Source organism: Streptomyces sp. NPDC098781 (assembly GCF_044759995.1).
GTDB lineage: Bacteria > Actinomycetota > Actinomycetes > Streptomycetales > Streptomycetaceae > Streptomyces.
This window is the reverse complement of sequence record NZ_JBIWAK010000002.1, coordinates 621,538-848,457: the sequence shown is the minus strand read 5'-3', so window position 1 is coordinate 848,457 and position 226,920 is coordinate 621,538. Positions and strand designations below refer to the sequence as shown.

The following is a 226,920-nucleotide window of genomic DNA, read 5'->3' as shown; positions in this document are numbered from 1 at the left end:
CACCTCGGCCGGGTCACCGGCTTCTCACCCGGCCGGCTCCTCGACCCCTGGGACGTCGACCTGCTCGCCGAGTACGGCGTGCGCGAACAGGACTTCAGCCCCGCCCTGTGGCGGCGCGGCGTCATCGACGGGAAGCTCTACGCCCTCCCGCTCGACATCCACGTCCAGCTCTGCTTCTACCGCAAGGACGTGCTGCGGAAGGCCGGCCTGCTCGGTGCCGACGGCCGGATGGTCCCGGTCACCTCGGCCGACGACTGGTTCGACCTGCTGAAGGAGGCCAAGCGGGCCACCAGGAAAGGGCTCCAGACCATCGGCATGTGGGTCAACGACCAGAACTTCCAGTGGTGGTTCTTCGTCGCCTTCTACACCCAGCTCGGCGGCACCTGGTTCGACGCCGACAACGCCGAGGTCACCTTCGACACCGACAAGGCCACGCGGGTACTGGAGTTCCTGCGCCGGCACCTCACCGACGGGTACGCCGACCCGGGCCTGGGCTCCGTCGGCGCCGAACAGTTCATCAACGGCGCCCCCTTCGCCTGGGAGGGCAACTGGTCGGTGCCGGTCTACTCCGGCGCCGAACTCGACTACGGAGCCGTCCCGCTGCCACCCGTCTTCGGCGAGCCGGCCACCCACGCCGAGTCGCACGCCTTCGTCCTGCCCCACCGGTCCGGCCGTGGCGGCGCCGCCGACGACGGGGCCCACCGGCTCGCCGCGTACATCGTCACGCACGCCCAGCAGTGGGCGGCCGGCGGCCACATCCCGGCGTACACACCGACCCTGTCCACGGCGGCGTACCGGAAGCTGAACCCGCAGAGCGAGTACGTCTCGGCGATGGAGCACCAGGCCACCGAGCCCAAGGTGTGGTTCGCGGGCTCCACCGGCATCCTCGCCCAGCGCGTCGGCCCGATCGTCGTCTCCTCGACGGTGGGCTCGGCCCGGCCCGACGTGGTCGCCGGCCGGATGAGGAGCGAACTCACCAAGCTGCTCGCGATGAGGAACCCCATGGACGGCAGGACCGCCGCGCAGGGAGGTAAGGCCGCATGACGACCGCCGAGACCGTCCTCGCGCCGGCCCGCGCCAGGACCGCCGCCGACCGCGTGACCCTCCGCCGCAAACAGGGCTTCCAGCACGGCGGTTGGTTCGTCGCCCCGTTCCTCGTCCTCTTCGCGATCTTCGTGATCTGGCCGCTGCTGCGCGGTGTCTACCTCAGCTTCACCGACGCCAACATCTCCGGTGACAGCGCGAGTTTCATCGGCCTCGACAACTACCGCGAGGCCCTCGACGACCGGCTGATGTGGGACGCGCTCGGCCACAGCGCGTACTTCACGCTCCTCGTCGTGCCCTGCATCACGGTCCTCGCCTTCCTGCTGGCGATGCTCGCCCACCACATCGAGCGCGGCACATGGCTGTGGCGCCTGTGCTTCTTCGCGCCCTTCCTGCTGCCCTCCACCGTCGCCGGCAACCTCTGGCAGTGGCTGTTCAACCCCGGCACGGGAATGGTCAACCACGTCTTCGGCATCGAGACGCCGTGGCTGACCGACAAGTCGTACGCCATGCTCGCCGTCGTCATCACCACCCTGTGGTGGACGGTCGGCTTCAGCTTCCTGCTCTACCTCGCCGCGCTCCAGTCCATCCCCGACCACCTCTACGAGGCCGCCAAGCTCGACGGCGCGAACGCCTGGCACCGCATGGTCCACATCACCCTGCCGATGCTGCGCAACATCACCGGCCTCGTCATCACGCTCCAGATCCTGGCCTCGCTCCAGGTCTTCGACCAGGCGGTCGTGATGATGGACTTCGGCCCCGGACCGGAGGACAGCACCCGCACCTTCGTCCAGTACACCCTCGAAGAGGGCTTCACCAGCTACCGCGTGGGCTACGCCTCCGCGATCTCCATCATCTTCTTCGTGCTCATCGCGGTCGTCGCCCTCGCGAGGATGTGGCTGCTGCGCAACCGTGAGGAGGGCGCCGCCCGATGACGACCAAGGCGTGGACCCCGAGTCAGATCGTCCTCACCCTTCTCGGTACGGCCGTATCCGCCCTCTTCCTCGCGCCCTTCGCCTGGGGCCTGTTCACCTCGCTGAAGTCGGAGACCGAGGCGGTGCAGGTGCCCCCGCACTGGCTGCCGCGCGACTGGACGGGACAGGCGTGGACGGCCCTGTTCGAGACCGGCAACATCACCAACTGGTTCGTGAACTCCCTGGTCGTGTCGGTGTGCGTGACGTCGGTGGTGCTGGTGGTGGCCGCCCTCGCCGGATACGGCTTCGCCCGAACCGAGTTCCGCGGCAAGGGCGTTCTGATGGGCGTCGTGATGGCGGGCCTGATGATCTCCCCGGCGGTCCTCGGCGTACCGCTGTTCACCACGGTCCAGCAGCTGGGGATGGTCGACACCTACTGGGGCATGATCCTGCCGCAGTGCGCGCCCGCCGCGATGGTCTACATCCTCTACAAGTTCTTCCAGGGCGTTCCGCGGGAGCTGGAGGAGGCCGCGTTCATCGACGGCGCGGGCCGCTGGCGGGTGTTCTTCACGATCGTGGTCCCGCTGGCCCGCCCGTCCCTGGCGGCGGTCGGCATCTTCACCTTCATCGCCTCCTGGAACAACTTCCTCTGGCCCTACATGGTGACCAACAACCCCGACCTGATGACCATGCCGAACGGCATCGCGACCGTCATGAACTCCTACGGCATCCAGTGGGCCCAGCTGATGGCCGGCGGCCTGATGGCGGGCCTGCCCCTGATCGTGGTCTTCGTCTTCTTCCAACGCCAGATAGTCGCGGGCGTGGCCCATACGGGTCTGGCAGGCCAGTAACCCGACGAGAACGGCCGGCCCGACGCCCCTGAGGGGCGCGGGGAACTGCGCGACCAGCCACACGCGACCCGCAGCCGCCCACGCAACACGGACCACCCACCCCGAAAGGCGCCCATGCACACCGCCCGCTTCACCCTGGACCCCGCCTTCACCGTCGGCGAGGTCAACCCCCGGCTCTTCGGCAGCTTCGTCGAACACCTCGGCCGCTGCGTCTACACCGGCATCTTCGAACCCGACCACCCCACGGCCGACGACCGGGGCCTGCGCGAGGACGTCCTGGACCTGGTCCGCGAACTGGGCGTCACCGCCGTCCGCTACCCCGGCGGCAACTTCGTCTCCGGCTACAAGTGGGAGGACTCCGTCGGCCCCGCCGAGGACCGTCCCCGCCGGCTCGACCTCGCCTGGCACTCCACCGAGACCAACCGCTTCGGCCTGTCCGAGTACATCGACTTCCTCCGCAAGATCGGCCCGCAGGCCGAGCCCATGATGGCCGTCAACCTCGGCACCCGCGGCGTCGCGGAAGCCCTGGAACTCCAGGAGTACGCCAACCACCCGGACGGCACCGCCCTCTCCGACCTGCGCGTCGCCCACGGCGACAAGGACCCCTTCGGCATCGGACTCTGGTGCCTCGGCAACGAGATGGACGGCCCCTGGCAGACCGGCCACAAGACGGCCGAGGAGTACGGCCGGGTCGCCGCCGAGACCGCCCGGGCGATGCGCCAGATCGACCCGGGTGTCGAACTCGTCGCCTGCGGCTCCTCCAGCCAGTCCATGCCGACCTTCGCGGAGTGGGAGGCGACGGTCCTGAAGGAGACGTACGACCTGGTCGACCACATCTCGCTGCACGCCTACTACTGGCCCGAGAACGGCGACGTCGACTCCTTCCTCGCCTCCGCCGTCGACATGGAGTCCTTCATCGAGAACGTCGTCGCGACCGCGGACCACGTGGGCGCGCGCCTGAAGTCGAAGAAGCGGATCAACCTCTCCTTCGACGAGTGGAACGTCTGGTACCTGCCGGAGTGGGAGGAACATGCCAAGACACTGACGGACTGGCCGCAGGCCCCGCGCCTGCTGGAGGACAACTACAGCGTCATGGACGCGGTCGTCTTCGGCTCGCTCCTCATCGCCCTGCTCCGGCACGCCGACCGCGTCACCGTCGCCTGTCTCGCGCAGCTCGTGAACGTCATCGCCCCGATCATGACCGAGCCGGGCGGCCCGGCGTGGCGGCAGACCACGTTCTTCCCGTTCGCCCAGGCCTCCAGGTACGGCCGCGGTGAGGTCCTGGACGTCCGGGTGGACTCCCCGACGTACGGGACGAGGAAGTACGGCGAGACGGCGCTCCTGCACGCCACCGCCGTACGCGCCGACGACGGCACGGTCACCGTCTTCGCGGTCAACCGGAGCCGGGACGAGGCGCTGCCGCTGGAGGTCGCCCTGAACGGCCTCGACCTGACGACGGTCGTCGAGCACAGCGCCCTCGCGGACGCCGACCCGGACGCCCGCAACACGCTCGACGAGCCCGAGCGGGTCGCGCCGCACCGGGTCGAGGGCACCGTGCTGAAGGACGGCCGGCTCACCGCCGTACTGGAACCGCTGTCGTGGAATGTGATCCGGCTGGCCGGATGAGAAATCCTCATGGGGTCCCAAGGCTGCGCTCAGCTTGGGACCCTACTGTCGCCCCTCATGCGCACGCTGATCCTGCTCGCCCTCGCGGGCCTGGGCGCCCAGCTCGTGGACGGCAGCCTCGGCATGGCCTACGGGGTGACCTCGACCACGCTGCTGCTGGCCCTGGGCACCAGTCCCGCGGCCGCCTCGGCCACCGTCCATCTCGCCGAGATCGGCACCACCCTGATGTCGGGGGCGGCGCACTGGCGCTTCGGCAACGTCGACTGGAAGGTGGTCGTCAGGATCGGCGTGCCGGGGGCGGTGGGCGCGTTCCTCGGGGCGACGGTGCTGTCCCGGCTGTCGACGGGGGTGGCGAAGCCGGTGATGTCCGTGATCCTGCTCGGGCTCGGTGTGTACGTCATGACCCGGTTCACCTTCCGGGGGTTGCCGAAGGACCGGCTGGGCAGGCCGCTGCGGCGCCGGTTCCTGGCCCCGCTCGGGCTGGTCGCCGGGTTCCTCGACGCCACCGGGGGCGGCGGCTGGGGGCCGGTCGGGACGCCGGCGCTGCTGGCGGGGGGCCGGATGGAACCCCGCAAGGTGATCGGTTCCATCGACACCAGTGAGTTCCTGGTCGCGGTCGCGGCCAGCCTCGGCTTCCTGCTCTCGCTGGGCTCGCAGGGTGTGGACGTGGTCTGGGTCGCCGCGTTCCTGCTGGGCGGCATGGTGGCCGCACCCCTCGCCGCCTGGCTGGTGCGGCTGCTGCCGCCGAGGGTGCTGGGCTCGGCGGTCGGCGGGGTGATCGTCGTGACCAACGCCCGCACCCTGGTCTCCGACGACCTCCTGTACGGCGCCCTGTACGCGCTGTGGGCCGCCGCCCTGGCCTACTCGGTCCGCGCCCACCTGAAGGAGGGGAAGGCGGCCCCGGCCGAGCCCGCCGAGGAGCGTCAGCCGGTCGGCACCTGACCGACCGGACGGACGCGCCGGTCTCGCTCAACTCGCCTGTGAATGGCTGGAGTTCGTCGTGGCCATGCCATGCGCGGCCCCCTACGATGCGAACGCCTTCGGCCTTCACAGAAAAGTCACTGATTCTTCAAATATTCAACCGGCTTGAAACGAAGATTCAGCGGGCTCGAAAACGGGGCCGGAGGCGCAGCCACCCCCCATCCCCAAGGAGAGCTCCATGGCACGTGGACTCCTGCGACTCCTGCTGAGCGGCGGCGCGCTGGCCGCTCTGCTCACCGCGACGTTGCCCGCTCAGGCCGCGCCGGCGTTCGAAGACCCGCCGCCGGACAAGATCGTCATCAAGGTCGCCACGGTGAACGGCTCCGGCTGCCCCCAGGGCACCACCGCCGTCGCCGTCTCCGAGGACAACACCGCGTTCACGGTGACGTACAGCGACTACCTCGCCCAGGTCGGCGGCAACTCCGACCCCACGGCGTTCCGTAAGAACTGCCAGCTCAGCCTGGTCGTGCACGTCCCCGGTGGCTTCACCTACGCCATCGCCAGCGCCGACTACCGCGGCTTCGCCTCCCTCCAGTCCGGCGCGAACGCCATGCAGAGAGCCTCGTACTACTTCCAGGGCTCACCGAACACGCAGTTCCGCAGCCACCCCTTCAGCGGCCCGCTCAACGACAACTGGCAGGCCACCGACGAGACCGACTGGGCCCAGCTGATCTGGGCGCCCTGCGGGAAGCAGCGCAACTTCAACATCAACACCGAGCTGAGGGTGAACCTCGGCTCGTCCTCCTCGTCCAAGGTCAGCTTCATGACCATGGACTCGACCGACGGTGACATCAGCACGATCTACCACCTGGCGTGGAAGGAGTGCCCCGGCAAGTAACAGCACTGCCTGCGCACGCCGAGCCGCGCCCGCTGAAGTCAGCCGGGCGCGGCTTGGTGCCGGTGCGGGTCGGGTCAGCCGTCCACCCCCAGGGTGAGCGTCCCCGCGTAGCCGGCCGATGTCGAACTGCCCAGTGCGGTCAGGGTCAGCAGCCCGGAAGCGGCGCCTCCGTCGTCGTAGATGCCGTCCTGGGCGAGGGTGGTGCGCGGGACGGTGTTGGCGGCGTAGGTGGCGAGCGCGGCGACCCGGGTCGTGATCGTCTCGTCGAAGAAGAGCTGTCCGGTGTGGAGTTCCTGACCGCCGGTGAACGAGCCGTCGTCGGTGAGCGTGACGTCGGTGTGCACCTTGACGTGGATGTGGACGCACCGGCCGCGGTACCAGCCGGGGTACACGGTCGTGATACGGGCGACCCCGTCCGACCCGGTGAGCACACCGCCGCGCAGGAAGGTGCCGTTGTCGGGCTCGTCGTGGCCGTTGTTGCCGACGAAGCCGGAGTACTCCCCGAGGGCGTCGCAGTGCCAGATCTCCACCAGGGCGCTGTCCAGGGGCGCGCAGGTGCTGTCGTCGACGACGGTGAGGGTGAGCTCCAGCGGGATACCGGTCTTGTCCTCGCTGACGTCGGCGCGGACGAGTTGCCCGTCGAGGTAGTAGGGGCCTTCGGTCATCTCCTTGGTGAGCGTGCAGACGGCTGCGGCGGCCACGGGGGCCGGTTCGGCCGCCTCGGCTGTGGGGGCTTCAGGCGCGGCGGCGACGGCCAGCGATACGGCCGTGGCGCCGGTGGCGATGAGCACGGTGCGGCGCCCGATCACGGTGGGGGTTGTCCCTGAAGTGTCTGTCATGAGCACGGCACCGTAGGGAGGCATGCTGTTGGTGGGCTGTCAGTTGGGCAAAGTGAGCATCCGTCAAGTTTCTTGTCGGACACGCCACTTACGGCTCTCGCGTCACGTCGATTCGACCGAGATCGAAGGTGCGTGCGGGGTACGACGGGCGAGCGCAGGCTGGTCGGCGTACGAGGAACAGTGAGGAACAACGGGGAAGGAAGTACCTCATGTCCATCCGCAAGAGCCGACTCGCCCTCGGCGTCGCCGCCTTCGTCGGCACCGCCGCCATGCTCGCCGTGCCCACCTCCGCCCAGGCGGCCGGGGACCCGGCGACCTGGCCCTGCGACCCGTCGGAGTTCTGCATCTACCACGACGGGCAGGGCGGCGGCGCGCACTACTCGCTGTCGGACGGCGCGTCCAACCTGGGCCAGCTGGCGGGCGGTCTCAATGACCACGTGTGGTCGGTGAAGAACATCTCCGGCAGCTCGTGGTGCCTGTACCGGGACGCGAACTACGAGAACGAGATCCAGGTGATCCTGGACGGGCAGGCGCTCGACCTCGCGTCGCCCGTCCGGGACCAGGTCAGCTCCGTCGAGGAGTGCTGAGAGCCCTGCCGGAGCCTCCGGAGCCTCCCTGAGAAGCGCCCCGCCGCACCTGGCCGTGCGGCGGGGCGCTCCCCATGACTTCTGAGGGTGTCAAGAGGCGACGAACCCCGGAGCATGTGAGTGCACGACGTGCCGAACGGGGATGGCTCACATGGCCGTACGCATTCACTTCACCGACGACGATCTCGCCCAGATCAGGCTGGCGCAGGCTCCCGACCCCATGTGGGAGGCTCTGCTCAGCATGCACATGCTCCAGACGGACACCGGTTCCGCCGTCTTCGGCGGCTGGCGGCGCCGGGTACGACGCGAATTGCCGCGGGCCGTACGTCCGTTGCTCCGCATGGCCCCACCCGTCGGCTACTCGGCCGACTTCCTCACCCCGGCCGCCGGCTCGGGCGGTCTGGACGCGGGGATCGGTGCCCTGCTGTCCACGCCGCGGCAGCGGCTGCGGGGCGACCTGGTGGAACTGTCCCGCGCGGGCCGCCGCCTGCCGCCCTGGGCGCGGTCCCTCGCCGACGGCGACAAGGAGGCCGTCGGCCATCTCGCGCGCGTCTTCCGGGCGTACTTCACGGCCGCGCTGGCGCCCTGGTGGGGGCGCGTCCGCACCCGCTTCGGTGCCGAACGCGGCGCCCACGGGCGGTACTTGGCCGACGGCGACCTCGGCACGCTGCTCGGCGCACTGCACCCGGGCCTCGTCTGGCGGCGGCCCGTGCTGGAGGTGACGGGGCTCGGCGCGGACCGTGACGTCCACCTCGACGGACGCGGACTCCTCGTCCTCCCGTCGTACTTCTGCTGGCGCAAGCCGACACTGCTGAAGGATCCCGCGCTGCCGTGCGTCGTCGTCTATCCGATGACCCACGAGACGGTTCTGAGCGGGGGCGCCACCGGGCTCCGCTCGCTGAACGCCCTCCTCGGCCGCACCCGCGCCGGGATCCTCGAATCGGTCGCGGACCACGGCGTGACGACGACCGAACTCGCCCACGACGCGGGCATCTCAGCGGCGACGGCCAGCCATCACGTGGGCATCCTGCGCAAGGCCGGGTTACTGAGCACGTGCAGGGCGGGCAAGGCGGCGCTGCACTCCGTCACGCCACTGGGGCTTGCCCTGCTGGACGGACGTGCGCGATGAACTCCGTCCAGGTGGCGGGGGAGAGGGTGAGCGCGGGGCCACGCCGGTTCTTGGAGTCGCGGACGTGGATGGTGTGGGGGCGGGTGGCTACCTCTACGCAGTCGCCGTCGCCACCGCTGCTGTAGCTGCTCTTGAACCAGGCCAGCTCGCCGGTGCTCATAGCTCTCCTCGCATCCGCTGCAACAGGCTCACGGAGTCTTCAGGGGTGAGAGCCTGCGAACGCATACTGGCATACCGCCTTTGGAGGACGCTGACCTCTTTCACGTCGGAAATGAGCAGGCCGCCGCGCTGGCCTTCGCAATAGGCGAACCACTTGTTTTCCGGGGTCTCAAGGAGCTGCATCGGGCCGTCGAGCCCCGAGTGTGTCTCTCGGACGGTCGGCATGATCTGAACCTCGACGTTCCGCACTTCGGCGATGTCCAGGACGTGATCAATGAGCTTCCGTGTGACGTCCGTACCGCCCGTGCTCCGCCGGAACAAGTGCTCCTCCAGGACGAAGGCGAACGCGGTGTTCGGCCGATCCCGCAGTAGCTGTTGCCGTTCGGCACGCGCTTCCCACTGCGCCTCAATCTGCTCATCGTCCAGAGGCGGGAGCTGATTCGTGAACAGCGTGCGCGCGTACGCCTCGGTCTGCAACAACCCTGGTACCAACCGGCATTCGTACGTGTACAGCGTGATCGACGTCGCCTCCAGATGAGCCCACCGCCGAAACCAAGCCGCCAACCCCGGCTGCCGAGCCAGATGCGGAACCGACTTCAGCAACGCCCCCGTATTGCCCGTCACCCCCTCCGCCCGAACCGCGAACGTCGGATCCGGCATCCGCCGCCCCAACTCCACCGAAGCCACCGTGTGTTTGGACAGCCCCACCAGGTCCCCGAACTCCTCCCGGCTCAACCCGGCGTGCTCCCGCAGCGCCTGGACGACCGCCCCGAACGTCCGCAGACTGTCCGACGCCTCCGGCTCGCCACCCGTACCCACCACGCCATCGACCACGGTCGGTCACCTCCCGCGCCCATGGTCACGGCCGGTGATGAGTACTGTCCAGTCCGTAACCGCGTACGCTGCGGCAGCGTACGCGGCTCCCACCTGGTGAACTGCCACTCCCGCCCGCCAGATTGGGCGCATGCCCGCACCCCACACCCCCCAACCCCCGGTCACCGTACGTGTGTTCACCCAGCGCCTCAGCGCAACTCCACGCGGCGCCCGCCTCGCCCGTCACCTCGCTCTGAACCAGCTCCACGCCTGGGGCATCCCGCATGGCAGCACCACGTCCGACGCCGTCGCCGTGATCGTCGCCGAGCTGGCCGCCAACGCCGTCACCCACGGCCGGGTCCCCGGGCGGGACTTCGAGCTGCGGCTGTCCCTCCCGGTGGGCCGTGTCCGGGTCGAGGTCAGTGACACCCGTGCCGCCGAGCCGTGCCTGCCGAAGCCCGGCGGCGTACCACCTTCCCGCCCCCTCGACGAACACGGCCGGGGACTCGTCCTCGTGGAGGCGCTCGCCGACCGGTGGGAGGTGGTCGACCGGCACCCGGCCCCGGGCAAGACCGTCCGCGCGGAGGTCGACGTGAATCCCGTTTCGTGCGCGGACCATTGACGCGCAAGGGGTTCGATTCTACGGTCCCGTCCGAAGTGACGACCGTTGTTCGAGATACAGAACAGGAGCGTCCAACGTGAGCCGCAAGAGAATCACCCTCCTCGCCCTCCCCGTCGCCGCCCTTCTCGCCCTGGTCCCGTCCTCGGCGTCGGCCTACCCCAACCCCGGCCGGGTCACCGGCTCCGTCGTCACGCACGACCCGACGATGCTCCGCACCTCCTCCGGCCAGTACCTGCTGTACGCCACCGGAGGCGGCATCGCCGGCAAGACGTCCTCCGACCGCACCGCGTTCAGCGCGAGCGCCGACGCCTTCTCCTCCCGCCCGAACTGGTGGCGCACCTACTCCTCCGTCCCCGAGGCGTGGGCGCCGGACCTCTCGTACCAGGGCGGGAAGTACCTGATGTACTACTCCGTCTCGTCCTTCGGCTCCAACACGTCCGCCATCGGACTGGCCACCTCCACCACCGGTCAGGCGGGCACGTGGACCGACCAGGGGACCGTCTACACCTCCGGCTCGGCGAGCGACTACAACGCCATCGACCCGAACCTCTTCGTCGACGACGACGGCAAGTGGTGGCTGTCCTTCGGCAGTTGGTGGACCGGGATCAAGATGATCCAGCTCAACCCGTCCACCGGGAAGCAGCTCTCCTCCAACACGACCCGCTACTCCCTCGCCTCCCGCCCGACCGGCACCAAGGCCGTCGAGGCGCCTTTCGTCGTCAAGCGGGGCGGCTACTACTACCTCTTCGCCTCGTACGACACCTGCTGCGCGGGCACCAGCTCGACCTACAAGGTGAAGGTGGGCCGCGCGACCGGCGTCACCGGGCCGTACGTCGACAGGAACGGCGTGGCGATGACGAACAACGGCGGGACCCCGGTCCTGGAATCGCACGGCAGCGTGATCGGCCCCGGCGGGCAGTCGATCATGAACGACGTCGACGGCGACCTGATCGTCTACCACTACTACGACGGCAACGACAACGGCACGCCCAAGCTCGGCATCAACCTGCTGAACTGGAGCACCGGATGGCCCGTCGCCTATTGACGCCGTGATGCGAACGGGCGCTACCCGACCTGCATCCCCGCCGCGTTCGGCCAACTCTGCGCGTTCGGCCACCCGGTCGCCGGCGCCGGAGAGAGCCCCGGCCCCGTAGTCCCCCGTACCTGCGCCGCCGTGAGCCCGCCACGGGCCGGCACCCCCGGCGGGGTCGGCGCGGGCGGCACCACCGCCGCGGCCGGCGCCACGGGCGACGGGAACGGCGTCGGCGCGACCGGCGCGGGGGCGGGCATCGGCGCGGGCGCCGGGGCCACCGGGGCCGGCATGGCCGCCGGCGCCACGGGAGCCGGCGCCGGCATGGGCATCCCGCCGCCCGGCATTCCCTGCGGAGCGGCCTGCGGCTGAGCCAGCGGCACCCCCGCTCCGTTCGTGGAGCCGACCAACCGATCCACGGCCGCCGTACCCGAGCTGTAGTTGGTCCCGGTACCCAGCTCGGGTACGGCGGCTCCCCTCCTGGACCCGTAGAGCACCTGCTCCAGGCCGGACACCAGGCGACGCACGTCCACCTGGGGGCGCACCACGAGTCGCAGGAAGCGGCTGGACGAACCGATCTTGTTGCCGCACTCGCGGACCAGGATCCGGTGCTCGGTGAGCAGCCGGTCGCGGACCACGGTGCCCTCGGCGCCCACGGGGAGGCGCACGAAGAGGAAGTTGCCCTGGGACGGGTAGACCGTCAGGCCGGGCAGCTGGGCCAGATGGCTGGACATGTCGAGGCGGTCCCGGCGCACCTGCTGGAGACTCTGCGCGTACTCGGCGCCGTGGTTCTTGAGCATGAACACCACGTGCTCGGCGAAGGCGTTGAGGTTCCACTTCGGCAGCATGGAGCGGACCCGGCCGGCGAGCGCCGGGTTGGCGACGAGGTAGCCGAAGCGGATGCCGTGCAGGCCGAAGTTCTTGCCGAGGGAGCGCAGGACTATGACGTTCGGGCGGAGCATCGCCTCCTGCACGACCGACGGCTCCTGCTCGGCGTCGGCGAACTCCAGGAACGACTCGTCGATGACGACCAGGTCCAGGTCGGCCATCGCGTCCATGAACTGCACCAGCGCGTGCTTGTGCAGGTAGCCGCCGTCGGGGTTGTTCGGGTTGCAGATCACGGCCACCCGCGTCCCCCGGGCGCGGATGAACTCGGCGTACTGGGCGAGGTCGAGGGCGAAGCCGCTGGACTCCTGGAGCGGGAACATGTCGACCCGCTTGCCGGTCTCCATGGGCTGGTCGGTCCAGCGGCCGAACGTGGGGACGGGGATGGCGAGGGACTCGCGGACCATGAGGTGGTCGATCCACGTGATGAGCTCGGTGGAGCCGTTGCCCATCGCCACGCACTGCGGCGGAAGCTGAAGGAGGTTGCACAGCTCGGCCGTGATCGTGTCCGCGCTGCTCGGGTAGTACGTGATGATGTCCCGCAACCGGGACGCCATGTCCTGGAACATCTCCGGCGTCGGGAAGTACGGGTTGCAGGGGATGCAGAAGTCGACCGGACCGGCCCCGTCGCCGCCCTCACGCGTCAGCGCCGCCATCGACGGGCTGTGTGCCGCGGTGCTGCGGAACAGCGAGGTGACGTTGTCGGCCATGGAACCTCCGTAGGGGGCGGGCCCGGTGGGGACGACCGGGCCCGTCGTCTTTGGGTGGCCCGCGCGGGGGAGCACGGGCCGCCCTTACATACGGAGGCTGGGGTGGCGCTGTTCAACCACTGAGGAATCGGTGTGAACTTGTGTACCACCTGTGAAGAACCGTCACCGACGGTCGTAACGGACTCAGCGGCTGAACGAGTGGACCGTCGTCGAACGGTACGTCTGCCCAGGTCGGAGCACCGTCGAGGGGAACTTCGGCTGGTTCGGCGAGTCCGGGAAGTGCTGCGTCTCCAGGCACAGCGCGTCGCCCTGCCGGTAGGTGCGACCGCTCGGGCCGACCAGGGTGCCGTCGAGGAAGTTGCCCGAGTAGAACTGAAGGCCCGGCTCGGTGGTCGCCATCCGCAGGGTGCGGCCGGAGGACGGGTCCTTCAGGGTGGCGATCCACTCGGGGCGCGGCGAGATGCCCTTGTCCAGCACCCAGTTGTGGTCGATGCCCTTGCCGTACAGCAGCTGCTGGTGCGCCTCGCGCAGGTCGGCGCCGATCGCCTTGGCGCGGCGGAAGTCGAAGGGGGTACCGGCGACGGGGGCCAGCTGACCGGTGGGGATGAGGCCCGAGTCGACGGGGGTGTAGCGGGAGGCGTCGATCTTCAGCTGGTGGTTCTCGATCGTGCCGCTGCCCTCGCCCGCGAGGTTCCAGTAGACGTGGCTGGTCAGGTTGACGACGGTGGCCTTGTCGGTGGTGGCCGCGTAGTCGATGCGCCAGTCGCCGTACTTGGTGAGGGTGTACGTCACCTTCACCTTGAGCGTGCCCGGGTAGCCCATCTCGCCGTCGACGGACGTGTAGTACAGGTGCAGGCCCACGTCGGAGCCCTTGGTGAACGGCTCGACGTCCCAGACCCGCTTGTCGAAGCCCTTGGCGCCGCCGTGCAGGCTGTTCACGCCGTCGTTGACGTTGACCTGGTAGGCCTTGCCGTCGAGGGTGAACTGCCCCTTGCCGATCCGGTTGCCGTAGCGGCCGATCAGAGCGCCGAAGTAGGGGCTCTTGGCGACGTAGTCCTCGATGGTGTCGAAGCCGAGGGAGACGTTGGCGTAGTGGCCGCGGCGGTCCGGGATCTCCAGCGACTGCACGACGCCGCCGTAGGAGAGCACCTTCATCCGGGTGCCGCCGTTGGCCAGCGACCAGCTGTACACCTTCGTGCCGTCGGCGAGCTTGCCGAAGAGGGACTTCACCGGGGTCCTGCCCCCGGTGGCGTGCGCGCTGCCGATGGTCGCGGCGGTGATCCCCGCCGCCGCGGCGCCGGCTATGACCGTACGTCTGCTCATGTCCATGTGCGGCTCCTGCTCAGGAAGTGGAAGGGCCCCGCCGTGGTGGCGGGGCCCCGATGGACTTACGAACCGACCTTGCGCTTGTTCCATACGTCGAAGCCGACGGCCGCCAGCAGCACCAGGCCCTTGATGACCTGCTGCCAGTCGGTGCCGATGCCGACGAGGTTCATACCGTTGTTCAGCACGCCCAGGACCAGGCCACCGATGATCGCGCCGAGGACCGTGCCGACGCCGCCGCTCATCGACGCGCCGCCGATGAACGAGGCCGCGATGGCCTCCAGTTCGAAGTTGAGGCCCGCCTTGGGAGAGGCCGCGTTGAAGCGGGCGGCGAAGACCAGACCCGCCAGGGCCGCGAGCATGCCCATGTTCAGGAAGACCAGGAAGGTGACCTTCTTGTCCTTCACACCCGACAGCTTGGCCGCCGGGAGGTTGCCGCCGATCGCGTAGATGTGGCGGCCGATGATCGCGTTGCGCATGACGTAGCCGAACCCGACGAGCAGCACGCCCAGGATGAGCAGCACGATCGGGGCGCCCTTGTAGCTGGCCAGCAGCATGGTGAGCGTGAGGATGGCGGCGCCGAGCGCGACCAGCTTCAGCAGGAACAGGTTGAAGGGCGGGACGTCGAGGGAGAACTCCTGCTGGCGGCGGCGGTCACGGAACTCCTGGAAGACCACGAACGCGATCATCGCGAAGCCGAGCAGCAGGGTGAGGTTGTGGTAGTTCGTGTTCGGGCCGACCTCCGGCAGGAAGCCGTTCGCGACCTTCTGGAGCCCTTCCGGGAACGGGCCGAGGGTCTGGCCCTCCAGGAAGATCTCGGTCAGACCGCGGAAGATCAGCATGCCCGCGAGGGTCACGATGAACGACGGTATGCCGCCGTACGCGATGAAGAACCCTTGTGCCGCGCCGGCCAGGGCGCCCATCGCGAGGCAGAGGATCACCGCCACCGGCCACGGCAGGTCGTTCTTCACCATGAACACCGCGGCCATCGAGCCGATGAAGGCCGTCAACGAGCCCACCGACAGGTCGATATGGCCCGCGATGATCACCAGCATCATGCCGATCGCCAGGATCAGGATGTAGCTGTTCTGGAGCACCAGGTTGGAGACGTTGCGCGGCAGCAGCAGGTCGCCGTCGGTCCACACCGCGAACAGCACCACGATCAGGCCGAGCGCGATCAGCATGCCGTACTGCCGCATGTTGCGGCGCATGCCCTCCAGCACCAGCTGGAGCAGGCCGGCACCCGCGGCCCCTCCGCTCTTCCCCGGCGGCGCGGGGGCCGGGGTCTTGGCGGTCACATCCGTGCTCATCGGGTTACCTCTTTGTCCTTAGTCATCTGACGCATCAGCGATTCCTGCGAGGCCTCGGCCCGCGAGAACTCGCCGGTCAGCCGCCCCGCGGCCATCGTGTAGATGCGGTCACACATGCCGAGCAGCTCCGGCAGCTCGGAGGAGATGAAGACGACCGCCTTGCCCTGGGCGGCCAACTGGTCGATGACCGTGTAGATCTCGTACTTGGCGCCGACATCGATGCCACGCGTCGGCTCGTCGAGGATCAGCACGTCCGGGCCCGCGAAGATCCACTTGCTGAGGACGACCTTCTGCTGATTGCCGCCGGACAGCTTGCCCACCGGCTCGAAGACCGTCGGTGCCTTGATGTTCATGGACTTGCGGAAGCCCTCGGCGACCTGCCGTTCCTCGTGCTCGTCCACCAGGCCCCGCTTCGCCACTTTGCCCAGCGCGCTGAGCGAGATGTTGCGGTTGATGGTGTCGATGAGGTTCAGGCCGTAGTGCTTGCGGTCCTCGGTGACGTACGCGATGCCGTTCCTGACCGCCTCCGGGACGGACTTGGTACGGATCTCCTTGCCGTCCTTGAGGACCGTGCCGCCGTGGTAGCGGCCGTACGTCCGCCCGAAGACGCTCATCGCGAGCTCGGTACGGCCGGCGCCCATCAGGCCCGCGATGCCGACGATCTCCCCGCGCCGCACCTCGATCGACACGTCGTCGACGACCTTGCGCTGCTGGTCGATCGGGTGGTGCACGGTCCAGTTGCGGATCTCCAGGGCGGGGGCGGCGCCCTCCTCCGGCTCGTGCGGGGTGCGGTCGGGGAAGCGGTTCTCCAGGTCCCGGCCGACCATGCCGCTGATGATCCGGTCCTCGGTGGTCTCCGGGGCCTTCACATCGAGGGTCTCGATGGTCCGGCCGTCGCGCAGGATCGTCACCGAGTCGGCGACCCTGCGGATCTCGTTGAGCTTGTGGGAGATGATGATCGAGGTGATGCCCTGCTTCTTCAACTCCAGGATCAGATCCAGGAGTTTGCCGCTGTCCTCGTCGTTCAGAGCCGCGGTCGGCTCGTCCAGGATGAGCAGCTTCACCTTCTTCGACAGTGCCTTCGCGATCTCCACCAGCTGCTGCTTGCCGACGCCGATGTCGGCGACGCGGGTGTCCGGGTGGTCGGAGAGACCGACCCGGCGCAGCAGCTCGGTCGCGTGCCGGAGCGTCTCGGTCCAGCTGATGATCCCCCGCGTGGCGTGCTCGTTGCCGAGGAAGATGTTCTCCGCGATGGAGAGGTAGGGGATCAGGGCCAGTTCCTGATGGATGATCACGATGCCGTGATGCTCACTGGCCCTGATGTCCTTGAACGAGCAGACCTCCCCCTCGAAGAGGACGTCCCCCTCGTAGGTGCCGTGCGGGTGGACGCCGGAGAGGACCTTCATCAGGGTCGACTTGCCGGCGCCGTTCTCCCCGCAGATGGCGTGGACCTCGCCCTGCCGGACGGTCAGGGTGACGTCCGACAGCGCCTTGACGCCGGGAAAGGTCTTGACGATCGAGCGCATTTCCAGGACGGGTCCCGCCATGGTCGTGCCTTCCAATCAGAGTGGGCCGGCGGTTACTTGAGGTCGCTTTCCTTGATGTAGCCGGAGTCGACCACCGTCTTCTGGTAGTTGGTCTTGTCGACGCTGACCGGCGTCAGCAGGTAGGCCGGGACGACCTTGGAGCCGTTGTCGTAGGTCTTCTCGTCGTTGACCTCGGGCTTCTTGTCGTTGAGCACCGCGTCGACCATGTTCGAGGCCACCTTGGCGAGTTCGCGGGTGTCCTTGTACACGGTCATCGACTGCTCACCGGCGATGATCGACTTCACCGAGGCGACCTCGGCGTCCTGACCGGTGACGATCGGCAGCGGCTTGCTCTTGGAGCCGTAGTCGTCCGACTTCAGCGCCGAGAGGATGCCGATGGAGATGCCGTCGTAGGGCGAGAGGACCGCGTCCACGCGCTCGCTCTTGTAGGCCGACGTCAGGATGTCGTCCATGCGCCTCTGGGCGGTGCCGCCGTCCCAGCGCAGGGTGGTGACCTGGTTGAGCTTGGTCTGGCCGGACTTGACGACGAGCTGCTTCTTGTCGATGTAGGGCTGGAGGACGTTCATCGCGCCCTGGAAGAAGTAGCGGGTGTTGTTGTCGTCGTTGGAGCCGGCGAACAGCTCGATGTTGAACGGGCCCTTCTTGGAGCCGTCCTTCAGGCCGAGCTTCTCCAGGATGTAGTTGCCCTGGAGCTCGCCGACCTTCTCGTTGTCGAACGACGCGTAGTAGTCGACGTTCTCGGTGCCGAGGATCAGGCGGTCGTAGGAGATGACCGGGATGTCCGCGTCCTTGGCCTGCTGGAGCACGTTGTTCATCGACTTGTTGTCGATGGCCGCGACGATCAGCGCCTTGACGCCCTGCGTGATCAGGTTCTCGATCTGCGAGACCTGCTGGTCCGGGTCGTCCTCGCCGTAGACCAGCTTGGTCTTGTAGCCCTTGGACTCCAGGTCCTTGACCACGTTGTTGCCGTCGGCGATCCAGCGCTCGGAGGACTTGGTCGGCATCGCGATGCCGATGGTGGCTCCCTCGGCGCTGCCCGAGTCCTCCTTGGAACCGCCCTCGCCGCTCTGGCCGCAGGCGGTCAGGGTCAGGGCGAGCGAGGCGGCGGAGGCTATGGCGGCGAGTGCGGCTCTGCGAGTGCGCATGGTCATCATCCTTGATGTCGTGTGGCAGGGCTCGGTCTGGCGATGCGAAGACGCTGCCGCGGGGGTTGTTCCGGGTCGACCGAGGGGTGTGTGGGATTGTGTTCGACTACGTCGTCTTCTGTGAAGGGGGTTTGTCCGGAACGTTATGCGGGAGTTTCGAATCGCGTCAGCGTCCCGGGCAGCCGTGAACCGAGCGGTGCCATGTCGCCGTCGGCTCCGTGCCGTGCGAGCAGGTCCAGGGCCAGCCGGCCGCGCCGTACGCGTTCCCGGGCGGTGGCCAGCGTGAGGTCCCGCATGTGGTGGCCGTAGGGATAGATGCCGGGGGCCTTGGCGAGCCCGAACTTCAGATAGAGCGGTGCGCCGCGCCGGATCAGCTCGGCGACCTCGTACATCCGCACATAGCCGCCGAGATCGTCGGGAGCCTCGATGTACATGTCCATGGGGGCGGCGGACACCCGGCGTATCTCCGTGAGGTGATCGAGCGTCAGGTCGCTGGGCACGTTGAGCGAGTCGGCGCCCAGGTGCTCGTAGACCGCGTAGGCGGCCGGGTTCACGGGACCGATCAGCGCGCTCACCTTGAGCGTCGTGTCGGCCGGGATGATCCCGGCGGCCCGCGCCCGGTGCAGCGTCCACAGCACGCCCTCGTCGGCGACGAGCAGGCACTTGACGCCCAACTCCGTGGCCCGCACGGCGTCTTCCACGCAGCCGGCGACGGCGTCATGGCCCCGTGCGCGCAGTCCGGCCCCCCGCGAGTCGGTGCGCGTGGACCCGCCGATGTCCCAGGTGCCGCGCGGGCCGGTGAACAGGCAGAGTTCTATGTCGCGTTCATTGGTCGCGTCGACCATCTCGGTGATCTCGGCGTCGGTCAGCATCCACACACCGCTGCCCTGGCTGATCCGGTGGACCGGCACGTCCAGCAGCGAGGCTTCCTTGAGGACGACGGCCAGCGCTTCGGGACCCTCGCACGAGGGGATCTCGGTGCGCCAGCGGCCGCCGCCCGGGAAGGTGTGGGGCGAGGCGTCGGCGGGGGAGAGGTCGGGCGCGGCCAGGCCGAGGGCGGCGAGCACCTGTGCGCCGGGTCGGCGGGCTGCGGAAGCGTCGGTCACAAGCTGTCCTTATTGTTCGATATGTCGGACGAGGTTCGCGGCTCGGGGTGTGCGAGGCCTGGGTACGCCGGCACGGGGACCGTCAGGTCGCCCCCGTACCGGCGTACGGCTAGGGGCGGAGCAGGACCTTGCCCACCTTCGGATCGCCGGACCCGACCAGCTCGATCGCCTGCGGGAACTCCGCCAGCGGCAGCTCGTGCGTGACCAGCGGCAGCGGATCGAGCAACCCGGCCCCGAACACCCGCACCGTGTGCGCCCAGGCGTCCGGCGGTGCCCCGAAGACGGTGTGCACCTCCAACTGCCGTACCACCAGATCGGTCGGGTCGAGGCCCTGCGCGCCCGGCGCCGGGATCCCGGTGAGGACCAGCCGGCCGCCGCGCCTGAGCAGGGCGGCGGAGACGCGGGCCGCGTCGGCGGACCCGGCGGTCTCGATGACGACGTCGAAGTCGTCCGGCAGCGCCTCGTCCTTGGTGCGGAAGCCGGTGGCGCCGAACTGCCGGGACAGCGCCTCGCGGTCGCGTCGCGTGCCCACCACGAGCAACTCGGCCGGCGAGCCCGCCTTCAGGAACTGGACGGCGAACATCCCGAGCGTGCCGGTGCCCACCACGGCCACGCGCTCACCGGGGAGCGCGTTCGCCTTGATCGCCGCGGCGGCGATACAGGCGGCCGGTTCGAGCAGGGCCGCGGCGGTCAGGTCGCAGTCGTCGGCCAGGACGTGCAGCAGCCGGGCCGGGAGGGTCAGCGTGGCCGCCATGGCGCCCGGCTGGGTGAACCCGGTCTCCTCGTAGCCCGCGCCGCACAGCGTCGTCTCACCGGCGTGACAGCGGTCGCAGACCTGGCAGTTGCGGAAGCCCTCGCCGACGACCTTGCGGCCGACGAGCGAGCCGGGGACCCCGGTGCCGACCCGCTCGACCGTCCCGGACCACTCGTGGCCGGGCGTCAGCGGGTAACGGACGTACCCCTCGGGCCGGTTGCCCTGGTACACCTCGCGGTCGCTGCCGCAGATGCCGACCGCGTGGACGCGGACCAGCGCCTCGCCGGGGCCGGGTTCACGGGGCGTGTGCTCGGTGAGCCGGTGCTCGCCGGGCGCCTCGACGACGACCGCGGAGCTCACTGCGTGCCCTTGGGCTTGCGCTGCTCCCAGCCCTCGGCCCACAGGTCGAAGCGGGCCTGCTGCTGCGGGAACTCGGCCGCGGCGTCGGCGTCGAACTCGACCCCGAGGCCGGGGGCGTCGCAGAGGTGGAAGCAGCCGTCCTCGGGGTTCACCTGGGGCGCGCCCTTGACGACCTTCTTGATCTCCGCGTCGGCGAAGTCGTTGAAGTGCTCCAGGATCTTGAAGTTCGGGGAGGTGAAGCCGACCTGGAGGGAGGCGGCGGTCAGGACCGAACCGCCCACGTTGTGCGGGGCGACCAGCATGTAGTGGGTCTCGGCGGTGGCCGCCAGCTTGCGCGTCTCCCAGATGCCGCCGATGTGGCCGACGTCGGGCTGGATGATGTCGACGGCCTGGCTCTCGAAGAGCTCGCGGAACTCGATGCGGTCGTGGATCCGCTCGCCGGTGGCCACCGGCATGTCCACCTTGGCGGCGACCTTCTCCAGCGCCTTCAGGTTCTCCGGCGGGCAGGGCTCCTCCAGCCAGGCCGGATTGAAGGGCGCGAGCTCGCGCGCGAGGCGTACGGCGGTGGCGGGGGAGAAGCGGCCGTGCATCTCCAGCATCAGCTCGGCCTCGGGACCGATGGCGTCCCGAACGGCCTCGATGAGGGAGACGGCGTACAGGGTCTGCTCGTGGTCGAGCTCGAAGTGACCGGTGCCGAAGGGGTCGATCTTGAGCGCCCGGTACCCGCGCTCCATCACCCCCTGGGCGGCCTTGTGGTACGCCTCCGGAGTCCGCTCCGTCGTGTACCAGCCGTTGGCGTACGCCTTCACCTTGTCGGTGACCTTGCCGCCGAGCAACTGCCAGACCGGGACCCCGAGGGCCTTGCCCTTGATGTCCCAGCAGGCCATCTCGATCACGGCGATACCGGACATCACGATCTCGCCGGCGCGCCCGTAGTCGCCGTACTTCATGCGGCGGACGAGGTCCTCGACAGCGAACGGGTCCGATCCGAGAATGTGGTTGGCCTCGGCCTCCCGCAGATAGCCGATCAGCGCGTCGGTGTGGCCCAGCATCCGGGTCTCGCCGACTCCGGTGATCCCCTCGTCGGTGTGCACCTGGACGTAGGTCAGATTGCGCCACGGCGTCCCGACCACGTGTGTGCTGATTCCGGTGATGCGCACGGCAGTTGCCCCTTGCTGCGTCGTCGGCTCTGTGGTGTCGCACCGAGCGTGTTCGAAATTTCGTCACACGTTCGAAATGCTGACGTGACAGTAGGGAGACGGCGGTGGGAGTGTCAATGGGTCGAACGCATAACGGTTTCGACACCGCTATCGACACGGATTTCGGACGTCCCGTAGCGGAGTGTGGGGGGCGTGTCTGGCCAGTCCCGGCATATCCGTCAACTCGCCATGCCGAAACGGATAGTTCTATACACAACTTTCACAGCTGTGACTATCAACCGTACCTGTGAGGAACCTAGTCTTCCCGCGTCATGGACTACTGCCACCCGTGCCGACGGCACCTGAATGGCGCCCTCGCCTGCCCCGGGTGCGGCGCCATGGTCGAAGATCACCACGCGTACACGGGTGCCCCGAACCAGGCGTACCCGCAGATGACCGAGCGCACCGCGGGCGTGCCCGCGGGGGCTGCCGGAGGCCAGGGCTCGTACGGGACGTACCAGGGGTACGCGGGCTACGAGGGGCAGCACGGCGGCGGGTTCGGCGGTGCCGGGCACGGCACCCCCCAGGACGGCGGCGTCACCCGCGCCGAAGAGGCCGAAGTGGCCGTGGACGCCGCCGATGCCCCGGACGCCACGGACGCCGAGCCGGTCACGGTGGTCGGCGGGCGGGCCGCGCGACGGGCCGCGCAGCGACGTGGCCGGGGGCGCAGGCGTGGTCACGACGAGCGTGACGAGTACGCGGAGAGCGACGAGTACGCCGAGGACGAGTACGACGAGTACGCCGACGACGAGGACGACCTCGATGCGGACGAGGAGTCCGGCGCGGGCGGCGCGAGCCGTCGCGATCGCAAGGCCGCCGCGCACCGGCGCCGCCGGCGCCGGACGCTGCTGATAGCCGCCGGTTTCGTGCTGGCCGCCGGCGGCCTCAGCCTCGCCGAACTCGGCATGGACGCCCCGGGCAACAGCCCCAGGCCCGCGGCCGCCGGGGACGAGTCGGCGGAGGGCGCGGCGGAGTCGGAGGTGTCGCCGTCACCGGACGCGACGGACGGAAGCCCGCGAACGGATGCCGAGGGGTCGTCGAAGGACCCCTCCACGTCCCCCTCCGCGTCCAAGTCCGCCAAGGACGACAAGGACAAGGACAAGGACGAGGACAAGGAAGACGACGAGACCCCGTCCAAGGACCCCCAGTCCGGCGCCACGGGCGGTGGCCCCGGCGTGCCCACCTCCGCCCCGACGCCCACCCCCACCTCCGGCGGGGACCCGACGCCGACGAGCGAACCGACCACCTCCGACCCGACCCCCGATCCGTCACCGACCGAGACGTGCGACCGGTTCCTGTGGTGGTGCACCTGAGCGACGGTCGTCGTTCACGCCGGTGAACTCACCGGGCGGGAACCTCACTCGGTGGCGTCCCGGCCCGGGGTGCGAACGCCAGCCGGCCCAGGGCCCGCCAGTCGACCGCCGGCTTCGCGTCGGGCACGCCCGGCCGCTCGCGCGGAACACGGACCCGCAGCGCCCCCGGCAGGACCCGGCACACCACGGGCGCGGGCAGCCGTAGGGCCTCGCCGTCGACGCCGACCGGGACGTCGGGCGAGTCGGCGTCGACCTCGACCTCGGCCACGGCCAGGGTGGTCAGGCCGCGCGCGTACTGGCCGCGCAGCAGACCGGCCGCCTGGGCGGCGTTGTCCACACTGATCCCGAGGACGCCCAGCTCGCCTGAGTCCAGCCGCGGACGCCGGCCGACACCGGCCGCGTCGCCCAGTTGGTACGGGTTGTTGCTGATCAGGACCCCTTGAGGGGCGTCGATGGCCACGTGCCCCGCCCGCACGGTCAGCCGGGGACCGGCCTGATGGGTCAGCAGGTCCGGCAGCTCCCGAAGGATGGTGCGCACCTTGTCGTCGCGGTAGGCCGGGCTCTGCACGACGACCGCGTACGCCCCGAACGACGCGGTGTTCACGAACACGCGGTCACCGATCAGACCGAGGTCGACACGGAGTTCGACGCCGTCGGTGAGGGCGTCGAGGCAGCTCGACGGGTCGTCGCGGTCCAGACCGAGGTCCATCGCGAAGTGGTTGCGCGTGCCGGCCGCGATCACCACGAACGGCACACCGTGCTCGGCGGCCACCCCCGCCACCAGTGCCTGGGTGCCGTCCCCGCCGGCGACCCCCAGCAGATCGGCCCCCTCGGCCACGGCCCGGCGGGCGAGCTCGGCGACGTCCTGATGGTGCTCCGGGTCGAGCACGGCGACCTCCGCCCCGAGGGCCCGTGCCTTGGCGACGAGGTCGAATCTGCCGACCTTCCCGCCGCCCGAGCGGGGGTTCATGACGAGGTACGGCGATCTGGGCGGGGGCGTGGCGTGTTGCCATGGCCTCCGGTGCCTGACGGACATGGCGAGCGCGGCCCGTCCGATCAGCGCCGCCACCGTCCACAGGGCGAGGGTGGACAGTACGGCCCACAGCAGGCCCACCGTCGCGTAGGCCAGCAGCACGGCGGTCGGCACGAGCAGGGCGAGGACGGCGGCCAGCGCCCGGACCAGGCCGCGGCGGGAGAGCGTCCACCACAGCGCGGCGGCGGTGACACCGAGCCCCGCGATGCCGACGGCCAGCACCGCGAAGCTGTTCACCCCGGCGACCGTCAGGAGCAGCGCGAGGGCTCCGGCGGCGACCAGCAACGCCAGCCGTGCCGACCACCTCGACGCCGCACCCTGTCGGTGCTCTGCCGCCCCGGACGTAGGAGCGAGGTTCTGTGGACCCTGCACAGCCGTATCCCACCGCCCGCACGCCGGGCCCGCATCACCTGCGCCGGGTGATCTCACGGGGGACGTGCTCGTCAGTCGCGCAGGAAGGTGCCGGTGACCTCCTTCTCCTGGCCGGAGCCGGACCGGCCGCCGACATCGACCAGGACACGGCGGACGGTGCCGCCCAGGAAGCGGAAGGGCGGGTCGTAGTCGCCCGGGACGGCCGGGCTGCTGTCCCGGCCCACGCACAGACCGCCCCCGCCGTCCGGGGCGAACCTGCCCGGCTCGGTGCGCAGGCGCAGCCGGCCCGCCTCCCGGCCGTCGACGCGCAGGGTCAGGGTGCCGGACGTGCGCCCGTCCTCCTCGCGTTCCTCGGCGCGGAAGACGGCGGAGAGCACATGGTCGCCCGGCGCGACCGGCTCGGACGAGCCGACCTTCTGCTCGGTCCGGCCGGGCCGGTGGTGGACGTAGTGCAGCCGCCCGTCGAGCAGATACAGACTGTGCCCGCCGAACCGGCCGCCCTGCGCGAACAGCACCCCACGGGCCTCCGGGGTGTCCAGCCGTACCTCGGCGGCCAGGGTGAAGGACCGGCCGTGGACATCGACGGCCACCGACTCCGGGACCGGCGCGCAGTCCGGGTAGTACACATAGTGGTCGCGCGGCTCGGACACCCGCGGTCGCGGCGCGGCGGAAAGCTCCCTGGCCGTACGGTCGTCCAGGGGCAGCCCCTGGTACCGCGCGGCCTCCCGCTCCCACAGACGCCTGAGTTCCGCCAGCTTCTCGGGGTGCCGGGCGGCGAGGTCGTGGGCCTCGGAGCGGTCCTCGCGCAGGTGGTACAGCTCCCACGGGTCGTCGTCGTAGGAGATCCGGCCGGTCGGCGCCGGCGGGTGCACGGCGGCGGCGTGCCAGCCGTCGTGCCAGACGCCCCGGGTGCCGAGCATGACGTAGAACTGCGTGTCCCGGGGTTCGGGCGCCGCGGGATCCTCCAGCACGTCCCGCAGGCTCGCGCCGTGCATCGGGGCCTGCGCATGCCCCTTGACCGACTCGGGCGGGCGGATGCCGAGCAGGTCGTACAGGGTCGGCACGATGTCGACGGCGTGCGTGTACTGGTGCCGTATCCCACCGGCGGTCCCGAGGCCGGCCGGCCAGGACAGGATCATCGGATCGGCGGTGCCGCCCTCGTAGGAGGCCCAGCGCTTCCAGTACTTGAAGGGCGTGTCGAAGGCCCAGGCCCATCCGGTCGGGTAGTGGCCGTACGCCGTGTTCAGGGAGCCGTTGGGACCGCCCTCGCCGCTCGCGCCGTTGTCCGACACCACCACCGCGATGGTGTTGTCGAGTTGCCCCGACTCCGTCAAGTAGTCGATCAGGCGTCCGAGTTGGGCGTCGGTGTAGGACACGAACCCCGCGAACACCTCCGCCATGCGTACGAACAACCGCCGCTCGCCGTCGTCCAGGGTCTCCCACGGACGCACGAACTCACCGGCGGACCAGGACCGTTCGCCGTGCGGGTTCAGGGGCGTGAGGTCGGTGCCGGAGGGCATCAGCCCCAGCTCGATCTGCCGCCGCAGCGTCAGCTCCCGGTACACCTCGTACCCGTCGTCGAACACCCCCCGGTACTCGTCCGCCCACTCCCGCGGCACCTGGTGGGGCGCGTGTCCGGCGGCCGGGCACAGATAGGTGAACCAGGGCTTCTCCGGGGCGACGACCTTGGCGTCACGGATGAACTCGATCGCCCGGTCGGCCAGGTCCCGGGACAGGTGGTAGCCCTGCTCGGGGGTCCGGTCCACCGGGTGGGGGTGGTTGTCGTACACGAGCTCCGGGCGGTACTGGTCGGTCTCGCCGCCGAGGAAGCCGTAGAACCGCTCGAAGCCGCGGGCGAGCGGCCAGTGGCGCTTGGCGGAGGCCATGTTGGACTCCTCCGCCGGGCACAGATGCCACTTGCCGACGCAGTAGGTGTTCCAGCCCCGCTCCACCAGCACCTCGGCGAGGGTGGCGTGCTCCGCCGGCATACGTCCGCTGCGGTTGGGGAAGCCGCCGGTGGCCTCGGTGCCGCGGGCCATGCCGTTGCTGGTGGCGTTGCGGCCGGTCAGCAGGCAGGACCGGGTGGGCGAGGACAGCGCGGTGGTGTGGAAGTTCGAGAACCGCACCCCGGTCTCCGCGAGCCGGCGCATCGCCGGTGCCCGGACCCGGCCGCCGAAGAAGTCGAACGTCCCGAAGCCCACGTCGTCCCAGACGACGAAGAGAACGTTGGGCGCGCCCCCAGGCGCATGCGGCTCCCGGTACGGCTCCCAGTCCGGCACCGAGTCCCGCACGTCCCGCGCGATCCGCCCCCAGAACTGAAGCGCCATGAGGCCTCCTCGACCGGTACGACTCCGGTGCCATGCCAACAGCACAGCGCCGCCACGTCCTCACCCACCGGGGGTGAGGGGGAGCGGGGAGAGGCTTCCGTCGGGGGTGAGGGGAGCGAGGAGACGCTTCCGCAGCCGCGAGCACCCCGGTCGCGCCCTCGCACCCCCGTGGCTGTGTGAGATGAGGTGCCGCCGGGCCGCGAGGCCGTGTACTCGCCGTAGGGCTGCCCGAGCCCGCGGTCGCATGGTGAGAGCCGGGACGTCGTTGCGCCCGCTCCACGGCTTGGCGAAAACGGCCGGCGACCAGCGATCGCACCCGCTCCCGCTCTCGCGAGCAGCCCGAAAGGCGTCCTCGTCCACCCCGGCCACGAGGAGGCGCGAGGCCGCCCAGGCCTCGAACCGCCTGCCGTGGACGACACCACCGTCACCACGCCAGACCGTGAACCGGAGCCCCGGCAGGCCGGCGAGTCCGCAGGCGTCGGGCGGACCCCGCACATCCCGCGCCCGAGCGCCAGCCCGCCACCCGCCTAGCCTGGATGTATGGGAACGGTACGGCGAGCCGAGCCATCCGGGTCCGCGGTCGGACGGTCGCGCCTCAGGCCCGCCGCGCTCGCTCCGTACCGTCGCCGAACCAGCCTGCGGCCGCGCCACGCCCCGCCGGGCCTACGCCTCCGCCCCCAGCATCCGCCGCAGCAGGTCCCGCAGGGACAGGCGCTCCTCGTCGGAGAGTCCCGCGAGGGGCTCGCGGGCGAAGCGCAGGGACTCGCGCAGACCGCGGGCCACCTGGCGGCCCTCCTCGGTGACGGCCGCCAGCTTCACGCGGCGGTCCGCCGGGTCGGGGCGTCTCTCCACCAGCCCCCGGGCCTCCAGCCGGTCCACGATCCCGGTCACGTTCGACGGCTCGCACCGCAGCCGCTGGGCCAGCTTCCGCATGGGCAGCGCCTCCAGCGACAGCAGACTCAGCAGCCGTGCCTGCGCGCCGGTCAGGGCGTGCTCGGCGGCGGCCTCCTCGTACTCCTCGTGGTACCGGGCCACGACCGCGCCGATGAGGTCGACGACTTCGAGGGTCAGTTCATCCGGACGGCGGGTCTTGTGTGGAGTGGCCATGCTCTCAGGGTACCCCCGTTACTTGACATCCTGAAATATTCAGGAGCATGGTTGTTTCAGATGCTGAAGTAAATTACCGGAAAGGCGCACCTCCATGAGCAACCGCGAATGGCACCTCCTCTCCCGCCCCGTCGGCTGGCCCACGGCCGACGACTTCGCCCTGGTCGAGTCCGAGACGCCGACGCCCGGTGACGGCCAGGTGCTCGTACGGAACAAGTACCTCTCCGTCGACCCGTACATGCGCGGACGCATGTCGGCGGCCAAGTCCTACGCCGCCCCCTACGAGCTCGGCAAGGTCATGCAGGGCGGCGCCGTCGGCGAGGTCGTCGCCTCCAACGCCGAGGGCATCGCGGTCGGCGACCACGTCCTGCACTTCTTCGGCTGGCGCGAGTACGCGGCCCTGGACGCGAAGAACGCCGTCAAGGTCGACCCGGACGCCGCGCCGCTCTCCACCTACCTCGGCGTCCTCGGCATGACCGGCCTCACCGCCTACGCCGGCCTGCTGCGCACCGCCTCCTTCAAGGAGGGCGACTCCGTCTTCGTGTCCGGTGCAGCCGGTGCCGTGGGCAGCCAGGTCGGGCAGATCGCCAAGCTCAAGGGCGCCTCGCGGGTCATCGGGTCCGCCGGGTCCGACGAGAAGGTCAAGCTCCTGGTGGAGGAGTACGGCTTCGACGCCGCGTTCAACTACAAGAACGGCCCGGTGAGCCAGCAGCTGCGCGAGGCCGCGCCCGACGGCGTCGACGTCTACTTCGACAACGTCGGCGGCGATCACCTGGAGGCGGCCATCGGCTCCCTCAACCGGGATGGCCGTATCGCCGTCTGCGGCATGATCTCCGTCTACAACAACACCGAGCCCGCTCCCGGCCCGAAGAACCTCGCCCGTCTCATCGCGACCCGCGGCCGTATCGAGGGCTTCCTGGTCGGCGACCACTACGACCTCCAGCCGCAGTTCGTGTCCGAGGTCGGCCCCTGGGTCGCCTCGGGGCAGCTCAAGTACCGCGAGACGGTCGTCGAGGGCATCGAGAACAACCTGGAGGCGTTCCTCGGGGTCCTGCGCGGCGACAACACCGGGAAGATGATCGTCAAGCTGTAGGTCTGTGCCGGGTTTCCGACATGCGGTAACTTCTTTCCGAAACCGTCGTCGATCGTGGGCGCGAGTCGCGGCGGACCGAGGAGGAGAAGACACCGCATGTCCATCCAGCAGACCGACGTCCTGTACACCGCTGTCGCCACCGCCGAGAACGGTCGCGACGGCCGGGTCGCCACCGACGACGGCAAGCTCGACGTCGTGGTGAACCCGCCGAAGGAGATGGGCGGCAGCGGCGCCGGCACCAACCCGGAGCAGCTGTTCGCCGCCGGCTACAGCGCCTGCTTCCAGGGCGCCCTGGCCGTCGTGGCCCGCCAGGAGCAGGCCGACGTCTCCGGCTCGACCGTCACCGCCAAGGTCGGCATCGGCAAGAACGACGACGGCTTCGGAATCATCGTGGAGATCTCGGCGCAGATCCCGAACGTCGACGCCGAGACCGCGAAGGGGCTCGTCGAGAAGGCCCACCAGGTCTGCCCGTACTCGAAGGCGACGCGCGGCAACATCACCGTGACGCTGGTCTGACCCGGGCCGCCGGCCCGCGGGCGCTCCCAGCCCGCGGCCGGTGTCGTCGGCCCGGTCGGGTCGGTGGGCCGTTGCCCCGTGTCGTCGCCGGCGGTCAGCCCGCGAGCGCCGCCCTGTGCGCCGCCCTGATGAACCGCTCGTTCTCCGGTGCCGCCCCGCCCGGGTAGGCGCAGCGGCGGCGGGTGTAGCCGTAGGCCAGGCCGCTGCGGGGGTCCGCGAAGGCCTGGGAGCCGCCCACGCCGCCGTGGCCGAAGGTGCCCGCGCCCAGGAACGGGTACAGGGTGTCGCAGAGCGCCTGGAAGCCCAGGCCGAAGGACCGGTGGCCCCGGGCCACCAGGTCGTAGCCGGTCGAGTGGATCTGGCCGACCTCGGCGACGATGTCCGGCTTCAGCAGCGGCGGCCGCTCGTCCACCTCGCTGATGGCCGCCGCGTACATCCCGGCCAGCCCGCGCGCCGCCGCGACGCCGCCCGCCGACGCGGGCCCGCTCGCGCGCACGGCACGGGAGTTGGGGTAGTCCGTCAGGTCCCCCGGCTCCGGCACATGCGCGTTGACGGAGATCGCCCCCAGCGTGTGCGGCCCGGCCGGCTCCGCCTCCAGCTCCGCCCGCTGCCGCGCCGTCGGCGCCATCGGCAGCACGGAGCGGTAGCGCGGCTCCAGCTCCTCGGGGAGCCCGAGGTGGAAGTCCAGGGCATAGGGGGCCCGGATCCGCTCCTCGTACACCTCCTGGAGCGTACGGCCGGTCGCACGGCGGACGACCTCACCCGTGAGCGCGCCGATGACCAACGCGTGATAGCCGAAGGCCGAGCCCGGCCGCCAGAACGGCCGCTGGTCGGCGAGGCGTTCGGCCATCGCGCGGTCGTCGGCCAGCTCGGCCCGGCTGAACCCGGCGTCCAGCCCGATCAGCCCGGCCCGGTGCGAGAGCAGTTCGCGCAGGGTGATGCCGCCCTTGCCCTCGGCCCCGAACTCCGGCCAGTAGTACGTCACCTTCCGGTCCGGCTCCAGCGTGCCCTCCTGGACGAGCAGCGCGACCACGAGGTGCGCGGCGCCCTTGCTGGAGGAGAACACGCCGTAGAGGGAGTCGGCCGCACAGCCGTCACCGGCCCACAGATCGACCACCCTCCGGCCGTGCACAAAGGCGCACAACTGCCCCTCGTAGTCGGGCAGTTCACCCGCCACGAACGCGGCGAACTCCTCGCGCACCGGCTCGAAACCGTCCGCGACGGTGCCGTGGATCCCCTGCGTCATCCGCTCTCCTCTGCTGAACCGCTGCCGCTGCCGCTGCCCGCGCGATGTCCGGACAGCGTCCGTTCCACCGGTACGGCGATGCGCACCCGTTCGACTCAACCCGCCCCCGAAGCCGCTGTGACCCCGGCGTGACAAGCCCAGACTAGAGTTCGGTCCATGCGCGATCTCGGGGCCGGTTTCAGTTATCTCCTCAAGGGCCAGCGATGGGTGGCCCGGCACGGCAGGCAGTACGGGTTCGGGCTGATCCCCGGCCTGATCACCCTGGTGCTGTACGCGGGCGCACTGGTCGCCCTCGGGCTCTGGGGCGAGGACTTCGTGGCGTGGTCGACGCCGTTCGCCGACGACTGGTCGAGTCCGTGGCAGGGCGTCTTCCGCGGCTTCCTCACCGCCGTCCTGTTCGCCCTGGGCCTGCTCCTCGCCGTCCTCACCTTCACCGCGGTCACCCTGCTGATCGGCCAGCCCTTCTACGAGAACCTCTCCGAGAAGGTCGACCGGGACGTCTCGCCCGACGGCACCGCCCCCGAGTCCGGCCTGCCGCTCTGGCGCGAGCTGTTGATCTCGGCCCGCGACAGCCTGCGGATCGTGCTGCGCGCGCTCGTCTGGGGCGTCCTGCTCTTCGCCCTCGGCTTCGTCCCGGTCGTCGGCCAGACGGTCGTGCCGGTGGTCGGCTTCTTCGTCACCGGCTTCTTCCTCACCGAGGAGCTCACGGCGGTCGCCCTGCAACGCCGCCGTGTCGAACTCCGCGACCGCCTCACCCTCCTGCGCTCCCGCAAGACCCTGATCTGGGGCTTCGGCACCCCGCTCGGCCTGTCCTTCCTGGTGCCGTTCGTGGCGGTGTTCCTGATGCCGGGGGCGGTGGCGGGGGCGACGCTCATGGCGCGGGAGCTGATGGGGGAGGAGACCCGGGAGGAAGCGGCGCCCGCGCCCGACGCGGAGCCCGTCAGCCGGTGACCGGACTGTCGGCCGCCACCGTCAGGATCGTCCGGACCTGGGCGATGATGTCCAGCCGGTTGCGGACGAACTCGGGGTCGGTCACCGACCCCGTCGCCGGGTCCGTGTTGCCCGCGCCGAACTGCAACACCGGCGTGTGGACATGCCCGCCCGGCAGCGTGTCGTGCAGCCCCAGCCGGTCCCGCAGCAGCGTGGCCCGGTAGGCGATCTCGTTGGACAGATAGTCCCCGCCGCCCCCGGCCCGGGCCGTGGACCCCGGCGTCGGCCCGTCCGGCCGTACGACGGCCTGGGTGCCGCCCGCCGGGATCTCGGTCACGCCGGTGTTGTCGTACACCGGGAAGCGCCCGGTGTTCGCGGCGACGATCTCGGCGTACGGCAGGGTCGTCGTCGTCCACTGCGGCTGCGAGGCCGGGTCGGTGACCGGGACGGTCTCGGTGCGGGAGACGTTCTCGTTGTCCGGGAAGCCGCCCCGCCAGGCCCCGTTGGTCCGCTCGACGTCGAACTTGCCGACCCGCCCCTGGCTCACGGTCGTGAAGAGGTCGACCTGCTTCAGGTACGGCCGCAGCGTCCGCTCCACCGTCCCCTGCGCGAAGTCCTGCCAGCGCACCGGGAACACGGCCGTCTCCACCCGCGCCGGCCCGTCCGCCGTCTCGATCACCGTGCCGTCGAGGGCGAGCGCGGTCGCCCCGGACGGGTTGGAGATACGGATGTCACGGTCGAGGGTGAACGGATCGAACCCGGTCACCAGGACCCGCTTGAGGCCGCCGTGCCGGTACTGGATGTCGGTCTGCCCGCGTGACGTCCGCTCCAGCACGTCCAGCAGCGCGTCCCGCTGCCCGTCACCGAGCCCGAACGCCGGCTCCCAGGTCCGTACGTCCCGGGTCATCGACAACCGGGCCCAGTACAACGGCCGGTCGTCGTCCCGGCTCAGATCGCCCCCCGCCGGCCCCCGCCCCTGCGCCCGCTCGACGGCCCTGCGCCACAGCGCCGACCCCTCGCGCTCGACGACGTGACGGGCCTGCGCGTAGGACCGGGCCGCCCGCAGATCACCGGCGAACCGCGTCGCCGGGGCGTCGAATCCGGAGCGGCGCAGGATCTCCTGGGGGACCGCCTTGTCGAGGCGCTGTTCCTCGACGGTCGGCGAGGGGGCCGTGGCCTCGGCGGCACCGGCCGTCGTCGGCGCCGCGAACCCGGCCAGTAGCGCCAGTCCGAGCACGCCGATCCGAACACGTAGGGAATTCAAGGCGGTCAGGTCCTTCCGTCGCCGTGGGGAGCGTGGTCGGCAGTATGGCGTGACGGCGGGGACATGGGTAGATCACTGAGACGACCTGGCCACTTTCCGCAACACCCCGACGAGCCACGCGTCGGCGGTGGCGAAGTGCCCCAACCGCAGCCGCCCACCGGCCACTTCACGCCCCTGTGCCACAGGGCCGACTCCTCGCGCTCTTCCCGGGGGTCGAGGTCGTCGCCGTCGTCACTCCACGGTCTCGCCCAGCAGCCTGAGGAAGTCCCGGAACGCGCCGGGCATGTCCACCGACTCGGGGTCCAGGAGCCACTGGTACTGGAGCCCGTCCATCACGGCCACCAGCAGGGGAGCGGCGCGCTCGGGGGTGAGGCCGTTGGGGAGCCGGTCGCCGTACTCGGCGCGCAGGACCTCGGCCATGTTGGCGCGCACCCGGGAGTACCGCTCGGTGAAGTACTCGCGCGCCGGATGACCCTCCGTCACGCTCTCGCCGAGCAGCGCCGAGAAGGTCTGGATGATGCCGGGCCGCATCGCGTTGTACTCCACGAGCGAGGCCAGCAGATCGACCCGCCACCGGGTGTCGGGCACGGCGTCCCACTGGTCCCGCTCCTGGAGCACCGCGACGAGCAGCGCGTCCTTGGTCGGGAAGTAGTGCAGCAGTCCCTGCTGGGTGAGCCCGACCCGCTCCGCCACCGAGGCCAGGCTCGCGCCCCGGTAACCGCGCTCGGCGATCACCTCCAGAGCCGCCCGGACGATCTCGGCGCGGCGCTCCTCGCTCCTGACCCTCGCGTTCATGGCGTCACCGTACGACATCGCCGTACGGCTTATATTACAGCAAGATAACGAAACCTACCGGTCTACAGGTAGCCGATGCAGGATGGAGGCACGGACGCACAGCCCGGACTCAACGAGGAGGCACCGCGATGGCGGGAACCCGCACCCAGGCCGACGACACACGCGAGGCGGTCCCGACGACACACGCGAGGCGGTGGTCGAGGCGGCGCTCGGCCGGCTCGACCTCGACGCGAAGGCGCGGCTGCTGTCCGGCCAGGACATGTGGACCCTGCCCGCACTCCCCGAGATCGGCCTGAAGTCGCTCGTCATGTCGGACGGGCCGATCGGCGTCCGGGGCGTGCGCTGGACCGCCGACGACCCGTCCGTCGCGCTGCCCTCGCCCACCGCCCTCGCCGCCGCCTGGGACCCGGAGCTCGCCCGCCGCGCCGGCACCCTCCTCGCCCAGGAGGCCCGCCGCAAGGGCGTCCACGTCCTGCTCGCCCCGACCGTCAACCTGCACCGCTCCCCGCTCGGCGGACGCCACTTCGAGGCGTACAGCGAGGACCCGTATCTCACGGGGACGATCGGCGCGGGCTATGTGAGCGGCGTCCAGTCCGGCGGCGTGGGCACCACCGTCAAGCACTTCGTCGCCAACGACGCCGAGACCGAGCGCTTCACGGTGAACAACACCGTGAGCGAACGCGCCCTGCGCGAGCTCTATCTGGCGCCCTTCGAGATCATCGTGGAGAACGCCCACCCCTGGGGCATCATGACCGCCTACAACACGGTCAACGGCACCACGATGACCGAGCACCACCACCTCGTGAACGAGGTCCTCAGGGGCCAGTGGGGCTTCGACGGGTACAACGTCTCCGACTGGATGGCCGCCCGGTCGACGGTGGGTGCGATCGAGGGCGGTCTCGACGTCGCCATGCCCGGCCCGCACACCGTCTTCGGCGAAGCCCTCGCCCAGGCCGTCCGGGACGGCAAGGTCGCCGAGGCCACGGTCGACGCCGCCGTGCGCAACGTCCTGCGGCTCGCCGCCCGCGTCGGCATCCTGGACGGCGCCGAGCCGGCCGTCACCGAACTCCCCGGGACCGTGGACGGCACGGCCCTCGCCCGCGAGATCGCCCACCGCTCCTTCGTCCTGGTCCGCAACCAGGGCGCCCTCCCGCTCCGGCCGCACGGCACCGTCGCGCTCATCGGCGCCGCCGCCCGCGACGCCCGCGTCCTCGGCGGCGGCTCCGCGACCGTCTTCCCCGACCGGATCGTCTCCCCGCTCGACGGCCTCACCGCCGCCCTCCCCGAGGGCACCCTCACCTACACGGTCGGCGCCGACCCGAACACCGAACTCGCTGTCGCCGACAAGGGCTTCGAGCTGCGGGCCGTGTGCCGGGACCGGGAGGGGAACGTCATCGGCACCGGTTCCGCCCCGAACGGCCAGGTCCAGTGGATGGGCTCCGACCTCCCCGAGGGCGTCACCCACGACGCCCTGCACACCGTCGAGCTGACCGGCACCTTCACCCCGCGCGACACCGGCCCGCACACCTTCGGCATCAAGGGCATCGGCGCCTTCGAGCTCACGATCGACGGCACCACGTACTACGACGACGTCCAGCGCCCCGCCAAGGACGACCCGTTCATCACCTTCTTCGGCGCCCCCGTCCCGCGCGCCCAGCCCGAACTCACCGCCGGCGAACCGGTCGAGGTCTCCCTCACCTACGTCGTCGAGTTCCCCGAGGGCATCCCGATGAAGGTCGTCGGCTTCACGCTCGCCCACCAGGAGCCGCAGCGCGACCCCGACGAGCTGATCGCCGAGGCCGTCGAGGCCGCCCGGAGCGCCGACACGGCCGTCGTCGTGGTCGCCACCACCGACCGCGTCGAGTCCGAGGGCTTCGACCGCACCGACCTGACACTGCCCGGCCGCCAGGACGAACTGGTCCGTGCCGTCGCCGCCGCCAACCCGAACACCGTCGTGGTCGTCAACTCCGGCTCCCCGGTGGAACTGCCCTGGCGCGAGGACGTCGCCGCCGTGCTGCTCAGCTGGTTCCCCGGTCAGGAGGGCGGCGCCGCCCTGGCCGATGTCCTCACCGGCGCCCAGGAGCCGGGCGGCCGGCTGCCCACCACCTGGGGCTCCCTGTCCGACGCCCCGGTCACCGAGGTCACCCCCTCGGCCGGTGAACTCCCCTACAACGAGGGCGTGTTCATCGGCTACCGCGCCTGGGAGAAGCAGGGCCGGGTCCCGTCGTACCCCTTCGGACACGGCCTCGGCTACACCGAGTGGGCGTACGAGTCCGCCGAGGTCCAGGGCACGACGGTCACCGTCCGGCTGCGCAACTCGGGTGAGCGTGCGGGGCGCGAGGTCGTGCAGGTCTATCTGGCGCCGGGCGAGCCGGACGCCGAGCGGCCGGCGAGGTGGCTGGCCGCCTTCGCGGGCGTGACGGCGGAGCCGGGGGAGCGGGCCGAGGCCGTGGTCGAGATCCCCCGCCGGGCCTTCGAGGTGTGGGACGCGACGACCAATTCGTGGACGTTTGTGAAGGGTTCGTACGAGATCCAGGTGGGGCGCTCGATCGCCGACCGCAAGGTGACGGCGACGATTAACGTCTGACCCGGGAGAAGTACCCAGGAACAGCCCCGGTCCGGTCCTGACGCCCGGGCCGGGGCTCGTGGGTGCGGTGAGGCCGGCCGGCGTGCCGGGGGATCAGCGCGCCGAGAAGCCGTACACCGTCTCCGACCGGAACACCTCACCCGGCCGCAGTACCGTGCTCGGGAAATCGGGCCGGTTCGGCGAGTCCGGGAAGTGCTGGGTCTCCAACGCGATGCCGTCGCCCGGGGCGAAGGGCTCGGTCAGATGGTCGGCGGTGTAGAGCTGGAGGCCGGGTTCGGTCGTCGCCACCGTCAGCGCCCGCCCGGTCGACGGGTCGTAGAGCTCGGCGACCTCCTGCGGAAGCTCCGTCACCCCCTTGTCGAGCACGAAGTTGTGGTCGTACCCGACGCCGACCTTCCGTGCCTGACGGAAGTCGAAGCGGGTGCCCGCGACCTCGTCCGGGGAGCCGGTCGGGATGAGACCGTCGTCCACCGGGGTGAACCGGGAGGCGGCCAGCCGCAGTTCATGACCGCCCGCGTCACCGGAGCCCGCCCCGGCCAGGTTGAAGTAGCTGTGGTTGGTCAGGTTCACCACGGTCGGCGCGTCCGTCACCGCCTCGTAGGCGATCCGCAGCGCCCCGTCGGCGTCGAGCGTGTACGTCACCGAGACGTCGAGCAGCCCCGGGAAGCCCTCCTCGCCGTGCGGGCTGACCCGACCCAGGCGCACCCCGTGCTCGACCGGTGTCACGTCCCACACCCGCTTGTCGAAGCCGCGCCCGCCGCCGTGCAGGGAGTTCGGCGCGTTGTTGGGTTCGAGCGCGTACGTCAGACCGTCCAGCGGGAAGCGGGCCTGTGCGATCCGGTTGGCGTACCGGCCGATGACGGCGCCCAGATACGGCTCCGGGTGCTCCAGATAGCCGTCCAGGCCGGCGAACCCCAGCACCACGTTCGCCGGGTGCCCGTCCCGGTCGGGTACTTCGAGCGACTGCACGATCCCGCCGTACGACAGCACCCGTACCCGTACGCCCGCGCGCTCCAGGGTCCAGCGGTGGACCTCGGTTCCGTCGGAAAGTGTGCCGAAGTGTTCGCTCATGAGCGGAACACTAGTTCGTGACCGTCCGGTAGGCGATCTCGGCCAGCCGTGCCTGACCGTTGACACTCGGATGGAACCAGTCCCACTGGCTCAGCTGCTGGCCGTCGAAACGGAACGCGTACACCGCCCCGTCGTCGAAACGGCACCGGCGGTCCTTCGCGCAGACCTCCTCGAGCACCTGGTTGTAGGCCTCGACCCGCTTCTGCACCGTCTCGCGCCGCTCGGTCGCCGCCGCCGAGAGGGAGTCGGCGTCACCCAGCATCGACGGGCAGATGCCGAGCTTCCACACCTGCTTGCCCAGCGGGTTGGTGCGGCCCTGCTCCCACAGCCGCATCAAACTCGGCACGCTCGCGACATACACCTGGGTCTTCGGCAGGGCGTCCCGCAGCGTGCTCATCGCGTCCGCGAACTGCGTCCGGAAGTCGGCGACCGACGTCATGGCGCCGGTGGACGCGCGGCACGCGTCGTTGGCCCCCGCCATCACCGCGACCAACTCCGGCTCACGGGTGACCGCCTGGGCCATCTGCCCGGCCACATCCGCCATCCGGGCCCCCGTCACGGCGTAGTTCCAGCTCCGCTCGGCCGCCTTCGCCTTCCCCAGCAGCCGGACCGCCAGACTGTCGACCTTCGGACTGCTGCCGGTCGCCCAGGACACCTCGGGGCAGTCCGACAGGACACCGCAGGCGTCGAAACCACGGGTGATGGAGTCCCCGACGGCCGCGACCGACGCGGGGCTGCGGTCCCAGGTGGGGGTCGGCTTCGGCGACGGGCGGGCGCCGCGCGCCTCGGTGCCGGACGGCGCCGGCGAGTCGCCGCCGACGGCGTCACAGCCGGCGACACCCACCACGGCCGCGGTCACAGCGGCGAACACAGTGAGCGAGAGATGCCGTCGCTTCCGCATGCCCTGATCCATCCCCTCGCTCGGCCGGTCGGCTCCATCCACTGATGTCTCCAACCCATACCAACGCACAGGGGTTCCCACCCGGCTGATGCAACGGCTCACACCCGTACAAGCGTCCCCCCGGGTGAATGGCGGACGTTTCACGGCACCGGGACCGACGGTACGTCACACTCCTTGCGCCGCCGCACGGTAGCCTCGCCATCAACGTGGCTGCCCGGCCGCGATCGTCCGCCAGTTCGCAAAGATGTCCGCTCTGCCCGGAGGTACCGGTGACGACACGTGGAGTTCTGTACGTGCACTCCGCGCCGCGCGCGCTGTGCCCGCACGTCGAGTGGGCCGTCGCCGGGGTGCTCGGCACACGCGTCAACCTCGACTGGATCCGGCAGCCCGCCGCGCCCGGCACCTGGCGTTCGGAGTTCAGCTGGCAGGGCGAGGCGGGCACCGCCTCCAAGCTGGCGTCGGCCCTGCGCGGCTGGCACCTGCTGCGCTTCGAGGTCACGGCCGAGCCCTGCCCCACCGCCGAGGGCGAGCGCTACAGCTGCACCCCCGAACTGGGCATCTTCCACGCGGTGACCGGCATCCACGGCGACATCCTGATCCCCGAGGACCGGCTGCGCGCCGCCCTGGGCCGCTCGCAGCGCGACGAGACGGACCTGGAGGCGGAGATCGCCAAGCTCCTGGGCAAGCCGTGGGACGACGAACTGGAGCCCTTCAGATACGCGGGCGAAGGCGCCCCGGTCCGCTGGCTGCACCAGGTGGTGTGAAGCTCGCACACCTGAAGGGCCCCCACCTCGCGAGGTGGGGGCCCTTCAGGTGCGTACGGTGGCGGCTCAGATGGTCCGGAACGCCAGGACCACGTTGTGCCCACCGAACCCGAACGAGTCGTTCAGCGCGGCGATACGGCCCTCGACGGGCAGCTTGCGCGCCTCACCACGGACGACGTCGGCGTTCGCCTCGGCCTCCGGGTCCAGGTTCTCGACGTTGATGGTCGGCGGAGCCACCCGGTGGTACAGCGCGAGCACGGTGGCGACCGTCTCCACACCACCGGCACCACCCAGCAGATGCCCGGTCATCGACTTCGTGGCCGAGATCGCCATGTGGTCGGCGTCGTCACCGAAGACCTTCCGCAGCGCCTTCAGTTCGGCGACGTCACCGGCCGGCGTCGACGTCGCGTGCGCGTTGACGTGCACGATCTCCGCCGGGTTCAGGTCGGTGCGCTCCAGCAGGTTCTGAAGGGCGTGCGAGATGCCCCGGCCCTCGGGCTCGGGCTGCACGATGTCGTGGGCGTCGGCGGAGATGCCCTGGCCGACCGCCTCGGCGTACACCCGGGCGCCGCGCTTGGCGGCGTGCTCGGCGGACTCCAGGACGACCACGCCGGCGCCCTCACCGAGGACGAAGCCGTCGCGCGCGACGTCGTAGGGACGCGACGCGCCCTGCGGGTCGTCGTTGTTCTTGGACATCGCCATCATGTTGCCGAACGCGGCGATCGGCAGCGGGTGGATCGCCGCCTCCGTGCCACCCGCGACGACGACGTCGGCGCGGCCGGTGCGGATCATCTCGATGGCGTAGCCGATGGCCTCGGCGCCCGACGCGCACGCGGAGACCGGCGTGTGCACGCCCGCACGGGCGCCCACGGCCAGACCCACGTTGGCGGAGGGGCTGTTCGGCATCAGCATGGGGACGGTGTGCGGGGAGACGCGGCGAACGCCCTTCTCCTTGAGCACGTCGTACTGGTCGAGCAGGGTCGTCACACCGCCGATGCCGGAGGCGATGACGGCACCGAGACGGTCCGGGTCGATGTTCGGGTCCTCACCGGCCTTGGCCTCGAACCCGGCGTCCTTCCACGCCTCCTGCGCCGCGATCAGCGCGAACTGCGCCGAGCGGTCCAGTCGGCGGGCCTGCGGCCGCGGGATGACCTCGGTCGGCTCCACGGCGACCGGCGCGGCGATACGGACCGCCTGCTCGGCGGCCCACTCCTGCTCCAGGGGCTTGACACCGGAACGTCCGGCGACCAGGCCCTCCCAGGTAGAGGCTGCGTCGCCACCCAGCGGTGTGGTTGCGCCGATACCGGTGACGACCACGGTGCGATTGGTCGAGCTCACGGGAATTCTTTCTCCAACGGATACGAGGATTCAGCGGCGCCACCGCCGGGTGGCGGGGCAGTCAGCCCAGCGGTCTGATCGGTGATCAGCCCTGGTGCTTGAGGATGTAGTCGGTCGCGTCACCCACGGTCTTGAGGTTCTTGACGTCCTCGTCGGGGATCTTGACGTCGAAGCGCTCCTCGGCGGCGACGACGACCTCGACCATGGACAGCGAGTCGACGTCCAGGTCGTCGGTGAAGGACTTGTCCAGCTGGACGTCCTCAACCGGGATGCCGGCGATCTCGTTCACGATGTCGGCGAGACCGGCGACGATCTCTTCCTGAGTGGCGGCCATCTTGGCGCTCCTTCGTTGATATCTCAGAGGGTTTGGCGTCCGCCGCGTGAGCGGCAGGTGGTGCTTTTCCCGTGCCGGTTCACATGATCCGGCACGGAGTGCCTAGGGGAGAGTAACGACCGTGGCGGCGTATACGAGACCCGCCCCGAATCCGATGACGAGCGCGGTGTCGCCACTCTTCGCCTCGCCGGTCGCCAGGAGCCGCTCCATGGCGAGCGGGATCGAGGCGGCCGAGGTGTTGCCGGTGGTGCGCACGTCCCGGGCGACCGTGACGTGTTCCGGCAGCTTCAGTGTCTTCACCATCGAGTCGATGATCCGCTCGTTGGCCTGGTGCGGGATGAAGACGTCCAGGTCGTCCGGGCTGATCCCGGCCGCGTCCAGCGCCTGCTGGGCGACCTTCGCCATCTCGAACACGGCCCAGCGGAAGACCGCCTGGCCCTCCTGCGTGATCGCGGGGAACTTGACGTTGCCCTCGCTGTCCAGCGGAAGCTTGTCGACATTGCCGATCTGGAACTCGTTCCACGGCACCGTCTGCTTGATCGTCTCGGACTTGTCGCCCTCGGAACCCCAGACGGTCGGGCCGATGTGCGGCTCCTGCGAGGGGCCGACCACGACCGCGCCCGCGCCGTCGCCGAACAGGAAGGCCGTGGCCCGGTCCTCCAGGTCGGTGAGGTCACTGAGCCGCTCGACGCCGATGACCAGGACGTACTCCGCGGAGCCCTCGACGATCATGCCCTTGGCGAGGGTCAGACCGTAGCCGAAGCCCGCGCAGCCGGCCGAGATGTCGAACGCGGCGGCCTTGTCGGTGCCGAGCTTGTCGGCGATCTCGGTGGCGACGGCCGGTGTCTGCTTGAAGTGCGAGACGGTCGAGACGATCACGCCGCCGATCTGCTCGGCGGAGATCCCGGCGTCGGCGATCGCCTTGCCGGACGCCTCGATGGACATCGCGGCGACGGTCTCCTCGTCGTTCGCCCAGTGCCGCGTCTCGATGCCGGAGCGCGAGCGGATCCACTCGTCGGACGAGTCGATCTTCTCCAGGATCACCTCGTTGGGCACGATCCGGGTCGGACGGTATCCGCCCACACCGAGGATGCGTGCGTACGGGGCGCCCTTGCTGGGCTTCAGCTTCGCCATGCTCGGGCTCCTTGTCAGGCGTGCGCCGCGATGAGCTCGCGAGCAGCGTCCAGGTCGTCGGGGGTCTTGAGCGCCAGGGTCTGCACACCCGGCAGCGCGCGCTTGGCCAGACCGGTCAGCGTGCCACCCGGGCACGCCTCGATCAGGGCCGTCACGCCGAGCTCCTTGAAGGTCTCCATGCACAGGTCCCAGCGGACCGGGTTGGCGACCTGCCCGACGAGGCGCTCCAGCACCTCGGCGCCGGTGGAGACCGCCTTGCCGTCCTTGTTGGAGACGTAGGTGACCTTCGGGTCGCCGGCGACGAGCTCCTTGGCCGCCTCGGCCAGCTTGTCGACGGCGGGGCCCATGTGGTGGGTGTGGAACGCGCCGGCGACCTTCAGCGGGACGACCTTGCGCACGCCCTCGGGCTTGTCCTCGTTCAGCGCGGCGAGCTGCTCCATGGTGCCCGCGGCCACGATCTGCCCGGCGCCGTTCACGTTCGCCGGGGTCAGGCCGAGCTTTTCCAGGTGCGCGACACTGACCTCGGGGTCGCCGCCGAGCAGCGCCGACATGCCGGTCTCGGTGATCGCGGCGGCCTCGGCCATCGCCAGGCCGCGCTTGCGCACGAGGGTCAGCGCGGCGGTGTCGTCGAGGACGCCCGCGAAGGCGGCGGCGGTGATCTCGCCGACGCTGTGGCCGGCGACGGCACCGGGAGTGCCCGCCGCGTCAGCGGAGAACGGGTAGGCACCCAGTGCCGTGGCGGACAGGATGCCGGCCGCGACCAGCAGCGGCTGGGCCACGGCCGTGTCACGGATGGCGTCGGCGTCGGCCTGCGTGCCGTAGTGGGCGAGGTCCAGTCCGATGGCGTCCGACCAGGCACCGAGACGGTCGGCGGCACCGGGCAGTTCGAGCCAAGGAGTCAGGAAGCCAGGCGTCTGGGCGCCCTGGCCGGGAGCGACGAGTACGAGCACTCTCACACTCTCTCTTGGGGACGGGCAGCGCCGCCCGTGGGGACAAGGACGAAGAACACGAAGGGGTTTTGTGGATCCTCGACAAAAGCCTAGAGCTGGAGATCGCCGTCGACCAGACGCCCCAGGATCAGCGCGATCCGCAAAGTGAACGCGGAGCGTACATCGGACGGCGACCAGCCGGTGACGTCAGTCACACGTCGAAGCCGGTAGCGCACGGTGTTGGGATGCACGAACAGCATCCGCGCCGCGCCCTCCAGACTGCTCGCCTGCTCGAGATAGACGGAGAGCGTCTCCAGAAGAGCCGACCCGGCCTCCTCCAGCGGTCTGTAGATCTCCTCCACCAACTGCTCGCGCGCGCTGGGATCACCGGCGATGGCACGCTCCGGGAGCAGATCATCCGCGAGAACCGGGCGCGGCGCGTCCTGCCAGGCCGAACACGCCTTCAGGCCGGCGGCCGCGGCCTGCGCGGACCGGGTGGCGGCCAGCAGATCCGCCACGACGGGGCCCGCGACGACCGGTCCGGCGGCATAAGGCCCGATCAGCGACTTGGCGACGGCGAGCGGACTGTCGCTGCCGCCCGCGATCACCACCAGCCGGTCCCCGAGCACCCCGGTCAGCACCTGGAGCTTGGCGTGCCGGGCGGCCCGCCGGATGGCCTCCACCGTCAGCTCGCTGTCCCCGTCGGGCGCCGTCCCGAGCACCACGCACACATGCTCCGGCGAGTTCCACCCGAGGGCGGCGGCCCGTGACACGGCGCCCTCGTCGGCCTCGCCGCTGAGTACGGCGTTCACCACCAGCGACTCCAGACGGGCGTCCCAGGCACCGCGTGCCTCGGCGGCCTGGGCGTAGACCTGGGCGGTGGCGAAGGCGATCTCGCGGGCGTACACGAGCAGCGCCTCGCGCAGCACGTTCTCGTCGCCGGGAGCGGCGACCTCGTCGATGGCCGACTCCATGACCTCGATGGTGGTGCGCACCATCTCCACGGTCTGGCGCAGCGTGATCGCGCGGGTCAGCTCGCGCGGGGCGGTCCCGAAGACGTCGGTGGAGATCGCCTGCGGCGCGTCGGGATGCCGGAACCACTCGGTGAACGCGGCGATACCGGCCTGGGCGACGAGGCCGATCCAGGAACGGTTCTCCGGGGGCATCGCCCGGTACCACGGCAGCGTCTCGTCCATCCGCGCGATGGCCTGCGCGGCGAGCGAACCGGAGGACTTCTCCAGTCGCTTCAGGGTCGCGGCATGGGCATGGACGTCGTGCGCGGCGGCGGGGGACTTGCGGGTTTCGGGTTCGGGCACGGGGACAAGACTGCCTTATCCGGACGCGGGCGCGTGCCGGAGGGTCGCGAGTGAGCTCCCGCAGGTGGGGCTACCGTGGTGCGCGTGATGGACGTACGGCGCGCCGCGGAGCGCTATCCGGGAGGGGATCCGGCCTCGGGCATCGCCTCACGCCACGCCTTCTCCTTCGGCCCGCACTACGACCCCGACAACCTCCGGTTCGGCGCGATGATCGCCTGCAACGAGGAGCGGCTCGCCCCCGGCGCCGGCTTCGACGAGCACCCGCACAGCCACACCGAGATCGTGACCTGGGTGGTCGAGGGCGAGCTGACCCACCGCGACTCCACCGGTCACGAGACCCGGGTCGGCCCCGGCGACGTCCAGCGGCTCAGCTCGGCGGGCGGTGTACGGCACGTGGAGCGCAACGACGCCGACGCGCCGCTGACCTTCGTCCAGACCTGGCTGGCCCCGCTGACACCGGGCGGCGACCCGGCGTACGAGATCGTCCACGGCATCGCGGACTCCACTCCGTACGCCGTCCCGGAGGCGGGCGCGATGCTCCATGTGCGCCGTCTGGCGGTGGGGGAGCGGTCGGCGGTGCCGGACGGGGCGTTCGTGTACGTGCATGTCGTGCGCGGTGACGTCCGCCTGGACGGCGAGGAACTGGACGGCGAGGAACTGGGCGCCGGGGACGCGGCGCGCATCACGGACGCCAAGGACGTGGAGGCCGTGGGCGTGAGCGCGGCGGAACTGCTGATGTGGGAGATGGCCGGGTAGCGGCGTAACCCGAGATGCCCAAGTGGTCGGGGCACCGTCAAATGGTGTGCATGGCCCGACACAAAGGCAGCGGGGGGCTGCGACGGCTCGGTGAGTGGTGTGCCCACCACTGCGTGATCGTGATCGTCGCCTGGGTGGTGGCGCTCGGTGTGCTCCAGGCCCTCAACCACATCCACGGCGGGGAGTACTCGGACAACTTCGCCCTGTCCGACGTGCAGTCCGAGAAGGGCCTGGACGTCCTCAAGGAGCACGATCCGCAGGCCGGCGGCTACAGCAGTCAGATCGTCATGCACGACGCGGACAAGTCCCTGAGCTCGTTCGGCTCACAGATGTCGACCACCGTCGCCGACCTCCAGAAGCTGTCGCACGTGCTGTCCGTGCAGAACCCGCTGGAGGCCACCTCCTCGAAGGTCGGGCCGCTGTCCTCGGACGGGAAGACCGGCTACATCACCATCCGCTTCGACGAACAGCCCTCCCTGCTGGGCGACAGCTACCTGAACGGCGTCGACAAGGCCGTGGAGCCGCTCAGACAGGCAGGCGTCGAGGTCGAGTACGGCGGATCGCTCGGCGAGCTGGAGCGGCCCGCCGGCAACGACCGGATCAGCGAGGCGATCGGTTTCGGCGTCGCCATCGTCGTCCTGCTGATCGGCTTCGGCAGTGTGATCGCCGCCTTCCTGCCGCTGATCTCCGCCCTGATCGCGGTGGTCGGCGGACTGGCCTGCCTCGGGCTGCTCGCGCTGGCGTTCACCTTCGCCACGGTCTCGCCCACCCTTGCCACGATGATCGGCCTCGGCGTCGGCATCGACTACGCCCTCTTCCTGCTCACCCGGCACCGGCAGAACCTCATGGACGGCGCCGACCCGGTACGCGCCGCCGGCCACGCCGCGGCCACCTCCGGACGCGCGGTGCTGGTCTCCGGCACCACGGTGATCGTCGCCCTGATGGGCCTGTGGGTGTCCGGCGTGAACTTCATCGGCCTGCTCGGCGTCGCCGCGGCCGTCACGGTCGTCTCCGCCGTGCTCGGCGCGCTGACCCTGGTCCCGGCGCTGCTGGGACTGGCCGGCCGCAACGTGGACCGCTGGCATGTGCGCAGGCCCATCGCCGAGACCGAGGCCGGGGGCGACACGACCCAGGGCACCTGGCACCGCTACGCCAAGCGCGTCGAACACCATCCGTGGCGGTATCTGTCCGCCGGCGTGGTCACCGTCGCGGTGCTGGCCATCCCGGTCTTCACGATCCAGCTCGGCCACATCGGCGACGGCGCCGACCCCACGTCCTTCACCGACCGGCGGGCCTTCGACCTGATGACGGACGCCTTCGGCGCGGGCTCCAACGGGCCGCTCACCGTCGTCGTGGACCAGACGAACGTACCGCAGTCGCAGCGCTCCGACCTGGCCTCGAAGACCCAGCAGGCGCTGAACGACGCGTCCGGGACCGCCTTCGTCAGCCCGTTGCAGCCGACGCAGGACGGCGACGTGCTGGTCGGCACGGTCTACTCGTCGGTGTCCCCGCAGAACAAGGACACCACCGACCTCGTCAACCGCCTCTACGACCACACGCTCCCCGACGCGGCCTCCGGCACCGACGCCAAGGGCTATGTCACCGGGACCACGGCCGCCCAGGTCGACTTCCGCGACATCGTCGCGCAGCGGCTGCCGCTGATCATCCTCGTCGTGGTCGCACTGGCCTTCCTGATCGTCCTGGCGGTCTTCCGCGGCCTGCTGGTCGCCGTGAAGGCGGCCGTCCTCAACGTCCTGTCGATCGCGGCCTCGTACGGCGTGGTCGTCGCCGTCTTCCAGTGGGGCTGGGGCGGACCCGCGCTGGGCGTGCACGGCAAGGTGCCCATCGAGAGCTATGTGCCGATGATGATGTTCGCGATCATCTTTGGCCTGAGCATGGACTACGAGATCTTCCTGCTGTCCCGGGTGCACGAGGCGTGGCTGCGCACCGGGAACGCGAAGGACTCGGTCGCCCACGCGCTGGAGATCACCGCACGCGTGATCACCTGCGCGGCACTGATCATGGTGAGCGTCTTCGCGGCCTTCATCATCAGCGACAACATCGTCGTCAAGATGCTGGGCCTGGGCCTCGCGGTCAGTGTGCTCATCGACGCCACGGTGGTGCGGCTGCTCATGGTGCCCGCCGTGATGACCCTGTTGGGCGAGCGTGCCTGGTGGACGCCGCGTTGGCTGGACAGGATCCTGCCGCACATCGACACCGAGGGCGCCGGCGAGGAGCTCGGCGCGCCGGCGGAGCCGGGGGTGCCCCGGGGCAAGTGACCCGCGGCTACAGCCGGGCGAGCACTGCGTCCGTGAAGGCCGGCCACGCCTCGACGGCCCATGGCCCGAACGCCCGGTCGGTCAGGGCGACGCAGGCCGCGCGGGCGTCGGGGTCGGTCCACAGGAACGTACCCGACTGGCCGAAGTGCCCGAAGGTGCGCGGCGAGGACGCCGAGCCCGTCCAGTGCGGGGACTTGCCGTCGCGGATCTCGAAGCCGAGCCCCCAGTCGTTCGGGTTCTGGTGTCCGTACCCCGGCAGCACGCCCTTCGTCCCCGGGTACTGCACGGTCATCGCGGCGGCGACCGTGCGCGGGTCCAGCAGCCGGGGTGCCTGCACCTCCGCCGCGAACCGCAGCAGGTCCTGGACCGTCGACACCCCGTCCTTCGCCGGCGAGCCCTCCAGCGACGTGGCCGTCATGCCCAGCGGCTCCAGCACGGCCTGCCGCAGATACTCCGCGAACGGGATCTCCGTCGCCTTGGCCACATGGTCGCCGAGCTGCTCGAACCCGGCGTTGGAGTACAGCCGCCGCTCCCCGGGCGGGGCGGTCACCCGGTGCTCGTCGAAGGCCAGTCCCGAGGTGTGCGCGAGCAGATGCCGTACCGTCGAGCCCTCCGGCCCGGCCGGCTCGTCCAGCTCGACCGCGCCCTCCTCATAGGCGACGAGCACGGCGTAGGCGGCCAGCGGCTTGGTGACCGAGGCGAGCGGGAAGCGGTGCGTGACGGGGCCGTGCGTGCCCAGGACCGTGCCGTCCGCCCGTACGACACCGGCGGCGGCGGTGGGGACGGGCCAGTTCTCGATCAGTGCGAGGCTGCTCAGCGACATGCCGTCGAGCCTATGTCGCTCACAAGTACAGCCGCATCGAGGGGTCCGTGTCCCGGGTGAAGCCGAGGGCCGTGTACATCGGCTCGGCGTCGGGGGACGCGGTGAGCATGACGTGACTGGCACCCCGCTCGCGGCACCAGGCCAGCAGCTCCTCCATGCACGCGCGCGCGTACCCGCGGCGCCGGGCGTCCGGGTCTGTGGCGACGCTGAAGACGTACCCGATCATCCCGTGCGGATGGCCGGCCCGCCCGATCCGGTACTCCAGCGTGCCCGCCACCAGCGCGGCGAGCGTCCCCGGCCGCTCGGGGTGATCGACGACGAACGCCGCGAAGTCGCTCCCGGGCTCGGCGAGCCTGGCCCGCAGCGTCGGCAGCGACTCCCGGTGCCACTCCGTCGAGCCTGCCGTCTCGGCCAGCGAGTCGATCATCACTTGACGCAGCCGCAGCACTTCGGCGGCGTCCTCGGGCAGGGCACGGCGTACGAGACTCATGCCCGGCACGCTAGCCACGGCGATCACGTCGTGTCCCGCGATTTTCTTACCGTTTCCGCTTGCTTGGAGCGCACTCCAAGGTCATAGCGTTGAGGGCATGACGGTGATGGAGACCACGAGCACCAGGACCGACAGCTGTGCCGCCCCGCCGCATCCCCACCGGCGGCCGGAAGGCCAGGACAGTTACACGATCAGCGAGGTCGTCGCCTTCACCGGCCTGACGGCCCACACCCTGCGCTGGTACGAGCGGATCGGCCTGATGCCGCACATCGACCGCTCGCACACCGGCCAGCGCCGCTACAGCAACCGCGACCTGGACTGGCTCGACCTCGTCGGCAAGCTCCGGCTGACCGGTATGCCGGTCGCCGACATGGTCCGGTACGCCGAGCTGGTGCGCGAGGGCGACCACACCTTCGGTGACCGCTTCGAGCTGCTGGAGGCGACCCGCCGCGACGTCCTCGCGCGGATCGCCGAGCTCCAGGACACGCTGGCGGTGCTCGACCGGAAGATCAGTTTCTACGCGGACGCCGGGCGTCTGTACGAGCGGGAGAAGGCGGAGCAGGCCGGATGACGGACAGCAGGATCACGACCGCACGACTGGGCGCCGCCGGACCCGAGGTCGGCGTCCAGGGCCTGGGCTGCATGGGCATGAGCTTCGGGTACGGCCCCTCGGACGCGGACGCGTCCAGGGCGACCCTGGAGCGGGCCCTGGAGCTGGGCGTCACGCTGTACGACACGGCCGACGCCTACGGCGCGGGCGAGAACGAGAGGTTCCTCGCCCCGTTCTTCCGGGCGCACCGCGACGAGGTCGTCGTTGCCAGCAAGTTCGGACTGGCGATCCACCCGGACGACCCGACGAAGCGGATCATCCGCAACGACACCCCCTACATCCGCCAGTGCGTCGAGGCGAGCCTCAAGCGCCTGGACGTCGAGGCGATCGACCTCTACTACATGCACCGCCGGGACGTGAACGTCCCCATCGAGGAGACCGCCGGCGTCATGGCCGAGCTGGTCCGTGAGGGCAAGGTCAGGCACCTGGGCCTGAGCGAGGTGACGGCACGCGAACTGCGGGACGCCCACGCCGTCCACCCGATCGCGGCCGTGCAGTCGGAGTGGTCCCTGTTCAGCCGTGACATCGAGGCGAACGTGGTCCCGGCGGCCCGCGACCTGGGCGTCACCCTGGTCCCGTACTCCCCGCTGGGCCGAGGCTTCCTCACCGGTTCCTTCGCCAGGGCCGAGGACCTGACGAGCGACGACTTCCGCCGCCAGCAGCCCCGCTACCGGGGCGAGAACGCGGAGGCGAACGCGGCCCTGCTGGACCCGATCCGTGAGGTGGCCGAGTCCCACGGGGCGACGCTCGGTCAGATCGCGCTGGCGTGGGTGCAGCAGCGGGCATCGGTGCACCACCTGCCGATCGTCCCGATCCCGGGCACGCGCCGGCCCTCGCGGGTGGAGGAGAACGTGGCGGCGACGCGGATCGTGCTGAGCGAGGACGAACTGGCGCTGCTGGAGCCGATCGCGGGGAAGGTGTCCGGCACCCGCTACGCGGACATGTCCTTGGCCTCCGCGGGCAGGGAGTGACGGCGGCCGGCTTTCGCGGGCGAGCGGGGTCCGACCGGCCCTAGGACCTGTCGTTTGGATCATGCCGGCGTCGCGGGGTCTGGCACGCACATCTGCCGCGTTGTCGTCACTCGCCGACGCTCTGCGTCGACTCCCTCCTCCGCCTTGCAGCTGCACGCACCAGACCCCGCTCGGGTCGACCGAGAGGCGCAGTCCCTCTCAGCCGGCCTGATCCAAACGACAGGCCCTAGAGCTCCGCCAGCAACTCCGCCTTCTTGGACGAGAACTCCTCGTCCGTCACCAGCCCCGCCTCGTGCAGCTCCCCGAGATGACGGATCCGCTCCGCGATGTCGGCCGGGTCGCGCCTCGGCGCGCCGGCCGGCACCGCGGCGACCGGCCCGCTCCTGCGCACGGCGCAGAGCACGGCCGCGGCGAACGGCAACGACTCGTGCACCGGCCCGTACCCGAGCCCGAACACCACGGACGCCGGATCCACATCCGGCTGCGCGGGCTGCGTGTCGGCGGAGTCCCGCCGCACCAGCCGTAGATGCCCCTCGAACACCTCGGGTGACCGCCACTCGACACCACTGAGCTCGGCCACCGGAAAGCTCTGGTCCCCGGCCTTCCACTTCGCCGAGGACGCACCGGTCCAAAACCATCTAAAACGGACGGTGTTGCCGTCGAAGGAGGCCTTCGCGTCATACGCCTTGAACTGCAACGGCACATCCGGGGCGCTCACAAGGAAGTCCTCGGACGGCCCCGACTCCGTCAACAGCGCCCGCAGCTCGTCGGCGTAGTACTCGGCCAGCGTCTCGCGCTCCGCGGGCAGCACCAGCCGGTACGGATCGCCGCCCTCCTTCAGCTGCCCGGCCGCCGCGTCCATCAGCGGATCCGCACCGGGCCGCAGTTCGAGGCGCAGGACGACGGTCCCGCGCTTGCCCTGCGTCAGCGACACCCCGGCGATCGCCGCCAACGGGATGCGGCGCTCCCCGAGAGCCTGGAAGAGCTTGGGTGGTCGAATCCCCCGTTCGTAACGGATGAGCACGGAGTCGGACTCGAACTCCCAGGCGGCATGAAAACCGGCCAGTACGTCACCCATGCGGCTCATCGTATGCGGCACGTGCTCCTCCGTCGCCATCCCGCGCACCCCGCAATTCCTACGCTTCTACGCGCGTCCGGCCGACGAGCCGTCGGACAAATCCGCCCGGCAGCCCTCGGTATCGTCAGCACACCGCACCGACTCGTACGCGCCGACCCCGATCTCGGCGAAGTTCGCCACGCTGTCCGTGCCCGGTTCGAAGTAGCCGCCGTGCCCCTTCGCCTCCCGCGCCGAGAGCACCCGCGCCCCGAACACCGACGACACCGGGTCCTCGCCGTGACCCAGCCCGCCGAGCTCCAGGTGCGGCACGTCCTGCACCCAGTCGTCCGCGTCCCGCATCGCCCACACATGCGCGGAGGTGCGCAGGTGGGAGGCCTTCGCCACGCGCATTCCGGGGCTGCCGGCCACCGCGATGTCGGCCACCCGCTCCGGCAGCCGGGGCGCGGCCAGACCGCACAGCACCGAGCCGTAGCTGTGGCAGAACAGGGAGACCGGCGCGCCGCCGGGCAGGGCCCGCACCAGCTTGTTCAGCCGTACGGCGCCGTTCGCGGCCCGCAACCCGGTCGCCGAGTCGATGCCGAGCCCCTTCGGCGAGGTGTAGTCGGCCCAGGCGATCACGGCCGTACGCGTCGAGGGCCCGGCCTCGCGCTCCGCCGCGTACAGCGACTGGGCCATGCCGACCGGCGCCGAGTACTTGCGGCTGGTGCGCTGGAAGGTGAGCAGGTCGGTGTCGACGCCGGGGACGACGACCGAGATCCGCTGGGCCCTGGTCAGATCTCCGAACACCTCGGCGGCCCGCCCCGAGCCCTCCGGGTCGAAGGCGAGGATGTGCCGGTCCGGGTGCATCATCGCCTCGAAGCGATGCATCCGGCGGCCCGCCTCACGCTGCCCGTCGGGGGTGAGCCCGCTGTCGTGCATGCGTTTGCGCTCGACCTCGCGTGCCTCGTCGAGGGCGATGCGGTTGGCGCGGTAGCGCAGCTCGACCGGGGCGCCGTTCATGTTGCCGACCGCGAGCGAGTAGCGGTGGGCGAGGGAGCTGCGCTGGTGTTCGCTGAGCGTGGCGAAGAACCGGGCGAGCCGTGCGGGGGAGGAGTCGGCGGCCGGCAGCCGGTGTCCGGCGATGCTGCCGCGCTCCCAGGCGCTGACGGATGCCTGGAGCGGTGCGGCGGCGCGGTGGTGACGCAGGGCGGTCCAGCCGGTGGTCGCCAGCATCACGAACACCACGGCCAGCGCGAGCAGCGCGCGCCACACGTTCAATTGCGGGGAGGTGTCGAAGGAAGTCACTGGGAGGACACACTAGGAGAACGAGAGGGTCTCGCGTTAACCAAGTGACAGGTATCACGTTTCGATCACGACGGTGCGAACACGTCGATGACCTCAGTGTGTTCGCCAGCTCTCGCTGAGTGCGGGGCCCACCTGCTCGAGATACGAGACCGTCAGTGCCCGCATCGCGTCGAGGCTGAAGTCCTCCCCGGTGCTCCACTGACGCTCCGTCAGCCGCATCACACCGCCGAACACCGCCACCGCGAGGCGCGGTCGGGGATCGGTGTCCAGATCGACTCCCTCGCGCTCGGCGAGGATGCGCGCGATGGTCTCCTCGATCTCCACGGACTTGCGCAGATGTGCGGCGAGCAGCACCGGCGTCGACTCGACCACCTGGTACATGCGCAGATACAGCTCGACCGGTACGACGGACTCGATCACGTCGTTCAGCGTGTCCCAGCCCTCCAGCACGGCCTGGCGCAGCGCCTCCATCGGCGCCTCGTGCCGTGGGCGCCCGCGCACCGTCTCCACGAAGTGCGCCACCGTCATGTCCTCGACCGCGAGCGCGGCCTCCTCCTTGCCGGCGAAGTAGCGGAAGAAGGTGCGCTGCGAGACGTCGACCGCCTCGGCGATGTCGTCGACGGTGGTGCGCTCATAGCCCTGGGTGGTGAAGAGCTCCAGCGCGGTTCGCAGCAGCGCGTCCCGGGTGCGCTGTTTCTTGCGTTCGCGCAGTGTTTCCATACGTGTCAGTTACCGACTTGTGAATTGGTTTGTCAATTGTCAGCGGCTGTCATTAGCCTCGGAAGTATGACTAGTCAGACCACCATCGACAAGACGGGGTCGGGGGGCGGCGCGCCGGTAGTCCCGTCGGACGCGACACCGGCCAAGGGGCTGCGCGGCCATCCTTGGTTCACCCTCATCACCGTCGCGGTCGGGGTCATGATGGTGGCCCTCGACGGCACCATCGTGGCCATCGCCAACCCGGCCATCCAGAAGGATCTCGGCGCCACCTTCGCCGAGGTCCAGTGGATCACCAACGGCTACTTCCTCGCTCTCGCGGTCTCCCTCATCACCGCCGGCAAGCTCGGCGACCGGTTCGGGCACCGCCAGACCTTCCTGATCGGCGTGATCGGCTTCGCCGCCGCCTCCGGTGCGATCGGCCTGTCCAGCAGCATCGGCGCCGTCGTCACCTTCCGCGTCTTCCAGGGCCTGTTCGGCGCGCTGCTGATGCCGGCCGCGCTCGGCCTGCTGCGCGCGACCTTCCCGGCCGAGAAGCTCAACATGGCCATCGGCATCTGGGGCATGGTCATCGGCGCCTCGACCGCCGGCGGCCCGATCCTCGGCGGTGTCCTCGTCGAGCACGTCAACTGGCAGTCGGTGTTCTTCATCAACGTGCCGGTCGGCATCCTCGCCGTCGTCCTCGGCGTGCTGATCCTGCTCGACCACCGCGCCGAGAACGCCCCGCGCTCCTTCGACATCCTGGGCATCGCCCTGCTGTCGGCGGCGATGTTCTGCCTGGTCTGGGCCCTGATCAAGGCCCCGGAGTGGGGTTGGGGCGACGGCAAGACCTGGGCGTTCATCGCCGCCTCGGTGATCGGCTTCGTACTCTTCGCCTTCTGGGAGACGAAGGTCAGGGAGCCGCTGATCCCGCTGGCCCTGTTCCGCTCGGTCCCGCTGTCCGCGGGTGTCGTCCTGATGGTCCTGATGGCCATCGCGTTCATGGGCGGCCTCTTCTTCGTGACGTTCTACCTCCAGAACGTCCACGGCATGAGCCCGATCGACGCCGGCCTGCACCTGCTGCCGCTCACCGGCATGATGATCGTCGGCTCCCCGCTCGCGGGCGCGATGATCACCAAGTTCGGTCCGCGGGTCCCGCTGGCCGGCGGCATGGCGCTCACCGCGATCGCCATGTACGGCATGTCCACGCTCGCCACGGACACCGGCAGCGGCATCATGTCGGTCTGGTTCGCCCTGCTCGGCCTCGGCCTCGCACCGGTCATGGTCGGCGCCACCGAGGTCATCGTCGGCAACGCGCCGATGGAGCTGTCCGGTGTGGCCGGCGGTCTCCAGCAGGCCGCGATGCAGATCGGCGGCAGCCTCGGTACGGCCGTCCTGGGCGCCGTCATGGCCTCCAAGGTCGACAGCGACCTCGCCGGCAACTGGGCGGACGCCGGGCTCCCGGCGCTGACCCCGGCCCAGGAGGCCCAGGCCTCCGAGGCGGTCCAGGTCGGTGTGCCGCCGGTGGCGCCGGGCACCCCGGACGCCATCGCCGCGAAGATCACGAACGTGGCGCACGACACGTTCATCTCGGGCATGTCCCTCGCGTCGCTCGTCGCCGCGGGCGTGGCTCTCGTGGCCGTCGCGGTCGCGTTCCTCACCAAGCGGGGCGAGAACGCGGAAGCGGGCGCGGGAGCGGCGCACATCTGACGGGACACCGGGCGGAGTTCGCCTATCAGGGTGACTCCGCCGAAGATCCTTCCCCTCCGGCAGACGCGCAGGTCACAGTGGGTCAAGCCAGGGCCTGTGGCGCGCTGCCGGAGGGGGTCAGCGCGCCCCGGGCCCGACGCGCAGGCATGAGTCGCGCACCGTGGGTACTCGCCAAGTCGAACGCCGAATGAGGGAGTTGACGATGGCGGGCTTCTCACACGGAACGCGCAGGCACCCCCGTTCACGTGGCCGGACGTGGTCCCGGAGCGGGCCGGACAGCGCGACACTGGGGATCATCGGAGCCATCTGCGCGGTCGCCGGTTTCTTCGTACTGGGCATCATCCTCGGCCCGGTGGCGATCTTCTGCGGTTGGCTGTCCATGGGCCGTACCTGGTCCGGAGCCCGCCACGCCCCGGCGTTGATCGCCGTGGTGCTGGGCGCGATCGACACGCTGCTGGCCCTCATCTGGCTGGCGGGGGCGACGCCTGGCGCGGGCCTGTTGTAGCGCGGAGGCTCGGGGGCGGGGGTGCGCCGACGGCCGCGAGTGTGTCGTGGCCGGTCGCGCACCTCCCCGCGTCCCTGAGGGCGGCACGTTCACATCGGCCGCGCAACACCGGCTAACGAGGCTGTCGTTCGCCGGCCTCAGTGCTCTGCGACAGCGAAGCGACCTCTGCCCGCAGCGCCCGGACCTCCTCCGTGAGGACCCGTATCGCCTCGGTCTGGCGTCGCTCCTCCACGTCGTCCATCTCGAACCGGGATATGAACCAGGCGGCGATGTTCGCGGTCACCACACCCAGCAGGGCGATCCCGGACAGCATCAGTCCCACCGCGAGCATCCGCCCCACCCCGGTGGTCGGCGCGTGGTCGCCGTACCCCACGGTCGTCATGGTCGTGAACGACCACCACACCGCGTCACCCAGCGTCTTGATGTTCCCGTTCGGCGAGTCCCGTTCGACGGACAGCACCGCCAGCGAGCCGAACATCATCAGCCCCACCACGGCGCCCGCGACATAGGTCGTGAGCCGTATCTGGGACGCCATCCGCGCCCGCTGCCCGACCAGCAGCAGCGTCGAGACCAGTCGCAGCAGCCGCAGCGGCTGTATCAACGGCAGCAGCACCGCGCCCAGATCCAGCCAGTGCGACCGCACGAAGTCCCAGCGCCGCTCGGCGAGGGCGAGCCGGACCAGGTAGTCCAGCGCGAACGCCCCCCACACCACCCACTCCACCGCGAGGCACACGTCCACCACTCGGCGGCTCGCGTCGGGCCGGACGATCGGCACCGCATAGGCCACGGCGAACGCCATGGCCAGACCGAACAGGGGCCGTTGGGTGTGCCGTTCCCAACGCAGTTGCGCCACCGCTTGCTTCATGCGCGCATCGTAGGAAATGTGAAGGGGCGGTGTAGCCCGCAGGTCACCCACGGGCACACCACCCCTTCGAGCGGTTGACGGACGGCGCTACGCGTCGCCGCCCGCGGCACCCGGGTCCGCCGCCGACACATCGAGCAGCTGGTAGTGGTCGATCGCCTGCTTCAGCACCGACCGGTCCACCTTCCCCTCCTTGGCCAGTTCGGTCAGCACCGCCACCACGATCGACTGCGCGTCGATGTGGAAGAACCGGCGGGCCGCGCCACGGGTGTCCGCGAAGCCGAAGCCGTCGGCGCCCAGCGACTGGTACGTCCCCGGCACCCAGCGCGCGATCTGGTCCGGCACCGACCGCATCCAGTCGGAGACGGCCACGAACGGCCCCTCGGCCCCGCTGAGCTTGCGCGTCACATACGGCACCCGCTGCTCCTCCTCCGGGTGCAGCAGGTTGTGCTCCTCGCACTCGACGGCCTCGCGCCGCAGCTCGTTCCAGGAGGTCGCCGACCAGACGTCCGCCTTGACGTTCCACTCCTCGGCGAGGATCTTCTGCGCCTCGACCGCCCAGGGGACGGCCACGCCGGACGCGATGATCTGCGCCGGGATGGACCCGGACGGGCCCTCGCCGAGCCGGTGGACGCCCTTGAGGATGCCCTCGACGTCGACGTTCTCCGGTTCGGCCGGGTGCTGGATCGGCTCGTTGTAGACGGTGAGGTAGTAGAAGACGTCCTCGCCGTGCGGGTGCTCGGCGTCACCGCCGTACATCCGGCGCAGTCCGTCCTGCACGATGTGCGCGATCTCGTACGAGTACGCCGGGTCGTAGGCCACACAGCCCGGGTTCGTCGAGGCGAGCAGCTGCGAGTGGCCGTCCGCGTGCTGGAGGCCCTCACCGGTCAGGGTCGTACGGCCGGCGGTCGCGCCCAGTACGAAACCGCGCGCCAGCTGGTCCGACATCTGCCAGAACTGGTCGCCCGTGCGCTGGAAACCGAACATCGAGTAGAAGACGTACACCGGGATCAGCGGCTCGCCGTGCGTGGCGTACGCCGAACCCGCCGCGATCAGCGAGGCCGTGCAGCCCGCCTCGGAGATGCCGTCGTGCAGCATCTGGCCCTGCGGGGACTCCTTGTAGGCGAGCAGCAGATCGCGGTCGACCGCCTCGTACTGCTGGCCGAGCGGGTTGTAGATCTTCGCGCTCGGGAAGAACGAGTCCATGCCGAAGGTGCGGTACTCGTCCGGCGCGATCAGTACGAAGCGGCGGCCGATCTCCTTGTCCCGCATCAGGTCCTTGAGGAGCCGGACAAAGGCCATGGTCGTCGCGATGGACTGGTGGCCCGAGCCCTTCTTCACGGTCGCGTACGTCTTGTCGTCCGGCAGCGCCAGCGGCTGGGAGCGCACCACCCGCGTCGGGACGTAACCGCCGAGCCCCTTGCGGCGGTCGTGCATGTACTGGATCTCCTCGGAGTCGCGCCCCGGGTGGTAGTACGGCGGGAGCCCGCTCTCCAGGTCCTTGTCGGCGATCGGCAGGTGCAGCCGGTCGCGGAAGCGCTTGAGGTCGTCGACCGTCAGCTTCTTCATCTGGTGCGTGGCGTTGCGGCCCTCGAAGTTGGGACCGAGCGTCCAGCCCTTGATCGTCTTGGCGAGGATCACCGTCGGCTGGCCCTTGTGCGCCTTGGCCGCCGAGAACGCCGCGAAGATCTTCTTGTGGTCGTGACCGCCGCGGCCCAGGTGCAGGATCTGGTCGTCGGTCATGCCCTCGACCATCGCGCGCAGCCGCTGGTCGTCGCCGAAGAAGTGGTCGCGGATGTAGGCGCCGGTCTCGGTGGCGTACGTCTGGAACTGGCCGTCCGGCGTGGTGTTCATCCGGTTGACCAGCAGACCGTCGCGGTCCTGTGCGAGCAGCGGGTCCCAGGTGCGGTCCCAGATCAGCTTGACCACGTTCCAGCCGGCGCCGCGGAAGATCGACTCCAGCTCCTGGATGACCTTGCCGTTGCCCCGCACCGGTCCGTCCAGGCGCTGGAGGTTGCAGTTGACCACGAAGGTCAGGTTGTCCAGGCCCTCGCGCGCGGCGATGGACAGCTGGCCGAGCGACTCCGGCTCGTCCATCTCGCCGTCGCCGAGGAACGCCCACACATGCGACTTGGAGGTGTCCGCGATACCGCGCGCCTCCATGTAGCGGTTCATCCGCGCCTGGAAGATCGCGCCGATCGGGCCGAGGCCCATCGACACGGTTGGGAACTCCCAGAAGTCCGGCATCAGCCGCGGGTGCGGGTAGCTCGACAGGCCGTACGGCGCCTTCGACTTCTCCTGGCGGAACCCGTCCAGGTTCTGCTCGCTGAGGCGGTCCAGCAGGAACGCGCGCGCGTAGATGCCCGGGGAGGCGTGGCCCTGGAAGAAGACCTGGTCGCCGCCGTCGCCCTCCTCCTTGCCGCGGAAGAAGTGGTTGAAGCCCACGTCGTAGAGGGAGGCGGAGGAGGCGAAGGTGGCGATGTGGCCGCCGACGCCGATGCCGGGGCGCTGGGCCCTGGACACCATCACCGCGGCGTTCCACCGGGTGGCGTTGAGGATCTTGCGCTCGATCTCCTCGTTGCCCGGGAAGAACGGCTCGTCCTTGGTGGCGATCGTGTTGACGTAGTCCGTGCTGCGCATCTCGGGCACGGCCACGCGCTTCTCGCGGGCCCGCTCGATCAGCCGCAGCATCAGATAGCGGGCCCGCTCCCGGCCGCGCTCGTCCACCGCGGCGTCGAGGGAGTCGAGCCACTCCTGGGTTTCCTCGGGATCGAAGTCAGGAACCTGACTCGGAAGGCCGCCAATGATGATCGGGTTGCGATCGGATCCGGAAGCCACGCTGTTCCTTACCTGTCAGAGGGCCGTGTTTCTGAGTGTCTGCACCGCTCCCCATCGTGTACCTCAGGGGGCCAAACGTCATCTCTACTGCTAGGTAATCGGGTGCTTGGAGAACGGCGGAGCGCTCATGGTGGTTCCCAAACGCACAAAGGGGGCAGATTGGTGTGGTGCGCGTCACCCTGAGACCATGAGGGTGTGCCTGGAGTTGCGGTGACACGTTCAGGATCGTCACCGTTTCGGCGGTCTGAACGGCCGGGTACTTGCGCGATCCGTCCCGCCCGTGTGGACTACGGCCAATGCTTCGCGCACGCGCGTGGCTGAGACATTCCCAAAACATGATCAGGAGGCAACCCGTGAGCGCGACCGCGGACCACGCGGAGGAGCGGACCCTTGCCGAGAGGCTGGGGTTCCAGCCCGAGCAGGTGGTCCAGGAGATCGGCTACGACGACGACGTAGACCAGGAACTCCGCGAGGCCATTGAGTCAGTCACCGGCACCGAACTCGTGGATGAGGACTACGACGACGTCGCCGATGCCGCGGTGCTGTGGTTCCGCGACGATGACGGCGACCTGACGGATGCGCTGGTGGATGCCACCACGTACATCGAAGAGGGCGGCGCGATCCTGTTGCTGACGCCGAAGACCGGCCGTGACGGCTACGTGGAGCCCAGCGACATCTCTGAAGCCGCGACCACGGCGGGTCTGTCGGCGTCCAAGAGCGTCAGCGTCGGCAAGGACTGGAGCGGCAGCCGGCTGGTGACGCCCAAGGCCGCCAAGACGAAGAAGTAGCACCGGTGGCGGTGCCGGGCCGGGCCGAGAAGCCCGGCCCGGCCTCCTGCGCGGGCCCGGGTGGTCGCTGCATAGGGTGGGTCCCACCCGAACAGCCCCCACCGAAGGGACAACCTCGACGATGGCGATCCAGGTCGGCGACAAGGCCCCCGACTTCGAGCTCAAGGACAACCACGGCGCCGCCGTGAAGCTCTCGGACTTCCGCGGTTCGCAGAACGTCGTCCTGCTCTTCTACCCCTTCGCCTTCACCGGCGTGTGCACCGGCGAACTGTGCGAGGTGCGCGACAACCTCCCGAAGTTCGCCGACCGCGACACGCAGGTGCTCGCCGTCTCCAACGACTCCATCCACACCCTGCGCGTCTTCGCCGAGCAGGAGGGCCTCGAATACCCGCTGCTCAGCGACTTCTGGCCGCACGGCGAGGTCAGCCGCGCCTACGGCGTCTTCGCCGAGGACAAGGGCTGCGCGGTGCGCGGCACCTTCGTCATCGACAAGGAGGGCGTGGTCCGCTGGACCGTCGTCAACGCCCTGCCGGACGCGCGTGACCTCGGCGAGTACGTGAAGGCACTCGACACCCTCTGATCCCGTCCGGTCCCTCCGGTGACCGACACCCGGGATTCTTGGCCACCAAGGCCTGCGAGCCACGGGAACCCGTCACTAGGATCGAGTCGTTGATCCGATATCAAACGCACGGCGGGGCTCCCCGCCCCTGGACACCAATGGAGGACTCGTGGGAGTCAGCCTCAGCAAGGGCGGCAACGTATCACTGAGCAAGGAGGCCCCCGGCCTGACCGCGGTCATCGTCGGTCTGGGATGGGACGTCCGCACCACCACGGGTACGGACTTCGACCTCGACGCCAGCGCGATGCTGCTGAACAACACGGGCAAGGTCGGCAGTGACGCCAACTTCGTGTTCTTCAACAACCTGAAGAGCGCCGACGGCTCGGTCGAGCACACCGGCGACAACCTCACCGGTGAGGGCGAGGGCGACGACGAGCAGATCAAGGTCAACCTCGCGGGCGTCCCGGCCGACGTGGAGAAGATCGTCTTCCCGGTCTCGATCTACGACGCCGAGAACCGTCAGCAGTCCTTCGGCCAGGTGCGCAACGCCTTCATCCGCGTCGTGAACCAGGCCGGCGGCGCCGAGATCGCGCGCTACGACCTCAGCGAGGACGCGTCCACCGAGACCGCGATGGTCTTCGGCGAGCTGTACCGGCACGGGGCGGAGTGGAAGTTCCGCGCCATCGGCCAGGGCTACGCGTCGGGCCTGCGCGGCATCGCGCAGGACTTCGGTGTGAACGTCTGAGCCACCGTCCGGACGTCACCGTCCAGGACGCCACTGGCTGAGTCCGGCGCCGTACCGTTTGGGTACGGCGCCGGATGCGCAGGACAACCAAAGAAGAGCATCACGCGGGGAGGACCAGCATCATGGGCGTCACGCTCGCCAAGGGAGGAAACGTCTCCCTGTCCAAGGCCGCACCCAACCTCACTCAGGTGATGGTCGGGCTCGGCTGGGACGCGCGCTCCACCACCGGAGCCCCCTTCGACCTCGACGCCAGTGCCTTGGTGTGCAGCGGCGGCCGGGTACTGGGCGATGAGTGGTTCGTCTTCTACAACCAGCTCAAGAGCCCGGACGGCTCGGTGGAGCACACCGGCGACAACCTCACCGGCGAGGGCGACGGCGACGACGAGTCGCTGCTGATCGACCTGTCCAAGGTGCCGGCCCACTGCGACAAGATCGTCTTCCCGGTCTCGATCCACATGGCCGACGAACGCGCCCAGACGTTCGGCCAGGTCAGCAACGCCTTCATCCGCGTGGTGAACCAGGCCGACGGCCAGGAACTCGCCCGCTACGACCTCAGCGAGGACGCCTCCACCGAGACCGCCATGATCTTCGGCGAGGTCTACCGGTACCAGGGGGAGTGGAAGTTCCGGGCGGTGGGACAGGGGTACGCGTCCGGACTCCGGGGCATCGCACTCGACTTCGGGGTCAACGTCTCATAACGCGATATGAGCAAAAGCCGGGGCCCGGTGGGGGACGAAGAGGAGCCGACTAGACTTCGGTTCAAAGTTTCGTAAAGCCGAGTGCGGCGCGCGGAGCCCCGTACACACAGGATTGGGTAGCCAGTGGTTCTGAAAACCTTCGGCTGGTCGTTCGCGGTCACCGCGCTCGGCCTGGTTGCAGCGGTCCTCTTCGGGGGGTGGACCGCGCTCGGTATCGTGGCGATCCTCTCCGTCCTCGAGATCTCGCTGTCGTTCGACAACGCGGTGGTCAACGCCGGGATCCTGAAGAAGATGAATGCCTTCTGGCAGAAGATCTTCCTCACCATCGGCATCCTGATCGCCGTCTTCGGTATGCGACTGGTCTTCCCCGTCGTGATCGTCGCGATCAGCGCCTCGCTGGGCCCGATCGAGGCCGTCGACCTCGCGCTCAACGACAAGGACCAGTACCAGCAGCTCGTCACCGACGCCCACCCGGCGATCGCCGCGTTCGGTGGCATGTTCCTGCTGATGATCTTCCTGGACTTCATCTTCGAGGACCGGGACATCAAGTGGCTGGGTTGGCTGGAGCGCCCGCTGTCCAAGCTCGGCAAGGTCGACATGCTGTCGGTCTGCATCGCGCTCATCGTCCTGCTGATCTCGGCCCTGACCTTCGCGGCCAACGCGCACCAGCACGGCGGCGCGCACGTCGACAAGGCGGAGACGGTCCTGCTCTCCGGCATCGGCGGCCTGATCACGTACATGATCGTGGGCGGTCTCTCCGGCTACTTCGAGGACAAGCTCGAAGAAGAGGAGGAGCGCGAGCACGAGGCCGAGGAAGAGGCCGAGCGCACCGGCAAGCCACGCTCCGCCGTCGCCCTGGCCGGCAAGGCCGCCTTCTTCATGTTCCTCTACCTCGAGGTCCTGGACGCGTCCTTCTCCTTCGACGGCGTGATCGGCGCCTTCGCCATCACCAACGACATCGTCCTGATGGCGCTCGGCCTCGGTATCGGCGCGATGTACGTCCGGTCGCTGACCGTCTACCTGGTCCGTCAGGGCACCCTGGACGACTACGTCTACCTGGAGCACGGCGCGCACTACGCGATCGGCGCGCTCGCCATGATCCTGCTGGTCACCATCCAGTACGAGATCAACGAGATCGTCACCGGCCTGGTCGGTGTCGTCCTGATCGGCGCCTCCTTCTGGTCCTCGGTGCGCCGCAACCGCGCGCTGGCGGCAGCGGAGGGAAAAGCGGAGGGCTCGGACGAGAAGACTGAGGTCTCGTCCGGGGTGTGACACCCCCGCGGTTGAGGAACGCTGTCGACGGGGCGGCCGGACGTCCGGCCGCCCCGTCGGTTTTGCCAAGTGACGCGGGGCTTAGTGGGACGTGGGGGCGGAATGGGCTTCTTGGACGGGCTGTGGCGTGGCCGGGCGGCCGAGTTCGACTCGGGCAGCGCGTCGTCGAACTCGATCGAGCTGACGAAGCGGCACGACCGGGTCTCGCTCACCAAGCAGGGCGCGGCGACCGGGCACCTGCGGATCAACCTGACCTGGCGGATGCGGACGTCCGACATCGGAGGATCGCAGCGCGAGAGCCTGCTGCGGCACCCCTTCAAGGCGCTCAAGCCGCCGGAGGTGCTCGGGCACAGCCAGAGCATGGTCAACGTCGACCTCGACCTCGGAGCGCTGTACGAGCTGACCGACGGGACGAAGGGCGTCGTCCAGCCGCTGGGCGGGTTCCTCGGGGACGTCAACTCACCGCCGTACGTGAAGCTCAGCGGCGACGACCGGTTCGGGTCCGCGTCCGGGGAGACGATCTACGTCAACCTCGATCACCGGGAGAGCATCAAGCGGCTGCTGGTCTTCGTGTACATCTACGACCAGACGCCGGCCTTCGACCGGACGCACGCGATCGTCACGCTGTATCCGAGCAACGGCCCCCGGATCGAGATCGGCCTCGACGAGCGGCATCCGCAGGCCCGGTCCTGCGCGGTGGTGATGATCGAGAACGTGAAGGGGGAGATCTGGGTCCGACGCGAGGTGAAGTTCGTGTACGGGTTCCAGGCCGAACTCGATCGGTTGTTCGGGTGGGGATTGCAGTGGGGACGCGGATACAAGACCAAGGCGGAGAAGTAGCCGCCGGTCGGTGCCCGCGCCCCGTCAGCGCGCTCTCGTCACCGCCCGATGAACTGCGGGCCCTGCGGCGGCAGGCGGAACTCCTCGTTCTGGACCGCCGTCACCGGCGGCGGGTAGCCGTAGCCCGACGGGGCCATGGCCGGCTGGCTGGTCGGCTGGGGGTAGCCGTACGCCGGCTGGGTCGGCGGGGGCTGCTGGGGATAGCCGTAGGACGGCTGGGGCGGGACGGCGGTCGTCGGCTGCTCGGGAGGCAGCGGCTGGGACGCCTCGGGCGCCGACGTGGAGTCGTCCATCACCTCCGACTCGTCCACCGAGATGCCGAAGTCCGTCGCCAGGCCCCTGAGGCCGTCCGAGTAGCCCTCGCCCAGCGCGCGGAACTTCCAGCCCTCGCCGCGCCGGTACAGCTCGCCGCAGATCAGGGCCGTCTCCTCGCCCGTCTCCGGCTTGATGTCGAAGTACGCCAGCGGATCACCGTCGGCGGCTGCGGCGTCGTACAGCAGGATGCGCAGGTCCCGTACGCGGTCGAAGGCGACGCCGTCCGCCGAAGCGACCACCAGAATCTGACCGACGCCGGACTCGACACCGGCGAGATCTGTCTGGATCGTGTCGGTGAGGCCTTCGGTGAGGCCTTCGGTGAGCCGCTTCTTGCCGAGCCGCCAGACCTGCCCGGAGGGGTGCCGGGGCTGGTTGTAGAAGACGAAGTCCTCGTCGGAGCGCACACGACCGTCGAGGCCGAGGAGCAGAGCCGAGGCGTCGACGTCCGGGACCCCCTGCCCGGGAGTCCACCGCAGCACGGCTCGTACCGTGGTGGCTTCGAGAGGGACGTTCGACCCTTTCAACATCGCGTGCGTCATGGGGCAATCCTGCCCTCTCCGTCCTGGTCACGACAACGCGGGGTATGTATGACGTGGCGCGGTCGTGTTTGTCCGCGTTACCAGAAATTCATGCCTGGCGGGAACCCCTGACATGGGTATCTACGTACTATTACCGGCCACCTGTGAACGGGTCACAGGGGCCACAAGAGTCACCACGGGGGAGCTCTATGCGTCATTTCGGGCACATCGCCCCTGAGGTGCGGCAGCGCCTCTTCCATCAGGAGCCGTGCGAGTTCACCGCCGACTCCCCGGCCCGGCTGCTCTCCGCGGCCCTGGGCGCCACGCTCTACAGTCCGGCCACCCGGCCGCAGCTCGCCGACGACATCGTCAAGCAGGCCGGACGTGGCGTGGTCTCGATGGTGCTGTGCCTGGAGGACTCGATCGGCGACGAGGACGTGCCGGAGGGCGAGCAGAACCTGGTCCGGCAGTTCGCCGACCTCGCCACCCGACCGGTGGCCGATCTGCCGCTGCTGTTCATCCGGGTCCGCACGCCCGAGCAGATCCCCGATCTCGTGGGGCGGCTCGGTCCCACGGCCCGTCTGCTGTCGGGATTCGTGCTGCCGAAGTTCACCGGGGACCGCGGCATGCCCTTCCTGGAGGCCCTCGCGACCGCCGAGGCGCACAGCGGCCGGCGGCTCTTCGCCATGCCGGTGCTGGAGTCGCCCGAGCTGCTCTACCGGGAGTCGCGCGTGGAGACCCTGGAGGGCGTCTTCCGCGCCGTCGACAAGTACCGGGACCGGGTGCTGGCCCTGCGGCTCGGCGTCACCGACTTCTGCTCGTCGTACGGGCTGCGCCGGGCCCCCGACATGACGGCGTACGACGTCCAGATCGTCGCCTCCGTGATCGCCGACGTGGTGAACATGCTGGGCCGGGCCGACGGCACCGGATTCACGGTGACCGGGCCGGTGTGGGAGTACTTCCGGGTGCAGGAACGTATGTTCAAGCCCCAGCTGCGCCGCAGCCCCTTCCTGGAGGGCCAGGCCGAGGAACTGCGCGAGGCCCTCATCGAGCACTCCATGGACGGTCTGCTGCGCGAGATCACGCTGGACCACGCGAACGGGCTGCTCGGCAAGACCTGCATCCACCCCTCCCATGTGCTGCCCGTGCACGCACTCTCCGTGGTCAGCCATGAGGAGTTCAGTGACGCCCAGGACATCCTCAGGCCGGAGCGCTGCGGCGGGGGTGTACTCAGGTCGCAGTACACGAACAAGATGAACGAGGTGAAGCCGCACCGCGCCTGGGCCGAGCGGACCATGCTGCGGGCGGAGGCCTTCGGCGTGGCCAATGAGGACATCGGCTTCGTGGAGCTGCTCGCCGCCGGAATCCCCGGCTGAACACCGGAAACCCCGGCTGAATAAGGGACGCATGAACAACGCAGTGAACGACGGGGTCTGGTCCGGGAGCTGGGTCGCCGAGCGGCTCGGGGTCCAGCTCGTGGGCGACGACGAGCTCACGCAGATGCTGGGGCTCGCCCTGCGGCGCAACCCCAAGCGGGCGCATCTGCTGGTCTCCAACGTGCTCGGCAAGCACGTACCGCAGTCACCCTCCGTGGTGTACGGCGCGGGCTTCGCGCTGGGACGCCGGGTGCGGGAGCTCCTGGGCGACGAGGAGGCGGGCGCGGCGGTCGTCCTCGGCTACGCGGAGACGGCGACCGGTCTCGGCCACTCGGTCGCCGACGGTGTGGGTTCCGGGACGTATCTGCACTCCACGCGCCGCCCGGTCGCCGGGGTCGCCCGCGCGGGCGGGTTCGAGGAGTCCCACTCGCACGCCACGTCGCATCTGCTGCTGCCGGAGGATCCGGCGCTGCTGGCGGGTGACGGGCCGCTGGTCCTGGTCGACGACGAGTTCTCCACCGGCAACACGGTGCTGAACACCGTCCGCGATCTTCATGCGCGGTATCCGCGGCGGCGGTATGTCGTGGTGGCGCTGGTGGACATGCGGTCGGCGGCGGATGCGAGCCGCCTCGCGGACTTCGCCAGGGAGATCGGCGCCCGGGTTGATCTGGTGACGGCGGCCTCGGGAACCGTACGGCTGCCGGAGGGGGTGTTGGAGAAGGGGCAGGCGTTGGTGGCGCGGTACGAGGCGGAGAGCGCCGTGGAGGGTGAATCGTCGTCTGCGGGAGCGTCGGGGCTGGTCGCGCAGTTCCCCGCGCCCCTGAAAGCGGGCGTCGAGGTGGCCGACCCTCAAGGGGCGCGGGGAACTGCGCGATCAACCCCCACCGGCCCGCACCCGGCACACGAGCCCACCCACCCCCACATCACCCGCATAGACCTGCACTGGCCCCCCGGCCTCCCCGACGGCGGTCGCCACGGCTTCACACCCACGCACCGCAAGCGCCTCGAAGCCGCCCTCCCCGCCATGACCGCCCGCCTCGCGGAGGCACTCCCGGCCGACGCCCGCCGCGTCCACGTGCTCGGCTTCGAAGAGCTGATGTACGCCCCGCTCAGGCTCGCCCGCGAGCTGGAGCAGGTCGCCGAAGGGGTCGAGGTCCGCTACTCCACGACCACCCGCTCGCCCGTTCTCGCGGTCGACGACCCCGGCTACGCGATACGCACCCGCCTCGCCTTCCCGGCCCACGACGACCCGGCCGACGGCCCCGGCGAGCGCTACGCCTACAACGTCGCGGGCGCCGGTTTCGACGCCGTCGTCGCCGTCGTCGACTCGACCGCCGACACCGACGAACTGCACGCCCCCGAGGGGCTGCTGGCGCAGCTGGCCGAGCACACCCCGCACGTCCTGCTCGCGGTCGTGCCGTCGTACGTCCCCGGGCCCCAGGCCCTCCCCGAAAGGCCCCCGATGCTGCCCGAGCCCCTGCGCGGCCCCGCCTTCTCCTCGTACGCCCCGGAGGAGGTCGGCTGGCTGCTCCAGGACCTCTCGGACGTGACGCTGGAGGCGCCGACCGAGGAGCGCGAGGAGGCCATCCAGAGCGGCGGCGCGCACTACGCGGAGTCGCTGCCGGTGGAGTACCAGCCGAGCGAGCAGTACCAGGAGCTCTTCCACACGGCCCTGGAGGAGTCGTCGGCGCGGCTGGCGCAGGCGGTCGGCGCGGTCACCGAGCTGGTGCTGGCGGAGCGTTCGCCGCGTCCGGTGCTCGTCTCCCTCGCCCGCGCGGGCACCCCGGTGGGCGTCCTCATGCGCCGCTGGGCGCAGTTCCGGCACGACCTCGACCTGCCGCACTACGCCGTCTCGATCGTGCGCGGACGCGGCATCGACGCCAACGCCCTGCGCTGGCTGGCCGCCCACCACGACCCGCGGGACGTCGTCTTCGTCGACGGCTGGACGGGCAAGGGCGCCATCACCCGCGAACTGACCGCCGCGATACGGGAGTTCGAGGCGTCTGACGGCATCACCGGCTTCGACCCGGAGATCGCCGTACTGGCCGACCCGGGCTCCTGCGTGCGGACGTACGGCACCCGCGAGGACTACCTGATCCCGTCCGCGTGTCTCAACTCCACGGTCTCCGGCCTGATTTCCCGTACGGTGCTGCGGTCCGACCTGGTCGGCCCGCATGACTACCACGGCGCGAAGTTCTACCGCGAACTCGCCGGCGCCGACGTCTCCGTGGCCTTCCTCGACGCCGTCGCCGCCCGCTTCCCCGAGGTCGTGGACGCCGTCGACGCGACCGCCAAGGAGCTGCTGTCCGCCGACCGCGCGCCGACCTGGGAGGGCTGGGCGGCCGTCGAGCGCATCAGCGAGGAGTACGGCATCCACGACGTGAACCTCGTCAAGCCGGGCGTCGGCGAGACCACGCGGGTGCTGCTGCGCCGGGTGCCGTGGAAGATCCTGGCGCGGGCGGGGGCCGGCGCCGACCTGGACCACGTACGACTGCTGGCCGAACAAAGGGGAGTACCGGTGGAGGAAGTGGCCGAACTGCCGTACACCTGCGTGGGGTTGATCCACCCCAAGTACACGCGGGGCGCGACGGGTGCCGACGGCCGGGCGGTGAACCTCTGATGCCGGTGCTGGTGGCGAGCGACCTCGACCGTACGCTGATCTACTCCGCCGCGGCCCTGGCGCTGACCATGCCGGACGCGCGGGCACCGAGGCTGCTGTGCGTGGAGGTGCACGAGAGCAAGCCGCTGTCGTACATGACCGAGACGGCGGCCCGGCTGCTGACCGAGCTCGGCGACGCGGCGGTCTTCGTGCCGACGACGACCCGGACCCGTAAGCAGTACGAGCGCATCAACCTGCCGGGCCCCGCGCCGCGGTACGCGATCTGCGCCAACGGCGGCCACATCCTGGTCGACGGCGTCTCCGACCCGGACTGGAACGCGGCTGTCATGGCCCGGCTGGCCGAGCAGTGCGCGCCGCTCGCGGAGGTGCAGGACCACCTGATGGCGTCGGCGTCCCCGGCCTGGGTGCGCAAGCACCGGATCGCCGAGGACCTGTTCGCCTACCTCGTCGTCGAGCGCGAGCTGCTCCCCGAGGAGTGGGTGAAGGAGCTCGCGGTGTGGGCGGAGAACCGCGGCTGGACGGTGTCGCTCCAGGGCCGCAAGATCTACGCCGTCCCGAAGCCGCTGACCAAGAGCGCGGCCATGCACGAGGTGGCCCGCCGCACGGGGGCGGAGCTGACGCTGGCCGCCGGCGACTCCCTCCTCGACGCCGACCTGCTGCTGGCCGCCGACCGGGGCTGGCGCCCGGGCCACGGCGAACTCGCGGACGCCGACTGGACGGCTCCCGCGATCAGCGCGCTGCCCGAGCGGGGGGTGCTGGCGGGGGAGCGCATCCTGCGCGAGTTCCTGAAGGAGACCAGGGCGCCCCGGTAAGCGTCAGCCGCAGCAGCCCCCGCCGCAGCAACCGCCCCCGCCGCCGCTCGCCCTAGGCGCGGCGGCAGGGGCGGACGCCGTGCCGCCGACGGCCACCGTCGACAGGAGCTTCACCGTGTCGTCATGCCCCGCAGGGCAGCTCGCGGGCGCGGACGACTCCGCCATCGGGCGGCTCAGTTCGAAGGTGTCACCGCAGCTGCGGCACCGGTATTCGTAGCGAGGCATGGTCACAGACTAATCGGCGTGACCGGATACGCACCCCTCTGCCGCCGTTTGTGATCGACACTGTCCGGTACCGGTGTGGAGAATTTGAAAAGGGCACTGATACTTTTCGATCGCCGCGAGGAGCCGTCAGGCCGGGGGAACAGGGGGCGCGCTGCCGTTGACCGCGGCGGCCATGCCCTTCCGCGCGGGCACGACCGAATGCGGGGAGGGGCGCAGCCATGACCAGGGCTGGGCAGGAGCCGGACGAGACCATGCAACTCAAGGTCCCCGTGCTCCCGCCGGACGAGACCGTGCAACTGCGGGCGTTAGGTGCGGAGTTCTCCCGCACAGGCGAACGCGACCCAGGAAGATCCCGCACCCCGGGACATCGTCGGAAGGCGACGCGGCCCTCCGCCCTGTCCCGCCTCCGGGCGGCCGTAGCTCCCTGGGCACCGCACCTGCGCCGCCTCCGACCCCGATACCCCCGCCCGGGCCGCGCCGGCTGGCGCCGCTGGATGCCCTCCTGGCGGCAGTGGCTGGGCGCCGTGCTGACCGCCCTGGGCCTGAGCACCGCCGTCCTGACCGTGGCGTACGCCGCCACCGGCATCCCGGCGAACCTCAACTCGTACGCCACCCAGCAGGACAACGTCTATTTCTGGTCCGACGGGACGCCCATGGCGCGCACCGGCTGGGTGCGGCGGCAGGACATGCCGTTGAAGGACATACCCGAGGACGTCCGCTGGGCGGTGCTCGCCGCCGAGAACGCGAGCTTCTACAACGACCCCGGCATCTCGCTCAGCGGCCTCACCCGCGCCGTGTGGCGCACCTTCGGCGAGGGCGACACCCAGGGCGGGTCCACGATCACCCAGCAGTACGTCAAGAACGTCTATCTCAACCAGGACCGCTCGGTGGGCCGCAAGCTCACCGAGGCCATGCTCGCCCTCAAGCTCGACAACCGGATGAGCAAGGACGACATCCTGGAGGGCTACCTCAACACCAGCTGGTTCGGGCGCGGGACGTACGGCATGCAGCGCGCCGCGCAGGCCTACTACGGCAAGGACGTCGGCGAACTGAACGTCAGCGAAGCCGCGTTCCTCGCCTCCCTGCTCAAGGGCGCCGCCCTCTACGACCCCGCGCTGAGCAAGGCCAACCACGCGCGGGCGGTGGAACGCTGGTCCTGGATCCTCGACCGCATGGTCGACATCGGCAGGCTGTCACCGGCCGAGCGGGCCAAGTACCGTGACTTTCCCGAGCCGTTGAAGCAGGCCCAGGGCCAGGACACCGGCAAGCAGAGCGACTACCTGGTGGAGCTGGCCGCGCAGTACGCCAAGAAGGCCGCGCATCTGACGGGCCAGCAGTTCGACCTCGGCGGCTACCAGATCTACACGACCTTCGACCGCAAACGGGAGACCGCGCTCACCGACGCCGTGAACAAGGCCCGCGCGCGGGCGAAGAGGGACCACCCGGCCGAGGCGCGGACCGCGCACTACGGCGCCGCCTCGATCGCCACCGACGGACGCGTCCTCGCCGTCCACGGCGGCCCGGACCACCGTACGCAGGGCTACAACGAGTCCAACGCGACCACCGTGCCCGCCGGTTCGGCCTTCCAGCCCTTCGTCTACGCCTCCGCGCTCCAGCACGGCGTCCACCGGACCCGCGACGGCGGTCCGACCGAGATCACCCCCGAGACGCTGTACGACGGGGGCGACGACATCCCGGTGATGACCCCCGAGGGGCCCTACTGGGACCGCGGCGGCAAGAAGGTCGCCGCCCGCAACGACGGCGGGCAGGACTACGGGCGGATCAGCCTGCACAACGCGCTCGCGCGGTCCGTGAATACCCCGTTCATGCAACTCGGCATGGACACCGGCCTGGACCGGGTGCGCCGCACCGCCGAGGCGGCCGGCCTGCTCTCCTCCAGCTTCGGCCCGCAGATCCCGGCACTGTCCGAGGGCAGCGCCACACCGAGCGCGATCCGCATGGCCAGCGGGTACGCCACGTTCGCCGCCGGCGGTACGCATGTCGAGCCGTACTCGGTGTCCCGGATCACCCGCAACGGCTCCAAGGTGAAGCTGGCCGAGCCGGCCACACGATGATCGTCACCTACCGCAGCCCGCAGGGCGTGCCGTATCTGACGTACCACTCCTCGAACACCTACCGGCGTTCGCTGGCCAGCATCATCGCGTCGGACCCGAACGCGGCGTACTACGCCTACCGCACCTGATCGCCCCGGGCCGGGGGCGGTACGGCTCAGTGGTCGGCGCCGCGGTCCTCGCGGATCCGGGCGACGACGCCGGCCACCGTCTGCCGTACCGCCTCCGTCTCGGTCAGGAAGTGCCAGTAGTCCGGGTGCCGCCCCTCCAGCGTGCCGATCGCGCGCTCCAGCCGGGCGACGGACTCGTCCAGCGGGCGCGCGTGGCTCGGGTCGGGAGTGTTCCGCCCCGCCATGGCCAGCCGCTGGGCGTCCCGGATTGCGAAGCGGGTCCGTTCGATCTCCTGCTGGGGGTCCTTCTGCACGGCGTTCAGCCGGCGCAGCCGGTCGCCGGCCGCCGACACCGACTCGTCCGTGCCGTTCAGCAGCGCCCGGACCGTCGACAGCAGCGCGGTGGCGTCCGGCCAGCGCTGCTCGTCGCGGGCGGTCCGGGCCTCCTTCAGCTTCAGCTCCGCCTGCCGTACGTTCTCCGCCGCCCCCTCCGGGACACCCTGGAGGTCCTGCCAGCAGGCCGCGGTGAACCGCCGCCGCAGCTCGCTCAGCACCGGCTCGACCTGCCCGGCACGGGTGGTGAGCGCCTGGGCGCGGGTGCGCAGCGAGACGAGCCGGTGGTCGATCTCGGCGGCCTTCTCGGGCAGCCGCTCGGCCTCCACCCGGACCGACTCCGACTCCCGCGCGACCCGCTCGGCGCGCTCCAGCGTCTGCGGCACACCATGCTGCCCGGCGCCCTGGTTCAGCTTGGTCAGCTCCGGGCCCAGCGCCGCGAGCCGCGCCGCGAGATCGTCGGCCCGCAGCCCCGATTCCCGTACGGCGTCCAGCGCGTTCGACGCGGCGAGCAGGCCCTGCCGGGCACGCTCCACGGCCGGGGCGAGCCGGGCCAGCTGGGTCTCGGCCTTGCCCAGCAGGGGCCCGAGCCCGTCGGTGTACCGGTCCAGCTCGCGCTTGACGTTGTCGAGATCGTCCTTGGCCTTCGTCAGCTCCGTACGCGCACGTGCGGCGACCGAGGCCTCCAGGTCGTCGCGGTCGAGGTCGTGGGCGTCGACGGCCTGGATGTACTGATGGGAGACCTCGTCGATGCGCCGGCCGAGGGCCTCGAAGTCGGAGATCGCCCGGCGGGCGGCGGGGGAGTCGTCGACGGCCGTGATCGTCTCGATGGAGATCCGCAGGTCCCGCTGGGCCGTGTCCAGCTCGTAGAACGCGGCCGCCGCCGCGTCCTTCGCGGCCTGCGCCTCGGCCCGCTGGCTCTCGGCCCGCCCGCCGAACCAGCGCCGGGTGCCGCCACCGGCGAAGGCGGCGGGCAGCGCCAGGGCGACGACGACGGGGAGGGCGACGGCCAGGGCGAGCGTGTCGCGGAGCGCTCGGCGCGAACCGCTGCCCCGGGCCCCTGCGGCGGACCGCGTGGAAGGTCGCCGCGCCCGCGGCACTGACGGCGAGTTCGGCTGCGGAGGTGTCGCCGTCACATCCCTCTCCCGTGCTGTCATTCACCCTGCCCGGTCTTATTCTCCCACCGGTTTAGGACGAACACACGGGACGGTTAGTTCGCGGTTCGGACCGTGACTTTTCCGTCGCCGGTGTGGGCGGAGACCCGGTGGGCACTGCTGTCGTCCCGCGGCACGGACACGTCCACCGAGCCGTCGCCGGTCTGCGTCGTCACGCGGTACGTCGCGCGCGGCAGCTCGATCGTCACCGATCCGTCGCCGCTGCGGGTGTCCACCCGGTCCGGCACGGTGCCCAGTTCGAGCCGGACCGAGCCGTCCCCGGTCTGCGCCCTCACCTGCCGCGAGGAGACGTCCGAGACCCGCACGGACCCGTCCCCCGTCCTCAGGTCCAGCGGCCCGCTGGAGTCGGTGACGTGCACGGCCCCGTCCCCCGTACGAATGCTCAACGGGTCCCGGAACCCGCGTGCCCGCACGCTGCCGTCCCCGTCCTCGACCTTCACGGTGACCCCGCGCGGCACCTCGATGCGGTGCTTGGCCGAGCAGTCGGCGATCATGCCCGAGCACTTCTCCCGCAGTACCAGCCGGTCGTCCTTCATCGACCAGGTCACCTTCAAATCCGACCCGATCGCCACCGACCCCTCGAACCAGCGGGTGACCGCCACCGTGCCCGCCTTGTGCGAGTCGGCGGCGACGATCTCCAGCGCCGAGTCGTCGGAGTCGACGGTCAGGGTCCGGCCCGTCAGCTCGAACGACCGGTGCTCGGGTTCCTTGTCGTCCCCGGCGGAGGCCCCACAGGCGGCGAGCCCCGCGACGAGCACCACGACGGCTCCGGCGACGGCGGCGGCGCGGACGGGAACGGTACGGGCCATGACGATCTCCCCCTGGGGCTGCCCCGGGCCGACCTGTTCGGCCCAGGAGTGCGATGGTGCTTCGACCGTACGGATCCCGGGCCCGCCGGAGGATCCGGGCCGCTCCCGGATCCATGGTGGGGATAACCCCAGGCCGTCCCCGCCCCCCGGCGAAACGGGTTTGCGGGACATGGCCCCTGGCAAGGTAGGCTGTCGACTCATTCACGGGTGCGTAGCTCAGGGGTAGAGCGCCTGCCTTACAAGCAGGATGTCGGCGGTTCGAAACCGTCCGCGCCCACCGGTGGTTGAAAGAGGCCCCCTGGAGAGATCTCCGGGGGGCCTTTCTCGTGGCCGGAGTCGACATGGGGTCCCCATCCCCCGATGATCATGGTTCGCCATCACTCGAGTGGGGGGCTTGATCACTGCACATTTGTGGCGGGTGCTCGAGCTTGCCTGCGGTCTTCACGTTGTGGGACCGGCTCGTGACTGCGTGCACGCATGTCTCGCGCCAGCTGGGGGCCTGTACGTAGGCCGAGCGGCCGCCCCCGACGAAGGGCGGTTCAGCAGGTCTCGTCGTCCTTGACCGCGTACAGGGTCACGGCCGTGTCCGTCGGGTGCGTGCCGGCCTCGGGCTCCTGGCTGCACACGGTCCAGTTCCGGTCGAAGACCTGCAAGCGGTTCTGGCCGCTGGCGTCCTGGTCGTCGAGGACGTAGAACCCGGCGGCCTGTGCGGCGTCCTGGGCGGCTTGGAGGTCCTGGCCGACGAGGTTGGGCAGGGATGCGCTCTCGGCCTCGACGTCGGCGTCGTCCGCGGGCGTGTCCGTGGGCTCGTCGGTCTCGGCCTCGGTGGCGTCCGCCGTGTCCTGCTTCGGCCGGCTGCTCGTGTCCTCGGCCGTGGTGTCCGGCTTGCTGGAACCGGTGTCGCTGGTGCCTTCGCACGCCGTGAGCGTCAGCAGCGTTGCGGCGGCGAGGCCGGCCGCGATGGTGCGGATGCGCATGGTGTCCCCCCAGGGTCGATCGTTGAACTGAGGCAGCATCATGCTTCGCGTGGGGGAGATGTGGAGGCGGAGTGACGTTCCTGTGACACTAACGGGTTCCGGATACGACATAGGTCCGATGTGGCCGTCGCATTCAGCACACCAAAGTGCCGGCGAGGCAGGAGCGGCATGGGCAAACTGTCGCGGTGAGGATGAACGAGACTTTCGCTACAACAGTCGCTGCGGTAGTGCCAGTTGTTCTGCTGGTGGCCGTGGTCGAGATTTCCCATCGCAGACAGGTGCTCCGCGCTTGGTACGCCAGGGCGGGTGAGCACCAGAGGCGAATCGATGCACTGTACGCCGATGGACAAACAGCCAGTGGGGAGCAGTTGGAGGCTGCGGAGGAGTCCCTACTCGGTTCCTCATCTGCTCCGCTGAGGGATCTGTGGCCCCTGCTCTACGTACTTTCCGCCGCGGCGGTCGGAGCGCTGTTGCTCGTGGTGGAGGCTGTCGCGCTCGTGTGGCTCGCCCACCCTGGATCCGGCAATGCGCCCGGTCTGGCCGCCTTTTGCCTGGGGGCCACCCTGACCGGCTTCGGGTGGGTCACTGTCGCGCCGCTCCTTGCTTTCGTGGTGTCTTCTGCCTCTGATTTCTGGGTGGTGACGAAGGGATTCGGACGGCAGATACGGTTCGTGCGCGAGCTGTCCGCGCATCGTCGTCAGGAGGAGCGCAAGGAGGAGTAGGTCTGATCAGCCTCGTAGGCGTCAGTCGTAGATCCCGCTGGCGCGGACAGGACCTCACCGCGTACGCGGTGCCAGGGCCGCCTGGATGACCGTCTCGGCCGCGGTGCGCGCGTCGGCGGCCACCCGGGGGTCGTTGCAGGACGCGGCGTACGCCGCCGCTCCCTCGAAGATCACGGCGACCTGGCGGGCCAGCCCGTCCGGATCGGGGGCGCCGGCTTCGGCGGCGGTGGCGGTGAGGCGGTCCCGGAAGGCGCGCTTGTGCTGCTCGACCAGCCGGGCGATGTCGGGGATGTCGCCCGCTGCCTCGACAACCGCGTTGTGGAACGGGCAGCCGCGCTGGACCGCGGACGGGTCCGTTTCCAGGGGGTCGAAGATGGCGAGGAGCCGCTCGACAGGGGGCAGTTCGTCGCGGGCGAGCTGGCGCTCGGACGCGATCGGCGAGTCCTGGTAGCTGCGCAAGTAGGCCTCGACGAGGGCGTTCTTTGTCGGGAAGTGCTGGTAGAACGTGCGCGTCGAGACATGGGCGGCCGCGGTGAGCGCCGCGACTCCGGTCGCGTGAATGCCCTGCCGGTAGAACAGCCGGCCGGCCGCCTGCATGATCCGCTCGCGCGCCCCTCGGCCTCCCCGTGACGCTGTCTGTGTGTCCACCCCGCGAAGTATAGCGATCGTTTTACATGCCCGGTGATCACTGCTAGCGTCAAAGTAAACCGATCGCTTTACTTGAGACCTGCTAGGAGAACCATGTCCGACGGCATCCTCGGGTACGACGTCTTCGTCTCCGACCCGTTCTCGCAGAACATCCCCGGGTCGCTGCCCAATGGCGAGCCGCGGCTCTTCTCGCCGCTGTCGACCACGTTGATCTACGGCAGAGAGGACGCCGTGCTCGTCGAAGCGCCGCTCCTCACCGACCAGGCGGAGCAGGTCGGCGACTGGATCGAGGGGCACGGCAAGCGGCTGACCCACATCTTCATCACCCACGGCCACGGCGATCACTGGTTCACCGCGGACCTCCTCGCCAAGCGGTTCGGCGCCCAGGTGGTCGCATCGGCCGGCACGATCAAGCAGATGCACGCCAGCGTGGCCGGCCGCGCGCCCGTGTGGGACAAGGCCTGGCCCGGACAGATCCCGCCGACCCAGGTCACGGCGGACACCGTGCCGGACAACCGGTTCGCCCTCGAGGGGCACGACCTGTTCATCGTCGAGGTCGGCCACAGCGACGGCGACGACACCACCGTCCTGCACGTACCCGACCTCGACCTGGTCGTGGCCGGTGACGTCCTCTACAACGGCGTCCACCAGTACCTCGGCCAGTCGATGGGCGGCGGACGCGACGCCTGGCGCCGGGCCATCGAGACCGTCGAGGCCCTCGACCCGCGCTGGATCGTCGCGGGACACAAGGACAAGGCCCGCGACGACGACGCGACCCGTCTCTTCGCCGAGACCCGCGCCTACCTCGACGCCGCCGACGAGCTCCTGGTGGAGCACGACACCGCTCTCGGCTTCTTCGACGCGATGCTCGAACGCTTCCCGGACCGCGGCCTGGGGACGCTGACCCTGTGGTCCAGCGCCCAGGCGCTCATCAACGCGCGCAAGGACCCCGAGAACGCGATCCGCCACATGCTCGACGGCTGGGTGAAGGTCCACCAGCCCTGACGGCCTCGCCGGCCTCCGGACACGCGAAGGCCCGGCCGCGCACGGGCGCGGGCCGGGCCGGTCTGCGGTGGGTCAGTAGTTCCCGTTGGAGAGGAGCTCGCCCTTCGCGTCGTACACGGTCACCAGGCCGTTGTCCGACTCGTAGCAGGACGCGAACGCGGACGCGATCAGCTTGCCGTCCGAGGCGTGCGGGCCGATGAGCCCGCCCGTGTAGTCGGTGAAGACCTCGGCCGCGTCCAGGATGTCGTTCTGCTCGTCGGTGCCGGTCACCTTGGTGACGTGCTTGACGGCTTCCTTCTCGGTGGCCGTGCCGGACTTGGCGACACAGTCCTTGAACTGCTCGGCCTGGCTCTTGTCCGCGGCCGGCTCCCCCTCCGCGGGCTTGTCGGCGGCTTCCTCGGCGGCCTTGGGCTTGTCCGAGGTGGCGGCGACGGCCTTGTCCTTGTTGCTGGAGTCGGCGGCGTCGGTGGAGTCGTCCCCACCGCCGGCGACGGAACCGATGACGATGAGACCGACGAAGACGGCACCGATGATGCCGAGGATCTTGCCGGTCTTACGCTTCGGCGGCTGGGACGGGGGAGCGCCCCAACCGGACTGCTGCGGATAGCCGTAGCCGGGCTGCGTCGGCTGCTGTGGAGCCCCCAACTGGGGTTCCTGCGGGTACTGCTGGCTCATGTGCCCCCCTTGGCGCAATTTGCTTGAAGGCTGAATCTAACTCATGTGTGGGGCTTGTGAAGACCACGCAATGGTTCTGTGATCAGCCTGATTCAAGATCCGGAAACAACGAAGGCCCGCACGGTGGCGGGCCTGCGCATCGGGGTCCGGGCGCGGAAACTCGCTATTTTCAGCGCCGCTCCTCCGCGTCGTGGGCGTGCTTCAGCTTCATCCGGGCGTCCGTGCGTTCGGTCGCCGCGAACTCCGACCAGTAGCGATGCCCACTGACGAACACCGCGAGTTCGTGTTCGCGTTGCCGAAGCTTCTCCACCTCGGCCTGCTCGTCCTCCGTCCAGCCGGGCGACGCGGGGCGCTCGACCTTGCGCCAGCCGTTGTCGTCGCTGAACCCGTCCAGGGGTACGACCGACCAGGGGAGACGCTTCAGCAGGGCCGACAGCTCGGCCCGGACCTGATGCAGCTCCTCCTGACCGGCGAGGAGGTCACTCGGAAAGTCATAGGGCGTAGCCACGCGGCAATGCTACGCCTGTTCGATTTTGGGTTGCGAGTGGCTTTGGGCGGTTCATGCGAACGAGTGTGTGGGGGCATGATCGGCACGGACGCACGGACGCACGGACGCACGGACGCACGGACGCACGGGCGCACGGGCGCACGGACGCACGGACGCACGGACAGGACGGTCGGGCGGAGGGGGACGGATGGACGGTGCCATGGGCGGGACAGGCGGCCGCTTTCGGCTGGAGCGGGGCTCGACCGGTTTCTTCAGCGGTGCGGCGGTGCGGCGGACCGATCCCAGGGTGTGCAGTACGGCCTGGTACGCGGCGGCCCGAGCCGGCGGCGGGCGGGTCGGGGAGTTCGAGAGGCGGGCGATCGCGCAGAGCCATCACACCGCCACGATGGACGACTGGGACGGCGCCCGCTGCGCGCTCTTCCAGGCCTACTGTCCGCTGGTCGCCTTCGTCGACGAACCGCGCGACCGGTACACCGACCAGTTCTGTGACCCGCCTGCCTGGGCCGCCGCCCTCGGCGACTTCGGATTCACCGTCCTGAGCGCGTCCCTGCTGCTGTCGCCGCTCTCCTCGGTGGACACCTCCGCGCTGTCCGCCGAGGAGTGGCGGCACATCGAGTACTGGCGGCCGGAGACCGTCGGCGCCGTGCTCTTCAACTCGTGGGACTGACGGGCGAGATGGTTCGAGAGGCGGGGCGGCCTGCGTCGCCGGCCCGCCCTGCCCTCCCGCGTGGTCAGTGGCCCGCGGCCCTCAACTCGGCGACCAGGCGGGTCGCCACCGGCACCGGCACCCCGTGTCGCTCCGCCGCGCGCAGCAACGCGCCCCCGATGGCGTCGAGTTCGAGGGGTCGGCCGGCCTCGGCGTCGCGTTGCATGGAGGACTTCGTGGTCGCCGGGAAGGCGTCGTAGCGGGCGAGGGCCAGGGCCGGGTCGGCGGGGCCGCCGCAGGCGCCGCTGACGGCCGTCGCCTCCTCGACGAGGGAGATCAACTCCTCGCGGTGGCGGGCGCGTACCTCGCCGACGGGGAGGGCGTAGTGGGTGGTGAGCAAGGCGAAGGGTGCCAGCAGGGACATCTTCGCCCAGAGGGTCGCCGCCTCGTCGGCGTGCACCCGGGTCGTCGGGCCGGCCGCGTCGAGGACCTGCGCCAGGGCGGCCAGGCGGTCGTCGGGGACCGGGTCGCCGGTGAGGTCGATCTCGGCGAACGGGGTGCCGTGCTCGATGACCCCCGGCGCGACACGGGTCGACTCGGCGCGGATCGCGGCGGGCGCCACCCGGTCCGGGCGGTACCGGGTGCGCAGCGTCTCGGGGTGTTCGACGCCGTTCAGGAACGGTACGACCAGTCCGTCGCCCAGCGTGGTGGGCGGGACGCGGGTCAGGGCCGCGTCGAGGGCGGTGGCCTTGACCGCGATCAGACACGCGTCCACCGGTTCGCGGAGCTCGGTGTCCGCCTCGACCGGGGCCGTGAAGTCCCCGAACAGTCCGCTGCGGACGCGGATTCCGTCCGTACGCAGGGTCTTCGCCGTCTCCTCACCGGCCAGGCAGATGACGCGGTGGCCGGACCAGGACAGCAGCGCCGCGAGCAGGCCGCCTATGCCGCCCGGGCCCAGTATGGCCACGGTGAGTTCGTCGTTCGTCGTCATGCGATGCGTTCCTCCTCGTCGGTCGGCCCCGCCCCTCCGACGGTGGCCGCCTGGGACTCGATCATGGCAGAGAGGGCCCTTCGCGAGGGACACTGTTCAGCATGTGCCGCAGCATCAAGACACTTCGTCCGCCCGCGTTGCCCGAAGAGGCCACGGAGGAGGAGATCCGCGCCGCCGCCCTCCAGTTCGTGCGCAAGGTCTCCGGCTTCCGTGCCCCGGCCGCGCACAACCAGGAGGTCTTCGACCGCGCCGTGGACGCGATCGCCGAGGCCACGGCCGAGCTGCTCGACAACCTGGAAGTGCGCGGGGCCGCCGCGACGGTGCGCAAGGCCGGGTAGCCGGACGCGAGCGGGGAGCGAGGGAGCAAGGAGCGAGCGGGAGCCGGCCGGCGTACGGCCGAGGGCTTCGGCCGGGCGGTCGTACGCCGATGGGCCCTCGGCTGCCCGCAAGCACCGCTACCGGGCCGTGCCGCTACTGCCCGTCCACGGCCCCACGACAGGCCCTACGCCCGCGTCGGCTTCCGCCGGACCAGGTACGTGGCCACCGCCCCCGCTGCGAACAGCGCCGCCACCGACACCCCCGTCGCCAGCCACGTCGCTCCCAGCCACTGGGCGCCGAAGTAGCCGAGGGCCACGCTGTACACCGCCCAGGCGAGGCCCGCCAGGGCGGACCAGGGGAGGAAGTCGCGGGCGCTGCGGTGGGTGGCGCCGGCGCTCAGGGAGACCACCGAGCGGCCCGCGGGGGCGAAGCGGGCCAGCACCACCAGGGCACCGCCGCCCCGCGCCAGGGCGGCGCCGAGACGTTCCTGCGCCGACGTCAGACGGCGCGAGCGGGCGATGGCGCGGTCCAGCCGGGCGCCGCCGCGCCAGGCGAGGCGGTAGGCGACCAGGTCGCCCAGGACGGAGGCCGTCGCGGCGCAGAGGGTCAGGGCCAGGATGTCCGGGACCTCGCCGGGGACCTTCCCGGTCGCGGCACCCGAACCCGCGGCGGCTGCCGTGGCGGCCGTGATCACCAGAACGCCGCTGGGCAGCACCGGTACGAACACGTCCAGCAGGATCGACAGCGCGACCACTACGTAGATCCATGGGCCCGCTGTCAGCGACCCCACATCCGTGATCCCCTCGAACACCGAATCTCCCCGTTCAACCCCCGTGGCCAGACCGTGCCGCGACGTCGCGGGGGAGCGGCAGGGGCGGCCTATGACAGCCATACAGCGTACGCCCGGGGTGTGACAGCAGCTTCGTCGGGGGCTCGTGTGTTCGGCACGACATGTTCACCGGGCTGACGTGCCCGCGACCCCGGACACCGCGGGAACGGCGCCCGCACCGCGGGGGACCCACGGATACGGGCGCCGTCGTCCGGAGCCGGTGAGGCGTCCGGAGCCGTCAGGCCGCGACCGGCGTCTGGTCGGCCGCCGGCCTGTTCTCGGCGCCGGAGCGCTTGGCGAACAGCCGGTCCAGGCCGAACGCGCCGGAGCCGGTGAAGATCAGCAGGAACATGGCCCAGCAGTACATGGCGGCGCCTTCGCCGCTGTTCTCGATGGGCCACAGCGCCTGCGGCTGGTGGACCTTGAAGTACGCGTACGCCATGGAGCCGGAGGAGATGAACGCCGCGGCACGGGTACCGAGGCCGAGCAGGACCAGGCTGCCGCCGATGAGTTCGATCACCGCGGCGTACCAGCCGGGCCAGGTGCCGGCGTCGGTGGTCTCGCCGCCGAAGGTGCCGAAGAGCGAGTTGGCGCCGTGGCAGGCGAAGAGCAGGCCGACGACTATGCGGAACAGGCCGATGGCATACGGCTGGGCGCTGTTGAGGCGTCCGGTCATGTGGGGGCTCCCTCGGTCTGGAGCGGCCGGTGCCCTGAGCAGCGGCCTGGGGACGGAAAGTGAACGGTCGCCCCACGTTAGGCAAGCCTAACCAGTGCTTGCAAGTTCAACATTTGGCCACACTCGCGCCTCGGCATCCCCTTCCGTCCCGGGAACAACGGCACGTAGTGCCGCCCTGGCCACCGCGTCGGCGTCCGAAAGCGTGACCGAATCCACACCAGGACGGGCTCCCGCAGCGGTCACCCAGTGCACCCCCTCGGTGGGCACGCCGAACGCGAACCGCCGTGGATGCGCCTGCCCCTGACGGTCGATCAGGCGATACGGGCGCGGTGTCACATCGAGTCCGCCGGTCTCGTAGCCGTCGACGGTGTGCGGCCGGCACTGTCCCGTCTCCAGCAGCCCGGCCAGGAGTTCGTCCCCGGTGCGGCGCAACTCGGGTTCGGGCAGCCGCGCTTCGACGAGGGTCGTCACCCGGACCGCCGAACCCGGCACGTCCGGGGAGTGCGCCACCCACGCCCCCGCCTCCTCCCGAACGTCGAGCCGCGGCCCGAGCACCTCCAGCACGCCCGCCTCGATCAGTGCCACCAGCTCCTCGACGCGCCGCCGGGGCGGGCCGATGGACAGGAAGGCGTTGAGCGGGGTGTACCAGCGGTCCAGGTGGTCCCGGCGGGAGGTGCCGGTCAGGCCGCGGTGGTCGACGATCAGACGCAGTTCGTTGCGCAGGTCGCGCAGCACGTCGAGGGCCGCCTTCAGCGGGCCGTCCACATTGCCCCGGGCGGCCTGCGCGGCGTCCTCGCGCAGATACCCCAGCAGCCAGTCGCGCCACTGGCCGGGACCGGCGAAGTCCTGTCCCGCGGCCGGCCGGGAGATCCGGTCCCAGCACCAGCGATCCCGCTCGGCGATCCCGAACTCGTCGAGCAGACGCGTCTCTCGGGGGTCGCGGTGGGGCAGGGCGAGGAAGGGCTCGATGAAGCCGGGCCGGCGGTCCGCCGGTATCAGCGCCGCGCAGTACACCGTCTCCACCTCCTTCGCCACCAGCGGCCATATCTCCGCGCGGAAGTCCGGCGCCGCACCGGAGTCCGCGCGCTTGCGGAAACCGGCGATCACCTCCGGGGTCAGCACGAGCGGGAGATGGCGGCCGTACGGCCCCTTCGCGTTGTCGCCGCGCGCCTGGTACGGGATGCCGCGCCGCGAACCGGCGTACAGACGCGGCTCGTTGCCGGAGCGGAGATAGCGCAGCGGCTGTCCCTCGCCGTCCCGGACGAATCCGCCGCCGCGGCCGGTCGTGAACAGGGCCATGTGGTCGAAGAAGTTGAGGCCCAGGCCGCGCAACAGCACCGGTTCGCCGGGGGCCACGGCGGACAGGTCGAGGTCGGCGGGGTTGCCGGGCGGCACGTGGCGCGACCCGTGCCGCCCGGCGGGCGGGCGCTGCGCCGGGTCGGCGGCCGTCGGCAGATGCCCCTGGGCCAGCACCACGGCGGACAGGGCGGGCAGGACCCGGCCGTCGTCCAGGGTAAGCACCTGCCGGCCGTCGGGCGCCTCGTCGAGCCGTACGGCGCGGGCGGCATACGTCTCGACGCGTACCGCGGGCGGCGCCTCGCGCACGACCTTCGCGAACACCCACTCCAGATACCGGCCGTAGTCGGCGCGGGTCGGGTACTCGTCCGGGCCCAGCGCACCCGCCGCCCAGTCGTACAGGCTCGGCCCGGGCCGGATCGGCCCCGAGCAGTCCACGCTCTCGTCGGTGAACAGGGTGACCTGCGAGGACACCGTGTTCATCAGCAGCTCGGGCGACTGCGTGGTGCGCCACACCTGTCCCGGGCCGGGCGGTGCCGGATCGATCACATGGACCGTGAGGCGCGCTCCGGGCGGCAGGAGGTCGGGCGCGCCGGCGCACAGCCGTTCAAGAACGCTGGTGCCGCGGGGCCCGGCACCCACCAGGGCGACGGAGACCGAGGTCGGTGCGGAGGTCGGTACGGTCAAAGGGGTGACTCCCGGGCGTGTGGGGCGCATCGGAGCGAGCCGTCGCGCGGAAGCGGACGGTCCGGCTCATCATGCCGTCGGCGGCCGGGGGAAGGTGTGCGGGGGTGGGCCTGGAGCGGCGGCGCCTGGGTCTTCAGGGGCGCGGGGAACCGCGCGACCGACCACAACGCGCCCCGCAGCCGCCGCCGAACCCGGACCCCCCGAGCTCTCAGGCGCAACGGCAACGGCAACGGCAACGGCGACGGCCCCCTCTCACCGAGTGAGTTCCGCCTCCGCCACCGTCCGCAGCCGCGCCCCTCCCTCACGCTCCTCCCGCGCCTGCTCCAGCCGCAGTCGTGCCGACCGCCTGCCCAGGGTCAGTGTCATGAGCTGGTTGCCGAACCACGGTCCGCCCGTCCGGCGCCAGTCGATCGGCGGCCGGGGACAGCCCCCGTGCCCCGCGAACCGCCGTCCCAGCACCCGGGCGAGCCCGCTCCAGCCGAAGCGGAAGCCGAGCCGGATAGCCAGCGGGATGGCGTTGTGGACGGGCGAACAGGTCAGCTGGAGGACCCGGGCGTCGGGCCCCGTGCCGTCGGGCCAGGCCGGTTCGGCGATGTACGCGTGATGCACGTCCCCCGACAGGACGCACACCGTCGCCGGCGCCTGAGGCCCCGAGCCGGCCTCCGCGATCAGTTCCGTCAGCGCGTCGAAGGACGACGGGAACGCCGCCCAGTGCTCCAGATCGGCCCGCCGCCGCAGATCCTCCCCGAACCGCGCCCAGCGCTCCCCGCGCTCACCCCGGCACAGCGCGGCGTTCCACGCCTCGGCGTCGTGCACCAGATGCGGCAGCAGCCAGGGCAGGGAGGTGCCGATCAGGAGGTGGTCGTAGGAGCCGCGTCCCTCCAGCGCCTGCTCGCGCAGCCAGCGCGCCTCGCCGGGATGGAGCATGGAGCGCGCTTCCTCGTCGAGGACCCGGGCCGCGCGGGTGTCCACCATCAGCAGCCGCACCCGGCCGAAGTCGCGCCGGTAGCTCCAGCGGACCGAGGCGGGGTCGGCGTCCGCCTTGCACGCGAAGGAGCGCAGCTCGTCGGTGCCGTCGGGAATCGCGCGTACGGCGGCGTAGAGCGGGTCGGTGGCCAGCTCGGCCGGGGAGAGATTGCCCAGGTGCTGGTGCACCCAGTACGACATCAGGCCGCTCAGCAGCCGCTCCCGCCACCACGGTGTGGCCCGCATGTCGGCGAGCCAGGCGGCGGAGGTGTTCCAGTCGTCTATGACGTCGTGATCGTCGAAGATCATGCAGCTGGGCACGGTGGACAGCAGCCAGCGCACCTCGGGGTCGAGCCAGGACTCGTAGTAGAGGCGGGTGTACTCCTCGTAGTCCGCGACCTCGCTGCCCGGCGGCTCGCTCAGATCACGCCGGGCGGCCAGCCAGCGCCGGGTCGCCTTGGACGTCTCGTCGGCGTACACCTGGTCGCCCAGCAGCACCAGCACATCGGGCCGCTCGGCCGTCGGGTCGGCGGCGATCCGGGCGGCCAGCGTGTCCAGGGCGTCCGGCCCGACCGGGTCCGCCTCGTCGGCGGGCGGCGCGGCCCAGCGGCAGGAGCCGAAGGCGAGGCGCACGGGGTCGTCACCGGCGGGGGTGCGGATGACGGAGGCCGGGAACCGGTCGTCGGGGAGCGGCCACACGCGCGTGCCGTCGAGGAGGACCTCGTACGGCGTCGTCGTGCCGGGAGTGAGACCGGTCACCGGCACCAGGGCGTAGTGGTGTCCCGCGACCTGGAAGGTACGGGTCGCACCACCGGAACCGTCCGCACCGCGCACCTCGGCGGCGCACGGACGGCTCGCCTCGACCCACACGGTCGCGGACGAGCCGTCGACGTACCTCAGCAGTGGACCCAGGCGCAGTTCGGCCACGTCATCGCCCTCCTCCGTCGCCCCGTACGGTACGGAACGACGGAGGGGAACGGCGAGGTTCCGCAGATCACGGTTTGCCGAACTCCGGCGGTACCGCGGCAGTGCGCGGTCAGCAGCTCGCGAGGTAGTTCGTGAGGGCGGACTTCTCCGCCGAGTCGACCGAGAGGCCGTAGTAGTACTTCACCTGGACCCAGGCGCGGACGTAGGTGCAGCGGTAGGCGGTGCGCGACGGCATCCAGGTGGACGGGTCCTGGTCGCCCTTGGCCTGGTTGACGTTGTCCGTGACCGCAATGAGCTGCGGGCGGGTCAGGTCGTTGGCGAAGGACTGGCGGCGCGAGGTGGTCCAGCTGTCGGCGCCGGAGTCCCAGGCCTCGGCCAGCGGGACGAGGTGGTCGATGTCGAGGTCGGAGGCGGCGGTCCAGGTGGCGCCGTCGTAGGGGGAGTACCAGCTGCCGCTGGTGGCGGCGCAGGAGGAGTCGGTGACGACGCCCGAGCCGTCGCGCTTGAGGACCGTCTCGCGGGTGTTGCAGGCGCCGGACTGGGTGATCCAGTGCGGGAACAGGTCGCGGTCGTAGCCGGTGCGGTCCTCGGTGGCCACGGTGAGCTGGGCGAGGTAGCTGCGGGCGGTGGCCCCGCTGACCGGGGTGGGGAGTGCGGCGGAAGCGGTCGGAGCGTTGAAGAGGGCGACGGAGGCTATGAGACCGCTGAGGGCCGCGAGTATGCTGACCCGTCGACGCGCGTAGAACTTCGACATGCTAACTCCCTTGAGGGGTGGGGGTGTTGGCGAGCGAGCGAGGGAATGCTCGCGGTGCCGTGTTGCGCGGGGATGTGCGTTCGGTGAGAAGTTAGTGACGTGTGCATGACACATCAAGGTTGAGGGCGGAACTTTCTGCTCCGTCCGTGGTCCCGTACGATGAATGGCGCAGAAGGGGAGTAGCTCTTCGCCGGACCGTCGACATACTGCTCAGCTCGTCTGAGCCGGCGCCCGGAGGCGGGCCTCACGGATCGTGGGGCCGCGCCAGCGAGACCTTCGGCAAGCAGTGCACGCCCGTGTCCTACGGCACGGGTGCCGAGTGTGCTGCCGTGCCGAGGTGTCGCAGCGCAGTGACAGTGCTCTCGGCGGGGCAGCCCCGACCGATTGAGGAACCTTGATCAGCTTCACCGTGACGGCCGTCGTGTTCGGCGTCGTCTTCCTCGCCGAACTGCCCGACAAGACCGCGCTGGCCGGGCTGGTCCTCGGCACGCGCTACCGCGCCTCGTACGTCTTCGCCGGAGTCGCCGCCGCCTTCGCGGTGCACGTCGCGCTGGCCGTGGCGGCGGGCAGTGTGCTGACCCTGCTGCCGCAGCAGATCGTGCAGGCGCTCACCGGTGTGCTCTTCCTGGGTGGCGCGGCCGTGCTGCTCATGAGGAAGGAGGAGGACGAGGAGGAGATCCGCAAGCCGGAGAACCAGTCCTTCTGGAAGGTGTCCGGGGCCGGGTTCATGCTGATCCTGGTCGCCGAGTTCGGGGATCTGACGCAGATCATGACGGCGAATCTCGCGGCGCGCTACGACGATCCGCTGTCGGTCGGCATCGGTGCGGTGCTGGCGCTGTGGAGCGTGGCGGCGATCGGCATCGTCGGCGGAAAGGCCCTGATGAAGCGGATTCCGCTCGCGGTGGTCACCAAGGTCGCGGCGGTGCTGATGCTGGGGCTCGGGGTGTGGAGCCTCGGCGAAGCCGTGATCGGCTGAGCTGAACGGTCGGTGAACCCTTCCCGAAGCCGGTGGCGGGAACCCGCCCTCGTTTTGTACCGTAGAGGAACAAAGTGGCTCCGCCCGTTTTCCCTGACCGGCGGGCGGGCCCGCTTTGTCCTCGGGGCCGGCGTTTCCAGCCTTTCGGCCTCACAGCTTTCCCACCGCGCCTTGGAGCTGCCGTATGTCGGCCACGACCGTGCCCACCGTTCCGACCGTGCTCACCGCCCGTGCCCTCCTGCTCGACATGGACGGCACGCTCGTGAACTCCGACGCCGTGGTGGAGCGGATCTGGCGTCGCTGGGCCGAGCGGCACGGGCTGGACGGCGACGAGGTGATGAAGGTCGTGCACGGACGGCAGGGGTACGCCTCCATGGCCGTGCTGCTGCCCGACCGGCCGATGGAGCAGAACCACGCGGACAACGCGCGCATGCTCGCCGAGGAGACGGCGGACGTGGACGGCGTCGTGCCGATTGCGGGCGCGCCGGAGTTCCTGGCCTCGCTGCGGGGCCTGCCGCACGCGCTGGTGACGTCGGCCGACGTCGCCCTGTCCACGGCGCGGATGGCCGCCGCCGGGCTGGCGCTGCCGGAGGTGCGGGTGACCGCGGAGTCGGTGGGCGCGAGCAAGCCCGACCCCGAGGGCTTCCTGAAGGGGGCCGCCGAGCTGGGGGTCGCGCCGGCGGACTGTGTGGTGTTCGAGGACTCCGGGGCCGGCATCGAGGCGGGGCGCTCCGCGGGGATGCGGGTGGTGGGGGTCGGGCCTCGGGCCGGGTTCCACGGGCCGGACGTGGCCGTGGCTGATCTGCGGCAGGTGCGGGTCGAGATGGCCGGGGACGGGGCGATTCGGGTGATCGTCGCCTGAGAGGCCGGGGGCCCTGGGGCTTGATGGCGGCTGGGGGTTGTGCCGGGCTGGTCGCGCCGTTCCCCGCGCCCCTAGGGGGCGTGCAGCGGACATCCCCATAGGGGCGCGAGCAACCTCCACTCACCCGCGGTCGCCGACGAGCCCGGAGTGCCCGAGCTCTCAGGCGAAGGGCGTCACGGCTCCCACGTCTCCGACTCCAGCCGCTCCCTGGTCTCCGGGTCGTACACCCCGTACTCCTCCGGCTGAACCCCCCGCGCCCACTGGTACCTGGCCACCGCGTCCTCGACGCCCTCGTTGTAGTTCCCCCTCGCCTGCCGGGTGTACAGGCCGAGTTGGGTCAGCCGGAGTTCCAGCTCGGTGACCTCGGGGCCCCGGTCGCCGCGGCGGAGGGTCGCCGCGGTCGGCTCCTTCACGGCGGCGGAATCGTCCGCCTGGGATCCGGTCGTCTGCGACGCCGAGGGAGTCCTCGTCGGTTCGGCGGACGCCGTCGGGGTCGGGGACGTCGTCGATCGGGACGGGGACGGCGAGGACGTCGGGCTCTGCGTGGGGGACGCGGAGGTCGGAGGCGGCGTCGACGGGGTGGTGGTCTTCGCCGGAGCGGCCGGTTCCGGCGCCTGGCTCGTCGACGGGGCCGGGACACTCGCCCGTACGTCGTCCGGCAGCGCCGTGCTGCGGGTCGGCGCCTCGTAGGTGAACACGCCGCTCGCCAGGCCCGCCGCAGCGATCACGGCGACCACGGCTCCGCCCGCGCCGAGCAGGAGGGTGCGGCGATGGCGACGGGGCGCGTGGTCGTTTTGGGGCGGGGCCTCCCGGTGGCTCTCCTCGGTCTCCTCGTTCCCGTCGTCCGAGGGCCGGTTCGTCTCGAACAGGCTCAGGTCCTGCGCGTTCGGTGCCGGCGGGAGCTGCTCCTGACGGCGCGGCTGGATCGGCCGTAGCTCCATCGTTTCTGCGGGGTCGGCGTCGTTGGCGTCGTCCAGTTCCACGTATGGCCGTATCCGCAGCGGATCGAAGTCCTCCGCCGCGGCCGCCTCCGCCGTACGGGCGTCTCTCAGGGCCTCGGACGCGCGCGGGCCGCAGCCGCACGACGGCGTGTTGTCGACCGCCCTCGGCGCCTTGCACTCAGGGCAAAGGCGCCCCCTCGGCTCACTCACGCGTCCTCCCTCCCTCGCGAACTCCCCAGATTATGCAGACGTTCCTCACGCCGTCTTCGCAAGCCCCCGGAAGGGGTCGTTCCAAAGGGACTCGACAGGCCATAACCCGACATAGCGATCAAGATGGAGGGGGTAACGAGACCTTCGGGAGGTCTTCATGGCCGGGGATGCGCACGGTATGACGGGACATGTGCGTGACGCGCGGCCCCCGGAGCGGCGCGCCGGGCCGCACGAGAACGTACCCGGCAACGTCCTCGTCTCCATCGGCGCGCTGCTCCTCGGGATGCTGCTCGCCGCGCTCGACCAGACGATCGTGTCCACCGCGCTGCCCACGATCGTCAGTGACCTGGGCGGTCTGGAGCATCTGTCCTGGGTCGTGACGGCCTATCTGCTGGCGTCCACGGCCGCTACTCCGCTGTGGGGCAAGCTCGGTGACCAGTACGGGCGCAAGCGGCTCTTCCAGATCGCGATCGTGATCTTCCTCGTCGGCTCCGCGCTGTGCGGCATGGCGCAGGACATGGCTCAGCTCATCGCGTACCGGGCCGTTCAGGGGGTCGGCGGCGGTGGGCTGATCGTGCTGTCCATGGCGATCGTGGGGGACATCGTGCCGCCTCGGGAGCGCGGACGGTATCAGGGGCTGTTCGGGGCGGTGTTCGGGGCGAGCAGTGTGCTGGGGCCGTTGCTCGGCGGGGTCTTCACCGAGCATCTGAGCTGGCGGTGGGTGTTCTACATCAACCTCCCCGTGGGGGTCGTCGCGCTGGTCGTCATCGCCGCCGTGCTGCGGATTCCGCGGAAGTCGACGCGGCATGTCATCGACTACGTCGGTACGTTCCTCATCGCGTCCGTCGCCACCTGCCTGGTGCTGGTGGCCTCGCTCGGCGGTACGACGTGGGGCTGGGGGTCGGTCGAGATCGTCGGGCTGGCCCTGCTCGGGGTCGTGCTGGCCATCGTGTTCGTCGTGGTGGAGCGGACGGCCGCCGAGCCCGTTCTGCCGCTGAAGCTGTTCCGGGTGCGGACCTTCGCGCTGTCCGCGGTCATCAGCTTCATCGTCGGGTTCGCCATGTTCGGGGCGATGACGTATCTGCCGACGTTCCTCCAGGTCGTGCAGGGGATCAGCCCGACCCTGTCCGGGGTGCACATGCTGCCGATGGTCGTCGGCATGCTGCTGTCGTCGACGGGGTCCGGGCAGATCGTGAGCAGGACCGGGCGCTGGAAGGTGTTCCCGGTCACCGGGACCGCCGTGACCACCCTCGGGCTGTTGTTGCTGCATCAGCTCGATGTGGACAGCTCCACCTGGGAGATGAGCCTGTACTTCTTCGTGTTCGGGCTGGGCCTCGGGCTCGTCATGCAGGTGCTGGTGCTGATCGTGCAGAACGCCGTCTCGTACGAGGATCTCGGCGTCGCGACCTCCGGTGCGACCTTCTTCCGGTCGATCGGCGCCTCGTTCGGGGTCGCGATCTTCGGCACCGTCTTCGCGGCTCGGCTGGACGACAAGCTGGCGGAGGCCTTCCGGGGGGCGCGGCTGCCGAGCGGTGTCTCGCTGGAGGGGCTGGAGGCGGACCCCCGGGACATCGCGGAACTGCCGACGGGGCTGCGGCCGGGGGCGCTGGAGGCGTACGCCTCGTCGATCACCGACGTGTTCCTGTACGCCGCGCCGGTCGCGCTGCTCGGGTTCGTACTGGCCTGGTTCCTGCGGGAGGACAAGCTGCGGGGGTCCGTCACGGCACCCGACGTCAGCGAGACGCTGGCCAGCAACCCGGTCGAGCGGTCGTCGTACGACGAGGTGTGCCGGGCGCTGTCGGTGCTGGGGACGCGGGAGGGGCGGCGGGAGGTGTACCGGACGGTCACCGAGCGGGCGGGGTACGACCTGTTGCCCGCGTCCAGTTGGCTGCTGCTGCGGATCAACAGGTACGGGTGGGTGGAGCCGGGAGTGCTCGCCGAGCGGAGCTCCGTGCCGCTGCCGGTGATCCTCGACGCCGCCCGGGAGGTGGAGGGGCGGCGGTTGGCCGAGCGGGAGGGGCTGGATCTGGTGCTGACGGAGAAGGGGAAAGAGGTCGCGGAGCGGTTGGCCCGGGTTCGGGAGGAGTCGTTGGCGGAGTTGCTGGGGGACTGGTGGGGGCCGGACCGGCCGACCGATCTGGTTCAGCTGGTCAAGGAGCTCAACGCGGAGCTGTGCGGGTCGGAGCGTGAACAGCCGCGTGCCTCCGGCGGTTGAGCGGGGGTGCCTGTGGCGGCCTGTTGGTGTTCGGTGGGGGTGCGTGATGCCTGCGGCGGCCCGTTGGTGTCCGGTGGGGGTTCGCGTAGCGCCTGCGGGTGTGTTGGGGGTCGGGGCCGCGCCGGGGGGTGTCCGTCCTCGGACCGGCGGTTGGGGGTCGGGCAGGGTGCTGGACGTTCCTTGATGCCGGTCACTGCGGGCGGCCCCCCGGGCACGGCCCCTTGCCGCCGTACGCGGCTGCTGCACGGTGGGGGTGCGGCCCTGCGGGGCACTCAGCGGGGCCCGCTCAATGGCTTGCTGAACCAGTGCTCGGCGTAGGGGGCGTCGTTGTGGGGGGTCGTTTCCTCGTAGCCGAGGTGGGTGTACAGGGTGCGGGCCTCCACCAGGTCGTGGCGGGTGTCAAGGATCATGCGGGTGGCGCCGAGGGAGCGGGCCGTGGTCTCGGCCGCGGTGACCAGGGCCCGGCCGCCGCCCTTGCCGCGCAGCGACTCGTGGATGAACACCCGTTTCAGTTCGGCGGTTCCTCCGTCCAGGAGGAGTACGCCCGCCGAACCGCCCGGCTCGCCCGCGTACCGGGCCACCAGCAACGTGCCCCGCGGGGGCTGGAGTTCGGACCAGGTGTGCGCGGTGATCTCGCGTTCCAGTTCGGCGGGGTCGGTGCGCCGGCCCTGGTGCAGGAGGTAGTAGCGGTCGCTGACCTCCGTGTAGTACGCCCGCCAGAGCGCGGTGGCCGCGGGGGAGGCGGGGGGTTCTGCCGAAACGGTCCAGGTCATGGCCGTCATTCTGGGCCGGTCAACTCGTGGGGACGCAAGCGGATATGTGGGTGCGCGGGCGGGCCCTTGGCCGTTGGCTGTCCGGCGGCCGTTTGAGGTGGCCCTTCCGGGCAACTCGCCCCGCATGTCCACAGGTGTGATCATTCTGATCGTGATTGCGGCGGTCGTCGTCGTGCTCGGCGTGACCGTCATGGCCCTCCGCTCTCGGGGCGTACAGGGCAGCGGCGGCCTGAAGCGGCGCTTCGGGCCCGAGTACGAGCGGGCCCTGGCCCGCCACGACGGGGACGCCAAGGCGGCCGAACGTGAACTCGCCGAGCGGGTGCAGCGGCACGGCGGGCTGCGGGAGCGGACGCTGGAGGCGACCGAGGTCGAGCGGTTCGAGGCTCGCTGGACGGCCGCCCAGGAGCGCTTCGTCGACTCGCCGAAGGAGGCGGTGGACGAGGCGGACCGGCTGCTCGCGGACCTCGCGGTGGCGCGGGGGTACCCGGAGGGCGCTCAGTACGAGGAACAGCTCTCGGCGTTGTCCGTGCACCACGCGCACCATGTGCACGGCTACCGCAGGGTGCACCGCGTCGCCCACGCGCCGGTCGGTGCCGGTACGGACGGCGGGGCGGGTACCGAGGAGATGCGTGAGGCCATGGTCGAGGCCCGTGCGCTGTTCGACGAGCTGATGGCGGCCCCGGTCGAGCGGCGCCGCGAGTCCCACGAAACCCGCAGGAACACCGGCGGCCATGTGCCGTGGTCGTTCACGGGACGTCACGCGAAGGGGAGTTGAGTGACATGACCGACGCCACGACCGGCCGGGGAGCCGGGCACGAGCCCGTCGAGAACGGACCCGTGGTGCCGCCCACCGGCGGTGCGGCGCGGGGCGCCACGCCGTCGCGCGGCACGACGCCGGGCGGGATCGCCAAGGAGAGCGTCACGACGCCGGCCCGGGCCACCGAGGAGAGCGTCACGAGGCCGCGCGGGATCACCAAGGAGAGCGGGCGCGAGGCCGGCCGGCTGGTCCCGCACGAGGAGTCCGACAAGTTCGAGCTCAAGCTCCAGCACGCGGTCTCCGGATTCGTCGACGGCCCCCGGGCCGCCGTCGAGGAGGCCGACCGCGTGGTCGAGGACCTGCTGAGCCGGTTCACCGAAACCATCGGCGAGCGGCGGCGGACCCTGCGCAGGTCCTGGCAGGACACCGACGAGCGCGCCGACACCGAGCAGCTCCGGCTCGCCCTGCGGGACTACCGCGAGCTGGCGGAACGGCTCCTACACATCTGACGCACGAGACCCGTCCGACACACCAGGCCCGTCCACCATCGCCCGGCGCTCCCGCCACTGCCTGACGACGTCTTCCACGTCGTAGGGTTTGCGGCCCAGGGGAGGGCCGGGCGGTGGTTTGAGCAGCATGTCGCGGATCTTGGCGTTGACGTCCGTGATGATCTTCCGGACGGTCCGCTCGGACGGTGCCGCGTAGGCCGCCGTCAGCGCGTCCTCCGCCTCCTTGCGCAGCGCCAGTCCCGGGGGCAGGACCGACAGGCCCTCGCGGGCCATCTTGCGCTTGACCCACCACAGTTCGTCGTACGGGGCTTCCAGGTCGTTCGGCAGCGGTTCGCCGGCGCCGGGCAGTCTGTCGAAGTCGCCGCGCGCCTGCGCGTCGTGGATCTGCTTGTCGACCCAGGACTCGAACGGGACACCGGGGGGCTTTCGCTCGGTCATGAGTTCATTGTGCCGGACGCGATGGTGCCGGGCGATTTATCATGCGGCGTCGGCAGCCAAAACGGCCGTCGTACAAGGATGTTTCAGGAGGGGCGCCAGTGCTCGAACTCACCATGGCCGCCGTGTCCGCGGCGGACGAGGGTGCCACGGCCGGCATGCTCATGGCCGACGCGCCCAGCGAGCCGGGCGCCGTGCTGCGGGTGGGCCGGGACAAGGCGGTGTGCCGGCTCTCCACGCCGGACGACTGGCTGTTCGTCTCCCGGGTGCATCTGGAGTTCCTGTGCGGACCGGACGGCGGCTGGCAGGTGAGCTGGCTGCGCGGATCGCAGGCCGACCCGTCCTCCGAGGTGCGGCTGACCGTGGGCGAGTTCGCCCAGCCGATCGACTACGGCGGCACCGTGCAGTTGCCGAGGGGCGGCAGCGGCGAGATCGTCATCCACGACCGCACCGCTCCCCGCAGCGTCAACGTCGGCTTCTACCACGAGGCCTGAGCGCCGTCGCCTCAGGCGAGAACGCGCGCCAGGGCGAAGCCGTCGTAGCCCTTGCTGCCGACGGTCTGCACCGCCGTACCGCTCAACCTCGGGTGGCTGCCGATCAGTTCGATGGCGGCCCGGGTGCCCCTGACGTCCGGTGCGTCGGCGTCCGCGTCGGCCACCCGGCCGCCGCGCACCACGTTGTCGAGGACGATCAGGCTGCCCGTGCTCGTGAGCCGCAGCGCCCACTCGATGTAGTGCGGGTTGTTGACCTTGTCGGCGTCGATGAAGACCAGGTCGAAGGGGGCCGGGTTCTCGTCGGCCAGCTTGGGCAGCGACTCCAGGGCCGGGCCGATCCGTACCTCGACGACCCTGTCCAGGCCCGCGCGCGCGATGTTGCGGGTGGCGACCTCGGCGTTCTTGGCGCTGTACTCCAGCGAGATCAGCCGGCCGTCGGCGGGCAGCGCGCGGGCCAGCCAGATGGTGCTGTACCCGGCGAGCGTGCCGATCTCCAGGATGCTGCGGGCGCCCTGGATCTCGGCGAGGAGCTTCAGCAGCTTGCCCTGGGGCGCGGTGACACCGATGCTCGGCAGGCCGGCCGCGTCGCTGTCGCGCAGGGCCGCTTGAAGGATGTCGTCGTCGGGTGAGAGGTGGGCGGAGAAGTACTCGTCGACGTCGTCCCAGAGCTGCGACTCGCTCATCGCCTTGCCCTCCAGAGAGTTAGTTAGAAGCGCTAACTAGATGCCCTAAGGAATATAGTCGCGCGGCGCGCTCCCCGCCGGGATTTCCAGGATGGTGGTTTCAGCCGATCTGCGCAGCGGGCGGCAGCGGGGGTGGCTCGGAGGCGCGGGGGCGGGGGCGGGGGCGTCGTACGGCGTAAACCGCCGCCGTCACCACTGTCGTGGCGAGCGCGGTGCCCAGGGTCAGCGACCAGGCCGGGACTCCGGCCACCGTGCGTAGCCGGTCCTCGTGGATCACCTGCTGGAACGTGTCGTCGGCCGGCGCGCGGCGCAGCTCGTGGTCGCCCGAGATCCGCTCGGGGTACGGGAACTCCTGGCCGATCGCCGTCAGGAACGGCGCCCCCGCCGCCAGTTCCGCCAGCGGGCCGGTCCGCGCCGTCACGCGTCCCGCGTAGGTGACGCGGGGGCGTTCGCCGCCGATCCGGGACGCCGGTTCCATGCGGTGCGCGGCGAGGACGTACAGGCCGAGGGACTGGGGTGTGCCGGCCTGCCGCGACAGGCGCATCGGGTAGACCGGCTCGTCCGTCCGGAAGGTGAGGTGCAGCGGGTCCAGGAGGCCGGTGAGGGGGGTTCCGGTGGCCCGCGGGGTCAGCTTCACGGCCACGTACTCCCAGCGCCGTTCGACATACGGGCGCAGGGCGCCGGTCAGACGCGGAGGCAACGCGAAGCCGTTGCTGTCCAGCCAGCCGTCCAGGGCGCCCGGGTCGGTCGCCGTCAGCCGGGCCACGTCGAACGGGCCGAGGCGCTGCCGGCCGACCACGCCCACGGGGGCGCCGGGCCGGCGCGGGGGAGGGGCGCCGGCCGAGCCGTCGCCGGAGACCAGGGGCCAGTCGCCGTCCTGGGGCCAGAAGTGGTACCGGGTGCGGTGCGCGGGCGCGGTCACCCGGTGCAACTCGCCGAAGAGGTCCGGGTCGCCCAGCCGGACCGTCGCCCGCCCCGGCACCGGCATGATCCACGCGACCCGGTCGGCGTCACCGTCGACGGTCAGCCGCAGCACGATCTGCTCCCGCGTCCCGTCCCAGCGCACGACGGACTCCTCACGCGCGACGGCCACCCGCCCCGCGTCGCCGGGCACCAGGGCCCCGCAGCCGCACGCCCACGCGGGTGCCGCGAGCTGCCCGAGCTGGAGGGCGAGCAGGGTCAGGACGACGGTCAGCGCCCCTCTCCGGGTTCCGGTCCGCCGTAAGTCCGCCATCGCGCGCAGCCCCTTCTTCCCCGCGAGCACCGCCGCCGTCCGGGCTTCAGACGGTACGGCGGATGATCCGGTTCCGTGGCCGGGGCCGCGCGATGTGACCGATGCCGCCCTCAGCGGAGGCGGGTGAACCGGTGGCCCACTATCGTCATTCGGACAAAAGGAGAGCGGACGTCAGGTGAAGTGGGGGTTGCCTGCGTCTCTCCCCGGGGTGGTGCGAGCCGCATAGGGTTCGTGGAGATTCCTGACACGTGGGACCTGTGGGACGAGCGGGGCGGGAGGCCGACAAGGCGTGGCGAATGCGGAGCACGGTGGGCGACCGGCGGAAGCGCTCGGAGCGACGGCCGTCGGCGCGGTCCAGGCACGCCTGCGGGTGGCGCGGCTCGGCCTCTGGCTCGTCGCCGCGATCCTCGCCGTACGGCAGGTCGCCGTCGTCCTCGGCACCCCGCGCGGGGAGCGACTGACCGACCTGGAGACCTGGGTCGGGCCGAACGGCGTCCTGCATGTGAAGGGCTCGCTGTACGACTCGACGCAGTTCACCGGCACGCCGTTCGGCGGGCTCGTCCTCAAACCGCTGACCCGCGCCGCCGAACAGGCCCTCGGCTGGGGCTGGACCTTCGGCACCCTGCTGCTGGTCGTCGCCCTCGGCCTGGTCGCCGCCCGTGCCCTGCCTCAGCCGGTCAGCCGCAGGACCTCGCTGCTCGCCGCGCCCGTCGCGATCAGCCTGCTCATGCTGTCGCTGCCGGTGCGCAACACCCTCTACCTCGGCCAGACCAGCATCATGCCGGTCCTGCTCGTCCTGCTCGGCTGCTTCGTCGTGCGCGGCGAGCGGACCAGCGGCGTGCTCATCGGCCTGGCGGCCGCGCTCCAGCCGACCCTGCTGCTGTTCACCCCGCTGCTGTGGTTCACCGGCCGCCGCGGTGCCGCGCTGTCCACGGGAGCCTCGTTCGCCGCGGGCACGGCGGTCGCCTGGGTGGCGATGCCGAACGACTCGTACACCTACTGGGTGCACCACATGGCGGGCGTCGGCCTCGGCGGACGCGCCGACGACCTCGCCAACCAGTCCCTGCACGGCGCCCTGCTGCGGCTCGGGCTGACCGGTCCGCTGGAGATCGCCCTCTTCCTGCTCCTCGGCGCCGCCGTCGCCGTGCTCGCGCTGCGCCGGGCCGTGCGGTACGCCCACGACGGCCAACTCCTCCTCGCCGTCGCGATCACCGGCTGCGCGGCGATCGTCGTGTCCCCCACCGCCTGGCAGCACCAGCTCCTGTGGGTGCTGCTCGCGGTCGTCGGCCAGGTCGGCAGACGGGCCTCCGACCGCTATGTGTGGCCGGTCGCGATCGTGCTGGTGATGACGCTGCCCGCGCGGATGATGGTGCCGGACAAGGCGCTCTTCCACCTGTTCCGGACCGACCTCGTCCTGCTGGCCGCGATCGCCACGGCCGCCGTCGTGCCGTTCCTGTCCCGCACCTCGCGGTACTGGCAGACGCCGATCCCCACCGCGTACGCCGACAAGGTGCCGTCCCGCTTCCGGCACATTCCCCTCGTACCGTTCCTGCGCCGGGTCGTCAGCCGCCCGAACCTGCTCTTCGAACTCCTGCTGATCCGGGTCACCTACTACGCCTACGCCCAGATCCGCCTCGCCGCGGCCGGCGGCTCCAACTCGGCCGGCCGGGTCGCCGCGGAGGAGAACGGCGCGGAGATCCACTCCATCGAACGCGCCCTGAACATCGACATCGAGTACTGGGCGAACCACGCCGTGGTGAAGGTCGACTGGCTGCGGGACTTCTTCGACTTCTACTACGAGTCGTTCCACTTCGGCGTCCCGCTGGCGATCCTCGCCGTCCTGTACTGGCGGCGCCCCGTCGACTACCGCTGGGCCCGCACCGCGATCGGCTTCGCGACCGTCTTCGCCCTGATCGGCTTCTGGCTGTACCCACTGGCCCCGCCCCGCCTGATGCCCGGCCTCGGCTTCATCGACACCGTCCACGGCCCACAGGACTTCACCCAGCCCGACTACGGCACGCTGACCGAGCTCACCAACCAGTACGCGGCCATGCCGTCCCTGCACTTCGGCTGGTCCCTGTGGTGCGGCCTGGTCATCCTGATCCTCGCGCCCCGATGGTGGATGAAGGCCCTCGGCCTGCTCCACCCCCTCTTCACGGTCACGGCGATCGTCGTCACCGGCAACCACTGGGTGCTGGACGCGGTGGCCGGGGCGGTGATCGTGGGCGCGGGCTTCGCGATGACCTACCTGTTCCAGGGCCCGCGCGCCAAGGCCACGCCGGCACGGGCGGCCCAGGTCAGCACCGGCTCCGGGGCTCCGGCGAGGGACCGTACTCCGAGCTGATCCGGTCTGTGCCGGTGCCGGGCCGCTGAGCCCGGTGGCTTGCGGCGGTGGCGGCTTGCGTGATGCGGGTGGCGGCGCTGGACGCCGGTGTACGTCGTCCGGGCTCGCGTGCCGAGGTGGTGGTGGCGTGGGCGTCCGGGTCCGGGTCAGCAGCGGTTCTCGGGGTCCGGCGAGGGACCGTACTCCGAGCTGATCCGGTATGCGCCGGGCGCGGAGACGCTGAGCTCGGTGAACTCGCCCTTCGCCGTGAGGCACCCGCCGCCGTCCGCCCGCAGCCAGGGCGAGTAGGCGATCCGCAGGGTGGTGGTGCCGGCCTGCGGCATGCGTATGACGACGTCGGCGCTGGACGTCGACACGACGCGGGCGGGCTCGCTCACCAGGGGCCGCGCGTCCCGTACCCGGTACACCCGCCAGTGCGCGTCCTCCCACACGGGCTCCAGCCACTCGGGCCGGTGCTCGCGGATGAGCCGGGCCTCCACCTCGGCGTACCCGTCGGGCTTGCCGAGAGGCAGGACGACGTACCCGACGGCCCAGCGGTCCAGCCACTGGCGGTACGTCGTCGCGGAGAACGACCCGTCGTAGAACAGCCGCGCCCGCTCCATGTCGAGCTGCCGGTTCCAGCCGCGGGCCATGTTCACGTGCGGGGCGAGCCCGCTGGCCTCGCGGTGGTTGCGGGCCGGGACGACCTCGACGCGGGTGCGGTCGGCGCCGAGGCGGTCGAGGGTGCGGACCACACCGTGGGTCTCGGCGGCCCAGGCCGGCACCTTGGTCGACACGTACAGGTCGTCGCCGGTCTTCTTCGCGACCCAGCCGACCGAGTAGACGAGAGCGGCGATGAGCAGGATCCGACGCGCCTTGGCCAGCTGCGGCCGCGTCAGCAGCACGGCGAGCAGCACGGCGGGCGCGAACAGCTCGGCGAAGCGCTCGACGTTCGTGCCGATGGGCGAGGGGATGAGATACGTCAGGACCGTCCCCGCCGCGTACACGGCACCGCTCCAGCGGGCCACGCGCCAGTCGCGCGGGGCGAAGAGGGTGACGGCCAGACCGAGCAGGAACGGCGGCCATATTCGGCCCGCGAACATCAATTGCTCGCCCTTGAAGGGAAACAGCAGCGTGGTCACACCGACGGTGACCGCCGGCGGGAGGAGAAGGGTGAGGGCCCGGGGGTGGTCGCGGGTGACGAGGAACGCGGCGCCCACGACGACGAGGAAGAGCCCGGCCACCGGGCTGGCCATGGTCGCGAGGGCGGCGTACGCGCCGGCGAGGACGATCCGCCTCTGGCGGTTCAGCATCAGACAGGCCGCGAGCCCGAAGGCGACCCCGAGGGCGAAGGTCGTGCGGCCGGAAGCCACGTTGCACCACAGCGCGAACGACGCGAGCAGGGCCGGGCCCAGCGGTCTTCGGAGCCCCTCGACCCGGGTGATCAGGACGGCCGCGAGCCAGGTCGCCGCGAGTCCGGACAGCACCGTGACCGTGCGCACGCCCAGCACGGCCATCAAGTACGGCGATATCAGGCTGTAGTTGGCGGTGTGCGTCCCGCCGTACCAGAAGAGGTTGTAGGCCGAGTCACCGTGCCGCGCCACGAACCCCGCCCACGCGTCCTGCGCGGCCAGGTCACCACCGCCGGTCGCCAGGAACACGGCCCAGATCGCGTACAGCGGCACGGTCGGGAGGGTCGCCAGCAAGGGGATGCGGTGCCGGGTCCAGACCGTGCGCAGGAACCGCTCGTGGGCGGGGGGCGGCGGCTCGGGGGTGCTGGTGAGCCGGCGGGTGCTGGTGAGTTCGGCTGGGACCACGTCAGCGAAGACGTGGAACGGGGCGGGAACGTTCATCGCCGGCTCTAGTTGGCTGGGTCCCCTCCGCTTCACACCGACGGCACGGGCGGCAGGCCGGGCAGCGACCAGGCCGTTCTGACGCGCTGGAGCGTGGCCCGGGCGAGGGTGTCGGCGGTGCCGATTTCACGGTGGGCTCGGGCGAGGACGGAGAAGGAGCGGGGGTGACCGGGGTCGGACCCCTCCTTGGTCCGCTCCTCGGCGAGTTCGTCCGTGAAGATCCGCCGCACCGTGTCCAGGTGATAGGCCCGATTGGCCAGCGTCGCGCCCCCGCGGGCACGTTCGCCGGTCGCCCCGGCCTGCCGGTGGATGAGGTCTCCCAGTTCGTCGAGCCGGCCGCCCTCGCCGAGCAGGTCCCGGCGGAAGAGCTGAGCCAGTTCCGCATGGTCCGTCGACCCGCCGACGGTGTTCGCGATGCGGTCGACCTCGCGGTCCACCAGCCGCCCGGCCAGATCGGTCAGCCGGGTGACCTGTTCCGTCGACACGTACGAGAAGGCCGCGCGGGCCGTCCGCAGCAGGTCACGGGGCATGCCGCCGGACAGACAGTGGAACAGGGCGGCGAAGGGGACCGGCAGCCCCACCACCCGTCGGCCCAGCAGTTGCTCGGCTGTCTTCTGATCGAGGGGTTCCACCCGGACGACCTCGTCCACCGCGCTGTCGAAGGTGTCCCGCCGGCCGATCGGCGCCAGCTCAGCCTCCCGCAGCGCCTCGTCGGAGACCGACAGCACGAACAGGCACTTCGGCACGTCGAACACGGCCTTCAGCTCGTTGAGGAAGGTGCGCGCGGTGGCGGCCGGCTCGATCCGGTCCAGCTCGTCGATCCCTATCACCAACCGCCGCTCCACCCCGTCCAGTTCCAGCGCGGTCCGGTTGAGGAACCTCTTCAGGGTGTCGACGATCTCGGGGTACGACTGGGGCTGCTCGGTGAACGAGGTCGCTCGCTTCGCCGACAGGTTCCAGGTCCGCCAGCCGGCGCTCAGGGCGGCCTCGTCCGACTGGGTCTGGAGATAGCGGATCGAGCGCTTGTGCCGCTCGGCCTCCGGCGCCGTGCCGAGACCCTCCCCGATCACCAGGTCGCACAGCTTGTAGAAGAGGTGGAGCATGAACTCCCGCCGGTCGAAGACGACCGGTACCGGCTCGACGAGACTCAGCTGACGCGCGGGACCCTCCTCGTCGACCTTGCAGAAGTTCCGCAGCAGTTGTGTCTTGCCGGCTCCCCGTGGCCCCGCCAGAGCTATGCTCCCGCCCTCCATCCCGGCGCTGATGACGGCAAGTTGACGGTCGGCCCGCGTCGGCACGTGCTCCTGGCCCGCGCGGAGCTGCCTCAGTCCCGGGGCGTCGGTGATCTTGAGGCAGGTGGAGAAGACAGGTTCGGTCCCGTCGTCGATGCGTGCCCGCACGAAGCTGGACAGGGCCTGCTCCAGGGCCTCCTCCCACTCGGTCCGGGCCTGTCGCTCCGCCCGGCTGCGCTCCCGGGTGTCGAGTACGCCGACCAGTTGGGTCAGCGAGAGCGAGTCCCTAGAGGCGTCCGACGCCAGCCGTCGCAGGGCCAGCGGCGGAAGCGCGGCCAACGCCACTGCCGCCGGCGTGAACCAGGAGCCCCAGCCGTATCCGCCGGAGTCCTGCAACGGGCGGTCGTGGCCGAGCTGCCAGGCGACCTCCGTCGGGTAGACCCCCAGCAGGACCGAGCAGAACAGTGCCAGGAGGCAGTACGGGATCCCCACGGTGACCAGCAGCTGACGCCCCTTGGCCGCCGGTACGCCCGCCCGTGCGTCGCGCGACAGGAGGTAGTAGGCGCACCAGGGCACGAAGGCCAGCGGGGCGGTGAACATGATCACGCCCAGGGCGCCCGAGAGCATGTTGTCCGCAACGGACTTGAACGTGGTGGAGCGGTGCTGAGTCAGCGCCTCGGTCAGCGCGTCGCTCCAGCCGGACGACACCACCACGAGGAGCGCCATCAGCAGCGCCAGCGTGCCGGCCGCCACCAGCACCCGACGGAGCCGAACCTCCAGACGAGCCCGCGAGACAGCATGCCGGTACGCGCTCTCCGCTTCCCGGGCCAGCCCCAGAATCTCGTCGCGCTGATCTTCGGCGGCGGCTTTCAGGTGCTCCTTGGGCACACCACCACTTCGGACCTCGGGCTCGCTCAGCACGCCCCCCAGCAGTTCTGCGAACAGCGTTTCTCTTCTCAGCACCGACACCATCAGGTACTTCCGCACCAGGACTCGAACCACACCACCTTGCCGCCCCTCGACACGGGATCCACACCCCACTTGTCGGCCACCGCGTCCACCAGCACCAGCCCCCGGCCGCCCTCGTCCTCCGGACCCGACTGCCCTGGAAACACCGGGAGTTGCCCGCAGCCGTCCGTCACCTCGACCCGCACCCCGCCCGTCCGCCGAGAGATCAGCACCTCACAACGCCGGTCCGGAACATGCCGTACGACATTGGCGACCAGCTCGGTCACGCCCAGCTCCACCGCGTCGGTGAGTTCGCGCATCCCCCACTGGTCCAGCAGCGAGCGGGCGATGGTGCGGATGTGCCGGGCCGAGTGCTCGCCGACGGTGAGCCGCAGGCGGTACTGGGGGCGGGAGGGAGGCAGGGGGGTGGGGGGAATGTATCCGTTCACGGTACGAGCCTGACCTGGGACGACTACGTTGGGCCAGCGAACGGATACAACGGGTCCCGAAGTGGGCCCGGTTGCGTAAGAGGGAGCGCCGCGTGACCCACATCAACACCCTCGACCCGGGCGCCTCGCCCCTCGACTACTACGGTTTCGAGCTGCGCCGGTACCGCGAGGAGGCCGGCCTGACCCAGAAGAAGCTCGGGGACATCGTCTACTGCACGGGATCGCTGGTCGGCCAGATCGAGACGGCCCGGAAGCTCCCGACGCTGCCGTTCAGCGAGCGGGTGGATGTCGCGCTGGGGACGGGTGGGACGCTGTCGCGGCTGCATGAGCTGGTGATGCGTAGTCAACTTCCGGCCTGGTTTCAGCAGGTGGCGGAGTTGGAGTCGCGGGCGATCGAGATCGGCACCTTCCAGACGCACATGGTGCATGGTCTGTTGCAGACCAAGGAGTACGCGCGTGCCGTGCTCGGCGTGCTGGACGACACCGACCTCGACGACCGCACCGAGGTGCGGCTGGCTCGGCAGCGCATCTTCGAGAAGGGCGAGGCGCCGGTCTTCTGGATGATCCTGAGCGAGGGGGCGCTGCACCAGGAAAACGGTGGTCCGGCGACCATGTGTGGCCAACTGGCACACCTGTTGTCCTTCGAGCACAACCCGAGGATCAACGTCCAGGTGCTGCCGTTCTCGGTGGGCGCGCACGCGGGCTCGCAGGGCTCATTCACCGTCTTCCGCTTCCCCAGCGATCCGACCATCGTCTACACCGAGGGGTACGGCAGCGGGCATCCCACCGCCAACCCGGACACCGTCAAGGACTGCTCGCTCCGTTACGATCATCTTCAGGCCGCCGCCCTCTCCCTCAAGGACTCGGCGGAGTTGATCCGGCGTGTGATGGAGGAGCGTTATGGAGAGCACCGAGATTCTGACGGGGATCCAGTGGCGTAAGTCCAGCTACAGCGGCGACCAGGGCGGCGAGTGTGTTGAGCTCGCCGAGGCGACCCACTCCGTCTCCATCCGCGACTCAAAGAACACGGCGGGCCCGATACTCACCTTCGGGCCCACCACCTTCACGGCGTTCCTGGACTGGACTACAGCCGCTGAATGATCGTGCCGGTGGCCAAGCCGCCCCCCGCGCACATCGTCACCAGCGCGAACTCCTTGTCCGCCCGCTCCAGTTCATGAAGTGCGGTCGTGATCAACCGGGCCCCGGTGGCCCCCACCGGGTGCCCGAGCGCAATCGCACCGCCGTTGACGTTGACCTTCTCCAGGTCCTGCTCGAAGACCTGGGCCCAGCTCAACACCACGGATGCGAAGGCCTCGTTGATCTCGACGAGGTCGATGTCCTTCAATGACATCCCCGCCTTGCCCAGCACCGCCTTCGTCGCGTCGATCGGGCCGTCGAGGTGGAAGTGCGGGTCGGCACCCACCAGTGCCTGCGCGACTATGCGCGCCCTCGGCCGCAGCTTCAGCGCACGCGCCATCCGTTTCGACGCCCACATGATCGCGGCCGCCCCGTCGCTGATCTGGGACGAGTTGCCCGCCGTGTGCACGGCCGTCGGCATCACCGGCTTGAGCCCCGCCAGCGCCTCCATGGAGGTGTCCCGCAGCCCCTCGTCCTTGTCGACCAGTCGCCACATGCCCTGCCCGGCACGCTGTTCGTCCTCGGTGGTCGGGACCTGGACCGCGAAGGTCTCCCTCTTGAAGCGTTCCTCGGCCCACGCCGCCGCGGCTCGCTCCTGCGAGACCAGGCCCAGTGAGTCGACGTTCTCCCGGGTCAGCCCGCGATGACGGGCGATCCGTTCCGCCGCCTCGAACTGGTTGGGCAGGTCGACGTTCCACTCCTCCGGGAACGGCTTCCCGGGCCCGTGCTTGGAGCCGGACCCGAGCGGCACCCGGGACATCGCCTCGACGCCGCAGCTGATCCCGACGTCGATGACGCCCGCCGCGATCATGTTGGCGGCCATGTGCGACGCCTGCTGGGAGGAGCCGCACTGACAGTCGACCGTCGTCGCCGCCGTCTCATAGGGCAGGCCCATCGTCAGCCAGGCCGTGCGCGCGGGGTTCATGGACTGTTCGCCGGCATGGGTGACCGTGCCGCCGACGATCTGCTCGACGCAGTCGGCGGGGATGCCGGTGCGGCCGAGGAGTTCGCGGTAGGTCTCGCCCAGGAGATAGGCGGGGTGCAGATTGGCGAGCGCGCCGCCGCGCTTGCCGATGGGGGTGCGTACGGCTTCGACGATCACGGGTTCGGCAGCCATGGGTGCGGGTCCTCTCGGAGGGCGCTGCGGAACTAGTACGCGTTCTAGTTCTGTGTGCAGTCTGCTGACGGAGACTCGTCTACCGCAAGGGTTGTGCGGGCAATTGGGGAGTCCATGCCTATTGCCAGTTGTAGAACCCGTTACTACCGTCACGGCGATCCCCTCCTAGCTGATGGACCGTCAGGAGCTGCCCATGCCCTGTCCCGCGCTTCCCGACGGGTTCGACTTCACCGACCCCGATGTGCTGCAACACCGCGTGCCCCTCCCGGAGTTCGCCGAGCTGCGCCGGGCCGAACCCGTCCGCTGGATCCCGCAGGCGCCCAACGTGGCCGGATTCCAGGACGAGGGCTACTGGGCGGTGACCCGGCACGCCGACGTCAAATACGTGTCCACACACCCGGAGTTGTTCTCGTCCACCCTCAACACCGCGATCATCCGCTTCAACGAACACATCGAGCGCGACGCCATCGACGCGCAGCGGCTGATCCTGCTGAACATGGACCCGCCCGAGCACACCCGGGTCCGCCAGATCGTCCAGCGCGTGTTCACCCCGCGCGCCATCCGCGCCCTGGAGGAACGGCTGCGGACACGGGCGTCGGCGATCGCCGCGAACGCCCGGCAACAGCCCGGCCCCTTCGACTTCGTCACCGAGGTCGCCTGCGAACTGCCCCTCCAGGCCATCGCCGAGCTCATCGGCATCCCCCAGGACGACCGGTCCAAGATCTTCGACTGGTCCAACAAGATGATCTCGTACGACGACCCCGAGTACGCCATCACCGAGGAGGTCGGCGCCGAGTCGGCCACCGAGCTCATCGCCTACGCGATGAACATGGCCGCCGACCGCAAGGCCTGCCCGGCCAAGGACATCGTCACCACGCTGGTGGCGGCCGAAGACGAAGGCAACCTCGGTTCCGACGAGTTCGGCTTCTTCGTGCTGATGCTGGCGGTGGCGGGGAACGAGACCACCCGCAACGCCATCACTCATGGCATGCACGCCTTCCTCACCCACCCCGAGCAGTGGGAGCTGTACAAGAGGGAGCGTCCTGCTACGGCGGCCGAGGAGATCGTCCGCTGGGCGACCCCGGTGGTCTCCTTCCAGCGCACGGCCACCCAGGACACGGAGTTGGGCGGAAAGCGCATAAAGAAGGGGGACCGGGTAGGAATCTTCTATGCCTCGGCGAACCACGACCCCGAGGTCTTCGAGAACCCGGACACCTTCGACATCACCCGCGACCCCAACCCCCACCTCGGCTTCGGCGGAGGTGGCCCGCACTACTGCCTGGGCAAGTCCCTGGCAGTGCTGGAGATCGACCTGATCTTCAACGCGGTGGCCGACGCGATGCCGGACTTACGGCTGGTCGGCGACCCCCGCCGCCTTCGCTCCGCATGGATCAACGGTGTGAAGGAATTGCAGGTCAGCACCGGCTGACCCGTCCCGAGGGAGGCAGGAGCACCCCTATCCCTACGCCCCGTTCCTGCCTCCCCCGCGATGTGTGACGCTCACCTGGCGAGCACCGCGGCGACCCTCGCGGCCATCTCCTCGTCCGTACTCAGCGGCGTCGGCGTGTAGTTGAGGACAAAGCCGACCCGCCCGTCGCGGGTGGAGAAGACGCGGGTCCGGTAGCCGTACACCTCGCCGGTCTTTCCCCAGAAGGTCACGCCGTTCACCACGGCCTGTTGCAGGCCCATGCTGTAGCGCGCCGGGCTGCCGTCCAGCATGCGCACGCCCTCCGGTGGCAGGGTGAAGAGCTTGGCCATGGCGTGCGGGGGCAGCAGCCGGCCGGAGAACAGCGCCCGTTGGAAGCGCAGGAGATCGTCGACCGTCGAGACCAGCTCGCCCTCGCCCCAACAGCTGGACATCTCGAAGGTGGTGGCGTCCTCAAGGGTGCCGTCGGTCATGCGCAGATAGCCGTGGATGTGCGGGCCGTGCAGATGAGGGTCGTGGCCCGGGGGCAGTGTGCCCTTCAGGTCCAGCGGTTCCAGGATGCGGGACCTGATCACCTCGCCGTACGGCCGGCCCGTCAGTCGCTCCACGAGGAGGGCGAGGAGGACGTAGGTGATGCCCCGGTACTCCTGCTTGGTGCCGGGCCGGAACTTGAGCGGTCGATCGGCGGGGATCGTGCGGACCCACTCCTCGGGCGTCCACCGGTCGAAGCGGTGGCGCAGGACGGCCTCGGGGGTGGAGTCGTCGGGCAGACCCTCGTGGTCGGGCAGGCCGCTGGTGTGGTTGAGCAACTGGCCGACGGTGATCTGCCCGAACCGGGGCGGCAGGAGGTCCGGGAGGTGGCGCCCGATCGGCGCGTCGAGCCGCACGCGGCGCTCGGCCCACAGTTGCAGCACGACCGTGGCCACGAACGCCTTGGTGACGCTGCCGGCCCGGAATCTGTCGGCGGGGTGCGGGCGGCGCCCGGTGCTGAGGTCGGCGACGCCCGCGGTGCCGTACCAGCGTTCGTCGTCTCGCGTCACGCTCAACTGCGCGGAGACGGACGGGGGGTGTGCGAGGTCGGAGATCGCGGCCTGTAATGCCGCGGTGTCCAGGGCCTGGGCGGTGGGGTGGGCGCGCTCGGCCGCCGTCGCGCCGGCCATCGGTCCGGAGGCCGCGAGCAGGGCCCCGGCGGCCACGGAGCCACGGACCAGGGAGCGTCGGGAGAGCTTTCGCGGGGGCATCGGGATCTTCAGCGGGGTCATGGAGATCATCCTGCCGACGCCGTTCGCGCGCTCCATCCGGGATGTCCCCCAGGCGCACCCGGAACTCGCCCCTACGAGTACGGCGAAGGCGGCGACCCGGGGATCAGGGGTCGCCGCCTTCGGTTCAGTGGGCCGGTCGCTCGGCTCAGTACCAGCCGTTCGACTGCCAGAAGTCCCACGCGCCGCACGCGCTGCCGTAGCGGTCCTTCATGTAGTCCAGGCCCCACTCGATCTGGGTGGCCGGGTTGGTCTTCCAGTCGGAGCCGGCGGAGGCCATCTTGTTGCCCGGCAGGGCCTGCACCAGGCCGTAGGCGCCGGACGAGGCGTTCGTGGCGTTGATGTTCCAGTCGCTCTCGTGGTCGACGATCTTGGAGAAGCACTGGTACTGGCTCGAGTCCGAGATCATCTTCTTCGCCACCGCCTGCGCCGAGGAGGACCCGGTCGTCGCTGCGTGCGAGGGCGCGGCGGCGAACAGGGTGCCGGCCGTGGCGGCGGCCAGGGCGGCACCGGCGAGGGCCTTCTTCGGGGCGGAGATGGTGCGGAAGAGGGAAACGGCGGACACGTGGAGCCTTTCGTCGGGGACATGCGTCGGCGCCGAGGCCCTGAGGGCACGTCGGCGCCGTGCGACGTCGTCCAGAGAAACAGGCCGGGAAGATGTCCGCAATGAGTGCTTTTGCTAGTTGTGGTCGTATGTGGAGAGATGCGTGCGCGTGTGACGTGGCTCTCAATGTGCAGGTGGGAGCGCACGTCGACGCGTGCATGACATCCTATTTGTCCCACTATGCTGCCTCGTAGGTGATGTGGCTCATGTGGGGTGGTTCACCGTGCGCGTGACGGTCCGCGCGCGGCACCTCACCCTGTGGGTGCGTCGAATGTGACCGGGCTCTCGAAGGCAGCCCGGCGGGTGGCCCGCCGCAGCGCCCGGAGAATCGCCGGGCCCAGGGTGAGCGTCAGCACGACGGTCACCAGCGCCCGGCCCAGGTCCCAGCCGAGGGACGTCGCCAGGCAGTACGCGACGAAGCGGGCCAGGTTGGCGAGCGGTCCGGCCTCGGGGTCGGGGGAGATGTTCGAGCCGTCCCGCACCAGAAAGGGCCAGCCCTGCATGTTCATCACCGTGCCGTACGCGAACGCGGCGAGGAAGCCGTACCCGGCCAGCAGGACCAGCTCCGCCCGGCCGCGCAGCCGGTCCGCGCCCGGCAGCAGCCCCGCGCCCATCGTGAACCAGCCCATCGACAGCATCTGGAACGGCAGCCACGGCCCCACCCCGCCCGTGAGCAGCGCGGACGCGAACATCGTCACGGCCCCCAGCACGAAGCCGAAGCCGGGGCCGAGCACCCGTCCGCTCAGCACCATCAGGAAGAACATCGGCTCGATACCGGCCGTCCCCGCCCCGAGCGGGCGCAGCGCGGCACCGGTCGCCGCGAGCACCCCGAGCATCGCCACCGCCTTCGGGCCCAGCCCGGATTCGGAGATCGTCGCCGCGACCACGGCGACCAGCAGCAGCAAAAGGCCGGTGAACAGCCAGGGTGCGTCCTGGGCGTGGGCGCTGACCTGGGAGGTGGGCGGAGCGAGGAAGGGCCATCCGACGGCGGCCACACCGACCGCGCTGACCAGGAGGAGCGCGGTGATGGAGCGCGGGCCGAGACGGATGGGGCGCGCCTGCCCCTGACCGCCGGTCATGACAGGGCCTGCCGTACCTGAGCGACCGTGAGCCACTGCTGCGGGGCGAGGATCTTGGTGATCTGCGGCGCGAAGGACGGCGAGGAGACCACGATCTCCGCCGTCGGGCCGTCGGCGATCACCTCACCCTCCGCGAGCAGGACCACCCGGTGGGCGAGTTCGGCGGCCAGTTCCACGTCGTGCGTGGCGAGGACGATGGCGTGGCCCTCGTCGGCGAGGTCGCGCAGCAGGGTGACGAGGTGCGCCTTGGCCGCGTAGTCGAGGCCCCGGGTCGGCTCGTCGAGGAGGAGCAGCGGAGGGCGGGCGGTGAGGACGACGGCCAGGGCGAGCGTCAGCCGCTGGCCCTCGGAGAGATCGCGGGGATGGATGTCGTCCGGGATGCCCGGCAGGAGCGCCGACACCAGGGCACGGCAGGTGCCGGGTTCGGCGCCCGCGTCGGTGTCGGCGGTCGCGCACTCGCCGGCGACCGTGTCGGCGTAGAGCAGATCGCGGGGTTCCTGCGGGACCAGACCGACGCGGCGGACCAGGTCGCGGGGTGCGGTGCGGTGGGGTTCGGCTCCGCCGACCGCGACCTGGCCCAAGGACGGTTCGACGAGGCCGACCAGGGAGCTGAGCAGGGTGGACTTGCCGGCGCCGTTGCGGCCCATGAGGGCGATGGTCTCGCCCGGGGTGACGGTGAGGTCGATGCCGTGCAGGGCGCGGACGCGTCCGCGGGTCACCGAGAGGGCCCGTACCTCGGCGGCGTAGGGGGACTGGGGGCTGAGGGCGGGGCGCTTGCGCCGGAACCAGCCGTGGGAAGGCGCGGGGGCGCCGCCCAGCGGCTCGGGGGGCGCCGGCTCGCGGTGGCCCCGGGTTCGTCGTGGTCGATCGCTGCCCGGCGGCGGCAGCCGTACCTCGGCCTCGGCCCCGCGCCCCTCGCCCGCGCCGCCGTCCCGCGCGCCGAGACGCTCCCGCAGGTCCGCCGCCCGTCGCCGGGCGTCCCGGACCGTCAGGGGCAACGGTGACCAGCCCGCCATCCGGCCCAGGGCCACCACCGGCGGGTACACCGGTGACACGGCCATGATCTCCGCCGGCGTGCCGAGGACCGGAGGTGTGCCCGGGGAGGGGAGCAGGGCGACCTGGTCGGCGTACTGGACGACGCGTTCCAGGCGGTGCTCGGCCATCAGGATTGTGGTGCCGAGGTCGTGGACCAGGCGTTGCAGGACCGCGAGGACCTCCTCGGCGGCGGCCGGGTCCAGGGCCGACGTCGGCTCGTCCAGGACCAGGACCCTCGGGTGCGGGGTGAGCACCGAGCCGATCGCGACGCGCTGCTGCTGGCCGCCGGAGAGGGTCGCGATGGGGCGGTCGCGGAGGTCGGCGAGGCCGAGCAGGTCGAGGGTCTCCTCGACGCGGCGGCGCATGACGTCCGGGGCGAGACCGAGCGACTCCATGCCGTAGGCGAGTTCGTCCTCGACCGTGTCGGTGACGAAGTGCGACAGCGGGTCCTGCCCGACCGTGCCCACCACGTCCGCGAGTTCGCGCGGCTTGTGCGTACGGGTGTCCCGGCCGGCCACCGTGACCCGGCCGCGCAGGGTGCCGCCGGTGAAGTGCGGGACGAGCCCGCTCACCGCGCCGAGGACGGTGGACTTGCCGACCCCCGACGGCCCGACGAGCAGCACCAGCTCGCCCTCCGGAACCTCGAAGTCCACGCCCTGGACGCTGGGTTCGGCGGCACCGTCGTACGTCACGGAGACGTTCTCGAAGCGGATCACGAGGTCTCCTCGGGGGCGGCGGGACTGCGGGGTGCGGGGCTGAGGAACGCCGGGAGCAGGCCGATGAGCACGGCCGCGGCCGGCCACAGCGGCAGCGTGGGCGCGACCAGCGGGACCACGCCGGGGTGCAGGGCGGCCGGATCGAGCTCGGCGGCGAGGATCAGCAGCGCGGGGACCGCCGCGCCGGAACCGGTGACCAGCCAGGCACGGGCGTCCCAGCGGTCCGGGCGGTAACGGGTGCGCAGCGAGCGGCGACCGCCCAGGCGCAGACCCGCCAGCGCGGCGAGGAGTCCGGCGAGGAGGACGGGCAGGCCGTAGGTCCCGCCCTGCGCGGTCAGCAGGCCGTACGTTCCCGCGCAGACGCCCAGCAGCCCGCCGAGGGTGAGCGCGGCCGTCGTACGGCGGACGCGGGGCGGGACGTCGGCGGTACGGCCGTAGCCGCGCGCGTCCATCGCGGCGGCGAGGGCGACCGAACGCTCCAACGCCCCCTCCAGGACCGGCAGCCCGACGTGCAGCAGACCCCGCACACCGGTGTCCGGGCGGCCGCGCAGCCGACGGGCGGCGCGCAGGCGCTGGACGTCGGCGATGAGGTTGGGGGCGTAGGTGAGGGCCACGACCACCGCCACGCCCATCTCGTACAGCGCGCCCGGCAGGGACTTGAGCAGCCGGGTGGGGCTCGCGAGGGAGTTCGCGGCGCCCACGCAGATGAGGAGGGCGGCCAGCCGCAGACCGTCGTAGAACGCGAAGACCAGGGTCTCTGCGGTGACCCTGCCACCCAGGCGGATGCCCTGCGCCCAGTCCGGGAGCGGGACTTCGGGGAGCGTGACGATGACGTGCGTGCCCGGGATGGGCGATCCGAGGGCCACGGCGAAGACGAGACGGATGACGATGACGACCAGGGCGAGCTTGACGAAGGCGGCGTAGGAACGCGCCCAGGGGGTGTCCGGGCGGCAGGACGCGACGACGTAGGCCGAGGTGGCGATCAGGAGGGTGAGGAGCAGGGGGTTGGTGGTGCGGGTGGCGGCCGTGCCGAGCGCGAGCGACCAGAGCCACCAGGCGCCGGGGTGCAGCGTCGCGCCGCGCCGGGGGTGGGGGCCGAGGCGGGGGGCGCCCGGGGCGCGCGTGGCCGCGGTCCGGGCGGGCATCAGGTGCGCCGCCGTCGTGCCTGCCAGACGGCTGCCGCCCCCAGTACCGCCACCACCGCGATCCCCGTGACCAGGCCGAGGGAGGGGCCGTCGGCGGAGTCCCGCTCGTCGCCGTCGGCCGCCTGCTCGCTCCCCTTGTCGGACCCCTTGTCGGCCGATGACGGCTCGCCGGCCCCCGACACCTGCTCCCCGCAGCCCTTGCGCGGATACCCGGCGATGGCGCACAGCAGGGCGTTCGTGTCGTAGCGCAGCGGCTCGGCGACCGCGGCCAGCGCCTCCGCGGTCGTCGCGTCGGGAGCGACCCGGGCACATGCCGTACGGCGACTCGGCGGCGCCTCGGCCGACGGCGCGTCCGCGGCCGTACCGAAGTCGATGACCAGGGCCACCCGCTTCTTGCCGTCCTGAGCGGGCGTTCGCGCGCAGATCACCGCGAACTGTGCCGCGCCCCTCGGCCGGGCCGCGTCCTTCGAGTCCTCGCTCACGGCGAAGCGGAAGCCCTGGACGTCGCCGTCGGACGGGCGGGCGAGGGACGGGCCCTGGGTGGCGTACGTCCAGGTGCCGCCGTCGCGTTCCCAGAAGGACCAGTAGCGGTAGCCGGTCGCCTGGGCGGCCTGGGCCGCGCCGGTCACGAGGACCAGCGCGGCCAGGAGCGGGGCGAGCACCCGGCGGATCACGATCGGCGGCCCTTGTTGCGGCCGCTGAGCAGGAAGCCGATGCCGATGCCGACCACGAGGAAGATGCCGACGTACCACCAGACGCCGAACGGGCTGCCGTCCTTGTCGTCCTTCTCCTCCTTGTCCGTGGCCGTCGGCGAGGCCTGCGGGGCCGGGCCCGTCGCGTTGAGCTGCTTGACCAGGTCGGAGCCGCCGAAGGCACGGGGGTCGGTGCCGGTGGCGTGGGCGGCGAGGATCAACTGGGCGTAGGCGGCCGGACCGCTCTGGGCGGCCCACTCGGCGGCGTTCTGCTCCAGCCAGCGCAGGGGCTTCTGGGCGGCGTCAGCCCCGGACTGCGCGGCGAGCGCGACGACCGCGTCGGCCGTGTTGCCGTAGTCGGGCTGGTCCTCGGCGCCGGGAAGGGCGGAGGTGAGGTGGCCGTCCTTGGCGAGGGCCTGGGTGAGGTAGGCGGCGCCGTTGGCGGCGGTCTGCTGGGGGGTGGGGTCGGAGGAACCGGAACAGGCCGGCTGCTTGTCCGACTCCTTGCTCGTCTCCTTGCCGGGGCTCACGACGAGGCCCTTGCCGAGCGCGCCGAGGACGCCCGCGGCGGTCGCGTCGGCGTTGGCGACCAGGGTGCCCTTCTTGTCCGGCTGGAAGGCGAGGGCGCCCGCGCCGTCGCCCTTGCACGGCAGGGCGAGAGCGGCCAGGGCGTCGTACGGGGAGTGCCCGTCCTTGACGACGTCCGCCGGCTTCTCGTCCACGGCGGCCAGCGCGCCGATCACGACGGACGTCGAGTTGGCGTCGGAGGCACCGCCCCCGGTGTATCCCCAGCCGCCGTCCTTGTTCTGCACGGACTTCAGCCAGGTCACCGCCTTCGCCGCGGCGGCGTCGTGGCCGCCGAGCGCGGCGAGTGCCTGTACGGCCGCGGCGGTGTTGTTGGTGTCGATCAGGGTCTTGGCGTCGCAGGCCGCGTCGGGGGTGGCGCGGTAGGGCGCGAAGGCGCCGTTCGCGCACTGCTGTCCCAGCAGCCAGTCCACCGCGCCCTTCGCCGGCTTCACCCCCACCGTGTCCTGCGCGAGCAGCGCGAGGGACTGCCGCCAGACGCCGTCGTAGGTGGGGTCGCTGTCGCCGTACAGCGCGGCGGGGAACGCCTGCGACGGCGAAGCGGAGGGGGAGGAGTCGGCGGCTACGGCCGGCGCGGCCGCGCCGATCACGACGGCGGCGGCCAGGACCGCGGCGCTGCGGCGGACGTACATGATCGGCGGATGCCCTTCCCTAGGGGAACCGGGCAGCGCAGGGGGGACCCCCATGGGCTCGGCTCCGTATACCTCGACGGTGCCGTGCTCCGGCCGACTTGCCGGGACACGTGAGCCGGTCACAGTCCCGTACGCGGCGATCCGGCTCACCGGCCTTCGACGACCGGTTCACGGTGGGGGCACCTCCCAGGCGCTTAGGGCACTGGGGGAGGGGCAGCGCCGGATTTGCACCGGCTTTTCCCCGTACGAGTGTGATGACGACGCCGTCACTCTACCCGGCGGTAGGCGGGGGCTGAGAGGTGGCTGTGGGGGCGGGCGGTCGCGTGCGCTCCCGGCCGCCGGCCCTGGGGGTGTCCCCGCCGAAGGGGAGGTGCAGGGTCCGTGAGGTGAGCAGCCAGGTGCCGTCCTCCGTCGTCCGGCGGAAGGTGTCCTCGTAGTGGCCGACCTGGACCGGCGGCCCGGCCGGGACGATGCCGCCCTGGTAGCCGTCGACCCGGTACGTCGAGAAGTACGAGGTCGCCGTGGCGGTACCGGGGGACGTCACCGTGACGAGGACGTTGGACATCAGGCGGCGCGAGAGCCGGTCGACGGGACGGGATCCGAAGTACTCGCGCAGCGCGTCCCGCCCCTCGACGAGCCGCTCACCCGCCGGCCACTCCCAGGTGCCGTCCTCCGTGAACAGCTCGGCGACGGAGGACGGTTCGCCGAGGTCGAGGCGGTGGACGAAGTCGACGACGAGGCGCTCGCAGGCTCGCTCGGCGAGCAGCCGTTCCAAGGGATCCATGGTGTGCATGGTGAACAGGGTGGCGCCTCGCGTACACGGGATGCCTCACACCGCCACGTACGCCACCGGCTCGCTCCCCGCCACCGCCTCCGCCCTCCCCAGCTTCACCAGCCGCCGCACATGGGCCTCCGCCTCCGCGATGGCGATGTTGCGTGAGCCGTACGGGATCTGGTCCCAGGGGCGGTTCCACTCCATGCGCTCGGCCAGTTCCCAGGGAGTGAGCGGGGTGGCGAGGAGGGTGCGAAGGTCGGTCAGGCGGGACTCGTGGTGGGTGAGCAACTCGCGGACCCGGGCGGGGGCGTCGGTGAAGGTGTGCTGGTGGGCCGGGAGCACTTCGGCGGGGGTGAGGCGGGCCACGCGTTCGAGGGAGGCGAGGTAGTCGCCCAGGGGGTCGGTGACCGTGGTGTCGTCCGGGTCCTCGTACAGGCCGATGTGCGGGGTGATCCCGGGGAGCAGGTGGTCGCCGGAGAAGAGGCGGCCGTGGCCGGGGAGTTGGGCCGGGTGGTCCTCCTCCAGGTGCAGGCAGACGTGGCCGGGCGTGTGGCCCGGGGTCCAGATGGCGCGCAGGGTCCGGCCGGGGAGGTCGAGGAGTTCGCCGGGGACGATCTCGCGGTCGGGGGCGGCGGGGGAGAAGCCGGGCAGGGCGCCGGGGCGGCGGGCCGCGCGCAGGGGGGCCACATGGGCCTCGGGGGCGCCTGCCGCCGTGAGCTTGGCGGCCATGTAGGAGAACCAGCGGTCGGAGTGGGTCGTGCGGGTGCGCCGTACGATCGCCGCGTCCGCCGCGTGCATCGCGATCCACGCCCCGGAGGCCTCACGCACCTTGCCGGACAGGCCGTGGTGGTCGGGGTGGTGGTGGGTGATCACGACGCCGTGGATCTCGGCGGGCGCGGTGCCGCAGGCCGCGAGGCCCTCGGCGAGGGTGTCCCACGAGGTCGGGTCGTCCCAGCCGGTGTCGATCAGTACCGGCCCGCGGTCGGTGTCGACGACGTAGACCAGGGTGTGACCCAGCGGGTTGTCGGGGATGGGGACCTGGAGGGAGCGGACGCCGCCGCCGTGGTCGTACACCTGCGTCATGGGCTCCCCAATCGCCGCGACACGTTCCGGCCGACTCGGTCACTATAACTAGAACGGGTTTCGATGGGAGCCCGAGTCATCTACCCATGCCTGCCGGTCTGCCCCGCGGCATCGACGCCGAGTCGTCCACCCGCAACCGGGCGGGACTTGTGCGGTCCGTGGACTCCTCCGGGTGGAACTGGTATCAGTTCCAGATATCTGATGGATCGTCAGAGTCACGCTCAGGGGAGGCGGTCGGCCATGACCGAGCTCGTGGAACACGGACAGCTGTTCATCGGCGGGGAGTTGACCGACCCCCTGGGCAAGGACGTCATCGAGGTGATCTCGCCGCACACGGAAGAGGTCATCGGACGCGTGCCGCACGCCTCGCCGGCCGATGTCGACCGGGCCGTCGCCGTGGCGCGCAAGGCGTTCGACGAGGGACCCTGGCCGCGGATGAGCCTCGACGAGCGGATCGAGGTCGTCACCCGCATCAAGGACTCCATCGCCGTACGGCACGAGGAGATCGCCCGTGTGATCTCCTCCGAGAACGGCTCCCCCTACTCCTGGAGCGTCCTCGCCCAGGCCCTCGGCGCGATGATGGTGTGGGACGCGGCGATCACCGTAGCGAGGGACTTCCCGTACGAGGAGGCACGTGACGGAGTCCTCGGGAAGATCCTCGTACGGCGTGAGCCGGTCGGCGTCGTGGCGGCCGTCGTCCCCTGGAACGTCCCGCAGTTCGTCGCCGCCGCCAAGCTCGCGCCCGCACTGCTCACCGGCTGCACGGTGATCCTCAAGCCGTCGCCGGAGTCGCCGCTGGACGCCTATCTCCTCGCGGAGATCGCGCAGGACGCGGGGCTGCCGGAGGGAGTGCTGTCCGTGCTGCCCGCCGACCGTGAGGTGAGTGAGTACCTGGTCGGGCATCCGGGCGTCGACAAGGTCTCCTTCACCGGCTCGGTGGCGGCCGGCAAGCGCGTCATGGAGGTCGCCGCCCGCCATCTCACCCGTGTGACGCTGGAGTTGGGCGGCAAGTCGGCGGCCGTCGTCCTGCCGGACGCGGACGTCGAGACGACCGTCGCCGGTGTCGTCCCGGCGGCCTGGATGAACAACGGCCAGGCGTGCGTGGCCCAGACGCGCATCCTGCTGCCGCGCTCCCGCTACGACGAGTTCGCCGAGGCCTTCGCCGCCGCGGCCGGCGCGCTGGTGGTCGGCGACCCGCTGGACCCGGCGACCCAGGTCGGCCCGCTGGTCGCGGAGCGGCAGCGGCGCAGGAACCTCGACTACATCCGGATCGGGCAGGAGGAGGGCGCGAAGATCCTGACCGGCGGCGGCCGCCCGGCCGGGCTGGAGCAGGGCTGGTACGTCGAGCCGACCCTCTTCGGCGACGTGGACAACTCCATGCGGATCGCCCGCGAGGAGATCTTCGGACCGGTGATCTGCCTCCTGCCGTACGGCGACGAGTCCGAGGCCGTGAAGATCGCCAACGACTCCGACTACGGCCTCAGCGGCAGCGTCTGGACGGCCGACACCGCGCGGGGCATCGAGGTCGCGCGGCAGGTCCGCACCGGTACGTACTCGGTGAACACCTTCAGCCTGGACATGCTGGGCCCGTTCGGCGGCTACAAGAACTCGGGGCTGGGCAGGGAGTTCGGGCCCGAGGGGTACGGCGAGTATCTGGAGCACAAGATGATCCATCTTCCGGCCGGCTGGGAGGCGTGAGCGGGGATGGGTGACCGCTGGCACGTCGAGGTCGACCGGTCCGTGTGCATCGGCTCGGCCCAGTGCGTCCACCACGCCCCCGACGGTTTCCGCCTCGACACCGGCCGTCAGTCCCATCCGGCCGACCCGGAGACGGACGCGAACGAGCGGATCCTGGCGGCGGCCGAGAGCTGCCCGGTGGAGGCGATCGTGATCACGCTGCTGGGAAGTGGGGAGCCGGTGTTCCCGCCCGAGGAATAGCGCCGGAAATGTTGCTGCCGGGGGGTACATTTCCGGGCATTCGTTCTATTCTGGAAATGGCCTACGGGGCGAGTGAGGGAGTTCGAACCGGAGTAGCCGACTCTGGCAGGAGGCACACGGCTTCCGCCGGGGCCGACGTCGACGGTCCGGGCTGAGAGGCCGGAAGGCAGTGGTCGGGCCGGAAGGCGACCCCCAACACCTGATCCGGACCATGCCGGCGAAGGGAACCCGTCTCGTAGGTCCTCCTTGTGCCCTGCCGGGTCCGGTGGGCCCTCCTTTTACGCCGCCGGGTCTCGTGGGGGCCCTACTTGTGCCCCTCCGGGTTGGTCAGGTCGATCAGGCGGCAGACCGTCTCGATGTCGATCTTCACCTGGGCGATCGAGGCGCGGCCCGACAGCCAGGTGATCAGGGCCGAGTGCCAGGTGTGCTCGATGACGCGGACGGCGGAGAGCTGCTCGGGCGTCGGGTTCTCCAGGCCCATCGCGTCCAGGATGATCACCGTGGTCTGGCGGGATACCTGGTCGACCTCGGGGGAGACGCTGCGGTCGGCGAAGGTCAGCGCGCGGACCATCGCGTCGGCCAGATGCGGCTCGCGCTGGAGGGCACGGAAGGCCCGCATCAGGGTCTCCGCGACCCGCTGCGCGGCCGTCTCGCCCTGCGGCGGCTTCTTCCGCAGCGTGCCGTGCATGTGCTCCAACTGGTCCTGCATCGTGGCGACCAGCAGATGGACCTTGGACGGGAAGTAGCGGTACAGCGTGCCGAGCGCCACCTGCGAGGACTCCGCGACCTCGCGCATCTGCACGGCGTCGAAGCCGCCCCGGCTGGCGAGCTGCGCGCTGGCGTGCAGGATGCGCCGGCGGCGGGCCTCCTGTCGCTCGGTGAGAGGCGGGGAGGAGGCGCTCGCGCTACTGACTTCCGCAGGCATGGATCCCGTTCCGTGACAGTCGGTGAGGGTGAGTGACCGGACAGAGCATGCCAGGGCATCGGCCGTGGCGTGAATCACCTGATCCATCGCTCACAGCGGCGCTACCTGCCGGTAGATTCAGAGCCTCTTGAACGATCAAGTCTGAAACTTGTTCTAGATTAGCGTCCCGGCGTAATCTCGCGGGACAGAGCAGGGAGAAGGGGGTCCGGAGTGACCGCTGGGGCCAGGGAGGCCGGGTCCTCCAAGGGCCTTGCCGCCGACGGCGGGCGACCGCTCGACATCGCGCTTCTCACCTATAAAGGGAACCCGTTCTGCGGCGGCCAGGGCGTCTACGTACGGCACCTCTCCCGCGAACTGGCCCGCCTCGGGCACCGCGTAGAGGTCATCGGCTCCCAGCCCTACCCGGTCCTCGACGACAGCGACGACCTCGCCGGCCGCGTCACCCTCACCGAGCTCCCCAGCCTCGACCTCTACCGCCAGCCCGACCCCTTCCGCACTCCGGGGCGCGACGAGTACCGCGACTGGATCGACGCGCTCGAAGTGGGCACCATGTGGACCGGCGGCTTCCCCGAGCCCCTCACCTTCTCCCTCCGCGCCCGCCGCCTGCTGCGCGCCCGGCGCGGCGAGTTCGACGTCGTGCACGACAACCAGACGCTCGGGTACGGCCTGTTGGGGGATGTCGGCGCGCCCCTCGTCACCACCATCCACCACCCCATCACCGTGGACCGCCAGTTGGAGATCGACGCGGCGGACGGGTGGCGGCGACGGATGTCGGTGCGGCGCTGGTACGCCTTCACCCGGATGCAGAAGCGGGTGGCGCGCCGGCTGCCGTCCGTGCTGACCGTGTCCGGTACGTCTTGCGCGGAGATCGTCGACCATCTCGGCGTACGGCAGGACCGTATCCACGTGGTCCATATCGGCGCGGACACCGACCTGTTCTCGCCAGATCCTTCGATACGGCAGGTTCCGGGCCGGATCGTCACGACGTCCAGCGCCGATGTCCCGCTCAAGGGCCTGGTCTTCCTCGTCGAGGCACTCGCCAAGGTCCGCACCGAGCACCCCGACGCCCATCTCGTCGTCGTCGGCAAACGGCCCGAGGAGGGGCCGGTCGCGCAGGCGATGGAGCGGTACGGCCTCGAAGGCGCCGTCGAGTTCGTCAAGGGCATCTCCGACGCCGAGCTCGTCGACCTGGTCCGCTCGGCTCAGGTCGCGTGCGTGCCGTCGCTGTACGAGGGCTTCTCGCTGCCGGCCGCCGAGGCCATGGCCACCGGGACGCCGCTCGTCGCCACGACCGGCGGGGCGATTCCCGAGGTCGCCGGGCGGGACGGCGAGACGTGTCTGGCGGTGCCGCCGGGCGACGCGGGGGCGCTGGCCGCAGGCCTGAGCCGACTGCTGGGCGACCCGGAACTTCGGACACGGCTCGGCTCGGCCGGCCGTGAGCGGGTGCTGGAGCGCTTCACCTGGGCGAGGGCAGCGGAGGGCACGGTGGCCCGGTACCGCGAGGCGATCGCCCGGGACGAGGGCGCGGACCAGCGCCGCCCCGCGGCTGCGCCGGCCACACCGCCGACGACGGCGGGCGCCGGCGAACTCGCCGCGGTGACGGCTGCCTCGGGCCCCGGTGAGCCGGCCCGACGGCCCGGTGAGCCGGCCCGTAGGCCCGGTGAGGCGGCCCACGCCACCAGCACCCCCCGCGTCACGGACACCCCCCACGCCGACGAGTCCCCCCGTATGACCGAGGCCGCCCAGTGACCGCCGTGCGCACCCCTGCCTCAGGCGCCTCCCTCCGCCCCTGCCCAGCCCCCCGCTCCGACCGCGAAAGCAGGCCCACGTGCTGACCGTCGACTTCTCCCGGTTCCCGCTCGCCCCGGGCGACCGTGTCCTGGATCTCGGCTGTGGTGCCGGTCGGCACGCGTTCGAGTGCTATCGGCGGGGCGCCCAGGTCGTCGCCCTGGACCAGAACGGTGAGGAGATCCGCGAGGTCGCGAAGTGGTTCGCGGCGATGAAGGAGGCGGGAGAGGCCCCCGAGGGCGCGACCGCGACGGCCATGGAGGGCGACGCGCTCGCCCTGCCCTTCCCCGACGAGTCCTTCGACGTCGTGATCATCTCCGAGGTGATGGAGCACATCCCGGACGACAAGGGCGTGCTCGCCGAGATGGTGCGGGTGCTCAAGCCCGGCGGCCGGATCGCCGTCACCGTCCCGCGCTACGGCCCCGAGAAGGTCTGCTGGACACTGTCCGACGCCTACCACGAGGTCGAGGGCGGCCACATCCGCATCTACAAGGCGGACGAACTGCTCGCGAAGATCCGGGAAGCCGGGCTGAAGCCGTACGGCACCCACCACGCCCACGCGCTGCACTCCCCGTACTGGTGGCTGAAGTGCGCGTTCGGCGTCGACAACGACAAGGCGCTGCCGGTGCGGGCGTACCACAAGCTGCTGGTCTGGGACATCATGAAGAAGCCGCTGGCCACCCGGGTCGCCGAACAGGCGCTGAACCCGCTGATCGGCAAGAGCTTCGTGGCGTACGCGACCAAACCGCACCTGCCGCGGCTGTCCGAGACCTCCGAGACCTCCGAGGCGGCGGCCAAGTGACCACGCCCCGGACAGAACACCTCGTCCTGCCCGGGGTCCTCACCGCCGAGCAGGCCGCCGCGACCGTGGCCGGCATCCTCGCCGAACAGCGGGAGGACGGGGCCATCCCGTGGTTCCGCGGGCACCACCTCGACCCGTGGGACCACGTCGAGGCGGCGATGGCGCTGGACGCGGCCGGTGAGCACGACGCCGCCGAGCGGGCGTACACCTGGTTGTTCACGCACCAGAACGAGGACGGATCCTGGTACGCGGCCTACGCGGACGGGGCGTTCGACGACGTCACCGACGCCGGGCGGGAGACCAACTTCGTCGCCTACATAGCCGTCGGCGTCTGGCACCACTACCTCTCCACCGGCGACGACACCTTCCTCGACCGCATGTGGCCCTCGGTCTACGCCGCCATCGAGTTCGTCCTGAAGCTCCAGCAGCCGGGCGGGCAGATCGGCTGGCGGCGCGACGACGACGGAACGGCGACCGACGACGCGCTGCTCACCGGCAGCTCCTCGATCCATCACGCGCTGCGGTGCGCTCTCGCCATCGCCGAGCAGCGGGAAGAGGCCCAGCCGGACTGGGAGTTGGCGGTCGGTGCGCTACGGCACGCGATCCGGCGGCATCCCGAGCGGTTCCTGGACAAGGACCGCTACTCCATGGACTGGTACTACCCCGTGCTGGGCGGCGCGTTGACCGGCGCCGAGGCCAAGTCCCGTATGGAGGAGGGCTGGGAGCGGTTCGTCGTGCCCGGACTCGGGGTGCGGTGCGTGGTGCCGAACCCGTGGGTGACGGGCGGGGAATCGGCCGAACTCGCCCTCGCGCTGTGGGCGATGGGCGAGTCCGACCGGGCGCTCGGCATCCTCCAGTCCATCCAGCATCTGCGGGACGCCGAGAGCGGGTTGTACTGGACCGGGTACGTCTTCGAGGACGAGGCCGTATGGCCGCGCGAACTCACCACCTGGACAGCCGGTTCCCTGCTGCTGGCCGTCGCGGCGCTCGGTGGGCACGAGGCGACCTGCGCCGTGTTCGGCGGGGACCGTCTGCCGGCGGGACTGGACCCGGACTGCTGCGGCTGAGGGGTCCGGCCGCCTCAATGGCGCTGTACTCGACCGGCGATGGCGTGACCCACGAACAGGTACACGACCGCCGCCAGACCGTAACCGGCCACCACGCGCGCCCACTCCTCGTCGAAGGTGAACAGGTCGTACGACCAGCCGGCCAGCCAGCGGGCCGCGTCATGGACGAACTGGACGAAGTCGTTCGCCCGGTTGGCGTCCAGCAGGTACATCAGAATCCACAGGCCCAGAATGAGGGCCATGACGTCGGCGACGATCGCTATGACGCGGCCGGCCGTACCGTTGCTATATCTAGGGGACATGCCCTCCGTGTTGCCCTTGACGCGTGAACGAAACCTGCTCCGCGGTGCGCGGCACCGAGACACGAACGGGTCGATTCGTTCAACTGGCGTTCCCTGCGGTGTCGTTCACCGGTCAACACGATCACCGACGATCTCCTCCCGGAGAGGGCAGGAGAGCCGGTGTCCGACGCAGACAGACCGCACGCCACATCCGAAGCCGACAGACCACGCACCGCGCGCGAACCACGACTGCGCACCCGTGACAGGGACCGCCCCCGCAGCCGATTACCGATCCACGTCCTGATCGCCCTTCCGCTCGCGCTGACGGGCCTGATCGCCCTGCTCGTCACGGGCAACGCGCTGCGCCCGTTCGACCGCATCACCACGATCGAGGCCAGGATGGCCTCCAAGTCCGACTACTTCAAAGACCCCGAGGTGCAGCGGCTGCTGCTGAAGCACGGTCTGCGCGTCGACATCCACCGGCTCGGCTCCCGCGGCATCGCCACCCAGTCGCTGGCGGGCATGGACGCCGTCTTCCCGTCCGGCCAGCCCGCGGCCAAGCAGATCCTCGAACGGCAGGACGGCTCGGTCCGTTCGGTCCGCCCCTTCGTGACACCGCTGGTGCTCGGCACGTTCCGGGCCTACGCCGAGACCCTGGAGAAGGCCGGCGTGGCCACCGCCCAGCCCGCCCAGGGCGGAGCCAGGACCCTCTACTACGACCTGGACATGCGCAAGTTCATGGGCCTGCTCGACGGCAGGACCGGCGAGAAGAACGAGCAGACCATCGGCGACCAGGACCGGGACAGCGCCCCCGAACGCGCCGACACCTGGAACGGCATCGGCTTCGACCGGGCCGGCGGGCGCAGCAACAGCGGCCGTGTCCTGGTCCGCACCTCCAGCGTCTGCGAGTCGAACTCCGCCGGCACCTACCTGAGCATCCTCGCCTTCGTGAAGAACGGCGACAGCACACCCGGAGCCGGCCAGACCGACCAGGCCACGGCGAAGAAGGACGCCCGGGACGTCGCCGCGAAGATCAAACCGCTCATCGACCTCCAGGGCATGTGGGCCGACGAACAGGCCGACAGCTACCTCTCCGACCTCGGCGAGAGCATCGCGCCCATCTCGCTGATCTACGAGCACCAGTACCTGGCCCACCAGATCGAGTACGAGCAGAAGTACGGCAAGCAGGACACCGACCGCGTCCTGCTCTACCCCACCCCCTACGCCCTCACCGAACCGCAGCTCATCTCCCTGAACGAAAAGGGCGACCGGCTCGTCCGGGTCATCGAGAACGACCCCGAACTGCGCCAGCGGGCCATCGAGTTGGGCTTCCGCGTCCGCTTCTCCGGCGAGGAGGGCACCAGCGACCAGCTCAACGCCTACCTCGGCGAGCACGGCATCCAGGTGCCCACCCCGAACCGCGACGAGACCAAGGTGTACGAACCCGACCTGGACGTCCTCCAGGAGATCATCAACTTCGTGGGCTCCTGCCCCGAGCCCGTCCTGGACGCCCCGTGAGGCGCCGCGTCCGCGCCCTCACGGCCGGGCTGACACTGACCCTGCTCGCCGCCCTCACCTCCTGCACCCAAGGGAACGAGGACGTCACCCTGCGGGTCCTCGCGAGCCCGGAACTCGCCGACCTGGAACCCCTGCTGGACCAGCTGCGGGACGACACCGGCGTCCGGCTGGACATGGACTACCGGGCGACCGCCGACCTCTCCGGCGCCCGGGACTCGTCGTACGACCTGGCCTGGCCCGCGTCCGACCGTTCCTACCTGCTCGGGCTGGAGGAAGCGGGGCAGCGGGCCGCCCGCCCGGAGTCGACCCCGATCATGCGCTCGCCCGTGGTCGTCGGCCTCACGCCCGAAGCCGCCGACACCCTGCGGGCCGAGCAGCCGGACACCGGGCTGTCGTGGGCGGACATCGCGGACGCCGCCGCCGACGGCACCGTACGGTTCGGGATGGCCGATCCCCGCAGCAGCGACACCGGGCGCGCCGCACTCGTCGGAGTCGCCACCGCGGCCGCCGGCACCGGCAGCGCACTGCGCGAACAGGACGTCTCCTGCGACCGGTTGCGCGGCTTCCGCTCCGGCCAGACCCTCACCGGCGCCAGCTCACGGGAGCTGATCGCCTCCTACCCCGGCCGTCAGGGCGAAGCCAACGCCCTGATCGCCCACGAGTCCGAGCTGCTCTCGCTGAACGCCTCGGACAAGCTGCGCGCGCCCCTGGAGATCGTCCACCCCGAGGACGGCATGGTGCTGTCCGACTTCCCGCTGCTCCTCCTCGACCCCGACGAGCGGGCCGCGTACCGCAAGGTCGTCGACTGGCTGCTGCGGGACGACGTACAGCGCGACCTGATGCGCCGCACCTGGCGGCGCCCCGTCAACCAGAACGTCACACCGGCCGAGCCGCTGCGCGAGTCCGTCGGCAACGCCCTGTCCTTCCCCGACCGGCTCTCCATCGTGCGGCAACTCGTCGCCGACTACGGCGATCCCGCGCACGCCACCACCGACCAGGTGCTGTTCCTGCTCGACTTCTCCGGCTCCATGCGCGGCGGGCGCATCGCCGACCTGCGCGCCGCCTTCGCCGGCCTCAGCGGCGCCGACGCCTCCGCCACCGGCAAGTTCGCCCGCTTCTACCGGGGCGAGCACCTCACCGTCGTACGGTTCGGCGGCCGGGTCCTGGAGGAACGTACGGTCACCGTCCGCGGCGACGGCGATCTGCGCACCCTCGGCAAGGTCGTCGCCGCGGACTCCTTCGACGACTCCACGGCCGTCTGGTCGGCCCTCGACCGCGGCTACGCCATCGCCGCCGACGCCGTGCGCGAGCAGCCCCGACGACCGGTGGCCATCGTGCTGATGACGGACGGCGAGAGCAACGCGGGCATCTCCTACGAGGAGTTCCTGCGCCGGTACGACCGGCTCGGCGCCGACGCCCGCGAAGTGCCCACCTTCCCCGTGCACTTCGGGGAGGCGGACGCGGCCGCGCTCAAGAAGGCCGCGCAGGCGACCGGCGGCCGCATGGTCGACGCCAACCAGTCATCGCTCTCCGACGCTTTCAAGGAGATCCGTGGGTGTCATTGACAGTCAGTGGTGGAGCATACGGTGGCCCTGGATGGTCGTCTGGCTCCTGACGGCGGTCTGCGTCGCGGTCGTGGCGCAGTACGCGGTGGCGCGCTGGGTGGCCGCCCGGCGCAGACGGCGGGTGCGGGACGGACGCATGTTCTCCGGCATGTGCATCTATCTCCACGAGACCCGGGTCGAGGGCGTCGCGGACATCCTCGGCATACCGAAGGCGGACGTGAACGTCTCCCACGAGACCAGCGTCTCCACCGGCTTCGGGCTGTTCGGCAGGGTCACCGTCGGCGGCCGGGCCGAGCGCGACACCAACACCCAGACACGCAGGGAGTACTGGGAGCCCAACACGCCGATGAAGACGATCCGCCTGATCATGGACCGCCTGCGGGAACGGGACATGGTGGTGGACGCCGACCTCGCGACCGGGCACCTCTTCCTCACCGCCGCCCTCGCGGACGAACTGCGCGGCACGGAGGCCGGGGGAACCCCGCTGACCGCCGTCCGGGGGACGTACGTCTCCGTCTCCGGCCTCTTCACGGTCCGCAGGAACGGCGACGACGTCGTCCTGCGCGCCCGCTACGGCACCGGCGAGCCACGCGCCCAGGTGAAGATCACCTGCGAGGCGTCCTGGGTCCGCGAGGAGGAGTTCCGGGTCGACAGCTTCTCGGCGGACGAGGAGTTCCCGGCGACCTGTCTGGGCCGGGTGCGCACCTGGAACGCCACGACCGGCGAACTCACGCTGGACCCGATCTCGGTCTTCCAGTGAAGCATCTCCGGCCGCCCGGCTAGGAGTTGAGCTCGGCGAGCACCCGCAGCGTCCGCCGGTCGGGCGCCAGCACCAGCAGGTCGGTCACCGGCCCCTTCCGCCACAACTCCAGCCGCTCCGCGATTCGTTCACGCGGCCCGACGAGCGAGATCTCGTCGGCGAAGGCGTCCGGCACGGCGAGGACGGCCTCCTCCTTCCGCCCGCTGAGGAACAGCTCCTGAATCCGCCGCGCCTCCTCCTCGTACCCCATGCGCGCCATGAGATCGGCGTGGAAGTTGCGGGCCGCATGGCCCATGCCGCCGATGTAGAAGCCGAGCATGGCCTTGACGGGGAGGAGCCCCTCGGAGATGTCGTCGCAGACCTGGACGCGGGCCAGGGGCGCGACGAGGAACCCCTCGGGCAGCTCGCTCACGGCCTCGCCGTACACGTCGGGCCGGCCGGGCGCCCAGTACAACGGCAGCCAGCCGTCGGCGATCCGGGTCGTCTGGGCGACGTTCTTCGGCCCCTCGGCGCCGAGCAGGATCGGCAGATCCGGCCGCAGGGGATGGGTGATCGGCTTGAGCGCCTTACCGAGGCCGGTGCCGTCCGGTCCGCCGTACGGGTGGGAGTGGAAACGCCCGTCGAGCGCCACGGGCCCCTCGCGCCGCAGCACTTGCCGTACGACATCCACGTACTCCCGCGTCGCGGTGAGCGGAGACTTCGGGAACGGCCGTCCGTACCACCCCTCCACCACCTGCGGCCCGGACAACCCGAGCCCCAGCAACATGCGGCCACCGGAGAGATGGTCGAGGGTGAGGGCGTGCATCGCGGTGGTCGTGGGGGAGCGGGCGGCCATCTGTGCAACAGCGGTACCCAGCTTGATCGTCGACGTCCGCGCGGCGATCCAGGTGAGCGCGGTGAACGCGTCGGAACCCCAGGACTCGGCGGTCCACACGGAGTCGTAGCCGAGCCGCTCGGCCTCCTGCGCCAGCGGTACATGGTCCGGGGAGGGGCCGCGCCCCCAGTAGCCGAGTGCGAGCCCGAGCCGCATACCGCCTCCTGACGATGCGTCAGTTCCGTCTTCGGGCCTGCGACTGTACGACAACGGCCCCTCACCGGGAAGGGTGAGGGGCCGTGGCGCTGCCTGCTGAACTCAGCCGCGCTGAATACCCGAGGTGTCCTGAAGCACGCCCCGCCGACCGTCCTGCGTCTGCGCGACCAGGGCCGCACCACGCTGCTCGACGGCCAGGTACCAGGTGCCCGGCGCCAGTTCGGCGATCGGCGACGGCGAGCCGTCCTCCGCGAACAGCGGCCGCGGCACGGGTACGGCGAACCAGAACGGCGAGAAGTCCCCGGCGGGAGCGGGCGTGGGCGCCGGCGCCTGCGGCTGCCCACCACCGAAGGGCTGCCCCTGCTGCGGCTGACCGCCGTACGGCTGCCCGGGCTGCGGCTGCTGAGCACCCGGGTACCCGTAACCACCCTGCGGCTGCCCGCCGTAGGGCTGCGGAGCCGCGGGCCGGGGGGCCGGGAGGAGGGCGGCCTGGAGGGCGGGGACGAGGGGGGTGGCGATGGCGCCGGCGGCGAGGATCAGGGCGGCGATCAGGCCGAGGATGAGGCCGGCACCGGCGCCGTCCGCGTCGATCGTCCACCACAGCAGAGCCCAAGCGGCCGCGACCGTCAGAGCGGCACCGATGGCCGCCATGTCGAGGCCCGCCACCTTGCGCGGCTGGGGGAGAAGACGGGCGACCACGATGAGCGCGCCACCGACCACGCCAGCCATGTACGTGCCGAGTCCCAGTCCGAGGCTCATGCCCCAGGCGTTCGGGACGTCGACAGCGTTGCAGAAGCTGCCGTCACAGCTGGCAACATCGAGAAGAGACGCGATGAACAGCAATACCGCTGCTCCGATCACCACGCCGTCGCCTCGAGTGAGGGAGCGGATATTCACTTCAGGTCCTTCGTCAGTCGTCTCAACATCGGCATCGCTGGAGGCGTCGCTGTCACCATGTCGCCGTCAGGCCCGGTGTGAAGCGCGGGGGTGGCCCCTCATCGTACGAACGACCTTATCGTCCGACCGACGAGGCTGTCCGCCGGGATCAGCCCGTGGACGACTACCCCCGCAGGAAACTCACCATTCCCTCAGAGATTCCTTGCGCCGCCTTCTGCCGCCACGCCCCGCTGGTGAGCAAGGCCGCGTCCTTGCTATCGCGCATGTTGCCGCACTCGATGAACACCTTGGGAACCGTTGACAGATTGAGACCGCCGAGGTCCTTACGCGTGACCAGGCCGGTGCCCGCGCCGACGTAGTTGGAGGGGGCGCTGCCCGTGACGCGGACGAAGGAGCCCGCGATGCGCTCGCCGAGGTCGCGGGAGGGGGCGACGATGGGGCCGGTGTTCGCGGCGCCCTCGTTCACCTTGCCGGGGAGGATGACGTGGAAGCCGCGTTGGCCGGTGCCCGCGCCGTCCGCGTGGAGGGAGACGACGGCGTCGGCGTGCGCCCGGTTGCCGATCTCGGCCCGCTCGTCGACACAGGGGCCCCAGGAACGGTCGCCGTCCTGCGTGAACTTGACCGTGGCGCCCTGCTTCTCCAGCAGCGTGCGCATGCGGTGGGCGACGTCGAGGGTGAACTCGGCCTCGGAGTAGCCGTCGTTCGTCGACGTACCGGTCGTGTCGCACTCCTTCCAGTTGGTGCCGATGTTCACCTTGCGGTTGATCTCGGCCGAGTGCCGGAAGTTGTTCGGGTTGTGGCCCGGGTCGATGACCACGACCTTGCCCTTGAGGGGGCCGGAGGCGGGGTCCGTCGTCGGGGTGGGGCCCGGGGGCTTGTCGTTGTTCGTCGCGGAGATCGTCGGCGCCGAGTCCGACGGCGCCTGCGACGGCCGTACGGCGGCGTTGCCGGCGCCGTCCCCGCCGCCGGAGCCGCCCATCGCCTCGTACAGCACCCACCCGAGCAGGGCCCCGGGCACCAGGGCGGCGACCGCGACGGTCAGGGTTCGGCGGCGGCTGCGGCGGGGCTGGGGAGGATCGAAGTCCGGACCTACGTACGACACGCCTGACACCTTACGGGCCGACCCCGGCCGGCGCGGGAAGGCCACGGCCGAGCCGCGCCGGAGTTCAGATTCCCGTGCCCGTCCGCTTCAGCACCCGCAGCGAGTCCGTCACCGACACCTCGGTGAAGGCGCCGGACTCCAGCGCCCGGAGGTAGACGCGGTACGGGGCCTGGCCGGTGAACTCGTCCTTCGGGTCCGGGAACACGTCGTGGATCAGCAGCAGTCCGCCCTCCACCACATGCGGCGCCCAGCCCTCGTAGTCGGCGCTCGCGTGCTCGTCGGTGTGGCCGCCGTCGATGAAGACCAGGGCGAGGGGGGTGCTCCAGAGCTTCGCCACCTGGGGGGAGCGGCCGACCAGGGCGATCACGTGGTCCTCCAGGCCCGCCCGGCGCAGGGTGCGGCGGAACGTCGGCAGGGTGTCCATCAGGCCCAGTTCCGGGTCGACGGTCTCCGGGTCGTGGTACTCCCAGCCGGGCTGCTGCTCCTCGCTGCCGCGGTGGTGGTCGACCGTGAGGGCCGTCACCCCGGCCGCTCGGGCGGCGTCGGCGAGCAGGATGGTGGAGCGGCCGCAGTACGTGCCGACCTCCAGCAGCGGCAGACCGAGCCGTCCGGCCTCCATGGCCGCCGCGTACAGGGCCAGGCCCTCGCCCGTGGGCATGAATCCCTTCGCCGCCTCGAACGCGGCCAGAATCTCGGGCATGGGGGCCGGGGCCATGGGGGTCCTTCCGGTTGCGCACGGGCTGTCGGTGGGGGTGCGGTCGGATGACCGTACGGGCGCTCATGGTGCACCACACCCCCCGTCATGTGGACGACGGGGGGTGTGGGCGGGCGGCCGGTGCGTCAGGCGGTGACCGTTTCTCCCGGCAGCGACAGGTCCAGGTCGATCGGACCGTCGTCGCCCGTGTGGGTGGCCGACGAGGCGAGCGGGGCGTGGCCGTCGGCTCGGGCGGCCAGGACGTAGGCGCCCTGGGCGGGGACGGCGAGGGCGTAGCTGCCGTCGTCCGCGGAGAGGGTCGCGCCGGCCTGACGGCCACGGCGGTCGATCAGGGTGACCTTGGCGCGGGCCACCGGCGTGCCCTCGGCGTCGACGACCCGGCCCCGGAAGCCGCGCAGCGCCTCCTCGGCGCGGGCCAGGTTGGCGTCCTCCTCGCTGCTGGCGCGCAGCTGCGGGTGGGCGGCCGGGCGCTGCTTCGGCAGGAAGAGGGCGAGCAGGAGGCCGACGGCGACCGCGGCCGTCGCGATCAGGAAGGAGACCCGGAAGCCGTGCATGGTCGGGATCGCCACCCCGCCGACGTTGTTCGCGGTGTTCGCCAGCACCATGCCGATGACGGCGCTGGAGACGGACGTACCGATGGAACGCATCAGGGTGTTCAGGCCGTTCGCCGCGCCGGTCTCCGAGGCGGGGACCGCGCCGACGATCAGGGCGGGGAGCGAGGAGTAGGCCAGGCCGATGCCCGCGCCGAGGAGGACCGCGATCACCAGGCTCTGCCACGCGGCGCTCATCAGGCCGAGGCCGGCGCCGTAGCCGATCGCGATGATCAGCAGGCCGAGGATCAAGGTGGTCTTCGGGCCGTACTTCGCGGAGAGACGGGCGTACACGGGGGCGGTGAACATCATCGTCAGGCCCAGCGGGGCGACGAGCAGACCCGCGACGACCATGGACTGGCCGAGGCCGTAGCCGGTCTCCTTCGGGAGCTGGAGCAGCTGGGGCAGGACCAGGGAGACGACGTAGAAGCTGACGCCGACCATGATCGAGGCGAGGTTGGTGAAGAGGACCGCGGGGCGGGCGGTGGTGCGCAGGTCGACCAGGGGGGCCTTGGTGCGCAGTTCGTAGACGCCCCAGAGGAGGAGCACGGCGGCCGACGCGCCGAACATGCCGAGGGTGGTGCCGGACGTCCAGCCCCAGTCGCTGCCCTTGGTGATCGGGAGGAGGAAGAGGACCAGGCCCGCGGAGAGGCCGAGGGCGCCGAGGTGGTCGAAGGAGCCTTCCGCGCGGAGCTTGGACTCCGGTACGACGAGGAGGGTGAGGCCGATGGCGAGGACACCGAGGCCGGCGGCGCCGTAGAAGAGGGCGTGCCAGTCGGTGTGCTGGGCGACCAGGGCCGCGGCGGGCAGCGCGAGTCCGCCGCCGACGCCGATCGAGGAGCTCATCAGGGCCATCGCCGAGCCGAGCCGCTCGCGGGGCAGCATGTCGCGCATCAGGCCGATGCCCAGGGGGATCGCGCCCATCGCGAAGCCCTGGAGGGTACGGCCGACGATCATGGGGAGAAGGGTGCTGGTGAACGCGCTGATCAGTGCGCCGACCACCATCACGGACAGGCTGGCTATGAGCATGCGCCGCTTGCCGTAGAGGTCGCCGAGGCGGCCCATGATCGGCGTGGCCACCGCGCCCGAGAGCAGGGTGGAGGTCAGGACCCAGGTGGCGTTGCTGGGCTCGGTGTCCAGCAGCTGCGGCAGGTCCTTGATGACCGGGACGAGCAGGGTCTGCATCACCGCGACAACGATGCCCGCGAAGGCGAGCACCGGGACGAGGGCAGTCCCGGCCGCTCTGCCGGTGGGCTGGTCGGTCGACGTGTGCGTCATGGGGCGTGGCCTCCAGGCCGGGAAAGTGGGTACGTGCGTCATGAACTACGTATGCATGGGCAACTATTCCGATGCTTTGGCGTACTAACGAATTCTTGACCTTCTCTTGGCGTTCGGGCCCAGGTGTGCACCGGAAATGGGGGCGTAGGCCTCATGGGGCAGGGGTTGTGGGCCGCATGGGGCGCGGGGCGTAGGCCGAAATCCCGATGCCAGGAGCGTCGGGCGTTGAGAGCATGACACGCATGCTCGAAGCCGCCGACGTCACCCGCGCCCCTCGCCGTACGACCGCTCCCACCTGGCTGGTGGTGGCACTCGCGTGCGCCGGGCAGTTCCTGGTCGTCCTCGACGTGTCCGTCGTGAACGTGGCGCTGCCGTCGATGCGGGCCGATCTGGGGCTGGACGCGCAAGGGCTGCAATGGGTGGTGAACGCGTACGCCATCGCCTTCGCCGGGTTCATGCTGCTGGGCGGGCGGGCCGGTGACCTGTACGGCCGTAAGCGGATGTTCCTCGTCGGTCTGGGCCTGTTCACGCTGGCCTCGCTGGCCGGCGGGCTGGCCCAGCAGGACTGGCAGCTGCTGGCGGCGCGGACGGTGCAGGGACTGGGCGCGGCGGTGCTGGCGCCCTCGACGCTGACGATCCTGACGGCGGCCGTGCCGGAGGGAGCGGCGCGGGCGCGGGCGATAGGGACGTGGACCGCCGTCGGCGCGGGCGGCGGCGCGGCGGGCGGGCTCGTCGGCGGGGTGCTGGTGGACGTGCTGTCCTGGCGCTGGGTCCTGCTGATCAATGTGCCGGTGGGGGCCGTGGTGCTGGCCGGAGCCGTGCGGTGGCTCGCGGAGAGCCGGGCGGGGGACGGGCGGCGGCTGGACCTGCCGGGGGCGGTGCTGGTGACGGCGGGCCTCGCGACCCTGGCGTACGGCATCTCGCAGACCGAGGCCGAGGGCTGGACGGCGTCGGCCACCGTGGTGCCGCTGCTCGCCGGTCTGGCCCTGGTCGGCGCCTTCCTCGCCGTCCAGGCGCGTACGGCGGCTCCGCTGATGCCGCTCGGGCTGCTGCGGCTGCGGGCGGTGGCGTCGGCGAACGTGGCGATGTTCCTGTGCGGGTCGGCGATGTTCTGCATGTGGTTCTTCATGACGCTGTACGCGCAGAACGTGCTCCACTACACGCCGCTGGAGGCCGGCCTGGCGCTCGTGCCGAGCTCGCTGGCCGTGGTGCTCGGCTCCAAGCTCGCGCCGCGGCTGATGCGGGGTGTCGGGGCGCGGTTCGTGGCGGCGGCGGGGACGCTCGTGGCGGCGGTCGGATTCGGCTGGCAGTCGACGCTGGGCGTCCATGGCGCCTATGTGACGGCGATCATGGTGCCGGGCGTCCTGATGATGCTGGGCGCGGGGCTGGCGGCGACACCGCTGGCGGCACTGGCGACGTCCGGGGCGCGGGCAGGGGACGCCGGACTCGTCTCGGGCCTGGTCAACACCTCGCGCACGATGGGCGGTTCGCTCGGCCTCGCGGTCATGTCGACGCTCGCGGCGGCGCGTTCGGGGGGCAGTGCGACGCCGGAGGCGCTGACCGACGGGTACGCGCTGGTGTTCCGTACGTCGACGGTGGTGCTCGTGGTGGGGGTGGCGCTGATGGTGGTGTGGCTGCCGAGGAGGACGGCCGCGTCGTGACGTCCCGCTTCCCCGCCTTGCCGGCCCGGCCGCGCCTTGACGTCCCCCTGCCCCGCCTTGCCGGCCCGTCTGCCTCCTGAGCGGGTCGCCGTCCGCTGAATGAAAAGCTTGGCCGGGGGAGGCAACGATCCGGGTGGTCCATGGACTCCTTTGAATATCTAGGGAGGTGCCCATGGGGGATCGCAAGGCGGCTCGGGACTCGGAGTTCCAGAGCTTTGTCATCGGCCGCTGGCCACGCCTGATGCGGACGGCATTTCTCCTCACGGGGGAGCAGCACGCCGCGGAGGATCTGGTCCAGTCGACACTCGAACAGGTCTATGTGGCCTGGCGCAGGGTCGGCGCGGCCGACGACCCGGAGGCGTACGTACGGCGCGTGATGATCAACGCGCATGCGCGAAAACACCGCAGAAGGCTCAGGGAGTTCCTCGCGCCGAAGGACGACTCGGGAATCGCGCGCGAGATCGCGGACACCGGTGACCGCATCGGACAGGCGGAGGACCGCAATGCCCTGCTGAAGGCGCTCGCCCAACTGCCGCCACGGCAGCGGGAGGCGGTGGTCCTGCGGTACTGGGAGGACCTGACCGAGACGCAGACGGCGGAGGCGATGGGCTGCTCCGTCGGCGCGGTGAAGAGCAATGCGGCCAAGGGGATCGCGAAACTCCGCGTCATACCGGGACTGGCCGAGATGGTGACGCAGGGAGGGCGGAGCTGATGAGCGCGGACCAGGAGACCAACCACCACATGAGCGGCCACGACATGACCCGCGCGGACATCGCCCTGCTGCTGGCGGACGCCGCGGACGAGGTCGAGATCGGTATAGCCCCCTACGACGCGGTACTCCGGGGCGGCCGCCGCCGCAAGGCCCGCCGCTGGGCCGTGGCGACGGCGACGGCGCTGGTGCTGGTGGGCTCGGCGGGGACGCTGGCGGTGGCGGGGATGCCGGGCGGCGACCACGACCGCGGCTCCTCGGTGGCGACCGACCCGCCCACCGAGCCGGCGCCGGACGTGCGGACGCCCGCGCGGACCATGCTCGCGACGGGAGTCGACGGCGACAAGGAATGGCGGGTCGTCATCGATGTCTGGGAAGCGCCCCGGAACAAGCGCGAGGCAGAGGCCGAACTCGCCGCCATGGCCGAGTTCGGGCACACGCCGGTCAATCTGCGGGACGCCTCCGAACTCGTGGGCAAAAGTTCGTACGTCGTGAAACGCGCATACGGCGACGACGCGCCGGACGCGGTGATGATCGAGGATGCGTTCAGCAGCGCGGACTACTTGTCGGGCCGGGATATCGAGACCGCAGCGGTGCCCCTGGAACCAGGCACCTACAACCCGGACCGTCTGGTCGTCGGCCAGGTCGCCATGACCGCTCGGCAAGTCACCTGCACCTGGAAGGACGGTTCCACGACGGAGGTGCCCGTGGTGTCCGCGGCCTCTGACGTCAACAGCGACGACTTCGTGATCCGTCCCGTGGACGGCTCCCCGGTGAACTGGTTCGTGTGCGTGGCGCCCGAGGGGACCGCCTACAAGTCGGCGGAGGTGACGCGATAGACGTGCCGGGCCGCAGGTTCACAGCCACCCCTGCTGTCGTGCCTCCCGCAGTGCCTCCATCCGATTGCGGGTGCCCGTCTTGCCGATGGCGGAGGAGAGGTAGTTGCGGACCGTGGACTCGGACAGGTGGAGCTTGGCGGCGATGTCGGCGACCGTCGCGCCCTCGGTCGAGGCGCTCAGGACCTCGCGTTCGCGGGCGGTGAGGGGATTGGGACCGGCGCTCAGGGCGGCCGCGGCGAGGGCCGGGTCGATGACCGTCTCGCCGGTCAGCACACGGCGGACGGCGACGGCCAGTTCCTCCACGGGGCCGTCCTTGACCAGGAAGCCTGCGGCGCCCGCCTCCATGGCCCGGCGCAGATAGCCGGGGCGGCCGAACGTCGTCAGGATCAGCACCCGGCAGTCGGGAACCTGGTCGCGCAGCTCAGCCGCCGCGTCCAGGCCGCTGAGGCCGGGCAGTTCGATGTCGAGGAGGGCCACGTCGGGGCGGTGGGTGAGAGCGGTGTCCACGATCGCGTCACCGGCCGACACCTGCGCCACGACCTCGATGTCGGGCTCCATCCCGAGCAGTAAAGCGAGAGCTCCGCGCATCATGCCCTGGTCCTCGGCGAGCAGTACCCGGATGGACTTGGCGGGCCGATGGGTCCGCGGCATCTCGTTCACGGGCCAAGAGTAGGCCGTTCGGGGGCGGGCCGACCGTCCGGTGACCGGGGAAAATCGGCAGCTCGGGCCGCGGGGGAGGCCGCCGGGACCGGTTATGGCGCAGGCCGGGGGCCGGGGATGCCGGGACCGGTTATGGCGCAGACCGGGGACCGGGGATGGCGGGACCGGCTGTGGCGCAGGCTTCGGGCTCGGGGCAGGACGGGGTTGAGAGCCGCCCGGGCCGCCCGGGCCGCCCGGGAGTCGGTCAGCCGATGCCCGCGGTGGCCGACTCCCGCACGCCGGACGGCTCCACGCCGAGCGCCGACTCCCCTGCCTCCGCGGGCAGTTCGGCGGTCACGACGAAACCCCGGCCTTGCCCCGCTCCCGACCCCGTCCCCGATCCGGTCCCCGTTCCCGTCCCCGTGCCGGCCCCCGCCGTGAGCGTCCCCCCGGCCGCACTCAGCCGCTCCGCCAGCCCCTTGAGCCCCGTCCCACCGCCGACCCCCGCCTGCCGGCCCCGCTCATCGCCATCGCCGACCCCGACCCCGGCCCCGAACCCGCCCCCGACCCCGCCCCCGCCCCCGTCATCCGTCACCGTCAGCCGCACCCGTTCCCCGCCGCCCGACACGACGATCTCGCACTGCCGCGCCCCGCTGTGCCGGACGACGTTCGTGACCGCCTCCCGCACCACCCAGCCCAGCAGGGCTTCCGTCTGCGGTACGAGCGGTGCGCCCGAGCGGCGTACGACGGGCTCGATGCGGGCGGCCCGCAGTGCCGAGACCGCGCGGTCGAGTTCGGTGCTCAGGCTGCCCTGGCGGTACCCCGTCACGGCCTCGCGGATCTCCGTGAGGGCCTGGCGGCCGACCGCCTCGATGTCGTTGAGCTGGGCCTGCGCCGCCGCCACGTCCCCGGCGGCAAGGCGCCGCGCGGCCTCCGACTTCACCACGATCACCGAAAGGGTGTGGCCGAGCAGGTCGTGCAGATCCCGGGAGAAGCGCAGGCGTTCCTCCTCCACCGCGCGCCGGGCCAGTTCCTCGCGGGCCGTACGCAGTTGGCGTACCGCCTCCGACAGGGACAGGATCGCCGCCGTCACCATGGTGGAGATCCAGGTGGCGTAGGCGATGTCGAGGCCGCCCCAGCCGTCGTGGGCCACGGACACCGCTCCGGCGAGCACGCCCACGAGCAGGCCGACCGGGCGCAGCTGCGGCATCCGCACGGCGGCGCCCGTGGCCAGCCCGAGGAGTGGGAAGAACAGCAGCCAGTTGCCGCCGTAGGCCAGGGCCAGCGCGCAGGTGACCAGGCCCAGCAGGGCCAGCGCCACCCGGGTCGAGGTCGACTCCCGCTTCTCCTTCATGAAGGAGCGGAACGACACGTAGATGTAGAGCGAGTTGAACGTCAGCAGCCCGAGGCCGCCGATCCAGGGATCCGAGGTCTCCCCCTGGAAGAGGTTGGAGAAAGCGCCCATGCCCATCAGCAGCCAGGGCAGCAGGCTGTACCCGCTGGGGCTCCGCTCGTCCCTGAACGTCTCGCACGAGGCCCCGCGGGTCTTGCGCAACCAGGCCATGCCCCTGCCCCCTGTCGGGTGAGAACCGATGGCATCGACGGTACGGACCCGGGCCGCCGGACGGCAGGGGCGCACGTACGCGATCCGGCGGGACAAATGTCACGGGTGAGGGGAGCCGGGCCCGGCCGCGCCCGGACCGTCCTGACACGGCGTCAGAAGCCTTCACAACTGCGGAGCGCTCGGCTATACAGAGGGCGCCGGACTGGAACGCGTTCTAGAACGGCCCGTGACGACCTCGGTGCGGCCGACGGTGCGGACGGCCGTACCGAGGTCTTGCCCCCCGCCCCTGCCACAAGGACCCCGCGACCGTCAGGAGCCGTATGCCCATCGACGCAGCCAAGGCTCTCGCCGCCGAGCCCCGGACCGGCGAGATCTCCTGGAACTCCAAGGACGTCCAGCTGTACCACCTCGGCATCGGCGCCGGCCTGCCCGCCACCGACCCCGACGAACTGCGCTACACGCTGGAGTCCCGGCTGCACGTCCTGCCGAGCTTCGCCACGGTCGCCGGCGCCGGCGCGCCCGGCGTCATCAGCGGACTGTCTCTGCCGGGCATCGAGGTCGACCTCGCCCGCGTCCTGCACGGCGGGCAGAGCCTCACCGTGCACCGCCCCATCCCCGCCACCGGCACGGCCACCGCGACCCACCGCATCGCCGGCCTGTACGACAAGGGCAAGGCGGCCGTACTGGTGCTGCGCACCGAAGTCGCCGACGCCGACGGCCCGTTGTGGACCAACGACGCCCAGATCTTCATCCGCGGCGAGGGCGGCTTCGGCGGCGACCGGGGCCCCTCCGCCCGCCTCGAACCCCCGGCGGGCGAGCCCGCCCGGACCGTCGAGCTGCCGACCCGCGAGGACCAGGCCCTGCTCTACCGGCTCTCCGGCGACTGGAATCCGCTGCACGCCGACCCGGAGTTCGCCAAGGTCGCCGGGTTCGACAAGCCCATCCTGCACGGGCTGTGCACCTACGGCATGACCCTCAAGACGGTCGTCGGCACACTGCTCGGCGGGGACGTGACGCGGGTGCGGTCCTATGACACACGGTTCGCCGGGGTGGTGTACCCGGGGGAGACCCTGCGCATCCGCATGTGGCCCGGGGACGGGGCCGTGCGGGTCGCCGTGAGCTCGGTCGAGCGGGACGACGCGCCCGTCCTCGCCGACACCGTCGTCGAACACTCCTGAATCCAGCACGCCGTACGAGGGGAGCCGCACCATGCGCGCAGCCGTACTGCACGAGATCGGCCAGGACAAGCTGGAGGTCCTCGACGACGTCGAGGCGGTGGGCTTCGGCCCGGGGAAGGTACGGGTCCGGGTGCGGGCCACCGGGCTGTGCCACTCGGACCTGTCCGCGATGAACGGGGTACTGCCCCAGCCCGCGCCCTTCGTGCCCGGCCACGAGGGCGCCGGGGAGATCCTCGAAGTCGGGGAGGGCGTACGGCACCTGAAGCCGGGCGACCGGGTCGTCCTGTGCTGGCTGCCCGCCTGCGGCGCCTGCCCCGCGTGCAAGCGCGGCCAGACCGAGCTGTGCCTGGCCGGGTTCATGAACGCCGGCACCCCCAACTTCAAGCGCCCCGGCGGTGACGTCTTCGGCTTCGCGGGTACCGGCACCTTCACCGAGGAGGTCGTGGTCGACGCGGGCTGCGCGGTGCCGATCCCCGACGACGTGCCCTTCGACATCGCCGCGCTCATCGGCTGCGGCGTCACCACCGGGCTCGGCGCGGCCCTCAACACCGCCGATCTGGAGGCCGGTTCGTCGGTCGCCGTCATCGGCTGCGGGGGCGTCGGCATCTCCGCGATCCAGGGCGCGCGGCTCAAGGGCGCCGCCGAGATCGTCGCCGTCGACCCGGTCGCCTCGCGCTGCGAGGCCGCGCTGAAGTTCGGTGCCACCAGGGCCGTCTCCCCCGACGAGCTGGCCGACGCCAAGCAGCAGGTCACGGCGGGGGAGGGCTTCGACTACGTCTTCGAGGTGGTCGGCAGGTCGGCCACCGCCCGGACCGCCTACGAGAACACCCGGCGCGGCGGCACCCTCGTCGTCGTCGGCGCGGGCGCCATGGACGACTTCCTCCAGCTCAACATGTTCGAGCTGTTCTTCGACGAGAAGCGCATCCTGCCGTCCATGTACGGCGGCGGTGACGTCCTGCGCTCCTACGAGCGCACGATCGCCCTGTGGCGGGCCGGCCGGATCGACCTGGACGGCCTGATCACCCACCGGGTGCCGCTGGCCGAGATCAACGAGGCCCTGGACCAGATGCGTACCGGGACGGCCCTGCGTACCTGCATCGAGATCTGAGGGGTTGGGCGGATGTCACTGCCACTTGAGGGCCTGTCGGCCGTCGTCACCGGCGCCGGGCGCGGCCTGGGCCGGGCCGAGGCGCTGGAACTCGCCCGGCTCGGCGCCGCCGTGGTCGTCAACGACTACGGGCAGCCCGGCCGGGACGGCTCCGGCGCGGCCTCCGACGCCCCCGCCGAGGAGGTCGCCACCGAGATCCGCGCGGCGGGCGGCACGGCGCTCGCGCACACCGGAGACGTAGCCGACTTCCCACAGGCCCGTGAACTCGTCGAGTTGGCGATCGCCGAGTTCGGCCGGCTGGACATCCTCGTCAACAACGCGGGCATCCTGCGGGACCGCATGGTCTTCTCCATGGCGGAGGAGGAGTGGGACTCGGTGATCCGGGTCCACCTCAAGGGGCACTTCAACACCACCCGGTTCGCCGCCGCGCACTGGCGTGCGCGGTCCAAGGCGGCGGGCGGGCCGGTCTACGGGCGGATCGTGAACACCTCGTCCGAGGCGTTCCTCGCCGGATCCGCCGGGCAGCCGAACTACGCGGCGGCCAAGGGCGGCATCGTGGGCCTCACCACCTCCACCGCCCTGGCGCTCGCCAAGTATGGCGTCACCGCCAACGCCATCTGCCCGCGCGCCCGCACCCGTATGACCGAGGACGTCTTCGCGGGCCTGGAACAGCCTGAGAAGGGCCTCGACCCGCTCGCCCCGGAGCATGTCGCCCCGCTCGTCGGCTACCTGGCCTCCCCGGCCGCCGCCCGGATCAACGGACAGTTGCTCGTCGCGCACGGCGGCATGGTGGCGGTCGTCGAACGGCCCCGGGTGGCGGCGAAGTTCGACAGCAAGCAGGAGACCTTCACCTACGACGAGTTGGACGCCGTGCTCGGTGCGCACTACTCGGGTCGACCGGAGGGGGAGACGTTCGCGGCGGCGGAAGTGCTGGGGCTGAAACGGGCGTAGAGCGCCGGCCCGGTATGGGGACGGGAACGGCCCCGCCCCTCGTGGTGGGGGCGGGGCCGTGCGGCGTCAGCGTCAGGCTGCCGTCCCGCTCTCCTCGGCCGGCTTGCGGTGACGGCCGCGGGGGGCCGTCTCGCTGTCGTGGGCCGAAACCTCACCCCGGTGCCTGCCGTGGCCGGAGACCTTCTGAACGTCGTGAACGTCGGCCGGCCCCGGCTGGGTCGTGCTGGCGTTGCTCATCGGAAATTCACCCCGTCAACATGATCTTTCTAACAGCCGGGCGAGTGTAACCGGCCGACCATGGGACGAATCCAGGCGGCCACGCCGACCGCCACTACTTCGTTACAAGACCGCCCAACGGGGCTTGCTGGAGCGGCACGGGGCGTACGGGAGACTCCGTGGGTGCCGGGTCGGGTTGCGCGGGCCGTGCGGCGCCGTCGTGGCTGGTCGCGCAGTTCCCCGCGCCCCTCTGGGGCACTTCCCAGCCCGCCACTCCACAGGGCACCGCCTCGGTCGCGTACGGCAGGTGAAGCACCCCGTCCGCACTCCACCACCCGGCACCCGCCAACCACCCCTCGGGCGCCGCGAGATGACGTACCTGCCGTTCCGCCGGACGCCACACCCCCACCCAGCTGCCGACCGGGCCCTCGACGCGCAGCGCCACCCCGCAGCTCTCCGGCGTCAGCACCTGCCCCGGCTGGATCGCGAACGGCGTCAGCGCGCACTCCGGCATCAGCAGACACTCCGGGAAGCGCACCGGCAGGGTGCTGCCCAGCACACCCCAGCCAAGGCGTCCCCGCCCCGGCGAAGGGGCGTCCGAGCGGATCAGCAGCAGCCCGCTGTCCGGGTCGGCGAGCAGCACCCGGTCGTCGCTGCCGTCCGCGATCTGGAGCAGCGGCGACACCTCGCCGCCCCGCCCCAGATCGACCACGACGGCCTTCGTACGGCCCCCCGACTCACGGTCGAGGGCCAGCATCCGCCCCTCCCGGTCCAGCCACACCCCACCCGAACAGCGTCCGGGGATCTGCGCGACCTGCTCCGGCCCCGAGGCGCCCCCCACGACCAGCCACACGGCGCTGGAGCGCCGGCCCACCGCGAGGGCGTACGCCTTGTCGCCGCCCGGTGCCGGCGGCAGCATCCGCAGCCGGGTCTCGTCGTCCGGGCTCGGGACGGCGCCCAGCAGCAGCTCACCCGTGCCGGGCCCGGTCGGATACAGCAGCGAGAACACATGCCGTCCGTCCGTCGGGCGGCGGATGAGGACCCGCCCGTCGCCCATCGGCTGCACCTCGGTGCCGGGCTCCTCCGGCTGGTGGGAGGGCAGCGGCACGGCGTAGGGCTCGGGGCCGTCCAGGGTCCAGCGCTCCGGGAACCAGCAGTCGCCGGCCGGCGCGAGGCGGGCGGCGTAGGCGCCGTCCGTCGTGATGACGCAGTCCGCCCGGGGCGGGTCGCCGTCCTCGTGCTCCGCGGCGGGTTCGATCGCACAGGCCGTCATCGTCCCGTCACCTCCGGTCACGAAGCTAGTTTTCGCACGCACAGGCGTGGGACGGGGCAGGGTCACTTCACACAAAGGGATGGCAGCGGAACGATTCGCCTGAGGAAACCGGGGTGGTTGTGCTGAGCGGAGAGGGGGTGGCCCGAGCGGCCGGAGCGGGCGGCGATCCGGCCGTTCCCGCACCGGTACAGCCGTACGGACCAGCCAGGTAGCCTGTTCCTCGTGCCCCGTCTGTCTGAAGTCATCGCCGCGCTGGAGAACCTGTGGCCCGCCGAGCGGGCCGAGTCCTGGGACGCGGTCGGCACCGTCGTGGGCGACCCCGACCAGGAGGTCTCCCGGGTCCTGTTCGCCGTCGACCCGGTCCAGGAGATCGTGGACGAGGCGGTGAAGCTGGACGCCGACCTGCTGGTCACCCACCACCCGCTCTATCTGCGCGGTACGACGACGGTCGCGGCCACGCACTTCAAGGGCCGGGTCGTGCACACCCTCATCAAGAACGACATCGCGCTGCACGTGGCGCACACCAACGCCGACACCGCGGACCCGGGCGTCAGCGACGCGCTGGCCGGCGCGCTGGACCTGCGCGTCGTACGCCCGCTGGTGCCGGACCCGACGGACCCGTCCGGGCGCCGCGGCCTGGGCCGTGTCTGCGAGCTCGACCACCCGCTGACCGTCCGCGAGCTGGCACGGAAGGCGTCCGAGCGGCTGCCCGCCACCGCGCAGGGCATCCGCGTGGCCGGCGACCCCGAGGCCACGGTCCGCACGATCGCGGTCAGCGGCGGCTCCGGCGACAGCCTCTTCGACCAGGTGCGCGCGGCCGGTGTGGACGCCTTCCTCACCGCGGACCTGCGCCACCACCCGGCGTCCGAGGCCGTCTCCCACAGTCCTCTCGCGCTGCTCGACGCGGCGCACTGGGCCACCGAATGGCCCTGGTGCGAGCTGGCCGCAGCCCAGCTCGACGAGATCTCCGACCGCAAGGGATGGGACCTGCGCGTCCACGTCTCCAAGACGGTCACCGACCCCTGGACCGCCCACGCGGCGTCCGCCACCACCCTTCCAGCGAGCGCTTCGCGCGCCCCTTCTGACTCGACATCTGGAGCCCCCAACTGAACGCCGCGCCCGCCGACCAGATCCGCCTCCTCGACGTCCAGGCCCTCGACGTCCGCCGCCAGCAGCTCGCGCACAAGCGGAAGTCGCTGCCCGAGCACGCCGAGATCGAATCGCTGACCAAGGACCACACCCAGCTGCGCGACCTGCTCGTGGCCGCGCAGACCGAGGAGAGCGACTGCGCCCGCGAGCAGACCAAGGCCGAGCAGGACGTGGACCAGGTGCGCCAGCGCGCCGTCCGTGACCAGCAGCGCCTGGACTCCGGCGCCGTCACCTCCCCGAAGGACCTGGAGAACCTCCAGCACGAGATCGCCTCCCTCGCCAAGCGGCAGGGCGATCTGGAGGACGTCGTCCTGGAGGTCATGGAGCGCCGGGAGTCCGCGCAGGAGCGGGTCGCCGAGCTGACCGAGCGGGTCGGCGCGGTCCAGGGCAAGGTCGACGACGCGACCGCCCGCCGGGACGCCTCCATCGAGGAGATCGACGGCGAGATCGCCACGGTCATCAAGGAGCGCGAGGTCATGGCCGGGTCGGTCCCCGCGGACCTGCTCAAGCTCTACGACAAGCTGCGCGAGCAGCAGGGCGGCATCGGCGCGGCCAAGCTGTACCAGCGCACCTGCCAGGGCTGCCGCCAGGAGCTGTCGATCACGGACATCAACCAGATCCGCGCCGCCGCGCCCGACACCGTGGTGCGCTGTGAGAACTGCCGCCGGATCCTGGTGCGCACGGCCGAGTCGGGCCTCTAGGAGGCCGAGCCGTGCGGGAGTTCATCGTCGAGGCCGACGGCGGCTCACGGGGCAACCCGGGACCCGCGGGCTACGGTGCGGTCGTGATCGACGCGGCGACCGGCCAGACGCTGGCCGAGGCGGCCGAGTACATCGGCGTCGCCACGAACAACGTCGCCGAGTACCGGGGCCTGGTGGCCGGCCTGCGCGCCGCGCGCGAGCTGGACCCGACGGCCGCGGTCCATGTGCGGATGGACTCTAAGCTGGTCATCGAGCAGATGTCGGGCCGCTGGAAGATCAAGCACCCCGACATGAAGCCGCTCGCGTTCGAGGCGGCCGGGGTGTTCCCCGCCTCCCAGGTGACGTACGAGTGGATCCCCCGCGAGCAGAACAAGCACGCGGACCGGCTCGCCAACGAGGCGATGGACGCCGGGAAGCGGGGGGAGCAGTGGTCGGCGGCGGCTTCCACGGCGGAGCTGGAGGCGGCCGACGCCAAGGCCGCCGCTGCCGCCACCAAGGCCGAGGCCGACGTCGAGGCGGTGCGTACCGTCGCCGCTCCCTCGACCGGCTGGGGTCCCGCCGACATGGGGGCGCCCGCCACCTTCGTACTGCTGCGGCACGGTGAGACGCCGTTGACGCCCCAGAAGCGGTTCTCCGGGAGCGGTGGCACCGACCCGTCCCTCTCCGACGTCGGCCGGGAGCAGGCCGAGCGCGTCGGGGCGGCCCTCGCCCGGCGCGGCACCGTCCAGGCCGTCGTGGCGTCGCCGCTCGCCCGTACCCGGGAGACCGCCGGGATCGTCGCCGCCCGCCTGGGACTCGACGTGGCCGTCGACGACGGCTTGCGCGAGACCGACTTCGGCGCCTGGGAGGGCCTCACCTTCGGCGAGGTCCGCGAGCGGTACGCCGCCGATCTGAACGCCTGGCTCGCCGACCCCGAGGCCCGTCCCACCGGGGACGGCGAGAGCTTCGCGGCCACCGCCACCCGGATCGCCGCCACCCGCGACAAGCTGATCGCGGCCTACGCGGGGCGCACGGTCCTCCTCGTCACCCACGTCACACCGATCAAGACGCTCGTACGCCTCGCGCTGGGCGCCCCGCCCGACTCCCTGTTCCGCATGGAACTCTCGGCGGCGTCCCTGTCCGCGGTGGCGTACTACGCCGACGGCAACGCGAGCGTACGGCTCTTCAACGACACCTCACACCTGCGCGCCTGAGCGGCCCAGCGCCGCCGCCTCGCGCGCCAGGGCCTCGACGCGCCCCCAGTCCCGCGCGGCCACCGCGTCCGCCGGAAGCATCCAACTCCCGCCCACGCACCCGACGTTGGGCAGGGCGAGGTAGCCGGGCGCGGAGGCCGGACCGATCCCGCCGGTCGGGCAGAACCGGGCCTGCGGCAACGGTCCGTACAGCGACTTGAGATACGCCGTGCCGCCCGCCGCCTCGGCCGGGAAGAACTTCATCTCCCGCACCCCGCGTTCCAGCAGTGCCACCACCTCGGACGCGGTCGACACCCCGGGCAGACACGGCACCCCGGACGCCCGCATGGCCTCCAGCAGCAGATCCGTCCAGCCGGGGCTCACCAGAAAGCCCGCCCCCGCCTCGACCGCCAGGGTCACCTGCTCCGGCGTGATCACCGTGCCCGCGCCGACCACCGCCTCCGGCACCGCCTCCGCGACGGCCCGGATCGCCTCCAGGGCGGCCGGCGTCCGCAGCGTCACCTCGATGGCGGGCAGCCCGCCATCGACGAGAGCCCGGGCCAGCGGCACGGCGTCGGAGGGGTCGTCGACCACGACCACGGGGACGACGGGCGCGAGATCCAGGACTGAGGTCATGGCCTCATCCTGCCCAGGAGAAGCAGTATGCGCAAAGCCCGTTGCATGCAGTGCAATGGCTGCTCGCGGCTACTAGTGGATCTCCGTCACCAGCACATCCAGCGACCACGCCTGCCCGGCCCGGGCCGGCGCCGCCACCTCCACCTCGTACCCGAGGTCCCGCAGCGCCTCCACCAGTCCGGCCGGACCCGTGGGCCGGGCACCCGCCGTCAGCAGGCTCCGTACGATCCGGCCCTTGGTCGCCTTGTTGAAGTGGCTGACGACCTTCCGCGTCGGCGCGTGCAGCACCCGTACCGTCGCCGTCCGCCCGGCCACCTCGCCCTTGGGCTTCCACGCCGCCGCGTAGGCCGACGACCGCAGATCCAGCACCAGCCCGTCCCCGGCCGCCTCGGGCAGCGCGTCCGCCATCGGCGCCCGCCAGTGCGCGGAGAGCGCCCCGAGGCCGGGCAGCTTCACGCCCATCGAGCAGCGGTAGGAGGGGATCCGGTCATTGACCCGCACGGCCCCCCACAGCCCCGAGAAGACGAGCAGCGACCGGGTTGCCCGCTTCTTCGCGGCGGTGTCCAGCGACGCCAGGTCCAGGGCGTCGTACAGCACCCCGGTGTAGATCTCCCCGGCCGGCCGCGCACCCGCCGTCGGCAGCCCGGCGTTCTTGGCGACCTCGCCCCGCAGCCCCTCGCTCAGCCCGAGCACGTCCCGTGCCTTGTCCTCGTCGCCGGCGCACAGCTCGACCAGCTCGTTCAGCACGGCCTGACGGGCCTCGCCCAGCCCCGGCAGGGACAGCGACTCCAGCTTCAGCGGCGCACCCCGACCGGACGGGTCCTTGCCTTCGGAAGGCGGCAGCAGGACAAGCACACGTACTCCTCAGATCGAACTCCGCCACAGGGTACGGCGTGCCCGCCGACCACCCTCGCCCTACGCTCGACTCATGCCCCGCCGCCACATCCACGTGACCGGCGCCCCCGAGGCCCCCCTCCGGGCCGCCCTCACCGAGCTGCGCAACGAACTGGGCGTCCCCGAAGGCTTCCCGCCCGAGGTACTGGCGGAGGCCGAGCACAGGGCGAAGGCCCCCGCCCTCCCGTCCCACGACGCCACCGACATCCCCTTCCTCACCATCGACCCGCCCACCTCCACCGACCTCGACCAGGCCATGCACCTGTCCCGGCAGGGCACCGGCTACCGCGTCCGGTACGCCATCGCCGACGTCGCCGCCTTCGTCGTACCGTCGGCGGCGCTCGACCGCGAGGCGCACCGGCGGGTGAACACCCTCTACTTCCCCGACCTGCGGATCCCACTGCACCCCGAGTCGCTGAGCGAGGGCGCCGCGAGCCTGCTCCCGGGCCAGGACCGCCCCGCCGTCCTGTGGACGATCGACCTCGACGCGGACGGCCGTACGCTCGCCGTCGACGTCCGCCGGGCCCTCGTGCGCAGCCGGGTCAAGCTCGACTACGCGGGCGTGCAGAAGGAGATCGACGACGCCACCGCCGAGGAGCCGCTCGCCCTGCTCAAGGAGGTCGGGCAGCTGCGGGAGCGGCTGGAGGTGGAGCGGGGCGGGATCTCGCTGAGCGTGCCCGAGCAGGAGATCGTCGAACGCGACCACACCTACGAGCTCGCCTACCGTGCCCCGCTGCCCGCCGACGGCTGGAACTCCCAGATCTCCCTGCTGACCGGCATGGCCGCCGCCGACCTGATGCTCACCCACGGCACAGGCGTCCTGCGCACCCTGCCCGCCGCCCCCGACGGCGCCGTGGGCCGGCTGCGCCACACCGCGCACGCCCTGCACATCGACTGGCCGCACCACGTCTCCTACGCCGAACTGGTCCGCTCCCTCGACCCGCACCGCCCGCACCAGGCCGCCTTCCTCCAGGAGTGCACGACCCTGCTGCGCGGCGCCGGCTACACGGTCTTCCGGGACGGCGACCTGCCGGACATCACCACCCACTCCGCCGTGGCCGCCCCCTACGCCCACTGCACGGCCCCGCTGCGCCGCCTCGCCGACCGGTACACGGCCGAGATCTGCCTGGCGGCCATGGCCGGAGAGCCGGTTCCCGCATGGGTGGAGGCCGCGCTCGACGCACTGCCCGCGCGGATGGCCGACGGCACCCGGCGGGCGGGCACCGCCGAGCGGGAGTGCCTCGACATCGTGGAGGCGGCACTGCTGAGGGACCGGGTCGGCGAGGTGTTCGACGGCACCGTGGTGGAGGTCGAGGAGCGCCGGCCCACCGTCGGGACCGTGCAGTTGGAGTCCCCCGCGGTCATCGGCCGGATCGAGAGCACGGAGCCGCTGCCGCTGGGGGAGCGGCTCAGGGTCCGCCTCACGCAAGCGGCGAAGGTGCGGTTCGCGCCTGCTTGATCGCGTGTACGAGGTCGGCGGCCTCGTCGGCGTGCAGGCGCACCAGACGCACGTCCCGCCGGCGGCCCAGGACGGTGAAGTGGACGACGGGCTCGGTGAGTTCGAGGGTCACGGTGGTCTGCGCGCCGACGGCCAGATTCAGTTCGCCCTCGGCCGGCTCATGGGTGGTGCGCAGCTCGCGGCGCACCTGCGCGATCCTCTCCAGAGGTATGCGCAGATCGACGTGCACGGCACGCCGGACGCGCAGGAAGCCCGCGTCGAGGACGTGCGGCCGTACGACCGAGGCGGCGTGCATCCCGATGATGATCAGCAGGGTGTACAGGTCCATCAGGAACCACACCCGCTGCACGGCCGGGTGGTTCCGCAGCAGCACGGACATCATGATCGACTCGATCACGACCACGAACCCGAAGCCCAGCATCATCGTGCCCTGCCCGCGCGCGTACCCGAAGCCGGTGCCGTCACCGATCCCGTGCCTGCGCCGGGCCGCCCACAGCCAGAGACTGCCGACGAGCCGCAGCTCGCCCCGCAGGAGGGTGAGCGCGATCCGCGTCATGGTCCGTTCCCTTCCATGAGGATCCGCAGCGTCCGGCGGATCGCCTCGGCCTGTGCCGGGGCGAAGTCGGCGTAGAAGGCGCGCAGGAAGGGGTTGTCGGGGTCGACCTCCACCGGCTCCGGGAACAGGTCGCGGGGCAGACAGTCGGCGAGGGCGCGGGCGGCCTCAGCGACCTGGGGGTCATCGGGTTCGGCGTCGGCGAGTTCGTCGAGCAGGGCGTAGGCGGCGAGGGCCCGGTCCCTGCCACCCGGCGCGGAGAGCGCACTGCCCAGCGCCTCCATGAGCTGCTCCCGCCCCTCGGGTTCGGCCGTCGTCTCGATCAGCGCGAGCATCTCGCGGTCCTTGGCGGCCATCGGGGAGTCCGAGACCGAGGCCATGTCCTTCAGGAGCGCCGCGAGCCGGGGCGACACCGGCCCCTCGGCGGTCACGGCGCCCTCCGTCTCCAGCAGCGCGCGGAGCCGCTCCCGCCGCTCCCGGATCGCCGCCTCCTGGCGGGCGAGATCCGCATCCAGCTCGGTGAGCACCTCGACGAGATCCTTCCCCGCGTCCTCGGCGAGCACGTCCCGCACCTCGGCGAGCCCCAGCCCCAGCTCGGTCAGCCGCCGGATCCGCGCCAGCACGACGGCGTGCCGCAGCGTGTACTCCCGATAGCCGTTCGGCCGCCGTTCCGGCTCGGGCAGCAGCCCCTGATGGTGGTAGTGCCGCACGGTCCGCGTGGTGACGCCGACGGTGGCGGCGAGTTCTCCGATCCGCATGGGATCAGTAGAGACGTTGACGTTGCGGCAGGGTCAAGCGACGGCTTGCTTGCCTGACGACCGTCCGTTCCGTGTGCCACGATCGAGGGAACGGTTCCCGATCTCTCGGACAGGTGATCTTGCGATGTCCCAGTCTGGCGAGCGACAGAAGGAGGGGCGTGACATGACTGCCATGGCCCACGAGCCGCTCACGCAGGAAGAGGTCCTGCTGGAGGGCTTTCTCGCCCTGGACGCGCCGGAGGGTTTCCGGGCCGAGTTGATCGAGGGGGAGATCGTTGTGACGCCGCCGCCGGACGGGGATCACGAGAAGTACATCAGCCGGATCGTCAGGCAGGTGATCAAGCGATCCAGGACGGACATGGACTTCTCCGGAAACAAGGGACTGACGGTGAAGAGTGCGGTGGCCTGGCCGATGGACCACGTGATCCCGGATGTCACCTTCGCACCCGTCGATGCGGACCTGTTCGGCGGCGCCAATGCCTGGATGCCCTGCGACGGCGTCGTCATGGTGCTGGAGGTGACATCGACCAAGCCGAAGGCCGACCGCGAGGCCAAACGTCGTTGCTACGCCCGCGGTGGCATCCCCCTCTACCTGCTGGCCGACCGGGACACCTCCCAGGTGACGCTCTTCAGCGAGCCGGAGAACGGCGACTACCGACAGCACTGCACACGCCCCTTCGGCAGATCGCTCGCCCTCCCGGCACCGTTCGCCTTCGATCTGGAGACCGCGGACTTTCTCTGACGCTCCTGGCGTTGCACCTTCCGGGAACGGCCGGGAGGTGCGACGTGGGTGAACAGGCACGGTGGACCAGAGCCCGGCTGGGACGTGACGGCCCGCCCCTCGACCTGCTCACCGCCCGCTTCGACCGGCACGTCTACGCCCCGCACGCCCACGACGAGTTCACGATCGGCGTCTGCGTCGGCGGCCGCGAGATCATCGACTACCGGGGCGGCCACATCCGACCCGGCGTCGGCTCCATCGTCGTACTGGCACCGGGAGAGATCCACACGGGCGGTCCGGCGGCGACCGGCGGTTACGCCTACCGAGCCCTGTACGCCGAGACGTCACTGCTGACCGACGGCACCCTGGCCACCGCTGCCCCGCACTTTCACGAGCCCCTCCTCGACGACCCCGAACTGGCCGCCGCCCTGCGCCTGGCCCACGCCGAACTGGCCGCCTGCCCCGACCCCCTGGAGGCCGAGTCCCGCATCCCCTGGCTCCTGACGGCCCTCGCCCGCCGCCACTCCACGGCCCGCGCGGTGAGTGACAGGGTGCCGGGAGCCGCCCGCATCGCGCACGCCGTACGCGACCGCCTGGCCGACGAGCTGACCGCCCCGCCCTCCCTCGCGGCCCTGGCCACCGACCTGGGCCTCTCCCGCTACCAGCTGCTCCGCGCCTTCCGGATGGCGATGGGCGTACCGCCGTACGCCTGGCTGGCCCAGCACCGCGTGAACCGGGCCCGGGGCCTGCTGGAGAACGGCCTGCGCCCCGCCGAGGTGGCCGGCCTGGTGGGTTTCGCGGACCAGGCGCACCTCACCCGCTGGTTCCGCCGGGTGCTCGGGGTGACCCCGGCGGCCTACCGCAACAGCGTTCAAGACAGCGGGCGGTGAGGACGCCGAGACTCGCCGCATGACGGCACGTGGCTGGTTCCTGTTCGCCCTGATGAGCGTGGTCTGGGGCATACCGTATCTGCTGATCAAGGTGGCGGTGGAGGAGGTCTCCCCGTCCATGGTGGTCTTCACGCGCTGCGCGCTCGGCGCAGCGCTCCTGCTCCCCTTCGCACTCCGCCAGGGCGGCCTGCCCCGGACGATACGGACCCACTGGCGCCCTCTGCTCGCCTTCGCGTGCATAGAGATCATCGGCCCCTGGTGGACCCTGACCGACGCCGAGCGCCACCTGTCCAGCTCGACGGCGGGACTGCTGATCGCGGGCGTCCCGATCGTCGGCGTGGCCCTGTCCCGCTACTTCGGCGCGACGGAACACCTCGGGCTGCGCCGCCTGACCGGCCTCGCCCTGGGCCTGGCCGGCGTGGCCACCCTCACGATCCCGCACCTGACCGGCGGCGACGCCCGCTCACTGGCCGAGGTGCTGCTGACGGTACTGGGCTATGCGACGGCCCCGCTGATCGCGGCGAGGTGGCTCAGGGCCGTGCCGTCCCTCCACCTGACGGCGGCATGCCTCACCCTCGCGGCACTGGTCTACGCCCCCGCGGCGGCACTGACCCGGCCGGCCGAGTTCCCGTCGCCCGAGGCCCTGACAGCCCTGGCTACCCTGGGCGCGATCTGCACGGCGGTCGCCTTCGTGGCCTTCCTGGAGCTGATCAAGGAGGTCGGCCCGACGCGGGCGACGGTGTTCACGTACGTCAATCCGGCGGTCGCGGTGGCGGCGGGCGCCGTCTTCCTGGACGAGCGGCTCACGGTGGGGGTCGCGGTGGCGTTCGCGCTGATTCTGGCGGGGTCGGTGTTGGCGACGACGGCCCCCCACAGGCCGGTACCATGGTCGACACGGCAGACGAGCCGGGCGGACGGCCGCGTGGAGTCCCCTTAGGGGCTTCCCGAGGAACGTCCGGGCTCCACAGGGCAGGGTGGTGGCTAACGGCCACCCGGGGTGACCCGCGGGACAGTGCCACAGAAAGCAGACCGCCGGGGACCTCGGTCCTCGGTAAGGGTGAAACGGTGGTGTAAGAGACCACCAGCGCCTGAGGTGACTCAGGCGGCTAGGTAAACCCCACCCGGAGCAAGGTCAAGAAGGGCCCGCCTTAACCGGTGTCCCTGCGCGGACGTTCGAGGGCTGCCCGCCCGAGTCCGCGGGTAGACCGCAGGAGGCCGGCGGCAACGCCGGTCCTAGATGGATGGCCGTCTCCCCGGCCGCCGCGAGGCGACCGGGTGACAGAACCCGGCGTATAGCCCGACTCGTCTGCCGCTCAGGGGTTCCGGCCGGCGAATCTGCTGGGCCGAGGTCCTTTCCCCTCGCGCTCAGGACTGGGACAAACCCCGCTCCGCACCGGTTCAGACGGGGGCGCGCGGCTACCTACGTAGCCATGAGAGTTGCCATGGGGCGTGGGGTCGGAGATCGGCGGCTTCGGTGTCTGACCTGTAGGAAAGCGGCCTCTGTCGGAATAACGGGCCGTCCCGGCCCGAGGCTGATGAGTCTGCGAAACTTTGGCTGGTCGGCCTGTCCTGTTTGGTGGAGCATCGTCGTTGCTGTCTTGGGGATGCCCAGGACAGCGCGGAGGCGCGGCGGCTGAGCTATTCGATTCCGGAACCACGCTGGCCGTGCGTGCGACTGAACATCGCCTCGGCCTGTGTGCGTAGGAAGCAGAATGGACGTGTGTACGCTGTCAACGCGCACCCATCGTTGATGGGGCCATGAGGCCCGTGTACGGTGGCGCGCATGGCAGACCATCCCGCTCCGCCAGTCAGCGGACCGCTTGTCACCGGCTCCGAGATCGCTCGGCTCGCAGGGGTCACGCGTGCCGCTGTCTCCAACTGGAGGCGGCGGTACGAGGATTTCCCCGCGCCCGCAGGAGGCGGTGCGAACAGTCCGTTGTTCGACCTGGCCGCAGTACAGGCGTGGCTGGACAAGCAGCGCAAGGGACAGGATGTCTCGGCGGAGGTGTCGCTTTGGCAGGCTCTTCGAGCGGCCTACGGCGATGAGATGATCGGTGGGCTCGCCGACGTCGCCCAGCTGTTCGCCGGTGGTGAGGGTGAGGCCCCGGAGACTCTGCCGACAGATGCCGTTCGACATGCGCGGCAGCTCGGTGACAGGGGATCCCCCGGTGACGTGTTGAGCGCCCTTACCGAGCGTTTCACCGACTCGGTACGCCGCGCCGGATCCGACCAGGTCACCTCACCGCGTGTCGTGCGTGCGGTGCGGCACTTCGTCGGCGAGGTGTCGGCTGATGCGACCATCTTCGATCCGGCGTGCGGTATCGGAACGCTCCTGTTGGCTGTCGGACCCGAGTTCGGGCCGACGCGGTGCGGTCAGGAGGCCGACGCCCGCAGCGCTCGATTCGCGCAGCTGCGAGCCGACCTCACGGGGCGCACGGGCGTCGACATCCGCACCGGAGATTCCCTGCGTGACGACCACTGGTCGGACCTTAAGGCCGATCTCGTCGTCTGCGATCCGCCTGTCGGCACTACGGACTGGGGACGCGAGGACCTGCTCCTCGACTCTAGGTGGGAGCTCGGCACACCCTCACGTGCCGAAGGCGAACTCGCCTGGCTGCAACACGCCTACGCACACACCGTGCCGGGCGGGCGCGTTCTCATGGTCATGCCCGCCTCGGTCGCCTACCGCAAGGCGGGCCGGCGTATCCGGGCCGAGCTCGTGCGTCGCGGCCTCCTCACGCACGTCATCGCCCTGCCCCCCGGGACCGCTGCTTCACACGCCCTCCCTATGCACCTCTGGCATCTGCGCCGCCCGCGATCTCCTGATGACGCGACCGTCAAGGTGCGCATGGTCGACCTCACGGCGAACGATCCGGACGACCCCTTGGAGCCAGAGCCCGACCAGACGGCGGACGTACCCCTGATCGAACTCCTCGACGACGCTGTGGATCTCACTCCCGGCCGTCACGTCGAGGAGTCCTACCGCGACTACGCGACCGAGTACCGGGCGCTGCGGCAGGAGCTGGCTGAGCAGGTGAGCCTGCTGGCCGACCTGCTGCCGACCTTGATCGGAGGCGACGGCGCCAGCGCTCTGGAAGGGCCGTCCGTCAGTGTCGCCGACCTCGCGCGTGCGGGGCTGGTCGAGTACGGCGATCCGGAGCCGGCATCGGTGAGCGATCAACTCGATACCGACTACCTCCGCGGGTTTCTGCGCAGCGCGGCGAACACCCGTCGGTCCACCAGCGCCAGCGGCACCTACCGGCTCGACGGCAAGGGCGCTCGCATCCCGCAGATGGACATCGTTCAGCAGCGTCGCTACGGGGCAGCGTTCCGTGCGCTGCAGGAGTTCGAGGAGCGGGCGCGCAGGGTGGTCGAGCTCAGCAGGGAGGCGTCGGCACTGGCACGGGACGGGCTCGGCAACGGGGCTCTCGCGCCCGGAGACTGAAGGGTGGGCTCATAACAAGGAGGAGCTGTACCTCACTTCGCCTTCTGAATGAACGGACTGGCCGATCCGCTCCAAGACACCGCGAGCGCCTCCCGTGCCCGCGTGCATGCCACGAACAGGAGGCACCGCTCCCGGAGCAGGTCCGAGTCGTGCTGCAGCGCGTCCACCGAGGTAGGCGTCACCTCGCGGGTGAAGGGAAGCGCGCTCGCCGTCGCTCCGAGGACGGCGACGCAGCGGAACTCCAGGCCCTTCATGGCATGCATGGTGGCCAGCCGTACGCCGTCCGTGTCCGGCCTCGGATTGTCCCTGACCCGGACCACCGGCATCCCGGCCGCGGCCAGCTTGTCGTACGCCTTGTCGAGCAGCACGTTGAAGCGGGCGCAGACGCCGATTTCCGACGGCCGGATGCCCTGCGCGATCCAGCCCTCGACGCGCTCGACGAGCGCTGCGATCTCCGCCTGCTCCGAGCCGTATCCGCTGACATGCGGTGCACGGCCGTGCAGGAGCGACCGGTAGCCCGCCAGGGTGTCGCTACCCTCGCCACCGAGGTCGTCGACCGACACCGGGGTGAGGATGCCTGTCGACCAGGCGAGGATCTCCTCCGTGCTGCGGTAGTTGATGCGCAGACGGTGCGTCCGGCCGGTCACCGAGATGCCGAGGGAACCGAGGGAGACCTTCGAGTCGTAGATCCGCTGGTGCGGGTCGCCGGTGATGAACAGGTCGTCGCTGCCGGCTGGCACAGCGCCGCGCAGGACGCGCCACTGGGCCGGGTGCAGGTCCTGCGCCTCGTCGACGACGACATGGTCGTATGTGGGGGAAGAAGCGGCCAGGAGTTCGGCCGCGCGGGCGCACACCTTGAGATGGGTGGTGGCCTTCTGGTCGCCCAGCATGGACTCGAACAGCTCGACGGCGGGCCACAGCCGCTCCCGTTTGACCGGCGACAGCGCGCTGCCGCGACCGCGCCGCGAGGCCGCGCGGTAGTCGTCCAGGCTACGCAGATCCTGGGCGAGGACGACGTGGCGGTACTCCTGGGCCAGGAACTGCTCGGTCCAGGGCAGGCCGAGCTTCTTGACGACCCGCTGCCACACCTGTCGCTCCTCCCGGTCGCCGATCGGGGAGGGCGCCCGGCCGTCGAGGCGGGTGACGATGCCGTGCGCATAGGCGTTGACCGTGGTCACCTCGACGCGCGTGAGCAGTGTCTCGTCATCGTCCAGGAGGACGGCCAGGTTCTCCCGCAGCGACGCGGCAAGGGCGTTGGTGAACGTGGTGAGCAGTACGCGGGTGTCCGGGGAGCGGGTGAGCAGGTGCTTGACCCGGTGCAGTGCCGCGACCGTCTTGCCGGTCCCCGGGCCGCCGGTGACCTGCACCGGGCCGCCGTACGACGTCCGGTAGGCGACACGGCGCTGTGAGGGGTGCAGGAACACCCGCCAGGCCGTGAACGGCTTTTCCAGAATGTCGGCGAGTTCCTCAGGGCCGGTGACCAGGGTGATGCGGCTCGTGGTGTTGGCGATGACGACGGCCAGGCTCTCGTCCGGGTCGGGTCCCGCGTCGACGGGCCGCCGCACGGCGACCACGTCCCGGTAGACCTCTTCGGGAGTGAAGCCCTCGGCGAGGTACTGCAGGACCTCGCTCTGGTCCTCCGGCAGCAGCGTTTCGAAGGCCCGCAGCTGCGCCTTGTCGACGATGGTCCGCACAGCCCTGAGCACCTGGTCGTCGACGCCAAGTTCACGCAGGACCGTGTCGGAGTAGTTCGCGAAGAGCAGCGCGTCGGCGGCCGCGGCGGCCTTCTCCAGGGCCGGGGTCAGCTGCTCGATCGCGGCGACGTTACGGACCTCCAGCGCCCGGGTCGCGGAGTTCGTCGTGTAAAGCCGCTTCGCCGCCCAGGTGTAGGCGTCGTCGTGCGGGACGACGTTGACGAGGAGGAAGACCTCACTGCCGTCGTCGGGCGCGAGTACGACGCCGCGCCAGAAGTCGTTGATGCGGATGGTCCGCATGCGCGGGTCGCGCGCGTTCTCCACGGATTCCAGGTGCAGCCCCTTGTCCGCACGCAGTTCGGGCACGGTGAGCTGCTGGAACTTCTGCATTGCCTTGCGCACACCGGCTTTGACGGGCCGCTCCAGGACGTCGTAGCTCTCCCAGAAACTGTTGGCGAACGCGAGCTGCGGCACGAGGCGCACTCCCCACCCTGAACGGACACTCCGCAACCGATCATACGCGCGGGGCACTCACCAGCCGGGCGGCCACCTGCTCCACGTCCGACAGCAGGCCGGAGGGTTCCTGATCGAGGTCCAGAGCGTGCTGGTGGATCACGATGCCCGCGTGCCGCACCCTGTGGGCCGCGTGTGGCGCGTTGCCCTTGGCGTACACCAGGTGGCCTTCGCGCAGACCCAACGCTGTGCAGTACGCGAGCATCTGGTACAGGTCGATGTCCGGAAAACCCTCCCGCTTCTCGGCCTTGTATTTGGCGTCCACCACGGCGCACGGGGCGCCGTTCGGCCCGTACAGCACGAAATCGGGTTTCATGCGGATCGCGTCCGCCTCGTCGAGGTGATGCGGATCCTGCAGCCGTGCCGAGTGGCCGAAGCGACGGCATGCTTCCCGCAGCGCCACGGTCACGAAGTCCTCGAAGAGCTTGTTCATGTCGAACAGGAACCCCTCGACGCGCAGCCTGCCGGGCGCGTGCTCAATGGAGGCGTTCTCCAGGACGGTTTGGGCTAGATGCAGGGCGTGCTGATAGCGCGAGTTGAGCCGGCTCGGCCGCCAGTCAGGCAGCGGTTGACCGCGCACGATCACCGTGACATCGGCCAGGCGGGCACGTTGGTGGAGCAGCCCGCGACGCACGTCGTGGGGTACGCCGGGCAGTCGCAGGAGGCGCTCGACGGCGGCCCGCAGCAGGCGGTTCTCCGCGATGTCGGTGGTGAACTCGTCATACTCCACCTCCACCGGAAGCGTCGCACCGAACCGCCGCCGTATCTGCTCGGCTTCCCGGATGCGGCCCCGGACGACCAGGGACGTCTCCTCGGTCACCCGGTACCCCTGGAGGAGCCCCTGCCGCAGAGCCCGGTCGATCTGCCGCTCCACGGCATGGGCGAGCGCGGGCAGCAGATCACGGTGCCCGGTGACATCGACCTCCCCGTCTCGCCAGCCACCCTTCGGGTCGAGGCTGTACCCGAGCAGGAAGAAGAGCCGGGCGATGGAAACCTTGGGAGCGACGCGAACGCTGGCCGGCCCGTCGCTCCCCGGTACTGCGACCGTCACGGCACCGACCTTGCTGCCGGCCCGCAGAGCCCAGTGCCCCGCGACGTACGGGTCAGGAGCGGCGTCCACGATGTCCCCCGCCGCCAGCGCTCGTCCGACCGCGTCCGGCAGCGCGACGCCCACGGCCGAAGCGTGCTCGACGAGTTCGATGACGTGCGTCACCCGAGCGACTCCCGCAGCGCCGCCAGACCGTACCGCTTCTCGATGTCCACGCCCTCCCCGTAGTGGTACTCCTCCAGCAGCGGTAGGATCTTGGTCCGCCACGTCCGCTCGAGGCCACCCTCCCGATAGACACCCCGCTTCATCAGGTACGAGGGCCCGATGCGGAAGTCGGCGTCGTCGATACGGGAGTTGAGCGCGTCGAGCAGATCGGCCGGCTCGAAGCCGTGGCCCTCGCTGGTGAGCCAGCGGCGCAGCAGTCCGCTGGTCGGTTCGGTGCGCGGAGACAGCTCGACGAACGCGAAGCGGCGGCGCATCGCCGCGTCGACCAGGGCGATCGACCGGTCGGCGGTGTTCATGGTGCCGATCACGAAGAGGTTGGGCGGCAGAGCGAAGTCGTCGCCGGAGTACGTCAGCCGGACCGACTTGTTGCGGTACTCCAGCAGGAAGTACAGCTCGCCGAAGACCTTTGCCAGGTTCGCCCGGTTGATCTCGTCGATGATCAGGAAGTGCGGGATGTGCCGGTTGCCCTCGCGGGAGGCCAGATCGGCGAGTTCACGCAGCGGGCCGGCGGTCAGCCGGAAGGCGACCTCCCGGGTCTGCGGATCCTCCTGCGGCCGGAAGCCCTCGAAGAAGTCCTCGTACGCGTACGAGGGATGGAACTGCACGAGCTTGACCTGCTCGGGCCCGCCGCCGAGGAACTCGGCGAGCTTCAGGGCGAGATACGTCTTGCCGGTTCCGGGCGGCCCGTACAGCACCAACTGCCGTTCGTCCCACAGCAGATCACGCACCTCGCCCAGCCAGGCGGTGTCGTGCACGAGGAGTTCCTCAGCCAACTCGTCCGTGGGCTCGGGCAGCTCCAGCTCGCGCCTGGCGGTGAGCGCGGGGATCTCCACGCTCGGATCCCGATCGGCGGCCTCGGCCTCCTCGATGAGGTCCTCGTCGCTTATCCCCAGGCCGTCGATGAGATCCTTCACCGCGGTCAGATCGACGACGTCATGCTGCGCGGAGAGCTTCTGCTGGAGTGCCTCGGGCAGGCCTTCGTATGCGTGCCCGTCGTCCGCCCAGTCCACCGGCCTGCGGAGATCCGACCGGCCGTCCTCGGAGGCGAGCTGCTCGGCGTCTCCCGTGATCTTTCCGACGTACAGCCGGCCGCCCGAGATGGTGCACATGGTGTCGCCGGGCCGCATCCGGGAGAGGAACATGTGCAGCTCCTCGACCAGTTGCACCTTCTGGTTGTACGTCGCGGTGGAGGCGTAGTCCTCTTCGACGGCGGTGCGCAGCCGGTCCTTGCTGATGCCCTGCTCGACGCCTTGGCGCAGGTGACGTGCGCGCAGGGTCACCAGCCGCTCGGGCAGCCACAGACGTGGGACGAGGTCGAGGCCGGAGACGTTGGAGCCGCGCACCAGCCAGGCCCGGTTGGGGCCCCACCACACCTGGTCGAGGTAGTCCGAGAGCGGATGGCCGTCGTCGGTCTTCCACTCCAGCCAGCCGTTGGCACTGCGCCCGACCAGGATCTCGGCGGCGGCCGACGGCGAGTTGCACTCTACGTCCTCGACGAGCTCCATCCAGCCGGGCCAAGTCTCCGACTCCACGAAGATGTCGTCCTCGATCAGCCGCTGCCTCAGCCGGTAGGACGACGGCATGCGGACGGGGAAGGACGGCACGACCTCCGGGCGCCCGGGCGACCCGGCCAGGACGATGAACTTCTGGCTGCCGTTCGTCCCCTTCTCGGTCATCAGCCGTCCCCGGGCTTCGGGGCCGCCGCCCGGCAGCTTCAGCCGGAACTCCGGGTAAGGCGTGCCGTAGTCGGCCATGGTCACCATTCCCCATTCATGCACGGTGCGTTCATCCAGAACGATAGGGGGCGCCGCTGACAGGGAGGCGCCCGGAGCGGAGTACGTATGGGGACGCGGCACGCATCCTCAGGCGCCTGCCGCCGTGACCGAAGCCGTGTCCGGTCCGCCGCGCAGGGCCGCAAGGAGCGCGGTGACCTCCAGCAACCGGGTGTGGATCTCCGCCGGAGCCGGCGGCAGCTCGTACGTGCGGTAGTGGCATGCCGCGCTGAGCGCCGACCAGGTGGTGCGGCATCGGCGGGCGGTGTCGTGGCCCGCATACCACTCCAGGCACAGCATGCGGTGCTTGCCGACCAGCGTCATCGACGGAGTGACCCGCTGCCAGTAGGCGTCCAGGGCCTGGTCGAGCGCCATGCGGAGCAGGACCGCGGCGGCACGGGCGCGGAGGCCGGGGGGCAGCGTGGTCACGGCGCCGGGGGCGGGCAGAAGGAGTCGGGCGGCGGCGGTCATCAGGGCCTCCGGTGACGCGCTCATCGGGCGCCCCCGGTGCTGTGAGTCCCAGCACTGCTGCGGATCGCCGCCGCGAGCGCCTTGGTCCGGCGGACGAGATTCCTACGGTCGTCCACGGTCGGCAAGGGCGTGTGGGCACCCGAGTTGAAGGTCTCGATCAGCGCCCAGCCTCCGGGACAGATCCGCTCGACGGCTGCACGGGCAGGCTGCTGCTCGTCACCGAGCAGGGCCAGCGACACATATGTCTTGGTGCGCTCAAGGGACTCCACGCGTTCCTCGACGGCCCGAAGCCCGAGCCCCTTCTCATCGCGGAGCCTGCGCCGCGCGGTCTCCAGACAGGCGGCTTCCACCGCCACCCTGCACATGGCGGGCAGCACGTGGTCGGCCACGTCCTGCGGCAGGCTGCGGTCCAGTGAGACGGCCCGCGCCTCCGCGAGAGCCTGCTCCACCGGGTCGGTGAGCGTCTCCACGCCCACCACGGAGTCGGTCTGGCGGCTCACGCGCAGGACGGTCGCCTTGATGCCCAGGTGTGCGATGGCCTGCTGGAGCCGGGTGTCATGGGTGAAGACGATCACCTGGCGGTCCTGGGCGTACGCGTCGAGCACCCGGGCCAGACCCTCGACCTTCTCGGGGTCCATGGACTGCACGGGGTCGTCGATGACGAGGAACCCGAACGGACTCTCCGCGTGCGTGGCACGGGGCAGGAAGAGCGAGAGCGCGAGCGAGTGCAGCTCGCCCTGGCTCATCACGCTGTAGGCGGGGGCGCACATGTCGTCCACGGAGACGTCGAGCTCGACCTTGCCGCGACCGGGAGTGCCCGCGAGGGTGACGGAACCGAGCGTGACGCTGCTGTGCTCGCACAGCTTCTGCCACACCTCCTGCGACCGCTGGGCGAACGGCCGCAGCCGCTCGTCACGCAGTTCGTCGATGATCGGCCGCAGCCAGGCCCGCGCCCTGCGCGCGTGCTTGCGCCGCTCACGCGCGACCTCGGCCGCTTCCTCGGCACCGAGCCACTCGGCCAGCCGTACGGCGAAAGGCTGCCAGGCGACGTCATGTGCGGAGAGCCGCTGAACGGCTTCCTCCCGCACCTGCCGACAGGCGTCGTCCAGGGCGGCCGCAGCATGCTCGACGCGGTTCGCCAGCTCCCTGGGGTGAGTGACGTCCCGGCACTGAACCCACTCCTGCCACACCCTCACGAGCGGCGAGGCCTCATCGCGCAGCCACACCGGAACCGGCTGTACGAGGTCGTGCCCGGCCCGCACAGCCACCGCCACCTCCTGCCGGGCGGCCTCGGCGTCGGCCGCCTCCGCCTGGAGTCGCTCCACCTCCGTCCGCGCCTGCTCGGCCCACGCCCGGTCCAGCTGGTTCTCGGCGCCGCAGACCGGGCAGTCCGAGCTCCCCGAGCGCCGCTGGTGCTCGATCGCCGCCTCCAGCAGCCGGGCCAGACGGCGCGCCTCCTCGGCGCCGCCGTACCGGGCCTCCTCGGCAGCGGCGGCGGCCTCCCGCAGCTGGCCGACAGCCCCGCCGACCTCCGCCAGATCCGGCCCGGCGAGGCTCGCGAGCTGTCGCAGCCGGGCCAGCTCGGCCTCGGCGGCCAGGGTGCGGCTCCCCAGCAGCGCACGTACCCGGCCAAGGTCGCGCCTGGTTCCCGACAGCGCCTCGGTGGCCTCGCGGGATCTGGGGTCGTCGAGCGTGCCCAGCGCGTCGAGGAGCTGCGTGGTGAGGGCGTCCGCGTGCTTGATCACCTGCTCGCACTCGCTCACGGCGTTCTTGACCCGACCGTCGAACTCGGCGAGCAGCTCGAGCCCGAGGAGCTTGAAGAAGGCGTCGTGCAGCCCGCCGAGCGTGCCGTTGATCATCGAACCGAGTTCGCTGTACGGCAGGAAGGGCCGGGCGAGATCCAGCGCCTCGGCGTCGACGACCTCCTCTAGCTTCCGCTCCGAGCTGTCCGGTCCCTCGACCTTGGTGCGCGCCTCGTCGACCTTGAGGCCGTGCCAGGTCCGCCGCACGGTCACCGCCTCGCCCCGCCCGCCGACGGCCAGCTCGACGCAGACCTCGGGGGTGACGTCGGGACTGTGCAGGTTGCGCCAGCCCTTCTGCCAGTCGGTGGCCCGCCGTCCGTCCCACCGGGAGTTGCGTCCGGTCAGCGCGGTCTCGGCGGCCTCGGCGAAGCTCGACTTCCCGGAGCCGTTGGGACCCGCGACGACGACCAGGCCGGGTCCGGGAGGCAATTCGAGTGCGGTCCGCGGACCGACACCGCGCCAGCCGGCCGCGGTGATGGACCGGAGCTGTACGGGGCCGGCGCGACCTCCGCTGCTCCTGGCCGGTTCGTCGGGGAGCAGCTCGCGCAGCAGCTCCCGCACCTGAGGCGTGAGGTCGTCCGCGTGGTGCAGGCGGTCGAGGAGGAGGGCGCGGAGGGAGGCAGGGGGCTGATCGGTCAAGGTCGGTTCCCGTTGTCGGGCGTGGCCGAAGGGGTCACGCGGGCCGCTGATGCCTTGTTGGCAGTTCGAGCATGGCGATAACGCGTTAGCACTGTCAACGTGTTTACAGGATTCCAAGTATTCGAATTTGTGTACGTGCATGAGATGTCAGGTCGGTTGAGCGGGCCCGCTAAGGTGACCGCATGCCGTCCGCGCACCTGCTGATCATCGGAGACCGCGCCGCACTGAGCTGGGTGGTCACCGAGCAGCGGATGGCGTTTCCGGCAGGCCGGGCCAAGGCGGCGCGCGCGTTGGGGGACGGCGACGAGGTCTTCCTCTACACCACGCGCGGTTGCTTCCGGAATCCGACGCGGGACCTTGGACGGGTCGTCGGCTGGGCGACGATCGCGAGTCCCGTGCGCGTCCTGGACGAGCCGGTGGTCTTCAACGAGCGCTCTTACTCGGAGGGGTGCCGCCTGGAGGTGTCAGGGCTGGCCCCGTTCCGTGAGGGTCTGGTCCTGCGCGAGCTGGTGCCGCGGCTGTCGGTCTTCCCCGACCCGGCGACCTGGAGCGTCCGCATGCGGCGGGCGTCGCTGACCCTGCCGCCGGCTGACGCCGAACTCGTCCGCACGGAGCTGGAACCGCTGCTGCGTCCGTACGGCGAAACGCGCGAGGGGTACCGCTGGGAACCGGCGGCGGCCTGACTGTCACCACGCGCTGCGAGGCCCTGACCGGGGACGCTACGGTGGGCGTGAAACCTGAGTCCGGTGGGGGGACGCATGTCATTCCAGACGCCCATCACGATCGCCAGCGCGTTGGAGAAGATCCACCGTCGCGAGTACGTGTTGCCGGCGATTCAGCGTGAGTTCGTCTGGTCGCGCGACAAGATCACGCGGTTGTACGACAGCCTGATGCGCGGATATCCCATCGGCTCGTTCCTCATGTGGCAGGTCCACGAGGGTAATTCAGGCCGTTTCGCCTTCTACGACTTCATGCGCGACTACCACGAACGCGACAACGCCCACTGCGCGCCGACCGGTCCGCTGGGCAGCCGGGCCATCACGGCGATCCTGGACGGTCAGCAGCGACTGACGGCGCTCAACATCGGTCTGTGCGGGTCGTTCACCGCGAAGCTGCCGCGCATGTGGGCGAACAACCCGCTCGCGTACCCGAAGAAGCTCCTCTACCTGAACCTGCTGCACCGCGGCCAGGACGACGATCTGGGGGTCGAGTACGACTTCCGGTTCCTCAGCCCGGAGGAGGCCGAGGCCGGCACAGAAGGCGGTGACGCCCACTGGTTCCGCGTTCAGGATGTCCGCGAACTGCGTTCGGCCCGGGACGTCATCCGGGCGCTTCAGCGCGAGGGGGTCGCGGACGACGACACCGCCGGCGATGTACTGACCCGCTTGCACGAGATCGTCCACGTCACCCCCACGGTGAACTTCTTCCTCGAGGAAGCGCAGGAGCTGGACAAGGTCCTCAACATCTTCATTCGGGTCAACTCGGGAGGTGCCGTCCTCTCCTACTCCGACCTCCTTCTCTCCGTGGCCACCGCCCAGTGGGTCGAGCACGACGCGCGCGAGACAATCCACAGGCTCGTCGATGAACTCAACGGGATCGGGCAGGGTTTCGCCTTCGGCAAGGACCTGGTCCTCAAGACCGGACTGGTGCTGCTGGGGAAGGGTGACATCCGCTTCAAGGTGGACAACTTCGACCGGGACACCATGACCAACCTGGAGAAGCACTGGACCGAGATCGAGAAGGCGCTGCGCCTCGGAGTGGCCCTGCTCGCCGACTTCGGGTTCTCCGGCGTCACCCTCACGGCCAACAGCGCGGTCATTCCTCTGGCTTACTACCTCCACCGCCGAGGCCTCGGGGACAACTACCGCACCTCGGAGGCGTTCAAGGACGACCGTGCAGCGATCCGCCGCTGGCTCCAGCGCTCACTGATGAAGTCCGGCGTGTGGGGCAGTGGCCTGGACCGGCTGCTCACCGGTCTGCGTACGACCCTGGAGAAGGAAGGCGGACAGGGCTGGCCGACCGAGGCCGTCGAACGTGAGATGGCCCGCCAGGGCAAGTCGCTCCGCTTCGACCAGAGCGAGATCGACGACCTGCTGGATCTCAAATACGGATCGAAACGGCTGTTCCCGATGCTCGCGATGCTGTACCCGGGCGTCGACACCAGGGACCACTTCCACGAGGACCACATCTTCCCGCGCAGCCTCCTGCGGTCACGGACCAAGCTGCGGGCGGCCGGCCTCTCCGAGGACGCACTGTCGCTCGTCGAGGACCGCGTGGACAGAGCGGCGAACCTGCAACTCCTGAGGGGACCCGAGAACATCGCGAAGCAGGCCGCCCTGCCGACTGCCTGGCTGCGGAAGCACTTCGACTCGGATGCCGCGCGGGAGAGCTGGTTGAGGGAGTACGACGCCGTCGGCCTGCCCGACGATGTGGTCGGGTTCCTGGAGTTCTACGAGGCACGCCGTGCGCGCATGGGCCAGCGCCTCGCCGACCTCTTGGGAGCGGCAGCCGTCACGGAGCAGACCGTCGTCACATCGGATGCCCCGGGGGCCGTGCCGGACGACGGACCCGATCCGGGCAACGAGGGACTGTGAACAAGAACCACGACCTGAGGGATGTCATCAACAGGCAGTCTCAGGTCCGCGGGATGATGCTCGGCCTGGCGCTCGGGGAGACGTTGGGAGCGCTACGCGGCAGCCTGTCCGGCAGCGGTCCGCTGCGGGCCGGTGTCAGTACGCAACTGGCCTGTTTCACGGCCGAGGGCATCATCCGCGCGCAGGTACGTGGGAACCACAAGGGGATTTGTTACGCGCCCGGGGTCGTCCCGGGGGGCGTCGGGGTGGGCGCTCTACCAGGGTTCCGGGTTCTGCCCGGCCGGGTCGGTGTCGGGCAACCGGACCTCGCGGGCACGTGAGTTCAGGCCCATGAGCCTGCCGGTCGTGGGGTCGACGCAGAAGACGAAGGCCTTGGCCGTGTCGGCGAAGTCCGCTGCCGGGCGGCTGATACCGGCTGTCGTGATCAGGATGAGCCGCTTAGGTATTTGGTCACCGGCCGCGGCGGCCAGGCCGTTCAGGCGCTGCACCTCCGAAGTGGAGAGGTTCTTGGCGCGGTTGTGCCATTCGATGTGGAACGCCTGCGACCGTATCGGCGTTTCGGCGTTGCCTTCTTCGAGATCACCGAAGCCGCATGACGTGAGCTGGTCGAGAACGGAGTCGGTGAGCTGCCGGGGCCCGAGCGAGCCCCGTCCGTCCACAGGCGCGGAGTCCTCGACGAGTTCGTCGAGACCGACGTCGAGGGACCGCTTACGCGCCGTGCGATGCCCGATCGGCGGTCACGATTCGTCCTTGTCTCCCAGCTCGTTGATGAGCGGCACGAGGAGAGGATGAACCGAGAAGCCGGAGGCCCGACCCGGTCCATGCGCGTAATCGGCTTTGAGAACCTCGACCGCGGAGTCCGGGATCAATCCCTTCTCGCGCAGGTTGCCGCTGATCCGTTTGACGGGCTTGGTGAAGCCTTTCAGGGTGCGGTCGTCGTCGTAGTCGCAGATGTCGTAGACAGACATGGCCTCTACGTGACCGTCCATCTCGGCGGCATAGCGGATGACGTCGACGCGGTTGCCATATCCCTCGTATGCAAGCCCGCGGAAGAGCGTCTGGATTGCCTCGGCGGTCCAGCCGCCGTGGGTGTCCTCGGTCTCGATCCGTTCGACCCGTTCGATGTCCTCGACGGACCCTTCCTGGAGACTCAACTTCAGGATCGGCGCGGCAACTTTCAGGAACTGCTTCGGCGTGAGCATGAAGAGCCGCCCTCCGCCGCGAGCCCTGAGTTCCTCGGTCAGCTCAGGTCGGGGGCCCCGGTTGAAACCCTGCTCCTTGCGCCACCAGTCCTCCTTGACGTCCGCTGTCACGAACAGCACGTCGCACTGGCGGCGGCCGGCCTCCCGGAGGATCTGCTCCCAGACGAGATAGTCGGCGGCGGCTCCCACACCTTCCTTGGTCTTGTCCATGTAGCCCGGAGGCAGCCGCTTCTCGACCCGGCGCATGCCCTCCGAGATCGCCTTGTCGTAGTCCTGCTGACTCAGTGGAGCGCCGACCCGGCCGTCCAGCGCGGGCTCCAGTTCCGCGCTGACCGGATCGGTGCTCGTGTCGTGGGTGATGTTCTGCCACTCACCTTCGCCGACCTTGACGATCGTCTCTTGCACGTCGTCGAAGACCTCGTTCAGCTGACCGCGCAGACGGTCGGTCTCCTCCTCCGGCAGGGCCACGCGATTGGCCCAGGTGCGCAGGGTGCGCTCCGCCTGGTCCGCATGACCGGCCATGTCCTCGGCGGCCTGCGCACCGGACGACCGGGCGTCGCTGAGGGTGCTCTCACGGTTCGCCAGAACTCCACGAGGACCTGGTGTGGCACCCACAACCGGTCCTCCACGGCGCCGAGCGCGCGCAGCAGGTCGCCGCGCGCCTGCTCGGTGTACCGGTAGAGGTTCAGCAGGACGTTGGCGTCGGGGGCGACCAGACCGTGGGTCATTACGGAGGTGAAGTCGTCGGTGGTCGGGGTGCGGAAGGCGCCGAAGTCGTCGAAGAGGCCTCGGTTGTCCGCCCCGGCCGTCGTGTCCTCTGCCACTGCGCCCCCGTCGTCGCCGTATGCCGCGCGCGAGGGGCGTTTCGTACGTCACGTCCCCTCGCGTTCACCTGTGGGGACCGTAGCGCGACGATGACGGCCGTCGGGAGTGAAGGGGAATTCTCGCCGGTCTGTTGGTCAGGTGGGCGTCCGGTGTCAGCTGGATCGGTGGCTCACCTCGGCCCAAACGGTCTTGCCGCCCGGCGGATGCGGTTCGGTGCCCCAGCGGTCGGCCAGCGCGGCGACCATGAGCAGACCGCGGCCCGACTCGCTGTCGGCCGCCGAGTCGGCTGGCGCGACGGGGGGTTGACCGCCCTTGGCGTCGCTGACTGCGATGCGGAGGATGCCGGTCGTGGTGTCGAGGGTGAGGGCGAGCCGGAAGTCGCTGCCCTGGACGCGGCCGTGCAGGGCAGCGTTGGCAGCGAGTTCGGCGACGATCTGCTCGGCTCGCGCGGTCACGTCGGGTGACAGGTCCCAGGTTCGGAGCTGAGTGGTGGCGAGGAGGCGGGCGAGGCGGGCTCCTCGGCGGGTGGAGGACAGGAGCTGGGCGAACATGGCCATGGTGCCGGGAGGTTGGGGAAGGGTTGCTCTCACGGGGCCACCGTGATGGGTGCGTGGGGGCGCGTTCCAGGAGTGACGCCCGTACGGTGCGTCAGCGTACGGACACATTCTGTGGACGGTACGCGGGGTTTTCCGTCACGCTGGGTGTCGTCGGGCGTCCGGGCGTGGGGCGACGGACAGTGCGTGTGGCCTGTACGGAACGGGAGGTGGCCGCGTATGACGGGCGGCATCGACATCATGGCCGACGGCGGCGGCGACGGGGAGTCGGCCGGTGGTGAGCCGGATCGTGAACCCGACCCCTCGGACAGTCTGCGGACCTGGGGTGCCGTCCAGCAGGCGCTGCGCGAGCACGCGGGGTACAGCAGGGCCGAGTTCGCGGACCTGGTGCGCTTCTCCAAGCACACCGTGGAGTCGGTGGAGCGGGGGCGGAGGATGCCCGACGAGTCGTACGTGGTGCGGTCGGAGGAACTCCTCGGGAACACCGGTGCGTTACGGAAGTCGTCGCAGTATGTGACGCGGGGGCGGGGGGATGTGGGGCTGGCGGCTTGGTTCCGGCAGTGGGCCAGGCTGGAGCGGGTGGCGGTGAGTCTGTACACATACGAGTGCCGGTTGGTGCCGGGGCTGTTGCAGTCGGAGGGGTATGCGCGGGCCCTGTTTGAAAACCGGCTCCCGCTGCTGACCGAGGAGCAGACGGAGGCTCAGATCGAGGCACGGCTGGAGCGGCAGCAGACGCTGTATGAGCGGCCGACGGTCCCGTTTCACTTCATCGTGGAGGAGTCCGTCTTCCGGCGCAGGCTGGGGGGTCGTGACGTGTTGCGGGGACAGATGGACCTCGTGCTGGAGCTTACGGCACTCCACAATGTGATGCTCCAAGTCATGCCGACCGAGGCCGAGTTCCATGCCTGTATGGACGGTCCGGTACAGCTGTTGGAGACGCCGGAAGGGCGGCGGCTGGCGTACTCCGAAGGGCAGGAGAACGGTCGGCTGATCTCCGACCGCAAAGAGGTGCGCGTCCTCCAGCAGCGCTATGACACACTGCGCTCGCAGGCCCTCAACCCCAAGGACTCGCGAGGTCTGCTGGAGCGACTTCGAGGAGAGCTATGAGCAAGACGGAACTCGTCTGGTTCAAGTCCAGCTACAGCGGCAGCTCGGGTGACAGCTGCATCGAGATCGCCGTCACCGAACAGGCCATCTGCGTACGGGACTCCAAGGACGTAACCCGCCCACACTTCGCTGTCGGGCGGGAGGAGTGGTCGCGGTTCGTGGGGTTCGTCGCGGAGGCCTGAGCAGGGCGGCGTACGCGGTGGCGCTCAGAAGATCTTGCAGAGCGTCATCGCACGCATGTCGACGTCGCCCGGCGATCCGAGGACTGAGCTGCGGCCCACGTAGATGGTGTCCCACTGCGAGGTACCTACCGGGCACGCGCCGGAGCTGATGAGCAGGCCGCCGGAGAGATCGGGGCCCGTTGTGCTGGCGTCCGGTATGCCGAGGGTGGCTGGTTCGGCCGCGGCGCCGGGCTCTCCCTCGTCGCCCTTGGCGCCGCGTTCGCCTTGTGGCCCCTGCTCGCCCTGAAGCCCCTGCGGTCCCCGTGCCCCTTCCGGTCCTGCCGAACCCGTTGCGCCGGTCGGACCGGTCGCGACGAAGTAGGCGCCGGCCACCGCTCCCGCCGCGCCGGACAGGGTGACGACGGCTGCGGTGGTGGCTATGCCGATCGCGACGCGACGACGGTTCGGTCTCATGTTCTTTCCTTCGGGTCATCGGCGGTCTCGGCGGCAGCACTGTATGCCGCGAACGCTCGGGCCTGTTCCGTCTTCCGGAGCTGGCCCAGTTCGATGGGGCGCAGTCCGTGGGGCCGTCCGAGTCGTTTGAGGATGGCGTCGAAGTACGGCACGGGTGTGTGCTCGGAGGAGACCACGAGGGAGGAGAGCAGCAGCACCCCGTAGGTGGGCGGGCTGTCGACCGATACGAGGATCGCTTCCCTGGCCCGCTCGTTGAGGTCCGTCGGCTTGAGCCCGGCGGCAGCGGCGAGCGTGTGCCAGCCCACGCAGACCTGGCGCCGGGCGGCGTCGATCAGTGCCCGCCGAACGGCTACCACCACGGCTGCCTTGGTGGTTCCGAGTTTGGGCCAGCGCACGCGGTCCTGATTGTCGGGCGGAACGGCCGGGCTACTCGGAGTCGTTGGTGCGGACCGCGTGCCGCGCGCGTATGCGCGGTCCAGGGCGACCCGCCAGGCCGCCTCCACAGTCGGCGTGGCGGCGTCGGGCTTCCAGCCCAACTCGGCCAGTACGTCGCCGAAGGATGGGTCCGGGCCCTGGGCCTGGCCTTCCGCCTTCACCAAGGCCGACCGCAGGCCACGGTTCGGCAGGTAGGGCTTGTCCACGGCGGCCAGCAGCCTCGCCTGGTCCTTCGCTGACACCGTGGAGGGCGAAATGCCCTGCCTGTTGAGCAACGTCTTCCACTTGATGCGGCTGCGCCCGTTGGCGACGAGGTTCAGATGTTCGCGGATCCGGCCCACTAGCTGGGCGTCGTCCCATGGTCGGGTGGCGCCCTTGTCCACGGAGGTGTTCGGGGGATTTTGGCGCTCCGGCGCCGACTTGTTCTGGGCAAAGGCGTACGTGGTCTTTCGCTCGCCTTCCCAGATCTCCGACACCTTCGCCTCGGACAGGTCGGATCTCCAGCCGAGGCCGGCGAGGATCTCAGCGAAGTACGGGGTGGGCGCGTCCGGGGTGTGGGCTGGCTTGACGAGCGCTGAAAGTACGGGCTTGCCGTCGGCTCGGGGGTGGTCCACTGCGACGAGGAGGCGGACGCGTTCCTCCGGTGTGATGTCGCCGGGAGCCGCTCCCGCGTAGCTGACAAGCGTCTCCCAGTTGATGAGGCCCCGGGCGCGGGCAACGCCGCTGAGCCTTGAGCGGAAGAGGGCGATCGTCTCGGCCTCACCGAGGGGAAGCGGGCGGGGTGTTGAGGCGGCCGGTGCGGTCCACTTGAGGGTTGGTGGGGGTGGCTCGGGCTGCGGAGATCCGGGGCGCAGGTCCGGCCAGCGGGAGTCGGTCTGCTGGGGTAGAGGCGAGGCGCCGTCGGCGCGTATGAGCCAGGCGGGCTCGGAGGGGGCCGCCGCTTCGGTGAGCGGCAGCAGGTGGGCTGAGGAGTAGATGACGTGCAGTTGGTGAGGAGGAGGCGCGGGGTGGGCGTGCGGCAGGGCGATCCGGGCCCGGACGACGGCCGAGCCGAGCGGCTGGAGGTCGGCCTCGTAGAGGCGTACGGGGGTGGCGTCCGGGTCGGTGCGCGGTGCCGGGAGTTCGGTTGCTGCGGTGAAGGCGATGGTGCCCGGAGCCAGCGGGAAGGCCACGGGCGTAGGGGCGGGAAGAGGGGTGCTGTTCGCGGGCGGTTCGGCGTCGAGGCGGGGAGTGATGATCCCCTCGTTCAATAGGCGGCACTCGGTGAGGGCCGACCACGCGAGGCTGTTGTCCGGGTACTGCGTGCCGACGTACACCTCGCGGGTCTCGCCCTCGGTGCGGCAGGAGATGCGGATGGCGTGCCCGGCGGCGTCCACCTCGTTGTGCGAGAGCCCGCAGTAGGGTCCGTACGCCCAGTGGACGTGGGTGTGCCGGTCGGCGAGGCGTTCGCGGGTCTGCTGCCACTCGCGGAGGGAGAGGCGGGCCAACTGGACCCGGATGAGCCTGGACCGGCCCTGACCGAATCGGACCTCGACGGCTCCTCCGTGGACCGAGCCGGGGTCAAGGTACGTGACCTCGGCGTCCTGGTATCCCTGCCGCAGCAGCCAGCGCCGTAGCGCCTGCCCGATGTAGAGGTGGTCGGCGCTGGCCTCACCGGTCTCCGTGCGGCGGCAGTGCACGGGAGGCCGGTGCGCGAAGTGGCACTTCTTCTCCCTGTAGCGCTTCGGAGTCAGCTTCTTGCCGCAGCCGCCGAGCAGGACGCCGCAGTAGAAGTCGTCGCGGGTCCGGCCCCGCATGAACCGGTCGAAGTCGTCGTGGTCGTACGGCCGGAACACCGGCCAGTCCGACTCGGCCTGTCCGATGACCGCCGTTTGAACCTTGCGGGTGTCTTCTTCGGAGGTGGGCGAGACCATCCTGGCTCCTGGCTTGGAAGCGGCGGCGGTTGGGTCAGGGAGGCGGCGGGGGCCTTGACCTGGGGGTGGGGTGAGGGCGGAGGTACAGCCGAACAGCCTGTGCGTGTATGCGACTTCAAGGACGTGACGCGTGTGCACTTCGCCATCGGGCGTGCGGAGTGGTCGCAGTTCGTGGAGTTCGCAGCGGGGGACTGAGTCCTGTTCGTCCCGGCGGCCGCGTGATGGCGTGCACCGCCGGGACACGAGGGATCAGTGGAGGTCCGGTCCGCCCGCCTCGACGATCTCGGCGAGCACGCTGATCTCCTCGTCGGCGTCGTCCGGTACGCCGGGGTCGTCGCCGAGGAACGGTCCCGGTTCCTCCTCGTCGGCGAGATGCGGGTACTTCTCCAGGAGGAACCGTCGCCGGTAGGCCATCTCGGCGGCGTCGACGATCCCCTCCAGGGTGGTCCAGTTAAGGGTGCCTCCGATGGCGATCCCGAATGCGGGTACGGCCTTGCCGAGGCCCTTCTTGGTGAGACGGAAACCGAAGGCCTTCGCGAACTGCTGGGAGACCTTGGTGATGACCGAGTCGCTGAGGACGTCCCATGCCTTGCCTCGGAAGAGCGCCTGGGTGAGCCGTGAGATGTCGGCCATCGCGGCGTTCTTGGCGGTGGCCGAACTCGCCGTTCCGACGTTCACGACAGACATCACGAAGAGCTTCTCGGCAGGCTCTTCGGGGTCGTAGCCGTAGAACAGCGAGACCTGGCCGACGGCTCGGGACGCGAGTCCGAGAACGGCAGCGGTATCTGCGGCGAAAGCCCCCGCGATCGCGCCTCCGGAAGGCGCCGCCGCGGCGCCGGCGGAGGCGGCGAGGACGAGTTCTCCTCCGGAGATCACAAGCCCCGCACCCGCTCCAGAGAGTGCCGCGGCGGCCGGGTAGTACCAGCTCGCCTTCCGTCCACGGACAGCGTCGACCAGCTCAAGGTCGAGGCGGCGCAGGTCGGGGAGCGACTCGACCCCGTGCCCGCGCTTCTTGTGGAGCGCCACCACGCGCTTGGAGGAGAGTCCCGCTCGTGAGACCCGCCCCAGGGTCTGCCGTATGGACTGAACGGCCGTGCCGCTCCAGTCAGGCAGGGCGTCGGCGGCTCCACGAGCCCCGGCGCCGACCTTTTGCGCGCCCTTGGCGACCGCTGCCTGCCCACGTGAGACCGCTGATTGCGCCCGTGGGTGGTTCTCCAGTTGCTTCGCAACACGCTTGCCGAGTTTTCCGACTCCGTTGGCCACGTGCTCGCCAGCGTTGGTCATCGCTCGAGACAGTGGGCGGCCCCTGAACTGCTGGATGGCACGCCATGCATCGAGCTCGTAGTCCGAGGGAAGCCGGTCAGGCTGCTGCGCGTACTGCGAGTCGCTCATGTTCCGTGGAGCTCCTGTCTCTGGGACGAGCTGTCAGGCGGGGTGGCGGGGGCCGTGGCCCGGGGGCGGGGTGAGCGTGGAGGTGTAGGTCTCGCCGTCCACGAGGGGCTTCTCCAGGCTCAGGCCGGCGGTGGCCATGCGGTCGTACTCGGTGAGCACGAGCCGCTTGGTGCGGTACTCGCCGTACTTGGCAATCTCGTTGTTCTTCAGGCCACCCGACTCCGACTGGAAGGTCTCCAGGATGTAGTCGGTGTCCTCGGCGGAGATGCCGTACAGGTGCAAGAAGTACGCGTCCAACTCGGCCCGCAGTTGCGCCCGCCGTGCCTCGTCCCAGCGGAACGGCTCGCCCTCGTCGTTCAGATCGTGGGCGAGGGGGGTCATGTCGTATGCCGTGTATACGAGTTCGAGGACTCGGGATAGGAGGAAGGGGAGGTGGGGCTCGAGGGTGATGGGGGTGGGGACGGGGAGTTGCTTTACCACCATTCGGTTCAAATGGATGCCACCGACCTTTTGGCGGGCAACGTAGTCATACACGATGGAACTCTGCGTTGCGACCAGTGCAGCCGCGAGTGCTGGTGAGTGTGACGGCAGCATGAGTGGAAACGTGTAGCTCACCGCGGACACAGGCAGGAACGCTGGGATTGCAGTGCGCTCGTCGGTTGTACGGCAGACGTCGCGTGATCCGATCAGCCAGTCGTTTCGCCAGTTCAGCTCTTCAAGCCGGGCTGATACGCCTGGAATTCCACATTCCTTGCTCTTGCGTACGGTTCGGATGAGTCCCGTCTCCTGCACCCAGTAGCGAGGCTGCGCTACTCCATGAGGGTCCTGCTTGTCGTCCAGGTGAAGGCGCTCGTACTCGTCATTGCCGAGACCAACGTAACTATTCCATCTGTGATCGAAGTGGTGGACCATCTTGCCTTCATAGACGGGCAACATTCGCTCTCCGTCACGAACAAAAACGTTACCCTCAAGGTGCCACCCAGCACTGTCCAAGTCCTTCCGAGTGCGGAAGAGGTCCGAGTCGTCCGTCATGTTGAAATGGTTGTTGAACCTGATGCCCCATCGATTACCGCCACTGCGCCCCTCGTGCCACAACACAGGAATCCGCCGGTAGATCCCAGCCGTCAGTTCTGCGTCCCGACGGGTCCGGAAGATGGGAAGCGTGCCCGTATTGGGGTTGATGAGAGTGAGGTCCTCGGGACTGAGGGCAAAAACACGCTCGGGGTCATCAAGTTCCGTGATCTCCGAGAGGAAGAATCCGAAGCGCGCGGCTGGCTTCCGCGCAGCCCGGCCGGTAAGCGAGAGCAAACAGAACTTGTAACTGGAGTGCACGCTCTCGAACCACTTACCCCCCTGCGGCAGCGCAGGACTCCTGGGACGTCGGTTCTCGAAGTCGTACAATGAGACTAGCGCCCCGCGCCGCGTGAAGTCCGAGAATAGGTGCTGCGAGCCCGCACCTGTCGCGATTGCCGTAGGCAGGATCACACCGAACCGCCCTTCCGGTGCGACCACGCTCGACATTCGCTCGGCGAACAGCGTGTCTGTTTGAAGAGAGTTGACGCCCTTGACCGTCAACCCCTTCGCACACAACGGAAAGACCTCTGAATCCCCCGCGAAATGGAACGTCCCCTTAACAGTCCGACGCACCTCCCGATACCGCGTCCCCTCCACGGGATGCTCCTGCTCCCACTCCACAATCCGCGTCCGCCGAGCCGTCCCCGAGATCGCCGCGATCTCCGGGTCGACGACACTGAAGTACTTCTTGTCCTCGAAGTCGACCTTGTCCCACGGTGGATTCCCCACCACACACGAGAATCCACCTGCCCAACCCGTATCCGGGTCGACGCTCGACTCAGCCCCCGCTCCCGCGCCCTCCTCTGGCACTCGGAACACCTCAGGAAACTCCAAGTGCCAGTGGAAGAACGCGTACTGTTCCCGCAACCGCACGATCTCGTCATGCGTCGACTGCGGCGCGGCATCCCCCTCGGGGTCCTCCAGTCCCCGGAACACCTGGTGCGTAATGACCGGCGGCGCATCCTCCCGCTTCACCCACACGAATGCCGCGCACCATGCATCAGCGAGATGCAGTGCCCGCAAGTACTCCGCCGATGTCGCCCACGCCTTGAACGCCTCCTCCTTGCGCCGTACCTGCGCCAGATTGCGCGCGGGCGCGGACGTGATGCGACGCAGGCCGGTGGCGAAGCCGGTGTTGGAGACATTCGGCTCGCGCTCCTCCGCTTCGAATAGGAGGCCCTGCCCGGCGCGCTGCTGCTCGTTCTCGGCGAACAGCCTCTTGGCGTACGCCTCGTCGTCCCCCTCCGTCTTCTTGAAGGCCCGGCTGCGAATGCCGTCCTTCATCAGCGCCGGCGTGGCCCCGATGAGGCCGTTGCCGTGCTTGACGTGGGCGTCGAGGAAGCCGAGGGGGCGGCCCGCCTTCATGGCCTCCAGCCACAGGGACACCTTGGCCAGCTCCACGGCCATGGGATTGAGGTCGACGCCATAGACACAGCGGGCGACGACTTCGTGCATGGCCTCACCGACGGCATCGACCGTCGGCTCGGGGTTCCGCTCCCGTACCGACGCGACCCGCTTGGCGATACGCCGGGCGGCAGCGACGAGGAAGTGGCCGGAGCCGCAGGCCGGGTCGCAGACCGTCAGGGACAGCAGTTCCTCGAGGATCCTCTCGGCGGGGTCGGAGGCGCCCTCGGTCCGCGCCCGCTCCTCGCCCCGCGCGACAGCGGCGTCTATCACCGGGTTCAGCGTGGATTCGAGCAGTGTCTCGGTCAGCGCGGTCGGGGTGTAGTAACTCCCTGTCTTCTTACGATCGTTGCCCGCCCGGTCCACCAACTCGAAGGTACGCTTCACCGCGCTGTGCTTCGGCACCAGTTCCAGCAGCGCCTCGTACACCGACCCCAGCTCCTCGGCGCCCATGTGCCGGTAGTCGGCGGAGCGCCAACGCCCGGAGTCGGCGTCGCGGACGCGGGCGAGGTGCCGTACCGCCTCCAGGAAGTACCGGTTGGAGAGCCGGGCCCCGCGCAGCGGCGCGTCCGCTTCCGTCGCGTTGAACAGGCCGCCGAGGCCGGGCAGCCCCAGCTCCGGTCGACCCTCCTCCTCTCCCAGCGCGGCCAGCACCAGCTGAACGGCCTCGTACTGGTCGCTGTGCGCCGTGCCCTGCCTGCGCTGGGACCGCTCACGCAGCCGGGCCGTGGAGAAGTAACGGTGATAGCGGTCGCGGGCCTGTTCGTCGGCCTCCGGGTCCAGAAGGGCGTTACGGTCCTCGGCCACAAAGAGGAAGATCAGCCGGTAGACCAGGCGCAGCAGTGCCGACTGGAGCGCCGACGGGTCCAGCTCCTCCCGAAGGGCCGTGTTGTCGGGATGGCGCAGGAAGCCCGTGCCGAGTGCGGCCAAGCCCTGCTGGACGCCGTCGCGGTAGTGCTCCAGGGCGCGCGTGCCCGACTCGATGGCCGCCGTGCGCCAGGCTTCGAGCCAGCACGTGGACGGCGGCGCCGCCTCCGCCACCTCGAACCGCGAGGCGTGCAACAGTCGGTACAGCAGCACGAACTCGCTGAACAGTTCGCCGTCGAAGACCGCCTCGAGGTCGAACTCGACGTACGACGCTGTGGCGAGCGCGTTGGAGTCCCGGAGCAGGCGGACCTGGCGGCCGTTGGTCAGGACGCCCCACAGGTGGGCCTCCGTGCGGTTCAGGCACTCCTGGAGCATCGACTGCGGCAGGACTGTGCCCGCGCCGCCCGGCCGCTTGTCCAGGTCTGCGTTCCACGCCGTCTGGTGAATCAGGGCGTGGCCCCAGCGGTGGGAGACCGGGAACTTCTTCTCCGGGTCGGAGTCGGCGGTGATGCCCGCAGGGCCGACCGCCGCAAGCCGGCCGAAGCCCAGCTCGCGCCAGAGCGGCGCCAGCCAGTCGGTGTCGGCGATCCCCGTCGGGTCGGCGGCCGGGACACCCGTCTCCTGGTTCTCCGGCAGGCGTGTGCGCAGTTCCCGCCACAGCGGCTTCAAGTACTCCCAGCTGCGCTCCGCCTCGTCCCGCACGGAACGCGACGACGGCAGGCCGTAGTCGGCGGACTTACAGCCGGGGACGTCCTTGCCCTCCGAGATCCTGAGCAGCATGTCGGCCGGCAGCAGCCCCCCGACCGTGTGGACGGCGGTGAACACCTGGTTGCGGGCGGTTGCGGACATCAGGCGGATACTCCAACCGAAACAGAAGCAGCAGCGGGCAGGTAGACGTAGGCGCCGAGGATGTCGGCCGGCTTCTGCGCCGTCACCGACAGACCTCGGACGATCTCGCCGGACGCGGCACGCACTCGGCGGTGGGCCGCGTCCAACTCGGCGGCCAGCTCTGCGCCGTATGAATCCAGATAGCCGTTCACGTCCGGCAATTGGTCGAGGATTCGCGTCATCGTCCGCTCGCCGAAGTGCGGGTCGGTGTTGTCCGACGCAGTCGCGTCCAGCAGTTCCGCCGCCCGCTCCTGCGGCAGCCATAGCGCGTTCCTCGGCGCGCCCTCGAACGCCAGCAGCCGCGCGTCCTCCGCCACCAGCTGCCGCTCACCATTCCTCGACGGCAGAGTGAGGTGGAAGCGGTACCGGACCAGCAGCAGTGTCGTCCTTGTGCTCACCGCGTCCGTCGTGATGACCCCGCAGCGGCGCGCCGGACGGGCGCCCTCCGCCTGAGCGTCCAGGGCGGCGTTCAGCACGTGGGACGCCAGTGCGCCCACCACAGGGTCCGTGCGGACCAGGGCCGCCTCGCCTCGCGCCACCGCGGGGTCGCTGCGGAACGGGATCTCGCGATCCTTCTCGATCACCTCCGCGCCCACGGTCGACGCGAGAGCATCCCGCAGACCCATCGGCGTGCCGCCGACCTGGGCCGTGAAGTCGTCGCCGTGGTCGCGCAGCACGGCGTTGAGCGCGCCCAAGGACTCCCGTACGAACGTCCGGATCTCCCCCGCCCCGCCCAGCGCCTCCCGGATCGACGCGACCTCCCTGGCCACCTCCTCCGGGTGGATGGAACGCTGTGCGAACCGGGAGCGGGACTGCCGCTCGCGCTCCGCCGCCGAGTTCCAGTCGCTGTCCAGCTTCGCCGTGCTCACCTTGAACGCGTCCGCGCTGAACAGCGCGTCCTCGTTCTCCCGGCCGCGCATCAGCAGCCACTCCACGATCGCGTCCGTCACGCCCGTCGACAGCTCGTCGGGGACGGAGACCGAGATGCCGAGGTCCTTCTTGATCTGGCGGTGCTTCTTGATCAGCACCTCCAGGACCTTGCCGTCGATGCCGTTGTCGTCGCCGTACAGGGTGATGACTCGGACCTCGTCGCGGCGCTGGCCATAACGGTCGACACGGCCCTCTCGCTGATCATGGCGCGTGGGGTTCCAGGCGAGGTCGTAGTGCACCACCGCGTCGAAGTAGTGCTGGAGGTTCACACCCTCCGACAGGCAGTCCGTGGCGATCAGGACCCGGCGGGCCGCCGCGTCCTCGCCGGCCTCCGCCGCCAGCGCCTCGATCCGCTCGATGCGCTGCTGCGGCGACAGCTCGCCGGTGACCGCCTTGACGACCGTCTTCGCGCCCAGCGGGCCGCGCTTCTTGGTCTCCGGGTCGTTCGCGAGCTGCTCGGCCAGGTACTTGGCCGTCGGGATGTAGCGGCAGAAGACGATCGGGTTGTAGCCGTCGGCCAGCAGCGCCTTGAGGTGCTTGATGAGTGCCTTCAGCTTCAGGTCCTTCTCGGGGCCTTTCAACTGCTCGGCCAGTTCCGCCATTTCGGCCAGCTGCGACTTCACCGGGCCCTCGTCCGTCTCCGCGCCCGGCGCCACGTCCATGCCCTCCATGGCGTCACTGTCCGCCGCGTCGCTGTTCAGCGGGGCGCCCAGCTTGTCGGCCTCCTCCGCCGACGCCGCGATCGCCGCCGCCGAACGGGTCGTGAGGGTCTGCGCGGCCGCCGCCGGGGACGACACCAGCGAGCGCAGCAGCGCGATCGCCGACCACCAGGCGATACGGGCCTCACGCTTGCCCTGGCCGCCCGCCTGCTCGACCCGCTCGCTCGCGTAGGCGATCGCGTCGTCCAGCAGGGCCCGGTACTCAGGGGACAGCTTGTACGTCTCGTCCTTGAAGAAGCGGTCCGAGGGGAAGGCGGTGCGTTCGGCGAGGGAGTCGTCCGCCAGGCCGTCCTCCTTGGTGAGGTACTGGCGTACGTCCGCCCGCTTGCGGGCCACGAAGTGCTGTGCGAGCAGCTTCCGGCCCGACTCCGACTCCAGGTTCACCTGCGCCAGCTCCGGCTTGACCAGGCCGAGCAGGTTCCGGAAGGCCGACTCCTTGCCGCTGTGCGGGGTCGCGGTCACCAGCAGCAGATGACGCTTGGCGTCCTCCGCCACTCGGCGCAGCAGCTCGTAGCGCAGCTGGTTCTGGGAGTTGGCCGAGGTGTCGTCGGCCGCCACGCACGTGTGGGCCTCGTCGACGATCACCAGGTCGGGGCAGTGGCGTACGAAGTCGTCGCGATGGCGGGTGGACTTGATGAAGTCCGTCGACACGATCACGTTCGGGTACCTGTCGAAGAGGGACTGGCCCAGGTCGAGGCCCCGCTCCAGCCGCGACACCGTCGAGGACAGCACCAGCTCAGCATCGATGCCGAACTTGCTGCGCAGCTCCTGCTGCCACTGCTCGGCCAGTGCCGGGGAGCAGAGCACCGCCAGCCCGGTCGCCTCGCCCTGCGCCAGCATCTCTCTCGCGATCAGGCCCGCCTCGATGGTCTTGCCGATACCGACGTCGTCCGAGATCAGCATGCGGACCGTCTTCTGGCGCAGGGCCATCAGCAGCGGTACCAGCTGGTACGCGCGCGGCTCCACCGCGATGCCGGCCAGCGAGCGGAACGGGCCCGCGCCCGAACGGAAGCCCACGCGCAGGGCCGTGCGCAGCAGGCCCGCCGCACGCTGGTCGCCGAGGTCGGTCGGCTCCGGCGGGGCGAAGCGGGCCTCCTCGACGGGCTCGAAGGGGAACACCGCCGCGATGTCGTCGTCCGAACCGCCGAGCGGACGCAGGACGAGTAGGTCGGGCTCGCTCTCGGGGAGTACCACCCACTCGCGGCCACGAGCCTTCACCAGGGATCCGGCGGAATACGTGAATGCCATAGCGATCTTCAAATCCTCTGGGTGGGTGACTAGTGGGCGGCCGGGGAGCCGAAGTAGCGGGTGTTGGCGGCGGCGATGGCGTCCCAGTCGCCGCCGTGCGGGAAGCGGACCACGTCCCAGGTGGCGTCGAACAGCCGCTCCTCGGCGTCGGCGTCGCGCAGCGCGCTCGGCTCGGTGTCCGGGCCGTCGACGAACACCGCGACGTTGGCGCCCGGGAGCCGGTAGACGAAGTCCGGTGCGGCGTTCGCGTCGGTCAGGAAGGCGTCCTTCTCGTCGGGAAGCCGCAGGCCGCGCGCCTTCGCCCAGCCCAGGAAGTCGCCCTGTGCGGCCAGTTCGGCCGCCGACGTCTCGACGGCCGTGGGAGCGGCCGGGGTTTCGGCCAGCAGCCGCCGGTACTGCTCCGACCGCGACTCGCCCCGCGACTCCCGCTGCGCCGTCGCCGACGCGAACCGCACCAGCAGTCCGGCCACCGTGTGCCGGTTGATCTGGGCGTGGTCGAGCTGGTTGCCGTATGTGAGGAGGCACTCGTAGCAGCCGAGCGCGCAGGCTCGTCCCGGGCGATGCTCCTCGCCGCCCTCGTCCTTGCCGTTCGCCGAGAAGTGGCAGATCTCCAGGGCCCGGCGGGCCGCCTTCGCGAGGGCGTCGTCCTCGGCCTGGAGTCGGCGCAGGACGCCCGCGCCGCCCTCCGCCGCCTCCATGAAGAGGATGCGGCGTCTGGGGCCGTCGTCCGGCGGCAGTAGCTCGCTGGAGAGTTCGGCGTCCTCCAGCTCGAAGGCGGCCTCGATGCCGCGCTCCAGCGCGTACATCAGCGTGAGCGCGATCGGCTCCGGCAGGGCCTCGTCGAGGGTGACCACGAGGACGTTGCGGCGGTCCTCCACGAACGGGATGACCCGCTTCTTGCGGCGCCGTTCGTTTCCGTCCGCGTCCACCAGCGGCAGCTCGCTGGAGTCTCCGGACGCCTCGGACGCGTCCTTGTCGTTCATCCAGCGCCCGTCGGCCAGATCCAGCCAGTAGCCCGGCGGCTCGTCCGTACGGGCGCGCACCCGGCCGGAGTTGGTGATGCGGACGGTCGCGGAGTCGCCGTAGGTGATCTGCGCCAGCTCACCGTCCGGGGCGGCGATCGTCGCGTTGAGGCGGCCCTTGCGGACGCCGTGGTCGTGGAAGCGGTACGACGTCTCCAGCCGGAAACCGGCCCGGCGCCGCTCCTCCTCGTCCGAGGAGATCCGCTCCCGGCGGGTGGTGTACACGGTGTGCAGGTGCAGCAGGCCGTAGGTCGCCGCGCCCAGCGGCTCGTTGCAGAAGCCGCAGCGGTCCTCGCGCTCCTTGGGCTCGTGGTGGTAGCCGCAGTTCGCGCAGCGGCGGGCCTCGCCCGTGGTCAGCTCGCCGGAGGAGTCCGGGGGCAGCTGGATGCGCGTGACCTGGTAGCGGGCGCCCTCGTGGTAGATCAGCGAGCCGGGACCGAACTCGCGGATGGCGAGGAAGCGGGGGCGCTGGAGGTAGTCGCCGTCGCCGCGGCGGCGGCCGATCGTCGGGATGTACGCGGCGAGCGGCAGGCGCGGGAAGCTGTAGCCGGGCAGGAAGCCCTCGGAGGCCAGGTAGCGGTAGGGGTTGAAGTCGGAGAGGACCGACTTGCTGTCGACGCTCTCGTTCATCAGCAGGTTCAGCTGTGTCTCGGCCTCGCGGCGGCGGGCGTTGGCGCGGTTGCGGTCGCCTTCGGTGAGGCTGTAGTCGAGGCGGCGCTTGTTCTGGACGTACTGGTCGTCCAGGGCAGCCCGGAAAAGGCTGCGCCAGCGGTCGAAGGCACGGTCGAAACGCTCGGCGACCGTCCGGACCTTGTCGTCGATCCAGTCGTCGTGCCACCACGTGGTGTCGGCGAAGTCCTTGAACAGCGGGCCGAGGACGCGCAGCGCCGCGTTCACCGTGCGCCGCTGGGCGCCGTCGTCGTGGGCCGCGTCCCGGATGTCCGGCAGCAGGTGCAGGGCCGGGTCCGGGCGGTCGCCGGAATCCGGGTACGCCACGTCGAGCACGTCCGGGACGGAGCGGCCGAGGCGCAGACCGGCCTCGGCGATCCAGATGCCCTGGAGGTGGGAGAGGACCAGGTCCTCGTTGGCCAGGTCCAGACGGGGCGGGGCGACCGCTCCCGCCACCATTCGCTCGGAGCGGCGGAAGTAGTACTGGTCGTGGCTGTTGCCCGTCGCGCAGTACGTCGTCACTAGTGCCGGCTGGCCGCTGCGGCCCGCGCGGCCCGAACGCTGGGCGTAGTTGGCGGGCGTGGGCGGCACGTTGCGCATCATCACCGCGTTGAGCTCGGAGATGTCGACGCCCAGCTCCATCGTGGGGGAGCAGTACAGGAGCTTCAACTCCGCCTTGCGGAAGGCCTTTTCGCGCGCCTCGCGGTCCTCCGGGGACACCTGGGCGGTGTGCTCGCGGGCGTACAGGCCGGACAGGGCGTCGGCGGTCTCCCGGTACAGCTTGAGGAAGAACGTGTTGATGCGCGGGCCGTCGCCGCTCTGGTACGTGCGGGTCAGCGGGTCGTGCGCGCCCGACTCGCCTTTGCCCGCGCGCCACACCAGCGACTGGGCGGCCACCCGGTAGCCGGTCATGGTCGGGGAAGACGCCCTGCGGTAACGGCCGGCGCGCTGCGGGGCGACTTCCACCTCCTTGACCAGGCCCGCCTTGGTCAGCACCTTCAGCAGCTCCGCGATGATCAGCTGCAGGTCGTCCTGGTCCAGGTCGCGGAAGGTACGGTCGGTGCGCCGCAGGAACTTGCCGAACCTGCCCCGCGCCGACAGGAACAGGCTCGAACGGTCCGTGCCCCGCCGGGACGGGTGAGGGTAGGCAGTGCCGACCCGGGGCTTGTCCGCGGAGGACAGCACCCACGGGTCGACCAGCCTTTCCTCGCTGGCGCGCTGGAGGGAGTCGAAGGCGTCGTCACGGAAGTACGACACGTCGATGGCGAGCGAGCGGCGCATCTCGTCCAGCAGGGCCTTCATGACCTCGGCCCGAAGCGCAGGGTCGGCGTCGCGCAGCGCCTGGTGCGTGCCCTCCCAGCGGTCCTGCTTGTCGGCGACCCAGCCCAGGTCCTCGTAATCGATCTCCAGCAGGCCCGTCTGCTCCAGGTTGGGCATGGTGATGCGCCAGCCACGCTCCAGGTCGAGGTAGAGCCGGAAGGCGACCACGTCCCGCAGCGTGCGGGCCGCGTTGCGGGCCAGCGACGGCGGCAGCTCGGTCTCGCCGGTGTAGTCGGCGGGGGCGATGGCGAGCGCGTTGGTCACCTCCGAGGCTAGTTCCTCGTGGTGCAGGCCTTCCTCGCCGGCGTCCACGGCCGCCCGGTACAGGGCCCCGCGCAGCTGGGTGATCTGCACGAAGTCGTTGAAGTGGCCTGCCTGGAGGGAGGCGTCCTGGCGGTTGTCGACGAACGTGAGGAGCTTGCGTGCCCTCGGGTCGAGGGCCTCTTCTGGTACCGACTTCAGCGAGCGGACGATGGACGCCGACACCAGCGAGGTCGCTGAGGAGCGGCCTTCCTGGTCCAGCGTCGCCAGCTTTGCGAAGTCCCGGCCGCGCGTCTGCTCGTAGGCCACACCACAGTGCAGGCAGAACAGGAACGGCGAGGGGATGAACGCGGCCTTCAGCTCACCCTGACCCTCGCGTCCGGACGTGTCGACGGTGACGGCCTTCGGCACGCGGTCGCGGTAAGGGCGCTTGACGACCTCCTGGCCCTTGTCGTCCAACTCCAGCCAGGATTCGGGCAGTCGGCGGTCGTCCACCGCGTACTGCACGTTGGACGGCCACTCGCGCTCGTGGTCGACGTAGAGGTAGCCGTCGCCCTGGCGGCCGCCGGTCGCCGAGGTGTCGCGACGGGCCTCGTATTGAACCTCGCCGCCCTTCTCGGTACGCCACACCGTCAGGTACTCCTGGCCGCACTCCCGGCAGAAGGCCAGGGGCATCAGCAACTTGCCCCCGCTGCCCGGCTGTTCGAGCTGGTAGGAGCGGGTCAGGTGGCGGGAGGACTTCTCCTCCAGGGTGACGTAGACGGTGTCGCCCTTGGAGAGGAACTGGTGCAGGCGGAACGCGAACAGCGGCCGTTCGTTCCGCGGGTTGAGCGCCTGCGAGCCGGCCTCCAGCGTCGCTCGGATCGCTTTCGCGCACTGCTCCTCGTCGACGCCCGACATCTCGTGCAACTCCCGTGCCGCAACCTCGATCTGGGTCGGCGGCCGGCGTACCAGGCGGCCCGTGGCCTCGTCTTCGACGAGGCCGAAGCGGTCCTCGATCCAGCGGGCCAGCGGGTCGCGCGCCAGGTCGTCGTAGGCGCGCGGGGCGGGGGAGGTCAGGCGTTCGGCCGGTACGGTGTCGGGTGCCTCACCCGTCGCGCGGACCAGGGTCTCGCCGATGACGTGCTCGGGGCGGACCGTGGTGCCGAACAGCGTGCTCGCCACACCGGCGACCACCTGCCGCTGGTCCTCCAGCGTGCCCTCCGTCGACATGGTGGCCGACGTGCCGATGCACTGCAGGTTCTCCGCCTGGCAGGCCTCGCGTACGCGGCGGATGAGCAGTGCGACGTCGGCGCCCTGGCGGCCGCGGTAGGTGTGCAGTTCGTCGAAGACGAGGAACTCCAGGCCCCGCGCCATCCTGATGAGGCTCGCCCGGTCGGCCGGGCGGGTCAGCATCAGCTCCAGCATCACGTAGTTGGTGAGCAGGATGTCCGGCGGGTTGTCGCGGATCTCCTTGCGCTTCTCGTCATCCTCCTGGCCCGTGTAGCGGGCGAAGGTGACGGGCTCGCGGCCCGCGCCGTAGCCGTCGCGCAGGAACTTCTCCAGCTCGCGCAGCTGGCTATTGGCGAGCGCGTTCATCGGATACACGATGATCGCCCGCACCCGCTTCGGAGCGTTCGGGCCCTCCTCGTCGCGCTCGTGCAGCACCTTGTTGACGATCGGGACGATGTAGGAGAGCGACTTGCCGGAGCCGGTGCCGGTCGTCAGGACGTACGACGCCCCGGAGGCGGCGGCGTCGATGGCGTCGCGCTGGTGCCGGTGGAGGAGCAGCGGCCGGCCGTCGCAGACGGTGCTGCCCTCGGTCTTCCTCGCCTGGAAGATGCGGGCGCACTCGGGGTGCAGCACCTTCTCCTGCGCGAGCTCGACCACGGTGCCGCCGCCCTGGAAGAACGGGTTGAGCGACAGCCATGGGTTCGGCCACTGGGACTTCTCGTCCAGGTCCTTCTCGACGTAGGCCTTGATGCGCTCGTCGCGGATGACGGTGCCGCCCTCGGTGAAGGAGCGGTAGTCGCGGATCAGGTTCTGGTGGACCCCGAAGACGTCCATGCCGGCGCCGGAGCCGGTCACCGGGGTGGGCTGCTGCGGCAGGACGGTCGCGGGGGCGGGGGCGGCCTCGAGCAGGGGGAGTGTCGGGTCCCGCTCGATCCATGCGGGTACGAGGCAGGTGTCGTCCGCGGGTACGGCGAGCGGGAGCAGTGCGTCCCGTACGGTCACGGCGTCGGCGGGGCGGTCCGCGGGGTCCTTTGCCAGCAGCCGGTCCACGAGGCGGGCGAGTTCGGCGGGGACCTCGGCGCGGATCGCGCGGACGGGGCTGGGGTCCTGGTGGACATGCCGCTCCGCGAGCTCGTACGCCGACTCGCTCGTGAACGGAGGGACGTCGACCAACATCTCGTACAGCACGCAGCCCAGCGCGTACAGGTCGGCGGCCTGGGTGACCTGCTTGGCCTGGCACTGCTCCGGCGCCATGTAGCGGGCGGTGCCCACGCTGACACCGGTACTGGTCAGGCGGGTCTGTTCCGGGTCGTCGACGATGCTGCCCATGCCGAAGTCGAGCACCTTGACCGTGCCGCCCCGCGTGAGCATGACGTTGGCGGGCTTCAGGTCCCGGTGGACCACGCCCTTCGCGTGCGCGGCGGCGAGGCCTGCGGCGATCTGGGCGCCGATGGCGGCGGCCCAGGCCACCGGGAGCTGAGACTCCTCCTCGATGAGGTCGCGCAGCGACTCACCGTCCAGGAACTCCATCGCCAGGTACGGCAGATCGTCGCAGTCTGCAGCGATGCCTCCTGCAATGAGCCTGGTGATGTTGGGGTGATGATCCAGCTGGCGCATGATGTTCACTTCGCGGGCGAAGCGTTCCACGGCCTTGGCGTCGCCGCCGGTATCGATCGGGCCCCCGGTGCGGCGACGCAGGATCGTCTTCACGGCGACGGTGCGTTCGGGCGAGTTCGCGGGAGCGTTCAGGTCCTCGGCCTGGTGGACCTCCCCCATGTTGCCTCTGCCGATGACGCGTCCGATGCGGAATCTGCCGTCGACGAGCTCGTGGCTCACTGCCGCTCCTCTGCCTGCTGCTCGCGTTCTCGCGGTTCCGAGACGGAACGCGCCCCCTGATCTGCCACCCCACGGCCCATCGTGTCAGAACAGACAGTGAGGCAGTCGTTACCGTACACGATGGCGAACCAATTTCATATGGGTTCAGTCTGTTGACATCGTCAACGTGCCACTCCTAGCCTTTCCGCGAAGCGAGCGGGGGTGGATGGTGTGCAGGATCGAGCCGTCGGCGAAGTGGCCGCGTCCAGCTTGAGGGCTGCGGTGGGGGAGATGCTGTCCCGGTTGCGACATGCCGCTGTGAACGGCGTCGTGCCCGAGTCGGTCTTCGCGCAGAACGTGCAAACCCTCGGGCTCGGCCGGGCCGAACGGGACAGGCTGCGGCACGAGCTCGTCCGATTGGGTCTGCATGTCCAGGACGTGCGTGTACATGTAGATGCGGACTCTCCGGATGTGGAAAAGGTTGCACAGATTCGTGGAGAAAATGTGTTCCCCGGCGCCGACCTGGTGCGGACACTGCTGCTGCGCTACGCGGACACCGACGGATTCGTGACCTCCAGAGCGGTGGACGGCGTCGCCCGGCTCGCGGGACTCGGCGCACGGCAGACGGATGCGCTGAGGTCCTGGGCAAAGGTGCGCGACACCGATGGAGACGCTGCGACTGACGATCCCCGCACGGAGGAGATTCGGCCCGAAGGCGAGGGGGGAGAGCCGTCGGTCTCCGGGAAGCCGGGGGCCGGAGTGGAGGGGCGTGACATTGCCGCCGCCGTCGTCGCGGCGCTAGCCGTACTGGAGGAGGACCGCTTCCGAAGACGTCCCGGCGACTCTCTCCTGAAGGCCGAAGCCGAGGTCGGCCTCGCTGTGCTGCTGCGCGGCGGCGTGGAACGCATGGCTCAGGAGCCCGACGCCGAAGAATTGAACGGACTGGGGTCGGGCGATCTGAGGGCTAGGGCCCGCGACTGCCTGGTCCTGCACAACCAGCGCCTTGTGCACTCGCTCATCCGTTCCTACCTGGAACAGGGGTTGGACTACGAGGACCTCTTCCAGGTAGGAGCGCTCGGGCTGATGCGAGCCGCTCGCAAATTCGACCCGGCCAAGGGCTACAAGTTCTCGACGTACGCGACCTGGTGGGTGCGGCAGCAGATCACCCGGGCCATCGCGGACGAGGGCGCTCTCATCCGGATCCCGGTCCACATGCACGAGCAGATGCGCAAGGTGGCTGCCGCTGAACGCGCACTCGCCGCGCAGGGGCTCCCCACGACGGCCGTCGACGTGGCGGTGCGGTGCGACATGACCGTGCAGAAGGTGGAGGAGATCCGGAGACTGAGTCGACGTACCGACTCGCTCGACCGGGTCGTCGGTGACGGTGCCACTCTTGGCGACTTCGTCGGGGAGAGCCAGGCCTTGCCGTCGGTGGAGCAGGGTGTGCTGAACACACTCCTCACGGCAGACGTCATGGCCGTCGTCGACACCTTCTCTGAGCGTGACGCCCGCGTTCTCGTCCGGCGCCTGGGCCTGGACGGCGACGAACCCTCGACGCTCGACGAACTGGGGCGGGAGTTCGGCGTGACCAGAGAGCGCATCCGGCAGGTGGAGAGCAAGGCCCTCTCGGCATTCAGGGTGCGCCTGCGGATGGCCGGGGTCGTCGGCGCGTACGAGGTCGGGAATGAGCACGAGCCTGTGGGGGACGGGGAGCAGGCCCCGTCGACGAAACGGCGTGCTTCTGGCAAGGCGAAGCCCGTCGCCTTGGTGGACGAGTCGTCATCCCGAGCCGACGGCGGCCTGCTCCAAGTCGTTGAGCCGTCACACCGTGGCGACACGGAGGATGCCGTGGCAGTGGAGGAAGGCTGGAGGGAAACGGGCGGGGGCACGCACGACGGCGTCGTGGAACCCCTGCTGTCGACCCCGGCTGTCGAGGCCGTCGAGCGAGAAGAGTCCGACGAGCTCGATGATGCCGGCGAGCCCGAGTCGTCCGAGGAGCCCAGCCCGGCCGAGCCGGCGGGGCGCACCGCGGACTGGGAGAAGGCCCTGCGTCTGGGCGCCAGGTTCGACGGCGGCATCGACTGGCTGGCCGAATACGCGCTGCTGGCACTGGGACAGGCCCAGCTGACCGTGATCCTCGGGCCTCCGGCCGCGGCGGACGTCGTACGCGCCGCAGGGGAGCGTACGATGCCCGGCCGTCAGGTGCTCACGGCTCTGGAAGTCCTGCAACGCGTCTTCGACACCCTGCGAAAGGCCCGGCTCCGGCCCGAGGACTTCTTCGAGCGGCCGTCGGAGGCACTGGTCGGGCTGACCCCCTCGGCGTATCTGGCCCGTAAGCCGCTGGTGAACTCGGAGTCCCGTCTGGCCGTGCGTGACGCGCTGCGGGAACTCGTTGCGAACCTTCCCGGCCGAGGGGCCCCGGCGGAACCACCCCCTGCGCCCGACGATGAGCACGTGGGCGGCGCGTCCGCGAGGACCTCGGACGGTGCAACCACCATGCCGGAGGTCATGTCCGACAACGCGCGGCCGCCCACCCCTGGGGTCGGCGACGCGCCGGTCCGGACCGAGATGGTCCCCCGACGTGGCACACCCTCCGACGAGAGGAACGAGGCCCACCTCGATGTGCCTGGAGACGATGAGGTGGTGGCCGTCGCAGGAGACTGCCCGGCAGCGCACCCGGAACTGTCCTCTGAGGACCGGGGTGGGAGAACACAGTCCACCGCCGTCCAGGAAGCGGATCAGGAAGGCTCTGACGACGGCCGGCTTGTCGCCGGGCTCCGCCGTGAGTACGAGGCCGAGTTGGAACGGGTACGGCTCGAACACCAGGAGCGCCTTGCGCACCGTGCCGTCGAGGCACGCGCCGCCACTGTAAAGGCGGACACGGAGCGGCAACTCGACGCTCTTGAGGACGTGCTGCTGCGGCGTATGGACAGGACAATGGCTCGCCGCGAGCAGTTCTTGCGTGCCGAGGCCGGAGCACGGATCGAGCTGCTGAAGCAGGAACAGCACGTGGTGCGGCAGGGACTCGTCCAGCAGGTGGAACAGGCGGAGGCATCCGCTCGGGCTACCGCGGAGGAGGCGGACTTCCACCGGAGACGGGCCGGGGAGGCCGATAGGCGTCTGCGGGAGTACCGCGAAGGAGCCGAGACGCGAATCTCCGACCTTGAAGCCAGACTTCGGCAGGCGGAGGACGCACTCGCCGGGCGGAACCAGGCCGTAGAGGCGGCCCGCCGGCACGCGGAGGCCGTCGAGCAGCAGGCCGCCCAGCGCATCGCCCAGAGCGAGCACAACGCCTGGGCCCGCATCACCGAACTGCAGCAGGAGCTGGCCGCGGCGCAGGCAGCCGACACCGCCCGCACCACGTTCCGGGACCGCTGGCGCCGCACCTGAAGCGCACATGGCCCACGTCCCCGTACCTCTGAAGGAACAGCATGGACCCCAGACATGAACTCGTCGCCTACTTGCACAGACAACTCGTCGGCCCGGTGGGAGGCGAAGAGGAGACGCTCGACGCCCCACCGGACCGGCAGTACCTGATGGGCACCCTGTATCCCCAGGACGCCGATCTGCAGCGCCAGTTGGACCTGGATGGCGAGGAACCGGACGGTGCCGGTACGGAGAGGGCCGCCGAGGATACCGCTCCCGCCGCCGACCCCGTCCCGGAGTCGAACTCCTGGCTGCCCGCCTCGCTCGGCCTCAGCTTCCACACCGACGCCGCCACCGTGGAGATCCGCTGTTCCGGCGCCCGCTACGAGACCCGCTCCGGCACGAGCGAACGGGGCCGGAGCTGGCAGCGCATCTCGCTGCCGGCCGAGACGCACACCCTCGGGCCCGGACGAGACCAGGTCCCCGTCCTCGACGCGCGCGCCGAACTCCGTGTCAGGCGCCGGGTGTTCGGCACCGGACAGCTGGTGACCGTGGCTCTGGTCAACGCGGCCCGGCACGAGCCGGCCCTCGGCAAGGCCGCCCAGTGGGACCGCATGTTGTTCCAAGTGGAACTGGAGGTACGGCCCGTCGACGGCCGAGTGCTCCAGTACCCGAGCGTCCGACTCGCGAGCCGCGACCCGGAGGAGCAGGAACTGCGTCTGCAGTACCGGCACGTGCGCACCCACGCCGTGGGGCACGGCTGCGCGGTCGCGGAACAGTACGACGATGCGGGGGGCCAGGTAACGGCGCTGCGCGCGGCCGTCATGCCGGAGGCCGAGGTCACCGGTGTACGGGCGGCGGGCCCCAGCGGCACGCCGGTGCTGAACCTCGGGCACCTTGCCGACCCTGACGTCTCCGTGGACCAACTTCGCGAGGAACTCTGGGAGTTCGTCGCCGACTACCGCGCGTGGTATGTGGGGCAGCTGAACGCGGACATCCCCGAGTGGGGACGGGCCGCCGCCGACCGCATCCTGGGCCGTGTCGCCGACGCCGTCGCCCGCATCGAGTCAGGGGTGCGCACCCTTTGCGATCCGTCCCGGCCCGAAGTGCTGCGCGCCTTCCGTACAGCCAACCACGTCATGGCGCTCCAGATGCGCCACTCCGCCCCGGACCTTGCGGGGACGCGCCGGTCCCGCCGCGACGCCGTCCCCCCGGATCCGAAGCCGGCTCCCGGGGCCACTTGGCGCCCCTTCCAGCTGGCGTTCTTCCTGCTGGCCCTGGACGGCGTGGCCGACCCCCGGCACCGGGACCGGGCCGTCACCGACCTCATCTGGTTCCCGACCGGCGGTGGCAAGACCGAGGCGTACCTGTTGCTCGCGGCCTTCACGATGGCACTGCGCAGGCGTGAACCCGACGGGGGCGGCACGGCGGTCCTCAGCCGCTACACCCTCAGCCTGCTCACCACCCAGCAGTTCCAGCGCGCGGCCACCACCGTGTGCGCCCTTGAAACCCTCCGCCGGGCGGACCCGGCCGGCTACGGCGAGGAGCCCTTCTCGATCGGTCTGTGGGTGGGTGAGACGACCACGCCGAACACCTACGAAAAGGCCCGTGCGGCCTTCGACGACGCACGCGCCGCCGCCCGGCCCGACGACGTGTTCATCCTCGATCGCTGCCCCTGGTGCGGCACCCGCATCCTGCCCGCCCACAAGTCACCAGACATCGGTGACTACGGTGTGCGCGCCGGAGCGGACTCCTTCGCCTTCTTCTGCCCGCGCGAGGAGTGCGTCTTCCACGACGAGCTGCCCGTCGCCGTGGTGGACGAGCACCTGTACGACCGGCCGCCCACGTTCGTCCTGGGTACTGTCGACAAGTTCGCCCGACTGGCCTGGGAGCCCCGTGCCGGACGGCTGTTCGCGGCGAGCGGTACGCAGCTGCCGCCGTCCCTTGTCATCCAGGACGAACTGCACCTGCTCACTGGCCCACTCGGCACCACAGTCGGCCTGTACGAGTCCGCTGTGCTGGGGCTGTGCACCCGGCCCGACGGCATGGGACCAAAGATCGTGGCATCGACGGCCACCATCCGCCGCTCAGGAGAACAGGTCCGCGCTCTCTACGGCGGTGACGTCCAGCTCTTCCCGCCCGCCGGGCTCGACGCCCGCCACTCGTACTTCGCCGAACCGGACACCTCACGGCCCGGCCGCCGCTACCTCGGCGTCATGGCCCAGGGACACACGGCGGGCCGCGCCGCCGTCGCAGTCGCCGCCGCTCTGTTGCAGGGCGCCTGGGAGCTGCCCGAGGAACACCGGGACGCCTACTGGACACTCGTCGCCTACCACCACAGCCTGCGTGAACTCGGCCGGACCGTCACCGCTGCGGCCGATGACATTCCTGCCCAGCTCGCCGGGCTCGCATCCGGTTTCGGCACAAGGAAGCTGACGGATCACCAGGTGCAGGAGCTGACCAGCAACCTGCCGCGTGCGGAACAGCCCGTACTGCTCGATCGGCTCGAGAAGCGATGGGACCATCCGGAGTCGGTGTCCTTCCTGCCCTGCACCAACATGCTGTCCGTCGGCGTCGACGTGAAGCGGCTGGCACTGATGCTCATGCAGGGGCAGCCCAAGACCACGGCCGAGTACATCCAGGCCACCAGCCGGGTCGGCCGTCACGCGGTGCCCGGCCTCGTCGTCACGTTCTTCAACGCCACCCGGCCGCGGGACCGTTCGCACTACGAGACCTTCGATTTGTACCACCGCTCGCTGTACCGGCACGTCGAACCGACCAGTGTGACTCCGTGGTCCGTCCCCTCGCGGCGCCGCGCCCTGCACGCCGCTTTCGTCATCCTCGTCCGGCACCGCCTCGGCCTCGCCGCCGAGAACCAGGCGGGGACGATCCTGCACCACCTGCCCGAAGCGGAGGCCCTCGTGGCAGAACTGGCGGCGCGCGCCGAGGCATGCGAACCCGCCGCGGGCGACGCCGTACGCAAGGAACTGGCGGACCTCCTCGCCGACTGGGCGGAAGCCGCGCGCGCAGCGCGCAAGGACGGCCGGGAGTTGTTCTACCGCAGTCAAGGCAAGGGCCAGTCCAACCTCATCAAGAGCTTCGAGCAGCGATACGGCCTGTGGGAGATACCCAACTCGATGCGCAACGTCGATCGGGAGTGCCAGGTGATGGTGAAGGGAGCCGACCTGTGAGCCGGACACTGCGAGTACGCCAGTCCCAGACAGTGGTGCCCTTCGGGGTCGGAGCCGTCTTCGACATCCAGGGCGAGTCGTTCGTCGCCACCGGAATCGGAGACTGGCCGAGCCGGGGCAGGCAGCCGGTCGACTCACCCCGGCTGGCCTCCCGGCTCGGGGTGACCGGTTTCTTCGCTGCCCCAGCGACGGCCAATGACCGGTTCGACACGCCGGACGCGCCCGGGGCACCGTACATCCGCTTCCCGTCCTGGCTCTTCTGCGGTGCCTGCCGCCGCATGACCAGGTGGCGCATCGCGGACGAGAAACCCGGCCGTCCGCCGCGCTGCCCGTCCTGCTCGCCGGGGCGGGCCCTCGCGCCCATGCGATTCGTCCAGATCTGCCAGGCCGGACACCTCAGCGACATCGACTGGTGGTTCTGGGCCCACTCCCGGCAGGACGCGGGCGAGCGCCGGCAATGCGGAGATCGCGAAAGACTGCGCTTCCTGGTCTCCGAACGCGCCTCCGGCCTTGAGGCGCTCTCCGTGGCCTGCGCAGCCAAGGACTGCGGGGCGGCCCGGGACCTGCTCGACATCCTCGGCACCCACGGCATGCGCTGCTCGGGACGCAACCCCTGGCAGCGGGCGAGCGAGGCCGTGGAGTGCGAGAAGCCGGTGCAAGTGGTGCAGCGCACTGCGGGAAACCTGTACTACCCGATCGTTCACTCGGCGCTCGACATCCCCGAGACCGTGGTACCAGCGATTGTCGACGACGGGCTCGCCGCACGAGTGCGCGGACACGATCTTTGGGTGTCGCTGTGCAGAGCCGCCGACTCACCGCGGGCCCAGGTCTTCCGTTCGATGATCCAGGAGGACACGAGCGTCGACGACCAGCTCCTCGACATCCTCCTCGCCGAAGAGACGGGCAGGCCCACCACAGAGACCTCCACCGGGACCGGAACTCACGACCGGCCCGACCTGAGCCGGGAGGAATGGGCGGCCTTCACCGCTCCGACCTCGCTGGCCACCCGCGACTTCGCGCTGCGCGAGACCACGCTCGGGCTCGCCGGTGAGACCGCCGACCCCTGGGCGGGTCTCAGTCGACGCTTCGGCCGGATCGTCCTCGCCGACCGGCTGCGCGAGGTGCGCGCCCTGTCGGGCTTCACCCGGGTGTCCCCGGACGCCACCGTCGTCTCTGCCGACACCGCGCGGCGCCTGAGGTGGCTGCCCGCCGTGGAGGTCTTCGGAGAAGGCATCTTTCTCACCCTGGACAAGAGCGAACTCGCCGCTTGGGAAGGGGACACCTGGGTCCGACGTCGTGTCTCCGGCATGCGAGCAGACCTCGACCGCTCCTTCCAGAAAGACCGTCTGGAGACTCTGACCGGACCGGAACTGTCCCCGCGCTTCGTGCTCCTGCATACCCTCGCGCACCTGCTGATCCGCCAGCTTTCCTTTGAATCCGGGTACACGACGGCGAGCTTGCGCGAACGCGTCTACGCACGCCCTGAGCAGGATCAGTACGGCATCCTCGTCTACACGGCTGCCGGAGACGCGGAGGGAACTCTCGGCGGTCTCGTCCGGCAAGGTGAACCGCCCCGGCTCGCCGAGACTCTGCTGCGGATGACGGAGGCCGCGGCCTGGTGCTCGGCCGACCCCCTCTGCGCCGAGCACACCGGCCAGGGCTTCGGCAACCTCAACCGCGCGGCCTGCCACGCCTGCGCGCTGCTCCCCGAGACCAGCTGCGAGACGGGCAACACCCTCCTCGACCGCGCCCTGGTCGTCGGCGGCGAACGAGTACCCGGCTACCTGGAGTCCATCGTCACCGCGGCCCGCGCCGCGGCCGCAGACGCCGTGGAGGAGATGTGACCGTCACCTATCTCGACCTCACCCAGGAGCAGCGCTCCTGCCTCGACGAGCTGCCCTTCGACGGCAACCACCTCATCAGCGGTCCGCCAGGAAGCGGCAAGAGCATCCTGGCGGCCCAGCGAGCCGTCATGCTCGCCCTGACGGGAACGCCGGTGGTCCTGCTGACCTATTCCAACCTGCTGCACCAGTCACTGGCCGGAGCCGTCCACGTTCTGGGCCCCGTGGACCGCAGCGTGCGGGTGCGGACCGTGCACGCCTGGCTCACCGAGTGGTACGGCGGGAAGCCGCCCGGCGGCCCCGACGGCTGGTTCGACTGGCCCGCCCTGTACGAGCGGGCCGCGGCGACCGCCCCGCCGCCCGGACTCACCCTGGTCGTGGACGAGGGCCAGGACCTGCCACCGGAGTTCTACCGCCTCTGCCGACTGCTGGGAGCCCGCACGACGGTGTACGCGGACGAGTGCCAGAGTCTGACCGACACCAACTCCACGCTGGCCGAGATCGCTGAGCGCCTGGGCCGCTGCGCGCGCCACGAACTCGACGGCAACCACCGCAACACCCGGCAAATCGCCTCCTTCGCGGCTCATTTCCACACCGGAGCCGGCATGCCTCCGATCCCGGAACGGGACGGCCCGCCTCCGCGGCTGCACCGCCTTCCGCAGCGTGGGGCAGCCGACCTGGTGATGCTGCTGGCCAAGCAGCATCCGCAGGACACCATCGGAGTGATAGCCCACTCCAAGCACACGCAGTTCTCGCTGCTCGGCACACTGCAGAACAAGGCCCCCAGGCTCAAACCACAGCTCTACACCTCCGATGCCTGGAAGGGCGGCCGGTACCACCGCCTGGACCTTGGCCGTCCCGGCGTCGTCCTGGTCCACCGGCGAAGCGCCAAGGGCCTCGGCTTCGACACGGTCGTCATCCCTGACACGCACACTGACGCCGCCACCGATCCCACCTCTGCCGCTCTGCGCATGCAGTACTACGTCATGGCCACGCGAGCCCGACGCGAGCTGCATCTCGCATACGAAGGAGCATCCGAGCCGCCGCTGTTGGCGCAAGTGGGGCCAAGCGAGTTGCTACGGGGCTGACGCCAGGAATGACACAGGTTCAAGAGAGTGACGGTCCCAGTCCGCTGAAAGCAGCCCAAAGCCTCCGTCAGAACCGGTGCACTGCCGTGAAGAGAACACTGCTCTGGTCGCCTCCACGGGGCAGCCGGGGTTGACAACCGCTTCCGGGGTTTCCTTCAGACCTCCCGATCCCCTTCCATGGGCATGTATCTGCAGGTCGTAGGGATGCGGTGGCACTCCCCGGCGTACAACCCGACTCGTCTGCCGCTCCACCGCCCGCCGTCCGGTCGGTCGCGGTCTCAGGCCGTTTCCCAGCGCTGAGATGGCGCCCTCAGCGTCCCGGGTGCCCCCTCAATCCCTCGACGCAGGAGAAAACTTCGTCCTAGGCCGCTCCAGCCCCTGCCCGTCCAAGACGATGTCGACCTGCTCGTTGTAGAAGGCGACCAGGCCGGCGATCGGTAGCAGTGGGCCGGTCGGGAAGTCGTAGGTCCACGCCAGGTCGGGATGGACGCGGTCGCCGGTGCGCACGGACCAGTAGCCGCTGGTGACGCCCTTGTACGGGCAGGCGGTCTCGGTGTCGCTCGCGATCAGGTGCCGGAAGTCGATGTGGCTGCGCTCCAGGTAGTACCGCGTCGGGAGCCCCGTCTCGAAGACCATCACGCAGGAGGGCGCCTCGGCCAGGACGACCCCGTCGAGTTCGACGCGGACGGGGCGGGTCGAACGGAGCGCGTCCACGCGGACGTACGGGTTGCGGGGGTGGACGAAGACCTGCTCGTCCTCCTCGTACCAGGCGTCCAGCGCGTTCCAGTCGAAGCGGGCGGTTCCCGTGAGGCCCTCGATGGGTGACTCGCGTACCACCTTGGCCGCGCGGGGACGGTGGATGTCGCCGAACTGGACGGCGTGCACCTCGACCGTGCCCCGGCTGCCGCGCTGGGTGCGGCCCTCGGCGGCGAGGAGGTCGGGGTGGATGTCCTCCAGCGGGATGTAGTACTGGGGGTAGTAGCTCCATTCCCACACGTACCGCGCGCGGGTGGTGTCGATGACGGTCTCCGAGCCCAGGACCGCACGGATCCTGCGCGGCACGGCCTCCACGTGATTGACGGGAGCGATCATCGCGGGGTAGTCGGGCATGGATGACCTCGTTCGTTCGTAGCGGTTCCGGGTGGCGGGAATCGTCCCGGCCCCTCGGAGGCGACGCTAACGCGCGATGGCTGTCATGCACGCGGACGAACAGGTGGAGTCAGCCTTCGGTAAGAATCACGGCCCAGGGCTCCTCCAGGCCGGCCGAACGGGTCGGCGGCGGAGCCGGTGCGTCACCGTTCCGGCCCATCCCCAGAGGCCAGAACCCCGGCCTTCCTCTAGTCAGGAGGGGAAGAGAACCCCGGCCGACGGAGGCAAGCCGTGGACGACCCCCGCAGACTCCCCATCATCTACGTCCGAGGCTTCGCCGGCGGAACCGGTGGGATCGACAAGGCTGTCGACGACCCCTTCTACGGCTTCAACGAGGGTTCCACCCACGTCCGCGTCGGCGCGCACAACCAGCCGCTGTTCCACCAGTTCGAGAGCCCGTTGCTGCGCCTGCTGCGGGACGAGGGGTACGAGCTGCTGGTGAAGGGGGACCAGGCGGCCTACCTCGCCCGCCACGCGGAGATCCCCGCCGGCACGATCTGGATCCACCGCTTCTACGACGGCTCGGCCACCACCTGGGGCGGCAGCCCTCAGGAGTACCGGCTGGAGAACGCCGCCGCCGACCTGCTCGACCTGATCGACCGGGTGCGGGACCGGACCGGCGCCCCCGCCGTCCATCTCGTCGCCCACTCCATGGGCGGGCTCATCTGCCGGTGCCTGCTCCAGAAGGTGCTGCCCGACCGGGGGCGTGACGCCGCCGAATGCGTCGCGAAGCTCTTCACCTACGGCACCCCGCACGGCGGCATCACCTTCGAGCTGGGCGGCGGGCTGCTGGAGCGGATGCGGGACCTGACCGGTGTCCAGGGCGGGGACATCTTCGGGCCCCGGCGGATGTACGAGTACCTCACCCCGCAGGCCCGGCGGGACCCCGACGGCCCGCCCGAAGGGTGGGATGCCCGCCGGATGCCCGAGGGGCCGGGGACGCTGCCGCTGGAGCGGGTCTTCTGCCTGGTGGGCACCAACCCGACCGACTACGACGTCGCCCTCGGGCTGTCGTCCGCCGCCGTCGGCCCGCACAGCGACGGGCTGGTGCAGATCGAGCGGGCGTATGTGCCAGGGGCCCAGCGGGCCTTCGTGCACCGCAGTCACAGCGGACGCTACGGGATGGTCAACTCCGAGGAGGGCTACCAGAATCTGCGGCGGTTCCTCTTCGGGGACACCCGGGTCGAGGCGTCGCTGGTCGGCTTCCGGCTGAGCGGTGACGACGACCTCGTGTGGCAGGCCGAGGCCTCGCTGTCGGTGCGCGGGCTGCCCGTGGTGATGCACGAGCGGCTCGCCGGGCACTGGTGCCCCATCCAGCTCGACACGCCCCCGGACGGACAGGAGGCGTCGGTGTCGCTGGCCACCACCTTCCTCAACAGCGGACTGCGGGCCGTCACGGACGAGCCCATGCGGTTCATCCTCGATCTGCGGATCATCTCCCTGCGTGAGAAGGGCGGCATCTTCGACCTCTTCGACCACCTGGAGCAGACCGCCGACCTCGCCGACACCCTCGTCATCGACATCGGCACACCGCAGGCGGGGCCCGGCATCTGGGCCACCTGGAACTCGGAGATCGAAGGCGCCATCCGGGACCACAGCGTCGCCGGCGCCCCCCGCGCCGACGAGGACCCCACCCCCGACCGCTGGGCCGCCCACATCCCGCTGCCCGCCACCGCCGCCCGCCTCCTCGGCCCCGACGCGAGGATCCGGCTCGTCGCCACGCCCTGGACGTGAGGCGCCGACGCGGCCTGATCGGCACTTACTTGCCTGAGGCAACCCGCAGGTAGAGTGGCCGTATGCCGAAGCCGCCGTCGACCGACGCGGTGTCGGCGACACCGGCCGTACCGGCGACTCCGGATGTGCTGCTGGTCGTCGGTGAGCCCCGTACGTCCGAGCCGCTCGCCGCGCTGCTGGAGCTGGCCGGCTATCGGACCGTCGCCGTGGACCGCGCCACCGAGGCTCATGTCCTGCTCACCGAGCGCCGGTTCGACCTGGTCATCCTCGACGTGACCCTGCCGGACACCGAGGCCCTCCGGCACAGCCGCCGGCTCCTCGCCCCCGACCGCCCGGCCGTCCTGCTGCTCACCGGGAGCGGGGAGTTCCTGGGCAGTCTTCCCGGGGGTGGTCCCGCGACGGCGGACGGGCAGGCCGGGGGTGCGTCGGGCCGGGTCGCCGAAGTCCTCGCGCGGGTACGGCAGTTGGTGCGCGGCGAGGAACCCGCCGGCTGGGACGGCGCGCTGCGCTACGGCGACCTCGTACTCGACGACGCCACCCGCCGGGCCCGGCGCGGCGAGCGCGCGATCGAGCTCACGCCCGCCGAGTACCGTCTGCTGCGCTGTCTGCTGGTCAACTCCGAACGCGTGCTGTCCAAGGAGCAGATCGGCCGCCACGTCTGGGCCGACCCCCCGACCGACAGCGCGATCGAACGGCTCGTCTCACGCCTGCGCCGCAAGGTGAACGGGGACCAGGCCGCCCTCATCCACACCCGCCGGGGCTTCGGGTACTGGTTGGGCCGGGCCGTACAGCCGTAGGCCCGTACAGCCGTAGGACCCGTACAGCCGTGGGCCTCGTACAGCCGTAGGCCTCGTCCGGCGGGTTACGCCCTGTGCCCTGGGTCACATTGATCAAGTGTCCGGGATCTGTCTGGGACCTGTCAGCCCAGTCCGTTTCACTGACCCCGACTTCCCCTCTCCCGGCCTGCTCCCGAGGCCGGCCCCCCCACGACCGAGGAGAGCGCATCCATGGAGCTGGACTTCGACCCCGAGGCCCTGCGCGCCAAGTACCGCGCCGAGCGTGAGCGCCGGATCCGGCCCGACGGCAGCAGGCAGTACCGGCAGCTCAACGGGGAGTTCGACGCCTACGACGAAGACCCCCACGCCGACCCGGAGTTCACCCGCGAGCCGCTGCACGACCGGGTCGAGGTGCTGATCGTCGGAGGTGGGTTCGGTGGGCTGATCGCCGGGGCGCGGCTGCGGCAGGCGGGGGTGCGGGAGATCCGGGTCGTCGAGAAGGGCGGGGACTTCGGCGGGACCTGGTACTGGAACCGGTACCCCGGCATCCACTGCGACATCGAGTCGTACATCTACCTGCCGCTGCTCGAAGAGCTCGGTCACGTCCCCCGGTGGAAGTACGCGCCCGGCGAGGAGATCCGCGAGCACGCCGTGGCCGTCGCCCGGCACTTCGGCCTGTACGACCACGCCTGTTTCCAGACCCAGGTCACCGAACTGCGCTGGGACGACGAGGAGTCCGAGTGGGTCGTCGGCACCGACCGCGGTGACCGGATGCGGGCGCGGTACGTCGTCGTCTCCAGCGGGACTCTCAGCGAGGCCAAGCTCCCCGGCATCCCCGGCATCGAGACCTTCCGCGGCCACGCCTTCCACACCAGCCGCTGGGACTACGCCTACACCGGCGGCGACGCGAACGGCGGCCTCACCGGCCTCGCCGACAAGCGCGTCGCCCTCATCGGCACCGGCGCCACCGCCATCCAGGTCGTGCCGCACCTGGGACGGGACGCACAGCACCTGTACGTGTTCCAGCGCACCCCGTCCTCCGTCGACGTACGCGGCAACCGGCCCACCGATCCGGAGTGGCGGAAGTCCCTGGAACCCGGCTGGCAGCGGCGCCGGATGGAGAACTTCCTGAAGATCGTCACCGGCGTCCGGGCGGACGAGGACCTGGTCGACGACGCCTGGACGTCCACCGCCCGGCTCCAGGAGAAGCTCATCCCGACCGACGCCTACGCCGACGTACCGGCCGAGGAACGCGAACTCTCCTACGAGATCGCCGACTTCCAGAAGATGAACGAGCTGCGGGACCGGGTCGAGGCCATGGTCGAGGACCCTGAGACCGCCGAGAAGCTCAAGCCCTGGTACCGCTACATGTGCAAGCGGCCCACCTTCAGCGACAGCTATCTCCAGACGTTCAACCGGCCCGACGTCACCCTCGTCGACACCGCCGACACCCACGGCGTGGAGCGGATCACGCAGAACGCCGTCGTGGTCGGCGGGGTGGAGTACGAGGTGGACTGCGTCATCTTCGCGACCGGCTTCCAGGTCGGCGTCTCCGGGGTGCTGTCCGGCCGGCTCGCCGTGCACGGCCGGGACGGCGTGGACCTGCTTCAGACGTGGAGGAGCACGGGGCCGAGGACGCTGCACGGGTTCTACAGCCGGGGCTTTCCGAACCTGTTCCATCTCGGCCCGTTGCAGAACGCCTCCGCCGTGAACTACGTCCACATCCTCGACGAACAGGCCACACATGTTGCCGAGATCGTCGGCGAGGCCCGCGCGCGGCAGGCCCGGTGGATCGAGCCGACCGCCGAGGCGCAGGACGCCTGGGTGGCGACGATCCGGCAGAAGGCCGCCGACCTGTACCGCTTCCACGCCGAGTGCACCCCCGGCTACTACAACAACGAGGGCCGGCCGAGGGAGCGCAGCGAGTCGTACGGCGACGGGCCGGTCGCCTTCCACGCACTGCTGCGGCGCTGGCGTTCGGAGGGCGGTATGCGCGAGGTGCTGGTCGAGGGCGAGGCGTGAGCGTGGACGCGGGCGCGAGGGAGCCCAGCCGGTACGACCCCGCCGGCAGCCGGCACCTCACCACCAGCCCCCGCTGGGCCGCCGAGCGGCTCAACCCGCCCAGTCGGCTGTGGGGGTCCAACGGCGTCGCGTTCGGGCCGGACGGGCGGCTGTACGTCGCCCAGTTCCTCGCCGGTCAGATCAGCGCCGTGGAACCGGCCACGGGGGACGTCGAGGTGGTCGTTCCGATGGACGGTCCGGTGCAGTCGCCGGACGATCTCGCCTTCGGCGCGGACGGCTCGATGTACATCGCCGACCTGGTGCCGGGGCGGGTGTGGCGCCGGAGTCCGGCAGGCGAGTACACGCCGGTCCCCGGGGACGTCACCAACCCCAACGGGATCACCTGCGTCGGCGACCGGCTCTTCGTGAACGAGATGAAGCCCGACGGCCGGCTCTTGGAGCTGTTCCCCGACGGTCGGGACCCGGTGGTCCTCACCCGGGGGCTCGCCCTCGGCAACGCGATGCAGCTCGGGCCGGACGGCCACCTCTACTACCCGCACATGATGAGCGGCCCCAACCCCCTGCTCACCGGCCAGGTCTGGCGGATCCCGCCGGACGGGGGCACGCCCGAGGTGGTCGCGGACGACGTCCACCAGCCGGTGGCCGTGCGGTTCGACCGGGGCGGGGTGCTGCATGTGCTCTCCCGGGGCCCCGAGGGCATCGTCACCCGGATCGACCTGCACGGCAGCGGCTCGCGGACCCTGGTCACCAGCGGTGTCGCCGGGCTGGACAACGCCGCCTTCGACGCCGAGAACCGCATGTTCGTCTCCAGCTACGCCAGCGGCGGCGTCACCGAGATGCGTCCGGACGGGCGGACGCGCGAGATCGTGCCGCGCGGTCTGGACGGACCGTACGGCGTGACCATCGACCTCGGTGGCACGGTGTACGCCGCCGACCACTACCGGGTCGTGCGCCCCACGCCGGGTGAGGATGCGACGCCGCCGCCCCTGCTGCACTTCGCGCACGGCGTCGCCGCCGACGGCGAACTCCTCCACCTCACCTCGCAGTTCGGGGTGGTCCAGACGTACGACCCCGGGAGCGGGACCACGCGGGAGCGGGCAACGGGACTGCGCTGCCCGCTCGGCATCGCTCTCGCGCCCGACGGGTCGCTGGTCGTCGCCGAGTCGGGCGCGGGGCGGGTGGTGGCCGTCGGCGAGGACGACGCCGTCGTGGTGCTCGCCGACGGACTCGAACGGCCCACGGACGTGGCGTACGACGCCGAGGGGCGCTGTTACGTCAGCGACGAGCGGCTCGGCGCGGTGCTGCGGATCGAGGCGGACGGGCCGCCGACGGTCGTCGTGGACGGGCTCGACGCGCCGCAGGGCCTCGCGGTCCTGGGTGCGGAGCTGTTCACGGTGGAGACGGGGCGGCGCAGGCTGCGCGCGGTGTCCCTGGCCACGGGGGAGTCCCGCGTCGATGCCGAGGACCTGCCGGTCGGGCCGCCGCCGGGAGTCGTACCGCGTGCCGAGCCCGCCCTCTTCGCCCACGGGATGCCGGGGATGGCGCGGCGGTTCGCGGGGCTCGCGGTCACGCCGGACGGGGATCTGCTGCTGTCGGCGAACGGGGAGGGGACGGTGCTGCGGCTGACGCCCGTCAGGACGCCGGGCCCAGCGACCGCTCCGTCACCCGGGTCAGATGCCGGGTGAACACCGCACGCGCGTCCGGAGTCAGCGTCCGCAGGGCGACCAGTGCCGTGATCACCACGTCGCACAGTTCGCCCTGCACGTCCTCCCAGCTGTGGGTGACGCCCTTGCGCGGGTTCTGACCGGTCGCCCCGATCACCGCCTCGGCGACCTCGCCGACCTCCTCCGACAGCTTGAGCATGCGCAGCAGCATGCCCTCCTTGCCGCCGACCGGCTGGTCGGTGTCGAGCCAGGTCCACAGGTCGTCGATGGCCGCCCACAGGTCTGCTGAGGTCTCGGGAGGTGTGGCCTGATCAGTCATGCGGGCAGCTTGGCACAGGGCCGTCCGCTCCGGGAAAGGGCCGGCCCTACTCCTCGAACAGGGCCTCCTGCCCCTCCAACTGCTCCCCGCCACCCTTCTCCGGCCGGTCCAGCCGCCTGTTCCGCGCCCCCACCACCAGCGCCGTCGCCGCGGCCGCCCCCGCCAGCGCCGCCGGGACCATCCAGCCCCGGTCGACGACATGGCCGAGCGCGTGGTCGAGGGAGAGCCGGCCGGGGCCCGCGACGGCGAGGGCGGTCGCGGCGAGGCCGAGGATCGCCGCGTGCTCGTAGCCGCCCTCCTGGTTGAAGAAGCCGTTGGGGGCGTGCACAGCGGCCGCCCCCGCCATCCCGCCGGCCGCCGCGGCGCCCGCCGCGGGCGTCGCCAGCCCCAGCGCCAGCAGCGTCCCGCCGCCGGCCTCCGCGAGCCCGGACGCCATCGCGCTGGCCTTGCCCGGCACATAGCCGATCGACTCCATGAACTGGCCGGTCCCCTCGACCCCGTGCCCCCCGAACCAGCCGAACAGCTTCTGCGTACCATGCGCCACCAGCACCCCGCCGGCACCCAGCCGGAGCAACAGCAGACCCAGATCCCGTCGGTCGTAAACACTCACGGCGACTCCCGAAACGTCAGCAGGAACAGAACCCCCACCCACCCGTCCACCGTCCCACCCCCACCACCACCCCGACCCCTACACAGCGCCGTTCGGGTGGCGCCCGCACGCTGCCGACGCCTGCTCGGCACCTCCACGCCGCCCACCAGCGTGGACGGGACGGCCGACCGTCGGCGCGAGCGGCAGGAGCCGTACGGCGGATGTGACGGCCGCCAGCCGAACGGTCAGGGCCGGCACCCGCCCACACGCCACGCCCATCACCCCGAGCAGCACGGCCGCCGGCCGAGGAGCCAAGTCGCCCGTTCGCGGACCGCGGCTCGACGCCCTTCCGGCGCTGAGGCTCCCGCCCCGCCCGCCCGCCGCACCGTCCGAGCCTCCACGCAGACCCACTCCGCCTCGACAGGCCTCCCGGCCGGTACTCGGGGCTTCTCCGACAGACCCCCGCCGACTCGTCGCCGCGGGCCGCGCCCCGGCCGCTCCTCACCATTCCGGTCACCCACGGCCGCACCCGCCGACGGCCGTCCCCCGCCCTCCACACCCCGGACCACACGCGACTTGACCCGCCCCCCGAGCGCGCGGGAGCCTCTCGCAGACCCCGGCCGACTCGCATCCGTACGCCACCCACGTGCCGCCACCCTCCCCCCGCCCCACGCCACCCACCCAGCCCCACCCACCGCCGTTCGGGTGGCGGTGTGAAGGGGCCGGTGTGAGGCTGGCTGGCATGACGATTCAGACGTCCAAGCTGAGCGACCCCGCTGTCCGGGCCTTCGTCGCCGCCGTCAACGCCCACGACCGCGACGGCTTCCTGAGCATCCTCGCGCCCGGGGCGACCATGGCGGACGACGGTACCGACCGTGACCTCGCCGACTGGATCGACCGGGAGATCTTCTCCTCCAACGGTCATATCGAGGTCGACAACGAGTCGAACAACGGCCGCGACCTCATCGCCGGGTACCGCAACGACACCTGGGGCGAGATGCGCACCCGCTGGCACTTCGTGGTCGAGGACGACGGGCGGATCTCCCGCTTCGAGACCGGGCAGGCGTAGCGGGTTCCGGGAAAATCGTTGGCACAAGCGCTTGCCCTCGTGTGCGCTCCAACTTCTAACGTCCTCCTTCATGGAGACCACGAGGACTTTGGGACGGACCGGCATCGAGGTCAGCGCGCTCGGCTTCGGCTGCTGGGCCATCGGCGGTGAGTGGCAGTCCGCCGACGGGCAGCCCCTGGGCTGGGGCAAGGTCGACGACGAGGAGTCGGTACGGGCGGTCCGCCGCGCCCTCGACCTGGGCGTCACCTTCTTCGACACCGCCGACACCTACGGGGCCGGCCACAGTGAACGCGTCCTGGGCCGCGCCCTCGGCAAGCGCCGCGCCGACGTCGTCGTCGCCACCAAGTGGGGCAACGTCTTCGACGAGGAGACCCGCACCCTCACCGGCGCGGACGACTCGCCGGAGTACGCCCGCCGTGCGCTGACCGCCTCGCTGAAGCGCCTGGACACCGACCACATCGACCTCTACCAGCTGCACCTGTCCGACGCCGACCCCGAGCGCGCCGCCGAACTGCGCGATCTCTGCGAGGAGTTCGTGCGCGAGGGGCTCATCCGCGCTTACGCCTGGAGCACCGACGACCCGACCCGTGCCGCCGTCTTCGCGCGCGGCGAGCACTGCGCGGCCGTCCAGCACATGGCCAACGTGCTCCAGGACGCGCCGGAGATGTTCGCCCTGTGCGAGCAGCTCGGGCTGGCGAGCATCAACCGCAGCCCGCTGGCGATGGGCCTGCTGACCGGCAGGCGCAGGTCCGGACAGGCGCTGGAGGCGGGGGACATCCGCAGCAGGCCGCCGCAGTGGCTGAAGGGCTTCGAGGACGGATCAGGCGCCGACCCGGGGTGGCTCGCCCGTGTCGACGCGCTCCGGGACGTCCTCACCAGCGACGGCCGTACGCCCGGCCAGGGCGCCCTCGCCTGGCTGTGGGCGCGCAGCCCGCTCGCCGTGCCGATCCCGGGCTTCCGTTCCGTCGCCCAGGCCGAGCAGAACGCCGGCGCGCTGGAGAAGGGCCCGCTCAGCAGCGGGCAGTTGAGCGAGGTCGACCGGATCCTCGGTCGCTGACCTCAGCCGCGGCCGACTGCACGGCAGCCGTTCCACGCACCGGTGCGCACCTCGCGGTCCCACGCGAGATCCACCCCCACCCGGTGTCGTGGAACGGCTGCCGTTCCCCCCTCGGTGTGGCCTGCGGAAGCCTCTCACTCCGAATGTGAAGCTCCGGTGTAAGAGATTTTGAGCATAAGTCGACGACCGGCGCCGATGCAGCGGAATTCAACATTCCAGTTGTGCAAGTTGTGGAGACCGTGAGGATGCCGGCGAGCCGTCAGCCGCGCCCCACGTACGGCATCGCGGTCGCCAGTACGGTCGCGAACTGCACATTCGCCGCCAGCGGCAGCTCCGCCATGTGCCGCACCGTCCGCGCCACGTCGGCCACGTCCATCACGGGCTCGGGCCGCACCGACCCGTCGGCCTGAAGCGCGCCCGTCTGCATCCGCTCGGTCATGTCGGTCGCCGCGTTGCCGATGTCGATCTGGCTCACGGCGATGTCGTACGGCCGCCCGTCCAGCGACAGCGCCTTGGTCAGGCCGGTCAGCGCGTGCTTGGTCGCCGTGTAGGCCACCGACAACGGGCGGGGCGTGTGCGCCGAGATCGACCCGTTGTTGATGATCCGGCCGCCCCTCGGGTCCTGCTCCTTCATCTGCCGGTACGCCGCCTGCGCGCACAGGAACGCCCCGTTGAGGTTGGTGTCCACCACGTGCCGCCAGGCGTCGTACGGCAGTTCCTCCACCGGTACCCCGCCGGGACCGAACGTCCCCGCGTTGTTGAACAGCAGGTCCACCCGCCCGAACCGCTCCACGGTGGTGGCGAACAGCGCGGTCACGTCCTCCTGCCGTGAGACGTCCGTCCGTACGGCCAGTGCGGCGCCCCCGGGCACCAGCCCCGCCGTCTCCTCCAGCGTCCCGACGCGCCGCCCGGCGAGCGCCACCGACCAGCCCGCGCGCAGCAGTTCGACCGCCACCGCCCGCCCGATGCCGGAGCCGGCGCCCGTCACCACGGCGATCCTCGTGTCCGTTTGCCTGTCATTCATGGGCCCGCAGCGTACGGGACGGTCCGCCATTCGGAACTCATCTGTCTGCCATCCGGGTGTTGTGTACGCGCCAAGCGAGTGTCGTCCCCGGCCACTCCAATGCGTCATGCATCCATCAGTCAGGGGAGGACCGGATGACCACCACGACAGCACCGCCCCAGCACAGCGCCGAACTGCGCGCGGCAGCCCGCCACATCGGCCGCCGCCGCTTCCTGACCGTGACCGGCGCCGCCGCCGCGCTCGCCTTCTCCGTGAACCTGCCGGCCGCGGGCACCGCGAGCGCCGCCGAGCTGGACGCCCGCAAGATCACCGACAACCCCTTCACCCTCGGCGTCGCGTCGGGCGACCCGCGGCCCGACTCCGTGCTCCTGTGGACGCGCCTCGCCCCCGCCCCGTACCAGCCCGACAGCGGACTGCCCGCCCAGCGGATCACCGCGCACTGGGAGCTGGCGCACGACGAGGGGTTCACCCGGATCGCCAGACGCGGCGCGGCCATCGCGTACCCCGAGTTCCACCACACGGTCCACGTCGAGGTCGCCAACCTCGCGGCGGACCGCGTCTACTACTACCGCTTCCGCGCCGGCACCTGGATCAGCGGCACGGGCCGCACCCGCACCGCCCCCGCGACGAACGCCGCCGCGAGCTCACTGACCCTCGCCGCGGTCTCCTGCCAGGCCTACACCGACGGCTACTACACGCCGTACCGCCATCTCGCGCAGGACGACGTGGACGTCGTCTTCCACCTCGGCGACTACCTGTACGAGTACGCGGTCAACTCCGTCGGCGGCTACCGCAACTACACCGACCGCACCCTGCCCGCGGTCTTCAACCGCGAGACGACGACCCTGGAGGACTACCGGCTGCGCTACGCCCTGTTCAAGTCCGACCCCGACCTCATGGCCGCGCACGCTGCGCACCCGTTCGTGGTCACCTGGGACGACCACGAGACCGAGAACAACTACGCCGACGACATCCCGGAGAACAGCGTCCCGCCGGAGGAGTTCCTGCTGCGCCGGGCCTCCGCCTACCGCGCCTACTGGGAGAACCAGCCGCTGCGCCTCCCGCAGCGCCCGGTCGGCCCCGACATGCAGCTCTACCGGCGCCTGCGCTGGGGCCGGCTCGCCCAGTTCGACGTGCTCGACACCCGGCAGTACCGCTCCAACCAGGCCTACGGCGACGGCTCCCAGATCCCCGGCCCGGACGTCGACGACCCGGCGCGCACCATGACCGGCGCCACGCAGGAGCGCTGGCTGCTCGACGGCTGGCGCGACTCGACGGCGCTGTGGAACGTCGTACCGCAGCAGGTCACGTTCTCCCAGCGCAAGTTCGACCTCACCGAGCCGTCACGGGTGTCCATGGACGCCTGGGACGGCTACCGCGCCTCCCGCCGCCGGGTCCTGGACGGCGCCAGGGCAGCCGGCGTCGACAACCTGATGGTGCTCACCGGTGACGTCCACGTCGGCTACGGCTTCGACATCAAGGACGACTTCGACGACCCCGACTCCGCCACCCTGGGCACGGAGATCGTCGCCACCTCGATCACCAGTGGCCGCGACGGCACCGACAAGCCCGCCAACTGGGACACCTACATGAAGGCCAACCCGCACATGCGCTTCTACAACGGGCGGCGCGGCTACGTCACCGTCGCGCTCGGAGAGCAGCTCGCGCGGGCCGACTTCAAGACGGTGCCGTACGTGACCACGCCCGGGGCGCCGGTCACGACGGCCGCGTCCTTCGTCACCCAGGTGGGGGACCAGGGGCTCAGGCCGGCGTGAGTTCCGGCGCCTCGCCCGCGGTCTGCTCGCCCGGGTAGCGGACGCCGACGCGGTCCCGGATCGCGTCGAGCGTCCGCATCACGGCGAGCGTGCCCTCCAGCGGGACCAGCGGCGACTCGGTCTCGCCGGCCCGCAGCGCCCGCATCACCTCCGCGGCCTCGTGCCGCAGGCTGTTGCGCGGCCCGTCCGCCGGGTCGGCCGTGAACTCCTCGGGGTCACGGCCGTCCCGGTGCAGCACGAAGCGGTCCGGGAAGAAGAAGCCGTTCGGTACGTCGATACGGCCGCCCGAGCCGGTCACGGACGCCGAGGTCGCCGTACCGCCGACGATGGAACAGTGCAGCGAGGCGAGCGCGCCGCCGTCCCAGGTGAGCAGGGCTCCCGTCTGGAGGTCGACGCCCTCCGCGGACAGCGACGCCCGGGCCGTCACGTCGGCCGGCTCACCGAGCAGCAACTGGGCGAAGGACACCGGGTACACGCCGAGGTCCAGCAGCGCGCCGCCGCCCTGTGCCGGGTCGCGCAGCCGGTGCGCGGGCGGGAAGGGGCCGGCCAGCCCGAAGTCGGCCTGGACATGGCGTACTTCGCCGATCGCGCCGTCGTCGACCAAGGCCTTGAGCCGACGGATCAACGGGTTGCAGTACATCCACATGGCCTCCATCAGGAAGCTGCCGTGCGCCCTCGCCAGCCCGACGAGCTCCTCGGCCTCCCGCGCGTTGAGGGTGAACGCCTTCTCGCACAGCACGTTGTGACCGGCCTCCAGGCACAGTCCGGCCGCCTCCCGGTGTGCCGAGTGCGGGGTGGCGACGTACACGACATCGATGTCGCCGTCCTCGGCGAGCGCCGCCCAGTCGCCGTACGCCCGCTCGATCCCGAACCGCTCGGCGAACGCGTCGGCCGAGTCCTGCCGCCGCGAGGCGACCGCCACCACCTCGGCGTCGGGCAGGTCCACGAGATCCGCGGTGAACGCGGCGGCGATCCCCCCGGTAGCCAGAATCCCCCACCGCACGCTCTGCTCGGCCATCGCGGCCCCGCCCCTCGCTCATGTGACCCTCGGCACTCTGTACGAGCTGAGAGCATAGAGGCCGGATCACTCGGAGAGGGAGGGGCGAATGGGCGAGCGCGGGGGGCCGACACAGGACGTGTCGCAGCCGGCCATATCGAACGTGAGGGCGGAGCAACCACCCATCCGTTCCCTCCGGGCCACCGGCCTCCTCGTCACCTTCATCCTCGGCGGTCTGACCGCCACACCCCCGCTGGCGATGGACATGTACCTCCCGGCGCTGCCCGAGGTCACCGGCTCCCTGCACGCCCCCGCCGCCACCGTCCAGCTCACGCTCACCGCGTGCCTGGCCGGCATGGCGTTCGGGCAGCTGGTCGTCGGCCCGATGAGCGACCGCTGGGGCCGCAGGCGCCCGCTGCTGTCGGGCCTGGCGCTGTACGTGATGGCGACCCTGCTGTGCGCACTGGCACCCACGGTCGAGTTCCTGGTCGCCTTCCGGCTGGCGCAGGGCCTCGCGGGCGCGGCGGCGATCGTGATCGCGCGGGCCGTCGTCCGCGACCTCTACGACGGTGTCGCCATGGCCCGCTTCTTCTCGACCCTGATGCTGATCTCCGGCGTCGCCCCGATCGTGGCGCCGCTGATCGGCGGGCAGATCCTGCGGGTGACGGACTGGCGGGGCGTGTTCGTCGTCCTGACGGTGGTCGGGGTGCTGCTGGCCTGTCTCGTCTGGCGCAGGCTCCCGGAGACCCTCGCGCCGCAGGACCGGCACTCCGGCGGGGTGGGCGAGGCGCTGCGCGCCATGCGCGGCCTGCTCGCCGACTCCAGGTTCGCCGGGTACACGCTGGCCGGCGGGTTCGCCTTCGCCGCGCTCTTCGCCTACATAGCGGCGTCGCCCTTCGTGATCCAGGAGATCTACGGGGCCTCGCCACAGACCTTCAGCTTGCTGTTCGGACTCAACTCGGTCGGTCTGGTGGCGGTCGGCCAGATCAACGGCAAGGTGCTGGTGGGGCGGGTGAGCCTGGACCGGGTGCTGGCCGTCGGACTGTCCGTGGTGATCCTGGCCGCGACAGCGCTGCTGCTCATGTCCGTCGGCGTCTTCGGCGAGGTCGGACTGGTGCCGGTGGCCGCCGCGCTCTTCGTCCTGATGTCCGCGATGGGCGTCACGCTCCCCAACACCCAGGCCCTCGCGCTCCAGCGCACCAAGCACGCCGCCGGGTCCGCCTCCGCGCTCCTCGGTACGACCTCCTTCCTCATCGGCGCTGTCGCCTCGCCCCTCGTGGGCGTCGCCGGCGAGGACACGGCCGTCCCGATGGCCGTCGTCCAACTGGCCGCGGCACTGGTGGCGCTGGGCTGCTTCATGGGAATGTGCCGTCCTTGGAACAGACGCGCGGACGGAAGGGCGGCCGGATCCGCGGTCGCGGAGGGAGCGGACAGCTGAGCGCGCCGAGACTGCGCGGGGACACGCCGGAACGGGCCGGACTCGACCCCGAGGAGATCCAGCACCTTGTCCGCGAGGTCCACGACCTCACCACCGGTGAACGTCCCTGGGCGGCCGGGGTGGTGCTGACCGTCGGCCGGGGGCCGTACCTCGCCGTCGAGGAGGCGGCGGGGTGGGCGGTGCGGTACGCCTGCTACGACGAGGAGAAGGACTCGGGCGTGGAACTGCCGCCCGGCTCCCGCGTCCCGATGACCACGGACACCCCCTTCGATCTGGCCTCCCTCACCAAGCTCTTCACCTCGGTCGCGGCGGTGCAGCAGATCGAGCGCGGCACGCTCGGGATCGACGCGCGGGTCGGGGCGTATCTGCCGGACTTCCGCGCGGCGGTGGTCCACGACATCACCGTACGGCAGCTGCTGACGCACACCTCCGGGCTGCGGCCGGAACTCCCGCTGTACGACTGCGCGGACGACGCGGAGCGGCTGGAGCGGTTGCGCGCGGAGCCGCCGATCGGGGTGCCCGGCACCTACTGCTACTCGGACGTGAACATGCTGCTGCTCCAGCAGGTGCTGGAACGCATCACGGGCCGCACGCTGGACGTCCTGATCCACGACGGCATCACGCGTCCGCTGGGCATGACGGCGACCGGCTTCGGCCCGTGCCCCGGGGCGGCGGCCACGGAGGACCAGCGCCGGCCGTGGGCCAAGGCGGACCGGGGGATGCTGCGGGGTGTCGTCCACGACGAGAACGCCTGGGCGCTGGGCGGGGTGGCCGGCCATGCGGGGCTCTTCTCCACGGGGCGGGACCTGGCGGTGTTCTGCCGGGCGCTGCTGTCGGGCGGCGCGTACGGCCCCGCGCGCATCCTCGGCCCGGACTTCGTGGAACTGCTGCTGACCCCACCCGGCCTCGGCTTCGCCATCGACCAGCCCTGGTTCATGGGGGAGCTGGCGGGGCGGGGGGCGGCCGGGCACACGGGGTTCACCGGGACGTCGCTGGTGGTGGACCCGGTGACGGACACGTTCCTGGTGCTGCTGGCGAACACCGTCCACCCACGCAGGCGCGGCCCGGACAGCCGCCCCCGGGCGCGGGCGGGGACGCGGGTGGCTCGGGCGGTACGGGGGCGGTAGCGCAGGGTCTCCTTCGTCCTCAAACGCCGGAGGGGCTGAAATCAGCCCCTCCGGCGTTTGAGGAGCGGGGTCTGGGGCGGAGCCCCAGAAGGATGGGCTGGGTAGGGGCGGCGGGGGCGAGAAAGGCCGTGTCCCGGGCCCCCACCCGCCCTCATAGAATCGCCGGGTGAACGCCCCCGTACCCCCGGCCGAGACCCTGCGCCACAGCCTCGCCGCCCTCCTCGACGGACTCCCGCCCCGCCAGGCCACCCAGGCCGTCGACCGGCTGATCGCCAACTACCGCGGGGCGACCCCCACCCACACCCCCATCCTCCGCGACCGCGCCGACGTGGCCGCCTACGCCGCCTACCGCATGCCCGCCACCTTCGAGGCGACCCACGCGGCCCTGGAGGCGCTCGCCCGGGCCGTCCCGGACTGGAACCCCGCAAGTCACACCGACGTGGGCGGCGGAACCGGCGCCGCCACCTGGGCCGTCACCGCCACCTGGCCCGGCGAGCGCGGCGTCACCGTGCTGGACTGGGCCGAACCCGCCCTCGCCACCGGCAGGGAGATCGCCGAGGCCAACCCGGCGCTGCGGAAGGCCCGTTGGGAACGCGCCCGGATCGGCTCCGCCCTCGCCCTGGACCCCACGGACCTGGTCACCGTCTCCTACGTCCTCAACGAACTCACCGCCCCCGACCGCACCGCCCTCGTCGACACCGTCGCCGCAGCCGCCCGGACGGTCGTGATCGTGGAACCCGGCACCCCCGACGGGTACACCCGCGTCATCGAGGCCCGCGACCGGCTCATCGCCGCCGGCTTCCGCATCGCCGCCCCCTGCCCGCACAGCGCCGCCTGCCCCATCGTCCCCGGCACGGACTGGTGCCACTTCTCGGCGAGGGTCAGCCGCTCCTCGCTGCATCGCCAGATCAAGGGCGGCTCCCTGGCCTACGAGGACGAGAAGTTCGCGTACGTCGCCGCCACCCGGCTGCCGGCCACCCCGGCCCCCGCCCGCGTCGTACGCAAACCCCAGATCCGCAAGGGCCAGGTGCTCCTCGACCTGTGCGAGGCCGAGCCCGCCCTGCGCCGCACCACGGTCACCAAGCGCCACGGCGACCTGTACAAGTCGGCCCGCGACACGGCCTGGGGCGACGCCTGGCCGCCGGAGACGGCCGACTAGGCAGCCGGGGTCTCCTCCCCGTGCTCCCTCTCGTCAGTCCCTTCCGTGATCGGCTGTTCCGCCTGCCTCTCCTGGAACTTCCGCAACAGCTCCCGTTTCTGCGCCGCCGCGTCCGCCCCGCCGCCGACCCGGCCGTTCCGACCGCCCCCGCGCAGCGCGTTGCGGCCGAGGTTCCGTCGGGTCCCGCCGACTCCCAGCATGTTTCCGGCTCCGCCTCGGGTCATGGTGGATTCCTCTCTCGCAACTTTACAACGAGACGTATCGTCTCGCTTGTGGTCCCTCAAGGGTCCGGCGAGACGCTCCGTCTTGTCAACCTGATAAATTCGACTCATGTCAGCCCGGAATCCGGCCACGCCCGCGCCCAGCTCCCCCCGCCGCAGTGAGAAGTCCCGGCGGGCCATCTACGACGCCGCTCTCGCCCTCGTCGTGGAGGTCGGCTACCGCAGGACGACCATCGAGGGCATCGCCGCCCGCGCCGGCGTCGGCAAGCAGACGATCTACCGCTGGTGGTCGTCCAAGGCCGAGGTGTTGATGGAGGCGTTCCTCGACCTGGGGGAGCGGTCCGCCCAGGCCATGGGCCACGAGCCGTACGCCATCCCGGACACCGGAGATCTCGCCGCCGACCTGAAGGCCGTACTGCGCGCCACCGTCGACGAGCTGAAGGACCCCCGCTTCGAGGCCCCGTCCCGCGCACTCGCCGCCGAAGGCGTGGTCAACGAGCAGCTCGGACGGGAGTTCATGGCCAAGCTCCTCGAACCCTCGCTCCAGCTCTACGTCGACCGGCTGCGCGCCGCCCAGGAGGCCGGGGACATGCGCCCGGACCTCGATCCCCGTATCGCGCTGGAGCTCTTCGTCTCGCCGCTCGCCCAGCGCTGGCTCCAGTACACCGGGCCGATCTCGTACGACTACACCGACACCCTCGTCGACTACGCCCTGTACGGCCTGGCGCCCCGGGCGCGGTAGGGGGCGGGGCGGAGGCGGGGCGGGCTAAATACCGCCAAAGCAGCCCATAATCCCTGATCAAACGGCTGTGTACGGCTCGTCCCACCTGGCCCGGTTGTCCGCTACGGCCCCCCGAGGCGCACGATGGTGGGACCATAGGGCATGCTGTTCCGCACGACAGCGAGGCGAGGGGATAGATGAGCGCGGAGTTGGGCGGCCGGACCGGACGACAGGGCAAACTCTCCCGGTGGCTGCGCGGACGCCGCCCGAAGGAGACCGCCGACGAGGGCGGCCGGGAGGACCTGCTGCTCGCCGCCGCCGAGGCCGGGCTGCCCCTCGCGCCCGCCGCGCATCCCGCCCCCGGCTACCGCTGCTCCTGCGACCGGGTCGGCTGTCCCACTCCGGCCCGGCACCCGGTGTCCTTCGCCTGGCAGACGCAGTCCACCACCGACCGCGCCCAGATCGAGCGCTGGGCCCGCCACCAGCCGCAGGCCAACTTCATCACCGCCACCGGCATGGTCCACGACGTGCTGGACGTGCCGCTGGAGGCCGGGCGCGAGGCGCTGGAGCGGCTGCTCGACGCGGGAATCGAGGTAGGACCCGTCGCCGAGAGCGACGACGGCCGCATGCTCTTCTTCACCACCACCCGCGGCACCCCCGAGGACGAGGACGAGTGGTGGCCCTGCGAGCTGGACTGCCACCCGGAGACCATGGACGAGCATCCGGGACTGCGCTGGCACTGCCGCGGGTCCTACGTCCTCGTACCGCCGGCGCAGTTGCCCGGCGAGGGACAGGGCGTGCACTGGGTACGTGGCCCGGAGCACCCGCTGCCCGACCCGCTGAGCCTGCTGGAAGTCCTCACCGACACCGGGGCCCGGCACGCCGGCACGGAGTCCGACCACGCCTCCTCGGCCTGGCCCCTGCGCCACTGAGCCGACCCCGAGGGCCGGCTACTCGCCCTTCGCCGTCGTCATGCCCTGGATCCGGCCGATGACGTCCACCTTCCCGGAGCCCTTCGGCACCAGGGCCGCCTCGTTGGAGACGAACTCCAGCGTCAGCGACTGCTTGATCTCGCCCTCCGTCAGTGCGAGGACGGCCTTGTTCGGGGTCGGCACGGAGACACCGCTGTGGGCCGTCTCCTTCTGGAAGTGGCGCGTGGTGAAGAACACCAGCGCACCGCCGTCCTTGGTACGCAGCGCCAGCGGCGCGTAGTCGCCCTTCGTCAGCGGCTCGTCGATGTACTGCCGGACCAGGCCGGGCTTGACGGCGTCCTTATCCCGGTCCGAGCGCCATCCGCTGGTGTTGCGGCCGGTGGCGAAGACGTCCCCGCCGTTCTTCAGGTACGCCGCGTAGTCCTTGCTCAAGTCCCCGGGCGCGACGGCGAGTCCGGCCGAGTTCGCGGACACGGCCTCGGCCCAGCCGTCCTGGTCGGTCTTGAACTCCGGTACGTCCCCCGGGCTCAGCAGCGTCAGATACGCGGCCTCCCACGGCTCGTCCAGGCCGCTGCGGGTGAACACGAAGACCCAGCGCGACTTGCCGCCCTTGTTGGCGGCCGCGTCGGCCACGAACCAGCGCGGCCAGCCCGCCTTCTTCGGGATCGTGAACCGGGTGTCCGACAACTCCAGCGGTGCGTGCGCCGAGTTGCCCTCGGGGCTGAGCGCCTTGCCCGCCTTCAGCCGTGCGCCGTCGATGTCACCGAGGGCGCCGGTGACGAAGTCGGCGTCCAGGGAGCTGTCGTACGCCTTGTCCGCCTTGTTGTACGCGGTGGTGAACTGCTCGAGCGCCTTGGCGGCTTCCGCCTTGGTGGCCGAGGGGAGGATCTCCTTCTCTCCGTGGACCACCACGCATCCGCTCGCCGTCAACGACAAAGCGGTCAGTGAGGCCGCTATCAGTGCGCTCCGGTCAAGCCTGCGGAGCCTTCGAGGGCCGCGTTCCCTGCTCATCAGGTCCCTTCACCTTCCCCTTCCCGGAGGCGAACCCTACCGGTGCGAGGAACAGCGCGAGCGTCGGGATCAGGTACAGCAGCCACACCGTGACCTGAAGGACGGTCGGGTCCGGCTGGAAGTTGAAGACGCCCTTCAGCAGGGTGCCGTACCAACTGGACGGATCGATGGTGTCGCTGATGTCGAACGCCTTGTTGCTCAGCCCCGGCAGCCAGCGCGCTTCTTGAAGATCGTGGAAGCCGTACGCCAGTACGCCCGCCGCCACGACGACCAGCATGCCGCCGGTCCAGGTGAAGAACTTGGCGAGGTTGATGCGCAGGGCACCCCGGTAGAACAGCCAGCCGAGCGCGACGGCCGTGACGATGCCGAGGGCCACGCCGATCAGCGGGCGCGGGGTGCCGTCACCGGCCGCGCGCACCGACGCCCACACGAACAGGGCCGTCTCCAGGCCCTCCCGGCCCACCGCCAGGAACGCGGTCGCCACCAGCGCGCCCGTGCCCATCCGCAGGGCCTCGTCCAGCTTGCCGTGCAGCTCGGCCTTCAGATGCCGGGCGGTGCGCCGCATCCAGAAGACCATCCACGTCACCAGGCCGACCGCGAGCAGGGAGAGGGAGCCCCCGAGCGCCTCCTGCGCCTCGAACGTCAGCTCCTGCGAGCCGAATTCGAGCGCGCAGCCGAAGCCGAGCGCGAGGGCGACCGCGGCACCGATGCCGATCCAGATGGGCCTCAGGGCGTCCCTGCGGTCCGTCTTCACCAGGTAGGCGATGAGGATGCAGACGACGAGCGACGCCTCAAGACCCTCGCGCAGACCGATCAGGTAGTTGGAGAACACGGGTCCTCACGCCTCCTTCGAGAACAGCGTGCTGCCCCACCAGTCGTCCTTGTCGCGGACGCCGGGCGGGACGGCGAAGAGCGCCGAACCCACGTGCTGGATGTACTCGTTGAGCGAGTCGATGGCCAGGTTGCGCTGGATCCGGATGAATCCCGTGCGCGGGTCGCGCTGGTAGGCGAGGAAGAACAGGCCCGCGTCCAGCCGGCCGAGGCCGTCGGTGCCGTCGGTGAAGGAGTAGCCGCGGCGCAGGATCGTCGCCCCGTCGTTGGAGTCGGGGTGCGCGAGCCGGACGTGCGCGTCGGGCAGCATCGCCTTCAGGAACGGCTTGTCGCGCTCCTTGGCCTTGCCGACCGGGGCGCCCTCGCCCTTGTCGCGGCCGATGATGTCCTCCTGCTCCTGGAGCGAGGTGCGGTCCCAGGTCTCGATGTGCATGCGGATCCGCCGGGCGACGAGGTAGGAGCCGCCGGCCATCCACTCGGGCCCGTCCTTCTCGCCGACCCACACGAACTTCTCCAGGCGGTCCGTCTCCGTCCCCGCGATGTTGCGGGTGCCGTCCTTGAAGCCCATGAGGTTGCGCGGGGTCTGCTCCTCGGGGGTGGTGGAGGAGGTCTTGCCGAAGCCGAGCTGGGACCAGCGGATGACGACCTTGCCGAAGCCGATGCGGGCCAGGTTGCGGATCGCGTGCACGGCGACCTGCGGGTCGTCCGCGCAGGCCTGGATGCACAGATCGCCGCCGCTGCGGTTCTTGTCGAGGTTGTCGCCGGAGAAGTGCGGCAGCTCCACCAGGGCTTCGGGCCGTTGGCCGGCGAGGTCGAACTTCTCGAACAGCGACGGACCGAACCCGATGGTGAGCGTCAGCCGCGACGGCTTCAGGCCCAGCGCCTCACCGGTGTCGTCCGGCGGCGCCTCGGCGAGCCCGCCGAACGCGCCCTCGCCGACGGCCTGTCCGGAGGTCATCCGGCGTGCGGCGGCCGTCCACTCCTTCAGCATCCGCACGAACGCGGCGCGGTCGTCGGTCGTCACGTCGAACGCGGCGAAGTGCAGCCGGTCCTGCACGGGGGTGGCGATGCCCGCCTGCCGCGCGCCGTGGAAGTCGATCGCGGCGCCCGTCTCGGCGGCCGGAGCGACGTCGTCACCGGTGCGGGCCATGGCGACGGCACCGCCGGCCGCGACGGCGCCGAGCGCCAGCCCGGCACCGCCCCAGCCGATCAGCGCACGCCGGGAGGGAGCGGGAGTGCTGTCGGTCGGTTCCGTCATGACGGTCCCCCTACTTCACGGCCACGGCGGCGGCGAGCTTGGACAGCGGCTCCGCGAGGGCGTTGACGCCGTCCGACAGCTCCTTGCGGTCGGCCTTGCCGACCTTGTCGTACGAGGTGAAGTCGTACGACGACTTGTCCTCGCGGTACCGGTCGAGCAGCGTGTTCAGCGCGCCGAACTGCTGGTCGAGCTCGGTGACCAGCGCCGGGTCGTTCTCCTTGGCGACGGCCTTCAGCAGGTCGTACGCCTTCTGCGCGCCCTCGACGTTGGCCTTGAAGTCGACCAGGTCGGTGTGCGAGTAGCGCTCCTCCTCGCCGGTGACCTTGCCGGTGGCGACCTCGTCCAGGAGTTCCTTGGCGCCGTTGGCCATGGAGGTCGGGGTGATGTCGGCCTTGCCGACCCGGTTCTGCCAGTCCTTGAGGTCGGTGATGAGCTGGTCGGCGAGCTCCTTCTCGCGGTCGCCGATCTTCTTGTCCTGCCAGAGGGACTTCTCCAGGCGGTGCCAGCCGGTCCAGTCCGTGGCCGGGTCCTGGCCGTCCTCCAGCCCGTCCTCGCGGACGTCGACCTTCGGGTCGATGTCGCCGAAGGACTCCGCGACCGGCTCGGTGCGCTCCCAGCCGATACGGGAGGTGGCGTAGGCCTTCTTCGCGGCCTCGACGTCCCCGTCCTTGACCGCCTTGGCGAAGGCCTCGGCGAGCGGCAGGGTCTCGTCGGCCTGCTCCTGGGCGTACTTGCGGTAGGCGGCGACCGCCTCGTCCAGACGCGGGTCGCGCTTGGCGGCCGTGCCCTTGCCGGTGGCCTTCACCGCCTGCCGGATGCCGTCGCCCTTCATGCCGGGCTTGCAGGCGATGGTGTAGTCGCCCGCCTTCACCTCGGCGGTGACGGTCTGCTTGGTGCCGGGGCCTATGTTCTCGCGCTCGGTGACGATGCGGTCGTCCGGGAAGAGGATGTAGACCTCGGTGACCTTGGAACCCTTGTTCTCGATGGCGAGTTCGACGTGCCCGGCCGGGAACTCCTTCTTCGACACCTCGCACTTGTCGTCCGTCGACGTCACGCTGACGACGCGGTCGCCGCCCTCGGTGCTCCCCTTCTCGGTGCACCCCGTGACGGCGGTCAGCGCCGCCACGGCGGCGATGGCGGTGGTGACGGGGAGTCTGACGGTGCGCATGAAGGCTCCATGAAGTGGCCGGAAAGTGTGCGTGACGCGCCTCACATACCAAGGTGAGGCTCGCCTAACGGAGATAAGGATTACCTAAGTGGCCAAAATCGACCCCATTGCGAAGTCAAAGGATGGTCAAAGGTTCCGTCGTGGAGCCACCAGCAGCTCTCCTGTCCGAGGATGCGAAAGCACTTCGACCGGCTGGTCGTAGACCTCCGACAGCAGCCGCTCGGAGAACACCTCGGCGGGCGGTCCGTCGGCCGCCACCCGTCCGGCGCGCAGGATCGCGACACGGTGCGCGTACGCGGCCGCGAGCCCCAGATCGTGGAGTACGACCACGACCGCGTCCCCGGCCCGCGCCCGCTCCCGGCACACCCCCAGCACCAACTCCTGGTGTTTCAGGTCCAGTGCGGCCGTCGGCTCGTCGAGCAGCAGCAGCGGGGCGCGCTGCGCGAGCACCCGGGCGAGCGCCACCCGGGCCCGCTCGCCGCCGCTCAGCGCGGAGAACGGCCGTACCGCGAAGTCGCCCACCTCGGTGACGGCCATCGCCTCGGCGACGGCGAGGTCGTCCTCGGCGGGAGGGGAGGCGTGCGGCGCGCGGCCCATCCGGACGACCTCCTCGACCGTGAAGGGGAAGGACAGGGCTGCCGACTGGGGGAGCACGGCCCGGCGCAGGGCGAGTTCGGGCGCGGTCCACTCGGTCGCCGGACGCCCATGAATCCGTACGACGCCCTCGGCGGCCGGCAGATCGGCGGCCAGCGCCCCCAACAGGGTCGACTTCCCGGCCCCGTTGGGCCCGACGAGGGCGAGCACTTCACCGGCCCGGACGGTGACGGACACCCCGCACAGCACCTCACGGGCCCCGAGCCGAACACGAAGATCCACCGCCTCGGCGAGGGTGTCGCCGGGTTCGGCGGGGGTGGGGTAGGCGGGCCGAGGCCGGAGGAGTCTCATGCGCGGGCTCCTTGCAGGGTTGGTCGGGAGGTCGTGGGGATTGGAGCGCGCCGGTCACCGCGGGGTGGCTGGGCAGCAGGCTGCGCTGGAGCGTCAGGGCGGAGTCGCGGGCGTTCTGGGTTGCGCGGAAAGAAGGGAAGGCGGGTGCGGACGGTTGGTGTGGCCGCCGGCCGGTCAACGGCCTTGAGGGGCGCGGGGAACCGCGCGACCAGCCCTCACCGGCGCGCACCCGGCATGCGACCGCTACGCCCACCCCCCTTGCCGCCGTCGAGTCCTGCGCAGCAGCCAGAAGAAGAACGGGCTGCCCAGCAGGGCCGTCAGCACCCCCAACGGCAGCTCCGCCGGCGCCGCCACCGTCCGCGCGGCGAGATCCGCTGCCAGCAGCACCAGCGCCCCGCCCAGCGCGCTGCCGGGAATGAGGAACCGGTGCCCCGGCCCCGCCGCCATCCGCAACAGGTGCGGCACGACGAGCCCGATGAACCCGATGACCCCCGAGACACTGACCGCGGCGGCCGTGAGGAGGGCGACCACCAGGATCAACGCGACCCGCATCCGCTCCACCTCCACCCCCAGATGCCGGGCGGGCCGGTCGCCGAGCGAGAGCAGGTCCAGGCGGCGCGCGTACAGCGGCGCCACCACCAGCCCCAGGGCCGCACAGGGCAGGACCGCCGTCACCTTGGGCCAGGTGGACTGGGCGAGCGAACCGAGCTGCCAGAAGGCGATCTGGTTCACCGCGGCGGTGTCCGCGAGGAAGATGAACAGGCCGATGAGCGCCCCGGCGAAGGCGTTGACCGCGATGCCCATGAGGATCAGGGTCACGACCTCCGTACGGCCGCCCGAGCGGGACATCGCGTACACCAGCAGCACGGTGCCGAGACCGGAGACGAACGCCATCGCGGGCAGCGTCCAGTTGCCGAGGAAGGTCAGGCCCAGCGCGATGGCGGCGACCGCCCCGACCGCCGCGCCCAGGGAGACTCCGATGGTGGCGGGCTCGGCGAGCGGATTGCCGAACACGCCCTGCATCAACGCTCCGGCGCAGCCCAGCGACGCCCCGATGAGCAGCGCCAGCACGATCCGCGGGAAGCGCACGTTCCACAGCACCGACTCGGCGACCCGGTCCAGCCCGCTGCCGCCGAGCCCGATCTTGTGCTGCACGGATGCGAGGACGTCCCCGACGGGGATCGGGTAGGCGCCGATCCCGGCGGCGACCGGCACGAGGACGAGAAGGGTGACGCCCATGCCGACGGTCAGCAGCCATGCCGCGGTGCGCCGTCTGCGGGGCGGCGCTTCGGCCAGGGCCTCCGGCGCCGCCTTCTCCAGTAGGGTCATGCCGCGTCCCCCTGGTACAGCTGCTCCACGACCGACCCGAGCACCTGGTCGGTACGCGGCCCGTAGCTCAGCAGAGCGCCATCCTCGATCGAGACGACCCGACGGTCCATTCCGGCGGGGGTCTCGGCGACCCCCGGGATCTTCACCAGCCCGTCGACGCCGCCGACCGACTCAAGTCCCTTGCTCATCACGAGGATCGCGTCCGGTGCCGCCTTCACCAAGGCCTCGCTGGTGATGGCGGTGAAGTCTTTCGTCAGCCCCGACTCGGCCCCGGCGTCGATCCCTCCGGCCGCCTCGATGAGGGACGTGGCGCCGGATCCCTTGCCGCCGATGAGATAGACGGAGGCGGAGCCGCGCAGATAGAGGAAGGCGACCCGTGGCTTCCCGCTCTGCCGAGGAACTTCCTTGCGCACTACGGCGATTCGGTCCTGGGACCGCTCGGTCAGCCGTTTCCCCGCCGCCGGTACGCCGAACGCGTCGGCGACGGCCTCGATGCGCGGGCCCACGTCGTCCAGATCCTGCGCGGGGGCGACGACCAGGACCGGGATGCCCGCGGCGCGGATCTGCTCCATGGCCTCGGCGGGCCCGGTCGTGGTCTCGGCGAGCACCAGGTCGGGCCTGAGCGAGAGCACGCTCTCCGCCGAGACGTCGTGGCCCCGGGTGACGACGGGCAGTTTCGCCGCCTGCGCGAAGGTGGCGGTGATGTCCCGGGCGACGACGCGGTCGCCGAGCCCGAGCGTGAAGACGATCTCGCTCAGGCTGCCGGAGAGGGGGAGCACGCGCTCCGCCTTCCCGACCGTCACCTTCCCGCCGTCGGCGGAGCGGACGGTCACCGGGAGGTCGGGGTCCGGCGCCCCCGCGAGGGGCTCGACGCGGCTCGCGGGGGCCTTCGTCCCGGTGCCCTCGGTGTCGGTCCGCGGTTGGCTCCCGCCGCCGCAACCCGTCGCGGTGAGGGCGAGCACCGCCAGCAGAGCGCCCGTCAGTCGTGTGCGCAAGCGTCGCACGGTCCCGTCCGTTTCTCTCGGTCCACTGCCGTTCCAGCTGGGCAAAGCTTAGGTTAGCCTTACCTTCGTTCGCTACCGGTCGTCGTGTCCGTCGTCCCCGGAGGACCTCTCATGCCTGCCCGCCTACGTGTTCTGGTCGCCGTGCTCTGCGCGGCGGTACTCGGTGCCCTGCTCCCGGCGGCGGCCGCGCACGCCGCGAGCCGGACCGTGCAGGGCGGCCGGCTCGACTGGGGCGTCAAATCCTCCTTCCAGAGCTATGTCACCGGCCCGATCGCGAAGGGGAGTTACTCCCTGACCGGCGGCGCGGCGACCGTGGGCAGCGGCGGCTTCCGCTTCCACTCGGCCACGGGGACCTACGACGGCGACACGGGCGCCTTCCAGGCCTCCTTCTCCGGCGGCGTGCACTTCGTCGGCCACCGGACGGACACCGGCGCCTATCAGCTCGACCTCACCCTCAGCCGTCCCACCGTCCGCGTCTCCGGCTCCACCGGCACCCTCTACCTGGACGTCACCAGCAAGGCGAAGGGCACCGGGACGGTCACGACGTCCAGCCAGGTGCCCTTCGCCTCCCTCTCCCTCGGCGGCATCGACATGCGGGGCGGCGGAAACACGGTCGCCCTCAACAACCTGCCCGCGAAGCTCACTTCCGAGGGGGCCAGGTCCTTCGCCGGCTACTACACCGCCGGAACCGCCCTCGACCCGGTGACCCTGTCGGCGGACGTCCGGCCGGCGGCGGCCACCACCACCGAGCCGAAGCCGTCGCCGAGCGCCACCAAGTCCCCGGCGAAGAAGAAGCAGTCCGGCGGCGAACTCGTCGACGGTGCCGTCGACTGGGGTGTGCGCCGCACCTTCCGGGAGTACGTCACCGGCGACATCGCCAAGGGCGAGTGGACCCTGTCGTCCGGCGCCGAGGACGGCGGCGCGCTGTTCCGCTTCCCCGACGGGAAGGGGACGTTGGCGGACGGTGATCTGCGGGCGTCGTTCAAGGGCGCGGTCCGCTTCGCCGGAGCGCACGGCCTCGACATCGAGCTGAGCGGAGTCCGGGTCACCGTCGAGGACGGCGCGGGCACGCTCCACGCCGACGTGACGGCGGCCGGATACAAGGGCTCCGACGTGCCCCTGGTCACCTTCGCGGCCAAGGGCCTGAAGACGAAGGACGGCCTGGCGAAGGTCACCGAGGCCCCCGCGAAGCTCACCGCCGAAGGCGTCAAGGCCTTCGGCGGGATGTATCCGGCGGGTACCGAGATGGACCCCGTGTCCCTGGCCGTCGCCACCACCGACGCCGCCGAACTGCCCGCCCTGCCCGACCTGGGCAGCACCCCCACGCCGGCCGCCTCGTCGGGTTCCCCCGACCCGTCCGCCGACCCGTCCGCCGAACCCGTGGCCAGCACCTCCGACGACGGCGTCTCCGCCCTGACCATCGGCCTCGCGGCCGGCGCCGTGCTGCTCGCGGGCGCCGCCCTCGCGTTCGTCGCCGTGCGCGGGCGCCGTACCCGGTCGGCCACCGAGGCCGGCCCCACGTCCGACGAGGACTGACCTCCCTACCCCGTCCGCCGCGCCCCACCCGGCCGCGGCGGACCTCCCACCCACCACAAGGAGACCCACGGCCATGTCCGCCACCGAGCGCAGACGCCGCCCCATAGCCCTCGCCGCCGCCGTCGCCACCGCGGCCACCCTGGGCGCCACCGCCCTCGCCACGCTCGGCGCCGGCAGCGCGTCGGCCGCCGAAGTGCCGCTCAGCGGCTACGAGTTGACCTGGGGCATCAAGCAGTCCTACCGGAGCTATGTGACCGGCATGGCGGCCGGCAGCTTCACCGCGACGGACGGCGCCTCGCAGGCCGCCGGGAACGGCGCGTTCACCTTCACCGAGGGCAGCGGCACCTACGACTCGACCGCCCACACCGTCGACCTCGGTTTCAAGGGCAGCCTGCGGATCGTCTCCGAGCTGCACCGCTTCGAGATCGCGCTGTCCGACGTC

General features: G+C 70.8%; 193 protein-coding genes, 1 tRNA gene, 1 other RNA gene and 4 pseudogenes (2 of these 199 cut by a window edge). 94 read left to right on the top strand and 105 right to left on the bottom strand.

Annotated features, from left to right (window positions below):
* The 6 genes from ACIQWG_RS09860 to ACIQWG_RS09835 form a co-directional block, all read left to right on the top strand.
* Positions 1 to 1,044, top strand: the 3' portion of a protein-coding gene (locus ACIQWG_RS09860; RefSeq protein ID WP_404092639.1) for an extracellular solute-binding protein. It extends 312 nt beyond the left edge of the window; 1,044 of the gene's 1,356 nt are visible here — the last part of the coding sequence; its start codon lies beyond the left edge, outside the window; the stop codon is at positions 1,042 to 1,044.
* Positions 1,041 to 1,979, top strand: coding sequence for a carbohydrate ABC transporter permease (locus tag ACIQWG_RS09855; protein WP_404092636.1), 939 nt, complete (start codon positions 1,041 to 1,043; stop codon positions 1,977 to 1,979). Before ACIQWG_RS09860 ends, ACIQWG_RS09855 begins: the two co-directional genes overlap by 4 nt.
* Positions 1,976 to 2,809 (top strand): carbohydrate ABC transporter permease, encoded by an 834-nt coding sequence (locus tag ACIQWG_RS09850; RefSeq protein WP_404092634.1) that lies wholly within the window; start codon positions 1,976 to 1,978, stop codon positions 2,807 to 2,809. Before ACIQWG_RS09855 ends, ACIQWG_RS09850 begins: the two co-directional genes overlap by 4 nt.
* Before the next feature lie 114 nt (positions 2,810 to 2,923).
* Complete coding sequence (locus ACIQWG_RS09845) at positions 2,924 to 4,435, top strand: alpha-N-arabinofuranosidase (protein WP_404092632.1); 1,512 nt, start codon at positions 2,924 to 2,926, stop codon at positions 4,433 to 4,435.
* A 57-nt stretch (positions 4,436 to 4,492) separates the two neighbouring features.
* Complete coding sequence (locus ACIQWG_RS09840; protein WP_404092629.1) at positions 4,493 to 5,377, top strand: sulfite exporter TauE/SafE family protein; 885 nt, start codon at positions 4,493 to 4,495, stop codon at positions 5,375 to 5,377.
* Positions 5,378 to 5,594: 217 nt separating this feature from the next.
* Positions 5,595 to 6,254: a DUF4360 domain-containing protein gene (locus tag ACIQWG_RS09835; protein ID WP_404092627.1), complete on the top strand. Its 660-nt coding sequence runs from the start codon at positions 5,595 to 5,597 to the stop codon at positions 6,252 to 6,254.
* A gap of 74 nt (positions 6,255 to 6,328) precedes the next feature.
* Here the strand turns inward: ACIQWG_RS09835 and ACIQWG_RS09830 are convergent, their stop codons facing one another.
* Positions 6,329 to 7,093, bottom strand: coding sequence for an intradiol ring-cleavage dioxygenase (locus ACIQWG_RS09830; protein ID WP_404092625.1), 765 nt, complete (start codon positions 7,091 to 7,093; stop codon positions 6,329 to 6,331).
* 209 nt (positions 7,094 to 7,302) lie between these two features.
* Here ACIQWG_RS09830 and ACIQWG_RS09825 point away from each other — a divergent pair, with 209 nt between their 5' ends.
* Positions 7,303 to 7,680 carry a peptidase inhibitor family I36 protein gene (locus ACIQWG_RS09825; RefSeq protein WP_383595646.1) on the top strand — a complete coding sequence of 126 codons (378 nt, stop codon included), beginning with the start codon at positions 7,303 to 7,305 and terminating at the stop codon, positions 7,678 to 7,680.
* 151 nt (positions 7,681 to 7,831) lie between these two features.
* A complete protein-coding gene (locus ACIQWG_RS09820) occupies positions 7,832 to 8,809 on the top strand; it encodes a winged helix-turn-helix domain-containing protein (protein ID WP_404092623.1) in 978 nt (325 codons plus the stop codon).
* Here the strand turns inward: ACIQWG_RS09820 and ACIQWG_RS09815 are convergent.
* Both ACIQWG_RS09815 and ACIQWG_RS09810 read right to left on the bottom strand, forming a co-directional pair.
* A complete protein-coding gene (locus tag ACIQWG_RS09815) occupies positions 8,766 to 8,969 on the bottom strand; it encodes a DUF397 domain-containing protein (RefSeq protein ID WP_404092620.1) in 204 nt (67 codons plus the stop codon). The genes ACIQWG_RS09820 and ACIQWG_RS09815 overlap by 44 nt on opposite strands.
* Complete coding sequence (locus ACIQWG_RS09810; RefSeq protein WP_404092617.1) at positions 8,966 to 9,802, bottom strand: Scr1 family TA system antitoxin-like transcriptional regulator; 837 nt, start codon at positions 9,800 to 9,802, stop codon at positions 8,966 to 8,968. The genes ACIQWG_RS09815 and ACIQWG_RS09810 overlap by 4 nt, the downstream gene beginning before the upstream one ends.
* A 130-nt stretch (positions 9,803 to 9,932) precedes the next feature.
* Here ACIQWG_RS09810 and ACIQWG_RS09805 point away from each other — a divergent pair, with 130 nt between their 5' ends.
* Complete coding sequence (locus ACIQWG_RS09805; RefSeq protein ID WP_404092614.1) at positions 9,933 to 10,403, top strand: ATP-binding protein; 471 nt, start codon at positions 9,933 to 9,935, stop codon at positions 10,401 to 10,403.
* A 76-nt stretch (positions 10,404 to 10,479) separates the two neighbouring features.
* Positions 10,480 to 11,448 (top strand): arabinan endo-1,5-alpha-L-arabinosidase, encoded by a 969-nt coding sequence (locus tag ACIQWG_RS09800; RefSeq protein ID WP_404092612.1) that lies wholly within the window; start codon positions 10,480 to 10,482, stop codon positions 11,446 to 11,448.
* Positions 11,449 to 11,468: 20 nt separating this feature from the next.
* On the opposite strand, the gene ACIQWG_RS09795 is transcribed toward ACIQWG_RS09800, so the two are convergent.
* From ACIQWG_RS09795 to ACIQWG_RS09760, 8 genes are all read right to left on the bottom strand, one after another.
* The gene (locus ACIQWG_RS09795; protein ID WP_404092609.1) at positions 11,469 to 13,028 is read right to left on the bottom strand and encodes a pyridoxal phosphate-dependent aminotransferase; all 1,560 of its coding nucleotides are present in this window, start codon (positions 13,026 to 13,028) and stop codon (positions 11,469 to 11,471) included.
* Between the two features lie 183 nt (positions 13,029 to 13,211).
* A complete protein-coding gene (locus ACIQWG_RS09790) occupies positions 13,212 to 14,357 on the bottom strand; it encodes an aldose epimerase family protein (protein ID WP_404092606.1) in 1,146 nt (381 codons plus the stop codon).
* 59 nt (positions 14,358 to 14,416) lie between these two features.
* The gene (mmsB, locus tag ACIQWG_RS09785) at positions 14,417 to 15,661 is read right to left on the bottom strand and encodes a multiple monosaccharide ABC transporter permease (RefSeq protein WP_404092604.1); all 1,245 of its coding nucleotides are present in this window, start codon (positions 15,659 to 15,661) and stop codon (positions 14,417 to 14,419) included.
* A complete protein-coding gene (gene mmsA / locus ACIQWG_RS09780; protein WP_404092601.1) occupies positions 15,658 to 17,208 on the bottom strand; it encodes a multiple monosaccharide ABC transporter ATP-binding protein in 1,551 nt (516 codons plus the stop codon). Before mmsA ends, mmsB begins: the two co-directional genes overlap by 4 nt.
* Positions 17,209 to 17,240: 32 nt before the next feature.
* Positions 17,241 to 18,353 carry a multiple monosaccharide ABC transporter substrate-binding protein gene (chvE, locus tag ACIQWG_RS09775; protein ID WP_404092598.1) on the bottom strand — a complete coding sequence of 371 codons (1,113 nt, stop codon included), beginning with the start codon at positions 18,351 to 18,353 and terminating at the stop codon, positions 17,241 to 17,243.
* A gap of 143 nt (positions 18,354 to 18,496) precedes the next feature.
* Positions 18,497 to 19,459, bottom strand: a complete 963-nt coding sequence (locus ACIQWG_RS09770; RefSeq protein ID WP_404092595.1) for a hypothetical protein — start codon at positions 19,457 to 19,459, stop codon at positions 18,497 to 18,499.
* Positions 19,460 to 19,568: 109 nt separating this feature from the next.
* Positions 19,569 to 20,573, bottom strand: a complete 1,005-nt coding sequence (locus tag ACIQWG_RS09765; protein WP_404092592.1) for a zinc-binding dehydrogenase — start codon at positions 20,571 to 20,573, stop codon at positions 19,569 to 19,571.
* On the bottom strand, positions 20,570 to 21,733 hold the full coding sequence (locus tag ACIQWG_RS09760; protein WP_404092589.1) for a mandelate racemase/muconate lactonizing enzyme family protein: 1,164 nt from the start codon (positions 21,731 to 21,733) through the stop codon (positions 20,570 to 20,572). The genes ACIQWG_RS09765 and ACIQWG_RS09760 overlap by 4 nt, the downstream gene beginning before the upstream one ends.
* A 377-nt stretch (positions 21,734 to 22,110) precedes the next feature.
* On the opposite strand from ACIQWG_RS09760, the gene ACIQWG_RS09755 reads away from it, so the two are divergent.
* A complete protein-coding gene (locus tag ACIQWG_RS09755) occupies positions 22,111 to 23,085 on the top strand; it encodes a hypothetical protein (protein WP_404092586.1) in 975 nt (324 codons plus the stop codon).
* Between the two features lie 28 nt (positions 23,086 to 23,113).
* Here the strand turns inward: ACIQWG_RS09755 and ACIQWG_RS09750 are convergent, their stop codons facing one another.
* The 3 genes from ACIQWG_RS09750 to ACIQWG_RS09740 form a co-directional block, all read right to left on the bottom strand.
* Positions 23,114 to 24,490, bottom strand: a complete 1,377-nt coding sequence (locus ACIQWG_RS09750) for a diacylglycerol/lipid kinase family protein (RefSeq protein ID WP_404092584.1) — start codon at positions 24,488 to 24,490, stop codon at positions 23,114 to 23,116.
* Positions 24,491 to 24,561: 71 nt separating this feature from the next.
* Complete coding sequence (locus ACIQWG_RS09745; protein WP_404092581.1) at positions 24,562 to 26,817, bottom strand: arylsulfatase; 2,256 nt, start codon at positions 26,815 to 26,817, stop codon at positions 24,562 to 24,564.
* Between the two features lie 663 nt (positions 26,818 to 27,480).
* The gene (locus ACIQWG_RS09740) at positions 27,481 to 27,924 is read right to left on the bottom strand and encodes a MarR family transcriptional regulator (protein ID WP_404092579.1); all 444 of its coding nucleotides are present in this window, start codon (positions 27,922 to 27,924) and stop codon (positions 27,481 to 27,483) included.
* Between the two features lie 94 nt (positions 27,925 to 28,018).
* Between ACIQWG_RS09740 and ACIQWG_RS09735 the strand changes: the two genes are divergently transcribed.
* Together ACIQWG_RS09735 and ACIQWG_RS09730 are read left to right on the top strand one after the other, a co-directional pair.
* On the top strand, positions 28,019 to 29,017 hold the full coding sequence (locus tag ACIQWG_RS09735; RefSeq protein ID WP_404092578.1) for an NADP-dependent oxidoreductase: 999 nt from the start codon (positions 28,019 to 28,021) through the stop codon (positions 29,015 to 29,017).
* A 96-nt stretch (positions 29,018 to 29,113) separates the two neighbouring features.
* Entirely contained in the window at positions 29,114 to 29,533 is a 420-nt protein-coding gene (locus ACIQWG_RS09730; protein ID WP_404092576.1) for an organic hydroperoxide resistance protein, read from the top strand.
* A gap of 94 nt (positions 29,534 to 29,627) precedes the next feature.
* On the opposite strand, the gene ACIQWG_RS09725 is transcribed toward ACIQWG_RS09730, so the two are convergent.
* Complete coding sequence (locus tag ACIQWG_RS09725) at positions 29,628 to 30,779, bottom strand: serine hydrolase domain-containing protein (RefSeq protein ID WP_404092574.1); 1,152 nt, start codon at positions 30,777 to 30,779, stop codon at positions 29,628 to 29,630.
* Positions 30,780 to 30,935: 156 nt separating this feature from the next.
* On the opposite strand from ACIQWG_RS09725, the gene ACIQWG_RS09720 reads away from it, so the two are divergent.
* Positions 30,936 to 31,730 carry an EI24 domain-containing protein gene (locus ACIQWG_RS09720; protein ID WP_404092572.1) on the top strand — a complete coding sequence of 265 codons (795 nt, stop codon included), beginning with the start codon at positions 30,936 to 30,938 and terminating at the stop codon, positions 31,728 to 31,730.
* Here ACIQWG_RS09720 and ACIQWG_RS09715 read toward each other — a convergent pair.
* Positions 31,720 to 32,973, bottom strand: a complete 1,254-nt coding sequence (locus ACIQWG_RS09715; RefSeq protein WP_404092570.1) for a pyroglutamyl peptidase — start codon at positions 32,971 to 32,973, stop codon at positions 31,720 to 31,722. The genes ACIQWG_RS09720 and ACIQWG_RS09715 overlap by 11 nt on opposite strands.
* A 231-nt stretch (positions 32,974 to 33,204) precedes the next feature.
* A complete protein-coding gene (locus ACIQWG_RS09710; protein ID WP_404092568.1) occupies positions 33,205 to 33,786 on the bottom strand; it encodes a TetR/AcrR family transcriptional regulator in 582 nt (193 codons plus the stop codon).
* A gap of 64 nt (positions 33,787 to 33,850) precedes the next feature.
* Here ACIQWG_RS09710 and ACIQWG_RS09705 point away from each other — a divergent pair, with 64 nt between their 5' ends.
* Entirely contained in the window at positions 33,851 to 36,355 is a 2,505-nt protein-coding gene (locus ACIQWG_RS09705; protein ID WP_404092565.1) for a beta-glucosidase, read from the top strand.
* 93 nt (positions 36,356 to 36,448) lie between these two features.
* Here the strand turns inward: ACIQWG_RS09705 and ACIQWG_RS09700 are convergent, their stop codons facing one another.
* Positions 36,449 to 37,426 carry an aldose epimerase family protein gene (locus tag ACIQWG_RS09700; RefSeq protein WP_404092563.1) on the bottom strand — a complete coding sequence of 326 codons (978 nt, stop codon included), beginning with the start codon at positions 37,424 to 37,426 and terminating at the stop codon, positions 36,449 to 36,451.
* 10 nt (positions 37,427 to 37,436) lie between these two features.
* On the bottom strand, positions 37,437 to 38,327 hold the full coding sequence (locus tag ACIQWG_RS09695; RefSeq protein WP_404092560.1) for an SGNH/GDSL hydrolase family protein: 891 nt from the start codon (positions 38,325 to 38,327) through the stop codon (positions 37,437 to 37,439).
* Between the two features lie 269 nt (positions 38,328 to 38,596).
* Here ACIQWG_RS09695 and ACIQWG_RS09690 point away from each other — a divergent pair, with 269 nt between their 5' ends.
* Positions 38,597 to 39,091, top strand: a complete 495-nt coding sequence (locus tag ACIQWG_RS09690) for a DUF3145 domain-containing protein (protein WP_404092558.1) — start codon at positions 38,597 to 38,599, stop codon at positions 39,089 to 39,091.
* A 66-nt stretch (positions 39,092 to 39,157) separates the two neighbouring features.
* On the opposite strand, the gene fabF is transcribed toward ACIQWG_RS09690, so the two are convergent.
* The 5 genes from fabF to fasR form a co-directional block, all read right to left on the bottom strand.
* The gene (fabF, locus tag ACIQWG_RS09685) at positions 39,158 to 40,429 is read right to left on the bottom strand and encodes a beta-ketoacyl-ACP synthase II (protein WP_404092556.1); all 1,272 of its coding nucleotides are present in this window, start codon (positions 40,427 to 40,429) and stop codon (positions 39,158 to 39,160) included.
* 85 nt (positions 40,430 to 40,514) lie between these two features.
* A complete protein-coding gene (locus ACIQWG_RS09680; RefSeq protein WP_004001566.1) occupies positions 40,515 to 40,763 on the bottom strand; it encodes an acyl carrier protein in 249 nt (82 codons plus the stop codon).
* Positions 40,764 to 40,865: 102 nt separating this feature from the next.
* The gene (locus ACIQWG_RS09675; RefSeq protein ID WP_404092552.1) at positions 40,866 to 41,897 is read right to left on the bottom strand and encodes a ketoacyl-ACP synthase III; all 1,032 of its coding nucleotides are present in this window, start codon (positions 41,895 to 41,897) and stop codon (positions 40,866 to 40,868) included.
* A 14-nt stretch (positions 41,898 to 41,911) separates the two neighbouring features.
* Complete coding sequence (locus ACIQWG_RS09670) at positions 41,912 to 42,847, bottom strand: ACP S-malonyltransferase (protein WP_404092549.1); 936 nt, start codon at positions 42,845 to 42,847, stop codon at positions 41,912 to 41,914.
* Positions 42,848 to 42,936: 89 nt separating this feature from the next.
* Positions 42,937 to 44,142 (bottom strand): fatty acid biosynthesis transcriptional regulator FasR, encoded by a 1,206-nt coding sequence (gene fasR / locus ACIQWG_RS09665; protein ID WP_404092547.1) that lies wholly within the window; start codon positions 44,140 to 44,142, stop codon positions 42,937 to 42,939.
* Between the two features lie 87 nt (positions 44,143 to 44,229).
* Here fasR and ACIQWG_RS09660 point away from each other — a divergent pair, with 87 nt between their 5' ends.
* From ACIQWG_RS09660 to ACIQWG_RS09650, 3 genes and pseudogenes are all read left to right on the top strand, one after another.
* Positions 44,230 to 44,898 (top strand): pirin family protein, encoded by a 669-nt coding sequence (locus ACIQWG_RS09660; RefSeq protein WP_404093533.1) that lies wholly within the window; start codon positions 44,230 to 44,232, stop codon positions 44,896 to 44,898.
* A gap of 14 nt (positions 44,899 to 44,912) precedes the next feature.
* Positions 44,913 to 46,061: pseudogene (locus tag ACIQWG_RS09655) on the top strand (MMPL family transporter); the annotation flags it as partial.
* A 141-nt stretch (positions 46,062 to 46,202) separates the two neighbouring features.
* Positions 46,203 to 47,177: an MMPL family transporter gene (locus ACIQWG_RS09650; protein WP_404093530.1), complete on the top strand. Its 975-nt coding sequence runs from the start codon at positions 46,203 to 46,205 to the stop codon at positions 47,175 to 47,177.
* Between the two features lie 7 nt (positions 47,178 to 47,184).
* Here ACIQWG_RS09650 and ACIQWG_RS09645 read toward each other — a convergent pair whose 3' ends face one another.
* Positions 47,185 to 48,000, bottom strand: coding sequence for a serine hydrolase domain-containing protein (locus ACIQWG_RS09645; RefSeq protein WP_404092545.1), 816 nt, complete (start codon positions 47,998 to 48,000; stop codon positions 47,185 to 47,187).
* Between the two features lie 19 nt (positions 48,001 to 48,019).
* Complete coding sequence (locus tag ACIQWG_RS09640; protein WP_404092543.1) at positions 48,020 to 48,490, bottom strand: GNAT family N-acetyltransferase; 471 nt, start codon at positions 48,488 to 48,490, stop codon at positions 48,020 to 48,022.
* A 97-nt stretch (positions 48,491 to 48,587) separates the two neighbouring features.
* Here ACIQWG_RS09640 and ACIQWG_RS09635 point away from each other — a divergent pair, with 97 nt between their 5' ends.
* Positions 48,588 to 49,061, top strand: a complete 474-nt coding sequence (locus ACIQWG_RS09635; RefSeq protein WP_404092540.1) for a MerR family transcriptional regulator — start codon at positions 48,588 to 48,590, stop codon at positions 49,059 to 49,061.
* Positions 49,058 to 50,071, top strand: coding sequence for an aldo/keto reductase (locus ACIQWG_RS09630; RefSeq protein ID WP_404092538.1), 1,014 nt, complete (start codon positions 49,058 to 49,060; stop codon positions 50,069 to 50,071). The genes ACIQWG_RS09635 and ACIQWG_RS09630 overlap by 4 nt, the downstream gene beginning before the upstream one ends.
* 226 nt (positions 50,072 to 50,297) lie before the next feature.
* Here the strand turns inward: ACIQWG_RS09630 and ACIQWG_RS09625 are convergent, their stop codons facing one another.
* From ACIQWG_RS09625 to ACIQWG_RS09615, 3 genes are all read right to left on the bottom strand, one after another.
* Complete coding sequence (locus ACIQWG_RS09625; protein WP_404093527.1) at positions 50,298 to 51,158, bottom strand: DUF4429 domain-containing protein; 861 nt, start codon at positions 51,156 to 51,158, stop codon at positions 50,298 to 50,300.
* A gap of 57 nt (positions 51,159 to 51,215) precedes the next feature.
* Positions 51,216 to 52,433, bottom strand: a complete 1,218-nt coding sequence (locus tag ACIQWG_RS09620; protein WP_404092536.1) for an alpha/beta hydrolase — start codon at positions 52,431 to 52,433, stop codon at positions 51,216 to 51,218.
* Between the two features lie 93 nt (positions 52,434 to 52,526).
* A complete protein-coding gene (locus ACIQWG_RS09615; RefSeq protein ID WP_404092534.1) occupies positions 52,527 to 53,153 on the bottom strand; it encodes a TetR family transcriptional regulator in 627 nt (208 codons plus the stop codon).
* A 66-nt stretch (positions 53,154 to 53,219) separates the two neighbouring features.
* On the opposite strand from ACIQWG_RS09615, the gene ACIQWG_RS09610 reads away from it, so the two are divergent.
* Together ACIQWG_RS09610 and ACIQWG_RS09605 are read left to right on the top strand one after the other, a co-directional pair.
* Positions 53,220 to 54,839: an MFS transporter gene (locus ACIQWG_RS09610; RefSeq protein ID WP_404092531.1), complete on the top strand. Its 1,620-nt coding sequence runs from the start codon at positions 53,220 to 53,222 to the stop codon at positions 54,837 to 54,839.
* Between the two features lie 202 nt (positions 54,840 to 55,041).
* Positions 55,042 to 55,344 carry a small hydrophobic protein gene (locus tag ACIQWG_RS09605; RefSeq protein WP_404092529.1) on the top strand — a complete coding sequence of 101 codons (303 nt, stop codon included), beginning with the start codon at positions 55,042 to 55,044 and terminating at the stop codon, positions 55,342 to 55,344.
* 112 nt (positions 55,345 to 55,456) lie between these two features.
* On the opposite strand, the gene ACIQWG_RS09600 is transcribed toward ACIQWG_RS09605, so the two are convergent.
* Both ACIQWG_RS09600 and aceE read right to left on the bottom strand, forming a co-directional pair.
* On the bottom strand, positions 55,457 to 56,209 hold the full coding sequence (locus ACIQWG_RS09600; protein WP_404092528.1) for a potassium channel family protein: 753 nt from the start codon (positions 56,207 to 56,209) through the stop codon (positions 55,457 to 55,459).
* Between the two features lie 87 nt (positions 56,210 to 56,296).
* Entirely contained in the window at positions 56,297 to 59,044 is a 2,748-nt protein-coding gene (gene aceE / locus ACIQWG_RS09595; protein WP_404092525.1) for a pyruvate dehydrogenase (acetyl-transferring), homodimeric type, read from the bottom strand.
* A 353-nt stretch (positions 59,045 to 59,397) separates the two neighbouring features.
* On the opposite strand from aceE, the gene ACIQWG_RS09590 reads away from it, so the two are divergent.
* The 6 genes from ACIQWG_RS09590 to ACIQWG_RS09565 all read left to right on the top strand — a co-directional run bounded on the left by ACIQWG_RS09590 (position 59,398) and on the right by ACIQWG_RS09565 (position 63,946).
* Positions 59,398 to 59,832 carry a DUF3052 domain-containing protein gene (locus ACIQWG_RS09590; protein ID WP_404092522.1) on the top strand — a complete coding sequence of 145 codons (435 nt, stop codon included), beginning with the start codon at positions 59,398 to 59,400 and terminating at the stop codon, positions 59,830 to 59,832.
* Between the two features lie 121 nt (positions 59,833 to 59,953).
* Complete coding sequence (locus ACIQWG_RS09585) at positions 59,954 to 60,412, top strand: peroxiredoxin (RefSeq protein ID WP_404092520.1); 459 nt, start codon at positions 59,954 to 59,956, stop codon at positions 60,410 to 60,412.
* Positions 60,413 to 60,560: 148 nt separating this feature from the next.
* Positions 60,561 to 61,136, top strand: coding sequence for a TerD family protein (locus ACIQWG_RS09580; RefSeq protein ID WP_383409892.1), 576 nt, complete (start codon positions 60,561 to 60,563; stop codon positions 61,134 to 61,136).
* Between the two features lie 122 nt (positions 61,137 to 61,258).
* Positions 61,259 to 61,834, top strand: coding sequence for a TerD family protein (locus tag ACIQWG_RS09575; protein WP_404092518.1), 576 nt, complete (start codon positions 61,259 to 61,261; stop codon positions 61,832 to 61,834).
* Positions 61,835 to 61,957: 123 nt separating this feature from the next.
* The gene (locus tag ACIQWG_RS09570; RefSeq protein ID WP_404092515.1) at positions 61,958 to 63,106 is read left to right on the top strand and encodes a DUF475 domain-containing protein; all 1,149 of its coding nucleotides are present in this window, start codon (positions 61,958 to 61,960) and stop codon (positions 63,104 to 63,106) included.
* 102 nt (positions 63,107 to 63,208) lie between these two features.
* Positions 63,209 to 63,946 carry a Tellurium resistance gene (locus ACIQWG_RS09565; RefSeq protein ID WP_404092512.1) on the top strand — a complete coding sequence of 246 codons (738 nt, stop codon included), beginning with the start codon at positions 63,209 to 63,211 and terminating at the stop codon, positions 63,944 to 63,946.
* Positions 63,947 to 63,984: 38 nt separating this feature from the next.
* Here ACIQWG_RS09565 and ACIQWG_RS09560 read toward each other — a convergent pair whose 3' ends face one another.
* On the bottom strand, positions 63,985 to 64,800 hold the full coding sequence (locus ACIQWG_RS09560) for a TerD family protein (RefSeq protein ID WP_404092509.1): 816 nt from the start codon (positions 64,798 to 64,800) through the stop codon (positions 63,985 to 63,987).
* 188 nt (positions 64,801 to 64,988) lie between these two features.
* On the opposite strand from ACIQWG_RS09560, the gene ACIQWG_RS09555 reads away from it, so the two are divergent.
* From ACIQWG_RS09555 to ACIQWG_RS09545, 3 genes are read left to right on the top strand one after another with little or no spacing between them, the layout of a single operon-like run.
* Positions 64,989 to 66,155: an HpcH/HpaI aldolase/citrate lyase family protein gene (locus tag ACIQWG_RS09555; protein WP_404092506.1), complete on the top strand. Its 1,167-nt coding sequence runs from the start codon at positions 64,989 to 64,991 to the stop codon at positions 66,153 to 66,155.
* A gap of 31 nt (positions 66,156 to 66,186) precedes the next feature.
* Positions 66,187 to 68,775 carry a phosphoribosyltransferase gene (locus ACIQWG_RS09550; RefSeq protein ID WP_404092504.1) on the top strand — a complete coding sequence of 863 codons (2,589 nt, stop codon included), beginning with the start codon at positions 66,187 to 66,189 and terminating at the stop codon, positions 68,773 to 68,775.
* Positions 68,775 to 69,587 (top strand): HAD family hydrolase, encoded by an 813-nt coding sequence (locus ACIQWG_RS09545; RefSeq protein WP_404092502.1) that lies wholly within the window; start codon positions 68,775 to 68,777, stop codon positions 69,585 to 69,587. The genes ACIQWG_RS09550 and ACIQWG_RS09545 overlap by 1 nt, the downstream gene beginning before the upstream one ends.
* Positions 69,588 to 69,590: 3 nt before the next feature.
* On the opposite strand, the gene ACIQWG_RS09540 is transcribed toward ACIQWG_RS09545, so the two are convergent.
* A complete protein-coding gene (locus ACIQWG_RS09540; protein WP_125523734.1) occupies positions 69,591 to 69,812 on the bottom strand; it encodes a zinc ribbon domain-containing protein in 222 nt (73 codons plus the stop codon).
* Between the two features lie 218 nt (positions 69,813 to 70,030).
* Between ACIQWG_RS09540 and ACIQWG_RS09535 the strand changes: the two genes are divergently transcribed.
* Both ACIQWG_RS09535 and ACIQWG_RS09530 read left to right on the top strand, forming a co-directional pair.
* Positions 70,031 to 71,887, top strand: coding sequence for a transglycosylase domain-containing protein (locus ACIQWG_RS09535; RefSeq protein ID WP_404092498.1), 1,857 nt, complete (start codon positions 70,031 to 70,033; stop codon positions 71,885 to 71,887).
* Positions 71,866 to 72,015: pseudogene (locus tag ACIQWG_RS09530) on the top strand (amidase domain-containing protein); the annotation flags it as partial. The gene ACIQWG_RS09535 and the pseudogene ACIQWG_RS09530, both read left to right, overlap by 22 nt.
* A 26-nt stretch (positions 72,016 to 72,041) precedes the next feature.
* Here ACIQWG_RS09530 and ACIQWG_RS09525 read toward each other — a convergent pair.
* Entirely contained in the window at positions 72,042 to 73,463 is a 1,422-nt protein-coding gene (locus tag ACIQWG_RS09525; RefSeq protein ID WP_404092497.1) for a hypothetical protein, read from the bottom strand.
* A gap of 74 nt (positions 73,464 to 73,537) precedes the next feature.
* Positions 73,538 to 74,311 (bottom strand): DUF4097 family beta strand repeat-containing protein, encoded by a 774-nt coding sequence (locus tag ACIQWG_RS09520; RefSeq protein WP_404092495.1) that lies wholly within the window; start codon positions 74,309 to 74,311, stop codon positions 73,538 to 73,540.
* Positions 74,312 to 74,516: 205 nt separating this feature from the next.
* Here ACIQWG_RS09520 and ACIQWG_RS09515 point away from each other — a divergent pair.
* Positions 74,517 to 74,588, top strand: a tRNA-Val gene (locus ACIQWG_RS09515).
* A gap of 262 nt (positions 74,589 to 74,850) precedes the next feature.
* On the opposite strand, the gene ACIQWG_RS09510 is transcribed toward ACIQWG_RS09515, so the two are convergent.
* Positions 74,851 to 75,288 carry a PASTA domain-containing protein gene (locus ACIQWG_RS09510; protein ID WP_404092492.1) on the bottom strand — a complete coding sequence of 146 codons (438 nt, stop codon included), beginning with the start codon at positions 75,286 to 75,288 and terminating at the stop codon, positions 74,851 to 74,853.
* A 191-nt stretch (positions 75,289 to 75,479) separates the two neighbouring features.
* On the opposite strand from ACIQWG_RS09510, the gene ACIQWG_RS09505 reads away from it, so the two are divergent.
* Complete coding sequence (locus ACIQWG_RS09505) at positions 75,480 to 76,010, top strand: hypothetical protein (RefSeq protein WP_404092490.1); 531 nt, start codon at positions 75,480 to 75,482, stop codon at positions 76,008 to 76,010.
* A gap of 54 nt (positions 76,011 to 76,064) precedes the next feature.
* Here the strand turns inward: ACIQWG_RS09505 and ACIQWG_RS09500 are convergent, their stop codons facing one another.
* Positions 76,065 to 76,658, bottom strand: coding sequence for a TetR/AcrR family transcriptional regulator (locus ACIQWG_RS09500; protein WP_404092487.1), 594 nt, complete (start codon positions 76,656 to 76,658; stop codon positions 76,065 to 76,067).
* Positions 76,659 to 76,751: 93 nt separating this feature from the next.
* Here ACIQWG_RS09500 and ACIQWG_RS09495 point away from each other — a divergent pair, with 93 nt between their 5' ends.
* Positions 76,752 to 77,663, top strand: coding sequence for an MBL fold metallo-hydrolase (locus ACIQWG_RS09495; protein WP_404092484.1), 912 nt, complete (start codon positions 76,752 to 76,754; stop codon positions 77,661 to 77,663).
* Between the two features lie 72 nt (positions 77,664 to 77,735).
* Here the strand turns inward: ACIQWG_RS09495 and ACIQWG_RS09490 are convergent, their stop codons facing one another.
* Entirely contained in the window at positions 77,736 to 78,338 is a 603-nt protein-coding gene (locus ACIQWG_RS09490) for a hypothetical protein (protein WP_404092482.1), read from the bottom strand.
* 169 nt (positions 78,339 to 78,507) lie between these two features.
* On the bottom strand, positions 78,508 to 78,846 hold the full coding sequence (locus tag ACIQWG_RS09485; RefSeq protein WP_404092480.1) for a hypothetical protein: 339 nt from the start codon (positions 78,844 to 78,846) through the stop codon (positions 78,508 to 78,510).
* 199 nt (positions 78,847 to 79,045) lie between these two features.
* On the opposite strand from ACIQWG_RS09485, the gene ACIQWG_RS09480 reads away from it, so the two are divergent.
* A complete protein-coding gene (locus ACIQWG_RS09480) occupies positions 79,046 to 79,513 on the top strand; it encodes a hypothetical protein (protein ID WP_404092478.1) in 468 nt (155 codons plus the stop codon).
* Positions 79,514 to 79,577: 64 nt separating this feature from the next.
* Here ACIQWG_RS09480 and ACIQWG_RS09475 read toward each other — a convergent pair whose 3' ends face one another.
* Complete coding sequence (locus ACIQWG_RS09475; protein WP_404092476.1) at positions 79,578 to 80,483, bottom strand: ketopantoate reductase family protein; 906 nt, start codon at positions 80,481 to 80,483, stop codon at positions 79,578 to 79,580.
* A gap of 101 nt (positions 80,484 to 80,584) precedes the next feature.
* Here ACIQWG_RS09475 and ACIQWG_RS09470 point away from each other — a divergent pair, with 101 nt between their 5' ends.
* On the top strand, positions 80,585 to 80,821 hold the full coding sequence (locus ACIQWG_RS09470; protein WP_404092474.1) for a DUF2277 domain-containing protein: 237 nt from the start codon (positions 80,585 to 80,587) through the stop codon (positions 80,819 to 80,821).
* Positions 80,822 to 80,985: 164 nt separating this feature from the next.
* Here the strand turns inward: ACIQWG_RS09470 and ACIQWG_RS09465 are convergent, their stop codons facing one another.
* From ACIQWG_RS09465 to ACIQWG_RS09445, 5 genes are all read right to left on the bottom strand, one after another.
* The gene (locus ACIQWG_RS09465) at positions 80,986 to 81,591 is read right to left on the bottom strand and encodes a DedA family protein (protein ID WP_404093524.1); all 606 of its coding nucleotides are present in this window, start codon (positions 81,589 to 81,591) and stop codon (positions 80,986 to 80,988) included.
* Between the two features lie 277 nt (positions 81,592 to 81,868).
* Positions 81,869 to 82,306, bottom strand: coding sequence for a DoxX family protein (locus ACIQWG_RS09460; protein WP_404092472.1), 438 nt, complete (start codon positions 82,304 to 82,306; stop codon positions 81,869 to 81,871).
* A gap of 87 nt (positions 82,307 to 82,393) precedes the next feature.
* Positions 82,394 to 84,319 carry an FAD/NAD(P)-binding protein gene (locus tag ACIQWG_RS09455; protein WP_404092469.1) on the bottom strand — a complete coding sequence of 642 codons (1,926 nt, stop codon included), beginning with the start codon at positions 84,317 to 84,319 and terminating at the stop codon, positions 82,394 to 82,396.
* 222 nt (positions 84,320 to 84,541) lie between these two features.
* Positions 84,542 to 86,182 (bottom strand): alkaline phosphatase D family protein, encoded by a 1,641-nt coding sequence (locus ACIQWG_RS09450; RefSeq protein WP_404092468.1) that lies wholly within the window; start codon positions 86,180 to 86,182, stop codon positions 84,542 to 84,544.
* A 109-nt stretch (positions 86,183 to 86,291) separates the two neighbouring features.
* Positions 86,292 to 86,936, bottom strand: a complete 645-nt coding sequence (locus tag ACIQWG_RS09445; protein ID WP_404092465.1) for an HNH endonuclease family protein — start codon at positions 86,934 to 86,936, stop codon at positions 86,292 to 86,294.
* Positions 86,937 to 87,330: 394 nt separating this feature from the next.
* On the opposite strand from ACIQWG_RS09445, the gene ACIQWG_RS09440 reads away from it, so the two are divergent.
* On the top strand, positions 87,331 to 87,912 hold the full coding sequence (locus ACIQWG_RS09440) for a TMEM165/GDT1 family protein (RefSeq protein WP_404092463.1): 582 nt from the start codon (positions 87,331 to 87,333) through the stop codon (positions 87,910 to 87,912).
* Positions 87,913 to 88,096: 184 nt separating this feature from the next.
* Complete coding sequence (locus tag ACIQWG_RS09435; protein ID WP_404092460.1) at positions 88,097 to 88,774, top strand: HAD family hydrolase; 678 nt, start codon at positions 88,097 to 88,099, stop codon at positions 88,772 to 88,774.
* A 173-nt stretch (positions 88,775 to 88,947) separates the two neighbouring features.
* Here the strand turns inward: ACIQWG_RS09435 and ACIQWG_RS09430 are convergent, their stop codons facing one another.
* Positions 88,948 to 89,925: a peptidoglycan-binding domain-containing protein gene (locus tag ACIQWG_RS09430; protein WP_404092459.1), complete on the bottom strand. Its 978-nt coding sequence runs from the start codon at positions 89,923 to 89,925 to the stop codon at positions 88,948 to 88,950.
* 157 nt (positions 89,926 to 90,082) lie between these two features.
* Between ACIQWG_RS09430 and ACIQWG_RS09425 the strand changes: the two genes are divergently transcribed.
* The gene (locus ACIQWG_RS09425) at positions 90,083 to 92,140 is read left to right on the top strand and encodes a DHA2 family efflux MFS transporter permease subunit (RefSeq protein ID WP_404092457.1); all 2,058 of its coding nucleotides are present in this window, start codon (positions 90,083 to 90,085) and stop codon (positions 92,138 to 92,140) included.
* Between the two features lie 272 nt (positions 92,141 to 92,412).
* On the opposite strand, the gene ACIQWG_RS09420 is transcribed toward ACIQWG_RS09425, so the two are convergent.
* Positions 92,413 to 92,913 carry a GNAT family N-acetyltransferase gene (locus ACIQWG_RS09420; RefSeq protein ID WP_404092455.1) on the bottom strand — a complete coding sequence of 167 codons (501 nt, stop codon included), beginning with the start codon at positions 92,911 to 92,913 and terminating at the stop codon, positions 92,413 to 92,415.
* 124 nt (positions 92,914 to 93,037) lie between these two features.
* On the opposite strand from ACIQWG_RS09420, the gene ACIQWG_RS09415 reads away from it, so the two are divergent.
* Together ACIQWG_RS09415 and ACIQWG_RS09410 are read left to right on the top strand one after the other, a co-directional pair.
* Positions 93,038 to 93,688, top strand: coding sequence for a hypothetical protein (locus ACIQWG_RS09415; protein ID WP_404092453.1), 651 nt, complete (start codon positions 93,038 to 93,040; stop codon positions 93,686 to 93,688).
* 5 nt (positions 93,689 to 93,693) lie between these two features.
* Complete coding sequence (locus ACIQWG_RS09410) at positions 93,694 to 94,179, top strand: hypothetical protein (protein ID WP_404092451.1); 486 nt, start codon at positions 93,694 to 93,696, stop codon at positions 94,177 to 94,179.
* On the opposite strand, the gene ACIQWG_RS09405 is transcribed toward ACIQWG_RS09410, so the two are convergent.
* Entirely contained in the window at positions 94,168 to 94,617 is a 450-nt protein-coding gene (locus ACIQWG_RS09405) for a DUF1992 domain-containing protein (RefSeq protein ID WP_404092449.1), read from the bottom strand. The genes ACIQWG_RS09410 and ACIQWG_RS09405 overlap by 12 nt on opposite strands.
* Positions 94,618 to 94,715: 98 nt before the next feature.
* Here ACIQWG_RS09405 and ACIQWG_RS09400 point away from each other — a divergent pair, with 98 nt between their 5' ends.
* Positions 94,716 to 95,108 (top strand): hypothetical protein, encoded by a 393-nt coding sequence (locus tag ACIQWG_RS09400; RefSeq protein WP_404092448.1) that lies wholly within the window; start codon positions 94,716 to 94,718, stop codon positions 95,106 to 95,108.
* An 11-nt stretch (positions 95,109 to 95,119) separates the two neighbouring features.
* Here ACIQWG_RS09400 and ACIQWG_RS09395 read toward each other — a convergent pair whose 3' ends face one another.
* Entirely contained in the window at positions 95,120 to 95,791 is a 672-nt protein-coding gene (locus tag ACIQWG_RS09395; protein ID WP_404092445.1) for an O-methyltransferase, read from the bottom strand.
* Positions 95,792 to 95,891: 100 nt separating this feature from the next.
* Positions 95,892 to 97,025 (bottom strand): DUF2330 domain-containing protein, encoded by a 1,134-nt coding sequence (locus ACIQWG_RS09390; RefSeq protein WP_404092442.1) that lies wholly within the window; start codon positions 97,023 to 97,025, stop codon positions 95,892 to 95,894.
* 289 nt (positions 97,026 to 97,314) lie between these two features.
* Between ACIQWG_RS09390 and ACIQWG_RS09385 the strand changes: the two genes are divergently transcribed.
* Positions 97,315 to 99,369, top strand: a complete 2,055-nt coding sequence (locus tag ACIQWG_RS09385) for a phosphatase PAP2 family protein (protein ID WP_404092439.1) — start codon at positions 97,315 to 97,317, stop codon at positions 99,367 to 99,369.
* A 146-nt stretch (positions 99,370 to 99,515) separates the two neighbouring features.
* On the opposite strand, the gene ACIQWG_RS09380 is transcribed toward ACIQWG_RS09385, so the two are convergent.
* From ACIQWG_RS09380 to ACIQWG_RS09370, 3 genes are read right to left on the bottom strand one after another with little or no spacing between them, the layout of a single operon-like run.
* On the bottom strand, positions 99,516 to 101,201 hold the full coding sequence (locus ACIQWG_RS09380; RefSeq protein ID WP_404092436.1) for a hypothetical protein: 1,686 nt from the start codon (positions 101,199 to 101,201) through the stop codon (positions 99,516 to 99,518).
* A 32-nt stretch (positions 101,202 to 101,233) separates the two neighbouring features.
* A complete protein-coding gene (locus ACIQWG_RS09375) occupies positions 101,234 to 103,435 on the bottom strand; it encodes a P-loop NTPase fold protein (RefSeq protein WP_404092435.1) in 2,202 nt (733 codons plus the stop codon).
* Positions 103,405 to 103,830: an ATP-binding protein gene (locus tag ACIQWG_RS09370; protein ID WP_404092434.1), complete on the bottom strand. Its 426-nt coding sequence runs from the start codon at positions 103,828 to 103,830 to the stop codon at positions 103,405 to 103,407. Before ACIQWG_RS09370 ends, ACIQWG_RS09375 begins: the two co-directional genes overlap by 31 nt.
* 92 nt (positions 103,831 to 103,922) lie before the next feature.
* On the opposite strand from ACIQWG_RS09370, the gene ACIQWG_RS09365 reads away from it, so the two are divergent.
* Both ACIQWG_RS09365 and ACIQWG_RS09360 read left to right on the top strand, forming a co-directional pair.
* Entirely contained in the window at positions 103,923 to 104,771 is an 849-nt protein-coding gene (locus ACIQWG_RS09365) for a helix-turn-helix domain-containing protein (RefSeq protein WP_404092432.1), read from the top strand.
* A complete protein-coding gene (locus ACIQWG_RS09360; protein ID WP_404092431.1) occupies positions 104,731 to 104,931 on the top strand; it encodes a DUF397 domain-containing protein in 201 nt (66 codons plus the stop codon). Before ACIQWG_RS09365 ends, ACIQWG_RS09360 begins: the two co-directional genes overlap by 41 nt.
* On the opposite strand, the gene ACIQWG_RS09355 is transcribed toward ACIQWG_RS09360, so the two are convergent.
* Complete coding sequence (locus ACIQWG_RS09355) at positions 104,915 to 106,084, bottom strand: steroid 3-ketoacyl-CoA thiolase (protein WP_404092429.1); 1,170 nt, start codon at positions 106,082 to 106,084, stop codon at positions 104,915 to 104,917. The genes ACIQWG_RS09360 and ACIQWG_RS09355 overlap by 17 nt on opposite strands.
* A 193-nt stretch (positions 106,085 to 106,277) precedes the next feature.
* Here ACIQWG_RS09355 and ACIQWG_RS09350 point away from each other — a divergent pair, with 193 nt between their 5' ends.
* Positions 106,278 to 107,513, top strand: a complete 1,236-nt coding sequence (locus tag ACIQWG_RS09350) for a cytochrome P450 (protein ID WP_404092426.1) — start codon at positions 106,278 to 106,280, stop codon at positions 107,511 to 107,513.
* A gap of 71 nt (positions 107,514 to 107,584) precedes the next feature.
* Here ACIQWG_RS09350 and ACIQWG_RS09345 read toward each other — a convergent pair whose 3' ends face one another.
* The 9 genes from ACIQWG_RS09345 to ACIQWG_RS09305 all read right to left on the bottom strand — a co-directional run bounded on the left by ACIQWG_RS09345 (position 107,585) and on the right by ACIQWG_RS09305 (position 117,115).
* The gene (locus ACIQWG_RS09345; protein ID WP_404092425.1) at positions 107,585 to 108,808 is read right to left on the bottom strand and encodes a serine hydrolase domain-containing protein; all 1,224 of its coding nucleotides are present in this window, start codon (positions 108,806 to 108,808) and stop codon (positions 107,585 to 107,587) included.
* Positions 108,809 to 108,917: 109 nt separating this feature from the next.
* The gene (locus ACIQWG_RS09340; RefSeq protein WP_404092422.1) at positions 108,918 to 109,334 is read right to left on the bottom strand and encodes a transglycosylase SLT domain-containing protein; all 417 of its coding nucleotides are present in this window, start codon (positions 109,332 to 109,334) and stop codon (positions 108,918 to 108,920) included.
* A gap of 290 nt (positions 109,335 to 109,624) precedes the next feature.
* On the bottom strand, positions 109,625 to 110,452 hold the full coding sequence (locus ACIQWG_RS09335; protein ID WP_404092419.1) for an ECF transporter S component: 828 nt from the start codon (positions 110,450 to 110,452) through the stop codon (positions 109,625 to 109,627).
* On the bottom strand, positions 110,449 to 112,203 hold the full coding sequence (locus ACIQWG_RS09330) for an ABC transporter ATP-binding protein (RefSeq protein ID WP_404092416.1): 1,755 nt from the start codon (positions 112,201 to 112,203) through the stop codon (positions 110,449 to 110,451). Before ACIQWG_RS09330 ends, ACIQWG_RS09335 begins: the two co-directional genes overlap by 4 nt.
* Positions 112,200 to 113,348, bottom strand: coding sequence for an energy-coupling factor transporter transmembrane component T (locus ACIQWG_RS09325; protein WP_404092414.1), 1,149 nt, complete (start codon positions 113,346 to 113,348; stop codon positions 112,200 to 112,202). Before ACIQWG_RS09325 ends, ACIQWG_RS09330 begins: the two co-directional genes overlap by 4 nt.
* Positions 113,348 to 114,022 (bottom strand): SCO2322 family protein, encoded by a 675-nt coding sequence (locus tag ACIQWG_RS09320; RefSeq protein ID WP_404092411.1) that lies wholly within the window; start codon positions 114,020 to 114,022, stop codon positions 113,348 to 113,350. The genes ACIQWG_RS09325 and ACIQWG_RS09320 overlap by 1 nt, the downstream gene beginning before the upstream one ends.
* Positions 114,019 to 115,257, bottom strand: a complete 1,239-nt coding sequence (locus ACIQWG_RS09315) for a prenyltransferase/squalene oxidase repeat-containing protein (protein ID WP_404093521.1) — start codon at positions 115,255 to 115,257, stop codon at positions 114,019 to 114,021. Before ACIQWG_RS09315 ends, ACIQWG_RS09320 begins: the two co-directional genes overlap by 4 nt.
* Before the next feature lie 271 nt (positions 115,258 to 115,528).
* On the bottom strand, positions 115,529 to 116,041 hold the full coding sequence (locus ACIQWG_RS09310) for a nuclear transport factor 2 family protein (RefSeq protein WP_404092408.1): 513 nt from the start codon (positions 116,039 to 116,041) through the stop codon (positions 115,529 to 115,531).
* 45 nt (positions 116,042 to 116,086) lie between these two features.
* Positions 116,087 to 117,115 (bottom strand): MBL fold metallo-hydrolase, encoded by a 1,029-nt coding sequence (locus ACIQWG_RS09305; RefSeq protein WP_404092405.1) that lies wholly within the window; start codon positions 117,113 to 117,115, stop codon positions 116,087 to 116,089.
* 240 nt (positions 117,116 to 117,355) lie between these two features.
* On the opposite strand from ACIQWG_RS09305, the gene ACIQWG_RS09300 reads away from it, so the two are divergent.
* Complete coding sequence (locus ACIQWG_RS09300; protein WP_404092404.1) at positions 117,356 to 118,813, top strand: aldehyde dehydrogenase; 1,458 nt, start codon at positions 117,356 to 117,358, stop codon at positions 118,811 to 118,813.
* 6 nt (positions 118,814 to 118,819) lie between these two features.
* On the top strand, positions 118,820 to 119,053 hold the full coding sequence (locus ACIQWG_RS09295) for a ferredoxin (protein ID WP_403451922.1): 234 nt from the start codon (positions 118,820 to 118,822) through the stop codon (positions 119,051 to 119,053).
* Positions 119,054 to 119,357: 304 nt separating this feature from the next.
* Here ACIQWG_RS09295 and ACIQWG_RS09290 read toward each other — a convergent pair whose 3' ends face one another.
* Positions 119,358 to 119,978 (bottom strand): TetR family transcriptional regulator, encoded by a 621-nt coding sequence (locus ACIQWG_RS09290; protein WP_404092402.1) that lies wholly within the window; start codon positions 119,976 to 119,978, stop codon positions 119,358 to 119,360.
* 210 nt (positions 119,979 to 120,188) lie between these two features.
* Between ACIQWG_RS09290 and ACIQWG_RS09285 the strand changes: the two genes are divergently transcribed.
* The 3 genes from ACIQWG_RS09285 to ACIQWG_RS09275 all read left to right on the top strand — a co-directional run bounded on the left by ACIQWG_RS09285 (position 120,189) and on the right by ACIQWG_RS09275 (position 123,635).
* Complete coding sequence (locus ACIQWG_RS09285; RefSeq protein ID WP_404092399.1) at positions 120,189 to 121,727, top strand: glycosyltransferase family 4 protein; 1,539 nt, start codon at positions 120,189 to 120,191, stop codon at positions 121,725 to 121,727.
* Positions 121,728 to 121,806: 79 nt separating this feature from the next.
* Positions 121,807 to 122,568: a class I SAM-dependent methyltransferase gene (locus ACIQWG_RS09280; protein WP_404092396.1), complete on the top strand. Its 762-nt coding sequence runs from the start codon at positions 121,807 to 121,809 to the stop codon at positions 122,566 to 122,568.
* Positions 122,565 to 123,635 (top strand): prenyltransferase, encoded by a 1,071-nt coding sequence (locus tag ACIQWG_RS09275; RefSeq protein WP_404092393.1) that lies wholly within the window; start codon positions 122,565 to 122,567, stop codon positions 123,633 to 123,635. The genes ACIQWG_RS09280 and ACIQWG_RS09275 overlap by 4 nt, the downstream gene beginning before the upstream one ends.
* A 14-nt stretch (positions 123,636 to 123,649) precedes the next feature.
* On the opposite strand, the gene ACIQWG_RS09270 is transcribed toward ACIQWG_RS09275, so the two are convergent.
* Positions 123,650 to 123,937, bottom strand: a complete 288-nt coding sequence (locus ACIQWG_RS09270) for a hypothetical protein (protein ID WP_393522991.1) — start codon at positions 123,935 to 123,937, stop codon at positions 123,650 to 123,652.
* Positions 123,938 to 124,096: 159 nt separating this feature from the next.
* Between ACIQWG_RS09270 and ACIQWG_RS09265 the strand changes: the two genes are divergently transcribed.
* The 3 genes from ACIQWG_RS09265 to ACIQWG_RS09255 are packed head-to-tail and all read left to right on the top strand — an operon-like array spanning position 124,097 to position 127,759.
* On the top strand, positions 124,097 to 125,434 hold the full coding sequence (locus tag ACIQWG_RS09265) for a hypothetical protein (protein WP_404092390.1): 1,338 nt from the start codon (positions 124,097 to 124,099) through the stop codon (positions 125,432 to 125,434).
* A complete protein-coding gene (locus tag ACIQWG_RS09260) occupies positions 125,431 to 126,999 on the top strand; it encodes a substrate-binding domain-containing protein (protein WP_404092388.1) in 1,569 nt (522 codons plus the stop codon). Before ACIQWG_RS09265 ends, ACIQWG_RS09260 begins: the two co-directional genes overlap by 4 nt.
* A 31-nt stretch (positions 127,000 to 127,030) precedes the next feature.
* Positions 127,031 to 127,759 (top strand): hypothetical protein, encoded by a 729-nt coding sequence (locus tag ACIQWG_RS09255; protein WP_404092385.1) that lies wholly within the window; start codon positions 127,031 to 127,033, stop codon positions 127,757 to 127,759.
* 19 nt (positions 127,760 to 127,778) lie between these two features.
* On the opposite strand, the gene ACIQWG_RS09250 is transcribed toward ACIQWG_RS09255, so the two are convergent.
* The 5 genes from ACIQWG_RS09250 to ACIQWG_RS09230 all read right to left on the bottom strand — a co-directional run bounded on the left by ACIQWG_RS09250 (position 127,779) and on the right by ACIQWG_RS09230 (position 133,371).
* Positions 127,779 to 128,789, bottom strand: a complete 1,011-nt coding sequence (locus tag ACIQWG_RS09250) for an LLM class F420-dependent oxidoreductase (protein WP_404092384.1) — start codon at positions 128,787 to 128,789, stop codon at positions 127,779 to 127,781.
* Positions 128,790 to 128,891: 102 nt separating this feature from the next.
* A complete protein-coding gene (locus tag ACIQWG_RS09245) occupies positions 128,892 to 129,686 on the bottom strand; it encodes a hypothetical protein (protein ID WP_404092382.1) in 795 nt (264 codons plus the stop codon).
* A gap of 163 nt (positions 129,687 to 129,849) precedes the next feature.
* Positions 129,850 to 130,788, bottom strand: coding sequence for an N-acetylmuramoyl-L-alanine amidase (locus tag ACIQWG_RS09240; RefSeq protein WP_404092380.1), 939 nt, complete (start codon positions 130,786 to 130,788; stop codon positions 129,850 to 129,852).
* Between the two features lie 64 nt (positions 130,789 to 130,852).
* Complete coding sequence (locus ACIQWG_RS09235) at positions 130,853 to 131,503, bottom strand: class I SAM-dependent methyltransferase (protein WP_404092379.1); 651 nt, start codon at positions 131,501 to 131,503, stop codon at positions 130,853 to 130,855.
* 125 nt (positions 131,504 to 131,628) lie between these two features.
* On the bottom strand, positions 131,629 to 133,371 hold the full coding sequence (locus ACIQWG_RS09230) for an MFS transporter (RefSeq protein WP_404092377.1): 1,743 nt from the start codon (positions 133,369 to 133,371) through the stop codon (positions 131,629 to 131,631).
* A 242-nt stretch (positions 133,372 to 133,613) separates the two neighbouring features.
* Here ACIQWG_RS09230 and ACIQWG_RS09225 point away from each other — a divergent pair, with 242 nt between their 5' ends.
* The 3 genes from ACIQWG_RS09225 to ACIQWG_RS09215 all read left to right on the top strand — a co-directional run bounded on the left by ACIQWG_RS09225 (position 133,614) and on the right by ACIQWG_RS09215 (position 136,580).
* Positions 133,614 to 135,032, top strand: a complete 1,419-nt coding sequence (locus ACIQWG_RS09225) for an MFS transporter (RefSeq protein WP_404092375.1) — start codon at positions 133,614 to 133,616, stop codon at positions 135,030 to 135,032.
* Between the two features lie 172 nt (positions 135,033 to 135,204).
* A complete protein-coding gene (locus ACIQWG_RS09220; protein WP_404092372.1) occupies positions 135,205 to 135,744 on the top strand; it encodes a SigE family RNA polymerase sigma factor in 540 nt (179 codons plus the stop codon).
* On the top strand, positions 135,744 to 136,580 hold the full coding sequence (locus tag ACIQWG_RS09215; protein ID WP_404092369.1) for a hypothetical protein: 837 nt from the start codon (positions 135,744 to 135,746) through the stop codon (positions 136,578 to 136,580). Before ACIQWG_RS09220 ends, ACIQWG_RS09215 begins: the two co-directional genes overlap by 1 nt.
* Positions 136,581 to 136,598: 18 nt before the next feature.
* Here the strand turns inward: ACIQWG_RS09215 and ACIQWG_RS09210 are convergent, their stop codons facing one another.
* Together ACIQWG_RS09210 and ACIQWG_RS09205 are read right to left on the bottom strand one after the other, a co-directional pair.
* The gene (locus ACIQWG_RS09210) at positions 136,599 to 137,231 is read right to left on the bottom strand and encodes a response regulator (protein WP_404093519.1); all 633 of its coding nucleotides are present in this window, start codon (positions 137,229 to 137,231) and stop codon (positions 136,599 to 136,601) included.
* Between the two features lie 253 nt (positions 137,232 to 137,484).
* Positions 137,485 to 138,783, bottom strand: coding sequence for a sensor histidine kinase (locus ACIQWG_RS09205; protein ID WP_404092367.1), 1,299 nt, complete (start codon positions 138,781 to 138,783; stop codon positions 137,485 to 137,487).
* 320 nt (positions 138,784 to 139,103) lie between these two features.
* On the opposite strand from ACIQWG_RS09205, the gene ACIQWG_RS09200 reads away from it, so the two are divergent.
* From ACIQWG_RS09200 to ACIQWG_RS09190, 3 genes are read left to right on the top strand one after another with little or no spacing between them, the layout of a single operon-like run.
* The gene (locus ACIQWG_RS09200; RefSeq protein ID WP_404092364.1) at positions 139,104 to 139,961 is read left to right on the top strand and encodes a MaoC/PaaZ C-terminal domain-containing protein; all 858 of its coding nucleotides are present in this window, start codon (positions 139,104 to 139,106) and stop codon (positions 139,959 to 139,961) included.
* 31 nt (positions 139,962 to 139,992) lie between these two features.
* Positions 139,993 to 141,069, top strand: a complete 1,077-nt coding sequence (locus ACIQWG_RS09195; RefSeq protein WP_404092362.1) for a Zn-dependent alcohol dehydrogenase — start codon at positions 139,993 to 139,995, stop codon at positions 141,067 to 141,069.
* 12 nt (positions 141,070 to 141,081) lie between these two features.
* Positions 141,082 to 142,020, top strand: a complete 939-nt coding sequence (locus ACIQWG_RS09190) for a 3-oxoacyl-ACP reductase (protein WP_404092360.1) — start codon at positions 141,082 to 141,084, stop codon at positions 142,018 to 142,020.
* A 72-nt stretch (positions 142,021 to 142,092) separates the two neighbouring features.
* Here the strand turns inward: ACIQWG_RS09190 and ACIQWG_RS09185 are convergent, their stop codons facing one another.
* Complete coding sequence (locus ACIQWG_RS09185; RefSeq protein WP_404092358.1) at positions 142,093 to 142,257, bottom strand: hypothetical protein; 165 nt, start codon at positions 142,255 to 142,257, stop codon at positions 142,093 to 142,095.
* Positions 142,258 to 142,351: 94 nt separating this feature from the next.
* Positions 142,352 to 143,509 (bottom strand): hypothetical protein, encoded by a 1,158-nt coding sequence (locus ACIQWG_RS09180; RefSeq protein ID WP_404093517.1) that lies wholly within the window; start codon positions 143,507 to 143,509, stop codon positions 142,352 to 142,354.
* A gap of 222 nt (positions 143,510 to 143,731) precedes the next feature.
* Between ACIQWG_RS09180 and ACIQWG_RS09175 the strand changes: the two genes are divergently transcribed.
* From ACIQWG_RS09175 to ACIQWG_RS09165, 3 genes are read left to right on the top strand one after another with little or no spacing between them, the layout of a single operon-like run.
* Positions 143,732 to 144,619: a Nif3-like dinuclear metal center hexameric protein gene (locus ACIQWG_RS09175; RefSeq protein WP_404092356.1), complete on the top strand. Its 888-nt coding sequence runs from the start codon at positions 143,732 to 143,734 to the stop codon at positions 144,617 to 144,619.
* Positions 144,616 to 145,359, top strand: coding sequence for a zinc ribbon domain-containing protein (locus ACIQWG_RS09170; protein ID WP_404093515.1), 744 nt, complete (start codon positions 144,616 to 144,618; stop codon positions 145,357 to 145,359). Before ACIQWG_RS09175 ends, ACIQWG_RS09170 begins: the two co-directional genes overlap by 4 nt.
* Positions 145,360 to 145,370: 11 nt before the next feature.
* A complete protein-coding gene (locus ACIQWG_RS09165) occupies positions 145,371 to 146,552 on the top strand; it encodes a bifunctional RNase H/acid phosphatase (RefSeq protein WP_404092354.1) in 1,182 nt (393 codons plus the stop codon).
* On the opposite strand, the gene eda is transcribed toward ACIQWG_RS09165, so the two are convergent.
* Both eda and yaaA read right to left on the bottom strand, forming a co-directional pair.
* Positions 146,535 to 147,167 (bottom strand): bifunctional 4-hydroxy-2-oxoglutarate aldolase/2-dehydro-3-deoxy-phosphogluconate aldolase, encoded by a 633-nt coding sequence (gene eda / locus ACIQWG_RS09160; protein ID WP_404092352.1) that lies wholly within the window; start codon positions 147,165 to 147,167, stop codon positions 146,535 to 146,537. The two genes, ACIQWG_RS09165 and eda, sit on opposite strands and share 18 nt — an antisense overlap.
* A 72-nt stretch (positions 147,168 to 147,239) precedes the next feature.
* Positions 147,240 to 148,022, bottom strand: a complete 783-nt coding sequence (gene yaaA / locus ACIQWG_RS09155) for a peroxide stress protein YaaA (RefSeq protein WP_404092350.1) — start codon at positions 148,020 to 148,022, stop codon at positions 147,240 to 147,242.
* A gap of 73 nt (positions 148,023 to 148,095) precedes the next feature.
* Here yaaA and ACIQWG_RS09150 point away from each other — a divergent pair, with 73 nt between their 5' ends.
* Entirely contained in the window at positions 148,096 to 149,520 is a 1,425-nt protein-coding gene (locus ACIQWG_RS09150) for an RNB domain-containing ribonuclease (RefSeq protein ID WP_404092347.1), read from the top strand.
* Here the strand turns inward: ACIQWG_RS09150 and ACIQWG_RS09145 are convergent.
* Together ACIQWG_RS09145 and ACIQWG_RS09140 are read right to left on the bottom strand one after the other, a co-directional pair.
* A complete protein-coding gene (locus tag ACIQWG_RS09145) occupies positions 149,483 to 150,076 on the bottom strand; it encodes a hypothetical protein (protein ID WP_404092344.1) in 594 nt (197 codons plus the stop codon). The two genes, ACIQWG_RS09150 and ACIQWG_RS09145, sit on opposite strands and share 38 nt — an antisense overlap.
* Positions 150,073 to 150,831 carry a MerR family transcriptional regulator gene (locus ACIQWG_RS09140; protein WP_404092341.1) on the bottom strand — a complete coding sequence of 253 codons (759 nt, stop codon included), beginning with the start codon at positions 150,829 to 150,831 and terminating at the stop codon, positions 150,073 to 150,075. Before ACIQWG_RS09140 ends, ACIQWG_RS09145 begins: the two co-directional genes overlap by 4 nt.
* A gap of 163 nt (positions 150,832 to 150,994) precedes the next feature.
* Here ACIQWG_RS09140 and ACIQWG_RS09135 point away from each other — a divergent pair, with 163 nt between their 5' ends.
* The 5 genes and pseudogenes from ACIQWG_RS09135 (at position 150,995) to ACIQWG_RS09115 (ending at position 155,887) form a co-directional block, all read left to right on the top strand.
* Positions 150,995 to 151,573: a Uma2 family endonuclease gene (locus ACIQWG_RS09135; protein WP_404092339.1), complete on the top strand. Its 579-nt coding sequence runs from the start codon at positions 150,995 to 150,997 to the stop codon at positions 151,571 to 151,573.
* A gap of 44 nt (positions 151,574 to 151,617) precedes the next feature.
* Positions 151,618 to 152,442, top strand: a complete 825-nt coding sequence (locus tag ACIQWG_RS09130) for a helix-turn-helix domain-containing protein (RefSeq protein ID WP_404092337.1) — start codon at positions 151,618 to 151,620, stop codon at positions 152,440 to 152,442.
* 19 nt (positions 152,443 to 152,461) lie between these two features.
* A pseudogene (locus ACIQWG_RS09125) lies at positions 152,462 to 153,292 on the top strand (DMT family transporter); the annotation flags it as partial.
* Between the two features lie 52 nt (positions 153,293 to 153,344).
* Positions 153,345 to 153,751: RNase P RNA component class A (rnpB, locus tag ACIQWG_RS09120), an RNA gene on the top strand.
* A 474-nt stretch (positions 153,752 to 154,225) separates the two neighbouring features.
* Positions 154,226 to 155,887 (top strand): N-6 DNA methylase, encoded by a 1,662-nt coding sequence (locus ACIQWG_RS09115; RefSeq protein WP_404092334.1) that lies wholly within the window; start codon positions 154,226 to 154,228, stop codon positions 155,885 to 155,887.
* Between the two features lie 32 nt (positions 155,888 to 155,919).
* On the opposite strand, the gene ACIQWG_RS09110 is transcribed toward ACIQWG_RS09115, so the two are convergent.
* The 5 genes from ACIQWG_RS09110 to ACIQWG_RS09090 form a co-directional block, all read right to left on the bottom strand.
* A complete protein-coding gene (locus ACIQWG_RS09110; protein WP_404092331.1) occupies positions 155,920 to 158,055 on the bottom strand; it encodes a UvrD-helicase domain-containing protein in 2,136 nt (711 codons plus the stop codon).
* A 40-nt stretch (positions 158,056 to 158,095) separates the two neighbouring features.
* Complete coding sequence (locus ACIQWG_RS09105) at positions 158,096 to 159,307, bottom strand: McrC family protein (RefSeq protein ID WP_404092328.1); 1,212 nt, start codon at positions 159,305 to 159,307, stop codon at positions 158,096 to 158,098.
* Entirely contained in the window at positions 159,304 to 161,130 is a 1,827-nt protein-coding gene (locus ACIQWG_RS09100) for a DUF4357 domain-containing protein (protein ID WP_404093512.1), read from the bottom strand. The genes ACIQWG_RS09105 and ACIQWG_RS09100 overlap by 4 nt, the downstream gene beginning before the upstream one ends.
* A gap of 99 nt (positions 161,131 to 161,229) precedes the next feature.
* Entirely contained in the window at positions 161,230 to 161,634 is a 405-nt protein-coding gene (locus tag ACIQWG_RS09095) for a hypothetical protein (protein ID WP_404092325.1), read from the bottom strand.
* Entirely contained in the window at positions 161,631 to 164,051 is a 2,421-nt protein-coding gene (locus tag ACIQWG_RS09090) for an AAA family ATPase (protein ID WP_404092322.1), read from the bottom strand. The genes ACIQWG_RS09095 and ACIQWG_RS09090 overlap by 4 nt, the downstream gene beginning before the upstream one ends.
* A gap of 182 nt (positions 164,052 to 164,233) precedes the next feature.
* Between ACIQWG_RS09090 and ACIQWG_RS09085 the strand changes: the two genes are divergently transcribed.
* Both ACIQWG_RS09085 and ACIQWG_RS09080 read left to right on the top strand, forming a co-directional pair.
* On the top strand, positions 164,234 to 164,734 hold the full coding sequence (locus tag ACIQWG_RS09085) for a hypothetical protein (protein ID WP_404092319.1): 501 nt from the start codon (positions 164,234 to 164,236) through the stop codon (positions 164,732 to 164,734).
* 75 nt (positions 164,735 to 164,809) lie between these two features.
* Positions 164,810 to 166,645, top strand: a complete 1,836-nt coding sequence (locus tag ACIQWG_RS09080) for a DUF262 domain-containing protein (RefSeq protein ID WP_404092317.1) — start codon at positions 164,810 to 164,812, stop codon at positions 166,643 to 166,645.
* 254 nt (positions 166,646 to 166,899) lie between these two features.
* Here the strand turns inward: ACIQWG_RS09080 and ACIQWG_RS09075 are convergent, their stop codons facing one another.
* The 3 genes and pseudogenes from ACIQWG_RS09075 to ACIQWG_RS09065 form a co-directional block, all read right to left on the bottom strand.
* Complete coding sequence (locus tag ACIQWG_RS09075) at positions 166,900 to 167,304, bottom strand: hypothetical protein (RefSeq protein ID WP_404092314.1); 405 nt, start codon at positions 167,302 to 167,304, stop codon at positions 166,900 to 166,902.
* Between the two features lie 78 nt (positions 167,305 to 167,382).
* Positions 167,383 to 168,575: pseudogene (locus ACIQWG_RS09070) on the bottom strand (PIN-like domain-containing protein).
* Between the two features lie 249 nt (positions 168,576 to 168,824).
* On the bottom strand, positions 168,825 to 169,262 hold the full coding sequence (locus ACIQWG_RS09065; protein ID WP_404092311.1) for an ATP-binding protein: 438 nt from the start codon (positions 169,260 to 169,262) through the stop codon (positions 168,825 to 168,827).
* A 183-nt stretch (positions 169,263 to 169,445) separates the two neighbouring features.
* On the opposite strand from ACIQWG_RS09065, the gene ACIQWG_RS09060 reads away from it, so the two are divergent.
* Both ACIQWG_RS09060 and ACIQWG_RS09055 read left to right on the top strand, forming a co-directional pair.
* The gene (locus ACIQWG_RS09060; RefSeq protein WP_404092308.1) at positions 169,446 to 170,333 is read left to right on the top strand and encodes a Scr1 family TA system antitoxin-like transcriptional regulator; all 888 of its coding nucleotides are present in this window, start codon (positions 169,446 to 169,448) and stop codon (positions 170,331 to 170,333) included.
* Positions 170,330 to 170,515, top strand: coding sequence for a DUF397 domain-containing protein (locus ACIQWG_RS09055; protein WP_404092306.1), 186 nt, complete (start codon positions 170,330 to 170,332; stop codon positions 170,513 to 170,515). The genes ACIQWG_RS09060 and ACIQWG_RS09055 overlap by 4 nt, the downstream gene beginning before the upstream one ends.
* A gap of 24 nt (positions 170,516 to 170,539) precedes the next feature.
* Here the strand turns inward: ACIQWG_RS09055 and ACIQWG_RS09050 are convergent, their stop codons facing one another.
* From ACIQWG_RS09050 to ACIQWG_RS09025, 6 genes are all read right to left on the bottom strand, one after another.
* Complete coding sequence (locus ACIQWG_RS09050) at positions 170,540 to 170,968, bottom strand: hypothetical protein (protein ID WP_404092303.1); 429 nt, start codon at positions 170,966 to 170,968, stop codon at positions 170,540 to 170,542.
* The gene (locus ACIQWG_RS09045) at positions 170,965 to 173,316 is read right to left on the bottom strand and encodes a competence protein CoiA family protein (protein ID WP_404092300.1); all 2,352 of its coding nucleotides are present in this window, start codon (positions 173,314 to 173,316) and stop codon (positions 170,965 to 170,967) included. Before ACIQWG_RS09045 ends, ACIQWG_RS09050 begins: the two co-directional genes overlap by 4 nt.
* Positions 173,317 to 173,565: 249 nt before the next feature.
* Positions 173,566 to 174,600 carry an EcsC family protein gene (locus ACIQWG_RS09040; protein WP_404092298.1) on the bottom strand — a complete coding sequence of 345 codons (1,035 nt, stop codon included), beginning with the start codon at positions 174,598 to 174,600 and terminating at the stop codon, positions 173,566 to 173,568.
* 141 nt (positions 174,601 to 174,741) lie between these two features.
* Positions 174,742 to 178,902, bottom strand: a complete 4,161-nt coding sequence (locus tag ACIQWG_RS09035; RefSeq protein ID WP_404092296.1) for an Eco57I restriction-modification methylase domain-containing protein — start codon at positions 178,900 to 178,902, stop codon at positions 174,742 to 174,744.
* Positions 178,902 to 181,838 (bottom strand): helicase-related protein, encoded by a 2,937-nt coding sequence (locus ACIQWG_RS09030; protein WP_404092293.1) that lies wholly within the window; start codon positions 181,836 to 181,838, stop codon positions 178,902 to 178,904. The genes ACIQWG_RS09035 and ACIQWG_RS09030 overlap by 1 nt, the downstream gene beginning before the upstream one ends.
* 29 nt (positions 181,839 to 181,867) lie before the next feature.
* Positions 181,868 to 188,158 (bottom strand): protein kinase, encoded by a 6,291-nt coding sequence (locus ACIQWG_RS09025; RefSeq protein ID WP_404092290.1) that lies wholly within the window; start codon positions 188,156 to 188,158, stop codon positions 181,868 to 181,870.
* Between the two features lie 483 nt (positions 188,159 to 188,641).
* On the opposite strand from ACIQWG_RS09025, the gene ACIQWG_RS09020 reads away from it, so the two are divergent.
* The 4 genes from ACIQWG_RS09020 to ACIQWG_RS09005 are packed head-to-tail and all read left to right on the top strand — an operon-like array spanning position 188,642 to position 197,623.
* The gene (locus ACIQWG_RS09020) at positions 188,642 to 191,527 is read left to right on the top strand and encodes a sigma-70 family RNA polymerase sigma factor (protein ID WP_404092287.1); all 2,886 of its coding nucleotides are present in this window, start codon (positions 188,642 to 188,644) and stop codon (positions 191,525 to 191,527) included.
* A gap of 41 nt (positions 191,528 to 191,568) precedes the next feature.
* Complete coding sequence (locus tag ACIQWG_RS09015; protein WP_404092284.1) at positions 191,569 to 194,694, top strand: helicase-related protein; 3,126 nt, start codon at positions 191,569 to 191,571, stop codon at positions 194,692 to 194,694.
* The gene (drmB, locus tag ACIQWG_RS09010; RefSeq protein ID WP_404092281.1) at positions 194,691 to 196,538 is read left to right on the top strand and encodes a DrmB family protein; all 1,848 of its coding nucleotides are present in this window, start codon (positions 194,691 to 194,693) and stop codon (positions 196,536 to 196,538) included. Before ACIQWG_RS09015 ends, drmB begins: the two co-directional genes overlap by 4 nt.
* The gene (locus ACIQWG_RS09005; protein ID WP_404092279.1) at positions 196,535 to 197,623 is read left to right on the top strand and encodes a DNA helicase; all 1,089 of its coding nucleotides are present in this window, start codon (positions 196,535 to 196,537) and stop codon (positions 197,621 to 197,623) included. The genes drmB and ACIQWG_RS09005 overlap by 4 nt, the downstream gene beginning before the upstream one ends.
* A gap of 330 nt (positions 197,624 to 197,953) precedes the next feature.
* On the opposite strand, the gene ACIQWG_RS09000 is transcribed toward ACIQWG_RS09005, so the two are convergent.
* Positions 197,954 to 198,733 carry a DUF427 domain-containing protein gene (locus ACIQWG_RS09000; RefSeq protein ID WP_404092277.1) on the bottom strand — a complete coding sequence of 260 codons (780 nt, stop codon included), beginning with the start codon at positions 198,731 to 198,733 and terminating at the stop codon, positions 197,954 to 197,956.
* A gap of 270 nt (positions 198,734 to 199,003) precedes the next feature.
* Here ACIQWG_RS09000 and ACIQWG_RS08995 point away from each other — a divergent pair, with 270 nt between their 5' ends.
* From ACIQWG_RS08995 to ACIQWG_RS08980, 4 genes are all read left to right on the top strand, one after another.
* Positions 199,004 to 200,506 (top strand): esterase/lipase family protein, encoded by a 1,503-nt coding sequence (locus tag ACIQWG_RS08995; protein ID WP_404092275.1) that lies wholly within the window; start codon positions 199,004 to 199,006, stop codon positions 200,504 to 200,506.
* Positions 200,507 to 200,568: 62 nt separating this feature from the next.
* Entirely contained in the window at positions 200,569 to 201,303 is a 735-nt protein-coding gene (locus tag ACIQWG_RS08990) for a response regulator transcription factor (protein WP_404092272.1), read from the top strand.
* Positions 201,304 to 201,513: 210 nt separating this feature from the next.
* Positions 201,514 to 203,304, top strand: coding sequence for a flavin-containing monooxygenase (locus ACIQWG_RS08985; RefSeq protein ID WP_404092270.1), 1,791 nt, complete (start codon positions 201,514 to 201,516; stop codon positions 203,302 to 203,304).
* The gene (locus tag ACIQWG_RS08980; RefSeq protein WP_404092267.1) at positions 203,301 to 204,989 is read left to right on the top strand and encodes a hypothetical protein; all 1,689 of its coding nucleotides are present in this window, start codon (positions 203,301 to 203,303) and stop codon (positions 204,987 to 204,989) included. The genes ACIQWG_RS08985 and ACIQWG_RS08980 overlap by 4 nt, the downstream gene beginning before the upstream one ends.
* On the opposite strand, the gene ACIQWG_RS08975 is transcribed toward ACIQWG_RS08980, so the two are convergent.
* Both ACIQWG_RS08975 and ACIQWG_RS08970 read right to left on the bottom strand, forming a co-directional pair.
* Entirely contained in the window at positions 204,937 to 205,287 is a 351-nt protein-coding gene (locus ACIQWG_RS08975; protein ID WP_404092264.1) for a MazG-like family protein, read from the bottom strand. The genes ACIQWG_RS08980 and ACIQWG_RS08975 overlap by 53 nt on opposite strands.
* Positions 205,288 to 205,333: 46 nt before the next feature.
* Positions 205,334 to 205,897: a DoxX family protein gene (locus ACIQWG_RS08970; protein ID WP_404092261.1), complete on the bottom strand. Its 564-nt coding sequence runs from the start codon at positions 205,895 to 205,897 to the stop codon at positions 205,334 to 205,336.
* A gap of 721 nt (positions 205,898 to 206,618) precedes the next feature.
* Between ACIQWG_RS08970 and ACIQWG_RS08965 the strand changes: the two genes are divergently transcribed.
* Positions 206,619 to 206,945 carry a nuclear transport factor 2 family protein gene (locus ACIQWG_RS08965; protein WP_404092258.1) on the top strand — a complete coding sequence of 109 codons (327 nt, stop codon included), beginning with the start codon at positions 206,619 to 206,621 and terminating at the stop codon, positions 206,943 to 206,945.
* 70 nt (positions 206,946 to 207,015) lie between these two features.
* A complete protein-coding gene (locus ACIQWG_RS08960; RefSeq protein ID WP_404092255.1) occupies positions 207,016 to 208,002 on the top strand; it encodes an aldo/keto reductase in 987 nt (328 codons plus the stop codon).
* A gap of 259 nt (positions 208,003 to 208,261) precedes the next feature.
* On the opposite strand, the gene ACIQWG_RS08955 is transcribed toward ACIQWG_RS08960, so the two are convergent.
* Positions 208,262 to 209,026: an SDR family oxidoreductase gene (locus ACIQWG_RS08955; protein WP_404092252.1), complete on the bottom strand. Its 765-nt coding sequence runs from the start codon at positions 209,024 to 209,026 to the stop codon at positions 208,262 to 208,264.
* A gap of 134 nt (positions 209,027 to 209,160) precedes the next feature.
* On the opposite strand from ACIQWG_RS08955, the gene ACIQWG_RS08950 reads away from it, so the two are divergent.
* The gene (locus ACIQWG_RS08950; protein WP_404092249.1) at positions 209,161 to 210,801 is read left to right on the top strand and encodes an alkaline phosphatase D family protein; all 1,641 of its coding nucleotides are present in this window, start codon (positions 209,161 to 209,163) and stop codon (positions 210,799 to 210,801) included.
* Here ACIQWG_RS08950 and ACIQWG_RS08945 read toward each other — a convergent pair.
* Complete coding sequence (locus ACIQWG_RS08945; RefSeq protein ID WP_404092246.1) at positions 210,788 to 211,819, bottom strand: Gfo/Idh/MocA family protein; 1,032 nt, start codon at positions 211,817 to 211,819, stop codon at positions 210,788 to 210,790. The genes ACIQWG_RS08950 and ACIQWG_RS08945 overlap by 14 nt on opposite strands.
* A gap of 88 nt (positions 211,820 to 211,907) precedes the next feature.
* Here ACIQWG_RS08945 and ACIQWG_RS08940 point away from each other — a divergent pair, with 88 nt between their 5' ends.
* From ACIQWG_RS08940 to ACIQWG_RS08930, 3 genes are all read left to right on the top strand, one after another.
* On the top strand, positions 211,908 to 213,236 hold the full coding sequence (locus ACIQWG_RS08940; RefSeq protein WP_404092243.1) for a multidrug effflux MFS transporter: 1,329 nt from the start codon (positions 211,908 to 211,910) through the stop codon (positions 213,234 to 213,236).
* The gene (locus ACIQWG_RS08935; protein WP_404092240.1) at positions 213,164 to 214,363 is read left to right on the top strand and encodes a serine hydrolase domain-containing protein; all 1,200 of its coding nucleotides are present in this window, start codon (positions 213,164 to 213,166) and stop codon (positions 214,361 to 214,363) included. The genes ACIQWG_RS08940 and ACIQWG_RS08935 overlap by 73 nt, the downstream gene beginning before the upstream one ends.
* Positions 214,364 to 214,529: 166 nt before the next feature.
* Positions 214,530 to 215,522, top strand: coding sequence for a small ribosomal subunit Rsm22 family protein (locus ACIQWG_RS08930; RefSeq protein ID WP_404092237.1), 993 nt, complete (start codon positions 214,530 to 214,532; stop codon positions 215,520 to 215,522).
* Here ACIQWG_RS08930 and ACIQWG_RS08925 read toward each other — a convergent pair.
* Entirely contained in the window at positions 215,519 to 215,746 is a 228-nt protein-coding gene (locus ACIQWG_RS08925) for a DUF6243 family protein (protein ID WP_404092234.1), read from the bottom strand. The two genes, ACIQWG_RS08930 and ACIQWG_RS08925, sit on opposite strands and share 4 nt — an antisense overlap.
* 106 nt (positions 215,747 to 215,852) lie before the next feature.
* Here ACIQWG_RS08925 and ACIQWG_RS08920 point away from each other — a divergent pair, with 106 nt between their 5' ends.
* Positions 215,853 to 216,485 (top strand): TetR/AcrR family transcriptional regulator, encoded by a 633-nt coding sequence (locus ACIQWG_RS08920; RefSeq protein WP_404092231.1) that lies wholly within the window; start codon positions 215,853 to 215,855, stop codon positions 216,483 to 216,485.
* Positions 216,486 to 216,661: 176 nt separating this feature from the next.
* A complete protein-coding gene (locus ACIQWG_RS08915) occupies positions 216,662 to 217,396 on the top strand; it encodes a bifunctional DNA primase/polymerase (RefSeq protein ID WP_404092228.1) in 735 nt (244 codons plus the stop codon).
* Positions 217,397 to 217,414: 18 nt separating this feature from the next.
* On the opposite strand, the gene ACIQWG_RS08910 is transcribed toward ACIQWG_RS08915, so the two are convergent.
* The 7 genes from ACIQWG_RS08910 to ACIQWG_RS08880 all read right to left on the bottom strand — a co-directional run bounded on the left by ACIQWG_RS08910 (position 217,415) and on the right by ACIQWG_RS08880 (position 224,933).
* Positions 217,415 to 218,407 (bottom strand): hypothetical protein, encoded by a 993-nt coding sequence (locus ACIQWG_RS08910; protein ID WP_404092225.1) that lies wholly within the window; start codon positions 218,405 to 218,407, stop codon positions 217,415 to 217,417.
* Positions 218,367 to 219,239, bottom strand: coding sequence for an iron uptake transporter permease EfeU (gene efeU / locus ACIQWG_RS08905; RefSeq protein WP_404092219.1), 873 nt, complete (start codon positions 219,237 to 219,239; stop codon positions 218,367 to 218,369). Before efeU ends, ACIQWG_RS08910 begins: the two co-directional genes overlap by 41 nt.
* 6 nt (positions 219,240 to 219,245) lie before the next feature.
* A complete protein-coding gene (gene efeB / locus ACIQWG_RS08900; protein WP_404092216.1) occupies positions 219,246 to 220,496 on the bottom strand; it encodes an iron uptake transporter deferrochelatase/peroxidase subunit in 1,251 nt (416 codons plus the stop codon).
* Positions 220,497 to 220,506: 10 nt separating this feature from the next.
* Positions 220,507 to 221,664 (bottom strand): iron uptake system protein EfeO, encoded by a 1,158-nt coding sequence (gene efeO / locus ACIQWG_RS08895; RefSeq protein WP_404092214.1) that lies wholly within the window; start codon positions 221,662 to 221,664, stop codon positions 220,507 to 220,509.
* Positions 221,665 to 221,790: 126 nt separating this feature from the next.
* Positions 221,791 to 222,609, bottom strand: coding sequence for a heme ABC transporter ATP-binding protein (locus tag ACIQWG_RS08890; protein ID WP_404092211.1), 819 nt, complete (start codon positions 222,607 to 222,609; stop codon positions 221,791 to 221,793).
* Positions 222,610 to 222,852: 243 nt separating this feature from the next.
* A complete protein-coding gene (locus ACIQWG_RS08885; RefSeq protein ID WP_404092208.1) occupies positions 222,853 to 223,938 on the bottom strand; it encodes a FecCD family ABC transporter permease in 1,086 nt (361 codons plus the stop codon).
* Positions 223,935 to 224,933 (bottom strand): hemin ABC transporter substrate-binding protein, encoded by a 999-nt coding sequence (locus ACIQWG_RS08880; protein WP_404092205.1) that lies wholly within the window; start codon positions 224,931 to 224,933, stop codon positions 223,935 to 223,937. Before ACIQWG_RS08880 ends, ACIQWG_RS08885 begins: the two co-directional genes overlap by 4 nt.
* 120 nt (positions 224,934 to 225,053) lie before the next feature.
* Here ACIQWG_RS08880 and ACIQWG_RS08875 point away from each other — a divergent pair, with 120 nt between their 5' ends.
* Positions 225,054 to 226,478: an HtaA domain-containing protein gene (locus tag ACIQWG_RS08875; protein ID WP_404092202.1), complete on the top strand. Its 1,425-nt coding sequence runs from the start codon at positions 225,054 to 225,056 to the stop codon at positions 226,476 to 226,478.
* A 73-nt stretch (positions 226,479 to 226,551) separates the two neighbouring features.
* A protein-coding gene (locus ACIQWG_RS08870; protein ID WP_404092198.1) for an HtaA domain-containing protein crosses the window boundary here: on the top strand, positions 226,552 to 226,920 show its 5' portion. It continues 1,149 nt past the right edge of the window; the window shows 369 of its 1,518 coding nt (coding positions 1-369); it begins with the start codon at positions 226,552 to 226,554; its stop codon lies off the right edge, out of view.

Bases quoted from the DNA above. Each gene is read 5' to 3' on its own strand.
- ACIQWG_RS09830 (WP_404092625.1), bottom strand. From the start codon at position 7,093: ATGACAGACACTTCAGGGACAACCCCCACCGTGATCGGGCGCCGCACC.
- ACIQWG_RS09185 (WP_404092358.1), bottom strand. From the start codon at position 142,257: ATGAGCAACGCCAGCACGACCCAGCCGGGGCCGGCCGACGTTCACGAC.
- ACIQWG_RS08885 (WP_404092208.1), bottom strand. From the start codon at position 223,938: ATGACCCTACTGGAGAAGGCGGCGCCGGAGGCCCTGGCCGAAGCGCCG.
- ACIQWG_RS09505 (WP_404092490.1), top strand. From the start codon at position 75,480: ATGAACGAGACTTTCGCTACAACAGTCGCTGCGGTAGTGCCAGTTGTT.
- ACIQWG_RS09405 (WP_404092449.1), bottom strand. From the start codon at position 94,617: ATGACCGAGCGAAAGCCCCCCGGTGTCCCGTTCGAGTCCTGGGTCGAC.
- ACIQWG_RS09040 (WP_404092298.1), bottom strand. From the start codon at position 174,600: ATGACCAACGCTGGCGAGCACGTGGCCAACGGAGTCGGAAAACTCGGC.
- efeB (WP_404092216.1), bottom strand. From the start codon at position 220,496: ATGACGGAACCGACCGACAGCACTCCCGCTCCCTCCCGGCGTGCGCTG.
- ACIQWG_RS09325 (WP_404092414.1), bottom strand. From the start codon at position 113,348: ATGCCCGCCCGGACCGCGGCCACGCGCGCCCCGGGCGCCCCCCGCCTC.
- ACIQWG_RS09250 (WP_404092384.1), bottom strand. From the start codon at position 128,789: ATGCGGCTCGGGCTCGCACTCGGCTACTGGGGGCGCGGCCCCTCCCCG.
- ACIQWG_RS09735 (WP_404092578.1), top strand. From the start codon at position 28,019: ATGAGCAACCGCGAATGGCACCTCCTCTCCCGCCCCGTCGGCTGGCCC.
- ACIQWG_RS09625 (WP_404093527.1), bottom strand. From the start codon at position 51,158: ATGAGCCGCATGGGTGACGTACTGGCCGGTTTTCATGCCGCCTGGGAG.
- ACIQWG_RS09680 (WP_004001566.1), bottom strand. From the start codon at position 40,763: ATGGCCGCCACTCAGGAAGAGATCGTCGCCGGTCTCGCCGACATCGTG.
- ACIQWG_RS09000 (WP_404092277.1), bottom strand. From the start codon at position 198,733: ATGCCCGACTACCCCGCGATGATCGCTCCCGTCAATCACGTGGAGGCC.
- ACIQWG_RS09840 (WP_404092629.1), top strand. From the start codon at position 4,493: ATGCGCACGCTGATCCTGCTCGCCCTCGCGGGCCTGGGCGCCCAGCTC.
- ACIQWG_RS08915 (WP_404092228.1), top strand. From the start codon at position 216,662: ATGAGCGCGGAGTTGGGCGGCCGGACCGGACGACAGGGCAAACTCTCC.
- ACIQWG_RS09310 (WP_404092408.1), bottom strand. From the start codon at position 116,041: ATGGATCCCTTGGAACGGCTGCTCGCCGAGCGAGCCTGCGAGCGCCTC.
- ACIQWG_RS09045 (WP_404092300.1), bottom strand. From the start codon at position 173,316: ATGGTCTCGCCCACCTCCGAAGAAGACACCCGCAAGGTTCAAACGGCG.
- ACIQWG_RS09050 (WP_404092303.1), bottom strand. From the start codon at position 170,968: ATGAGACCGAACCGTCGTCGCGTCGCGATCGGCATAGCCACCACCGCA.
- ACIQWG_RS09755 (WP_404092586.1), top strand. From the start codon at position 22,111: ATGGTCGAAGATCACCACGCGTACACGGGTGCCCCGAACCAGGCGTAC.
- ACIQWG_RS09545 (WP_404092502.1), top strand. From the start codon at position 68,775: ATGCCGGTGCTGGTGGCGAGCGACCTCGACCGTACGCTGATCTACTCC.
- ACIQWG_RS09315 (WP_404093521.1), bottom strand. From the start codon at position 115,257: ATGTACGTCCGCCGCAGCGCCGCGGTCCTGGCCGCCGCCGTCGTGATC.
- ACIQWG_RS09470 (WP_404092474.1), top strand. From the start codon at position 80,585: ATGTGCCGCAGCATCAAGACACTTCGTCCGCCCGCGTTGCCCGAAGAG.
- ACIQWG_RS09720 (WP_404092572.1), top strand. From the start codon at position 30,936: ATGCGCGATCTCGGGGCCGGTTTCAGTTATCTCCTCAAGGGCCAGCGA.
- ACIQWG_RS08940 (WP_404092243.1), top strand. From the start codon at position 211,908: ATGGGCGAGCGCGGGGGGCCGACACAGGACGTGTCGCAGCCGGCCATA.
- ACIQWG_RS09135 (WP_404092339.1), top strand. From the start codon at position 150,995: ATGACTGCCATGGCCCACGAGCCGCTCACGCAGGAAGAGGTCCTGCTG.
- ACIQWG_RS09740 (WP_404092579.1), bottom strand. From the start codon at position 27,924: ATGGCCACTCCACACAAGACCCGCCGTCCGGATGAACTGACCCTCGAA.
- ACIQWG_RS08950 (WP_404092249.1), top strand. From the start codon at position 209,161: ATGACCACCACGACAGCACCGCCCCAGCACAGCGCCGAACTGCGCGCG.
- ACIQWG_RS09790 (WP_404092606.1), bottom strand. From the start codon at position 14,357: ATGGACATGAGCAGACGTACGGTCATAGCCGGCGCCGCGGCGGCGGGG.
- ACIQWG_RS09645 (WP_404092545.1), bottom strand. From the start codon at position 48,000: ATGTCGCTGAGCAGCCTCGCACTGATCGAGAACTGGCCCGTCCCCACC.
- ACIQWG_RS09475 (WP_404092476.1), bottom strand. From the start codon at position 80,483: ATGACGACGAACGACGAACTCACCGTGGCCATACTGGGCCCGGGCGGC.
- ACIQWG_RS08925 (WP_404092234.1), bottom strand. From the start codon at position 215,746: ATGACCCGAGGCGGAGCCGGAAACATGCTGGGAGTCGGCGGGACCCGA.
- ACIQWG_RS08945 (WP_404092246.1), bottom strand. From the start codon at position 211,819: ATGGCCGAGCAGAGCGTGCGGTGGGGGATTCTGGCTACCGGGGGGATC.
- ACIQWG_RS09710 (WP_404092568.1), bottom strand. From the start codon at position 33,786: ATGTCGTACGGTGACGCCATGAACGCGAGGGTCAGGAGCGAGGAGCGC.
- ACIQWG_RS09845 (WP_404092632.1), top strand. From the start codon at position 2,924: ATGCACACCGCCCGCTTCACCCTGGACCCCGCCTTCACCGTCGGCGAG.
- ACIQWG_RS09015 (WP_404092284.1), top strand. From the start codon at position 191,569: ATGGACCCCAGACATGAACTCGTCGCCTACTTGCACAGACAACTCGTC.
- ACIQWG_RS09095 (WP_404092325.1), bottom strand. From the start codon at position 161,634: ATGAGCGCGTCACCGGAGGCCCTGATGACCGCCGCCGCCCGACTCCTT.
- ACIQWG_RS09435 (WP_404092460.1), top strand. From the start codon at position 88,097: ATGTCGGCCACGACCGTGCCCACCGTTCCGACCGTGCTCACCGCCCGT.
- ACIQWG_RS08975 (WP_404092264.1), bottom strand. From the start codon at position 205,287: ATGACTGATCAGGCCACACCTCCCGAGACCTCAGCAGACCTGTGGGCG.
- ACIQWG_RS09055 (WP_404092306.1), top strand. From the start codon at position 170,330: ATGAGCAAGACGGAACTCGTCTGGTTCAAGTCCAGCTACAGCGGCAGC.
- ACIQWG_RS09255 (WP_404092385.1), top strand. From the start codon at position 127,031: ATGGTCGTCTGGCTCCTGACGGCGGTCTGCGTCGCGGTCGTGGCGCAG.
- ACIQWG_RS08875 (WP_404092202.1), top strand. From the start codon at position 225,054: ATGCCTGCCCGCCTACGTGTTCTGGTCGCCGTGCTCTGCGCGGCGGTA.
- ACIQWG_RS09270 (WP_393522991.1), bottom strand. From the start codon at position 123,937: ATGTCCCCTAGATATAGCAACGGTACGGCCGGCCGCGTCATAGCGATC.
- ACIQWG_RS09030 (WP_404092293.1), bottom strand. From the start codon at position 181,838: ATGGCATTCACGTATTCCGCCGGATCCCTGGTGAAGGCTCGTGGCCGC.
- ACIQWG_RS09210 (WP_404093519.1), bottom strand. From the start codon at position 137,231: ATGCCGCGGACCCATCGGCCCGCCAAGTCCATCCGGGTACTGCTCGCC.
- ACIQWG_RS08890 (WP_404092211.1), bottom strand. From the start codon at position 222,609: ATGAGACTCCTCCGGCCTCGGCCCGCCTACCCCACCCCCGCCGAACCC.
- ACIQWG_RS09695 (WP_404092560.1), bottom strand. From the start codon at position 38,327: ATGCGGAAGCGACGGCATCTCTCGCTCACTGTGTTCGCCGCTGTGACC.
- ACIQWG_RS09225 (WP_404092375.1), top strand. From the start codon at position 133,614: ATGCTCGAAGCCGCCGACGTCACCCGCGCCCCTCGCCGTACGACCGCT.
- ACIQWG_RS09305 (WP_404092405.1), bottom strand. From the start codon at position 117,115: ATGACGCAGGTGTACGACCACGGCGGCGGCGTCCGCTCCCTCCAGGTC.
- ACIQWG_RS09510 (WP_404092492.1), bottom strand. From the start codon at position 75,288: ATGCGCATCCGCACCATCGCGGCCGGCCTCGCCGCCGCAACGCTGCTG.
- ACIQWG_RS09825 (WP_383595646.1), top strand. From the start codon at position 7,303: ATGTCCATCCGCAAGAGCCGACTCGCCCTCGGCGTCGCCGCCTTCGTC.
- ACIQWG_RS09295 (WP_403451922.1), top strand. From the start codon at position 118,820: ATGGGTGACCGCTGGCACGTCGAGGTCGACCGGTCCGTGTGCATCGGC.
- ACIQWG_RS09730 (WP_404092576.1), top strand. From the start codon at position 29,114: ATGTCCATCCAGCAGACCGACGTCCTGTACACCGCTGTCGCCACCGCC.
- ACIQWG_RS08955 (WP_404092252.1), bottom strand. From the start codon at position 209,026: ATGAATGACAGGCAAACGGACACGAGGATCGCCGTGGTGACGGGCGCC.
- ACIQWG_RS09060 (WP_404092308.1), top strand. From the start codon at position 169,446: ATGACGGGCGGCATCGACATCATGGCCGACGGCGGCGGCGACGGGGAG.
- ACIQWG_RS08910 (WP_404092225.1), bottom strand. From the start codon at position 218,407: ATGAGCAGGGAACGCGGCCCTCGAAGGCTCCGCAGGCTTGACCGGAGC.
- ACIQWG_RS09555 (WP_404092506.1), top strand. From the start codon at position 64,989: ATGCGTCATTTCGGGCACATCGCCCCTGAGGTGCGGCAGCGCCTCTTC.
- ACIQWG_RS09650 (WP_404093530.1), top strand. From the start codon at position 46,203: ATGACGGACGCCTTCGGCGCGGGCTCCAACGGGCCGCTCACCGTCGTC.
- ACIQWG_RS08920 (WP_404092231.1), top strand. From the start codon at position 215,853: ATGTCAGCCCGGAATCCGGCCACGCCCGCGCCCAGCTCCCCCCGCCGC.
- ACIQWG_RS09795 (WP_404092609.1), bottom strand. From the start codon at position 13,028: ATGGCCGACAACGTCACCTCGCTGTTCCGCAGCACCGCGGCACACAGC.
- ACIQWG_RS09080 (WP_404092317.1), top strand. From the start codon at position 164,810: ATGTCATTCCAGACGCCCATCACGATCGCCAGCGCGTTGGAGAAGATC.
- ACIQWG_RS09615 (WP_404092534.1), bottom strand. From the start codon at position 53,153: ATGGAAACACTGCGCGAACGCAAGAAACAGCGCACCCGGGACGCGCTG.
- ACIQWG_RS09610 (WP_404092531.1), top strand. From the start codon at position 53,220: ATGACTAGTCAGACCACCATCGACAAGACGGGGTCGGGGGGCGGCGCG.
- ACIQWG_RS08990 (WP_404092272.1), top strand. From the start codon at position 200,569: ATGCCGAAGCCGCCGTCGACCGACGCGGTGTCGGCGACACCGGCCGTA.
- ACIQWG_RS09035 (WP_404092296.1), bottom strand. From the start codon at position 178,902: ATGTCCGCAACCGCCCGCAACCAGGTGTTCACCGCCGTCCACACGGTC.
- efeO (WP_404092214.1), bottom strand. From the start codon at position 221,664: ATGCGCACCGTCAGACTCCCCGTCACCACCGCCATCGCCGCCGTGGCG.
- eda (WP_404092352.1), bottom strand. From the start codon at position 147,167: ATGACCTCAGTCCTGGATCTCGCGCCCGTCGTCCCCGTGGTCGTGGTC.
- ACIQWG_RS09335 (WP_404092419.1), bottom strand. From the start codon at position 110,452: ATGACCGGCGGTCAGGGGCAGGCGCGCCCCATCCGTCTCGGCCCGCGC.
- ACIQWG_RS09855 (WP_404092636.1), top strand. From the start codon at position 1,041: ATGACGACCGCCGAGACCGTCCTCGCGCCGGCCCGCGCCAGGACCGCC.
- ACIQWG_RS09745 (WP_404092581.1), bottom strand. From the start codon at position 26,817: ATGGCGCTTCAGTTCTGGGGGCGGATCGCGCGGGACGTGCGGGACTCG.
- ACIQWG_RS09180 (WP_404093517.1), bottom strand. From the start codon at position 143,509: ATGACGGCCTGTGCGATCGAACCCGCCGCGGAGCACGAGGACGGCGAC.
- ACIQWG_RS09115 (WP_404092334.1), top strand. From the start codon at position 154,226: ATGGCAGACCATCCCGCTCCGCCAGTCAGCGGACCGCTTGTCACCGGC.
- ACIQWG_RS09350 (WP_404092426.1), top strand. From the start codon at position 106,278: ATGCCCTGTCCCGCGCTTCCCGACGGGTTCGACTTCACCGACCCCGAT.
- ACIQWG_RS09630 (WP_404092538.1), top strand. From the start codon at position 49,058: ATGACGGACAGCAGGATCACGACCGCACGACTGGGCGCCGCCGGACCC.
- ACIQWG_RS09815 (WP_404092620.1), bottom strand. From the start codon at position 8,969: ATGAGCACCGGCGAGCTGGCCTGGTTCAAGAGCAGCTACAGCAGCGGT.
- ACIQWG_RS09575 (WP_404092518.1), top strand. From the start codon at position 61,259: ATGGGCGTCACGCTCGCCAAGGGAGGAAACGTCTCCCTGTCCAAGGCC.
- ACIQWG_RS09300 (WP_404092404.1), top strand. From the start codon at position 117,356: ATGACCGAGCTCGTGGAACACGGACAGCTGTTCATCGGCGGGGAGTTG.
- ACIQWG_RS09660 (WP_404093533.1), top strand. From the start codon at position 44,230: ATGGACGTACGGCGCGCCGCGGAGCGCTATCCGGGAGGGGATCCGGCC.
- ACIQWG_RS09700 (WP_404092563.1), bottom strand. From the start codon at position 37,426: ATGAGCGAACACTTCGGCACACTTTCCGACGGAACCGAGGTCCACCGC.
- ACIQWG_RS09455 (WP_404092469.1), bottom strand. From the start codon at position 84,319: ATGCGCCCCACACGCCCGGGAGTCACCCCTTTGACCGTACCGACCTCC.
- ACIQWG_RS09495 (WP_404092484.1), top strand. From the start codon at position 76,752: ATGTCCGACGGCATCCTCGGGTACGACGTCTTCGTCTCCGACCCGTTC.
- ACIQWG_RS09420 (WP_404092455.1), bottom strand. From the start codon at position 92,913: ATGACCTGGACCGTTTCGGCAGAACCCCCCGCCTCCCCCGCGGCCACC.
- ACIQWG_RS09360 (WP_404092431.1), top strand. From the start codon at position 104,731: ATGGAGAGCACCGAGATTCTGACGGGGATCCAGTGGCGTAAGTCCAGC.
- ACIQWG_RS09640 (WP_404092543.1), bottom strand. From the start codon at position 48,490: ATGAGTCTCGTACGCCGTGCCCTGCCCGAGGACGCCGCCGAAGTGCTG.
- ACIQWG_RS09635 (WP_404092540.1), top strand. From the start codon at position 48,588: ATGACGGTGATGGAGACCACGAGCACCAGGACCGACAGCTGTGCCGCC.
- ACIQWG_RS08985 (WP_404092270.1), top strand. From the start codon at position 201,514: ATGGAGCTGGACTTCGACCCCGAGGCCCTGCGCGCCAAGTACCGCGCC.
- ACIQWG_RS09675 (WP_404092552.1), bottom strand. From the start codon at position 41,897: ATGGCGAAGCTGAAGCCCAGCAAGGGCGCCCCGTACGCACGCATCCTC.
- ACIQWG_RS09565 (WP_404092512.1), top strand. From the start codon at position 63,209: ATGGGCTTCTTGGACGGGCTGTGGCGTGGCCGGGCGGCCGAGTTCGAC.
- ACIQWG_RS09205 (WP_404092367.1), bottom strand. From the start codon at position 138,783: ATGGCCTGGTTGCGCAAGACCCGCGGGGCCTCGTGCGAGACGTTCAGG.
- ACIQWG_RS09390 (WP_404092442.1), bottom strand. From the start codon at position 97,025: ATGGCGGACTTACGGCGGACCGGAACCCGGAGAGGGGCGCTGACCGTC.
- ACIQWG_RS09520 (WP_404092495.1), bottom strand. From the start codon at position 74,311: ATGGCCCGTACCGTTCCCGTCCGCGCCGCCGCCGTCGCCGGAGCCGTC.
- ACIQWG_RS09605 (WP_404092529.1), top strand. From the start codon at position 55,042: ATGGCGGGCTTCTCACACGGAACGCGCAGGCACCCCCGTTCACGTGGC.
- ACIQWG_RS09195 (WP_404092362.1), top strand. From the start codon at position 139,993: ATGCGCGCAGCCGTACTGCACGAGATCGGCCAGGACAAGCTGGAGGTC.
- ACIQWG_RS09600 (WP_404092528.1), bottom strand. From the start codon at position 56,209: ATGAAGCAAGCGGTGGCGCAACTGCGTTGGGAACGGCACACCCAACGG.
- ACIQWG_RS09190 (WP_404092360.1), top strand. From the start codon at position 141,082: ATGTCACTGCCACTTGAGGGCCTGTCGGCCGTCGTCACCGGCGCCGGG.
- ACIQWG_RS09820 (WP_404092623.1), top strand. From the start codon at position 7,832: ATGGCCGTACGCATTCACTTCACCGACGACGATCTCGCCCAGATCAGG.
- ACIQWG_RS09560 (WP_404092509.1), bottom strand. From the start codon at position 64,800: ATGACGCACGCGATGTTGAAAGGGTCGAACGTCCCTCTCGAAGCCACC.
- ACIQWG_RS09290 (WP_404092402.1), bottom strand. From the start codon at position 119,978: ATGCCTGCGGAAGTCAGTAGCGCGAGCGCCTCCTCCCCGCCTCTCACC.
- ACIQWG_RS09445 (WP_404092465.1), bottom strand. From the start codon at position 86,936: ATGTCGAAGTTCTACGCGCGTCGACGGGTCAGCATACTCGCGGCCCTC.
- ACIQWG_RS09215 (WP_404092369.1), top strand. From the start codon at position 135,744: ATGAGCGCGGACCAGGAGACCAACCACCACATGAGCGGCCACGACATG.
- ACIQWG_RS09410 (WP_404092451.1), top strand. From the start codon at position 93,694: ATGACCGACGCCACGACCGGCCGGGGAGCCGGGCACGAGCCCGTCGAG.
- ACIQWG_RS09460 (WP_404092472.1), bottom strand. From the start codon at position 82,306: ATGACCGGACGCCTCAACAGCGCCCAGCCGTATGCCATCGGCCTGTTC.
- ACIQWG_RS09230 (WP_404092377.1), bottom strand. From the start codon at position 133,371: ATGACGCACACGTCGACCGACCAGCCCACCGGCAGAGCGGCCGGGACT.
- ACIQWG_RS09480 (WP_404092478.1), top strand. From the start codon at position 79,046: ATGGGCGGGACAGGCGGCCGCTTTCGGCTGGAGCGGGGCTCGACCGGT.
- ACIQWG_RS09140 (WP_404092341.1), bottom strand. From the start codon at position 150,831: ATGCGGATCGGAGAACTCGCCGCCACCGTCGGCGTCACCACGCGGACC.
- ACIQWG_RS09415 (WP_404092453.1), top strand. From the start codon at position 93,038: ATGTCCACAGGTGTGATCATTCTGATCGTGATTGCGGCGGTCGTCGTC.
- ACIQWG_RS09220 (WP_404092372.1), top strand. From the start codon at position 135,205: ATGGGGGATCGCAAGGCGGCTCGGGACTCGGAGTTCCAGAGCTTTGTC.
- ACIQWG_RS09805 (WP_404092614.1), top strand. From the start codon at position 9,933: ATGCCCGCACCCCACACCCCCCAACCCCCGGTCACCGTACGTGTGTTC.
- ACIQWG_RS09535 (WP_404092498.1), top strand. From the start codon at position 70,031: ATGACCAGGGCTGGGCAGGAGCCGGACGAGACCATGCAACTCAAGGTC.
- ACIQWG_RS09585 (WP_404092520.1), top strand. From the start codon at position 59,954: ATGGCGATCCAGGTCGGCGACAAGGCCCCCGACTTCGAGCTCAAGGAC.
- ACIQWG_RS09380 (WP_404092436.1), bottom strand. From the start codon at position 101,201: ATGAACGTTCCCGCCCCGTTCCACGTCTTCGCTGACGTGGTCCCAGCC.
- ACIQWG_RS09235 (WP_404092379.1), bottom strand. From the start codon at position 131,503: ATGGCCCCGGCCCCCATGCCCGAGATTCTGGCCGCGTTCGAGGCGGCG.
- ACIQWG_RS09145 (WP_404092344.1), bottom strand. From the start codon at position 150,076: ATGACGCGGATCGCGCTCACCCTCCTGCGGGGCGAGCTGCGGCTCGTC.
- ACIQWG_RS09725 (WP_404092574.1), bottom strand. From the start codon at position 30,779: ATGACGCAGGGGATCCACGGCACCGTCGCGGACGGTTTCGAGCCGGTG.
- mmsB (WP_404092604.1), bottom strand. From the start codon at position 15,661: ATGAGCACGGATGTGACCGCCAAGACCCCGGCCCCCGCGCCGCCGGGG.
- mmsA (WP_404092601.1), bottom strand. From the start codon at position 17,208: ATGGCGGGACCCGTCCTGGAAATGCGCTCGATCGTCAAGACCTTTCCC.
- ACIQWG_RS09100 (WP_404093512.1), bottom strand. From the start codon at position 161,130: ATGGTGACCATGGCCGACTACGGCACGCCTTACCCGGAGTTCCGGCTG.
- ACIQWG_RS09490 (WP_404092482.1), bottom strand. From the start codon at position 78,338: ATGAGCCAGCAGTACCCGCAGGAACCCCAGTTGGGGGCTCCACAGCAG.
- ACIQWG_RS09345 (WP_404092425.1), bottom strand. From the start codon at position 108,808: ATGGAGCGCGCGAACGGCGTCGGCAGGATGATCTCCATGACCCCGCTG.
- ACIQWG_RS09705 (WP_404092565.1), top strand. From the start codon at position 33,851: ATGGAGGCACGGACGCACAGCCCGGACTCAACGAGGAGGCACCGCGAT.
- ACIQWG_RS09425 (WP_404092457.1), top strand. From the start codon at position 90,083: ATGGCCGGGGATGCGCACGGTATGACGGGACATGTGCGTGACGCGCGG.
- ACIQWG_RS08965 (WP_404092258.1), top strand. From the start codon at position 206,619: ATGACGATTCAGACGTCCAAGCTGAGCGACCCCGCTGTCCGGGCCTTC.
- ACIQWG_RS09835 (WP_404092627.1), top strand. From the start codon at position 5,595: ATGGCACGTGGACTCCTGCGACTCCTGCTGAGCGGCGGCGCGCTGGCC.
- ACIQWG_RS09550 (WP_404092504.1), top strand. From the start codon at position 66,187: ATGAACAACGCAGTGAACGACGGGGTCTGGTCCGGGAGCTGGGTCGCC.
- chvE (WP_404092598.1), bottom strand. From the start codon at position 18,353: ATGCGCACTCGCAGAGCCGCACTCGCCGCCATAGCCTCCGCCGCCTCG.
- ACIQWG_RS09200 (WP_404092364.1), top strand. From the start codon at position 139,104: ATGCCCATCGACGCAGCCAAGGCTCTCGCCGCCGAGCCCCGGACCGGC.
- ACIQWG_RS08960 (WP_404092255.1), top strand. From the start codon at position 207,016: ATGGAGACCACGAGGACTTTGGGACGGACCGGCATCGAGGTCAGCGCG.
- ACIQWG_RS09355 (WP_404092429.1), bottom strand. From the start codon at position 106,084: ATGGCTGCCGAACCCGTGATCGTCGAAGCCGTACGCACCCCCATCGGC.
- ACIQWG_RS09395 (WP_404092445.1), bottom strand. From the start codon at position 95,791: ATGAGCGAGTCGCAGCTCTGGGACGACGTCGACGAGTACTTCTCCGCC.
- ACIQWG_RS09085 (WP_404092319.1), top strand. From the start codon at position 164,234: ATGCCGTCCGCGCACCTGCTGATCATCGGAGACCGCGCCGCACTGAGC.
- ACIQWG_RS09150 (WP_404092347.1), top strand. From the start codon at position 148,096: ATGCCCCGCCGCCACATCCACGTGACCGGCGCCCCCGAGGCCCCCCTC.
- ACIQWG_RS09540 (WP_125523734.1), bottom strand. From the start codon at position 69,812: ATGCCTCGCTACGAATACCGGTGCCGCAGCTGCGGTGACACCTTCGAA.
- ACIQWG_RS09850 (WP_404092634.1), top strand. From the start codon at position 1,976: ATGACGACCAAGGCGTGGACCCCGAGTCAGATCGTCCTCACCCTTCTC.